We start from the raw sequence: 230,686 nt of genomic DNA, 5'->3' as shown, positions 1-230,686 counted from the left end.
ATTCGCACCGCCGTAATAAGGATCTGGCACCTCAGAATAGGGTAAATCTCCCCACTGCAACATCAAACCAAGTTTGTGTTGTTGGTTCGGACTCGCCAGCTTCTGCAATTCTGCTAGGTTTTCCTTGTCCGCCGCTAAGATCAGATCAAATCGGGCTAGATCATGGCTAGCGATCTGACGTGAACGAATTCCACTAAAATCGAAACCACGCTGTTGGGCCGCATCACATGAGCGAGGGTCTGGCGCCTCACCTTGGTGATAAGCGCTAGTGCCAACCGAATCAAACTGCAGCGACAAGCCCAGTTTATTGGCCTTGCCACGAAATACCGCTTCAGCGGTTGGTGAGCGGCAAATGTTGCCAAGACAAACAAACAAAATGCTTTTGATTTCGCTGTAATTTACGCTGTTTATATCCATAAGAGATAATCTACCCGAGAACGCTTACCATTGCACAGTGCAACATATCAATTGCTATTGAGGCTTAATCCGATCCGCGTACTTTTCCGTTAACTTCGCTAACTTAGGGGCAATATTAAACGCACAATATGGTTGCTGAGCATTATCGTTGAAATAGTTCTGGTGCTGTTCTTCGGCACTATAGAACACCGAGGCGGGTTCAATCTGAGTCACCAACTTCGCATTACTGTATTGTTGCATCGTCGCCATATGTTGTTTGGCTTGCTGCTGTTGCTCGTCGTCCATGGTGAAGATTGCGCTGCGGTACTGGCTACCCTTATCTGCCCCTTGTTGATCAACACTGGTTGGATCGTGGCAATCAAAGAACAGTTCTAACAGTTGGCCAAAACAGATCTCTGATGGATTAAAATCAATTTTAATCACTTCGACATGGCCAGAGGTACCACTGCATACCGCACGATAGTTCGCAGTGTCGGCGTGTCCACCACAATAACCGCTGGTTACTTGAACAACCCCTCGAACCCGTTGAAATAGTGCTTCCAAGCACCAAAAGCAGCCACCACCAAATATTGCTGTTTGTTGTTCAATCGCTACTTGCTGCGGCACAAACTGCAGCGCCTGAGCGTTAACACAATGACGAGTGTCTTTTAGGGTCAGCTTCTCCCCTACAAACACATGACCTAAATGTCCAAGGCAATGGCTACAGAGAATCTCAGTACGGCGCCCATCAGCGTCCATTTTGCGGGTAACCGCACCTGTGATTTCATCATCGAATGAAGGCCAACCGCAACCTGCATCAAACTTACTTTCCGATTTAAACAGCGCCGTATCGCAACGACGACAACAAAAGGTGCCAGCGTTGCTTAAAAAGAGAAAGCGCCCACTAAATGGGTGTTCTGTTGCTTTATGTTCAATAACTTGATGTTCTTGAGGTGTTAGCGGCGCTTTACTCATGGTGCCTCACTAATTGAGCTGTTGTTGCTTCCAGCCTAGTTCAGTCATGCAGCGATCAAACATCTGCTTGTAGTCGGCATCCATACTTCCGATACGGGTAGAGCAGGTATCTCGGTCCTGTAAAAAATTATGATTTGCTTTGTCATCGTGTACCCACACCAATTGGGGCTCTCCACAACCACTAAGACCAATCAACAATACAGCCAACCCGAATACTTTCATTATTACTCCTACTATGTGCGCTATCGACTAACGTTAGATGCGTTCAACTCAGATTAGCACTGAATCAACACTGTTTTGCAATCGTTCCTTATGATTGAGCCTATCTAATCAAGCGGTTGTAACACCAGTAATGCCGTGGCAGACTGCGCCGATTAACAGGATTGGTACAGCATTGGAGTATTTAATGGCAACAGAGATTTTTAAAGAGTTCTATTTTGAAGCAGCCCATAAATTACCGCACGTTCCTGAAGGTCACCAATGTGGTCGTTTGCATGGGCACTCGTTCAAAGTTCGACTAACTGTTGCTGGTGATGTTGATCCACATACCGGTTGGATCATCGACTTTGCCGATCTTAAAGCCGCGTTTATGCCAACCTACAAACGGCTAGATCATTACTATTTAAATGACATCGAAGGGTTAGAGAACCCAACCAGCGAAGTATTGGCTAAGTGGATTTACAATCAGGTTAAGCCAAACCTAGCGCAACTGAGCGAAGTTGAAGTGATGGAAACCTGCACCGCGGGCTGCCGCTACCGCGGTGAGTAACAGCCACCAGATTTAATGGCGCTGTTGTGGGGAAGGTTGTGTCATGGCTATCAATCGATACTCAGGTATTTATGCAACTGTACTGACAGGCGCCAGTTACGCTCGATGCAGGTATCAATACATAACTGAGTTGCACGCTTTTGTTGGCTAATAGGTTGCAGCGCTACCGCCGGGGTGTTGTTGGTCTGAGCTAATAGCTGATCCAGTTGCTCAATGTGACTCTGCTTAGCGACTGGGTGTTTAATCTCATTGGCTCGCTCCAATGCCTGCGCTGCAATATCCAGCCCTCCCTTCATTCCCAGTTTCGGTGATACCGTTACCCAGGTGCGCGCGTCACACAACACAGGGTAACAACCACTGGTTTCAATCTGACACTGAACATCACGCTCAGCAAACAGTTGGGTTAGCGGCGTTAAATCATAAAGGCAGGGTTCACCGCCAGTAATAACGATGTGCTTAGCTTGGTATTGGGGACCGGTAAGCAAATCGACTAAAGCGGTTGTTGACCAGTAAGCCCAATGAGGCTGATCTTGAGCAACATTTATCACCTGTTGCGGCGCCACCTGATTAGCAGGATCGACTTCCCACGTATGTTTGGTATCACACCAACTGCAACCTACAGGGCAGCCTTGCAAACGCAAGAAGATGGCGGCTACGCCAGTAAAGTGGCCTTCGCCTTGTATGGTTTGAAAAATTTCATTAACTGGATACTGCATCACACCCCCTAATCAAGGGCGCTATTGTAGGCACAACCGTTTTCAATACCAAACAAAAAGGCGGTGTCGCAGCTAAGTGTTGAGGTTAATATCAAGCCTTCGACTGTACCGATTGTGGTGCTTTAAAGGATGATGTCGCGGTGGCGACGGCACATTCTTGTATTCATTAGGGCGAAGCTTCACCCCCTTTGGAATCCCCCCTTGCCTTAGGTCGCAGTCCAAAGCACCTCGCTGAACTGCTCCAATGCGGCAGACGATCAACAACGGCAGCGCTTTACCCTTGTATCAACACTCGCCTAGCCGGTGCTTTAACAGCAATGGAAAGAACACGGTTAGTTGGTACAGAGTCAACAAAAAGCGCCAGCCGAGGCTGACGCTTTAGATTAAGCAATGTGCTAATTAGTAGCTATTACTTGGTGCGGCCGTCGTCATGACATTCGTCACAAGTAACGTCTGCAGCTGCTTCGTGCTCGTGTGGCATGTGACAGTCGGTACATTCCATCAGGCCGTCGTGGGCAGGATGCACGCCTTCCATATCTGCCAGTTCACCGTGACAAGCTGCACACTGCTCTACTTCGTAAGCGCCGTCATCAGAAGGTTCGCCCTCAGCGTGACAAGCTTCACAACCTTCCATTTCAGCATGCATTTCAGACAGATCAGCAGAAACACTGAACGCCATTGCTACACCGAAAACCATAACCAGCAATTTCTTAAACATTAGATTCTTCCTCGCTCATTTATCAGGAGCCGTAGCTCGCTATCTCAACGTATTGAGATCGCAGGAATATAACAGATGCACTTTGGCCATTCTCCCAAACAGATCAATTTTTTATACGTAATCATTCGTTAGATCACAAAAAATCACAGTTTAGGAGCTGCATCAGGAGTAGGACAGTGCCCAATTCGCTGTTATTTACTCAACTGTTCGGCCGTCATCATGACAGGTGTCACAGCTAGGTTTCTGATTAAATGGCATTTCATGGGGTTCATGACAGTCAGAACACATCATCAATTCCGCATGAATGGCATGATGATCTCCTTCGAGCTCATCGGCACTACCGTGGCAATCTTGACACGCCTGATTCTCGGCCACAAAGTCGTCTGTCGGCTCCCCACCTTCGGTATGACAGGATTCACAGCCACCGTTTATTTCGGCATGGACATCAGCCAGTACATCGTCATCTGCGGCTGATACATTAAATGTTAATGCCGCTAAAACAGTCAACGGCAGAGTAAAGCGCTTCATACAGTTTCTCCTAGTAGCAAAATAAGAGGAATCTGCCCCCTCACTAGATAAATCTAGTTTCACTACCCCGACAAAGCAAAACGGCGACCCTAAGGTCGCCGTTGTTCGTTGCCGCAGGGATTAACCTGCTTGACGCAACGTAGCAATTCGCTTTTCCAGCGGTGGGTGAGTCAGCAACAGCTCAGACATTGCGCTCTTACCACTGATGCCAAACGCCGCCATGCTCGCTGGCATGCTACTTTCGTGGTTATGACGCAACCGCTCAAGCGCTGAAATCATCTTTTCTCGGCCAGCCAATGCCGCGCCGCCGGCATCAGCACGATACTCACGTTGACGGGAGTAGTACATCACGATAACCGAAGCCAACATGCCGAATAGGATCTCTAGCACCATAGAAACAACAAAGTAGGTCATGTACGACGCTTCACCGCCCTCTTCCTCATCGCTACCACCGATAACATTGGATACCGTGCCTGCGATAAAGCGTGCAGCAAAGATCACAAAGGTATTCACTACCCCCTGCATCAGCGCCATGGTTACCATGTCACCGTTGGCAACATGACTTACTTCGTGCGCCAAAACGGCTTCTACTTCGTCACGGTTCATGCCGTAAAGTAGACCGGTTGAAACCGCGACCAACGAGTTGTTACGACTTGGGCCGGTTGCAAACGCATTCATCTCTGGACCACTGTAGATGGCCACTTCTGGCATCTTAATACCAGCTTGTTGAGCTTGTGCAGCAACGGTATCCATCAACCACTGCTCTTGCTCATCACGAGCTTGCTCAATCACTTGCAAGCCCATGCTTTTCTTCGCCATCCACTTGGACATCTGTAGCGAAAGAATAGAGCCACCAAAACCAAACACACCCGCTAAAACCACCAAGTAGCCAACGCTGTTATGGGTAATACCCAATGCTGAGGTCACGACTGAAAGTACGACGCCTAACACCAGCATGACTGCTAAGTTGGTTAACAAGAACAAAGCAATGCGTTTCATTTTTCGTTATTTCTCCTAATAGAATCGGGCAACCTTTGTTGCTTAGTAGATGATGTGAGGGTTAGCTTGATTATTTTCAAGGGGGGATCGGATCAATAGGCAACTTTTGCTACGCTGTTCCCATTAGAACAAAGCAAGATGGAAAAGGGATAATGTCAGGGAAGATTTTATTATTGAGCAGCTCTCGAGCCGATGGAACCGGCTATTTAGCTCATGCAATTGAGATGCTTAGAGAACTCGTCCAGCCAGATAGCCGCTGGCTGTTTATTCCCTATGCTGGGGTAAGCATCAGCTACGATCAATATCATCAAATGGTGATGGATGCGCTGCCACAGTTGCAATGCCAGATCGATTCAGCCCACCAGTTGGAAGACCCTGCTGCCGTTTTAGATAAATATGACGGCGTCTTGGTCGGTGGTGGTAATACTTTTCATCTGTTGCATGAGTTATACCGTTTCAACTTGATCGAGGCGATTCAATCTCAATGCACCCAAGGGATGCACTACATTGGCTGGAGCGCCGGCTCTAATGTGGCTGGATTATCAATTCGCACCACCAATGATATGCCGATTATTGAGCCGCCACAGTTCACCGCACTGGAGTTAGTACCATTTCAACTCAACCCACACTACATCGATTACCACCCGCCAGGCCACCACGGCGAGACCCGGCAGCAGCGATTGGAAGAGTTTACCAAGGTTGCGCCATTAACGCCGGTAATCGCAATTCAAGAGGGGAGTGCCTTGCTAATCAACAACAATCGTATGACCTTACAAGGCCATAAACCCGGCTTCCTATTCCAAGGAGCCACTCAAAAACAACAGATTGAGGTCAACGCCGATCTTAGCCAGTGGCTCTAAACCTTAAGTAATCGAACCGCTGCTTGCTGTAAGTGATCTGCTGCTGTCTCCGGCTCGGCTAAAAACGGAACCGAGGCTAACATTGGCACCGGCATCATAGATTTCAGCGTATCAAGGTTGTCTTGATACGCTGACATCGATGGATCAACCTGATTCGCAACCCAGCCTATCAACTCCAAGCCATCCTGCTGAATCGCGGCAGCCGTCAGTAGCGCATGATTCAAACACCCAAGCTTAACGCCAACCACCAAGATCACCGGCCAAGCCTGTTGTTGCACCCACTGTGGTAGTGTTTGCTGGTAATTGAGCGGCAAACGCCAACCGCCGGCACCTTCCACTAAACATAACGACGCCTCCTTCATGGCTGCTTGCGGCAGTAATGGCGTCAATTGCTCAACCGTCAGGGGGTGTTGGCTACGTTTAGCGGCGATATGCGGCGCAATCGCTTCCTCAAAAGCAATAGGATTAACTTGCTCATAGCTAAGCTTGATACCACTGGCTTGCATCAACTGCAGCGCATCGCTATTGCGTAAACCCGCTGCAGTTAACTCACAGCCGGCGGCGATCGGTTTCAATCCTAATGACTTTGAACCTGCAGCGCGCAGCAATCCTGCGGTGATGCAGGTTTTGCCGGCGTCGGTGTCAGTTCCGGTAACAAAGTAGATCATCGTTTGCCTTCCAACAGGTGTATTTGCCACGTTAGCGGTAAGCCCCGCTCAGTATTATTAGTTTGTAATTGTTGGCAAATTTGCTGCCACCATCCTCGGCCACGCAGCCCTGGCTGACGCTTAGCATGCTGAGCACCGGTTAATTTAAAGTGCTGTAGCAGTGCCTTTGGTGACCCAAAATAGAGCGTGGTGGTGTGCGATGTTACCGTCACATCGCGCCACCCTGCTTGCTCTGCAACTTGCTGCAACTGCGCCGCCGACAAAAATCGATTACATGCAAGTTTCTGGCTATCAATCAACGGTTGCAGCTCGGTGAAGGTATAATCCGCCGGAACACTGACTAACAGCTGGCCACCAACCGCTGTTACCCGTGCCGCCTCGGTTAACGCCAGCTGCAGATCACTGCTCCATTGCAACGATAGATTTGCAGCAATGGCATCAACTGCCGCCGTGGCTATAGGGAGGCTGTGCATGTCTGCCTGCAGCAACTGTGCCCTAGCTGGTTGGCACTGCTGCAACATCGCTTTGGCAATATCGATACCAATTATCTGCTCTGCCGACAGGTGCTGACTCAGATAGCCAGTACCGCAACCAATATCCAACCAGCGCATTTGCGGCTGACAACGTTGTAGTAATAGATCCCCAGCCCAGCGCTGCACCGCCGCGTGCTGATCGTAATTGGCGGCCGCCAGCGCAAAGCAGTTTGCCGCTGTCATCGGTTCGCTCCTAACGCTTGCAACAAAGTATCGATGTCAGTGCTGCTATGGCATGCGTTAATAACGATACGTAACCGAGCTTGAGGTACTGTTGGTGGCCGAATCGCTGGCACCCAGATACCGTGGCTTTGTAGCCGCTGCGCCAGAGATAACGCTTGAGCGGTGTCGTTACATAGCAGCGGCTGAATTGGCGTCATTGAATCACCGAGCGGCCATCCTTGAGCTAGCGCACCAGTGCGAAATTGCTCAATTAAGCGCTGCAATTGTTGCCGTGGTGCTGAGCAACACAACCCAGCTAGACGCTGCGTTAACCGCTGCGCCAAATCCACCGGCATCGCAGTTGAATAGATGTAATGCTTACAATGCTGGGTAATCGCATCAATCAATATCTTACTGCCAAGCAGAGCGGCGCCACTAGCGCCCATCGCCTTACCAAAGGTAACGGTGATCAGATCTGGTTTAGCCAGCTGAGCGACACCCAAGCCATCCCTACCAATAACGCCGAAACCATGAGCATCATCAATCCAGCTTAACGCTCCGTGTTGCTTAGCTAATGCCACCAACTTAGCAACTGGCGCTTGATCGCCGTCCATTGAAAACACCGACTCGGTTGCCACTATAGTTGGGGCATCACTGTCTGCTAGCCAACGGGCTAATATCTCTAAATTATTATGGGGAAAGCGACGTAAACTCGCAGCACTCGCTTGAGCAGCATCGATAATGGAGGCGTGAGCCAATTTATCGGCCAACACACGGTCGCCGGCCTGCATTAACGCCAATGGCGCTGAGTTTGCGGCAAAGCCGGAACTAAATAGCAACGCCGCCTCGTAACCAGTCGCGCGACACAATTGTTGTTCCAATTGCTGATGCGCACGGTGATAACCACTTACCAGCGGAGCTGCACCGGCGCCTTTCGCTGCAATCGCTTCGTTAGCGAAGGCCAAGCCAAGGTAATCATTAGAGCCAAACTGCAGATACTGCTCACCGTCAATGGTCACCGTACGACCATCAACCGCTTCCACGCATTGACGCTGCCGCAGCAGCTGTTGACTGCCACGCTGCTCAACTATCGCCGTCGCTCGTTGGTGCCAATGGTTAGGGTGCGGCATTGTAAAACAGCTCGTCCTTCTGAGGTTTTGGTAACACCGGCTTTAACTCTTCAATATGCTTCGCAGTGCCGGCTTCTGGGGTGATCCCCAAGCGAGCGAACAACGCCATATCATCATTCTCTTTCGGATTCGCAGTGGTCAACAATTTGCAACCATAAAAGATGGAGTTAGCACCAGCGAAGAAGCACATCGCTTGCAGTTCGTCGCTCATATCTTCACGACCAGCAGATAGACGAACATGAGACGCAGGCATCATTACCCGGGCAGCAGCAATAATGCGAACGAACTCAATCGGGTCTAAGTCGGGCTGATCCGCCATCGGGGTACCTTCAACCTTCACCAACATATTGATAGGCACACTCTCAGGATGCGTTGGCAGGTTAGCTAACTGCTGCAACAGACTAGCGCGATCAGAAGCTTGCTCACCCATACCTAAGATACCACCGGAGCAAACCTTCATACCGGCGCGGCGAACATTATCTAAGGTGTTCAAACGATCGTTGTAATTACGAGTAGAGATGATTTCACCATAAAACTCCGGTGAGGTATCCAGATTGTGGTTGTAGTAATCCAACCCCGCTTCTGCCAGCGCATCGGCTTGCTCCTCGGTGAGCATGCCGAGGGTCATACAGGTTTCCATCCCCATCGCCTTCACTTCTTGCACCATCTGTAACAGGTAAGGCATGTCTCGTTCTCGCGGATTACGCCATGCAGCGCCCATACAGAATCGGCTTGCACCTGCCGCTTGCGCAGCCTTTGCTTCAGTAAGAACCTTTTCCACTTCCACTAACTGCTCTGCTGCTAAACCGGTATGGTAGCGGGCGCTTTGCGGGCAGTACTTACAATCTTCAGGGCAAGCCCCGGTTTTGATCGATAACAAACGCGAGATCTGCACCTGATTCGGTTCAAAGTGTTGGCGGTGCACGGTTTGTGCTTCAAACAATAAATCGTTTAGTGGTTGCGCTAATAGAGTTTGGATTTGCTCTAAGGTCCAGTCGTGGCGAATTGCGGCCATGGTCATTCCAGTAGTGTTGGTCGGGATATTCTATTGGCTAGGATAAAGCGAACCGATACACTGTCAATGCATAAACAAATCCGACCTTTACTGATGATTAAAAAGTAACCATGACTATTGATCTGCAATTTGATCGCGACCATCTTTGGCACCCATACACTTCAACCAGCAACCCTCTCCCCTGCTACCCGGTAGTGCGCGCCGAGGGCGTCGAGATTGAACTCGAAGGTGGCCAGCGTTTAATTGATGGCATGAGCAGTTGGTGGAGCACCATCCACGGCTATCAACACCCTGAATTATCACATGCTGCCAAACAGCAGATCGACGCGATGAGCCACGTTATGTTTGGTGGTTTAACTCATGAGCCGGCAGTAGAGCTAGGTAAAAAACTGCTCGCCATGACCGCACCGAAGCTCAACAAGCTGTTTTTATCTGACTCTGGTTCGGTCGCGGTAGAGGTTGCACTCAAGATGGCACTGCAATTTCAGCAAGGTGTGGGCCAGCTCCAGCGCACCCAGGTGTTGACCATCCGTGGTGGCTATCACGGGGATACCTTTGCGGCGATGAGTGTTTGCGATCCAGTCAATGGAATGCACAGCTTATTTGCCGATTCACTTTCCAAAGCCCATTTCTTACCCCGTCCAACTACAGCAGTAGGTCAGCCACTAACCGCAGCTGATGAACAAGCATTAGCAACTGGTTTTGCTGACCACGGCGAAACGTTGGCAGCAGTAATTGTTGAGCCGTTAGTGCAAGGCGCCGGCGGCATGCACTTTTATGGTAGCGCCTACTTAGAACGGTTGGCGACACTGTGTCAACAACATGGGGTCTTGCTAATTTTTGATGAGATTGCAACCGGATTTGGCCGCACCGGCAAGCTATTTGCCTACGAACATACTTCAGTGGTACCCGATATTCTCTGTCTCGGCAAGGCCTTGACTGGCGGCACCATGACATTAGCCGCAACGTTAGCCACTGACGAAGTTGCCGCAGGTGTGTGTGCCAGCGCAGCGGGTGTGTTTATGCATGGCCCTACCTTTATGGCTAACCCATTGGCTTGTGCAGTAGCCAACGCCAGCATGGCAATTTTGCAACGGGGTGACTGGCAACAACAAGTCGATGCCATCGAGCAACAGTTAACGGCGCAACTTGCCCCATGCCAACAATTGGCACAGGTGACAGACGTGCGAGTGTTTGGGGCGATCGGCGTTGTTGAAACCAAACGCGCAGTTGATGTGGCTGCAATCCAGCAGGAGTTTACCAGATTAGGGGTGTGGATAAGGCCATTCGGTAAACTGGTTTATATCATGCCGCCGTATATCATCTCGCCACAACAGCTCAGTCAACTAACTCAAGCTCTTACTCGCGTTTTGGCCTTACCCTCGGTTTATCAAGCCAGTAGCTGACCATCGAGAATAAGCTCCACCACCTTTGGCACTTCATCGCCAGCTTTGCCTTGGCGATGAAAGTCGAACTGACTGTAGCGTTCGGTCGGGGCAAGGTTTACTTCGAGAGTTTCTGCCCCCGCTTGGTTAGCTTGCTCGACAAAGCCCGCTGCCGGATAAACCGTACCGGAAGTACCAATGGCAATAAACAGATCGCACTTCGCAAGGGCTTCATAGGTTCTGTCTAAACCGAATGGCATCTCACCAAACCAGACCACGTGAGGCCGCAACACTTGTGGCATAACACAACAGGTACACAGGTTATCTGGCCCAAAAGGAGCAACCAGTGGAAACACTTGTTGGCTCTTAGGACAGCGCCCTTTAACCAACTCCCCGTGCATATGCAGCACCTGCTTATTGCCGGCTTGCTCATGCAGGTTATCGATATTTTGGGTAACCAGCATCACCTCACCACTAAACTCGCGCTCGAGTTTAGCCAAAGCATGGTGCGCTGGGTTAGCTTCTACCCCTTCGCGCAACTGCTGCCAGCGTTGATTATAAAACTTATGCACCAGATCCGGGTTGCGCCAATAGCCTTCAGGAGTTGCCACATCTTCAATTCGATGTTGCTCCCACAAGCCATCTTCAGCACGAAATGTCCTTAAACCCGATTCTGCCGAGATCCCTGCCCCGGTTAATATCACAATCCGTTGATACATACCGATAATCACTCATGTCAAAGCTAAATATTTGTGTTTACTAGCATATAGAAGCTTAACCATACAAAGCTAATGGTTTTAACTTTGCTCGAAGCTACCTATAATGGCCGCTAGCATATCTGGGGTTTAGTGCCCAATAACAATTAGAGAGTACCATGGCTGACGAAAACCAAGCGTTAAAAAAAGCAGGCCTTAAGGTAACTTTGCCTCGAGTAAAGATCCTTGAGCTACTCCAGCTTCCCCAGAATCAACATATCAGTGCAGAAGACCTGTACAAACTATTGCTGGATCTCGGTGAAGAGATTGGCCTAGCGACAGTGTACCGTGTATTGAACCAATTTGATGACGCTGGCATTGTCTCTCGCCACCACTTTGAGAGTGGCAAAGCGGTGTTTGAGCTGGCCAGCCAACATCACCACGACCACTTGGTGTGTTTGGATTGTGGCAAGGTTATCGAGTTTAGCGATGAAACCATCGAAAAGCGTCAAAATGAGATTGCTCTCAAGCACAACATCAAACTGACCAACCACAGTCTTTACTTATATGGCAACTGCACCAACGACAGTTGCGATCACAATAAGTAACAGCAATACCGAGTCGACTAAACGCCGCTTCTTGCGGCGTTTTTTTTGTCTCGGCGCCAGACAGCGGCAACCGCAGTAACTCTATCTTTGCTAAGTTCCTCTTGGCCCAGGCCTTATCATGCCTTAACTTAGCTCAGAACTACCCCATAAACTGTCGAAATTGATGTCGTATTCGACCTTTCTGATTGATAGGTATCTATGACTTCGGCTTTTGATCAAATCATTATCGGCGCAGGCCTTTCCGGACTTGGGCTCGCTCACCAGTTAAAGCAACAACGCCCACAGGACCGCTTCATTGTGTTGGAAAGCCGAGAACGAGTCGGTGGTACTTGGGATCTGTTCCGTTACCCGGGCATTAGATCGGACTCAGACATGTACAGTTACAGCTTTAGTTTCAAGCCGTGGCGACGTAGCCAATACCTCGGCCAAGGGGCGCGGATCCGAACCTATCTGGATGAACTGGTTGATGACAGTCAACTGCAACCGCTCATTCGTTTTAGCCACAACGTCGAGCAAGCATCATGGAGCAGTGAGCAAGGGTTATGGACGCTTAACGTTGAGCACAACGGTGAGCTTCAACAACTGCAATGCAAGGTACTTATTAGCTGCGCGGGCTACTACAACTACCAACAAGGCTATCGACCAACATTTCCCGGTCAAGATAGCTTTGATGGCGTTATCGCTGATCCTCAACACTGGCCAGAATCCCTCGATTACCGCGATAAGAAAGTCGTTGTGATAGGCAGCGGTGCCACAGCGGTCAGTATTGTTCCGGAAGTGGCTAAAACCGCAGCCAGCGTTACCATGCTCCAGCGTAGCCCAAGCTATTTCTTCTCTTTTGCTGAAACCGATTGGCTCCACAAATGCTTAGCGCCAGTGCTGCCGGCTAAGTGGTTAGATAAGCTGATGCGTACCAAATACATCGGCAGTGCTCAACTGATCTACTTTATTGCCAAACGCTGGCCACAGGCAGCGAGAAACATACTCAAATGGCAAAACCAACTGGCTCTCAAAAATAGTGAGCAGCATCGCCAGCATTTTAGTCCCGACTACGACCCGTGGCAGCAGCGTTTGTGTATTTTACCCAGCAACGATCTGTTCAAATGCATCCACGATAAACGCGCGCAGATTGTCACCGATCATATTGACAGCTTCGATGCACAGGGAATCCAGCTAAAATCAGGCCGCCACATTGAGGCTGATATCATAGTCCCGGCAACGGGCTTAAATCTGCGTTTGTGGGGAGGTATGAAAGTGCTAGTGGATGGTAGCGAAGTTCACAGCGGTAAGGTGGTTAACTACAAAGGCGTGATGTATAGCCAAGTCCCCAACTTCATCAATATCTTCGGCTACATCAGTGCTTCATGGACACTACGCGCTGAGTTAAGCTACCACTATATTCTGCAACTCCTACAAGAGTTTGAACGCCAGCCTAGTCAACGTTTTTACCCCAAGTGGCAAGGAGATACTGCCGACTGTAAACCGATGTTGAACCTCAACTCCGGCTACGTGCAGCGCAGTGCTGCCATACTACCTAAAACTGGTATGGCATTCCCGTGGTTGAGCCACGATCTTTATAGCCTTGATGCCAAAGCGCTTAATAACTCGCCGCTGCTCGATGGCGTATTGCAATTTGAAGATGGGCTGTCCCTATGCGATTTTCACCAAAGGTAACGAACTGAAAGTGAATTGCCTTAAATTGCTTCGTTGATTCCCTAAACAAAAAACCGACGCCTAAGAGCGTCGGTTTTCGTTCCAGCTAAATGCTTCCGAGTGATTAACCGGAGATCTTAGCCCAAGAGTCGCGCAGACCTACGGTGCGGTTGAACACCAGGTTGTCACTGCTCGATTCAGTGTTATCAGCACAGAAGTAGCCCATACGCTCAAATTGGAACGCTTTCTCAGCTTCCGCTGACGCCAGTGATGGCTCAACCTTGGCCGCAACAGTCGTCAATGATTCAGGGTTTAAGGTCTCTTCCAGCTCAGCACCATTTGGGTTTGGTACGTTGAACAGACGATCATACAAACGTACTTTCGCGTCCAGTGCGTGCGCTGCGGATACCCAGTGAATAACACCCTTTGGCTTAACGCCGTCGGCAGGGTCGCAACCAAGGGTATCAGTATCAACACTACAGTAAACGGTAGTCACCTTGCCGTCAGCGTCTTTATCGCAACGCTCAGCAGTGATGACGTAAGCTCCACGCAGGCGCGCTTTCTTGCCAATCACCAAACGCTTGAACTTCTTGTTGGCTTCTTCACGGAAATCTTCCGCTTCGATGTACAGCTCGCCTGAGAATGGTACATCACGACTGCCCATAGACTCATCTGATGGGTGGTTGCTGATGTTGAGGGTTTCAACCTGAGCCGCAGGGTAGTTTTCCAGTACCAATTTAATCGGATCTAGCACCGCCATTGCCCGCGGCGCATTTTGGTTTAGATCGTCACGGATACAGGCTTCCAGCATGCCCATCTCGATGGTGTTATCCATCTTGGTGACACCGATACGCTTACAGAACTCGCGGATAGAACCTGGGGTGTAACCACGACGACGCAGACCAGAAACGGTTGGCATACGCGGATCGTTCCAACCGGATACGTGCTTCTCAACCACCAATTGATTCAGCTTACGCTTGGACATCATGGTGTATTCAAGATTCAGGCGGCTGAATTCGTACTGACGTGGATGACACTCTAACGAGATGTTATCTAATACCCAATCGTACAAACGACGGTTATCTTGAAACTCGAGGGTGCACAACGAATGCGTAATGCCTTCCAAGGCATCTGAGATACAGTGGGTAAAGTCGTACATCGGGTAGATGCACCACTTGTCACCAGTTTGATGGTGATCTGCAAACTTGATGCGGTAGATAACCGGATCGCGCATCACGATGAACGAAGACGCCATGTCAATCTTAGCTCGCAGACAGGCTTCGCCCTCTTTGAAGCCACCTGTACGCATTTTTTCAAACAGCTGGAGGTTTTCCTCAACACTGCGATCGCGGTATGGGCTGTTCTTGCCAGGCGCATTCAGTGGGCCCCGGTATTCGCGAATTTCATCAGGGCTCAGCTGACACACAAACGCCAAGCCTTTTTCTATCAACTCTACAGCGTAGCCGTGCAGCTGGTCGAAGTAATTGGAGGAGTACTCAACCTCACCGTCCCATTCGAAGCCTAACCATTGTACGTCCTTCTTAATTGAGTCAACGTATTCGATATCTTCTTTAACTGGGTTGGTGTCATCAAAACGCAGGTTACATTTGCCTTGATAATCTTGGGCGATGCCAAAGTTAAGACAGATGGATTTAGCGTGACCGATGTGTAGGTAGCCGTTTGGCTCAGGCGGGAAACGAGTATGCACACTAGTGTGCTTACCTGTAGCCAGATCTTCATCGATAATGTTGCGGATAAAGTTGGTTGGACGAACTTCGGTGTCCGGCTGGCTCATGCGCTGCCTCGTGAGTAAAATTTAAATAAGTTCGGTATTTTGCGACAACTTCTCCGCAGTGGCAACCACTGCAGAGAGGCTTTTGAGGGGTGGCGCAACTTGCCGCTTAGATTATCACCATCCTTGCGGCAGTTGGTGGGCGATCCCCTTGTGACAACTAATGCACGTAGGGCCGTCTTCATCCTTTAATACATCATGGTATTGCGCTGCGGTTTCACTTTGCTTGGCCACATTCATCTCTTCAACCTTGTGGCAACTGCGGCATTCATGCGAATCGCTCTGTTCAAGATGGGCCCACACTTTTTCAGCCATTCTGAGTCGATTGGACTCAAACTCCTCCTTGGTGGTGATCTCTCCCATAAGATGGTGGGTAACGTGGGTCGCAGCGCTAGTCGCTTTTACCCACAATTTTGGGAAAAACTCATGGGGAATGTGACAATCATGACAGGTCGCAATGACGCCGGACGCGTTGTTGCGGTGAGGTAAGTGTTGCATTTCCGCCGCCACAAATTGCGATGGTGAATTATGGCAAGAGGTACAAAATTTATCGGTACTGGTTACCTCTAATGAGGTTTCAAAGCCTATCCACAGCAGCGCCCCTACTATCAGTGCGATAAACCCACCCAGTGGGATGCCAAACAGCCACCATGTCTTTGGTTTCTTCCATATACCCTGCTCTGGTTCCGACATACTCTACCCATCTAATTGATTGTTATTCATTAAAGCTTAGTAAAGTTTCACCTGTGGAAGTAATCACTTTATGACAATCCAATTAAGCTAAGTTTTGCAAATATAATAGCGCTGTTCTAGATAGCAAAAAGGCAGCCAACTGGCTGCCTTTTTAGTGCGGAACATCTAGCGCTTACTGAACAACGACAGCGATGTCACCAGCGCCTTGACGAGCGGTTTTACCAAGGCGACGCATCACCACGAAGGAGATTACGAATACCGCGGTAATTGGTATCAAGCACCACGCCCCAGCTAAGCCGAAGGAAACCAACTGGTAGTATGCGGTTGCCACTGAGTACGCTACCACTAGGGTCCATACTGCAGAAAACGCTGCCCAACGGCTGCCCAGCTCACCAGCAATTGCACCCAGTACCGCAGCACAAGGGGTGTAGAGCAAGATAAACAGCAAGTAGGCGACTGCAGCAGTGGTTGAAACAAAGCCCGCTTGCAAGTTCTTCAAGCTAGCAACTTCAACCTCTAACTCCGCAGCGGCCACTTCCATATCGGAAACGTCACCGATGTTCATGCCGAGCGGGTCACTCAGGTCAATGCCCAACATATTTTCAGGGATAGTCACAGTGGCTTCTTGCAGCGCACCTAGCAGATCCCATTCACCACCGTCCTCTTCACCGCTTGGGGTGTAAAGGCTGTTGAGAGTACCTACTACTGCTTCTTTGGCGAAAATACCGGTGATGATACCTACAGTCGCTTCCCAGTTGTCGTCCTGTACGCCCATCGGTCCAAACAGAGGCGTTACTTGTTGCGCTGCCAGAGCCAATACCGAATTGTCACTGTCTTCATTACCTACCGAACCATCGGTACCTAAGGTGTTAGCGAAACTCAATAAGGTAACCATGATCACGATAACCTTACCGGCACCTACCACAAATTGGCGAGTTCGCATCCAGGTACGGTTCATGATGGTCTTGAATTTTGGCATCTCGTAGCTTGGCATCTCCATTACCGACATACCAACGGTGCCAGGTAACAAAGAGAAGCGTAAGAACAAACCCGTCAGGATAGCGGCGGCAATACCAACAACATAAAGAATAAATACCAGATTCTGACCCGACTCAGGGAAGAATGCCGCGGCAAACAAGGCGTATACCGGTAAGCGAGCACCACAAGACATAAACGGTGCCATCATCGACGTCATAATACGTTGACGCTTCTGATCTAGGGTTCGAGTTGCAGTGATCGACGGTACGTTACAACCAAAGCCAACAATCAGTGGAACAAACGCTTTGCCCGGTAACCCCATGCGGTTCATCAAACCTTCAACCACAAACGCAGCACGAGCAAGGTAACCAGAGGTTTCTAATACGCCAAGGGCGATAAACATAAAGGCAACAACAGGAACAAAGGTTGCTACCGTTTGAATGCCGGCACCAACGCCATTAGAAAGTAAACCGACCAGCAATTCAGGTGCGCCAACCGCTTGTAACGCTAGGCCTACGCCATCAACAAAGATGGTACCGGCCATGATATCAAACCAGTCAATAAACGCTGCGCCCATGTGAATGGCAAACATGAAGGTGAGGTACATCATCAACAAAAATACCGGTACACCTAAAACTGGGTGCAACACAATTTTATCGATTTTATCGGAGATCCCAGAGGTCGCAACGGTTGGCTTTTTCGCTGCAGCAATGGCTTTTTCTAACCAGTTAAAGCGTACGGTAGAGATCTGTTGCAGTTTCGCAACACCCTGCTCGCCATTAACCAGCTTAACCATGGCGTCAATGCGGTCGCCGCCTTGTTGTGCAATTAAGTGCTCTAAAGATTCACCGTAGTCAACATGCCAAGGTTGCGGCTGTTGCTCACTCAGTTGCTTAATCGCACCAATGGCGTAATCACGACACTTATTACGGCGAGCAGACAAACCAAACACTGGGCAACCAAACTGGCGCCCAAGTTCATCGGTATCAATATTAAGGTTTTGTTCACGTGCTGAATCCCACTTATTGAGCAGGATAATCATTGGTACACCTAGCTCACGCAACTGCATGGTTAGGTATAAGTGACGTTCCAGTTGGGTTGCATCAACAACGTTAATGATTGCTTCGTAATCGCGATTCAGCAACGCCTGACGCGATACTGCTTCATCCTCTGGGCCGCCAACAGCGCCAAGCTCATATAAACCGGGTAAATCGATCAGGTTAACGTTGTCTTGGTCTAGTTCAAGCTGCGCCTGACGAGATGAAACCGTAACACCAGCCCAGTTACCAACTTTGGCATTGTCGCCAGTTAATAGGTTGAATAATGTTGATTTACCGGAATTGGGGTTGCCAACTACTACATAATTTTTCATCTTTACGCTACCTTAACCCGTTCAGCCAACGCCGAAGTCAGGCATAAATCACTACCACGTAGCTTCAGTTGAATGCCTTTACCCATTGGTGCTCGACGCACCACTTCAACCGAAGAACCAGAGACAAACCCCATCGCAGTCAACTTAATCAATAAGCTACTATCGATACCGGCCATATCCAGCTCCACAATCTTGGCAACCTGACCGTCGTTCATCTCTTTTAGCGTCATGGGATTACTTCCTAGTTTGTGAATGCTAAATGCAAATTACTATCATTTAGCATCAGTATACGTTTTCAATTGAAAAAAACACTGATTCAGATCGTGTTTTTAAAGCTTGCTAGGAAAGCTACTTATCACCTTTACCTATGTGCTCGCTAGTGGGTGCAGAGAGCCCAATAAGGCATGATTAGGCTCGATAACCAGCGAAAGTTAACTCCAGCAGCATCACCATAATAATTGTTGCACAACGCAACACATACACTGGCGCATTAACATTGGGGAAAGTCACTTAGACTAATTAAGAATTAGTTTTTTATATACCGAGTTAGTGTGGAATTAATATTTGATCCAGATCAATTACTAATTTGCACGCCATTCCGAATTTAAATCGAATGCGATCGCACAATAAGGCACGGTAAATTATTTCATTCCTCAAATAATCAACCAGTTACACCGTACAATTTTCGGCCAAACGCACTAGCAAATTTGAGTTTTGAATATTATTTCTCCATCAAAGTGAAATATTTACGAATTGCATTAAGTTTAATTTAGACGCTGTTAAGTTGATCACAACAGCACTACCCACTTAGGATTAGTTTGCTAGTTGCCAAGAACGGCATCTAATAAAATTTACGTCATATCTTCTTAGCAGGGGTACGAAATGACAAAACGAAACAATTTCAAGCTATTGACCAGTGCTTTACTGGTCTCTTTGGCTCTGTCTGGCTGTGGCAGCGACGGTGATGATGGTGACAACGGTAACCCAGGTGAACCCGGGTTAATCGGTATTGCCGCAACTGAAGCAACACAGATTGTCTCGAAGGTAACCAGCGCATCTGTTGATGATGCAGGGGTTCTCACCATCAACTTTGATCTAACCAACGCTAACGGTGTTGCAGTTCATAGCCTAAAGAACACTGACATTGCCGGTGTATCTTTTGGTCGTATGGGCAAAGAGTCCGAAGTTGGTAGCGAAGAAAGCGAAGGCGCAGACGACCGTGACATTTGGTTGAGCTACTACGTAAAAGACAAAGGCGCTGATGCAGACGGTAACGCACTGTTCTCCGGTTCCTCCTACTTCGCTGGTATCAGCTATAACGGAAGCGTTAACTGCAGTGACTGTCTAACCGACAACGGCGATGGCAGCTATACCTTGGTAACTCAAGGCACTAAACCAGATGGCAGCGAATACACTGTTGCCGTAGATACCAAAGATCTTGCCTACGCGTACGACGCAGATGCAACCAATGGTGTCTACATGGTTATCAAGGTTCGCGATGCAGACCTTGAGCCAATTCACTTTGATGCCAACACCTACCTTAACGCGCCAGCGTTCTACTACTGGCAGCCAAGCAGCGACACCATGGTTGAGCGTCCGAAAGCAGTTATCGCTGATGAGACCTGTGAAACCTGTCACCGTCCTGGTCATGATGGCAACTTAGGCAACATGCACCATGCTGGCAAACACGACACCATGGAGTCTTGTACCTTCTGTCACACTGATTTCACTCAGTACCAGCAAAAGGATGAAGACGGCAGTGTGATTGGTAGCTACGACGGTTCCATCAAAGGTATTGCGCACAACTTCCACATGAACTTGGAAGCCAATGGCAAAACCCCATTCCCGCAAACCACCGCAAACTGTGAAAGCTGCCACGTTGCTGACTCAACAGCTCAATTTGATGCCTGGAAAATGGATCAAGATGCAGCCAGCTGTTTGAACTGTCACGGCGAAGGAAGTGAAGAAGAAAGTCACCACCAAGAAGGCGGCTGTCAGAGTTGTCACGCTACCGGTGTCTTTGGTCGTGGTGCCGAAGAAGCACACGTTACTGCAAACGCAGCTGCAATCGCCAGCAACGACATCAAGGTAGAATTCAACACCATCGTTGTTGATGCTGCGGCGCCATCAATCACCATCAACATGCAGGTAATGCATGGCGATGACAAATTGCCATTGAGCATGATTGACCCGCGTGATTACAAGTACGGTGGCAAGTCCAGCGCCATTGTAATTAACGGCATCAGTAACGACGACTTTGTCGTTAACTACCAAAAGGTTGGTGTGGCAGATCCGAGCGTTGGCGAGGAGAAGAGCTACGCTGTTGCCAATGACGACGACACCATTACCGTTACCGTAACTGGTGATCTAGACGCTGGAACTGGTGAATTCAAACTCAACGAAATCCTAGCCAACGATAACCAGATTGCACTAAGCAGTCAGCTACACATCTGTCAGGACAAGGTCAAAGTTGATGGTAACTACGCCATGGTGCCTGTTGACTGTGTTGTCGTGGATGGTGAACTTGATGGACAAGAAGCCCCTTACGTGACTTCTGACACCGTCTACTTCAATCAGGACAATATCAAGGCAACCGAATCTCCGCGTGTACAACACGCTGCGATGAGTAACTGTCAAGACTGTCACGATACCGCTATCTACCACCGTTACAGCAACGATGTAGATGGTTGTGCAAACTGCCACAACGGTACTCGTGATAAGAAAGGTTTAGGTTCATCTAACCTGTCTTACATCGTACACAGTAAGCACTACTTAGGTGGCTTCTTTAAGAAGACTGATTGTCAGAGCTGTCACGGTAGTGAAGGCTTCAAACTCAGTGCTATTGCTGACGATGCCACTCCAGTTGCCTTCGGTACCACTGACGGTCAACGCATCGGTACTGACAACGAACAAACCTTCGTTTCTCCACAAGCAGCAGCCTGTGTGAGCTGTCACCAAATGCCTTATGGTCTGAACGAGGGCGTAGTCTCTCACATCAACCAAAATGGCGGTGCTGTGGCAATTAACACCTTCACATCTACTGATGACGAAGGTGTGGTTACTACATCTTACGGCTACGGTGTTACTGCTGACGAGTACGAAGCAGCAGGCGTTAAAGAAACCTGTTCGGTTTGCCACACTGGCGATCAAATCCTTGAAGCGCACTCCAATTGGAGCAGCAGCCACTAAGAGGCGATAACCGAAGCGGCCATTTTAGCCGCTTCGGCTTTACTAAATTTTGTCGGCAGTAGCCGACTTTTTAGCTCGAAGCGTTCAATTAAGTCCTCAGCGTTATTCGCTCTTTATTGAACCGCCTCGAGTCCAAATATTCTTGTTGCAGGGAATAAATATAATGACAACACAAAAATCACACATGCGCCTAACTGCTTTAGCAGCATTGGTAGCCGCAGCTCTGACAGGCTGTAGCGACGGTAGCGACGGTAACTCAGGCGAACCTGGCCGCCCTGGTGGCGAGCCAGCAATGACCATTACCGATCTAAACCTTGCGGTAACTGACGTACAGCAAGTTGATGGTCAGCCTCAGGTAACCGTATTGGCCACTAACCAAGATGATGAATCTGTGGTTGGTTTAACCGATATCGAAGTGAAGCAATACGAACTCTACCCAATGGGTTACGCCGAATCTGGCAGTTCTGCTCGCTGGAAAAGCAACGGCAACAACAGTGCTGTAGTTGATCAAGGCAACGGCTATTACACCTTCACCTTTGCCGAGCTAGAGCAAAACGCCGCGCTAACCCAGCGCTACAACGTTGTTTCTGAAGCTGGCACCTTGGCTGATGGCACCACCGAAGTACCACACAACGAGCTTTCTTACGACGTTGATCACGCTGGTAACCCGGCGCTGTACACCAAAGACGTAGTGTCCCACGATAGCTGTGCAGCCTGTCACACCGAAGGGGAAGCGTTAACCCGTCGCCACAGTAAGTATCAAGAAGTTGAAACTTGCATTAACTGTCACAACGAAACTCGTATGGCGGGTGAACGTTCAAGCTTCCAGCACTTAGTGCACTTCATCCACAATGATGATCAATCATTGGAAGACAAGAACGGTGAAATCTACGACGGCGTTGCTGCCGAAGCCCTTATCGGCAACAACTGTCAAGCTTGTCACATTGTGACTGAAGAGCTTGCAGAGTCAGGTAACTGGAATCGCGTTCCGACTAAGGAAACCTGTTCTGCTTGTCACAACGACGGTTACGATGCAGATAAGAACACCATCTACAGTCGTCACCTAGAAGAACAAAGCAACAGCACCTGTTCCGCTTGTCACACTCCGAGCCAGATTGAGGAATACCATATTGGTGACTACCTCAACGCTGACAAAGTAGCTGATGCACTAGCAACCACCATGACCCTGACTGCCAGTGTTGATGGCGCAGTTACTGCCACCATCGGTTTGGTTGACGCCAACGGCACCGCCGTTGATGCTGCTAACTACGCCGACTCGCTCGACTTCCTTGAAGTAATTGGCAACATCAATCCGCAAGCAACCCAACTGAACTACGGTGAGAAGGCTAAAGCGGTTCTTCGTGGTGACGAGATTGCTGCAACCATCGTCGATGGTAACCTAGTAGTTGTCTTTGATGACCTGCTTGCTGGTGATGCCGCTACTGAAAGCGCATTGGTTATTGCTGGTTTACGTTTCTGTGCTGAAGATGGCGATTTTGCTCCATGTTCAGAAGAAGCAGATTACGTATCTATCGACAGCGCGGCAGGTACCGTTGCGATTGAAGGAGTGACCATCAACAACCGTCACTACGATTCAATCGATAGCTCCACCTGTTTCAACTGTCATGGCGACAACTTCCAAGTGCATAACTCCGGCGTAGAAGATAGCCACCACTCTGGTTACACCTTCAACGACAATATGCAGGTTGGTGACTGTGCCGCTTGTCACAACACCTACGGTACCTACGCGTATGGCGCTAACCAAGGCGCATTGGAGATGAAACTACACAGCGCCCACAGCTCTGACGTAGCAGATCCAATTGTTGCAGGTGATTGCACCAAGTGTCATACCGGATTCAACACCGACTCGTTCGAAGATAAAACGGCGATGGCTACTGGCTCATTCTACTCAGCAGAGACAGCTCAGTTCTCAACCCCTTGGGCGGCAACTTGTGCCTCTTGTCACGGTTTTGACGACGAAATCACCATCGAGCACATGAAGCTTGCTGGTGGTGCCGTTATCAACGGTACTGAAGCGGAAGCAAACCAAGCTATCGAGACCTGTAGCAACTGTCACGCTGCTGATGCGCTAACTGAACAGCACGGTGTGAAGTTCTAACCAAGCCTGCGGGGAGGCTCGCCCTCCCCTATTTAATGCATATAAGGAAATCGCTTTATGCACGCAAAACAACTTATTGCCACAGTGCTTGGTGGAGCCCTGTTGGCCCTAACTTGCACCTCGCCAGCAATGGCTGCAGGCAAATGGGCACACATGGATTCAGCCGAGTTTGAAGCGGTATTGGATCAGAAGTTTGCCGAAGGCAAATACTCTAAGAAAGGCGCTGACAACTGTCTGATGTGTCACAAAAAGTCAGACAAGGTGATGGCCTTATTTGATGGTGTTCATGGCCGTATGGATCACAAAGACAGCCCTATGGCTGGTCTGCAATGTGAAGCCTGTCACGGGCCAATGGGCAAGCACAACAAAGGTGGTAAAGAGCCAATGATCGCCTTTGGCGAAGGTTCTCCACTTAGCTCAGAAAAACAAAACAGCGTATGTCTCTCTTGTCACCAAGACGAAGAGCGCATGGCGTGGCATAGCTCGACTCACAACCTAGAAGAGTTGGATTGTGCTGATTGTCACCAAGTGCACGCAGCCAAAGACCCAATCATGGAACCTGCCACTGAGGTTGAAACCTGCAGCAACTGTCACACCCGTCAAAAAGCGGATATGGCTAAGCGCAGTGCTCACCCAATGGACTGGGGTGGCATGACCTGTTCTAGCTGTCACAACGCCCACGGTTCTATGTCTGAAGCGGCGCTTAACAGCACCAGCATCAACGAAAACTGTTACGAGTGTCATGCTGAAAAACGCGGTCCTTTCCTGTTTGAACACGAGCCAGTGGTTGAAGACTGTAGCGCTTGTCACAACGTTCACGGCAGCGTTAACAAAGACATGTTGACTCGTCGTGCACCGCAACTGTGTCAAAGCTGTCACTCTAGCGCTCACAACGGTAACCCTGCGTTTAACTCAGGTAGCGATGTGATGACTGCAGGTAAGAGCTGTTTGAACTGTCACAATCAGATCCACGGGTCTAACCACCCGAATGGCTCTGCGTTGATGCGCTAAGGGAGTACCGCAATGAAACTGCATTTGAATCTAATCACCTTAGCGCTGGTAAGCATGTCTGGCAGCGCGATGGCGAACTATGGTTTGGCCAACGCCAATACCGATAAAGTGAACTTGGATAAGTGGCAATGTAAGCGCTGTGTCACCACCGACGGCGCCAGTGGCAGCGTTGGTATTAGCGCTGGTACTGTTGATTCCAACGACATTCACGCCAACAACGCCTTTATGGGCGACGAAGATGGCGCGATTTATGGTGTCAACGCTGATCTGACCTATCGTCGAGCTGGCCACCAAGCCACCCTGAAGATGGATAACTTGGGCCGTGAAAACAGCACTGCATCCATGTCTGCGGGTAAAATGGGCGTTGCAGTATTGCAAGCCGATTATGCAACTTACACCAGTTACAAAGGCACCGCACAAAGCCAATACGTAACCAGTGGTGACAGCCTCACCGCAACCGGAGAGTTGGTAGACCAAGACCTAAAACTGGAGCGCGAACGCTACGGCTTTGCTCTTGACGCTGAGATTGGCATGGTTGAAACCTACGCTAATTTCCGTCGTGAAGACAAAACCGGTAACCGTTCTGCTTCAATTGGTGGCTTAACCGCAACCAATATCGTTCAGGCAGTCGATACCACTACCGATCGCTGGGAAGCCGGTGCTCGTTTAGTGGGCGCTAACTGGTTTGCTGGCGTTGGTTACGTATACTCTGAGTTCGACAACAATCAGGGCGCGGCAATTGACTTCAATGGCTACCAAGACGCACTAGCGTACGAGCCAAGCAATGACGCGTACCAGATCATCGCCAATGGCGCTTATCAGTTCGGTCGCAGTAACATCTCTGCCCGTTTCGTTTCTGGTGAGATGAACCAAGACTCCAACACCATCTCCAGCACCAGCGTTGCAGCGTTTGACGGCAAGGTAGAAACCATTGATGCCAACATCAAGTTCACTACCCTTGCTACTAACCGTTTGCGCTTAACTGCAGGTGTTGACTACTCAGATCGTGACAACAAGTCATCGATCTTAGCCGGTACCGATTTCACCGTTGATCCAATCAGTGGTGAGCTGGAAGAGGTAACACTGCTTGACACCACCAAAACCGATCTGGATTTGGGTGCTAGCTACCGTATCGCCTCTGGCTATCGTGTAGACGGTAAATATGAGTACCAGCAGAAGCAACGTACTGCCGAAGGTTGGGATGAAGAGGAAACTCAGGATCACGCCGGCACCATCAAACTTCGTGTTACTGCTTTCGACAAGTGGGATATCGCAGTTAAAGGTGGCTACAGCCATCGTGACCTATCCGAGTACGATGCCGATCGCTTAACCGCCAGCGAAGACAACACCCTGCTGCGTCGTTACAACTTAGCCGATCGTGACCGTACCGAAGCGAAGCTTGAGGTTACCCACACTCCGTTGGACAACCTCGCAATCGACTTTAATGGCTACTGGGCATTAGACGATTACGACAACACCGATATTGGTTTAACCGAAGGTGAAGATTACGGCTTCGATTTGGGACTAAGCTACCAAATCGGTAAGGCGAATCTACACGTTTACGGTGGCCAGCAGTGGATCAACACCGAGCAACAAGGTAGCAGTGGCGGCAGTGGTTCAGCTAACTGGTTTACCGACGTTGAAGATGAGTTTGTTCACCTTGGTTTCGGTGCTGATTACCAGCTGCTAGAAAACACCGTAGTAGGTGTTGATTACCTCTACGCGGACTCGACCAGCGACACCGTAATGAAGCAAGGTGTAACCGTACCTTACGATGACTACTTTGCTACTAGCCACAGCGTTAACCTGTTTACCGAAGTTGAAATCCGCACCGGTATGGCAGTACGCCTTGACTACCAGTACGAACGCTTCGAAGAGACCGATTACGGCAATGTAGACCCGTATGAAGTGGACAACTTAGTCACTCTTGGCAATCTTGACCACAACTACAACGCACACCTAATCATGCTGAGCTTCAGCTACGATTTGTAAATCGCGTTAGTTTTACTAAGCCCACCTTTTGGTGGGCTTTTTTGTAGGCTGTGTCGTACTTAGCTGTTGAAGTTTATCTTAAGCCTTCGGCTTCACCGATTTCGGTGCTTTTGGGGGAGGATGTCGCGGTCATTCTTGTATGCATTAGCGGGGAGCTTCGCCCCTTTGGAATCCCCCCTTGCCTTAGGTCGCAGTCCAAAGCGGCAGAATGTCAACGGCGGTAGTGCTTAACCCCTTGTATCGGCGCTCGTCGAGCCGGTGCTTTAACTGTATTAGAAAGAACAACACTTAATTGGTACACAGCCTTTTTGTATGCTTTAAAAGCAACTGGCGTAGCCATACACAAAAAATATCAAATAATCACAATCTAACCGCCACAACTGTGAACTGGTTAAGAGGAAACTCCCTATATAATCACAATAATAGCGCCCATAAACTGTGTATCGGAGAAAGCCGTGAAGATCGTCGTTGCCCCAGATTCATTTAAAGAGAGCTTAACCGCGATGGAAGCGGCTACCCAAATTGAAGCAGGGATCCTTGCTGCTATGCCAACTGCCAAAGTGGTTAAACTGCCGGCAGCCGATGGTGGTGAAGGCACAACTCAAACCTTGGTTGATGCCACCGGCGGACGCTTTATTGAGATTACTGCCTGTGACCCGCTTGGCCGCCCAAATCAAGCCAAGTTTGCGCTATTAGGCGATGGCAAGACTGCAGTGGTGGAGATGGCAGAAGCGTCTGGGTTACACCTGGTAGCACCGGAGCAACGCAACCCTCTCAATACCTGTAGCTTTGGTACCGGCGAACTCATCAAGGCTGCATTGGACTGTGGTATCGATACGCTGTTACTTGGGCTAGGTGGCAGCGCCACCAATGACGGCGGAGCCGGTATGGTAAAAGCCCTAGGTGCCAAGCTATTGGATGCTGATGGTAATCATATTAGCTCTGGTGGTGCTGCTTTGGCTGCCCTGTCGAGCATCGATTTAAGCGGTATCGATAAGCGTTTACAACAGATCGATATCCAGGTGGCGTGCGACGTTGATAATCCGTTGTGCGGAGCTACCGGTGCCTCGGCCATTTTTGGCCCACAAAAAGGCGCTACTGAGGCCATGGTGCAGCAACTCGACAGCGCCTTGGCTCATTTTGGCCGTTGCATTGAACAACAGCTAAATATAGACGTAATCAATAACGCCGGCGCCGGTGCTGCCGGTGGAATGGGTGCTGGTGCTATCGCTTTCCTTAAAGCCACGCTCCGTCCTGGAGTGGACTTGGTATTGGATGCCATTGCGCTGGATAGCTACCTTGCCGACGCCGATCTGGTTATTACTGGCGAAGGTAGGCTTGATGCTCAAAGCGTGCACGGAAAAACCCCGATTGGAGTGGCAAAACGAGCAAAGCAATTCAACCTGCCTGTTATTGCGATCGCCGGCAGTTTAAAAGAGGACGCCAAGGTGTTGAGCGAACACGGGCTTGATGCCATGTTTGCCTGCGTACCGGCACCGATGAGTTTTGAACTGGTTAAATTAGGGGCTGCAGAAAACCTAAAACAAACCGCAACCAACGTCATACGCGTTTGGTCACTGGCGCAAAAGCTCGAGTTTAATTAGCCGCTAGTCGCTCACATTGTGGCTGCAGCAGTGCTTGTTGGAGCTGCTGTTGCTGCTGATAAAACTGTAGGTCGCTTAGCTTGCCGTTGCTGATACACATCAGCGTCACTTGGTCTTCGCGTCGGGGAAAGCTGGAAGTAACATCGCCATCCCTATCCAGCAGCATGATAAACGGCATCTTCTTCATCTTTGGAAGAGCAAAGAATCGCGTAATCATCGACGGCATCTCACTGATGTCGATCACGTAAGTCAGCCGTTGCTGTTCAACCAAAGGCAGTTGCTGCATCACCGCAGAGACAACCTCTCCCGCCGAACGGCTATCGGTAAACAGCAAGGTGGCTGAGGAGATGTCGACAAGATGAGCTTGACCGAACTGGTCCTCCAAGCTGAATTGGTTCAACTTTTGTCCAAGATCAACAGCGGCAGCACTGTAACAGAGCAACATTAAACCGCCCATCAGGGCGGCTTTAAGAATGCGCTTCAAGCGACTTAACCCAATACCGAATCGGCAACAAACGGGTTCTTACGACGTTCATCAGCAAAGGTCGCACCTGGGCCATGCCCCGGAATAAAGCTAACGTTATCGCCCAATGGCCACAGTTTTTGAGTAATAGAGTCAATAAGTGCTTGGTGATCGGACATAGGAAAATCGGTACGGCCAATGGAACCATGGAACAGCACGTCACCAACAAAGGCGGTCGCGCTAGAGCGGTGGAAAAACACCACGTGGCCCGGCGTATGACCTGGGGTATGGATTACTTCTAACTCAATTTCACCTAAGTTAAGACGGTCACCCTCGATTAAGAATCGAGTTGAGGTGAAGGGTTCAATACGTGGGAAGCCAAACTTTTGCGACTGCTGATCAAGCGCGTCCAACCAGAACTTGTCGGCTTCGTGCGGGCCAAGGATATTAACCTGAAGCTGCTTAGCCAACTTATCCGCACCACCTACATGATCAATATGACCGTGGGTAAGCCAGATCTGTTCAATGGTCACCCCGAGGGTTTCAGCTGCACTAACGATGCGCTCAATGTCGCCGCCGGGATCGATCACTGCTGCTTGTTTAGTGGCTTCACACCACACTAGTGAGCAGTTTTGCTGAAATGGGGTCACTGGGATGATCTGGTACTTCATGACGATTCTCACTTAGATAATTGACAAGCAGATTAGCAAATTCCGACAACCGAAAACACACACCAACTCGGTCTGAAAGAGTAAAAAGTGATAACAAACTGCGTCAACCGCACACATTACTGATATTGCCGCTGAAACCGGTTTAACTCAACGACCTAACCCGCTTCGATGACATGGTCACGATTGCGCTAAGAGTAAGCAATATTCAGTACAAACTTAGCCGCAAATAGGGTATAACGCTCCGCCCAGCACAATTGTATAGGTAACGCATCCATGTCTAAGTTTTTCTTTAAAGGCAAAATTGAGAAGAAACCCAAGCACGAAAGTTTCGGCTACAACACCAAACGTGAAGTAAAGCTGGGTAGCGAAGAGATGCCGTTATCATTGCAAGTTGCTACCGAAGCGCGCCGCGCAGAGATTCAAGCACAGGTTGAGCAACACAATTTGGTTGCCACCATTGCAGTGATCGCCGATCAAGCTGAAGATATCACGCAACTGGACGCGATAGTTTCCAAGCCGGAAACCGTTACCACCGCGGCGACCCCAGGTCGTAATGACCCATGCACTTGCGGCAGTGGTAAAAAATTCAAGAAGTGCTGCGGTTAAGTTCCCCCACTTTCCTGAATTAAAACACGGCGCCTTAGGTCACCGCGTTTTTTGGGGCGGTGTCACAGTTAAGTGTTGAGGTTTATATCAAGCCTTCGGCTCTACCGCTTGTAGTTCTCTTAAGGGGTTATGCCGCGGTGGCGACGGCATATTCTTGTATGCATTAGGGGGGAGTTCTGCCCCCCACCTTTGGAATCCCCCTTACCTAAGGTTGTAGTCCAAAACGCTTCGCTAGACTGCTCCAATGCGGCAAAAGGTCAACATCGGTAGTGCTTTACCCCTTGTATCAATACTCGCCTAGCTGGTGCTTTAACAGTATTGAAAAGAAAAACACTTAGTTAGTACACAGCCTTTTTAGCTACAGCGATTAGGTATTAACGTTAGCTATCGGGCTAAGCCTTGATTGTTTAACGATGTAACGCGCAGATTTTATTACCTGATGGATCACGCAGGTAGGCGATATAGAGATCCCCTATAGAACCACCAGCACGGATCCCAGGTGGTTCTTCACAGGCGCTACCGCCGTTGGTAAGACCAGCCTGATGCCAAGCATCCGCCTGTTGGGGCGACGCTGCTGCAAAACCAATGGTGCTGCCATTGCCGTGAGTCGCGTCCTTACCATCTATCGGCTTGGTAAGTGCAAAGACTCCGGTTGGAGTAATATAGAAACAGCGCCCTTTCTCGTCCATGGTGCCTGCGCTGTAGCCAAGCTCAGCAAATACGGCATCGTAAAACCGCTTAGATTGCTGCATGTCATTGGCGCCAATCATGATGTGACTGAACATCTTCTCTCCTTGTGAATCCCACATTCCATCTCAACAACAGCTTGAGCGTTGAACCATAAAGTGCAGCAACCACAGAGAAAATTCAAGGCATGCCCACTACTTGGGTAGCCACCTTCCCAAACCAGCACCGCTGTTTTGCCATTAATCGTGCTGAGCTAGCGATGCCACTTGCAGTTAGTCACGAGGTAACTGATTATTACCGTTAAGATCCATCGTTAAGGAGCGGGTTATGACAACAACGTTCACCGCAACTCAGTTAATTAATGCCCTGCTCGACCTACCGACGCCACAGCTTACGGCTAAACCACTGTCTCAAGCGGTGTTCAGTATTCTGGCGCACCACCAGCAATCGGCTAGCCTTTGGAGCGGCAGCTATATCGATGATGAAGGTTTTGCGGTAACCCCACACTACTGGTTGGTTTGGCACACGGATGAAGATCTGATTGTCGATTTTCGTTACCCCGAGCGGTTAGCGTTAGAAGATGGGATTCGAGCCAGCTCGCTGGTCGGAGCGCGCTATCAACCGCTAGACAGAATTGAGTTTGAAGCCATTCCATTGGTGCTACTACCCAGCTTTTGTGCCGAAGACCACGCCCACTTTGATCACCTTGCAGGCAAATAGCAGCTAACTAAGCTAGCGGTGCCGATAAATCGCACAGCTAGCTTAATACGAGTTTATTGCTCCACTAGTGCTGCTCACCCAGCAGTGGTTATTAACCCAATTGACGCCAGTACTATCAGCTTAGTTACCCATAAGCTTTGGATTAACCAATTGGAACCAACATCGTGCGCCTCAAGAACTCACGACATTTCATGGTTGTCACGACACTCAAATTGGCATAAAAAGGCTATATCGTAGTTAACTGTTGAAGTTTATCTTAAGCCTTCGGCTTCACCGATTTCGGTGCTTTTAGGGGAATATGTCGCGGTGGCGGCGGCACATCATTGTATGCATAAGGGGGGAGCTTCGCCCCCTTTGCCTTAGGTCACAGTCCAAAACGCTTCGCTGAACTGCTCCAATGCGGCAGAAGATCAATAGCGGTAGTGCTTTATCCTTTGTATCGCGACTCACCTAGCCAGTGCTTTAACAGCATTGGTTAGCACAACACTCAGTTGGTACTAAGCCATAAAAAAACGCCAAACGGTTGCCCGTTTGGCGTTAGTCAAATCGATTATTAGTCGCGTTTTATCGCAACGCCGCACCACGTAAAAACGCGACTAGGGTTGCGTCATTACAGTCACGGTAGTGTTTGTTATTCGGTTTACGGAAAAACGCACTCAGTTCGTGCTTACTCAGCTCTACACCGCCCAGCGCTAGGGTTTCCAAAACTTGTTCAGCTTGCAAATTCAAAGCGATACGCAGTTTCATAAACACACCATTGTTGTTGATATGTGTTTCTGCGAGTGGTAGAGCACCCTCTTTTTTACCACGCAGCTTGTTGATCAAACCATTCAAAAAGGTCGCCAGAAGCTCATCGTCACACTTCTGATAATTTTGGTCGCCGTTGGTTAACAACATGGCATGGACGGTGTCTACGTCGATGGTGTGCTCAGCTAACGCAAACACATCGGTCATGGTGGCATCATCGTATTCAAGTAAATCTCGCACCATGCGCAGTACATCGTTATTAATCATTCATGTGTCCTAAGAGGTGGTTGGGCGCAAAGCAGCCGCAACAGGCTTAAAATAATCAATAAGGATAACCGATTCTGGCTATCCTGTCTGATTTGCCTGTAACAAATGTTGGCGGCAATGATGACACGGCGCAATCTTATTACGCCAAGCAAGCGGTCATCGTTACACTAAAAATCACTCATCCAGGCCGGTAATATTGCCATCGGCATCGATGTCGATATTTAAGTAAGCGGGCGTCGCCGACAAACCTGGCATGGTCATGACATTGCCGGTTAAGACATAAATGAAACCTGAGCCAGCACACAGTTTTAGCGACGAGATTGGCACCGTAAAGTCACGAGGAACTCCCTTTAACGCGGGGTTGTGACTGATTGACAACGGTGACTTGGCCATACATAACGGTAGATTACTATAGCCCAACTTAGCCAACGTTAGGATATCGGCCTTGGCTTGTTCACTAAGCTCTATCCCAGCACCACCGTAACCTGCTTCCACCATCGTTAGTAGCTTATGCTCAATGCATTGTTCAACATCATACAGATATTGGAACGACTGTTCTGATGGTTGTGCTAGAGCCTCAACCACTCGCTGTGCTAACAATTCAGCACCCTCGCCGCCTTTACTAAATGCTTCAGAAATGGCCACCGATGCACCTTGAGCTTCCACTTGCTGTTGCAGCCATTGCAGCTCGGCATCGCTGTCTTGCGGAAAGCGATTTAAGGCCACCACAACTGGAATCCCATAACGCTTAACGTTATTAATGTGCCATTGCAAGTTAGCAAAGCCAGCTTCAAGGGCATGTTGATCTGGTTCGAAAATCGCCTGCGGCAGCGTCTGTCCTGGGCGTAAATCATACACCCCAGAGTTGGCTTTTAGGCCACGTAAGGTAGCAACAACAACACCGGCATCTGGGGATTTACCCGCGGCACGCGCTTTAATATTACAGGCTTTCTCAAAGCCCATATCTGAGCCAAACCCACCCTCTGTAACGACTACATCGGCTAGGCCAAGTGCCATTTTATCAGCAATAATGGAGGAGTTGCCGTGCGCGATGTTGGCGAATGGGCCAGCATGCACCAAGGTAGGCACACCCTCTAAGGTTTGCATTAGTGTCGGCTGGGCCGCGTCGCGCATTACTGCTGCCATCGCACCAGCCACCTGAATATCTTCAGCAGTAACCGGTTTACCATCGATATTATAGGCCAACACCACCTTACCAAGGCGCTGACGTAAATCGGCTAAATCAGCAGCCAATGCCAACACTGCCATTAACTCAGACGCAGCAGTAATATCAAAGCCGCTTTCGCGTTCGATGCCATTGGCGCTTGAGCCCGGCCTATTGATGCCAATGGTGACCCGGCGCAGTGCGCGATCGTTCATATCAACACTACGACGCCACGCAATCCGGTTAGGATCGATATCAACCCGTGACAACCCCGTCTTAGCTGTAAACTCATTACCAAGCTGCTGCTCGTGGAACAGTCGGGCATCGATGGCTGCCGCAGCAAGGTTATGTGCGGCCGCTACCGCATGAATATCTCCACTTAAATGAAGATTCAGCTCTTCCATCGGCGCAACTTGGCTATAACCACCGCCAGCTGCACCTCCCTTAACCCCAAATACTGGCCCCATTGACGGTTGACGAATACATGCCATCACCTTGGTGCCAATACGTTGTAGACCTTGGGCCAAACCTATCGTGGTCACAGTTTTACCTTCGCCTAGCGGTGTCGGTGTGATCGCCGTTACTACAACCAATTTCCCTTGAGCTTCAGCTTCTGCTCGCTTTAACAGCGAAAACTTCAGTTTGGCCTTGGTATCACCATAGGATGTTACCTCATCAGCTAAGATTCCGGCTTGAGCGGCAATAACGCTAATGGGTTTCAGTGTGGTCTGTTGTGAAATAGCTAAGTCGGACTTCATCTTACTCGACATCCCTTGTGGCAGTGGATTGAACACAATATCTGGCGCGCGCAGTGTACATCAGCACAGTTAGAACACTGTGTTCACACAAGTGATTCATGCAGATTTTTTGATTTTCTCAACCGTGATCACAATCACCGTTATTATTATCGGATTCTGGCGGGTGTTGATTAGATGCAAAAGACCGAGCAGTAAGCTCGGCCTCGTGTCTTCATCCTCTGGGTACACAACGATACCCAATGGACAGATTATGGCGTTAGTAGCACCTTAACGCTGTCATCTACATCAGCTTGATCGATATAGCCAACCGCCGCTGAATTACCTGCAACTTGCTGTTTAACTTGTGCCGCAGAAGTTACTTGCGACGGTGCTGCAGCTTTGCCGGTGAACACCAAGCGTGACCAATAAGACTTAAGCTGTGCTTCGGTCTTACCGGTTACCTTTTGATGAAATTCAAGCCGTAATGGATTGCCGTCTTGCAGCTCAATCAACTTCGGTTTGCCGCCCCAAGGTAGGGTTTTCATCTTACCTAGAAACAGCTTAGAGGCGTTCGTTTGACTGAGCTCAGCAGCTGCGGGGTTACCAACCAGCACCACATCGGCTTGAGCAGACACACTTAACGCAATACCCACTAAGGCAATAGACAGTTTTTTCATTGTTATTATCCCCTTAGAACATCACGTCGAGTTTAACGGTGTACACCAGTGCTTCATCAAAGTTATCAACGACAACTGGCACACCGGGCAATCCAGCTAGCTCACCAATATTGCCTTCGAGGGCGGCGGAGCTGCCGTTGAAATCGTCAGAGTAACTCACGTCGAACTTAAGCGCCGCACCGGCAATAAAGTCCCAGCGAGCTCCCACAGAATAGGTAGTACGTTCAACGTCGAGTGCTGAACGCAAACCCATAGGCATAACACGATCGTCGTCATCCTGACTCTCAACCACCGAGTACATGATGTACGGTGTCACTGAACCAATTGGATATGACAAAGCGGCATAGAAAGAATCTGTATCTGGGTACTCATCATCGACTTCTATAATGGTGTACTCAGACATCAGCATAAATTCGTTAGCATCATAACGAAAACCAAAGCCATAAAAATCAACGTCTTTATTAGCTAAAAAATCGATATTATCCTTATCAGAGGTCGACGAAAAATAGCTACCGCGCAAGGTAACTCGCTCCCACTCGTAAGTAGCAGCTAAACCATAAAGGTCGCTGAATTCAGACTTCTCACCAAAGCTACTGTCTTCAGCTAGAACCGACATCTCACCCCAAATTGGCTGGACACTCAGTGATGAATTATCGAAATCGAAGGTATGTAGCAGTTCAACACCGGTATAGGAGCTAACCGGAGAGACGCTATAGACCTCTGCCGATGGACGCGCAAATGGATAGGCATAACCTACCTCTAAGTAATCGGACAGCATAAACAGCGGCAATCGCAGCTTACCTGCGCGAGCTTGGGCGCCATTATCAAACTCATAGGACACAAAGGCCCATTCAGTTTTTAGATCCCAATCATCACGGCCGCGGGATATCAGCTGTAACGTTGCATCCATTTTACTGTTGATTTGGTAGGTGCTTTGAATAGCAAACAAGCTGTCTTGAGAGAAGTTGAGCTCATCGTCATTATAACCTGCGTAACCGGCACCATCTTTCGCCATGCCTACAGCAAGTGATGCAAAGCCATTTACCCTAAAGCGTTCAATCCAGCTGTTTACTTCCACACTTGATTCCAATTGTGCCACTCGACTCTTTAATTGGTCGATTTCAGCATTGGCCTCGGTTGCGGCCATCGCGGTTGGCATAGCTAGCCCTAACGCAATGAATAAGCTAAGTTTTTTCAATTCCATTTCTAAACTCCAGACGAGGAAAATGCGGCGCTACTACAGCGCCAAATAGGTATAAGGAGGGAACGTTGTCAGTGTTGTGAGACTGAACTAAACCTTGAAATGGTTTACTTCATTGACTAGCTGCTGATTAATCTCTAGCAGAGATTGGCTTACATCTTCGAGCTCAGCGGTGTTCTCCGTCGATTGACGTGCCATAGTTTGAATCTCTTCGATGTAGTTGCGGATCTGCTCTGAGGTCGCACTTTGCTCTTCGGTTGCAGCGGCTATCAGATGGTTGGTTTGCGATATTTCCGAGACCTGATCGCTGATATTGTTCAACGACACTCCGGTATTTTCCGCTTGGGCAACACTGGTTTCGGTGCGGTCACTGCCGCGGCTCATCGCAGCAACGGCAGTCTTAGATGCACTCTGTAACTCCTCTAACACTACTTGAATCTCTTGAGTGGAGATCTGGGTCCGTGATGCAAGGTTACGTACCTCATCAGCAACAACGGCAAAGCCTCGGCCATGTTCACCAGCACGAGCCGCTTCAATAGCTGCATTAAGTGCTAGCAAGTTGGTTTGCTCTGCAATACTGCGGATGGTGTCTAAGATACTACCGACATTATTGGTATGACTCTCTAGCCGGCCGATTTCATCAGCAGTGTGTTTAACGTCGTGGGCCAGCTCATTAATAGTTTCAACACTGGCACGCATCAAGGTACGACCTTCATCACAATCTGTGCTGGCTTGGGTCGCGGCACTGCTGGCCATAGCCGCGTGTTCAGAAATGTGTTTTACACTGGCAAACATTTCGCTTAGCGCGCCTGTAGTCTGCTCAATGGCGTGGGATTGAGAGGCAATATTATTATTGGTCACTGTACTAACTTGACCTAAGCGAGTTGCCATTTCACCCAGCTTTAAGGTGTTATCTTTGGTTTGGCTAATCAACACCTGCAAGGTATCGACAAACTGATTAAAGTAGCTAACCAATTCTCCTAGTTCATCTTTACCATCATATTTTAACCGAACGGTAAGATCAGCTTCACCCGAGGCAATCTCTTTAAGGGAATCAGTTACACTATTAATACCGCTGGTAATATTGCGTGTGACTGACCAGCCAATAAACAGCACCATAATAATAGTAATTAAACCTAATGCAGCGGCTAAAAATTGAGCTTCACTGCTACCATCATTGGTTTCTTGCACTGCAAAATCAACTGCCTGCTGAGCCGAACTAATCATCTCAGTTTGGAATTGTTGTAACGCCTCAAGCTCGTTATTTATTTTCCCTGCTTGAGCCTCCATCTGCTGAAAGTCGAGAGTGCCATCCAGCATGCCTTTAGCTAGAGCATACGCTTGGCTATAGTAGCTTTGCATTAGTCGCTCAAGCTGTGGATTTTGTGTTGCGATTGGCTGCACTGCTGCTAGCTTTTGCGCGCTCTTTAGCCATTGTTGCCGGAACTCATTCGCGCTTTCCAGCATATCGGTTTCGCCCACCATCACTGCAGTGCGCAGCGAATCAACAATGCGATCCGTCTTGATCGACATCGACTGCAACTGCTGCATCGATGGATAAAGCGATTTTTGCAACAGCTCCAGTCGCTCGAGATTGCGCGTACTATGGACGCTGAACAGTGCCAGTAACAAAACACAACTAACCACTGCCACACCAATAATGATCGCAATCTTATTGCCGATAGATAATCGTTTTAATAAATTCATTGTGAACATCCCTTTACTGTACTTATTTATTTGAACAAAAATAAACCAGTCACCTACCAATCTAAATCGACCAAACAAAAATCCGTAACAGTGCAGTAACTCCTTAAATAACCAACACTAATGAACGACCCAATCACAACCAATCCACTATAACCAACATGCTTTCGTTACGATGAACTTCCTAAACTTAGTAAGGCATCGACAATAACCTAATTCAGGTTAACAATAACCTGTTTTTTTTTACAATTTTTTCTTTTGGGCAATAAAGCAACAATTGGTGTAACAAGAACATGTCGACCGCCAAATTAATGTCACTAAAAATATTAATGGGAGGCGTACAATTAACATCAATAAAAAAGGCACCAATAAATGATGCCTTTTTATAAAGTGAATGATTATTGCGCTAATAAATTATAATACGCCAAGCTCCTTTAATCGCTCGGTAAGGTAACCTTCAGCGGTATACCGTTCCGACAACACCACCTCTGGTCGAGGATGCAAGAACAAAGGCAGTGAAATCCTAGCGCTATTATCACTAGAGTCTGGATTAACCACACGGTGAGTGGTCGAAGGGAAATAGCCGTTAGACGCCTCTTGCAGCATATCGCCAACGTTAACCACCAAATGACCGAAGTCTGCCGCCACCTCAACCCAATCTTGCCCGTCTTTAAGCTGCAACCCCTTAGCATTAGCTGCAGGTAGGATGGTCAAAAGGTTGATATCTTCATGGGCGGCAGCCCGCATTGCCCCCTTTGGCTCATCACCCTGCAACACCGGATAGTGAAGCACCCGAAGCAGGGTTTTGTCACTGCCATAGACCATGCTTGGCAATGGTTCACTATAGCCGTTGGTAAGCTCTTTGGGGCCAAAACGTTGTACCCAAGTGAGTAACTCACTGGCCAATGCCCCAGCTTGGGCATAGTAGCTGGCCAATTCAACTCGCAGTGAGTCAGGACATTGCCCCCAAGGGTAAAAGTGGAAATACTCCTTCAGATCTTTCTTGTCGTTGCCCTTCGCGGTTTCTGATACGTCAGCAGGAAAGAAGCCATCCTGCGTTTTCGGATCGAAACGAAAATTGCTTTTCTGGTCGGTAAGAAAGAAGCGCCCCCACTGTTGATAAATGGTTTCTACCAACTCTTGTGAGATTGGATGATTCTTGATCACTGCAAAGCCGGTATTATGCAATGAGCGAACAAACTGCTCTGCCGCATCTGGGGCTTGGTAATCTACTGCAACCAATTCCATATTGCCGATATCCTTATGGTTAAACTCCCGAATTAAGACTACTGCTAAGTGCCTTAGGAAGCAAAAAGCCCACCAAAATAGGTGGGCTTAACGAGTGTTACGCTATGACATTATGCCGTTGCTGCGCTTACCAGCCGGTTACATCGCGCAACGCCGTACCGATATCAGCCAATGAGCGAACAGTGCGAACACCTGCGTCTTCCAATGCAGCAAACTTTTCAGCCGCCGTACCTTTACCACCAGCAATAATCGCCCCAGCGTGGCCCATGCGCTTACCTGCTGGTGCAGTAACGCCAGCGATGTAAGAAACCACTGGTTTGGTTACATTCGCCTTGATATAAGCGGCAGCTTCCTCTTCAGCAGTACCACCAATCTCACCAATCATGACGATCGCTTCGGTTTGTGGATCGTTCTGGAACATCTCCAGTACGTCAATGAAGTTAGAACCTGGAATCGGGTCACCACCAATACCAACACAGGTAGACTGACCGAAGCCTTCGTCGGTGGTCTGCTTAACCGCTTCGTAGGTCAAGGTACCAGAACGAGAGACGATGCCAACTTTGCCAGGCTGGTGGATATGACCAGGCATGATGCCAATCTTACACTCGCCCGGAGTGATAACACCTGGACAGTTAGGGCCAATCATACGAACGCCAGCTTGGTCTAGCTTAACTTTCACTTCCAGCATATCCAGTGTCGGGATCCCTTCAGTGATGGTTACGATAAGCTCAATTCCCGCATCGATAGCTTCAAAGATAGCGTCTTTACAAAACGGCGCTGGCACGTAAATAACCGACGCGGTTGCACCGGTGGTTTCAACAGCATCACGAACGGTATTAAATACCGGTAAGCCTAGATGAGTGGTACCGCCTTTGCCCGGTGACACACCACCAACCATCTGCGTTCCATACTCAATCGCTTGCTCTGAGTGGAACGTACCTTGTCCGCCAGTAAAACCCTGACAAATAACCTTGGTGTCTTTATTAATTAAAACGCTCATTACTTGGCCTCCGCTGCCGCTACTACTTGCTGCGCCGCGTCAGTCAGGCTAGTTGCAGCGATGATGTTCAAACCTGAATCCGCTAGGGTCTTAGCGCCTAATTCAGCGTTGTTACCTTCAAGGCGAACAACAACAGGAATGGTTACACCTACTTCTTCTACTGCACCGATAATGCCTTCGGCAATCAGGTCACAACGCACGATGCCGCCAAAGATATTCACTAGAACGGCTTTGACGTTATCGTCAGACAGGATGATCTTAAACGCCTCGGTAACACGTTCTTTGGTTGCGCCGCCACCAACGTCCAAGAAGTTCGCTGGGCTGCCACCATGCAGGTTAACGATATCCATAGTACCCATCGCCAAACCGGCACCGTTCACCATGCAACCGATGCTGCCGTCAAGAGCTACGTAGTTAAGCTCCCACTGAGCAGCGTGTGCTTCACGCTCATCTTCTTGGCTAGGGTCGTGCATTTCACGCACCTTAGCTTGACGGTAGAGGGCGTTAGAATCGATGTTGATCTTGCCATCAAGACAGTGCAGATCGCCTTTATCGGTAATAACCAGTGGGTTGATTTCTAGTAGTGCAAAATCTTTATCGAGGAACATTTGCCCCAACCCCATAAAGATCTTGACGAACTGCTTGATCTGATCACCTTTCAGGCCAAGCTTAAATGCGAGTTCACGACCTTGGTAAGGCATTGGACCTACCAATGGATCGATAGCGGCTTTGTGGATCAGCTCAGGGGTCTCCTCAGCTACTTTTTCAATCTCAACGCCACCTTCAGTGGATGCCATAAACACCACGCGCTGGGTGCCACGGTCAACAACAGCGCCAAGGTATAGCTCTTGATCAATGTCGGTGCAAGACTCTACCAAAATTTTAGTTACCGGCTGGCCGCCAGCATCAGTTTGATAGGTTACCAAGCTTTTACCCAGCCAGTGCTGAGCAAACTCGCGGATCTCTTCTTTAGTGTTAGCCAGCTTTACGCCACCGGCTTTACCACGGCCGCCGGCGTGGACTTGGCACTTTACTACCCATTTGTCGCCACCGATTTTACCGGCAGCTTCTGCTGCTTCTTGGGGGGTGTCACAAGCGTAACCTTCTGATACAGGTAGACCGTATTCTGCGAAGATCTGCTTAGCCTGATATTCATGCAAATTCATGGTTATAGTCCGTTTACTTCTAATTATCCTTGGCTCTGATCAGAATCAGAGTTGAAACTGGGGCAGCGATGCTGCCCCAGGTAGATCAGATGTCCAACAACAGTCGAGTTGGATCTTCCAGTAACTCTTTAATGGTTACCAAGAAGCCAACCGACTCGCGGCCATCAACGATTCGGTGATCGTACGAAAGCGCCAAGTACATCATTGGTTGCACTACAACTTGTCCATCAACCGCCATCGGGCGGTCTTTGATCGCATGCATACCTAAAATTGCGCTTTGTGGTGGGTTGATAATCGGGGTCGACATCAAAGAACCAAACACGCCACCGTTGGTGATAGTGAAATTACCTCCGGTCAGCTCGTCGACTGTCAACTTGCCTTGTTGACCTTTAACTGCAAGCTCTTTAATACCCTGTTCAATTTCAGCCACAGACAGCTTGTCTGCATCACGCAGTACTGGCGTTACCAATCCACGCGGGGTTGAAACCGCAATGCTGATGTCAAAGTAGTTGTGGTAAACCACGTCATCACCATCCAGCGAAGCATTCACTTCAGGGTAACGCTTCAGGGCTTCAACTACTGCTTTTACGTAAAACGACATAAAGCCTAAACGGATGCCATGGCGCTCCTCAAAAATGTCGCGATATTGCTTACGCAAGCTCATAATCGGTGCCATATTAACCTCGTTAAAGGTGGTTAGCATGGCAGTGGAGTTCTTTGCTTCCAACAAACGCTCAGCAATGCGCTTACGCAAGCGGGTCATTGGCACACGCTTTTCGGTACGGCCACTCAGCGCTGGGGCTGGTGTTGGTGCAGGAGCGGCAGCAGCTGGCGCAGCCTTGCCTTTACCTTGAATGAAGGCTTCGACATCCTCTTTGGTGATGCGGCCACCAACGCCACTGCCACTAACGGCGGTAATATCAACGTTGTGCTCAGCAACCAAACGACGTACCGATGGGCTTAACGCATCACTACTGTCAGACTCTGCCACTGGCTGGGCTTCGGCTTCCTGTTTCGACACCTCTTGACCAGCCTTAGCGCCTGCCAAGAAGTTAGCGATAACTTGTTCACCTAGAACAGTCTCGCCTTCACCCTGCAGAATTTCGCTGATCTGGCCATCCTCTGGCGCCACCACTTCAAGTACTACTTTATCAGTTTCGATATCTACCAGGTTCTGATCACGGCTAACCGCTTCGCCTGGTTGCACATGCCAAGTGGCAATGGAGGCATCGGCTACCGATTCGGGCAGAACGGGGACCTTAATTTCGATGCTCATCGGCTATTCAATCCTTGTCTTGTTCTAATACAGATTCAGCGCACTTTCAATCAGTGCTTGTTGCTGTGTGTTGTGCAATGAAACGTAGCCCACTGCTGGTGCAGCAGAAGCACTACGTCCGGCGTAAGATAACTGTGCACGCTTTGGAATCGCGGCCCAGAAATGGTGCTGGCTACAGTACCAAGCGCCTTGATTTTGTGGCTCTTCCTGACACCAGACAAATTCAGTGACGTGTTGATACGGCTCCAAAATTTTACTCATCTCCTCAGCAGGGAATGGATACAGCTGCTCAATGCGAACAATGGCTACATTATCCATCTCCTCTTTGCGGCGACGCTCCAGTAAATCGAAGTAGACCTTACCAGAACAGAACACCACACGATCAACCTTGCTTGGGTCAAGATCGTCGATTTCACCGATTACATTTTGGAAGGTGCCATTGGCCAGTTCTTCGATACTGCTAACCGCCATTGGATGACGCAACAGCGACTTAGGACTCATGACCACCAATGGACGACGCATCGGTCGGATCGTTTGCCGGCGCAGCATGTGGTAAACCTGCGCTGGGGTCGTCGGTACACAGACCTGCATGTTGTAGTTGGCACACAACTGTAGGAAACGCTCCAGACGCGCCGAGCTATGCTCCGGCCCTTGGCCTTCATAGCCGTGCGGCAACAGCAGCGTCAAGCCGCACAAACGGCCCCACTTCTGTTCACCCGACGATAAGAATTGGTCAATCACTACCTGAGCACCGTTGGCAAAATCGCCAAACTGTGCTTCCCAGATGGTCAGTCCTGACGGCTCGGCGGTAGCGTAGCCGTATTCGAATGCCATCGCGGCGGCTTCAGACAACACCGAGTCGAAAATCTCAATTGGACCTTGGTCATCGGCGACATGACGCAGCGGCATGTATGCGGTAGCGTTATCTTGGTTATGTAGCACCGCGTGGCGGTGGAAGAAAGTGCCACGGCCGGAATCCTGACCGGTCAAGCGAACCCGGTAACCCTGTTTCAACAAGGTGGCGTAGGCCAGAGTTTCTGCCATCCCCCAATCCAGAGGCTTATCGCCACTGGCCATGGTTTCACGATCGCGATAGATCTTAGCAACCCGCGACTGCAACTTGTGCGACTCAGGGATTTCACTGATAGCCGCCGCTAGTTTACTCAACTGCGCGACTTCAATTTTGTCGTCCCATGCCACATCCCATTGGTGGCCGAGGTACGGTTCCCAATCAACGGAATGCTCTGCCATGGTTCGCCACTCAGGTACAACACAATCGCCAGCGTCGAGCTGGTCACGGTAGGTGTTGATCTGTTCAGTCACCTGCTCCGCTTCCAATACTTTGGTTGCCACCAGTTTATCGGCGTACAAACGGCGGGGGGTCGGATGCTTCTTGATCTTTTGATACATCAGCGGTTGAGTTGCGTCTGGCGTATCGGCTTCGTTGTGACCATGACGACGGTAACAGATGAGATCGATAAAGACATCGCGACCAAACTCATAGCGATAATCCATCGCCAGCTGAGCTACAAAGGCGACCGCTTCTGGATCGTCAGCGTTAACATGGAATACCGGTGCCTGAACCATCTTAGCGATATCAGTACAGTATTCGGTCGAGCGGGTGTCGGCAGGATTAGAAGTGGTAAAACCAACCTGGTTATTCACCACCAATCGAATTGCACCACCAACCGAGAAGCCACGGGTTTGCGACATGTTCAAGGTTTCTTGCACCACCCCCTGACCCGCAATAGCGGAATCGCCGTGAATCGTCACCGGCACCACTTTGTTGCCATTGGTACAGCCACGACGGTCCATACGCGCACGGACAGAGCCGATAACAACCGGCGAGACGATCTCAAGGTGGGATGGGTTAAAGGCCAACGCAAGGTGAACGTTACCCCCCGGGGTTGCAAAATCAGAGGAGAAGCCTTGGTGGTATTTAACGTCACCAGAGCCAAGCGCTTCGTCATGCTTACCGGCAAATTCATCAAACAGATCACCAGGTTTCTTACCAAGGATGTTTACCAGCATATTCAAACGGCCACGGTGAGCCATGCCAATAACCATCTCTTTAGCACCATGATCGCCAGAGCGGTAGATCAGTTCACGCATCATCGGAATCAACGCATCGCCACCTTCCAGCGAAAAACGTTTCGCCCCAGGGAACTTAGCGCCTAGGTACTTTTCTAGCCCTTCTGCGGCGTTGAGACCTTCGAGAATCTGGACTTTCTTTTCGGCGCTAAGCTTGTCGACACCAACCACTCCTTCGATCCGTTGCTGCAACCAGCGCTTCTCTTCAGTCGAGGTGATGTGCATGTATTCTGCGCCAATATGGCCACAGTAAGTACGCTTAAGCGAATCAATCAACTGACCCAGCTTCATCGAATCGCCACCAACGGCATAGGAGCCGGTATTGAACTGGCGCGACATATCTTCAACGGTTAAGCCGTGAAAAGCAGGGTCAAGTTCTGGTACTGGTTCACGCTTCCACAACCCAAGAGGGTCAAGATCAGCGCCTTGGTGACCACGGAAACGGTGGGCGTTAATCAGCTGCAGTACGCGCACCTGCTTTTCGCTCAATTCCGGATCAACAGTAGTCTTTTTAGAACGATTGCTATCCAACGCCGCGGCACGGAAATATTCACGAATTGGTGTATGCGCTACTTCGTCCCTTTGTCCCGGTAGCTCAGAAAAAATGGCTTGCCACTCTTCACTTACCGAGGAGGGATCTTCCAAATAGGCCTCATACAGCTCTTCCATGTAAGCTGCGTTGGCACCGGCAAAGTGTGTACTTTGTTGCCAAGCCTTGAGGGAATCCTGTCGCATTCTTATTCCTTTAGCTAATCAGTATCGAGAACTCATTCCTCGAACATGAACCTAAAAGGCCACGTCCTTCATTGCTGAAAACGTGGCCTTATGTTTCTCAACCGTTAAACAACGGCATCCTACGTCAGACCGCGCGATTCAAGAGCATCGACTTGATGTGCCCAATCGCCTTTGTAGGATTTAGTCCCTTAGGACAAACATTAACGCAGTTCATGATGCCATGGCAGCGGAAAACGCTAAATGCATCATCCAAATCACCAAGGCGTTCATCGGTAGCGGTATCACGACTGTCCACCAAGAAACGGTATGCGTGCAGCAAGCCACTTGGACCAACGAATTTATCTGGGTTCCACCAGAACGAAGGGCAAGCGGTAGAACAACAGGCACACAAGATACACTCGTACAAGCCATCCAACTTTTCACGCTGCTCTGGCGACTGCAAATTCTCTCGAACCGGCGTTTTACCATCGTTTATCAGATATGGCTTAACTTTCTCGTACTGCTTGTAGAACTGACTTAAATCAACGACTAAGTCGCGAACCACCGGCATACCTGGCAGCGGACGTATCACCAGTTCTTTGCCAGTAAAGGCGGAGATAGGGGTGATGCATGCCAAGCCATTCTTACCGTTCATATTGATACCGTCAGAGCCGCAAACCCCTTCACGGCATGAACGACGAAACGACAGCGTTGGATCCTGTTCTTTCAACTGAATTAATACATCCAGAACCATCAGATCGGAGCCTTCCGGCAGATCCAAACTGTAGTCTTGCATCTTCGGCTTCAGATCCGTTTCCGGGTTGTAGCGATAGATAGAAACTTTTAATGACATCCGCACCCTTCCTTAGTACTTACGCTCTTTCGGCGGGAAAGCTTCCCGCAGCTTCGGCGACATGTTCACTTCACGACGGCCCATCTCACCAGTACGAGGATCGTAGATGGAGTGGCACAGCCAGTTAGCGTCATCTCGGTCAGTAAAGTCTTCACGCGAATGAGCACCACGACTTTCAGTACGGAAGTTTGCTGCCTTCGCCGTTGCGATGGCGGTTTCCATTAGGTTATCCAGTTCCAAACATTCAATACGTTGGGTGTTGAATGCCTTAGAAGTGTCGCTCAGCTTAGCGCTATGTAAGCGTTTTTGAATCGCTTGCAGCTGCTCTAAGCCTTCAGCCATCGCGTCGCCTTGTCGGAATACCGAGAAGTTAAGCTGCATACACTGCTGCAAATCTTTGCGGATCTGCACTGGATCGTCGCCGTTACCATCAACGGAGTTATCCCAACGGTTAATGCGTTCAAGAGCGGCCTCAATTTGGGCTGGGGTCGCTTCTTTTGGCTCCCCCTGTGCATCCAAGGTTTCACCTAAATGCATACCCGCAGCGCGGCCAAACACCACCAAATCAAGCAGCGAGTTGCCGCCTAAGCGATTAGCACCGTGGACCGATACACAAGCTATCTCGCCAACAGCCAACAAACCGCTCACTGGGTTTTGATCTGCATCCAGTGCTTGTCCGGTAACGTTGGTCGGAATGCCGCCCATCATGTAGTGACAGGTTGGAATAACTGGGATTGGCTCTTTTACGGGGTCAACGTGAGCAAAGGTACGCGATAGTTCACAGATACCCGGCAGACGCGATTCAAGCACTTCAGCACCTAAGTGGTCTAACTTCAGCTTGGCATGGGGACCCCAAGGGCCATCACAGCCCCGACCTTCGCGGATTTCGGTCATAATTGAGCGAGCAACCACGTCACGACCGGCAAGGTCCTTGGCGTTCGGTGCGTAACGCTCCATAAAGCGTTCACCATCTTTATTAAGCAGATAACCGCCTTCACCACGACAGCCTTCAGTAACCAGTACACCTGCTCCTGCGATACCGGTTGGGTGGAACTGCCACATTTCCATATCTTGCACCGGAACACCAGCACGCAGTGCCATACCAACGCCGTCGCCGGTGTTAATGTGAGCGTTAGTGGTAGAGGCGTAGATCCGCCCTGCACCACCGGTGGCTAATACGGTTGCCTTAGCTTTGAAGTAGACGATTTCACCGGTTTCAATCTCGATTGCGGTACAACCAACAACTGCACCGTCATCGTTCTTAACCAAGTCTAAGGCGTACCACTCGGAGTAAACCTCGGTTTGGTTCTTTACGTTTTGCTGGTAAAGACAGTGCAACAGTGCGTGCCCAGTTCGGTCGGCTGCTGCTGCAGTTCGTGCAGCCTGCTCACCACCAAACTCTTTTGACTGACCACCGAACGGCCGCTGATAAACACGACCATCTTCGAAACGAGAGAATGGTAACCCCATGTTCTCCATCTCGAGGATCGCTTCTGGGCCGGTTTTACACATGTACTCAATCGCGTCTTGGTCACCGATGTAATCGGAGCCCTTAACCGTGTCATACATGTGCCATTCCCAGTTATCTTCGTGGGCATTGCCCAGCGCTACGGTGATACCACCCTGCGCCGATACGGTATGAGAACGGGTAGGAAAAACTTTAGAAAGCAAAGCACAGCTTTTGCCCTCTTTGGAAATCTGAAGTGCCGCGCGCATGCCCGCACCACCTGCGCCAATTACAATGGCATCAAACTCTTTTACTGGAATAGACACTTACACACCCCACAGGATCACTATACCGGCGAATAGGTACGCCAGTAACATCAAAATGACCACAAACTGGCCAACGGCTCGCAAGCCCGCCGGCTTAACGTAATCGGTCAGGACTTGCCATAAACCGATCCAGCCGTGAACAACAACCGCTAACAAGGTGATAAAGGTAAACACCTTCATACCGACGCCAGCGAATAACTGTTGCCACGCGGCATAATCCAGTTGTGGTGTGCACGCTAAGTAACCAACAAGAAAAATGAGGTAACTAGCAAGAATGATCGCCGTCGCACGGATCAACACAAAATCGTTGACACCACTACGTCCAATCGCGCCGGTAGTTTTTACCATAACCAAATCCCCGCTATCACTGCCATTACTGCGGTAACCGCCATACTGACCTGAGCTGACTTATTACCGCTTTCCATTGAGTCTTCGAAATAACCCATGTCCATCATTAGGTGCCGGATACCGGCACACAAGTGATACGAGAAAGCGATTAAAATGGCCCAAAGGATAAGTTTAAAAAGGAAGCCATCAAACAGATCGACAACGTAGTTAAATCCAGCTTCAGATTGGAGGGAAGTGGCTAACAGCCACAAAAGCACGGCAAGGGCGCCAAACATCACTACACCAGCGACACGGTGCAAAATAGAGGCAATTGCCGTTGCGGGAAATTGGATCTGATTCAGATCCAGGTAGACAGGTCTTTGCTTATTCACGTTCTGCTCACTCAGCTCCATTGAGCAAATAATTATCGTTTTTTTGCTCGGCTGTGAGCGTTAAGCCTATTGCCATCGCGGGCATCAAACTAGCACCTTGCCAAGCTGCCTCCACATGCGACTTAAAATCTAAATTGTCACATTTTTAACACTTAAAACTCACCCTGAGATCTGCCTTGCAAAAAGGCCGCGGTGGAGAGACGCGGCCAGTATACAAATGTGATTAAACAAATACAAACATCACACTTTAGGAATATTTGGGATTTAAACCATCCACTCTCGAGTGATTATTAATCGATAGCGAACCAAGAGGTGTTAAATACTCGTAAAAATGTTCTAATTTCTCTCAATTGGCTTTTGTGACATTCCTCACTTAAGATGACCCGGCAAAAAGAAATGGAATAACATAAGAAGTAAGGAGATTCAGCTATGGCTGAGAACGTTGCTATACTCCAGATCCCTGGTCGCGCCCCAATTGAGTTGCCGATCAAATCCGGATCTGAAGGTCAGGATGTGATCAACATCAGCTCTCTAGGGAAGCACGACCATTTCACCTTCGACCCAGGATTCATGGCTACCGCCTCTTGTGAATCAGAGATCACCTTCATTGATGGTGATAAGGGTATTTTGCTGCACCGCGGATACGCCATTGACGAATTGGCGACCAAGTCCAGCTATTTAGAAGTGTGTTACCTGTTGTTGCACGGTGAATTGCCGTCTACCCAGCAGATGAAAGAATTTACCAATTTAGTAACCAACCACACCATGGTTCACGAGCAGTTAGCCACCTTCTTTAAAGGCTTCCGTCGCGATGCTCACCCAATGGCAATCATGTGTGGCGTTGTTGGCGCATTATCAGCGTTTTACCACGATTCATTAGACGTAAATGACGAGCATCACCGCTCGGTGGCGGCGATCCGGTTGATCTCGAAGATGCCTACATTAGCGGCAATGGCATACAAATTTAACCTAGGCCAACCGTTCGTCTATCCTCGTAACGACCTGTCTTTTGCAGGTAACTTCCTCAATATGATGTTCTCGGTGCCATGTGAAGATTACGTGGTTAATCCAATTGTTGAGCGTGCTGTAGACCGGATCTTTATTCTGCATGCCGATCACGAACAAAACGCCTCCACCTCTACCGTACGCTTGGCTGGCTCCTCTGGTGCTAACCCATTCGCCTGTATCTCTGCTGGCGTAGCGTCGTTGTGGGGCCCCGCTCATGGTGGTGCCAACGAAGCGTGTTTAGAGATGCTGGCTGAGATTGGTACGGTAGACCGTATTCCTGAGTTCATCGAACGCGCTAAAGATAAGGCTGACCCGTTCCGCCTAATGGGCTTTGGTCACCGGGTTTACAAGAACTTTGACCCTCGTGCCACGGTGATGCGTGAGACCTGTCACGAAGTATTGGCTGAGTTGAATATTCAGGATCCTTTACTTGATGTTGCTATGGAGCTGGAGCGCATTGCGCTGTCTGATCCATACTTTATCGAGAAGAAATTGTATCCAAACGTCGACTTCTACTCAGGTATTATCATGAAGGCCATCGGTATTCCAACCTCCATGTTTACCGTTATTTTTGCACTATCTCGTACCGTTGGTTGGGTTTCCCACTGGCAAGAGATGTTAAGCCAACCTGGGCACAAGATCGGTCGCCCACGTCAGCTATACACCGGTGCAAAACAACGTGATTACGTCCCTGGTGACCGTCGTTAAGCAAACGCTACTCCATTAAAACCAGCCCTAGGGCTGGTTTTTTTATGTCCAAAATCAGCGAGTTTCGATGATATAAACGATTACAGCAATCTATATTTGTCAGCTAAATACCCCAACAAGCAAAATCACCACTCACTTGTACATCCAACCAACAACTGGTGATTTACATTAACAAAGTATCCCCAACTTCCAATAAAAACCAATAAATACAAAGACTAAAAAATTGGCCTGCTGTTTGCTTAAGTTGCATGTGTCGTTTACTTTGCCGGAACCGCTATCATGGATTTGAAACTGCTCCTCGCATTAACTTGTACCACTCTTGTTTGTGCTTGCACGCCGTCACCGGCTGCAGATAACGCGCTAACAAACCCGATTGATGATGTTGCCGACATTATTGCTATGCCAGTTGAAGTCGAAACCACGTTGCAAGACTCGATTTCTCACTTTTACCAAACAACCGCGGTGCTTGAAGCGCCAGAAAAAGCCCATGTCGTTGCACGGGTCAGCGGTATGGTTGAATCAATACATGTGGAGGAAGGTGAGCAAGTCAGCGCTGGGCAAGTGTTAGCCAGTATCGATCCGAAGCGATATCGGCTGGCGCTGAACAAAGCCCAAGCGGAGCTCGATGTGATTGACCAAGAGTTAGCGCGAATGAAGGCAATTGCTAACAAACAACTCGTCAGCCAAGAGGCGATGGCTAAACTCGAATTTAAACGTCAATCGGCGTTGGCTGATCGTGACTTAGCCCAGTTAGAACTGCACTACAGCCAAGTTACCAGCCCTATTGCGGGGGTGGTTGCCAGCCGTAAGGTTGACCGTGGCAATATGGCTACTGCAATGCTTACCGAGCTGTACTTCATTGTTCAACAACAGCAATTGCACGGCATTATTCACCTCCCTGAACATGAGATAGCTAACGTCAATGTCGGTCAGTTGGCCAAACTCGAGGTGGATGGCACAGCAACGCACTACAACGCAAAAGTTTTGCGAATAGCCCCAGTGGTTGATAGCAACAGCGGCACCTTAAAAGTGACGCTAGTCATCGACAACAGCCAGCACAACTTACGTAGTGGCATGCTCGCACGAGCAAAACTGCAATTTGACACTCACCATAACGCCATCATCATGTCGCGGTCAGCCCTGCTGCGCCAAGACAATGGTTATTCCGTCTTTGTGGTTAACGGCGACATGGCAGAGATCCGCGACGTTACCCTCGGCTTTAATGATGATGGCCAAGTGGAGGTGTTAACTGGATTAGCCGCAGGCGATCAAGTCGTTATTCGTGGTCAGCACCAACTAAAAGACCAAACCAAAGTCGATATCATTAATCCCGTGCGCCTCGCGGCCAGCAAATAGAGGCACTGCCAATGAGCTTAATCAAAACTGCCATTAAGCGCCCGGTAACGGTGTGGATGGGGATCCTCACCTTGGTTCTATTTGGTATGGTCGGCTTCAATCGACTACCGGTCACGCTCTTACCAGAGATGAACTACCCCACCCTGACCGTCCGAACCCTCTATGCTGGCGCCGCTCCAGCAGAACTCGAGCAGTTAGTATCTAAACCCATTGAGGAGGCGATAGGCACCGTTAAAGGGTTACGCCGGTTAAGTTCAACTTCACGTTCTGGTTTGTCCGATCTGCAGTTGGAGTTTAATTGGGGCACCAACATGGACCTGGCTGCCTTGGACGTACGAGAGAAGCTCGACGCCATTCAACTGCCTCTGGATGTCGATAAGCCACTGATTCTCCGGTTTAACCCCAACCTTGATCCAATTATGCGCTTGGGCATAAAAAGTGAAACCGACCAATTAAGCGAACTGATTGCGCTGCGCACCTGGGCTGACGACGAACTGAAGCGCCAGCTGGAAACCATCGAAGGGGTTGCCTCGGTTCGCCCTGCGGGCGGCTTGGTTCGCGAAATTCAGATTCAACTCGACCAAGATAAATTGGCGCAGCTGGCATTAACGCCAGCACAGGTGGTAGAACGGATCGGCGCTGAAAACATCAATCTGTCCGCCGGTAAGCTCAACCAAGGAAGTAAAGAGTTACTGGTACGCACGCTGAATCAATTCAATAGCGTCGAAGAACTCGCCAATATTATTATCTATCGAGAGGATGCACGGCAGCTACGCCTGAATGATATCGCTCTAGTGGTTGACGGTTATGCCGAACGAACTGACATCTCGCGGGTTGATGGTGCCAATGCGGTCGAAATCGCCATCTATAAGGAGGGCGATGCCAATGTAGTTGCAGTCGCCAAAGCGGTTAAAGCCAAGCTTGAACAGCTAAAACAGAAGCAGCAGCTTAAGCCGTTGGAGATCCTCTACGACCAATCTGAATTTGTCGCGGGCGCGGTTAAGGAGGTAACCAATGCTGCATTACTTGGTGCTGCTTTAGCAATGTTGGTGATTTTCCTATTTCTGCGCCAACTTAAACCGACCTTAATTATTTCACTTACCATCCCGGTTTCGGTCATAGCCACCTTCAACTTGATGTACTTTTCTGGCATTAGTCTGAATTTAATGTCATTGGGAGGGATAGCCCTTGCCGTTGGTCTGTTAGTCGACAATGCGATTGTGGTTTTGGAAAACATCGATAGGCATAAGCATCTGCCGCCGCCGGAAGCGGCGGAACAAGGTACTGCTGAAGTCGCAACGGCAATCACTGCATCGACCTTAACGACACTGGCGGTGTTTGTGCCGCTCCTGTTTGTGGAAGGCGTCGCCGGAGCGCTATTTGGCGATCAGGCCCTCACCGTCGCTTTCGCGCTGGTGGCGTCTCTCCTCATTGCATTAACTGCTATTCCTATGCTGGCAGGGCAAGCTAAGTGGCGCTGGCCAACCATTACCAAAGTCAGCAAAACACCAACACCGGTTAGCGGCCGCAACAAGCTAATCCATTACGGCTCTACCGTTGCTAGTTTTCCGTTTACCTTATTATTTCAGTGGCTTCCTGGTGCACTGCTGTTCGCGCTGCTATGGCTCGCTACCGTTATCAGCAAGATGCTGTCGCTGCTGTTCAAGCCTGTCGATTGGCTATTTAATCGTGGCTATCGCGCCATCGAATGGTTCTATCCTCGCCTGCTTGGAGCAGCACTAAAGCAACGCGCCTTAACACTATTGTTAGCGCTGGTTTTTACTGCTAGTGCTGGCTGGATAGCTCCTCGCCTCGGGATGGAACTGATCCCAGCGATGAATCAGGGCGAATTTTACTTAGACCTGCACTTGCCACCAGGTACAGAGGTACAACAAACCGATAGGGTCTTGGCGCAGCTAGCGCAAACCGTGCTGCCGTTAAAAGGAGTAGCCCACGCCTATTCGCAAGCCGGTAGTGCTAGTCAAATGGCCTCGTCAAGCAGCCGCAACGGCGAAAATTGGGGCCGACTGCAAGTCGTGTTGAATGACTCAACTCAGCAAGCGGCGGTAATGGCGGCATTACGACAGCATGCCCGCACTATTCCCGATCTCGAATCAGAGCTGAAACAACCTCAGTTGCTCAGTTTTAAGCAACCGATTGCGATTGAAATAAGTGGCTATGATCTGGCCCAGCTTCGCCGTGCTAGCCATCGTATTGCAACAGCATTGACCAATGATGGTCGCTTTAGTGACATCAGCAACAGCCTTCGTGACGGTCAGCCAGAGCTGGCAATCCGCTTCGATCACGCTCGGTTGGCGGCACTGGGCTTAACCGCTCCACAAGTGGCGCAACAGGTGGCTACGATGGTGGGCGGCAGCTTGGCGTCACGCTATACCTTAGCCGATCGTAAGATCGATATTCAGGTACGTGCCCTGCAGCAGCAGCGTGACCAAATTGACGATATAAGTGCATTGGTGATTAATCCCAATAGCAGCCGCCCTATCCCATTAGCTGCGGTAGCAACCATCATCGAATCCGTTGGTCCAGCGGCAATCAGTCGTATCGATCAACAACGGGTAACCATTATTAGCGCGGGCATTAATTACGGTAGCTTAAGCGAAGGGGTTGCTCACGCTAAACAATTATTGGCACAACTGCCATTAGCGCCTGGGCTAGAGCTGAATTTTGGTGGCCAAAATGAAGAGATGGAGCAATCCAGCCAGTCACTGTATATCGCCTTAGGGTTAGCGATGTTTCTGGTTTACATCGTTATGGCCAGCCAGTTCGAGTCGTTCCGACAACCACTGCTGATCTTGGCTGCCGTGCCGATGGCGCTCGCGGGCAGCGTTTTCGGCCTGTGGCTTACTGGCACGCAGTTATCGGTATTGGTGTTTATCGGTTTCATCATGCTGTGTGGCATCGTGGTGAACAATGCCATCGTGTTACTGGATCGCATTAATCAGTTACGTCTACAACAGCTGTCATTAGTTGACGCGATTGAGCAGGCTGCAGCCAATCGCCTCCGCCCAATCATCATGACCACGCTTACCACCATCCTTGGCTTACTGCCGATGTTGATAGGTTTTGGCGACGGTGCCGAGTTACGCGCCCCGATGGCAATGACGGTGATCTTTGGCTTAGGGCTGGCGACCATTTTGACCTTAGTTGTGCTGCCGGTGCTTTATGCAACCTTTATTACTAAGGAGTTGCGTCATGACTAAATTCAGCCTAACCGCTTGGGCGTTGCGTCGACCAGTTACCATCACCATGTTGTTTATCGCCATGCTGTTACTTGGCGCCGTTGCGAGTAAATTACTGCCGCTAGAGATGTGGCCTGGCTTGGACATTCCACAAATAACCGTGCAGGTGCCCTACCAAGGCAGCTCGCCGCGAGAGGTGGAACGAGAGATCACCTCAGTTCTGGAGGAGTCATTAGCCACCTTAGGTGGCGTCAAGAAGATGCGCTCAGGCTCTAACCAAGATGAAGCTTGGGTACGAATGGACTTTGCGTGGGAAGAGGATATTGGTAATCGCGTGGTCGAGGTGAGAGAACGCATCGATTCAGTCCGTCACCTGCTACCTGACGACGTAGAACGACTACTTATTTGGCAGTTTGCTACCTCTGATGCCCCTATTATGACCCTCCGCTTATCCTCCCAGCGAGATCTGTCAGCGGCGTTCGATCTGCTCGACAAACAGTTAAAGCGCCCTTTAGCTCGACTTGATGGGATCTCACGGGTTGAACTGTACGGGGTTGAACCGATGCAGATCCACATCCGCCTCTCTCCGGAGAAAATGCTCGCTCGAGGGGTTAATCAACATTGGTTAAGCTCGCAGTTACAACAGCAAAATTTTGTATTAACCGCCGGCACCGTTCGCACTGGTGAGCAGTTGTGGCAAGTATCGCAGCAGGGCGAGTTTAATAGCCTCGCCAGTATCGAGCAGTTGATGATCCGCAAGGATTTGCTACTCGGCGATATTGCCGAAATCAGTTTTAGTCAACCCGAGCCAGAAGAGGGGCGCCACCTCAATCGCGCCTATGCCGTTGGCTTAGACCTATTTAAGGAGTCTGGCGCCAACTTAGTTGAAGTGGCTGAACGAGTCAGGCCAGTGCTTGAACGGGCCCAACAAAGCCCGCAATTTGACGGCATCGAACTGTTCGTTATGGATGACCAAGCCAAAGGGGTCAAAAATTCACTCAATGACTTAGCCCAAGCCGGTGGCATTGGAGCGTTACTGTCATTCGCAGTGCTGTTTCTGTTTATCCGTAATCCATTAACCACCGCCATCATTGTTATCTCGGTGCCGTTATCGATAGCCATTACATTGGGGTTAATGTACCTGCTTGGTTATAGCCTCAACATTCTGTCAATGATGGGATTGTTACTCGCAGTAGGCATGCTTATCGATAACGCCGTGGTTGTTAGTGAAAGCGTTTTGCAACAACCTCCGGAGAATCGTCGCCAAGCCGTAATTAGCGGGGTCGATAATGTCGGCTTGGCGGTATTGGCAGGCACACTAACCACCGCTATCGTCTTTATTCCAAATATATTTGGGGTCAAAGTGGAATTGACGGTGTTCCTTGAGCACGTTGCCATCGCTATCTGTTTCTCACTACTAGCAAGCTTATTGATTTCACGCTCACTGTTACCGTTGCTGCTATTTAAGTTCTGCCACTTTGGTCAGAGTGCACAACAGTTGGAATCGACTCGTTACCGTCGCCTACTCAGCTGGACCCTATCCCACCCAAAAACCAGTGGTGCTATGGCAATAATTATCCTCGCTAGTACCGCCCTGCCGGTATCGAAGGTGAATAACGGTGACGACGAAGATGGCCAAGACCGTTTGTACATCAATTACCAGTTAGAGGGACGACATCAACTCGAATTTAGCGAAGCGATGATCAACCGGATGGAAGACTACCTCTATCAACACCAACAAGAATATGGCTTCCACTCGATTTACAGCTACTACGCCACCGATGACATTCAAACCACGCTGTTATTGAATGACGAATTACCATTGCCTCTACCAGAGCTCAAACAGAAAATTGCAGCTGGGTTTCCAAAATACGCCTTCGCCGAACCCGTTTTTGGTTGGCAAGACAACGACAACAACGGTATGAGGGTTCATCTGCGCGGTCGCTCCACCGAAACGCTGCTGGAGTTGGCAGCCGAGGTAGTGCCACTGCTGAGTAGCATCGACGGCTTGTCCGATGTTCGTAGCGATCTATCCGGTGGTCAGCAAGAATTACTCATTCGATTTGACCGACAACGATTAGCCCAACTTGAGTTGTCGTTGCAGCAGAGCGCCGCCACAGTGGCAACCGCACTGCGGGGAGAGAATTTACGCTCCTACCGCCATGATGTTAACGGTGAAATCGAGATCCGCTTACAGTGGCCCAAGCGATGGCAACAATCGCGGGCAAAGCTATCGCAACTTCCTCTAGGTAAAGTCAACGGCACCGTAGTCACGCTCCAACAAGTAGCGACGATATCGGAGCAACCGAGGTTGAACGAAATCCGCCACTTCAATCGACAAACCTCCATCGCTATTGGTGGCAACATCAACGACCGTGACTTTAACGATCTCAAGCAAGAGATCGAGCAACGGTTACAATCGATAGCATGGCCTGAAGGTTATGGTTATAGCTTTGGTGGTGGCTTTGAGTATCAAGATGAGAGCCAAGCACTGATGGCAACCAATATGTTATTAGCCGTGGTAATGATCTACATCGTTATGGCCGCGCTGTTTGAATCACTGCTGCTTCCTACCGCGGTGATCAGCTCGATACTGTTTGCCATCACTGGCGTATTTTGGACCTTCTTCATCACCGCCCAGTCGATGAGTATTATGGCGATGATCGGCATTTTGGTATTGATGGGGATCGTGGTTAACAACGGCATTGTGTTGGTTGACCAGATTAATCAACGTAAGCCACAACTAGAAACGTTGCAGCAAGCAATTATTGATGCCGCAGTTGGGCGGCTTCGACCGGTGTTAATGACGGTAGCCACCACCATCTTAGGGCTACTGCCATTGGCTTTGGGTGATACCCGCATCGCCGGAGGTGGCCCTAGCTATACGCCCATGGCAATTGCCATCATTGGCGGCCTGATTGTTTCAACCGCAACCAGCTTGTTGCTTGTGCCCTATCTCTACTTAATCCTAAGCCGCTGGCGTAATCGCTGCGCCCAAGGGGTGAGTGCCATATGGCAACGGCAACAACAACAGGTTCCCAACAGGTTAAAGTAATAGACGCAATCGCAGCAGCTTGATAAATGGCACTTCATTGCGGTGCCATTTTCAACTAAGTTGGTTATTCATTGTTCAAATGGACTTTCCAACATGCTTAACAAAATACTGCTTTTGGCGTTATGTTTTAGCGCTACCGTCAGCGCCGATCGCTTTGCCGAGGTCAACATTACCGCCACCGAAGTTGCCCCAGGGATCCATATGCTTACCGGTGCCGGCGGTAACATTGGAGTCAGCAGCGGTACCGATGGCGTACTCATTATCGATGACCAGTTTGCTCCGCTAGCCCAACGTATTGTCGAGGCACTAACGCCATTACAACCAGATGCCGCCGGCAAACCCAAATTCATTATCAACACCCACCATCACGGTGATCACACCGGCGGCAATGGCCATTTTGCCCAGCACGGCACCGTGTTTGCTCACCACAACGTGCTTAAGCATCTGCAACAAGATAGCAAGGTTAATCCGTCTGCTTATCCGGTAGTGACCTACAACGATGGGATCACCTTTCATTTTAACGACCAAGATATCGAAGTGGTCCACCTAGGCGTTGGCCATACCGATGGCGATTCACTAGTGTGGTTTAAACAACACAATGTAATTCACATGGGCGACCTGTTTTTTAAAGATACCTTCCCGTTTGTTGACCAAGCCCACGGCGGCAGTGTCCGCGCTTATATCAACCGCGTTGACGAGGTGTTGGCTAGTGTCGACAACAATACCAAGATCATCCCTGGTCACGGCGAATTAGCGAACAAAGCTGATCTAGAACAATTTAAAACCATGTTAAATCAATCGATAACGTGGGCAGAATCTATGCAGAAGCAACCAAAGGCAGTATGGTTAGAGCAAGGATTACCGCAACACCTGCAATCATGGAGCTGGCGTTTTATTACTGAGGAACGCTGGATTGAAACCCTTTGGACGGAACTGAACGGATAACACTATGCTGATGCAACTGGCGCTATTTCTTGCTGCCTCTTTAGTTATTGGACTCACCCCGGTCTATGTCGGCGCACGAGTCTTACGCACCGGCAACCCCAGTTTTATTGGGGCCGTTATCGGTATAGTCGCGGTGCTAGCCTTGCAAGATATGGCATTTAAGCTAATCGACGACACTCAGTTTGCGTGGCTAGCCAGCATCTTTGCCGGAGCATTTGCCGTCAGCTTAGTTTTAGATTGCCCATACTGGAAAGCCGTCATTGTCTGTGTATTCATTATTTTGATCCAATTGGCCGCAACCAGCATCCTGTTAGAAGACACCCCTGCTCCAGAACGCCTTAACTACCTAGTAACCGAAACTCAAAAAGAGCTATGGCCCGACTATAATTGACGCCGCTCTCACTAGGATCAAAAAGAGCACCTTAGCGGTGCTCTTTTTATTGTTACTTAGTGTTTAGCTCAGAATAGCTTGCACTCTGGCTAAATCTTCAGCGGTATCAACCCCGGCAGGCGGTGGCTCAATCGCCTCAGCGACATGAATTTTTTCACCTTGATAGAGTACTCGAAGTTGCTCTAGCGACTCAATCTGTTCGAGCGGACTAACCGGCCAGCGAATGTAATCGCGAATAAAGCCAGCACGGTATCCGTAGATCCCAACGTGGCGCAATGCACCTGGGCTTACCCCAAGCTGTTGGTTAAAGCTGTCACGGTCCCATGGAATGGCTGCGCGTGAGAAATAGAGTGCATAGCCTTCTTCATCGCACACAACCTTGACCGCATTAGGATTGTGCATCTCTTCTGCGTCGGCAATAGCCACCGCTAACGTCGACATACGCGCTTTACTGTCGGTTAGGTTTGCCGCTACCTGACTGATATTGGCCGCAGGGATCAACGGCTCATCCCCCTGTACATTCACCACGATGGTGTCGTCACTCAGTTGCAGCAACTCAACCACTTCAGCCAGGCGCTCAGTACCGGACTGGTGATCTGCTGAGGTCATCAGCACTTCACAGCGGTTACCAAGGGCAGCAACAACACGTTGGTCATCGGTTGCAACCACAACGCGAGCGGCACCGGACTGCTTAGCACGGTCAACAACGTGAGCGACCATCGGCTTACCTGCTATCTCTGCAAGAGGCTTACCTGGCAGGCGGCTGGAGCCATAACGTGCAGGGATAACCGCAACAAAGCTCATTAGTCGTTACTCTCTAGCGGCGTTGCTCGGTCTTCTAACAACACTGGGATCCCTTCATCAATGCTGTATACCAAGCGATCGGCACGACAGATCAAACGCTGACCGTCACGATCATATTCCAGCTTTCCCTTGCACACTGGGCAAGCGATGATTTCCAACAACTTATGATCAAACGCCATTGAGCTTTTCCTTCAGTAAAGTCAAAAAGTGACTATCAAATTTTTCGCCCAAATTAGCACTGACAGGTAGGTAATACCAGTTGTGCTGGGCAAAGTCGCGACACTTAACCGCATCTTTTTCTGTCATTAATAACGACTGCTCAGCGGATACCAGCGGCATCAACATCTCAGCACTGTAAGGCATATGATCAACGAAGGCGTGGCATTGTACCGGACGTAAACCGAGCTCAGCGATCGTATCAAAAAATCGAGGGGGATGACCGATTCCAGCCATCGCCACCATCTCCCCCGCAGGAGTCGCAGCACCGCTGCCATCGACCTTAAGCCAATCTGCGGGTTGAAGCTTCATCAGCCACTCCCCCGATTGCGCTGTACCGCCATTGCAAATAAGCAAATCACAGTACTGGAGGCGACCGACGGACTCGCGCAGTGGACCCATCGGCAATCGCAACCCATTACCAAAGCGGCGAACACCATCAATCACCGCCACTTCAATAGTACGCCCAAGCCGATAGTGCTGCATGCCATCGTCGCTAATTAAGATATCGACCAACCCCGAATCAATCAGCAGCTTGGCAGCAGCAACACGGTCAGAGCCTACGGCCAACGGCACTTGGCTCCGCTGAGCCATTAATAATGGTTCGTCACCACAGAGCTTCGGATCGCTGTTGCTGTCAACCAACATCGGATGCTGCTTGCTGTCGCCACCGTAGCCGCGACTGATGATCCCCGGCCGGTAACCACTGCGTTGCAGTAGCTCAGTGAGATACAACACCGTTGGCGTTTTACCGTTACCGCCAACACTAATGTTGCCAACCACGACTACCGGTACATCAACCTCAATTGAGGATTTGACACCAGCAGCAAACAACCAACGCCGCAACGCGCTAATGCCAATAAACAGAAGCGTTAATGGAGCCAATAACCACAGCAGCGGATGACCGTGTTGCCATGCTCGTTCAAACCATTGCTGCACTAGAGACCACCTAAACCGTTATTCACCGAACTGCATCGCGTGCAACTGAGCATAAGCACCCTGCTTAGCCAATAACTGCTGGTGAGTGCCGCGCTCAACGATTTCACCCTTATCCATCACCACAATCTCATCGGCTTTCTCAATAGTAGAAAGGCGGTGGGCAATAACGATAGAGGTACGACTGGCGGCCAGACGATCCAATGCCGACTGAATCACCCGCTCAGACTCAGTATCTAGTGCGGAAGTGGCTTCATCCAAAATCAAAATTGGGGTATCACGTAAAATAGCTCGAGCAATGGCGATGCGCTGACGTTGACCTCCGGAGAGCATCAACCCATCTTCCCCCACCATGGTATCTAGGCCTTCAGGCATATCGTTAGTGAACACCAATACATGCGCCGCCTCAGCTGCTGCTTCAATCTGAGCACGAGTAACCGCTTCATCACAGGCATAAGCAATGTTATTGGCAATGGTGTCGTTAAACAGCACCACTTGCTGCGACACAATCGCCATCTGCTGCCGGAGACTGGCCATGGTGAGCTCGCGAATATCGACATCATCGATGGCGATTGAGCCTTGATTGATCTCATAAAATCGAGGCAACAGATTAGACAAGGTCGACTTACCAGAACCAGAACGACCAACTAACGCCAGCGTTTTCCCCGCAGGTACCGATAGATTGACCTGTTTCAATACCGGTCCTTCAGAACTTGGGTACTGGAAGGTTAAGTCGTTAACTTCAATCTTACCGTCACTACGACCCAATGTTTTGGTGCCAGTATCGTCAACTTCCGGCTCATCCAATACTGCAAAGATACTTTCGGCGGCGGCAACACCGCGCTGAAGCTGCACGTTAACCTTAGTCAGCTGCTTAATTGGTGTCATCAGTGCCATCATCGAGCCAATAATTACCACAAACGAGCCTGGAGTAAGGCTGTTTAAGATCGATGGAAAACTGGCCACAAACAACACCACACTCAAGCCAATGGCAGCGATAATTTGAATCAACGGTTGGCTTAGAGCTGAGGCCGCAGACAGCTTCATGTTTTGCTGCCTAGTGCGATTACTGGCCTTAGTAAATCTTTTTAATTCAACTTCCTGCCCACCAAAAGCCAGCACATTCTTATGGCCCTTTAACATCTGCTCGGAGACAGTGGTAACCCCTCCCATGGCTCCTTGAATTCGCTTAGACACTGCTCGGAAGCGTTTGCTTACGGTGCTAATCACCAACGCAATAATAGGGCCAATGAGGAAGAAGATAGCCGACAGCTGCCAACTTTCCCAAAACATGATTGCCAACAAGCCTATCAGGGTGAAACTGGCGCGAACGATAATGATCAAACCACTGGAAGAAGCCCGTGACACCTGTTCGGCATCATAAGTGACTTTGGAGATCAAATCCCCGGTAGAGTTAGAGTCAAAGAAGCTCACCGGCAACCGTAGATACTTGCCAAAGATCTCTTGTCGCATATTGTGGATAACGTTTTGGCTCACCCAAGCAAGGCAATAAGTTGAGACAAAGTTAGCGATACCGCGAAACAGAAACAGCCCTAAAATCACCAGCGGCGCAAAACGCAAGGTTGCCGGATCACTTGCAGCAAGGCCGTTATCGATTAACGGTTTAATCATATAAACCAGCGACGCATCAACAACACCATAAACGGCCATACCGATGATGGCCGCAAAAAATCCGGATTTGTATTGGCGAACGTATGGCCACAACCGCTTGAAAGTTGCGCGAAAGGCGCCTGTTTTTCCTGAACTCATGTCAGTACTTCGTTGCTTAGAAAGTCGCTCATTCTACTTTGCCCGTGGTTCGATACCAAATTTTGCGTGCACTACTGCTGGTTATACCACCAAGGAAACCAATTACGCCGATATGTTTCGACTAAAATTTCGCCACTACCATGAAAATTAAATTGAATCTGCCCCTGTTGGCCACTAGTCCAAAGGGTAGAACCAAGTTGGCGATAACGCTGAATTACCTCGCTTTTAGGGAAGCCCCAACGATTATTTCGGCCCGCGGCAAAGACCACATGAGTCGGGGCAGTGCGTGCGACAAAAGCAGCAGAGCTTGAGGTATTGGAGCCATGATGCGGTGCAATGAGCACATCTACCTTACTGTCCCGCGTAGCAGCCAACCAAGCCTGCTCACCGTCTTTCTCAATATCACCGCTAAGCAATAATCGATGGGTTGCTGACTCAATAAGCAATACGCAAGAGCCATCATTGCCGTCAGCCTCAGCTTGAAACCAAGATAGCGTGAGCTGCCCCCACTGACTGGGACCTTGTTGGCAACGGTCACCGCCGTGGCCGATATGCAGGTCGATTGGTACCTGCTCTTTAAGCCAGCCCATTCCGCCAGCATGGTCATTGTCGCCATGACTAATCACCAATGTATCGACCTGTGCAATACCGCGCTGTTGCATCAGCGGGTAGATAGCATTTTTTGCATAGCTGAAGCCACTGGGGAAACCGGCACCGGTATCGTAAAGTAACACCTGTTGTTGATGGGTTATCAATAACGCCAGCCCTTGACCGACATCAATCACGTCGAGCTGCCATTGCGGTACCGGTAAACGCCACCACATAAGCGCACTCATCAGTAGCACCCCGCTGCAGAGCCGCCACTGCGCCACCAATTGATAAAAAGCCACTGCAATAGCCAAAGCCAACAAGCACAATGGCCAAACCATGCTACTGGCTAAAAAGCCAAAACCCACAGTGAGTTCAGCTGCAAATTGAGCCACCTCTGCAATCGGCCACAATAACCAATCAGCAAGCTGCAACCAACTCGACGGTAAGCCAATGAAATAGGACAGGCTCAATAGCAAACACAGCGGCAGTACCAACAATGAAAAATAGGGAAGCAACAAGATGTTGGTCCACACCCCATGGAATGAATAGGTGCCAAACCACACCCCTTGGAGCAAACACATCAGTAGTGTCAACACTATTTGTAAGCGGAAAAACCAGCCTAACTGACGTAGCCGTGTTGTTGGCCGTGGACACCACCACGCAAATAATAAGATAGCGCTTACAGCGCCAAAGCTAAGCCAAAAACCTGCGGCCATGGAGGCCAAGGGCTGCACTAGCAACACCAGTGCCGCAACGCGCAGGAGCAGCTCCCACGGCCGAGCTTGCCGTCGAACCCACAGCAGCAACAGCGTAAACACCACTGCCACCGTAGCTCGTAGTGTTGGTAACTCCATCCCCGCCAACCAGCCATAACCAATAGCGGCCATTGCGGTTGCTAGCCATACCAGCGCCAAACCATGCCCTCTAGCATCGGCAAAGAAGTAACGCCGAATCCAATTGAGCCCAGTAAACACAGCCCCTGCCATAATAGATAGATGCAAACCCGATATAGCCAACAGGTGAATCAGGCCAGCTTTACGCATCTGTTGCCAGCGTTCGTCGGTTACGCTGCGATCGTCCGCCAACACCAATGTGCGGATCATGTCTCCTTGAGGTAACAAAGCGGTTGCCGCTGCTAGGCGCTGTAACAACTCACCACGCCAATGCGCTTGCAACCTGAGAAGCTCCCCCCGGCGGACGTAGCCGCTGGCGACCACATGGCGCGACAGAAGATGCCGGTATCGATTAAAGCCGCCTAGATTAACAACCCCACTAGGGGGCTTCAGTTTCACCTCTAACCGATAGGTTTGGCCTAGTTGCAGCGGTGGTGGCCGATGCCAGCTCAACTCGACCGTTTTGCTGACATACCACGGCAAGGTTTGATCATTGACTGACTCGACCAACCAATGGTTACGCTGGTATAGTTCGTCGCTGTTCGGGGCGGAGTTTAGTTTCGCCACTACGACCATCTTTCCTAACGGAATAGGGTGGTCGGTGCCGCTAAGATGGTGGCACCAAAACTGGCCATACAACAAGCCTGCAGCAAAACCGAACGAGATAGGAAAGCGCCGAAGCAGCCAAAGTGCGGGAACGCCAACAACTAATACCGGGAGCGGAGCCAGTGCGGGCCAGACGACCACTGTCGCTAAAGCACTTATCCATCCCAGCAATATTCGATTGGACTTTGGGTATAAGGTGACGTTGTAACACATGCCAAGAAGAACATTTAAACGCATCATGCCTGATCCAGAGCAGTTGAGGCAGCATAAGTATTTGAAGCTGCTGGGGCCATGGATGCAACAAGCCAACATATGGCATCTAAACCGACGCTCAGCCTCCGGCGCGTTAGCCTTGGGCGTATTAGTGTGTTGGGTGCCAATCCCCTTTCAGATGTTATTAGCGGCCTTTAGCGCAATATTATTTGGGGTGAACCTGCCTTTAGCAGTGGCTACAGTGTGGATTTCAAACCCAATCACCATGCCAATTATGTTCTACAGCGCCTACGCATTTGGCGTATCCATCTTAGGAATAGAACGGACTGACTTTAACTTTGAGCTCAGTTGGCAGTGGCTGGCAGAAAGCATTCACTCTGTCGGCCCGCCGATGCTTTTAGGCTGCGCGATGCTTGGCATTATCAGTGCAGCATTTACTTACTTTATAATCAATAGCTTGTGGAGATATGGCATTCTATTTAACTGGCGCAAACGGCAAAAAAACCGAGCTAAGCGATACAGTTAATCTCAACAAGATATAAAAATGGCAGCCACTAGAGCTGCCATTTTTTAGGCTGTGTACCAATTAAGTGTTGTTCTTTCTAATACAGTTAAAGCATCGGCTAGGCGAGTTTTGGTACAAGGGGAAAGCACTACCGCCGTTGATCTTCTGCCGCATTGGAGCAGTCCAGCGAAGCGCTTTGGACTGCGACCTAAGGCAAGGGGGATTCCAAAGGGGGCGAAGCTCCCCCTAAAAGCACCGCAATCGATGAAGCCGAAGACTTAAGATAAACTTCAACAGCTAACTACGACACAGCCATTTTTTATGCGTTGCAAGCACCCTGCTTAACTCAATCTACCCGTTTCGGCGTTCTTGTCGGTAAAGGCTCGTCACCAATAACGTACTTAGGTAAACACACCTTATAGATAGGACAGCGGTTACAGCCTTTCAGAGCCGCCATTGGGCACACCGCAGGCACATCATTCTTTTTCGCATTAGGTTGGTTGTTCATCGCATCACTCCCTGTCGATAGACTACATTGGAAAACAACAGGGCTGAGTATGCCAACAAGATAACTCCCAACCCTTGATCAGCAACAACATTGCGCAAGGTTTAGGCAAAAATGAACAATTTAACTCAAATCTAGTTAGGTAAGCAGCAATGACAACAGCTGGCCAGAACCCGCCCTAGCGACTCAGCTGAAGAGCCCCCCGCCGCTACCAACAACTACGGCAACCCAAGGCTGCCGTAGTTTCGATTCTCGTGTTCGTTAGAACAGACACGCTGGGCTGTTAGGTGCGATACAATACCTTGATGATATGAAAGCCAAATTTGGTTTTTACTGGACCAATTGGCTTCAAGATAGCGCCGGTAAATACCGCTTTATCAAAGGCTGGCACCATATCACCCTTACCAAATTCACCAAGACTACCGCCCTTCTTACCCGATGGGCAGGTCGAGTGCTTCTTCGCGAGAGTTTGAAAGTTCGCGCCCTTTTCTAACTGAGTAAGCAATTCTTTGGCTTTCTCTTCATGTTTTACCAAAATGTGTAACGCTGCTGCTGTGCGAGCCATCAGGGGTCTCCTCGTTAAGCGAGCCGAAAAAATTGCGCGGATCCTATCAGTCTTGCCCCATTAGAGCTAGCGGTGTAACGCCTCAACCGGCTTCAAGCGGCTGGCTTGCCAAGCGGGATACCAAGTCGCCACCAACGTAACTATGAAGGCCAACACTGTAACTAACAGTACGTCGCTTAACTGCAGTTGCGATGGCAGAAAATCAATAAAGTAAACGTCGCCAGATAAGATGGTAATTCCCATGGTCGATTCAATCCACCCCACCAGCTCAGACAATCGCCACGCCAGTAGCGAACCGATAGCGGCACCGAGCAAACAGCCAACCGCGCCAGTAACCGCCCCTTGCACCATAAAGCTGGTGAGGACACTGCTTTGGCTCATACCCATGGTTCTTAAGATAGCGATCTCAGCTTGTTTATCACGAACAGCCATCACCAGTGAGCAAATAATATTAAAACTGGCTACTGCAACCACTAATACCAACACAAGGTAGGTAAGCATTCGCACCAGCTGAATATCGCTGTAGAGATGGCCCTGAGTTCGGGTCCAATCCTCAAGCATCATATATTGCGATTGGCGAAAGCCAATGGTCCGAACTAAGCCCGGCGCATCAAACAGGTTAGAGACCTTAATGCGCACGCTGGTTGGTCCAGCAACTCCCATCACTTTGGCGGCAAAGTCGATATTGGTAAAGGCGATACTGTTATCGATTTCACCGCCCATCTTGAAAAGACCAGTAACCGTCAAAATCTGTCGTCGGGGAGCCTGACGCGCATCGGGCGCTGGAATCAGCAGACTGACTCGCTCGCCAACATCAACATTTAAGTGTTGTGCCAACGCTGCTCCCAACACCACGTTAGCTTGATTCTCTTGCAAGCTTTGCCACGCGGCAGCGTCGATAAACTGCGGCGCCGCAGACACTGTGCCCTCTTGCTCGATATCGATCCCTCGTAACGACACCGGCTTCATGCCATCGCCTCGCTGCAATAAGCCTTGAATCAATACCGCGGGTGCCGCTGCCTCAACGCCCGGTTCCGCTCGCGCTTCGGCCGCCAGCTTTTGCCAGTCATCCAAGGTGCCAGCAGCTGCCACAAACTCACCATGTGGAACAACCGCAAGTAACCGCTCTTTTAGCTCACGCTCAAAGCCATTCATGGCAGATAGCACCATAATTAGCACGGTTACCCCAAGGGTTATCCCAACAACCGACGACAGCGAAATAAACGACACAAAACCATTGTTATTGCGACCGCGCAAAAAACGCCAGCCAATTTGCAGCGCTAACCCCTTAGCCATGAGCAGTCTCCAAATGGCCCGCACGCATCTCTAGCTGTCGATCCAATTTGGCCGCTAAAGCACGATCGTGAGTAACCACTACAAAGGCGGTCCCCTGCTCCCGCGCTAACTCACGTAGCAACTCATATACCGATTCTGCGCTGGTTTCATCCAGATTACCGGTAGGCTCATCAGCCAGAACCAAGGCTGGTTGATTAACCAAAGCACGAGCAATGGCCACCCGTTGGCGCTCGCCACCGGACAGCTCACTTGGGCGATGACTCACTCGCTCTGCTAAACCAACCCGACCTAGCAACCGCTCTGCCTGTTGGTTTGCCTCATTGGAGGCTATGCCAGCGATCCGCATCGGCATCGCCACATTTTCAAGTGCAGTAAACTCAGGCAATAAGTGGTGGAACTGGTAGATAAAACCAAGCTGCTGATTACGCAGGGTGTTGCGTTCGCGCTCCGATAACTTAGCGATATCTCGCCCAGCAAACTGAATATGGCCTTCGCTGGGGGTATCAAGTGTGCCAAGCAGATGCAGCAAGGTACTTTTACCGGAGCCACTGCTACCAACAATTGCCACCAACTCACCAGCATTTATCGACAGTGACAAATCAGTAAGCACTCGGGTTTGCTGCTTACCCTCTTGGTATACCTTGCCCAAATGCTGGCACTGTAAAATTGGATCACTCATGACGTAAAACCTCCGCTGGATTGACGTGAGACGCCCGCCACGCGGGGTATATAGTTGCTAAATAGCTAAGTAGTAGTGCCCCAAGCACCACCAATATAACTTGTTGATAATCAATAAGTACTGGCAACGGCTGCCCCGGTGGGAGCAGCCAAATTCCCAGCATGCTGAGTAATGGCTGCATTTGCCAAGTAAGGAATAACCCAATCACTGCACCAATAACGGTACCTAATAAAGCACTGCTCATGCCCTGTACGGTAAACACCTGCATGATGTGATGGCGGCTAAACCCTTGGGTTTTCAATATCGCCATATCGGCGGTTTTGTCAGTCACCATCATTACCAAGGCGGAAACAATATTGAATGCGGCCACCGCAATAATCAGCCCCAATAACAGCGACATCATCCTTTTTTCCATCTTCACCGCCGCAAACAACTGGCCATACTGTTGCCGCCAGTCTTGCACCGTTAACTGCGGGTATTGCTGCTGCAACTGAGTGCTGAGCTCCGGTGCCGTGAAAGCATCATCAAGGTAAAGACGGCTTTGGTGAGATTGACGCAATAACCGTTTGGCATCATCGATGTGGATAAGCGCCATCGCCTGATCCACTTCAGCGCCAAGCTCGAAGATGCCGCTAACGGTAAATAAACGCTGGCCCGGCACTCGCCCCATCGGCGTGTATCGTGCCCCACCTGAAGTCATAATGCGTATGGTATCGCCGCTCCATACATTTAATTTACGGGCTAAGCCTGAGCCCAGTAAGACTTGATATTGGCCACTCACCAGATTGTTGAACTGGCCATGAACCATTGCAGCAGCAACCGGCGACACGGGTTGTTCCAATTCAGGGCTAATACCAATGACCTGCGCGCCAGACATCTGCCCGCCCTGACTGAGCAACGCTTCGCTCGCCAGCATAGGTACCTGCGCTTTTACCCCGTCAAAGGTTGACACGGTTGGAATTGTGTCGCCCTTCGCAGCAGTTAAGGTTATCTGCGGCACTGAACCTAAAATTTGACCTTTTAGCCGATCTTCGAGGCCGTTCATTACAGAACTAACCATAATCAACGCAGCAACACCAATAGTGATCCCCAATACGGAGAACAAAGTAATAAACGAAACGAAACGCGTGTCTTTGCGAGCACGCCAATAGCGCAACCCGATCATCAAGGGAGCAGGAGAAATCATAGGGTTAGGTTGGCTAAATCCATAAGTTCGCAGATAATAATGGCAAAACCATGTAACTAACAAGGACTGGCAATGTCAGCATCCGATGAATCCTTCTTCAGCGTCGCCAGTTCGTTCACAGTTCTGATTGATCAAATCAACCCAGATCAGCTTTGGTTGGACGAACAACAACTTATCACGCAGATGCCAACCGCCTTCCGATTAATGTCTCAGGTTACCGATTTAGAGCGTGAATGTTTACCGTTATTGCAAAATATGGAAAAGCACGCCAAAGGCTTAGCGCAATACCTTAAACTACAAGCAACAAAGATTGATTTGGTACTGCAACAACAACTTGCCCAAGATCCTAGTGCCGACTTTCGCTGCCAAGGGCAACGCTTTGGCGGCTCTGGCGTGTCGGTGTTAGCACCAACGACATTGGTGCAAGGCAGTGCGGTATCAATGCGGATCTTTATCGACGATGACAACCTAGCGGTATTCGCCCATGGCGAAGTGATGAACTGCAGCGACAGTGACGCTGGCGTCGTTGCCGACATCCAGTTCAGCAGCATTGTTGAAGCTGCACAAGAACAGCTGGTACGCGCCAGCTTACAAGTACAACAACGACAACTGCGGGCGCGTGCAGACAAACAACGGGGTAACTAACTTCGGTTAACGTTGCCAGCCATTGACTATTTTTAGCCCGGTAGCAGCAACGCTACCTACACGGAATTTCGTATGAGTCGCTTTTCTCCACTGCAACCGCCACAAGCCGGTGCAGGCAGCAAACTAAAATTAACTGGGTTAACTGGCTCGGCACTGAGTTTAAGTGCTGATCAGCTGATCCGCCAAAACAGCGACCAACTTACCCTGTTGATCACTGAAGACACCCCCACGGCGCTGCAGCTGGAGCAAGAGCTTAACTATTTAAGCCACGGCGACTACCCGGTATTGCTATTCCCTGATCGCGAAACCCTGCCCTACGATAGCTTTTCGCCCCACCAAGATATCATTTCACAACGTCTTGAAGCGTTGAATGCGCTGCCAAGCATGCGTAGCGGTTTGGTGATTTTACCGGTATCAACGGCCCTTAACCGCTTATGCCCAACGGATTTTGTGGCCGGTAACGTGCTGTCGTTCAAACAGGGACAGACCATCGACATCAACGCCTTGCGTTCTCAGCTGGCGCGGGCGGGCTACCATACCGTTGAGCAGGTTTACGAGCATGGCGAATTTACCGTCCGTGGCTCCATCATCGACCTATTCCCGATGGGGGCCGAACAACCATTGCGCTTAGACCTGTTTGATGACGAACTCGAGTCCATTCGCCCATTTGATATCGACAGCCAACGTTCTGCAGGTACCATCGAAGCAATATCGTTGTTACCTGCTCGGGAGTTCCCAACCAATCAAGCCGGAATAGATACCTTTCGCACCCAATACCGACAACGCTTTGAGCGCATAAGCAACGAACCGGAGTCGGTGTATCAACAGATCAGCAAAGGCATTCTTCCTGCTGGGGTTGAGTGTTATCTGCCGCTGTTCTTTGCCAACACTTCTACCGCCTTTGATTTCTTGCCAGAGCAGGTACAACTGCTGAGTGTTGGCGACATTCAACACGCTTGTGAGCGCTACCTAAAAGACGCCCACAATCGCTTCGACAACCAACGGGTTGATCCACTACGACCGTTATTGGCACCAGAGGAACTATTTCTGCGCAGCGAAGAGCTATTTGCTGCAATGAAACCTCATGGTCGAATTCAGCTGCAAGCCGGCACCAGTGAAATCGCCAAAGAGAAGCAAGCTCAATGTCAGCCATTAACTGGAATTGAGGCAAACCACCAGCTTAAACAGCCACTTACAAGCTTGTTAGAACAGCAGCAAGGCTGGCAACGCACCCTCTTCTCAGTGGAGTCGGAGGGGCGACGAGAAGCACTGTTTGAGTTGCTCCGCAGTACTGGCATCAAGCCGACTCGTTTTGACCATTGGCAGCAGTTTGTCAGCGCTGATGAAGCCGTAGGTGTTATCGTCAGCCCACTAGAAAACTCGGTGCTGCTCAACCAAGAAAAACTGGCGTTGATCTGTGAAGCGCAGCTGTTTGGCAACCGCGTCCGTCAGCGCAGTGGCCGGAAATCTCGGGGCGTCAGCTCCGATACTCTGGTTAAAAACCTAGCCGAACTAAAGATTGGTCAACCAGTGGTGCACCTAAAGCACGGTGTCGGCCGCTACCTAGGGCTCGAATTACTTGACGCTGGCGGCATGAGCGCTGAATTCCTAATGCTGGAATACGCCACCGGCAGTAAGCTCTACGTTCCGGTTAATGCGTTGCATCTGATCAGCCGCTACAGCGGTGCCGATGATGACAGCGCGCCACTCAACAAATTGGGCAGCGAAGCGTGGGAGAAAAACCGTCGCAAAGCCGCCGAGAAGGTTCGTGATGTCGCGGCCGAGTTGCTGGAAATCTATGCCCAACGGGAAGCCAAAAAAGGCTTCGCCTTTAAACTGGATAATGGCGAATACCTGCGGTTCAGCTCCGGTTTCCCATTTGAAGAAACCGAAGATCAAGCCAACGCCATTGATGCCGTTATCAGTGATATGCGCCAAGGCCAAGCGATGGACCGACTGGTTTGTGGTGACGTTGGTTTCGGAAAAACCGAAGTCGCAATGCGCGCCGCTTTTGTTGCCGTACACGGTGGCAAACAGGTAGCGGTGTTAGTACCCACTACATTGCTTGCGCAACAGCACTACGACAACTTTCGCGATCGCTTTGCCGACTGGCCAGTACAGATTGAGGTGATGTCGCGTTTCAAAACTGCCTCAGAACAAAAGAAAGCGATGCAGAACCTCGCCGACGGTAAGATTGATATCATCATTGGCACCCATAAGTTGTTGCAAAGCGACATCAAATTCCCAGATTTAGGGCTGCTGATTGTCGATGAAGAGCACCGCTTTGGGGTACGCCAAAAAGATCAAATTAAGGCGCTGCGAGCCGAGGTTGATATCCTCACTCTTACCGCCACCCCGATCCCGCGAACTCTCAATATGGCGATGTCGGGCATGCGAGATCTGTCGATAATCGCCACCCCACCGAAACGTCGATTATCGGTTAAGACATTTGTCCGCCCGTATGAGCCAGAGTTGATCCGCGAAGCACTGCTACGGGAGATCCTCCGTGGTGGCCAAGTCTATTACCTTCATAACAGCGTCGAAACCATTGAAGAGTGCGCCAAAGACCTTGCCGCATTAGTGCCAGAAGCTCGTATCGGCGTTGCCCATGGGCAGATGCGTGAACGTCAACTTGAGCAGATGATGAGCGAATTCCACCACGGTCGCTTCAACCTACTGGTGTGTACCACCATCATCGAAACCGGCATCGACATCCCCACTGCCAACACCATCCTCATCGAGCGTGCCGATAAGTTCGGTCTAGCGCAGTTACACCAACTCCGAGGCAGGGTAGGACGCTCTCATCACCAGGCCTATGCCTACTTGCTGACACCGTCAAAACGGCTTAGTAAAGATGCGCAGAAACGATTGGAAGCGATTGAGCAACTGGAAGACTTAGGGGCCGGGTTTATGCTGGCAACCCAGGATCTGGAGATCCGTGGTGCCGGTGAATTGCTGGGTGACGAACAAAGTGGCCACATCGCCAAGATCGGTTTTAGCATGTATATGGATATGCTCGAGCAAACTGTCGAGGCACTAAAAGCCGGCCAGCAACCGTCACTGGACTCGATTTTGGCCGACCAAACCGAACTCGAGCTTCGCCTACCGGCCTTACTGCCTGACGATTACATCCCTCACGTCAACACGCGTCTAGCGATCTACAAACAGATTGCATCGTGTAAAACCGAAAATGAGATCATCATGGCAAAGGTAGAGTTGGTCGACCGCTTTGGCCGTCTGCCTACTGCAACCGAAAACCTACTCAATACCGCTAAGATGAAGCTGCGCGCCAGCGCCCTAGGCATCCGCCGCATTGAAGCCAATGCCAAGTCCGGCAGCTTTGATTTCAGTGAACAAACGCCGATCGAAGCAACCACGTTAATTAAATTGCTGCAGTCGAATCCAACTACCCTTAAAATGGATGGTCCAACAAAGCTGCGATTTGTCCAAGAGATGGAAAACGCAGAAGAACGTTTCAACGCCATCGACCACTGGCTCAACTTAGTATCTGCGGATCTTAACTGATGAAATCATTGCTTGCCCACAGCGTAGCCGCCATCGCACTGCTCAGCAGTAGCTTTGCCTATGCCGAAGATCCAACCTGGTTCGAAGTGGAGATATTGGTATTTAGCCAAGATTCAACCACCAGCGAACAGTGGCCAGATAACCAAAAACCGTTCAAAACCAACGGTGCAATTGATCTATTTCAATCCATTCGCACGCCCGATTTATCGGCTCTGGAGTTGGCATTAAACGGCTGTGACAGCCAACAGTGGCAACTGGATCCACTTGGCTGTGAACTGCGGGAGCAGGAGTTAAAGCAACCAGCAGCTCCGGATTCGTTGGCCGCGTTGGTGGCCGCAGAGCATCTTGGCAACCCGGCAACTCAGGCGCCTTATTTGCTGACTGAAGATATGCTGCAATTTGTCGACCAAGCGACACAGCTGCGTCGCAGTGGTAGTAAGATCTTACTACACAGTGGCTGGCAGATGCCGGTTTACGGTAAGCGCAGCGCTAAGTCCTTCCGGATCTATGGTGGTAAAAACTATCAAGAGCAGTACCAAAACAACGGCAGTGTCGTTGTTGAAGAGGCCGAGCCGCTGTCAAACTTCAGTTGGCTAGCGCCACTGGAAAGCAACAACGATATGCCTATCTGGCAACTTGATGGCACGGTAAAGATCTACCTCAATCAATTCCTGTTCATTCAAACCCAGCTTGGGTTGAGAAAACCAAGTGAGCGCCCACTCGCGCCAGTGGAGCCTGAACCGGTAGTACAAAACTTGGGGGAAACTAACCAAGGGGTACAGATTTTTGCTATTGATGATCAACCGCTGGCAACAGATGCGATCGAGATGGAGCCTTATCTAGCCACCATCGGCATGAACCAAGCTCGCCGTGTTCGCAGCCGAGAGATCCACTATTTTGATCACCCAGAGATGGGGATGGTGATGCAGATTCGTCGAATGGAGCAGCCGCAGTTAGCCGAACTACCTCAGCAAGATACAGGTACGGCCACAACCACTACCCTTCGCTAATCTCAAAGTCGAGATAGAGATCGCTACCGTCATAGTCACTCACTAAGACATCATTGACGGTAGCGTGCTCTGGCCCACTGTTAGCCCAATCTAATAGCGCCTCAACCGCCAGATCGCCACCTTGGGCGAGGATTTCAACCGAGCCATCACTGAGGTTACGCACATAGCCCGTCACCCCTAACGAGCGAGCCTGTTGCATTGTGCTTGCGCGAAACCAAACCCCCTGTACCCTTCCAGATACCTTGGCGACTACTTGTTTCATCTAAACGCTCCCCTGTTGACTCAGTTAGGCAGATCACAGCCGCCTTGCTCTACTAGTTACTAGTCTAGTAAACCGCGGCCATTAGCCACAAAAATGTATCGGCGGTGTGCTAAAAGCAGCGGCACTGCCAAGGTGAAGTAATGCCACCTGTTATCGCAGTTCACTTACAACAAACCTCAGTAGCTAACTGACAACACAACCAAAAAAAGCGCTGTCTAAGTTAAATGTTGAGGCTTATATCAAGCCTTGGGCTGTGCCGATTGCGGTGCTTTAGGGTGGGGTATGTCGCAGTGGCGACGGCACATTCTTGTATGCATTAGGGGGGAGGATGTCGCGGTGGCTACGGCACCCAAAGGGGAGCTCCGCCCCCTTTGCCTTAGGTCGCAGAAGATTAACGGCGGTAGTGCTTAACCCGTTGGATCAAAACTTGCTCAGCCGGTGCTTTAACTGCATAGGAAAGGACAACACTTAGTTGGTACACAGCCAAAAAAAACGCCACAGCAGTGACGTTTTACTTAGCAGGGGTCGAATTGTTACTGGGTTAGAACTGGTAGCTCAACTTAATCCAGCCGGTGCGACCAGGTTCATTGACTTGCTCAGTACGTTCGTTGATTGGCAGCGCGTCGTTGCCAGCACCACTCTTAGCAATGTGTTCTGCGTAGGTTTTATCAAGCAGGTTGTCGATGCCAAAGCTCACGCTGACTGCATCGGAGTGATCCCAAGCCCCATTAAGCGATAACACCCCAAAACCCGCGGTTTCACCGAGGTCTTGGCCAACGATATTGCCTTGCCCTTCGGCAACACGGTCTTGTTTATCAACAAGGCGCCACAGGGCACCAAACGACCACGCTTCAGCTTGGTAGTTAACCGCTAAACGCCCTTCCAACGGTGATACTTGCCCCAGTGCTACGTCATCGCTGTCATTGTCACCGTGGCTGTAAGCAACCGTTGTTACCGCACTCCAGTGGTCACTGAAGTTGTATTTTGCCGAGGCTTCACCACCATATAATGTGGCATCAACATTACGGGCGTTCGGAGCTGAGTTGGTATCAATCAAGATATAATCTTGCAGATCAGCGTAGAACAGCGAAGCGGTTAGCTCAATTGGGCCACTGTAGATCCAACCGATATCAAGTTGATTGGTCTTTTCGGTATCCAGTTCGAGCTTTTTGCCGAACTTCATCGTTTCCCAATAATCGGCGATACGCTCAGAGTGGCCAAGACCGACGTAATACTGGTGCACACCAATATCATATTGGTAACGCACAAAACCGCTAAACAGGTCATCGTTGTTATCGGTGTCTTTATCGCCGCCGGCCCAAGTGCCATGAAGCTCAGTTTGCCACTGGTCATAGCGCAAACCGGTAAACAGGCTGCCGTTGCCTATGCCGTTTTCTGATTCGATAAAGATGCCGATATTCTCTTGCGAGAACACGTCTTTATAAGCCGCTGCTGCTAACTCATTGAGCGAGCTACCACTGCGCATATCTTGAGTTGAGTTAATGAAATCAACGCCTATAGTGGCCTGCCAGTTGAGGTTCAGTTCAAGCTCGACCCACAGATGCGCGCCGTAAGTAGTACGACGAGGGTTCACCCCCGAGGCGTCGTCACCACCGGTATCAAAGGTATCCATGATGTGGTCGTTTTCATTCCAATAACCTAGGAACTCAAGCCCGCGCAAGAATTGGTGGTCAATATCGGTTTTCGCCAACAGTGACCAGTTTTCATTATCAATAACTCGCGCTTTGTTAGCACGATCGGCGTATTCCGCTTCACCGCTGGACTCGCCATAATTTAGCTCAACTACGCTCGCTTCGGTTGGGGTCCAACCGATAGCGGCATTAAGATTATCGCGGTCATAACGGGATTGGATCTCATTACCATCGCCATCTTCAAAATTGTCGCTTTCTGAGCCGTTGAGATCCAAACTCCAGTAATGCTGCTGATCGCCAACCTTCAGCTCAGTAACGTAGTCAAGACGGTCGTTGCTACCGACGGTCATTGAGGCGCGGCCTTCCACTCCCTGCTCATCCATACCAAAGTGATCACGCTCAAACAACACTGTACCGGCGCTGCCAACTGGGCCGTACTTAACGGTTTGCGGCCCTTTAATTACGGTTACCTGTTCATAAGTTTCTGGCGCAATATAGTTAGTCGGTGGATCCATACGACCACCACAGGTGCCGCCCATCTGCTGACCGTCGTTAATAACACTGATGCGTGAGCCAGCCATACCGCGCAAGCTGATGTCACCACCGGCACCGCCTTTACGAGTTACGTTAAAACCTGGAATGGTTTTTAAAAAGCCGGAGCCGTCAAAGGTTGGGATCGGCTGCCGTGGTAATTTGGGATCGGCCACGGTGGTCAATGCTCGATCCATGGTATCGGCCACAACTACCATGGTTTCATCGCAACTACGATCACCACAACCTTCCGTTGCCAAGGCTTGTGGTGCCCACATAGCGCATTGCACTGCCGCAGCCATTGTCATCAGTTTTACGTTCATCATCAGGAGGTCTATCCATGTAAATCAACCAAGTAATTGCAGTTATACGGATTTTCGTGACTCGCCCCAGCAAAACCTAAACAACTGCGACAATCGGTCGCAGCTAACCCTTTGCAAGTCACATTGCTTGCAGTAAAGTGCGCGTTCTTTCACCGTTAGGGACAACTTATGGAACTGTCATTTCGTCATCTCAGTCAATCGCTTGCGGCGGCAAGTAGTTGTCATAAGTTGCTGTTTTTTAGGTCAATTTGGTTACCCGTTATTGGCCTGATTTTATTACTGTTACCACTATGGCAAGGCTATGGCGGTATCGGTGAAAGCAGAGCCGTTATTATCACCAGTGGCTTAGCAATTCACGTTATCAGCATGGCGCTGTTGTGGCAGCGAACTCAGCTTGGGCTCAGAACCCAGATGATTCAGATCATGCTTGATCTGGTTATACTCACCGCGCTTTTAGCCTATTCTGGTGGCGCCACCAACGCCTTTGTCTCAGTGCTGCTAGTGCCGGTAGTTTTCGCCGGTGTATGCTTACAACTGGGGCACCTGTTTATCGTCACCATGTCTGCCATCGGCGCATACAGTTTGTTGGTATACAACATGCCTAAGATGATGGTCATGCACGAAATGGACATGACTGAGCACTACCTCGGTATGTGGGTAAGTTTCCTCCTTTCCGCCGTTGTCGTCAGTGTTGTGGTGGGAACCATGGCGAAGATGATCGTCACCCGCGAACGTCACCTTGCCCAAAGTCGGGAGATGCAGCTACGCCAGGAACAGTTATTGGCTCTGGGCACAGCCTCAGCTCAGGTAACCCACAACTTGGCAACGCCACTTAGTACCATTCAATTGTTATTTGAAGAGCTGCAAGAGGAATACCCAGACAGTCCGGCGGTAAAGGAGTTAGCTGAACCGATCAAGCACTGTGGCCAACATCTCGATTACTTCCGCCAGCTGGCGACAGACGTGCGTAATAATGAGCAGCGTTGGACCGAGACAAGCCAGTTGCAACAGCAGCTTAGCGCCATCATCAACTTGCAATTTCCAGCCCAACAACAGCTTTGGTTGAACGCACCACCAGCAGGCCAGATCAAAACCGATGCAATGCTGTTGCCGGCATTGCTTAATCTGGCACAAAACGCGGTCAGTGCTAATGAGCAACAGCATCAGAACCAACTGACAATGCAGTGGCATGTAAGTAGTAACGAAGAGGTCTGTCTATCCATCGCCGATCGCGGCAATGGCATCGATCAGCAACGTTTACAGGCACTAGGGCAAAGCTTGGTCGACAACCCTCAGGGCTTGGGGATGGCAGTCATGCTCAGCAATGCCAGTATTGAGCGTTTGGGAGGCCATTTACAGCTGAGCAACAATAGCGACCAAGGCGCCATTGCTACCGTAACTCTCCCCTATCGGAGTCGCCAATGAAGCTACTAATTATCGAAGATGATGTTGCCTTTGCCGGCACGCTAGCCCGACGACTCAGCAAACAAGGGTTTGACTGTGTCCAGGTACATCAAGTGTGTGATGTGTTGCTGCAGGCACGGCAAACGCAGCCAAGTCACATATTGCTGGATCTGAACCTAGCTGGTTGCAGTGGTTTAGAACTCATTCAACCACTGCGCAGCGCCTTGCCGTCAGTGCGCTTAGTGTTGCTAACTGGCTTTGCCAGCATCAGCAGCGCCGTCGAAGCGATGCGCCGCGGTGCTGATGACTACTTGGCCAAACCCGCGGACACCAAGTCATTACTGAAAGCGTTGCATGGTAATGTCGCTGAGGTCGAGCAACTCGACGAAGAAGTAATGTCGCCAGAACGGTTGGAGTGGGAACACCTCCATCAGGTGCTTGCAGTCAACGATGGTAATGTTTCCGCCACCGCACGGCAGCTTGGCATGCACCGTCGTACCCTGCAAAGGAAGCTACAGAAACGACCCGTAGGTGCCTAATGCGAGCGTAGCGGTTGAGCCGTTTACGCTCACAGCTACGCTCGCTATTCGACCTATTTTACTCGACCAGTAAACAAACCATTGCCGATGGGCCAAAACCTGAATGAGCCTAATTCCTGATAAGAAGCCACCGTTGCAAAGCGCGGTTAACCGGCAAACATCAATTTAAACTTGTATTGTGCTGATACCAAAATACAGTAACGCCATACCAATAATTACCGATACCGTTCCTGTAACCACAGAGCTCCCCTTGGCCCTATTCGTTGCCCACTGTACTTTTTGTCGTTATCTTTCATCTATGCAAGACAACAATAGCCATAACGATAACCAAATACGATTACATCACTAACGGTCCGCCTTAAAGCGGCTTAGCCTGCCATCACTATTTTACCAACGCTTACCTTAACTCCCTCCTTGCTCTAGCGACTCACAAATTTGTCTAACTAAACAAATAGTTTGCTGTTAGCATGAGCGCCGCTATAACACTAAATTAACAACGACTCTTTGCTATTTAACCAAGGAATCTACTATGCGTTTGCTTATCTGCTCACTGCTGTTGCTGCTGAGCCCGTTGGCCTTGTCCAATACCTTTACCTTCACCGCTATTCCCGACCAAGATGAGAGTAATCTCCGCAGCCGCTTTGATCAGGTCGCTGTCTATCTATCCAATGAACTTGGGGTCGAGGTCAAATACGTCCCAGTGAAATCCTACGCTGCTGCCATTACTGCCTTTCGCAACAACCAAGTACAACTAGCGTGGTTTGGCGGTCTATCTGGAGTGCAGGCACGACAGCGAGTCAAAGGCAGCAACGCCATTGCTCAGGGTTTTGAAGATCAGTTTTTCAAAAGCTATTTTATCGCCCATAGCAGTACTGGTTTAACCGCCGCAGATAACCTTCCAGCAGCGCTAAAAGACAAAACCTTCACTTTTGGATCTAAAGGATCAACCTCCGGTCGATTAATGCCGGAATATTACCTGCGTCAGCAATTTGAGCAGGCACCACAACAGCTGTTCAGCAAGGTTGGCTTTAGTGGTGATCACAATCGCACCATCGAGTTGGTGCAAGCTGGCAGTTACCAGATAGGTGCAGTTAACTATAAGGTGTGGGAAAGCGCCTTAGCCGCCGGCAAAATCGATTCCAGCAAGGTTAGTGTGATTTGGGAAACCCCTGCGTTTACCGACTATCAATGGACCATTCGCGGCGACATTAACAGCCGTTTCGGCGCTGACTTTAGCAGTAAGGTTCAACAAGCATTGCTGAATATTGATGATCCCAAACTGCTGCAGGCGTTTCCTCGCAGCAAGTTCATCGCTGCGAATAATGACGATTACCAAGCGATTAAAGCAACGGCGCAAGCAATTGGTTTGATTGACTGATGGCTAACGATGCCCCAGTGGCACTGAGGCTGCATCAGGTAAGCGTTACTCGAGGTCAGCAAACCATCCTCAAAGAGGTTAGTTTACGGATCCCCGAGGGCCAAGCCGTTGCCATTATCGGCCCCAGCGGGGCCGGTAAATCAACCCTACTTGAACAGCTGCGCCTGCATCATGCTGAGCAGGTAAGTTGGTGCCCACAAGCACCAGGGTTAGTGCCAATGCTAAACCTTTATAACAACGTTTATATGGGGCGACTTCACCAACGTACAACCTTAGCTAACATTGCTAACCTTATCTGTCCTAAGCGCCAAGATGTTGAGGAGATAGCTGTGCTAGCAACCTCTTTAGGCCTGTTAAACGGTGATCCTAAGCGCCTGTATCAATCGGCAGAACGCTTCTCCGGTGGCGAACAACAACGGATAAGCCTCGCCCGTGCTCTGTACCAACAACGGTCAATCTTTATTGGTGACGAGCCGGTGTCCGCTATTGATGAACTGCACGCAATAACGGTGTTACAGCAGATCAAAGCTGCCCATCGCACCATGGTGGTGGCACTGCACGATGTTGAACTGGCGCTTGGTTGTTGCGAGCGCATCATCGCCCTCAACAATGGTCGTATCGTACTGGATCAGCTCAGCAGCGAAATCAGTCGCAACCAGCTGTTGGCGCTCTATCCTCATGAACAGTACTAGCCGCAGCATTCAATTCCGCACCGTATCACTGCTTATCGCCATCAGCGCCCTGCTGTGTTTGCCCTTTGCCGATCTAGCGACCACTCAGCTATCTCCATGGACAGCGTTGGAACGGATGGCCACCGGTGCAGTTACCCCGGATTTCGGCGCTACCGAATACCTATGGCAAGCGCTGCTTCATACGGTCGCTTTTGCGTTACAAGGGATCAGTTTGGCCGCAGTAACCGGCTTTACCTGCGCCCTATTCTACCAACATCGCAGTGTACGCATGGTGGCGGCAGTTATTCGTTCGGTACACGAACTGTTTTGGGCGCTGATCTTTTTACAGCTGTTTGGCCTATCTTCGCTTACTGCAGTACTCGCCCTCTGGATCCCCTATAGTGGGATCTTTACCAAGGTGTTTGGGGAGATCCTTGAAGAGATTGATAAGGCAGCATTAGCTGCTCTACCAAAGAGCTCCAATCAACGTCTTAGCCAGCGGCTATACGCTGAGCTCCCCATCGCTTGGCCTCATATTGTAAGCTACGCACGTTACCGTTTTGAATGCGGCATGCGTAGTTCAATCGTACTCGGTTTTGTCGGTTTACCCACCTTAGGATTTCACCTAGAAAGCGCCTTTCGGCAAGGTGACTACAGTGAGGCCGCAGCATTGCTGTACCTATTTTATCTATTGATAGCCACCATGCGCTGGTGGTTTCGTGGCGCCCTTATTCCACTCTATTTAGCGGTATCGCTGGTGACGCTAACGCCCACGGCCAGCGTCGACTGGAGCCTAGTTTGGGAGTTCATCAGCTACGACATCGTTCCGGCACCGCTGCGGGGTGAAGGCTTCAGTTGGCAATCACTGGGACAGCTGCAGTCATGGTTGTCGCTACTATGGCAACAACAGATCCTGCCGGGCAGCATCGATACCCTGCTACTCAGTCAACTAGCATTGCTTGCGACCGCAATGTTGGCGTTACTGTGGTTTCCACTGCGCAACTATCTGTTATTTAGCGCCATGAGTCGGGTGTTAGGGAACCTATTTCTAATCATTACCCGTTCCACCCCTGAGTTTGTATTGGCTTTTGTAGCATTGTTGTTGCTTGGGCCGAGCCTACTGCCTGCCATCATCGCTTTGGCATTACACAACGGCGCCATCATTGCTCACCTTTGTGGTGGCTACAGCAACAACCTACTGTTTCGCACTGACGACAAACCGACACCATTTAGTCGCCTCAGTTTCTACCTGTATCAACTGTTACCGCGGATCTACCCTCAGTTCATCACCTGGTTACTGTACCGCTGGGAGATCATTCAGCGAGAGACCGCCATTTTGGGATTCCTAGGGATCACCACACTAGGCTTTTATGTTGACTCGGCTTTTGAGGAGTTGCGCTTTGATCGAGCATTGGTGCTGATTATCGCCTGCGCCCTGCTTAATTTGATGATTGATACTATTGCGCGAACGTTGAGGCGGCGCCTGCAAGCGCCAGTGCAACTGAGTTGCCGCGACGCTTGAACTGGCGGGTTAAATACTGAAGGCGTTATCGTGCTTGTTGCGGGAAGACCCAACGTTCGCTAATAACATAATTGCTCACCATACCGGTAAGTACTCCCGCCACTAATGCCACTTGTAGCGCCCACCAAGATTGTCCAAGTAGTAACGTGAGGCCGTTAAACATTGCCAGATTAGGCACCGCTGAGGTGATTGCCATTAAGCCATAACGGCCGAGTTGGCGCAGTTTCGGTTGCGCTGGCCGATTGCTGAAAGTGAAGCTACGATTGCCGCACCAAGTAGTGGCTGCAGCAACAGCAAAGGCAATGAGCCTCGCTGCCCGTGGTTCAGCGTCGAGTAGCAGTAAGCTATTAAATAGTAACCAATCGACGCCAAAACCAAGCGCACCTACCAATGCAAAGGTCAGCACCGAGCTCATTGTTGCGGCGCCTTGTTATCACAATGGTAAAGCGCTCGTTTATCGTTCTCATCAACGAACTCACAGTATCGTTGCAGTGGTTGTGGTACCCCGCGCTTAGCATTAACTACAACGGCATAAGGCATGGCATTAGTTGCTTGCTGTACTAACTCATCCCGTTCGATTTTCAGGGCCCGACCGTCACTATAAAATCGACCGGAGAAGGTAGATTTGTCGATGTAATAAACTGGTGTTTGTACCTCAACATTAGCCAGCAATAGCTTATCACTCCGGTCTTTACCGACACTAGCGGCAACAACAATGATGGCGATAAGCAGCAGTAGCGGCGTAACCATACTTAACTTGCCCAGCCAACGCAGATCTTGCTCTTGCACGCCAGCAGTTACCAGCAGTGCCAAAGCCGGGATCCCTGGTAACACGTATGCCGGTAAAATATTGCCTGCAAAGGTGAACAACACTAGTGGCGCCAGCATCCAACACAGCAGGAATGCTTGTGCCTGACTAAAGCGGCGCTGGCCCTGCTTCAGCGCTCGAATGCCAAACCACAGCAGTACTGGTGTCCATGGCATTGCTGCACCAGCAAAGAATAACCAGATCATGCCTCGAGGTTGGTCATGGGCTTTGCCATAAAGATCCCCTGCCCAGCCAGCATCAACAAAACGAAAGAAATGTTCACCCAGCAAGAAATACTCGAGAAACCCCGGGGTGGCCAATTCAGCCATAATGTACCAAGGCGCAACGATAACCAGCATCAGCGACAAACCGCTCACTATTGGGTGGCGGAGCCATAACTGCTTAAAGCCGTTAATTGGCCCAACCTGCCACAGCAACCACGGTACAATCGCTAAGCCAAATAACACAATCACTACAGGGCCTTTGGCCAACAGGCCAATAGCCAAACCAACAAAGGCAGCGTAACTCCAACTGCGACTATGTGGCTGTTGCTGCCAACCGATATAGAAGCCGACCATAGCTAAGGTCATCCCCAAGGTTAACAACATGTCAGTCATTACTGCGCCGGCAGCGAGGCTGAACACCAGTGTGGTTGCTAACACCAACCCCGTCATCAGCGGATTTAATTTAAGCTGCCGCGCCAACAGCATCACTAAACCAAGCACCAATAGCCCAGCGATGAAATGAGGTACTCGCACCGCAAATTCGCTCAGCCCAAACAGCTCTATACCAACTGCACTGGCCCAAGTATGCAGTGGCGGCTTACCCCAGAACGGAATGCCATAATCAAACATTGGCGTTAACCAGTTACCAGTTTCAGCCATGATCCGCGCCATATTGCCGTAGCGGGCTTCCGTAGTGTCCATCAATGGATACAGTGGCAAGCTCAACAAACGGGCAGCCAGTGCCACGACTATCAATAGACCAAACTTACTCCAAATCGACTTCACTGATTTTGCTCCACCAATTGCGACGCCTTTCGCTGCTCGAGCTGCTTAACCAAATAGGTTGGCCGTCCTTTCACTTCAACAAACACTCGGCCAAGGTATTCACCTAAGATGCCGATAGCCAATAACTGCAAACCACCTAACGCCAAAATAGCAATCATAATGGTTGGGTAGCCTTGCATTGGCTCTCCCCACAAGACGGTCTTAATCATGATCCAAGCGCCAAACGTCAGTGCCCATCCCGCACACAATGACCCCACAACAGTGGCCAAACGGAGCGGTTTAATACTAAAAGAGGTGATGCCGTCGATAGCCAAGCCAACCAATTTGAAATAGTTCCACTTAGTGTCACCCGCCGCTCGAGGCTCACGATCAAATGGCAGGGTGGTTTGCTCAAACCCCGGCCAGTTAAGCAGTCCTTTCATGTACCGGTTTCGCTCTGGCAGTTCATTAATGTGATCAACCACCTCACGACTCAGTAAGCGAAAGTCACCAACATTTTCCGGAATAGCGTGATCAGACATGATGTTAAGTAATCGATAAAAACAGGCAGCACTGGTGCGCTTAATCCAGCTTTCACCCAAACGCTGGCGACGTTGCATATTGACGATATCAAAGCCTTTCCGCCATGCAGATACCATTGCTGGGATCAACTCCGGCGGATCTTGTAAGTCAGCATCAAGCAGGATCACCGCTAGGCCTTTCGCATGCTGAAGGCCAGCGCTAGTGGCCGCTTCTTTACCAAAGTTACGGCTTAAACTCACCACAGTGACGTCGGAAGTGCCGCCATCAAACTGGTGTGCCAATACCAAGCTATTGTCGTTACTTCCATCATCAACAAAAACGATTTCAACCCGCTCCGGCATGCGGTCTAACACCGTAATTAGGCGCTGTTGTAGCACCGGCATAACCTCCGCTTCGTTATAGATTGGGATTACGATGGACAACGAGATCGCTTTCGGCGGATCACTAGGAATCATCTTGAATGCCAGCATGCGGGGGTCTGCCTTATGGGTTAGTCGGTTACTATTGGCCCCATTATTCATACTCGATGTGAAAGCAATGTCCTTCACGTTTTCTTCACACTCAAACTCCCACTGCGGTAACAGTGGCAATAGTCGATTTCATTAATGCTCGCTAATTCACCCGTCGGATTCACAAATAACGACGCTGTCATATTTGGCTGTTGAAATTTGTCTTAACAACTATTGTGCTTTAATGGGGGGATGTTGGGGAGATTCCGTGCCACCTACCCCAACGCCAACATCGGCAAATAAAATTAATAGTTATAATTAACGGCAGTTTCTGCGGAGATTATGCTATCGCGAACAAGGCACCATAGAGTCACTATGAATTGGTATAAACAATGGAGAGAACCATGCACCTTAAAGCGATTCGGCTGGGGTTTTACGCTGCTGGGATAATCAATATCGGCGGGATACTGTTGTTTAGTAAAGCACTGACCAATGAGGTGCTGATGCAAAGTGATCCACAGACATTCTCTCTGCTTGGGTGCCTAACCATTATGTTGTGGGGCGCGGCTTATCTCGTTACCGCCAAGGCGGTTACTCAAGCACCACTGATTGCATTGGTGTTTGCCTTGGAAAAAATGGCCTATACCGTTGTTTGGGTAACATGGGTCTGGCGTTACGGCGATACATTACCAATCCTATACGACCAAGATACGATGGCCGGCTTGTTTTATATGATCTATGGCATCAATGACGCGTTGTTCGCGGTGTTCTTTGTACTTACCTTTAATCACCTTCGTAAACAAGCGCGACTCAGCAGCAATATTACTTAAGTAGTTGCAATACAGGCACCGATACCCTCACATCGTTTATAGTTGGCTCCAAACCCTCTTATTACATGAAGCTTCACAGTTTTTTCACGGAGCAGAGACCATTATTTGGTGCAGCAGTTCAATATGGCAGAAAACATGATCAACAAGATGCTACTGGTTGAAGACAATCGAGATGTAGCCGGTATTATTTTCGACTATTTCGAAAGTCGAGGCGTAGAGATTGATTACGCCGATAACGGTGAACTGGGGCTCAAGTTAGCGCTGGAAAACGATTTTGATGTGATCATTCTTGATTTGATGATGCCGCGAATGGACGGTCTCACCGTCTGTAAACACCTCCGTGAAAACGGCAATGCAACCCCGGTGTTGATGTTAACCGCATTAACAGGACAGGACGATACGTTAGTTGGCTTTGCCAGCGGTGCCGATGATTACCTCAATAAACCGTTTGAGTTGTCGATTCTAGATGCCCGGCTCAATGCACTGGCAAAACGTTATCGCGGCAATGTTTCCTGTACCATTATAAGTATTGGCGATCTGCGAATCGATCCAGCTAGCCACAGCGCCAGCCGCAACAATACGCCACTGGTGCTTACCCCAACCACTTTTAAGATATTGCTAAAGCTGGCCCGCAGTGCGCCAGAAATGGTTACTCGGGAGGCATTATGCGAATTCCTATGGCCCGATTCGGAACCAAACAATGAAGCGTTGCGCAGCCACATATATCAATTGCGTAATCAGTTGGATAGACCGTTCCCAGAACCGATGCTGCATACCATTCCTAAGGTCGGCTTCCGCTTGGAACCAAATCAATGAGTCAGCACTCCGCCCGACTGCTGACAACTCGGCTCGCCATTACCTTTAGTTCAATGTCGATCGTTCTGGCTTTATCATTATGGTTTTTTATCACTGAAGCCATACTGTGGGCTGAGGATTCGGTCACTTTAAGGCATCTGCAAGTAAATAGAGACTTTGCTGTAGGTCGCTATATTACCGGCGCACAAGGCCCGATTAAGATGGATAACATCACCACCGCCTTCAATGACCGCAGCCAACTGCCCACCTTTTTGCCTGAAGAAATTCGCAACGCAACCAAGTTGCTTTCTGAAGTTGAGCTCGACCATGGCGAATATTTTGTGCTGATAGATCAATATCAATACCTTGGCAGCACCAAACAAATTTACTTAATCTCGAGTTCCAATTCGATCGAACTGACCGAGCAAGAGAGCACGGTATTATCAATCGTTATCTTTGCCTTTACCGGCACACTACTTGGGGTACTTGGCATCGTATTAATCCGCTTATCAAAACGGTTAATAGAACCGATTTATACGCTCAATAATCAGTTGAAACTGCACCGTGGCGATCCGGAAATTGAGTTTAAATTGCCAGAATCAGCCACCTCCGAATTCCAAGGTTTGGTGACCCAACTCAACCATTATCGCGCTGAAACTCACCGATTGCTGCAACGGGAGCAAGCCTTTGCTCGCTATACCAGCCACGAGCTGCGCACCCCTTTAACCATTATCAAAGGAGCAAACAGCTTACTTGGTGCCAATACAGACATTAAATTTCAGCAACGGCAGAGCCAACGCATCGCCAATGCCTCCAACCAGATGGAAGAAACTGTCGAAGCGTTACTAAGTTTGGTGAGAAATGAACGTCACGACAAACTCGAGCCGTGGCGACAGATCAACAAGGATGAGTTAGAACAACTGATAGAAAACAACCGACCGCCAGCATTGGGCAACCCAGTTGAGATTAACCTTAATGTCCTTGGTTCTCCGAAGGTACGAGCCAGTAAACCATTACTGGCGATGGTGTTTGGCAACCTATTACGCAACGCCATTGGCGCCAGCATCAGCGGCAACATTGCAGTTGAGATGACCGAAGAGTTGCTCTTTATCGACGACGATGGCAATGGCCTAGGTGAAAAAAGTAAAGATGGTCACGGCCTCGGCTTAATGATTGTTACCGATGTCTGCCAGCGCTACGGTTGGAAATTTAGTCTTACTGATCTTGCCAACGGCGGCTGTCGAGCCCAAATCTCTTTTCACATATAAAATCAGATTCAATATTGACTGCCAGTTGGTGTACCGTACTCAGTAACGTAGCCAACAGAGGAGTTGTACATTGGAAGCGAGCTTTTGGCATAAAAAGTGGCATAACGGAGAGACAGGATTTCATCAGCATGAAGTTAATGCCAGTTTAATCAAATATTTACCAACTCTCGATCTCAATAAACAAGCCCGCTTGTTTCTGCCATTGTGTGGCAAGACGCAGGACATTGAATGGTTATTGCAGCAAGGCTTCTCGGTAGTCGGCGCTGAACTCAGCGAGTTAGCTATTGAGCAACTATTTGCACAGCTCAAACTAACGCCTGAGATCATCGAACTGGATAATATTCGCCACTATCGCAACGGCAATCTGGATATCTTTGTCGGTGATATTTTTCACCTCAGCGCGGCGCAAATCGGTCATATCGATGCCATCTACGATCGCGCAGCATTGGTAGCACTGCCTGAGCCAATGCGTGACAATTACAGTCAACACCTCATCGCCATTACTCAGGGCGCACCGCAATTGCTGCTCACCGTCGAATACGATCAAAGCCTAAAATCTGGCCCGCCATTCGCCGTCGCCGCAACTGAAGTTAGCCGCCACTACCAAGGCAGTTACCAATTGCGATTACTAACCCAGACCGAGGTAGCTGGTGGACTCAAGGGCGGAATTAGCGCCCACAACCAAGTGTGGTTGCTGTCTCGTTAAGTTAAACAAATAGCAGGGTAGCTCAAATAGGTTGCCCTGCTAATTGCTCGCTAACTCTAATTCCTAAGTAGGCGCCGACGCCAACCAAGCAGCGCCAATACCACCACACTCCAGCAATTTAATGCACCGCCGCCTCCGCCCCCACTGCCATTAGCGCTTACGATAACTGCAGCCTTGGGCTCAATGGTCACTCGCACCTGTGCTATTGCTTGTTCGATGCCGTTGTTAACCTCTACCTCGAACAAGAGCTCCTCATTGGACGTTACCGTAGGTGCAGTAAAGCTTGGGGTCGCGCTATTGGCATCATCGAGTACCACTGAAGTGCCGCTTAATTGGCGCCATAGGTAGAACAGCTCATTGGCGCTATTGTCTACGACGCCAATCGATAACCTAACTTGGTTGCCCGACACTTGGGCCGCCATGCTTGCACTGGTTAAAATTGGCGGCAGTACGTTGATTAAAGCGAGCTCAACATTTTGGGCGTCAATCAAGGCACCATCGAGCCAAAGCTCAACGGTAAACCGTGCCACCTGATCGGTTACAATGGTTGGTACTTCTAGCTCAAGGTTGTCGTCAACTTGGTTCCAGCTTGGTTCAACGCCAGAGTCAAAACGCCAGCTGACAGTGACTGCTTGCTGCTGAGGGTTGTTTACCCGTGGCTCGACAAGCAGCCGCTGACCTTCAATCGCCTCTAGCTGTGGCTGTACTCCAAGACTGGCCTGCTGCTGATTTTTGACGGTGATGCTGATGGACTGGGTGAACAGAAATAACTCCTCAAATCGAGCAATGTATTGCAGTTCGACTGTCTGATCGCTTGCCACTTCAGCGGCGATGAAGCTGACCGAACCATCGACCCACTCCACCGCTTCGATCGCTGCACCTGAGTGCTGCAGCAACTCAAACTGCAATGGCAAAGCGGCGGGGTTAGCCACCGTAGCAGCGACGGTAACCCGCTCCCATTCAAGTACCTCATCATCTACGGTGATTTGAATAGTCGGAGCCACATATTGACGCAACAGTACCGACACAGTGTTACGACCGACTCGCCCGTTATGACTAACCTGCAACTCGAACTCAACGGTTTGATCGTCAATGCCGTCTGGCACTATAAACCATGCATTTAGTGGATCGTCGACATTCAATTCAACCCCAATACCTCCCGCCAGTTGCAGCCATTCCAGCTCAACCTGTTCAACCGTTAGCCCATCCAAGCTAACGGCTAAATCTACCCGCTGTCCTGAGTAAGCTGAAGTAGGTGAGGAAATGGCGAAGTTTGGTACCGCACCGTTAGCGGCTACATTTACCTCAACAGTGGCGGTCGCTTCTTCAAAACCGTTTCCAACAGTAACCTCAAACAGCAACCGCAGATCGTCGCTGGCTTGTGGTGCCGTAAAGCTAGGTGTTGCTGTATTTGGAGCACTCAAGGTAACGCTATCACCACTGGTTTGGAGCCAAGAGTATGAGAGTGGATAACCACTGCTGTCGGTCACATCGATAGCCAACTCAACAACGTCACCACCATTAGCGTTAAAGGTTGTGGTACTACGTAGCTGCGGTGCGGCAATATCATCAACGGTGATAGTGACTGGCTGCGACTCAAGTAAGGTGCCGTCCAACATTAGTTCGAGGGTAAATTGGATCTGCGACTGCTCCATTACCCTTGGCGCTTCAACATGAAGGATATTCCCCTGTTGCGACCAAACAGGTTCAATGCCCGCAGCAAAGTGCCAAATCAGCTCAACGTCTAATCCCGCAGGATTAACGAGCTGCGGCATAATTTGGACATTGCTTCCCTCCAATATTGAGTAAGATGGCTGCTGCCCGAGCGAGGGAAGCTGGTAGTCAACAACACGAATAAGCGCCGATTTAGTGATGTTATGAATATTGGGAAAACGCAGGTTGTACTCGATTTCGATAAGCTCGTCGGTATCGACCTGCGGTGCAGTAAAGCTCGCTCTAAAAAATTCCGTTTGCAGATTGGTAACCGCAGATCCACTGCTTTGAGTGAATGAATATTCCCAGCCAGCGGTGTCAGTTAGCTCGGTATTAACCTTAATTTCTACCGGTTCCCCTTCAGCGACTTCAGCAGGAAATTGCAGCGCTTCAACATCAAACTCCGGCAGTGCTAACTTAGAAACCGCTATTTCAGCTCGCTTGCGAGCGGTTTTGCCATCATGGGTTACCGCTACCTCTATCTCCACTGAGTTATCAGCCGAACCAACATCAAAGGTAAGTCGTGGCGCAACCGGATCACTGCTATCGATAGTGATACTAGGCCCAGAAAGCTGTTGCCAATCGATTTCAACCTCAGCAACAGCTAACTTTTCAAGCACGACCGATAACTGCACTACCTGTTGCTCCCATACGGAGCGAGGGCTAGCCAGTACAAATTCCGGCAAGCCGGTATACAAGCTGGCTTCAATATTCATCGCGTCAAAATAGCGGTTCAATATTTGTCGCTGCTCAAAATCATTGAAGCGGCGCAAAATGCACGATGCCGCAATACGCAACGATTGCGGGTCCAGTACCGAGCAACTGCCACTGATCGGCATTGGATCGGTAAATTCGCCAGTGCCGGGATTGTAATAACTGTTCATGCCATCAACCTGAAGCAGCGACTCTAACCCGTGCGAGTCTGGAAACAACAACACATCACTGTATTGGTACTCCTCCAGCTGTGCATACTGTTCCGACTCTAAGTTAATATCATTGCTCGATACCGTTGAGACGACGCTTTCTCCCAAGCTTTGGTAAACACGAAACGCCTCATAGATTCGATCTGGCGCTGTATCCATATCAACCACATCTGACCAATAGTCTTCCGATTCAAAATAGTAGGGTAAGCCAATGGCTCGATATTCAAGCAAGGTTTCAGCTAGGCCGTAGCGGTAACGGTCTATCTCCTTTCGACCAGCTCCATAACTAATAAATGCCCCACTAAGATAAGGGTAGTAGCTGGATAACAGGTAACGCGAGACCAACACAGTTAAACCGGACTCCCGCAGCAGTTTGACCACATCAAGTGACTGGTCGTAGGGATCTTGACTTAGGTTAACGTAGGAATAAAACGGCTGTTCCATAGTTGGGCTGGTGTGGCGAAACTCAGAAGCGGTCACACCGGCGGAATTGGTTACTTTAAATTCCAACCATCCATCAATGGCACTGGTCTGGCTAAAGTCCCAGCGATAAGGTATCTCCGCCGCACTAAGCTGCGCCAGTGGTTCACCGCGATGAAGTAGCTCAATATCGAGCGGCTCACTAACAAAATAGAGTGGTAACTCATCGCCATCGCGGATAAATGAATAACGGGGTATATCAAGGCGAAAATCGGGCACATCAGCAACCAAGGCGTAATTGATCTGAGCCTCGGTTGTGGCGACCGAACTAACATCGATAGCCACCCCTGACTGACTAAGGTCGTTGCGGCGACTGCCAGCGGGCTCAGTAAACCCAAACCGAGCACCGCTACCAAAAAAATCACCGCTTTCGGCCCTGGCACCGCTCAGTTCAATATTATCAAGACCATCGGCTTGGACTAATCGCAGCAACTTATCTTCGGAATAGGAGTTATTGTTCTTCGAACGGCTACCACCATAAAAACCGGCATCCACATGCCATACCGCTACCGCTCCCTCTGCGGGCAGAAAGTACGCTTCAATGTCATTACCTTGCGGTGTTCGGTGTTCAACCACAAAGAATTCATCGTTAGGGTTATCCTTCTGGGTTCCCGGCATGATCTGCAGAATGGTTTGCTCATTAAGGGCTAAATTGCCTGTACCACCAACGGTGGCAGCAACCGTCGGCTCAACCCAACCCAAAATCGACTTAAAGAAGCCATTAATGCCATAAACGTTGCCGTGCATTAGGTCAAAGGTACCGACGCCACCAGAGTTACCCACACTCGAGTCATAATCATACAAATCAGGTAAACCTAATACGTGCCCCATCTCATGATTAATCACCACTGGGGTAAACTCTTGTCCCGCCGCCGCATTGGCCCATTGCCAAGTAAACCCAGCGAGTTTAAGTCCATCAACTTCGATACTTGAGTAAGCTGTCGCCCAGCCCCACCAAAGTGTGGCCCAATCGCCGATAGGTCCAGTCCATAGCACCGCCACCGTATCGATATCACCGTCGTTATCGTTATCGTATTGGGAGAGGTCATGCCCTTGGGCAGAAAAGTGTTCCAGCGCCTCTGTCAGCATTTTCTCCGCCGCTTCAACCACGTTGCCTTCATCTATCGGACGGTTGTAGCCGGGATTAAACCAACCGAGTAGGTCCCCCTCAATATTGAGTTGGCCTCGCGACGCACGGTGGTAATAGGCATTAATACTATCGGCTGGCGGTGCAAGTGCGGTGGGGTTGGGCTCAAAGGTTCTTTCGTAATAGTAATTGAGGTCTTTATCTGGAGCATGGAGGTAATCATTAAACTCCATCAGGATGATGGGGATCCGGACCGTACCGGTGGCAGGTAAGTTGCGAGTTCGCCCTAATGGTGGAATATCTGTTGGCTCCGCCGCACTCGGCGCTTGCTCTGATTCCAATCGAGGTGGAAGCAAAAGCGATCGCGCAAACTCAGCCCGTTCGTGCCGGTTGGGATCCTTATTGAGTTGCTGGCGCTGGTGATCTGTCGGCGGTTGCATCGCTGCTAGCTGCATCGGCAGCAACCAACATAAAATAATTAACCAATATTTCATGACTCATCCTTGATGGGCTTGCGGCATCAAGGATGAGTATTGTTGCTTAACTAAATATTTTCCACACAGTTTATATGGTAAAACATTAAACTGGTCTGGGTGAATTTAGCAGCTTAATTGACTAATCTTAGCTAAACAATAACCTACGAGGCTTTGGGGGCCGGTTGCAACAATATCTGGTGAATCGCATGATAACGCTGCAATACCAACGACAGCTGATAAAGTACAAAACCAGACTTATCAGTGTTACCGCTTTCCAAGCGCTGATAGAACCACTGCTCCCGCTCCTTAAAGGAGTCTGGCCACGGTTGTATATTCCCCTTACTGGTTTGTTCCATTATATCGGCAAGTTCATCAAACAAATGACAGAGCTCTTGCCCCTCCTCTGCTTCGAGACGAAGGCCTTTATGAACCTGCGGCACGATGGCATTCATATGACTCATCGCCCCTTTATACAGAGCAAGCAGTGCCGTGCTATTTTGCACATTGCGGCCAAAACCAGGCTCCTGTCGCATCTGATTGAAGCTGTCGTTAAGCGCAATACCTTGCTCATAAGCAGCTCGTCGAGCCAAGGCTAGGTCAATTGCAGCGACCTCTTTACCGCTAAAACTTTGCAGCAGCAATTTGAGGTAATGGTTCAAGCTGACTAAAGAGTCGATGCGCAACTGCGCTTGCCGCCCCCCTTGCCATTGCGGCCACAGATAGCGGTAGCCCCCAAGCACTAATAAACAGCCGATGAGAGTGTCGAACATCCGTGCAATGATTACTTCGGTAGTAGCCATGCCATTGTATTCAAACGCCAGCATTAAAATCAGGGTAACGCCAACGGTGGTCCAGCCATGATGCTTAGTCACCAAAGCCAAAGAGATTGGCACCAAAACCACTGCCATCAATAACGCCCAAATGCCACTGACACCAGCAGTAAGTGCAATCAGCGCCAACACTAACCCAGCTATAGTGCCACCGGCCCGTTGCCACGCGCGACTGCGGATTGCCACAAAGCTGGCTTGCCAAACCACTACCACGGTAGAAAGGATCCAAAAACCATTATCCATCGGCATTAAACTGCCAATCTCCGAACCTAATGCCAACAATAGCGACATTCGAACGCTGCCGCGCATGACCGGATTCGACCACACCATCATCTGGCGCCACTTTTTCCAAGGTGATTGACTTTGCTCGACTTTAATATTGCGCTGGTAAAGTGGTGCTGCCCGCTGCACCAATCGCTCAATTTGGCGCGCGTTGTTGGCCATATAGTTGGCCACCATGCCTTCTTTTCCGCCGCGGGCAAGCATCGGCTCTAAAGCCTGCAAAAATTGGTCGGTAAATTGAGTAACAGAGTCGCTCTTGCTTGGCTCGCCCCCCCGTTGCAGATCTCGAGCGATGCGATGCAACCGCGCTGCTACCGCGCGCGTCCACTGCCGATAAGCTGGGTAGGTACCCTCATTTACCAGCACCTTACTGGCGAGCTCCGGATCCGGAACGGCTTGCAGCCGTTCTTGCATATCGACCGCTAACATAAAGGCGTTCTTAAGCGGGCCATTCTTATTGGGATCCCCAAGCGATCCCAATAAACGGCGACAGTTAGCCAAATGGATCCCCAATGGTTCATCGAAATGAACCGGCAGCGCATGGTCAAGCAGTTGCTCCGGGCGTTTAATCATCAAGGCCGCAAGGCGTTGGTAGGTTTCTGCCAGCGACTGCCGCAACGGCATATTGCCGGTTAAGCGATACCATAAGGCGCTATAGAGCACCAACCAACTAACCGCTAAGCCAAAGCCCAAAGTAAGTTGCCAAATCGGATAAAGCGAACCGGTAGCAAGGCCAATAACCGCCATGGTCAACGAGCCCATAGCTAATCTGGCTGCTAGGTTACCAAAGGCACTACAACTGGTTAACACAAAGCCAAGTAAGGCAAACCAAAGGGTGGTGAACTCAGGCGCATGCACGCCAATCCACGCCGTTAGTCCGGCAAACCCTGCGTATCCCAGCACGCCTAAGGCGATCCGTCGAGACCAATGCGCGGAGGGGATATCGATGCCACCGATAAGCAGTGCCGGCATAACCAGCAGCGATATTACCCCTTGTGGCAACAGATCCAGCTGCCACGCAGCCAATAGAAACAGCAGCAGTGCCGTTGTCAGTCGGAAAGAGAAGTTAAGATAGGGATTAACCCATAAACGGCGCAGCATACTGTGGTTATAGTCCCATCGCGTAACGCATCACTTGATGCTTAATTGGCCCCGCGTTCTGAGCTATCTTAAAGCCAATATTGCGAACCAACTTCAGTGGCAAGATATCATTGGAGAAAACGTTATAGAACAGATCCATCGCCCCTTGCATACGCAGATTGTCGTTACGACGTAGGCGCTCATACTTAGCCAGTTCAGGACGAATGTCCGCTTCTAACTCACTGCGATGCACCTTCGCCATCACTTCAGCCAAGGCAGCAACATCTTTAAAACCAAGATTAACTCCTTGCCCAGCCAGCGGGTTAATGGTGTGAGCGGAGTCGCCAAGCAACACCATTCGATTATGATAGTAGCGCTGAGCGTGTTGACGCGTTAATGGGAACGAAGCTAAGCGCTCAACCTCAAATGCACCTAAGCGCTCAGGGAAGGCCAACGTTATCTGCTCAGCCAATTCCGATTTATCTAAGCGTTTTAGCTCGGCGATTCGCTCTGGGCTGTCGTACCACACCAATGAGCCCTGCTTGCCAGTCAATGGCAAAAAGGCCCGCGGACCTGAGGGGAAAAACTGTTGCCAGGTGATCCGCTGCTGCTCCATCTCGGTGGCAATATTAATAATCAAACAATGATGACGGTAGTTCCAACCGGTGACCCCAATTTGCGCCGCTTGACGCACCTTGGACTGGGCACCATCACAACCAAGCAGCAATGATGTGTGATAGCGCTCATCTCCAATGACTAAGCTAACTCCAGCCTCATTTTGACTGATATCGGTTGGGCTCTGCCCTAAAACAAGGGTAACGTTATCGAGTTGCTGTAACTGTTGCCACAGCCCCAACTGTACCACCCTGTTCTCAACGATATGACCCAAGTGACTGTGCTGCAGGTCGTCGGCGCAAAAGCTGACCTCACTGTCATGCCACTCCCATGTTGCCAGCGTGTCATAGGGCGTAACCCGCATTGCTGCAATGGCATCCCACGCGCCCAATGATTGCAACAGCTGCTCTGACGCCGCACTGATGGCGCTTACTCGTAAGTCCATCGGCTGTTCAGGTTCAAAAGCTTGCGGTTGGTTGGTCTCAATCAAACCGACACTCCACCCTTGTTGCCCCAATGCTATTGCCGCAGCAGCGCCAACCATACCTGCGCCAACAATCAATACGTCAAAGTGGTTGCTCATTGTTTATCTTTCCGTCCCGAAATTCTGCCGCCATTTTAAGTCAAATTGATGTCAATGTTCAGACAATCCTCGCTCCTCTTACAGAATTTTAGTTTGTTGCCAGAGACATAGCTTTGATTGTGTTGCTTACCAGCAGCTAAACTTATCGCCGTCAGCTCAGCTTTCAACGCTGCCATCGTTTTTGGCCACCATAAACAAGTGATATGTCCTACTAAATTAGTCAGTTAATTACGGCTAACAGCGTTGGCATCGCTACCATCTGCGCTATTGCTGGTACAAACTCACTTTCGCGGGTAAAATGTGCGGCTAAATTTTTCCCCAAACACCAACTGAGCGACGCTAATTGATGAGCAAGAAGCTGCACATTAAGACCTGGGGCTGCCAAATGAACGAGTACGACTCAGCCAAGATGGCTGATCTACTTGACGAAAACGGCGGCTATACCCTAACCGACAACGCGGATGAAGCAGACGTATTGCTGCTCAACACCTGTTCCATTCGTGAAAAAGCGCAGGAAAAGGTATTCCATCAACTCGGACGCTGGCGTCCATTGAAGGAAGCCAACCCGAACGTGGTTATCGGCGTTGGTGGCTGTGTTGCCTCGCAAGAAGGCGACGCAATCCGTGCCCGCGCACCGTTCGTTGATATGGTGTTTGGCCCACAAACGTTGCACCGCATCCCAGAGATGCTGACCAAACTGGCTAACGGCGAGTCTGGCGTGGTGGACGTGTCCTTCCCTGAAATCGAAAAATTCGACCGCCTGCCTGAGCCACGTGCTGAAGGCGCAACAGCGTTCGTATCGATCATGGAAGGTTGTAACAAATACTGTACCTTCTGCGTGGTGCCATACACCCGTGGCGAAGAAGTATCGCGCCCAATGGAAGATATCCTCTACGAAATTGCCCAGCTGGCTGAGCAAGGCGTCCGTGAGATCAACCTGCTGGGACAGAACGTAAACGCTTATCGCCATGAAAATGACGAAGGTGAACTAACTACCTTTGCGGATCTGCTGCGTTACGTCGCCAGCATCGACGGCATCGACCGTCTGCGTTTTACCACCAGCCACCCGGTTGAATTCACTCAAGACATCATCGACGCCTATGCCGATGTGCCTGAGTTGGTCAACTTCCTGCACTTACCAGTACAGGCCGGTTCAGATCGCATCTTAACCATGATGAAGCGTAACCACACCGCGCTTGAGTTTAAGTCGATCATTCGTCGCCTGCGCAAGGTTCGTCCGGAGATTCACATTAGCTCGGACTTTATCGTTGGTTTCCCGAACGAAACCGAAGATGACTTCCAGAAGACCATGGATCTGATTGAGCAGGTTAACTTCGATATGAGTTTCTCATTTATCTACTCACCACGCCCAGGTACGCCAGCGGCCGACATGGTGGATGACGTTACTGAAGAAACCAAAAAGCAGCGTCTGTACATTCTGCAAGAGCGCATCAACCAGCAAGCGATGCAATACAGCCGCCGAATGCAAGGCACCGTGCAGCGTATCTTGGTAGAAGGCTTGTCGAAGAAAAACGCCATGGAACTGCGTGGCCGTACCGAAAATAACCGCGTGGTTAACTTCGAAGGTGCGCCAGAGCTTATCGGTACCTTTGCTGATGTTGAGATAACCGAGGTGTACCCGAACTCACTCCGTGCTACTTTGGTTCGCACAGAAGATGATATGGATCTACGCCGTGCGTTGCGTCCTTCTGATATTCTGAGCAAACGACCACATGGCCAGCCGGATGAGCTGGGCGTAGCTACGTTCCAACCTTAAGGACAACCGTGAGCAACAAATTGCTGACCCTAGAGGTCTTTTTAGAGCCTGCACAGAATGTCCGCTTAGCGGCCCTGTGCGGGCCTTTTGACGATAACCTTCGTCAAATCGAGCGCCGCTTAGGCGTAGAGATCAGCCACCAAAACAACCACTTCACCGTGGTTGGTCAGCCGGTGCAAGCCAAAGGCGTGATTGATCTATTAAAGAATCTCTATGTGGATACCCAACCGCTTAAGGGTCAGCAAGCTGATCTTGAGCCGGAACAAGTCCATATTGCCATTCAAGAGCTTATCGCTTTGGAAGCGGAAGACACCAGTGCCATGGGCGATGAAGTGTTCTTCAAAACCAAACGCGGTGTACTCAAGCCTCGTAATCCAAACCAAGCACAGTATATTCGCAACATTGTTGCCCACGATATCTGCTTTGGTATTGGCCCTGCCGGTACCGGTAAAACCTACCTTGCAGTTGCCGCTGCGGTTGATGCGCTTGAGCGCGGTGAAATTCGTCGCATCATGCTTACCCGTCCTGCAGTAGAAGCGGGCGAGAAACTTGGTTTCTTGCCTGGTGACTTAAGCCAAAAGGTTGATCCATACCTGCGTCCTTTATACGACGCCCTATTTGAGATGATGGGCTTTGAAAAGGTCGAGCGCCTGATTGAGCGTAACGTTATTGAGGTCGCCCCACTCGCTTACATGCGTGGCCGTACCCTCAACGATGCCTTTGTTATCTTGGATGAAGCGCAAAACACCAGCGTTGAACAGATGAAGATGTTCCTGACCCGTATCGGTTTCAACAGCCGTGCGGTGATCACCGGTGACATTACTCAAGTCGACTTGCCTCGCGGCACTCGCTCTGGTTTACGTCACGCCATCGAAGTGTTACGCGACGTCGATACCATCGCCTTTAGCATGTTTGCTAGCCAAGATGTGGTTCGCCATCCCGTGGTCGCCCGGGTCGTTGAAGCCTATGAAAAGTTTGAACGCATCGAGCATGCTAAAAAAATTGAAAAAGACAAACAGCGTAAAGCCGAGTTAGAAGCAGCCAAAGCTTCGCTTGCACCGGTTACACAGCAGGAGCCAACCGATGGTAACGCTTGATCTGCAACTGGCGATTGAAGACGCCAGCTTGCCTACTGAAGCCCAGCTTCAAAGCTGGGTTGAGCTAGTTCTAGCCAAAATGGATGAAGCGGAGCTAACCATTCGCATCACCGATAGCGCCGAGAGCCAACAGCTCAATAGCGACTATCGCGGCAAAGACAAACCCACCAATGTATTGTCGTTCCCATTTGAAGCTCCACCGGGAATTGAACTGCCATTACTGGGTGATCTGGTGATCTGTGCTGAAGTGGTAGCCCGCGAAGCACAGGAACAACAAAAAGCATTACACGACCATTGGGCTCACATGGTTATCCACGGCTGTCTGCATCTTTGTGGTTACGATCACATCGATGATGACGAAGCAGAAGAGATGGAATCATTGGAACGAGATCTTCTCGCGAAAATTGCCATTGCCGATCCCTACCAAGAGCGCTAATCTGAGCGTTCGATTCTAATCTAAAGAGATAATATGCACGACGATCAACCTCCGTCGACCAACGGCGCCGGTAATAAACCGAAGCCGGGTTTACTCGACAAACTAACCCAGCTCTTTACCGGAGAGCCACAAAACCGACAGGAACTGGTGGATGTCATCCAGGACGCGGAAGAGCGCGATCTTATTGATGCCGACACCAAAGAGATGATCAACGGCGTACTTGAAGTGGCCGAACTGCGGGTTCGCGATCTAATGATCCCGCGTTCGCAGATCATTGCCATTGAAAAGAACCAAACGGTCGAAGAGTTTCTTCCGATCGTCCTTGAATCTGCCCACAGCCGCTTCCCAGTTATCGATCGCGATAAAGACCACATCGAAGGTATTCTGCTTGCCAAAGATATGTTGGCATGGGGCTTTGCTACTGATGCGGAACGCAATCTGGAAACCATTCTACGCCCAGCAGTAGTGGTGCCAGAAAGTAAGCGCGTTGATGTGCTGCTCAAAGAGTTCCGCCAAGAGCGCTACCACATGGCAATTGTGGTTGACGAATATGGCGGCGTATCAGGGCTAATCACCATTGAAGATATTCTCGAAGCCATCGTAGGTGACATCGAAGATGAAACCGATCTGGAAGAGGATACGCAGATCCACATCCGCCGCATTAGCCGTCAAACTTGGGCCGTGGCGGCGTTAACGCCAATCGACGATTTCAACGAACACTTTGGCAGTGAATTCTCCGATGAGGAGTACGATACTGTTGGTGGCTTAGTCAGCCACGCCTTTGGCCATTTGCCTGAGCGCGGAGAATGCGTCGAATTAAATGGGTTCGAGTTCAAGGTCGTTAGTGCCGACACTCGCCGTTTGGTCCAACTGCAAGTGCGCCAATCAAAAGCACAGCCCGATAAGGAAAATAGCGCGGCGTGACCCAATACCAAACCAAATCAGCGGGGCTTAGCTCCGCTGTTTTTTATCTACTGGCGTTTATTGCTGGCGCCCTTTCTCACCTTGCATTCGCTCCCTACGACTACTGGCTGCTATTGCCGCTGTCGTTATCGGCCCTATTACTACTTAGCCAACAAAAAAGCGCTAAACAGGGGCTACTAACGGGCTTAGCATGGGGCTTTGGCCAATTTATTTTTGGCTTGCGCTGGGTTCACGTTAGCATCGCAGAGTTTGGCGGCATGCCGTTGGTGGCATCGCTTACCCTGATTGCCCTGCTTGCGCTCTATCTCGCTCTCTATCCTGCGTTAGTTATTTACGCCCTTAATCGCTGGTGTAACGGCAACCATATTAGTCGTCTATGTGCGTTCCCGGCACTGTGGCTAGTAGGTGAATACCTTCGTGGTGCAGTAATGACCGGGTTCCCATGGCTATGGTCTGGTTACAGTCAGCTTAATGGCCCCATGGCTAGCCTTATTCCACTTGTCGGTGCTTTAGGGGTGGGCTTACTGCTAAGCGTTGCTGCTGTCGCCCTATCTTCTTTGATACAGGGACACTGGCGTTATGCCATCCCGCTGCTGGTTATCGCAGCACTGCCGTTTGGCTTTAGCAAATCACAATGGATTGAACCAACCGGTGAAAGCCGTGATGTGGCGCTGGTGCAGGGTAACATCGCCCAAAATATGAAGTGGCAACAAGATCAGCTTTGGCCCACTATGCTCAAATACCAACAGTTGAGTATTCCCCATTTTGACGCCGACCTGATTGTATGGCCCGAAGCTGCAGTACCGGCTCCGGAAGCGATGGTGAGCGACTTTTTAGTCCAATTTGAAGATGGCGTTACCGCAGCGGGCAGTGAATTGATTACCGGTATCATCAGCATGGACGATCAGCGTAACTTCTATAACTCCTTGCTGGTGTTAAACCAACCACAACGACAACAACATTTTAGCCCTGCCGACGATAATCGATACCATAAACATCAACTGCTTCCCATTGGCGAATTTGTACCGTTTCAAGAGCTGTTGCGGCCATTAGCACCGTTCTTCAATCTGCCAATGTCGAGCTTTGCCCGTGGTGATTTAGTGCAAACGAATCTACACGTGGCAGATACCAATATTGCCCCAGCCATCTGCTATGAAATAGCCTTTCCTGAGTTGGTTCGGGGCGCGGTCAACCCAGCAACCGACATGCTGTTAACCGTCTCTAATGACGCTTGGTTTGGTCAATCTATCGGCCCGCTACAACATATGGCGATTGCACAGATGCGTGCGCTGGAGCTGGGTAAGCCGCTATTACGAGTGACCAATAATGGCGTGACCGCTATCGTCACTCCTACCGGTGAGATCCAATCGCAATTACCACAATTTGTCAGCGGAGTTTTACGAGATAAGGTCGCACTCTATCAGGGGCAAACCCCATTTGCTCAATATGGCCAAGCACCGTTGTATTGGCTTGCTGCTGTAATGCTTGGCTGGGGTTTATTGATTAGCCGTTTACACCGTCCGCGGATGCGTTGGCGCTCGAGTAACGCTTAACCAACACAAACATGGGCGGTCTACCAATTAAGCGTTGTTCTTTCTAATACAGTTAAAGCACCGGCTAGGCGAGCGCCGATACAAGGGGTTAAGCACTACCGCCGTTGACCTTCTGCCGCTTTGAACTGCGACCTAAGGCAAGGGCGGATTCCAAAGGGGGCGAAGCTCCCCCTAAGGCATACAAGAATGTGCCGTCGCCACCGCGACATCCTCCCCTAAAATCACCGAAATCGGTAAAGCCGAAAGCTTAAGATAAACTTCAACAGCTAACTACGACACAGCCAAACATGCGTTGCGAGTGGTCAATAGTTGGTAACAGCGGTAGATTAGTTAAAACTCTAAGGAAAGGAAGCCCTTATGTTGCAACGATTACTGCTCTTACTCGCCATCTGGCCACTGGCTAGCACGGCCTCAGAGCTTAATGCTACGCAAATTGAATCCTGTATTGCCGAAAGCCAACAGCTAAGAGTCGAGCTGAAGGAGCAACATAAATGGCATCAACAACTCAACCGCCAGCAGCACCATCTAACTGAATTACATCAGCAGTTGTTGGAGCAAAAGACCCACCTAGAGCAGCTCTCGCAAAAACTCAAAGACTGCAGCGATGGCTGTAACCACATCGAAGCCAAACTCAATGGCTATACTCGCAAATTTGATCGCAACCGCGATAACTATGCGTCAAAGAACCAGCAATTTGATCTCGACCGAGAACAACTAAGTGCAGACACTGCAAAACGACAGCTCCAGTTCGAAAGTTATAACAGCCGCTGCCAAGTAAGCAGCATCAGCGCTGCTAACTTCGATAAATACTGTGTTAACCGTAACCCTGAATCGCCGTTTTGCTCTGGGATTTTCTAGAAGTCAAAGCTCAGTTTAGGTAACAGTGTTCACTTCGATAACGCCGTTAGGTAGACAACTGTTGTTCACCAAACTGCACTTCGCTCACGATAAAAATGCCACCATTGCGGCATCGCGATGCACCCAAAAAATGAGCAGCAACGAACAAGCAATACAGACGCTCCTCTCAACCCGAGACTATTAACAAAAGGCTGTGTACCAACTAAGTGTTGTTCTTTCCAATGCAGTTAAAGCACCGGTTGGGCGATTGTTGATACAAGGGGAAAGCACTACCGCCGCTGATCTTTCTCCACATTGGAGCAGTTCAGAAGGGCGAAGCTCCCCCCAAATGCATACAAGAATGTGCCGTCGCCACCGCGACATCCTCCCCTAAAAGCACCGAAATCGGTGAAGCCCAAGGCTTAAGATAAGCTTCAACAGCTAACTACGGCACAGCCAAAAAAAAAGCCGGCAAGGAGTAAGCCGGCTACCAAGGGACATACGGTATGATGGGTACCGTACTTGGTGGGGGAAACTTAACGGCGGTCTTCGATCACCACGCCATCTCTAGCTAGCGCTCGGGGCGGTACTAACTTAACTGAACCAGTAAGCTTGGTAATCGCCTTAAGTTCGGAGGCGATGGTTTGGGTATCTAATTTACTTTCATCAGTTTGCAATTCACACTGCAACTGCATCTGGTCATTATCGTTGTCTGAGTTGATGATCAGCCGTAATAACGCAATGTCGTCAAAACGCTGCCGCAAGCGTTCGAGCTGCTGCGGATGGATAAATAATCCTTTTACCTTGGTCGATTGATCCGCCCTTCCCTGCCAACCGGCAATACGTACGTTAGTACGACCACACTCACTTGGTCCTGGCAATATCGACGACAGATCGCCGGTGGCAAAACGTACCAGCGGATATTCAGGGTTAAAACGAGTCACCACCACCTCACCGACCTCGCCGACACCCACCGGAGTAGCTGTTCCAGGGCGCACTATCTCAACGATAATGTCCTCCGCCAGCACTAAGCCTTGATTGGGCACCGTCTCGTAACCGATTAAGCCTAGATCAGCGCTGGCATAGGCTTGTCGGACATTAAGCCCTGCTTGGGTAAATCGTTGCTGCAACGGCGCGGTAAAGGCCTCACCGGTAACCAAAGCCTTAGTTATCGAAGTCAGATCGCGCCCTTGCTCGTCGCCTTTATCAAGCAATATCTTCAAAAATGAGGGGGTGCCACAATAACCCTGTGGCTTCAGTTGCTCAATGAGGTCAAGTTGCTGTTCGGTATTGCCGGGCCCAGCGGGTATAACGGTGCAACCACAGGCGCGTGCACCAGAGTCGAGAATAAAACCGCCGGGACTCATATGGTAAGACAAACAGTTTTGGACCAGGTCCCCACGGCGAAAACCGGCAGCATAGAAGGCACGACCAAGGCCCCACCAATCATCACCAGTACATTCAGGTTCACAGATTGGACCCGGTGATTGAAAGAGCCGATCGGGCTGATGTGCCGCAGGTACCATCCCAGCTAGAGGCGGTTGTAGTTGCTGCAGTTGGCTAAGGTCGCTTTTGTGGGTAAGTGGCAACGAAGCCAATCGACTTCGATCGACTATCTGGTTGATATCGATGCCACCGAAATGGTCTCGATAGTAGCTACTCTGTTCAGTGATGTAATTGAGAAACGACGGCAACCTGATCATCAAGTTGCGTTCACGCTCTTGTTCTGGCTGCCACTCTTGGCTGTCGTAATAATCGAACATCACAGGCTCCGTTATAACCAACGTTTACGACGTTTATAGGACTTTAAGTTCTTAAAGCTCTTGCGCTCTTCGTTACCACCACCAAGATAAAACTCCTTCACATCTTCATTGGCCAACAGCTGCTGCTTGGTGCCATCTAACACAATCTTGCCTGACTCCATGATGTAACCGTAGTCTGCAGCTTTAAGGGCGTAGTTAGCGTTCTGTTCAACCAGAAGCATGGTGATCCCCTGCTCCTTATTGATCTTGTCGATAATGCCAAATACCTCTTTAACCAATAGAGGTGACAGCCCCATTGACGGTTCATCAAGGCAGATCATCTTTGGCCTCGCCATCAAAGCACGACCGATGGCTAGCATCTGCTGCTCACCACCGGAAAGGTAACCAGCTAGGCCGGTGCGCTCTTGCAACCGTGGAAAATAGCTAAACACCATATCAATATCTTGTTGAATTTCGCCATCTGTGCGGGTGTAGGCACCGAGTTTAAGGTTCTCGATAACGGTCATGTCCTCAATAATTCGTCGCCCCTCCATCACCTGAAACAGTCCATCTCGCACCACTTGTTCTGGTGCCTGTTTATCAATACGTTTGCCCTGAAAATGAATATCGCCTCGGGTCACTTCGCCATTTTCAGTCCTCAGTAATCCGGATATCGCCTTTAAAGTAGTCGACTTACCAGCGCCGTTAGGCCCCAACAGGGTTACTATCTGGCCTTGTGGTACCTCAATGCTAACCCCGCGAAGTACCTGAATCACCTCGTCATAGACCACTTCAATATTATTTATCGACAGCACCGATTCTGGTGTCGATAGTGCTTCTGCCGCTTCAGCCATTGCCACACTCCTTTAGGTCTAGGGCGATAGCCCTTAAGCCATCGCCCCAAACTGGCCCTAAGTCAGGTATCGAGATCAGAAACCGAGCCAATCAGCACGGCGTTCTAAGGTCACTTCAGTCACCTTCTCAATCTTCACGTCACCGGCGTTATAGTTGCCTTTGTAGATGTTCACTTGATTGATACCGCGATGATCCTCAGCGGTCCAAGTGGCTGGTAAACAGACCCCCTCGAGTCCAGCGGGAACCCAATCTTTAGTGGCATACATACCATTACGCACATTCTCGCCAGTGATACCGCCATTCTTTTTGGCCCACAGCATTGCTTCTTTCATGTAGTAAACAGAACAAACGCCGCGCATGTAGTGGTGAACACGACTTTGCTCTCCAGCCGGATCAGAGACTTTAGAGATCTCGCGGACCAATGCCATCCCAGCTACGTCATCGCTCCAGAACGGGCCCATGGTTGGGAAGATATAATCTTTAATGCCGTCGCCGGCGGCTTCAAAGATCAAGCGATCGCCGCCCCAGATATTGGCCATAAACTGCAGATCGGTGCCGACGGTATTACAGGATTTCACCAAGCTTAAAACCGAACCACCAAGGTTACCGATGTAGCCATAGTTGGTTGCGGAGCTCTTTAAACTCAAGCATTGCGCTTTAAAGTCACCGGGTTTCATCGAGATAACCACTGGCGCCATCACCTCAAACCCAAGCTCCTCGGCGTAGGCTGCACAGGCAGCCTTAGGCGCATTGGGGTATGGGTGGTTGGCACCAATATGGGTGAACTTGGGTTTGCCTTTGCCCCTTTTTTCTTGCCAGTCTTGTGCCGCCCACTGCACTAAGCCCCGACAAGAATCGGAATAGGAAGCGCCGTAAAAGAAGTTATATGGAGCTGGCTTCTTGGTTTTAGGGTTCTTGCCCATCGGATCAGTCAGGTGACCGGAGTAGGACGCAGAGTAGACCGGAATCTTGTCTTTGGCGACGAAGGAGATCAGTGCTTCGGTATCCGCGGTCCCCCACCCCTGCATCGCAACCATATTGTTACGGGATTTCCATTTTTTATAAGAGGCGATCGCCTGCGGCACCTTATAGGCATAATCGATGGTTTCGAACTCAAGTGCAGTGCCATCGATACCACCGGTGTTGTTTATGTAAGTCAGTGCATCTCGCACCCCATCGGCGTACATCTTGCCAACAAACGCCGTTGGCCCAGACATATCAGCCAAGTGACCGACAAAAACAGACTCCTGCGCAGCAACGGGTTGCGCGGCGGTCATCGTTGCTAGTGCCATGGCGCTGGCAAGCATGGTTTTCTTATGCATCGTAAAGATCCTTTTTGTTTACGGCTCCGCTTGATAATAATTGGGGCCGAGCTGTTGCAAATGGTCGCTGCTAGACCGCTTAACCGCAGCAACCGTCACCACCATTGCTGAACTGAATCAGTAGGCGAATGGGTAAAACTTCCAGTAGTTCTTTACCTGCTGCCAGCGGTGCGCCAGCCCTTCAGGTTCAAAAATGAGAAACAGAATGATCACCAAGCCAATTGCCATCTCTTTGATGTAAGCCAGACCATCAGTGATCATTGGCGTGTTGCCCCACTCGGTCATCTTGACCAAGCCAACGCCGCCGGCGAGGAATTCGGGCAACAACACCATAAATACGCAACCCATAAGGGTGCCGTTGATGGAGCCGAGACCTCCGATGATCACCATGGCTAAAAACTGTACCGACATCATTAAGGTGAATCCCTCGGCGGACACATACCCAAGGTAGTGGGCATATAACGCACCACCAATACCGGCATAAAAGGAGGAGATCCCAAAACTGAGCAAACGATACTTATTGAGCTTAACCCCCATGATCTCTGCCGATAGGTAGTGATCGCGAACTGCAACAAAGGCACGACCATCGCGGGAACGCATCAGATTACAGCCCCAGATATACATAAACACCAAGGCAAATAAGGCGATGTAAAAGAAGCTCTCATCGCTATCAAAAGCAAAGCCAAACAACGTTACTGGCTCTGCCATTGAGCCGGCTGAACCACCGGAGAACCAGTCAGCACGAGCAAAGAAGTCCTCAAGAATGAACTGTGCGGCCAAAGTGGCAATGGCAAGATACAGCCCCTTAATTCGAGCCGCTGGCATGCCGAACATCATCCCCACCGCCATGGTGAGAAAGCCCGCCAGCGGGATAGTAAGCACCACTGGAATACTAAACTGGGTATTCAACCAGGCGGAAGCAAAGGCACCGAATCCGAAAAAGGCACCGTGTCCAAGGGAGATCTGGCCGGTAAACCCAACCAATATGTTTAACCCTAACGCCGCAATCCCCAGATAACTCACCTGAATAAACAAGGTTAAGTAGTAAGCATCAAATACAAACGGCACTGCACAGGCAGCAACAATAATCACTGCGGTAAACCAGCGAATGGTCTTGGTTTCGAATATGGTGTTATCTTGCTTGTAGCTGGTGCGGAAATCTCCGCACGGGCGCATGGATAAACTGGACATAACGCTCTCCTTGACGGTTAAATCCGTTCAATATCTTTGGTGCCGAACAACCCGTATGGCTTAAACCAAAGGATGATCAGCAGTACGTAAAATGGCGCAATGTCATACATGTTGCCGATGTGCAGATATTGGCTGTCGAAAAACTCAGCTAGGTTTTCCAGCACCCCGATAACAACCCCGCCAACAATGGCACCAACAATGGAATCTAACCCGCCCAAAATCACCGCGGGGAACACCTTAATGCCAATCACTGAGAGTGAATCAGAGACACCATTAACCATGCCGATAACCACCCCAGCAGTAGCCGATACCGTGGCTGCGATCCCCCAACTCATGGCAAACACCTGTTTAACTGAAATCCCTAAACTCTGAGCTACCTGCTGATCAAAAGCGGTGGCCCGCATTGCTAAACCATGCTTGGAGTATTTAAAGAACAGAAAGAAACCGACCATGATAATGAGCGCAATCACGGTACTCATTAGGTAAGCCAATTCGATATTCAGCCCAGCAATATTGATGGTTTGCGTATCAAACACCCTGGGGAAACTCTGCGGTGCCACCCCAAAGATCCACTTAGTTAGCGCCTGGAAGAAAATCGATAAACCAATGGTGATCATGATGACCGAGATGATCGGTTCACCGATCATTGGCCTTAGTACAATCATTTGAATGGCAACGCCAAACAGCGCCATAAAGCCCAAACTAAGGAAAAATCCAAGGAAGAATGGCAACTCCAAATACACCAGCATCGCCCAGCAAGCCCAAGCGCCTATCAACAAAAACTCCCCTTGGGCGAAGTTGACGATCTGCGTCGATTTGTACACCAATACAAAACACATACCGACCACACCATAAAGCAAACCAACGATGAGGCCGTTAATCACCAGTTGCAGTAACAATTCAAAATTCATGAGGCTCTCCGTTGCTGCTCAGGATTGCTAGGTGCATCCGCATCGATAAGGTTGGCCACCGCCAGCTCTGTTTGAATGCGGGTCTTAGTACCGTCTTGGAAGGTGATGACGGTATCAATATCAACACTGTTATTGTCGCTATAGATGGCGTCGATAATGTCGCCATACTTCTCTGCCACTACCCCACGACGAACCTTTCGAGTACGAGTAAGCTCGCCATCATCCGCATCAAGCTCCTTGTAGAGCAGCACAAATTTATGAATTTTTTGGGCTTCTGGCAGCGTTTGGTTAACCTTGTCAACCTCTTCGGTTAGCTTGGCGTAAACCTCCGGCAAGGTAGAAAGGTTGGTGTAGTTGGTAAATGAATAGCCCTTTTGCTCGGCCCACTTCGCCACGATAGAAAAACGGATACATAAGATGGCGGACAAAAACGGTCGGTTTTTACCGAGGATCACCGCTTCGCCAATGAAAGAGGAAAACTTCAATTTGTTTTCGATGTATTGCGGCGAGTATTGGATCCCTTGACTGGTATGAGCCAGATCCTTAATCCGGTCGATCACCACCAGATGTCCTGATTCTTTGAAATAGCCAGCATCGCCAGTGTGCATCCAGCCATCACGGACGTCCTCGGCAAACGCCTCTGGGTTGCCTAAATAGCCACAAAACATCCCTTCGGTCTTAGCAATGACCTCCCCTAGCCCTTCCGAATCAGCGTTGATCACCTTCACTTCGGCGTTATCAAAAGCATGGCCGACGCTGTCGTAGTCGATATCATCGTCATCATGGATAGTGTAGGCACCACACATCTCGGTTTGCCCATAGAGCTGTCTTAGCGGAACGCCTATGGCTTGAAAAAATCGAAAGGTATCTGGCCCCATGGCTGCGCCACCGGTTGCGGCCGATTTCAAGAATGAGAAGCCAAGCCGATCCTTGAGGGCGTTCATCAACATCAGATCGGCAATGGATGAACGTTTGCCTCGCTCAAGTGCCGCTTCCGCCCGTGCTAAGGCGAAATCAAACAACTTCTGTTTAAGTGGGGTCGAATCCATCATACGCGCCTGTACGTCAGCTAAGATCCCTTCCCAAACTCGTGGGGCTAGCAGTACAAAGCTCGGACCAATTTCACGCAAATCCGCCATCATGGTTTGCTGCTCTTCGACAAAGTTAACCACCTGTCGAGCAATCAGAGCTTGGCCAACGGCGTAGACCTGTTCCATGATCCATGGCAACGGCAATACTGATACATAGTTATCCCCTGGTTCACGGGGATCCGCCCGCAGGTATGAACAACAATGCTTAACAAAGTTGCCCCCCTGCAACAGCACAATCTTTGGCTTTGAAGTCGTACCAGATGTGGTGCAGTAGATAGCGACTTCATCAGGATCGACTGAATCGACCAGCTGATCATATTGACCTTGGTTTGTCTGTAACCGCTGCTGCCCTATCTGGTATAGATCACGTATATCAAGTAGCCGTTCATCATGGTATTTACGCATACCTCGGGGATCGCAATACACGATGTGTTTCACCGTTGGGATCTGATCGCCAAGCTCTAGTAACTTATCGCACTGCTCTTCATCTTCGGCAATAACCACGGTGGCGCAGGCAAGGTTAAGGAGATAAGCAACCTCGTCGTGCATTGAATCTTGGTAAACCCCAAGGGAGTAGCATCCCATCGCGTGAGCGGCTACTTCCCCCCATACCCACTCGGGCCGATTGTCGCCGAGCATGGCGATGGCATCGCCCTTATTGATACCTAGATCAGTTAAGCCCAAGGCAATCCATTGCACACGATTGTGATAATCAAGCCAGCTAAACTCGTTCCAAATACCAAATTCTTTCTCACGCATGGCCACATCGTTTGGCCATGAATTCGCATTTTGACGAAGGATTTTAGGAAAACTGTCTAACGAGCCCATATCAAAGCGATTGCTGCTATCCATCAGCTGGCCTCCTCCAGTTGGCTATCGTCCTCTAAGCCAAGGTAGGCGCGTTTCACATGTTCATCGGTCATCACTTGTTCCGGCAATCCGGTAATGAGGCGCTTACCAAAGTCGAGCACCATCACCTGATGAGAGATATCCATCACCACACCCATATCGTGCTCAATCATCACTACGGTGATACCAAACTCTTCATTCAAGTCGAGGATATAGCGCGCCATATCCTCTTTCTCTTCTAGGTTCATCCCTGCCATCGGCTCATCTAGCAGAATTAATTTGGGTTTCAACGCCATTGCTCGAGCGAGCTCAACCCGTTTGCGCAGGCCATAAGACAAGGTGCCTGCGACGGCTTTGCGGACGTGAGTGATATCGAGAAAGTCGATGATCTCTTCAACTTCACGGCGGTGATTGAGCTCCTCTTTTTGCGCTGGTGAGGCCCAATACAAAGGTCCGGTAAGCCAGTTGTTTTTCATTAAGTGATGGCGACCAACCATGATGTTATCGAGCACGGTCATGTGGCCAAACAGAGCCAGATTTTGAAAGGTTCGCCCCATACCAAGACGGGCACGATCGTTTGGTTTAAGTTCAGTAACATCGTGGCCATCAAAATTGATTAGCCCATGCTGAGGCTGATAACGACCAGATACACAGTTGAGCATCGAGGTTTTGCCGGCACCGTTGGGGCCAATAATTGAAAACACTGAGCCACGCTCAACCGCAAAGCTTACCTCCGTCAGAGCCTTAACCCCACCAAACGCCAACGACACATCATTAACCTGCAAAATCGAATCTGGCATAATTGAATTCCCGAGTATTCACTAATAAAAAGTCGCATTTGGCCCGCCCTTGCGGGTGCCATAAAACAAGTGGGTGAAGAGAGCGAGGTCACGGGCTGACGCCAGCCCGTGTAGATTGGTATTACAAGACGTAGCGCACCGATAGTTGGCCGTAGTAGGAATCGCCCTTATCGCCAGTGCCAGGCTCCATTTCGAAGTTACCGATTTCAAAACCAACCGCCAGCTCTTTGGTCAGATTCTCAAATAGGTTGACGCTCCATTGGGTGGCTTCATCTTCACTGCCATCGGCTTCAGCCATACCATAGAGAAAGGTCGAACGCATGGTTTCGGTCCAGAAGTGGCGGTAAGCAACAAGGTAAGCGGTAGTCTCTTCCGCTTCGTTATTGTAGACATCCTGCGATGTTGTCACCGTGGTGTAACGACCGGTTTCCCCAAGGTGTACTTGGAAGCGGATATCATCTTTACCAAAGGTTTTAATGTTACCAGCCAAGGAATATCCAACGGCGTAATCATCATCCTCTGAACCGTCCTCGGTATTAAAGAAGTTCAATTGGCGCCCAAGAATCGAAGCAGATATATTGCCCCAGTCATCCTTAAAGGTATATTTCGCCACCAGATCCGGGATGTTGTCGTTTTCTGGATCCTCTACCCCTGGAGCATAGGTTTCTGGGTTCTCCACTGCGAATTCAAACCCACTGTTGCTGTAGCGGATCATGCCCTGACGAATGAACGCTAGACCTACGGTTGCGCCTGCAAAATCAGCGGTTTCCGGGATGGCACTGGTATTCATGTAGGTGGTCCATGTTTGCCCAGCTAGCCAATCTTGGTACTTAATAAAGGCATGGCGCAAACGAGGGTTATATGAGTTAGAGATAATCTCGTTGCCGTTGCCACCGTAGAGATCGAATTCAAGAAAACCAGTTACATCACCATGGATATAGGTGGTGTTAAAACGGGTTTCGTTAGCAAAGATCTTAAACTGCGATTTGTCATCCTGTAGGACGGTTCCTCGGCCAGTCCAAAAGTCTTTATAAGCCACGTCACCATCGACGTAACGCGCATCAATTTTAATGTAACCGCCAAATTTGAGTTTGTTGCCATCTCCTAGATCGAACTCAAAACCTGCCATCGCCGGTGCGGCACAAGCCAGCATTGAACTCGCAACAATCAATTTTCTGCTTTGTGAAATCATCATCCATCTCCTTTTATAATCGCTACCGAACATCGTCAAAAAGCAGATGTAGCTCAATTGGGAAAAGGTATTAGTGAGAAAGTCGTACGACTAAAGTTCAACAGGCGGAGTTAACTGGTGCTGGAGTCTAGTCGCTAGCGTATTGGTGTGTAATAGTGAACCGATTGTGGTTAACACAGCGCAGGCCAAGGAGGGCGGATGTTTGCTAACTGGTTACTGGTATTGGTAAGTGTGGGTTATGTTAGCTTGCTGTTTATCGTCGCCTACTTAGGTGACCGTTATCGACACAAATTGAAACCACAGCACCACCGCTGGATCTACGCCTTATCACTCGGAGTGTATTGCACCTCCTGGGGTTTTCTCGGCACCGCAGCTCAAGCGGCTCGGGGCGACTTTTCCTATCTGCCGGTCTATTTAGCACCGATCATTCTATTTGTTTTTGGCTGGGGCTTTATTCAGCGCATCATCTCGGTGTGTCTTCGCTTAAACATCACCTCAATTGCCGATCTACTAGCCGCACGCTTTGGCAAATCGCAACCTCTAGCAGTGTTGGTCACCACGGTAACCTTTATCGGCACCCTCCCCTACTTAGCATTGCAGCTACGGGCTATCGTCGGCTCATACGAAGTGCTAAGGCAAACCCCATCGTTTGAGCCGTGGTTAATTGGCCTCGCCGTCAGCATCGTACTTATCGGCTTTACCATCATCTTTGGGGTACGAGCTATTGACGTAACCGAGCGCCACCCTGGAGTAATGGTTGCGATTGCATTTGAATCGCTACTAAAGCTGATTGCCTTTATCGTTATTGGCCTCTTTGTTAGCTTTGTTGCCTTTGATTCTCCCCAGCAGATCTGGCAACAAGCGGAGGCTGCCCATCAACAGCTTTTTCAACAAAACCATTTTGATATGCTCTCGATGATGGGTCTAACCATCATCGTGTTTAGTGCCTTTTTATGTTTACCGCGCCAGTTTCAAGTAACCATGGTCGAACTCAAAGAGCAAAGCCACAGCACCATAAGCCGGTGGGTGTTTCCAGCGTACATTCTAGTGTTTGCCTTGTTAGCAGCCCCACTTGGGCAAGCAGGGCTGCTGATGTACGGAGACTCGGTCGCAGCGGACTTTTACGTATTGTTTGTACCTTCCTCCCATGGCCACTCATGGTTAAGCTTGTTGAGTTTCCTTGGGGCAATTTCGGCAGCCAGCGCGATGGTCATCATCTCAACCATCGCCCTATCAACCATGCTCAGCAATGAAGTGGTGTTCCCAGCGCTATTTAATTCCAGCGATCTCGATAACACCCAATATGAATCGTTCCGAAATCGATTGTTACTGGTGCGCAAAGCCCTAGTGATTACCGTCATCGGCCTCAGTTACTTACTCTATCAACTGGCTCCAACAGATACATTGTCGTCACTGGGTGAAGTGGCTTTCGGCGCAATTGCCCAGATTGGCCCGCCATTGTGGGCCGCCTTCTATTGGCGCAGGGTAAGTTTGGCTGGGGTATTCAGTGGCATATTAGTCGGGTTCTCTTTGTGGCTAGTCCTAAATTTTATGCCACAACTGGGCTTATATCCGCACCCATTTGAAGGTTCTGCATTTGCCAAAACCACCCTAGCAACGCTATTCGGACTGGCCATCAACGCCCTAATGGTATTATTGGTTTCACGGCTTACGCGGCCAACGATGCAACACAATATGCAGCGCGAGCAGTTCCTCGGCCCACAACAATTAATGACCCTCGATAAGGTAGCCCACGACCGTTTCGATGGCAGTGAACTGCAGCGGCTCGCCACACGCTTTGTCGGAGATGACAAAGCGCAGCTGAGCTTCGAGCAGTTTCAACAAACACACCGCCACAGTAGCCACCACCAACGGCAACAAGCCTTACTGCCGTTTACCGAAAACCTGCTCGCCACTGTCATGGGTTCATCATCAGCGCGATTGGTCATCACTTGTGCGGTTGAGGGCCGTGATTTCGCGCTAAATGAGATGGCTCAGCTGGTCGCCGATGCCAGCAACGAGCGGACTGCCTTTAGCCACTCGGTATTGCAGAGCGCCATCGAGAACGCCAATGAGGGCATCTCCGTGGTAGACGAAGAGTTGCAATTGGTTGCTTGGAATCAAAGTTACCAAACGCTATTTAATTATCCACAACAGTTGCTGCAAATCGGTACTCCGGTGCGATTGCTAATTGAACACAATCTTAAGCAGCAAATCACCGATCCTGCCGAGTTGCGTTTTCAGGTAGAAAAGCGAGTCGAACGCCTGCGCTTGGGGAGTCGTCATAGCACCGAACGTCAACAACTGGATCAACGTGTTATTAAGATTGAGGGTAACCCCATCCCCGGTGGTGGCTTTGTCATGGTCTTTACCGACATCACCGTTTACCGCCAAGCACAGCAGTTATTGCAAGAGAAGAACCTTGATCTGGAGGCGCGAGTATCGGAGCGTACCCAGACACTGGAAGCCACTAACCTACAACTAGCCCAATCCAACAATCAGCTTGATGATGCACGCGCCAAAGCGGAACTTGCTCACCAACAAAAAAGCCAGTACCTCAAAGCCTGTAGCCATGACCTGTTACAACCACTATCAGCGGCACGGCTATTCTCATCATCGCTATTGACCGACCGTTCGCTTACACCAGAACAAGCCAAACAGCTGCGCCAAATCGACCAGTCATTAGAAGTCGCTAACGAGCTGCTTATTGATCTCAACCAAATCGCACGTATCGATTCTGGCGCGGTAGAGCCCAAACGCGATAAGTTCCCACTGCAACCGTTACTGCACAGCCTAGTTGAGGAGTTTCAAGCCAGTTGCGGCCACTATGAGATTGAACTGCACTTAGTGCCAACACGGATGTGGGTTAAAAGTGACCAAGTGTTATTGCGTCGAGTACTGCAAAACTTGCTCAGTAATGCCTTCCGTTATGCTCGCGGCAGCAAGGTTTTACTCGGCTGTCGTCGCGGCGAACAGTTGGAAATCCAAGTTATCGATAGCGGGCCAGGGATCCCAGAGTCACAACAACAACGAGTATTTGAACAATTCACTCGGCTGGCAGGCGCTGCTGCTCACGCTCCAACGGGGTTAGGCCTTGGGCTTAATATTGCCCAAGGATTGTCGCAATTAATGGGGCACACACTAACCCTGCGCTCTCAAGCTGGCCACGGTTGCTGCTTTAGTTTGGCGGTGGAGGTTTGTGCGCCGGCAGCGGCGCCACTAAGTCGCGCTGTCACAGTAAACAGCCTCAAGGGGGTGCGGGTATTATGTGTCGATAATGAGCCAGAAGTGTTGGACGGCATGAGCGCATTACTGCGCAGTTGGCATTGTCATATCACTACCTTTGTTGATGGTGACGAAGCACTGGCTTGGCTGCAGCAGAATCCCGACGGTATCGATATTATGCTGATCGATCACCAGCTTAATCATGGTCAAAATGGGTTAACACTGTTGCAACAGCTCAGGCAAATTGGCAGCTATGATGTGCCTGGCATATTGATTACTGCCAACACCGACCCAACCCTCCATGCCCAAGCGGATACACTCGGTTTTGGCTACCTGAGGAAGTTGATTAAACCCCTTGCTCTGAGAAGTATGATGAGTGCGATGTTGATGCAGCACTTGCAACAAAACTACAGCTATAGCGAATTACCGGAGCTGTAGTTTAGCCAATGCTATAACCGGGTTCGTGTTGGCTTTGGTTAAAGGCGATAACCGCTTGCGTGCGGGTCCGCACCCCAAGCTTAAGGAATATCGCACTAGCATGCGCTTTAACCGTGGCTTCAGATAACTCCAGCTGAGCAGCAATCTGTTTATTAAGCAAACCTTCGGCAAACATCAACAAGATACTGTGTTGTCGCGGCGATAAACTATCAAGCCGAGCCAGTTGATCGCTCAGTTGGCTATCGGTAGTTAGGGCAAAACCCTGCGGTAACCAGTTCTGTCCAGTAAGCACCGTTTCGATTGAATCAATAATATGCTCCACCGGTTGTGACTTAGGCACAAAGCCATTAGCTCCCATCTGCATGGTTTTATTAATGGTGGCACTATCCTCTTGCCCAGATACGACAATCACCCCAAGCTGGGGAAACTCACGCCGCAATCGCACCAAGGTCGTCAGGCCATTACTGTCAGATAGATTGAGGTCAAGCAGGACTAACTCGGTATCTAAATGCTGGGAGAGCAGTTTAAACAGCTCCGCCGATGAATTAGCACAGAGCGCTTCGGCCTGCGAAAAATGGTGGCTGAGTAGCTCATGCAGCGCTTGCTGAAACAGCGGATGGTCATCCGCAATGATAAGTTTATCTAATTGCACGGTGGATCCTTCCTAAACGGTGACAAGCGAATTACTAAACCTCCCTACCACCGGTTTAACATCGTGCAATTCAACGTGTTGACTGTGATGACACTGACCATAGTAAAGGCTTTCGCTGGCGACAACATTAGACGTTGTGCTAAAGCGATAACAATGGCGGTGTCACAGTTAAGTGGTGAGGTTTATATCAAGCCTTCCACTTCACCGATTTCGGTGCTTTTAGGGGACTATATCGCGGTGGCGACGGCACATTCTTGTATGCATTAGGGGCGAGCTTTGCCCCGTTTGGAGTCCCCCTTGCCTTAGGTCACAGTCCAATACGCTTCGCTGGACTGCTCCAATGCGGCAGAAGATCAATAGCGGTAGTGCTTTACCCTTGTATCGCGACTCGACTAGCCAGTGCTTTAACAGCCTTGGAAAGAACAACACTTAGTTGGTACACAGCCATAAAAATGCCCACAACCGCAATTGTGGGCATGGGATTTATTATAATCTCAATAGGCCGCGAATTTGCCGCTCGGCGTCTGCCACGGTTATCTGTGGTGACAGCGACAAGCTCAACAAGCCATCACCGCTGAAGCGACGATCAACTTCCAACATCACATGGGTTGTGGCGCCTTCTAGCACAAACGACACCTCGACCTCTTTGATGCTAAAGCCACCAAAACCAACAGGCCGGAACTCCAGCTCTTGATAGCAGCCAATGGTCGACTGGAAGTTACGCCCGTGCAGGTTACCCTTTTCGACATCGGCACTGTGCAGCATAAAACCACACTGCTCCATCGCCGTTAAAAACGTTGCCATCGCAGCCGTTGGAGCAATAGGCAAAAAGTCACGATCGCTGCCATCCACTCCGCTGGCGATGTCCAGTCCGGTCTGCAGCCACACCTTGGTTTTGTTATGGCAACGCGGCAGCAACGTCAGCGGCGTCTGCTCTGGCAACTCTAATTGGAATTGATCCCGCAGCTCTTCACCAGCAGCAATGGTAAAGCTATCGTTCAAAGTCCAATCATGCAATATCAGGTTTTGTAGGCCTTCGCTGTCACCAGATTCAACCTCAGCTTCGACCATCAACGCCAGTGTAAGCCCATTGATCTGTTGAGCAACGTTGCCGCCTTTGATGACGATTTCGATATCAAACGGCTGTCCTGGGAGCAGTTGCTCGGTCAAGATCAAGGTATCCACCTTAGCGGCGCCAATGCCCACCGAGGCCATCAATTTACTAAACATTTCGTATCCTATTTATATCGCTTCTAACGCGTCGGTTAGTTTACTAACTGCAATAACTTCTATGCCTTCGATAGGCTGTCTTGGCGCATTACCTTTGGGCACAATGGCGCGGGTAAAACCGTGCTTAGCTGCCTCGTTCAACCGCTCCAGACCATTATTTACTGGGCGAATTTCACCGGATAATCCGACCTCACCAAACACCACAAGTTCACGCGCTAAGGTGTGATCACGGAAACTGGAAACCATCGCTAACAATAAGGCCAAATCAGCACTGGTTTCGGTGACTTTAACCCCACCAACCACATTGGCGTAGACGTCCTGATCGGACATCATTAAGCCACCATGACGGTGAAGTACTGCCAGCAACATAGCCAGTCGGTTTTGCTCCAAGCCCACCGCAATGCGGCGCGGGTTGCCCAGTTGACTGTGATCCACCAGCGCTTGGAGCTCTACCAATAGTGGCCGCGTGCCTTCCCAGATCACCATCACCACCGAGCCTGGCGATTGCTCTTCACCGCGCGAGAGGAAGATGGCCGACGGGTTGGCAACCTCTTTTAGCCCGTGCCCGGTCATGGCGAACACGCCCAATTCGTTGACGGCACCAAAACGGTTTTTATGACTGCGCATGGTGCGATAGCGACTGTCAGTATTGCCATCAAGCAACACCGAGCAATCGATGCAGTGCTCAAGCACCTTAGGTCCCGCTAAACTGCCATCTTTGGTAACGTGGCCAACCATAAAGATGGCAACGTTATTCTGCTTGGCGAAGCGAGTCAGGTAGGCTGCACTTTCACGGACTTGCGCCACACTGCCTGGAGCAGATTGAACGTCAGCCATGTGCATCACTTGAATCGAGTCAATAACCATAATCGCTGGTTGCTCTTTTTCCGCGATTAGACAGATCTGCTCAACTGAGGTTTCTGACAGCATCTTCAGTTTATCGGTGGGCAAGTTCAAGCGATTGGCGCGCATGGCAACCTGCTGCAACGACTCCTCACCAGTGACGTAGAGTGCATTCATCTGCTGCGATAATTGACACATTACTTGCAGCAACAGCGTCGATTTACCAGCGCCGGGGCTACCACCAATCAAGATGGCCGAACCGGGTACAATTCCACCACCTAATACTCGGTCAAGCTCAGTGTAACCACTTGCGAAACGTGGCAATTCTGATAAATCGATCTCATTCAGTGTTTGAACTTTGGCATCGGCACTGCCAGCATAGCCACTGTATCGATCGGGGCTTCGACTGCCCTTACTCGAGCCAAGTCGAAGTTCAGTTAGCGTATTCCACGCATGGCAAGCATTGCATTGTCCCTGCCAGCGCGGGTGGTCGGCACCACAATCATTACAAACGTAGGCAGATTTTACTTTAGCCATTAGCAATTTGGTCGATGAATAGTAACTGGCATTATACCCAACCCACGCCTTGTTCCTAGCTGTTGTCAGCGATTGCAATGGCTCTAGTATCAGTGGGCAAGGTGCTGACTTTATTAAAAAATATACTGATAAATTAGAAGAAACATGGCACATCAAGAACTTATCGAGCAGCTCAAGCCAGTAATGCAACACACAGACTTTGATAGTTTGTTCGAATTGCTGTGCCAAGATCTGCACCGCTCCGATAAGTTCTTATTAAAGATGGAGCTCAGTCGCCTTAATCAATCCACTTCGCAAAGCATTGATCTGCGAGATAGATTGTCAGCACAGTGCAGCCAAGTTGAGATAGCTGGTGTTACCCATTTCCTCACCCCACAGTTGAGTCAGCAACTGGACCAGTTGGTAAAAATGTACGGTGGCAGGCTTACCGTTGGGGCGGTCGAAGAACTGCTAGCCGATGTCCGCAAGCCACAACCCATAGACCCTAGTAATGTCACAGAAGCGAACGAACTTGAAGCTGGAGAGTGCGAACTAATGGCCTTAGGCCATTACGTCATGCGCCGCGAAATCCGGCGCAGTTTTAGCACCCAGGTGACCTTGTGGCAAAACCCTAATCATAAGCACGAAGGGCTGACCATAGATCTCTCCGTTGGTGGCTGCAGGGTACGCACCAGTAATGAGTTTCGACTCGTTGAGAGTCACCCAGTCTATCTGCACTTCTCCGAATTCGGTCGCGAATTTATGGTGCCGTCGTTGGATCAAGGTGTGCAGTACCAACTGCTCCAGTCTGAATCTCGACGTGGCTATCAATACTTGCGACTAAAGCGAGTTAACAGCCAAGCCGACCAAGATAAGGAACTCGAACGAGTTTTACAGGCCAACAGCCTGCGTACCGTTCCGGAGATCAACCACCTCATCGCGACAACCCGTAGTCACGGCTACGAACGGCAATTATTGCCACTGATGAACACCTTAATCATTGCTTGCAGCGCTGATGACAACAAGCTAACGCCGTTATTGATGCTGAAAACCCAACGTAATCAAGCGGTCCATCAATACTGGTGCGACGAGAATAATGTCAGTCAACTCTCTGCTGCATTGAGTCCGGAGCGTATTGCACAATTACGGCAATACCCAGACAACCTTGCCCATGGGCTGCTGTACAGTTTTCATATCCACCAGCAACAACAAAAACTGTTCTTTAGTGCGACGTTAGCTGACTTACAACACGCTAATATGGTCGATGATTTTTTGCAGATAGCGTCGAACCAAGCCAGCTTCAGGGTCCACCGTATTGGCCAGCATCAGTTAAATAACACCGATCTGAATCGAGCCTTACGTAATCCGCTGACGATGTGTCCATACGAACCACTGGTACTGCAACAGCTGCAAGACACGTCGGTACTGGTGACGCTGCAGCCGCTGGATACCGATGTCAGCGCTTATCAGCAGCGTCCAGCGGCGATCGATCCCAATCTATTACGACGCTTCGGTATGATCCGTCAAAATAAGAGCGAGATCCGCACCATCGCTTCTTTGCATGACGATATGCGCACTGAAGCACGCTTCAACATGTCCACCGTGGTGAAAGTCAGTCAAGGGTTTGGCTCCGTCGTCGAAGCACAGTCACTTGATATCTCTACTCAAGGAATGAAGCTTAAGCTAACCAGCCCACACAATTTTAAGATCGATAAGCTGGTGGAGGTAGCGCTACCGCAGATGCAAGAGTTGGCTGGTAAAAGTAAGTTATCAGGGCTGCCTTACCAGATTATTGGCAGTGCTGATGATGACTCCATTTTGCGGCTCCAAGCGATTATCGGGAAACCACTGCCGGGACAACGCTTCCTTACCGAGCTTCTTAGCAAAAATAGCAATAGATTAGTTACGGCCAGCAGTAGCAAACAAAACAAGCAGCTGGTTGAAAGCATCAAGAATATCGCCCTACCCAGAATGGCCGCCATTCCGCTGTTTATCCATAAGCGCGAAGCACTGTACCTTGCTGATCTCATCGGCTGTAGCGATATTAAACACCCACTACTGAGCAAGATCGCACCGCAGGCAACCAGCCCAGTTAACCTGCAATGGCTGCTAAGCTATCCGGCACTGCAACAGGCCATCCATCAAGTGGATAAAATTAATCCATTGTTGCCTCAACGCATCACTCTCGCCATGGTATTGCCCCAGGGACAGCAACCGGCACAAATCATCAATGTTGACCAAACCGATAAGTTAACTCTACGAAGATTCCTGATTAAGGCCATTGCCCAAAAGAGTTTACTTGGACTGCAGATTGAATTAAGTGCCACCGATAAACCGGATCTCAATTACTTGCAAGAAGACCTGTCCGCCATTAGTGGCCACGCCCTGCACCGTGCTCGAGAGCTGGAAACCATGCTGTGGCAATTAAAGGGCTGTGCCATGCTGCTGGATGTGAGCGAAGAGTTACTGTGCCGAGTGGGGCTGGAGAGCTTACTGCCAGCCCACTGCGATCAGATTTAGTCCGTTAGCAAGCCTAAAACCGCATCAAGACCCAAATAATTAATCGCAACATCGGCTTGTGCCGCCACTTTAGGTTTTGCGCGAAAGCCAACGCCTAGGTTGGCCGTTGCTAGCATCGGCAAATCATTAGCACCATCACCAATCGCAACCCATTGGCTTGGTTCAATCTCAAATCGAGCCCCTAATTCCGCCAATATCTCCGCTTTACGCTGTGCATCAACAATTGCGCCAGTCACCTTGCCGGTGAGTATGCCTTGATGCTGTTCGAGTTCATTTGCTTCAAAATAGTCGGCCTGCAACTGTTGAGCTAACACGGCAGCGATGGCGTTAAACCCGCCGGAGGCGATGGCAATCTTCCAGCCATGCTGCTGCAAGCTACGACATAACACCTTCAAACCTGGCATCAATGGTAGATCAGCAGCAATCTCCGCTAGCACCGAGGCTGGAATTCCCGCTAACAGCGCTACTCGGACTCGCAACGCGTCAGCAAAATCCAATTGGCCCTGCATCGCCTGTTCAGTTACCGCTGACACCTGCTCATAAACACCACCTCGACGAGCAATCTCATCGATGCATTCCATCTCAATCGCTGTGGAGTCCATGTCCATCAGCAACAAGCCAGGTTGCCTGATAGACGGCAGTTGCGCAGGCAACTGAAACCACTCTTGTTGTTGATTCGAGTTGCAAACCAGCATACTGCTATCGCCCTGCCATACTTTGCGGCTGAGCGACGCCGTGATATTACCCATGGCCACCAGATGCAATGACTCCGGCAACAACAGATCATCAACCTTATCTTCAGCAATAACTGCGAACGCGGGTTGATCTCTATTCCATCGAGCTTGAGGAGCTGTCGTCGCTGACATTAAGTTAATTCCTTGTAGTGTAATAACGTCATATTATACCAACCGAGGTGAATAGTTAGTCTCATCACTAGCGTCAAACCAAGCTTTTTCTAGTATGTTGAGCGCTTACCTTTGGTTGATTTAAATGGTTTTTGATGCGTTAACCAATCTCGCTTTAGCACCACTAAAGCGCCCATCGGTTGCTACACCCACAACCCATTTAATGGCTGTGTCGTAGTTACGTGTTGAAGTTTATATCAAGCCTTCGGCTCTGCCGATTGCAGTACTCTTTAGGGCTATGTCGCGGTGGCGACAGCACATTTTTGTATGCATTAGGAGGGAGCTTCGCCCCCTTTGGAATCCCCCTTGCCTTAGGTCGCAGTCCAAAACGCTTCGCTGGACTGCGACCTAAGGCAAAACATCAACGACGGCAGTGCTTAACCCTTTGTATCGGCGCTCGCCTAACCGGTGCTTTAACAGCATTGGAAAGAACAACACTTAGTTGGTACACAGCCCATTTAATTTCAGCTGAATGAGCAAATAGTTACTGAGGTTGGTATTATATCCAGCAGACAGGTTTTGGGAACGTTATGAGTTTATCGATACGCCGACGTACAATTATTTTGCCTCGCTTAGCTCAGGTTCTATTTGCCTTGACGATCATGGCAACTATCTTGGTGCTGTGGCAACAACAGCGTACCCAAGTAACTCAATTACTTGACGAACAAGGGAAACGGGTGACTGATCAGTTACTCGATGTCGCTTCAGTAAGCGCAGCCACTGCTCTTAAAGCAGATGACGACGAGCTACTGCAGTGGGTAGTAACCAACCTATCAAGCAAACCGGAAGTGGTGTCAGCAACGGTATTCAACTACCAAGGACATAAAGTCGCTACCGCCCAAAGTTTATTTCCTATTGATGAATTGCCTGAAACCCAAGTTTTAGAAGACGCGTTACAGCACTTTACACCCTATACGATCTCAGTGGTTCAACAGCAACAATCCTATGGTTATCTGCGCTTGCGGGTAAATACCAACCTGCTGAACAAAAAGGGACGACGGTTACATCAACAACAACAGCGGCAGTTGGGTCTATTGCTGCTGAGCAGCGGCCTGATCGGCTTTATTCTTGCTCGCGCCTTTTCATTCAAGCGAGCACGTATAAGTTGGCTTAAAATGCGCGCTAAGCAGATAAAAAAACGGGCAGCCTAATTGGCCGCCCGTCATTACTTCATTGGTGGGCTTAAGCCCATCAAATCGACATTTACAGAATAGACTCTAGAGTCATGATGATCATGTCGTTGAAAGTATTTTGACGCTCGTCAGCTGAGGTCGCTTCACCGGTACGGATGTGATCCGATACAGTCACAACACACAGTGCGTTAGCGCCGTACTCAGCAGCAACACCGTATAGGCCAGCTGCTTCCATCTCAACGCCCAATACGTTCATCTTTTCCATAACGTCAAACATCTCTGGGTCTGGAGTGTAGAACAGATCAGCAGAGTAAACGTTACCAACTTTAACGTCGATGTTAGCAGCGTCAGCGGCCTTAACAACGTTAGCCAACAGGCCGTAGTCAGCGATAGCAGCGAAATCATAACCTTTAAAGCGGGTACGGTTTACACCAGAATCGGTGCAAGCACCCATGCCGATGATTACGTCACGTACTTTCACGTCGGTAGAGATAGCACCACAAGAACCTACGCGGATAAGGTTCTTCACACCGTATTCGGTGATCAGCTCTTTGGCGTAGATAGAGCAAGAAGGAATACCCATACCGGAACCCATTACAGAGACTTTCTTACCTTTGTAAGTACCGGTAAAGCCGAACATGTTGCGTACGTCGGTAACCTGAACTACATCTTCCAGAAAGGTTTCTGCGATGTATTTAGCGCGTAGCGGATCGCCAGGAAACAGAACGGTTTCAGCGAATGCGCCATCAGCTGCATTAATGTGCGGAGTAGCCATTAATATTGACCCCAATATTATGAGTTAAAGAAAAGACTTGCCGTAGTCCAGCGGTGCCAAGCCTAAGTGACTTGCCAATGACTGGCCTATATCAGCAAAACTGTCGCGTTTACCTAAAGAACCCGCTTTCACGCCAGGACCGAATGCAATCACTGGAACGTGTTCACGAGTATGTTCGGTACCACTCCAAGTCGGGTCGCAGCCGTGATCAGCCGTGATGATCACAACATCACCCTCTTGAAGCTTACCGATGAACTCAGGCAAACGAGAATCAAAGTACTCCAACGCTTTGGCGTAGCCGGGAATATCACGGCGGTGGCCATAGGAGGAGTCGAAGTCAACAAAGTTGGTAAACACCAAACTGTTGTCTTCTGCTTGGTCTACCGCCGTTAAAGTGGCATCCCATAAAGCGGCCAAACCGGTCGCTTTAATTTTCTGTGTCACGCCACGATGGGCATAGATATCAGCAATTTTACCAACAGAGATAACCTCACCGCCAGCCTCTGCTAGCTTGTCTAGCAAGGTTGGTGCTGGTGGCTCAACCGCGTAATCTTTACGGTTACCGGTACGGGCGAAATCTTGGGCGCTGCTACCAACAAATGGTCGCGCAATTACTCGGCCGATATTATACGGTTCAAGCTCTTCACGGGCGATTTCGCACAGCTTGTACAGGTTCTCAAGACCAAAGGTTTCTTCGTGGCAAGCGATCTGGAACACGCTATCTGCAGAGGTGTAGAAGATTGGTGCGCCGGTGCGCATATGTTCTTCACCGATACGCTCTAGAATCGCTGTTCCGGAAGCATGGCAGTTGCCCAAAAAGCTATCTAGGCCAGCACGGGCCAAGATCTTATCGGTTAACTCCTTTGGAAAGCTATTTTCTAAATCGCTGAAGTAGCCCCAATCAAACAGCACTGGCACACCGGCAAGCTCCCAGTGGCCACTAGGAGTATCTTTACCTGAGGAGAGTTCGGCGGCATAGCCGTAGGCACCTGTTGGTACTACCGACATATCAAACCCTGCAGGTGCAACACCAGTGCTCTCGTAACCTAACTGAGCTAAACCTAACTTGGTTAAATTTGGTAATGTTAGCGGGCCATTACGGTCGTTGTTAGCACGACCTTCAGCACACTCTTGAGCAATATGGCCAAAGGTATCAGCACCAACGTCACCAAACTTATCAGCGTCGTCAGTCGCACCAACGCCAAATGAATCCATCATTAAAATAATTGCGCGAGACATATCTATTCCTCGTCTTAGCTGCCGCGAATAACGCGATAAACCTGAGTTGCAGCAGCGGGTTGTTCGGTACCAATAGTAATGGCAGCACGAAGCGCGCTGGCCCCTTCTTGCCAACTTGCCTCATCTTTCGCATGCAGCAAGGCTATCGGTGTATCGGCGCTAACCTCGGTGCCAATGGCAACGATCTGATCGAAACCAACACTGTGATCGATATCGTCAGCAGCAACGCGACGGCCACCGCCTAAACCAACCACAGCCATGCCGATAGCAGTACCGTCCATTGCCTGGATAACTCCAGCGGCATCGGCGGTTACTGGTTTCACCACATTTGCCTGCGGCAAATACTCTTGGTAACGCGCCATAAAGTCAGCTGGACCGCCAAGGCCGTGAACCATTTTACCAAAGCGTTCTGCAGCAGCACCGCTGTCTAATGCTTTGGTCAGCATCGACTTAGCTTGGTCATCGGTTTGCGCCAGTTTACCCACTACCAATAATTCCGCTGCTTGCGCCATAGTCACTTCCAGCAAGCGAGGGTTACGGTATTCGCCAGTTAAGAATTGAACCGCTTCGCGGATCTCAACCGAGTTGCCAGCACTGGATGCTAACACCTGATTCATATCAGTAAGTAAAGCAGATGTCGCAACACCTGCACCATTAGCAACATCAACAATGCTTTGCGCTAGTTCTTCTGAGAGCTCGTAGGTAGGCATAAAGGCACCGCTACCGACCTTAACATCCATAACCAGCGCATCTAGTCCAGCGGCAAGCTTTTTGCCCAAAATAGATGCAGTAATCAACGACAATGAATCAACGGTTGCGGTAACATCACGAGTGGCGTAGAAGCGTTTATCACACGGCGCTAAATCGCCGGTTTGGCCAATAATTGCCACCCCTGCATCGCCAACCACCTTAGCAAAGGTGTCGTTATCTGGTTCGATGTTATAACCAGGAATCGACTCCAATTTATCCAGTGTACCGCCAGTATGACCAAGGCCACGGCCTGAGATCATTGGCACGTAGGCACCGCATGCTGCAATCATGGGACCGAGCATTAACGAAACGCAGTCACCTACACCACCGGTAGAGTGTTTATCCAGAATAGGGCCGTCGAAGTTGTAACGGCTCCAATCCAGCACCACACCAGAATCACGCGTACCTTCGGTGAGCGCAATCCGCTCTGGCATCGTCATGTCATTGAAAAATACAGCCATCGCAAAAGCGGCAATTTGCCCTTCGCTAATGGAGCCGTCACCAATACCCTGAGTAAAAAACTTAATTTCAGCCGCGCTCAATGGTTGATTGTCGCGTTTCTTCTTAATGATATCTTGGGCTAAAAACATCCGTGCCTCCAACATGCTGATAGGAAGCGACTGGCGTCGCTTCATTGCATTAATCAGTATTCAACAGGGTGTTAGTAACCTTGGTTACCAGCAGGTTTTTCGCCGTGACCCAAAGTAGCCAATAGACTGGCTAATAAGCTAGAGGCACCGAAACGGAAAGTACGTGGGGAAACCCAATCGTCACCCAAAATTTCAGCTGCAGTATTGAGGAACAACGCAGCTTGCTCTGCGTCACGAACACCGCCAGCTGGCTTGAAGCCGACCTGGGTGTTTTTCGCTTTGATTACTTCCATCATGATACGCGCAGCTTCGATGGTAGCGTTAACCGCAACCTTGCCAGTAGAAGTCTTAATGAAATCGGCACCAGCATCGATTGAGATCTCAGATGCTTTACGAATTAACGCTTCATCTTGCAGTACGCCAGACTCAATGATCACCTTCAACAGAACATCACCACAAGCTTCTTTACAAGCTTTAACCAGTTCAAAACCGATCTCTTCGTTGCCAGCCATCAGGGCGCGGTATGGAAAAACCACGTCCACTTCATCAGCGCCATAGGCTACTGCTGCTTTAGTTTCAGCGACGGCAATCGCAACGTCATCGTTACCGTGGGGGAAGTTAGTAACGGTTGCGATCTGGACACCAGCAGCGCCAATTTCAGCAAGGGTCTTACGAGCAATAGGAATAAAACGAGGGTAGATACAGATTGCAGCGGTATTACCTGCAGGCGACTTAGCTTTATGACAAAGATCGATCACCTTTTGATCGGTGTCGTCGTCATTCAGCGTGGTTAGGTCCATTAGGTTTAATGCACGTTGTGCTGCAACAGTCAGATCGCTCATGGTTATCTCCAAATTTTGATTTCAATAGCAGTATAGATAAGTTCACTCGCCACTTAAGGCGTGAATTGAGTGGATAATGCATGTCTAGTAAAAAAATAGACAAACCAGACTCACGTCACATTGAGGCGACGCGGACTTGGTTCCATGAAGATCGAAAGTAGGAGGCTCTAACGAGATCCGCTATTCGCGAAAAATCCCTTTTCCCGCAAAAGTTTGCACGACTAAGAATAACAAAAGAACCTGCTTAAAAGCAGATTATTGTCACATTTTTTTCAGCTTAGTATGAATACAACAAAGCCCCGATACCAAAGGCATCGGGGCTTAATTCTTAAGCTAGCTTAGCTTAGAACTTGTAGGTAACTGAGAAGTAGTTAGCCCAACCAGTGGTCTCGCCAACAATACCGCCGTCTTGCAGGCCGTATACGTCGTCAAAGCCTTTCAGACCGTAACCAACAGCGTAACGATCAGAGTGCCAGTACAGACCTAGGAAGATTGCGCCACCCTTGTCAGTTTTCAGCTGGTTAGCTTTGCCTTCACCAAATGCCACTTCATCGATGCCCCACTGGTAATCAAAGTAACCCTGGAAAGAGATAAAGCTCTTGTTTTCGAAGAAGTAGAAAGGCTTGAACCAGTTAGCAGACAGTTGGTAACCGTCCCAGTCCTTAGCTTTGATGTCGTACAGGCCGTACAAGTTTACGCCAACGGTACCAAGCCAAGGCATATCAACGTCTGCACCAACACCCCAGAAAGAGTTCTTCAGAGACGCGTCACCACTCCAGTTGAACAAGGTAGAGAAATAAACTTCTTTAACTGGACCAACAGACATGTCGATACCGGTCAGGGCATCCAAAGACATGCGCGGGTTGAACTTCATGAACATACCGTCGGTAGTGCTGAAATCCTGAGAATCAGAATCGGTTAGGTTGAAAACGTCAACGTAGCCGTACAGAGACCAGATACCAGAACGACCACCGAACTCCATTTCCATGTAGTCGTGGCCAGAGTGGTCAGGGTTACCTTGTGGCAGCTGGTTATCAGCCCACATCAGGTTAAACTGAGACCAAGAGTAATCGTTCTTGTGGATATCGCCATCAGAGTAATCAGCGGCAAAAGCATTCATAGATAGGGCAGCTAAAGCTGCACCGGCTAGTACTTTTTTCATCATCAACCTACTTAATTATATAGTAATGGAACTATTTATTTTTTATATGGCCTAAAGGCCGTTAAGCGCATTCTAGGTTTAGCAGAATTAAATACAACAACGCATGTGACGATTCGTTGCAAAGTGTGATCTCGGTAGCACTTTTGCATCGCCGCTGTGCATTATTGCGCCAATTGACGCACTAACATCACAGATGAACAACATTACCGCTGTGAATTCGTGGGAGCTCTAACCTTCTAAATCTGCCGCAGTTGAATCAAATCTAAGTTAATTAACCCTATTGGCACGCCACATTCCAGCCAGATACAAATCACAAGCCATTATATAAAACACTGATTCTGCATCTGCGATATTGTTATATCGGTAATAACTAACCAATGGCACAATTCAATAACGTTATATCTTCAATGCAAACCGCAGTTATTCCATATCCCGCTTAACAAGACCCAGCACTCGCTTCTAGCCGCGATCTATCCTGCTGCAGTTCTCACCCAGCTCCTCGAGCAATATTGCACGGCAGGGAAGTCTGCTTGTCTGCTCCGCTATATGATCGATTACTCGCTTCAGCACCGCCACATAACACAGAGCAAATCCATACGTCTTAGTATAAAGCAGCATCACCGCCCGTCTTACGCTACATGAACAATCAGCAGCTAAGCATTTTCAACCAAACGTAAAGCAAAGGAAAAAGCGCCCTTTGTGGACGCCAAGACTATGAGTTGCCAACGCGTCAACATCACTTAAGCATCACTGCCGCTATAGGCGTTGGCATACACCTAAGTGCAGAACTGCTATTACATAAGGGAGTATCCCGTCGGGCACAGTATGATGATCACGAGCAAAACAATAAGTAACGGCTTAACCCATAAACACAAAAACGGCCGCACTTGGCGACCGTTTTTCGAGTTTTGACGTAACCGCTTAGGTTAAAGAGCCAAGAACAAACCTGCGAGAGTTGCACTCATCAAGTTAGACAGTGAACCAGCAACTACCGCGCGCATACCCAGCTTAGCTAAGTCGTGGCGACGGTTAGGAGCCATTGCACCTAATCCACCCAGCAAGATAGCTACGGAAGATAGGTTAGCAAAACCACACAAGGCGAAGGAGATGATTGCCTGAGTACGCTCGCTCATTGCAGCGCCTTCAATCAACAGCTCGCCAGTCAGGTATGGGGCAAAGTTTACGTAGGCTACAAATTCGTTTACTACGATCTTCTGACCAATAAATGAGCCAGCGACACCGGCTTCATGCCATGGCACACCCATTGCAAATGCTAATGGACGGAATACGATACCGAAGATCACCTCTAGGGTTAGACCCTCGTAACCCACCAGCCCACCAGCCCAGCCGATGATGCCGTTGATCATCGCGATCAAGCCAATAAATGCCAACAGCATTGCACCAACGTTCAGTGCCAACTGCATACCAGACGAAGCACCTGCTGCTGCTGCGTCAATTACGTTAGCAGGCTTATCGTCCGCTTCACCGATGTCAGCCATGCTTTGTTTAGCTTCTTCAGTTTCTGGGTGCATCAGCTTAGCCATTAATAGGCCACCTGGTGCTGCCATAAACGATGCGGCAATCAAGTATTCCAGTTTCACGCCCAAGCCAGCGTAACCTGCCAATACAGAACCTGCTACCGATGCCAAACCACCAGTCATAATGGCGAACAGCTCAGACTGAGTCATGGTTGGAATAAATGGACGAACTACCAGAGGAGCTTCAGTTTGACCAACAAAAATGTTTGCAGTTGCAGACATAGCTTCTGGACGAGAGATGCCCAACGCTTTTTGCAACCCGCCACCGATAATACGGATGACCCACTGCATTACACCAAGGTAATACAACACCGCAATCAGTGATGAGAAAAATACAATTACAGGTAAAACGTTGATAGCAAAGATAAAGCCGACTTTAAATTTAGCTAAATCGCCAAAAAGAAAGCCAATGCCGTCGTTTGCATAGCCGATCACTGAGGATACCTTTTCAGAGATACCACCCAAGATTTCTTGGCCGAATGGAACATAAAGAACAAAACCACCAAGCGCCGCTTGAATGACAAATGCACCACCAACGGTTCGCCAGTTAATGGCACTACGGTCTTTCGACATCAGCAATGCGATGCCGATTAGGACAATAATGCCCACTAAACTCATAACAATATTCATTGACCCTATATCCTCTGTTTTCTGGACGTTGTTAACGATGATACTTTGCCATCGATTTTTAACGCCTCCGAGTATACTTCTCATGAGCGTTAGTTTCGCATCATAACAAGCTTGATATGTGACCTAGATGCGATTTTTAGTTAGATTCACATAAGATTTGGAAAATTTTTTCACATTGGTTCACAGCAGTACCCCCAATAGAAACTTATTCAATCAATCTAAACATAGCACTTGAGTGAGTTTTTCAGTGGATTTAGCTGTTTAGCTGAAATAGAGAATTGCAGTTTTTTTGGTGAGCGTGAATCAAACGTTGTTCAGATTCTGGGCGGATCGAGGCGACGGCCGTCACGATATTGAGTAAATGGTGAGGATGATTGGCTTTGCCTTGGTTGCCTGACAACGGCATATCAGGGCTGTCGGTTTCGAAAATTATTTTATCGAGCGGCAATAAGCTTACAGTCTTTCTGGTTTTCTGCGCCCTCTCATAGGTGATCACACCACCCACACCAATTAACAAGTTATGACGGACATATTGCATGGCCAGCTCAAAGCTGCCACTAAAACCATGCACTACGCCACCAGCGGGCAAAGGGATAGCTCGCAGTAGCTGTAATAATTCGTTATGCGCATTTCGAACGTGCAAGATCACCGGCAGGTGGTGCTTCACCGCCAACAACAGCTGTTGTTGGCATAACCATAATTGCTGCTCAAGCGGTAGTTTCCCTTCGACTTTATCTAATCCGCACTCACCAATCGCAATAAAGGGGTGTACTGACTCAAGTCGTTGCGTCATTGCCGCAATATCAGCATCCGCTTGATGGCTAAAACAGGGGTGCAAACCAATGGCCACACGAACCTGTGAGCGAGCCGACAACTGTTGCAAACCGGCCCAATGCAGGCGGCTCACCGCAGGGACTAACAGCTGCGTTACGCCAACCGCTGCAGCCTGTGCCAGTACGCTATCAACATCATCACATAAAGGCGAAAGATCGAGGTGGCAATGGCTATCAATCACCCAGTTTGTCCTGAGACTTTTTATCTAAAGCAATCTGGGCTCGTTCATCCAACGGCACACAACTGCGACATTGGCCGCCATTGAGGCCGTTGTCATCAACCCAACGACAATACCGTTGCCACCATTGTTTCAGCCACTTCATTACATACTCCTGTGATAGATACAAAAACGGGCAGCCGCAGCTACCCGTTTATCGAAAATGCCCCCTTAGCCCGAGATTAGTGCTCGCGGGTCTTACGGAAGGTCACATCTGGGTAACGCTCGATAGCCAGATTGAGGTTTACCATGGTTGGGGCAATGTAGGTGAGGTTGTCACCACCATCCAATGCTAAGTTAGTAGATACCTTACGCTGGAATTCGTCCAGCTTCTTACCATCTTCGCATTCAACCCAGCGTGCCGTTGCAACACTGATCGGTTCGTAGATGGCCTCAACCTTGTATTCACTCTTCAGGCGAGCGACCACCACATCAAACTGCAGCACCCCGACAGCACCCACAATAAGGTCGTTGGTGTTCAGCGGACGGAATACCTGCACAGCGCCCTCTTCCGACAGTTGCACCAGCCCTTTAAGTAACTGCTTTTGCTTCAGCGGATCACGCAAACGAATGCGCCGGAACATCTCTGGGGCAAAGTTAGGAATACCAGTAAACTTCAGCACCTCACCTTGGGTAAAGGTGTCACCAATTTGAATAGTGCCGTGATTGTGCAAACCAATAATATCACCAGGGAACGCCTCTTCAGCGTGGCTACGATCACCGGCCATAAAGGTTACTGCATCAGAAATACTAACGTCTTTGCCACTGCGGACATGACGCATCTTCATACCCTTGCTGTATTTACCCGAGCAGATCCGCATAAAGGCGATACGGTCACGGTGCTTTGGATCCATGTTGGCTTGGATCTTAAACACAAAACCAGTGAACTTTTCTTCATTGGCAACCACTTCTCGTGCATCGGTAGCGCGAGGTTGTGGTGCTGGTGCCCACTCGGTTAGGCCATCAAGCATGTGATCGACACCAAAGTTACCCAAGGCAGTACCGAAGAATACCGGAGTCAATTCACCCTGCAGGAACATCTCTAGGTCAAACTCGTTCGAAGCGCCAAGTACCAGTTCCAGTTCGTCACGCAGCTGCGCCGCTAACTCTTCACCAACCGCGTCGTCTAATTCAGGGTTATCCAACCCTTTTACCGTACGCAACTCTTGAATGGTGTGACCCTGACCGGTCTGATACAAAATGGTCTCATCCCGGTGGATGTGGTACACCCCCTTGAACTCTTTACCACAACCAATTGGCCAAGAGATCGGGGCACACATCATATTGAGCTCGTTTTCAACTTCGTCGAGCAACTCCATTGGATCACGAATGTCGCGGTCCAACTTGTTCATGAAGGTAACGATAGGGGTATCTCGTAGACGAGTTACTTCCATCAACTTACGGGTACGATCTTCCACACCTTTGGCTGCATCGATAACCATCAAGCAAGAATCAACCGCAGTCAAAGTACGGTATGTATCTTCCGAGAAATCTTCGTGCCCTGGGGTGTCGAGTAGGTTAACCAAGCGGTTATTAAATGGAAACTGCATCACCGAGGTGGTTACCGAGATCCCACGCTCTTTCTCCATCTCCATCCAATCGGATTTAGCGTGCTGGCCCGACCCGCGACCTTTCACAGTACCGGCTTTCTGCAACGCTTGACCAAATAACAGAACCTTCTCTGTAATGGTGGTTTTACCCGCATCAGGGTGCGAGATAATAGCGAAGGTACGACGTTTATCGACCTGTTGCTGGATTGGAGAGTTAGACATTAATAACAAATCTTCTTAAGGCAGTGCGTTGCAGTGTGGCCACTACAGCGTCAGAAACGGAGTAAAACAAAGGGTGTAGTTCCGGATATTTTGGCCGATCTCGTATAAAGAAACAATCAATCCTCCATCGAGAGTGAAAATTAATGCCGTAGAACCGGCGCTAACTGCTTCAACCCGTGCAATGCTCACCTAAAAAGTAAGAAAACGTAACGCTTTGTTATGACGAGTGTTCGTATACCATCGAGTCAAAGGCAATAAGGCTGCTATGGTCGCGCTCAAGCTTTAATGAGGGCTGTCGTTATCCATTACAGCTATACCGCTACGCCAGACCTGCTGCAGCTCGACATTATTATCGAGATAAACCATATCCGCTCGCCCCCCCTCCACTAGCTGCCCTACCCCCCCCGCTAACCCAACTGCTGCCGCTGGCGTTGAGGTTGCCATTGTTAACGCGTCTTCAACACTAAGCCCAATGTTTACAACGCAATTTCTTACCGCCTGCGCCATAGTTAGCACCGATCCTGCTAACTCACCGTTGCTGCCGATAAGCTTGCTACCTTGCTGCTCTACCCAGTTACCAACCAAGTTAAACCCGCTGATACTACCGCCAACCGTTGGCATCGCATCGGTCACCAGAGCCAGCCGATGCGCGCCAAGGTTATTAAACGCCAGCTTTACCGTTGCGTAATCAACATGGTGACCATCGACAATGATCCCTGCAAAGGCGTGCTCATCTAGTAAGGTTGCACCAACTAGGCCGGGCTCCCGCCCTTGCAGTGCAGACATGGCATTAAACAGATGAGTAGAACCCGACGCGCCAGCTTTAAACGCCGCTGACGCTTGTTGATAGCTGGCATTGGAATGACCTAGGTAGAGGATTACCCCAAGGCTCTTAAGTTGCGCGATGTCAGCTAAGCTTAGCTGTTCTGGTGCAATCGTCAGCAGCTTTACTCCCAAATCATCACGACCAAATAGTGCCCATTCTTCCGAGCTAATTGCGCGGATATAGTCTTGGTTGTGCGCTCCCTTCTTGGCCTCACTAATGTGCGGCCCTTCAAAGTGGATACCGATAACGCCGCTATCCGGCGCTGTTATCAACTCTGCGACTGCATCAGCTGCAGCGAGCATGGTTGTAAACGAATCGGTTATCACCGTTGGCAGTAACGCCGTTGTTCCATATTGTTGATGGGCGCTAACAACGGCAGCGATGCCATATGTTGTCGGCTGGTCATTCACCAATACATCGCCGCCGCCATTAACCTGAATATCAACAAAACCTGGGGCAAGCACCCCAGTAAGCCATGGCTGGCTGCCGTCGTTAACTTGGTTAGTATTGATTGCCGTAACCAAGCCGTTATCGATATGAACGACCACGTTATGATGCATCGTCTTGCCATCGAACAGACGATCCACCCCTAAATGCAATGAACCAAACATGAGTATTACTCTACGGTAACGGGTAACTTGCCCGTGGGAGAAAATTGCCCCAAAATCGCCTGGGCTAAAGCAGTCAAGCTAGCACCGGGATCTTCACTGCTATCGACATGGTAGGCATAGCTGGCCAAAGTCCAATCCGCGTATTGGCCAAATAGGGCGATGTCGTATGGGGCTCGCAGCGACAGATAGACTACCGGCTTCGCCATCTGCTGCGCCAGCTGCAACGGTACCACCAGTCGATTTGGTTGATAGGCATTGATGACCGCTTGTTCATCCAGCAACCTTAAGTCATCCACACCACCAAGCTCAGCGGCACTTTGTCGCGGCGACACAAAACCAGATATAACCACATCACAACGAGCCAAGCGCTCAGGCCAATCGACTACCTCTTCACTTATATCGACCGCTTCGATTTCATTACCGCCTAACTGCGCAAGTGCTTGGTTAAGCCCCTGTAATAATGGCTTACCCGGCAGCAACAACAGTAGCCGTTTTGAATTATCTAGAATCTCAGGGCGGCTGCCGCTGACTGTGGTAACAGCCGCTTGTGCCAGTGACAATTCCAATGCTCGGTGTTCTGCACAAGCGAGCGTCTGTAAGTCTGAATGTTCTATTTTCAATGTCGATTTAAGTGATCTAATCCGTTTAAATGACTGCTGGTGCTCAGCTAACGACAGTTCATTCTGTTGCAAGGCCTGTTCGAGCCTATCAAGCAATGCATCTAATTTGGCAAAATCGCTGACATCACGAATTTTCAGCGGCATCAGCGCAATATCGACCCCGGCGTTAAATACTTCAATCACTGCCTGCGACGGTGGCATTAGCTTGGCAATCGCTGCCATATCCAACGCGTCAGTGATCACCACACCGTTGTAACCGATATCATCACGGAGCAAGCCGGTAATAATTGCCCGCGACATCGTCGCGGGACGAATCTCGCCCGCGACGGTGCTACTGTCTAGCGCCGGATATTGAATGTGTGCAGTCATGACCAATGGCGGTGGGCTTATCGCAATGATCTTTCGATAGGGTTGCAGCTCATGTCGCTCAATGTGTTCGCGGCTGTGTGCGACCAGTGGCAAGCCAGTGTGACTGTCGGTTGCGGTATCACCATGGCCGGGAAAATGTTTTAAGGTCGCCGCTATCCCCGCCGAGGCAAATGCTCTGCAACTGGCTAAACCCAATGTACTAACAAGATCGGCCGTTTCACCGAAGGCGCGCACGTTGATCACCGGATTATCGCGGTTGTTGTTCAGATCTACGCAGGGGGCATGCACAGTATTGATACCCAGCGCATCAAGTTCGTTAGCGATGACGCTAGCGGCAGCCGTTGCGTAGTCGTCACCGTGTTGTGCAGCAGTAGCACCAATCGCCATATTGCCGGCTAAGCTGGTACTCCAGGATCTGTCGGTGCGAACTACCCGGCCGCCTTCCTGATCGATTGACAACAGCAGTGGCAAGCCGAGCGCTCCCGCTCTTGAAGCGTCTTGCAGCTCATCAGTTAGCCATCTAACTTGTTGCGCTGACTGGCAATTTTCACCAAATAAAATAACTCCGCCGATGCCTCGAGAGCTGATCAACTGCTTAAGGTTGTCATCGAGTTGAGTTACCGGTTTTAGCACACCGTCAAAACTAAAATGGCGCAGATCGATCATTAATCGCTGCGCCAGTTGTTGTCGGATTAAAGTCACGCCTGTGGTTCTTGTGGCATAGACTCCTGCGCTTTACGCGCTTCCTCAATCGCATCTTCGGCGATTTGACGCATCTCTAACAGTGCATAGCGGTGTTCAACAAACTCATAGACGTTAGTCGCCAAGGCCAGCTTGTAGAGATTAATGGCGCGGCTTGGCTCACCATCAATACGGGCTTGCTTGCCAAGATAGAAATAAGCCTCACACATCCGCTCGCCCATTTCGCCCTTCTTAGTCAGGCCCCGGCGTGCACTTTGCAGCAGTTGACCCTCATCAATCTCACCAAGGTAGAACTTAGCTAAACCGGTCGCCCAATCGTTGCTGTCTAACAACGCCACACGTTGCTGCAGGTTAGATTTAGCTGAAACAGGATCAAGCGCTTGCTCAGCCAAATATAGCCATACCACACGATAGGCGTCCTGTTTGTCGAGCTGGTAAAATGTGGTGAAATCGATAACAGCAAGATCGGTACGGCCACCGTAGTATGACGCAATGCCTCGATTTAAATAGGCGTAATTGTATTCAGGATCCAGTTCTAACACCGCATCAAACGACTCATACGCCTTATCGAAATCCGACGCTTGGGTAGCATAGATCCCCATGAAGTTGAACACGTTGGCTTCCGCCGGTTGCAAGTGCATCGCTTGGTTAAAATCCAAACGCGCCAGAGTGCGCAAGCCTAAAGCGTCGTAGCGAATAGCACGCTCATAAAACAACTTCGATTGCTCCTCGGCTTCCATCTTACCGCTGTGCAGCAACTCGGTGATCTTAGCAACCGAAACTTCCAATTGTGGATCCGCCTGTCGTGGCGTCGCCAGCAACAGTTGCGGCGAAGCCCCTTGTGGCTCAACCGATGTAGAGGCACAACCACTAAGCAGGGCACCGCTTAACATCAGAGATAACCACACAGATTTGATTTTCATTCATTGTCCTTGCTTCGCTGCGCATCTGGGCAGCACTGTTGCAGTAATAAATTTATCTCACCACTGCCATTTATAAATTGATACTAACACCAAAAAGTAGCAGATCGTCAGATTCTACAAAATGCTGTTTTTTCGTACTTTTTCGTATTAGCATGGTTCTAATTACAGTCAATTAACAAACACAGGGAGCATCTATGCGGTTGCAAGGCACCCTTTTCGAATGGCATGAGCAAGGTGGCTACGGGTACATGCGACCCAATGGCCAATCTGACGAAAAGGTTTATGTTGATCTCGCCGCCTTTAACTATCGGCCTCACCAACCTTCCGTTGGCGATATCTTGATAGTAGAGGTTCAACAAGAAGGCGGTCTTCTTAAAGCACACAACGCTCGGATGAAATTGGGTAAGGTTGCCCCTCCACCATCAAAGAAGTTCAATCCTACTGGTTTATTGTTGATGATATTGTTAGTGATTTTGACCGCAGTATCGTTGATAGAGTTCCTACCATTGTCATCATTATCCAGTTAAGTTTTAATTTTACGATGTCCCATAAAAAAACGGCCGCTCAATGAGCGGCCGTTTGGTTATTAAAAGCCCTGACTTCAGGGCTAGTAATTAATGCTTACTCAGCAGCTGGTGCCGCTTTAGGAGCAACGTCTTTCATAGATAGGCGGATACGACCTTGGCGGTCAACTTCCACTACCTTAACGTCGATCTCTTGGCCCATGCTCAGGTGATCGGCAACGTTGTTTACGCGCTCTTCAGTGATCTGAGAGATGTGTACCAAACCATCTTTACCAGGCAGGATGTTAACGAACGCACCGAAATCAACGATACGAACAACCTTACCCTTGTAAATGCGTCCTTCTTCAACATCAGCGGTGATCGCTTCAATCTTAGATATAGCCAGTTTGGCAGCTTCGCCATCGGTAGAGGCCACTTTTACGGTACCGTCATCTTCGATTTCGATAGTGGTGCCAGTCTCTTCGGTCAGAGCACGGATGGTCGCGCCACCTTTACCGATTACGTCACGGATCTTATCAGGGTTAATCTTCAAAGTAGTGATACGAGGAGCGTGATCAGATAGCTCAGAACGATGCGAAGGCATCGCTTGATCCATAACGCTCAGGATGTGGTTACGAGCTTCGTTAGCCTGTTTCAGGGCGATCTGCATGATCTCCTGAGTGATACCTTCAATCTTGATGTCCATCTGCAGTGCAGTAACACCTTTAGAGGTACCAGCTACTTTAAAGTCCATGTCACCTAGGTGATCTTCGTCACCCAAGATGTCAGACAGAACCACAAAGTCATCGCCTTCCTTAACCAGACCCATCGCGATACCCGCTACAGAAGCCTTGATTGGAACACCAGCGTCCATCAGAGCCAAAGAGGTACCACAAACTGAGGCCATAGAAGAAGAACCGTTAGATTCGGTGATTTCAGAAACCACACGAACGGTGTACGGGAATTCTTCAGCAGTAGGCATTACTGCCTGAACACCGCGCTTCGCCAATTTACCGTGGCCGATTTCACGACGCTTAGGTGAACCGATGAAACCGGTTTCGCCTACACAGTATGGAGGGAAGTTGTAGTGCAGCATAAAGCGATCAGTACGCTCGCCAACCAGCTCATCAATGATCTGACCATCACGCTCTGTACCCAAAGTCGCTGCAACCAGCGCCTGAGTTTCACCACGGGTGAACAAGGCAGAACCGTGAGTACGTGGCAATACGCCAGGCAATACAGACAGCGCACGTACCATCTTGGTATCACGACCATCAATACGTGGCTCGCCAGCAATAATGCGAGTACGAACTACTTTCTTCTCAAGGCTTGCTAACAAACCAGCAATCTCTTGCTCGTCTTGGTCTGGGTCAGCAGCCAAAATAGCTTCTTTAGTGGCACTCTTAACCGCGTTGATCTTCTCAACACGAGCAACCTTGTCGCTAGTGGTGTAAGCGTCGCCTAAGCCTTGCTCAGCGTGCTCAGCAACCTTAGCAGCCAATTCTTCGTTTTTAACTGGTGCAGTCCAATCCCATACAGGCTTGCCCGCTTCAGCTTTTAGTTCGTTGATGGCGTTGATTACCGCCTGCTGTGCTTGGTGACCATATACAACCGCACCCAGCATCTCTTCTTCAGACAATACTTCAGCTTCTGATTCAACCATCAGAACGGCGCCTTCGGTACCGGCAACAACCAGATCCAGTTTTGACTCAGCCAGCTCTTCGCGAGAAGGGTTCAGCATGTATTCGCCGTCTTTATAACCAACGCGAGCACAACCGATTGGGCCGTTGAATGGAACACCAGAGATAGCCAGAGCCGCAGAAGTACCAATCATGGCAACAACGTCTGGAGATACCGCAGGTTCAACAGAAACGACAGTAGCAACTACCTGCACTTCGTTCATGAAGCCTTTCGGGAACAGTGGACGGATAGGACGGTCAATCAGACGGGCAGTCAGAGTTTCGCCTTCGCTTGGACGACCTTCACGCTTAAAGAAACCACCTGGAATCTTACCTGCAGCGTAAGTTTTCTCTTGGTAGTTAACAGTTAGTGGGAAGAAGTCTTGGCCTGGTTGTACTTTTTTCTTACCAACAACAGATACCAAAACAGTGGTGTCGCCCATGCTTGCCAGAACGGCAGCGTCGGCTTGACGAGCAATAACACCCGTTTCTAGGGTTACGGTGTGCTTGCCGTATGGAAAGCTCTTAATGACAGGATTCACGTGTCGTTTCCTTAACTTGATTTTTACCTTAAATTTCGTGGGTTAGTATACTGCATACATCCTACAAAGATAGTTATCCGCGTGACCAGTAAACCCCTTTTTCAAGGGTTATTTGCTCGCAAACGAAAAGTGGCTTATTCGATGCTCTAAATTTGGTAAATCCAGCCGTCCAAAAACGAAAAAAGGGAGCCGTAAGGCTCCCTTTTTGCAAACTTGGCACGACTTAGCGACGCAGGCCCAGCTTGGCGATAACTTCTTGGTAACGAGCAACGTCTTTACGCTTCAAGTAGTCCAGCAGCTTACGACGTTGAGCAACCATGCGCAGCAGACCGCGACGGCTGTGGTGATCGTGGATGTGCTGCTTGAAGTGGCCTTGCAGGTGGTTGATCTGAGCGGTGTGCAAAGCAACTTGAACTTCTGGGCTACCAGTGTCGTTCTCGCCTTGACCGAATTCAGCAACGATTTTTGCCTTAGCTTCTGCGCTTAGTGACATAGTCTTTCTCCAAAATATAAATATGTATATACCAAGTACACTTGGTATTAAATCGCCTTGAGCCGATCACTAACTCAGCTCAAGGCGGCGGATTGTACCCACTTTAGCGGTGGGACTCAACCTTCCTGACGGTTAATCAGGCGTTTTGGTGCAACGAGGCCAGCGTCATCGATTTGACCTAGGCCGATAAAGGTTGCTTCATCGCCCATGGTTAATCGAACAATGCCGTCCAATGGTGCACCAGACACCTGTACCGCTTGGCCGTGCAAGATGTAACTCGCTACAACCTCGGACATGTTCACCTCGGGCAGATCGCTCACCGCGGTATCCATTGGTAACAACAGCGGGTCGAGTAACTCTTTTGGCTCAATCTCTTGGAGCTCAGCCTGGCGAAGTAACTCTTCCAACTGTGGCAAGGTAACCATCCGCTCGTACGGGTAGTTAGCAACTTGGGTACGACGTAAGTAACTTACGTGTGCACCACAACCTAACACTTCCCCCAGATCATCACAGATGGTACGGATATAGGTGCCTTTAGATACGTGAATATCCAGCTCTAACTCGTCACCTTCAAAACGCAGTTGGTTTAACTCAAATACATTGATTGGGCGGGCAACGCGAGGTACTTCTACCCCTTCACGGGCGTACTTATAGAGAGGCTGACCTTGGTATTTTAACGCCGAATACATTGATGGTACTTGCATGGTTTCACCGCGGAAACCATCCAACGCCTCATCAATCTGCGCTTGGGTTACATTAACCGGACGCTCAGAAACGATTTCACCATCGGCATCTGAGGTGGTCGTGCGCTGGCCAAGCTTAGCAATAACGGTGTAACGCTTATCTGAGTCCAACAGGTATTGAGAAAACTTAGTGGCTTCGCCTAAGCAGATTGGCAGCATGCCAGTCGCTAAAGGATCAAGCGCACCAGTGTGACCCGCCTTGTTGGCGTTATAGATGCGTTTTACTTTCTGCAGGGCGTCATTGGAGGAGATCCCCAACGGCTTATCCAGCAGCACGACACCGTCAATCAGACGACCACGATTACGACGGCGGCCCATTAGTCTTGCGCCTCGCCGTTTTGGTCTTCTGCTTCTTCGTCACGGCCAAACTTTTCGATCTTAGCGTTGTCTTCTGCACGAACCTTGCCCACTAAGGTGGCCATGTTGATGCCGTCAACCAAAGAGCGGTCGTACTGGAAACGCAGTTCTGGCATAACGCGCAGTTTAACGCGACCGGCGATCATAGTACGGATCATTGGTGCCAGTTCAATCAATGCATCAAGCTGTTTTTTAACTTCTGCATCGTCGTCGTTTAAAAAGGTTACGAAGATCTTGGCGTACCCCATATCACGGGATACTTCTACTTCGTTTACGGTCACCATGCCCAAGCGAGCATCGCGAATGTCACGCTGCATGGCCATCGCCAATTCGCGTTGCAGTTGTTGGCCGATGCGGCGGCTACGACTGAATTCTTTTGCCATTTTTTTTCACCAAAAAAAGGGGCCGTAGCCCCTCTTCCTTAATCGCTCGATTACAGGGAGCGTTTAATTTCGACGGTTTCAAATACTTCGATTTGGTCGCCGACTTTAACGTCGTTGTAGTTCTTAACGCCGATACCACATTCCATGCCATTACGCACTTCTGGAGCATCGTCTTTAAAGCGACGCAGAGATTCAAGCTCGCCTTCGTAGATTACAACGTTATCACGCAGTACGCGGATTGGCGCGTTACGCTTAACCACGCCTTCAGTAACCATACAACCGGCAATAGCGCCAATCTTAGGTGACTTAAACACGTCGCGTACTTCAGCCAGACCGATAATCTGCTGCTTGAATTCAGGAGCCAGCATGCCAGACATAGCAGACTTAACTTCATCAATCAGGTCGTAGATTACGCTGTAGTAACGTAAGTCTAGGTTCTCGTTGTCAACCATGCGACGCGCAACTGCGTCAGCACGTACGTTGAAACCAACCAAGATAGCGTTAGAAGCCGCTGCCAAAGAGGCATCAGTTTCGGTCAAACCACCAACACCACGGCCGATGATATTTACCTTCACTTCGTCGGTAGACAACTTAGTCAGTGAGTCAGCAATCGCTTCCAAAGAACCCTGTACGTCAGCTTTCAGTACTACGTTCAGCTCAGAGATATCGCCTTCGGTCATGTTAGAGAACATGTTCTCCAGCTTAGCCTTCTGCTGACGAGCCAGCTTGATTTCGCGGAACTTACCTTGACGATGCAGGGCAACTTCACGAGCTTTCTTCTCGTCACGTACTACAGTGGCTTCATCGCCCGCGGCAGGTACACCAGACAGACCTAAGATCTCAACTGGGATAGACGGACCAGCAACTTCAATCTCTTTACCGTTTTCATCGCGCATGGCACGAACACGGCCGTACTCTAGACCACACAGAACGATATCGCCCTGACGCAGAGTACCTTCTTGAACTAGTACCGAAGCAACTGGGCCACGACCTTTGTCCAAGCGAGATTCGATTACCACACCGCGTGCCATGCCTTCAGCACGAGCACTCAGTTCCAGTACTTCAGATTGCAACAAGATGCCTTCAAGAAGTGCGTCAATGCCTAAACCAGTTTTCGCTGAAACGTGAGCAAACATGTGCTCGCCGCCCCAATCTTCTGGAATAACACCATGCTGAGACAGTTCGTTCTTAACACGATCTGGGTCAACATCTTCTTTATCCATCTTGTTTACTGCGATAACCAGTGGCACGTCAGCCGCTTTCGCGTGCTGAATCGCTTCAATGGTCTGTGGCATTACGCCATCGTCTGCAGCAACAACCAGAACAACGATATCGGTAGACTTAGCACCACGAGCACGCATTGAGGTAAATGCAGCGTGTCCTGGGGTATCCAGGAAGGTGATCATGCCATCGCCCACTTCTACGTGGTATGCACCGATGTGCTGGGTAATACCACCGGCCTCACCAGAAGCAACCTTAGCAGTACGGATGTAATCCAGTAGCGAGGTCTTACCGTGGTCAACGTGGCCCATGATGGTCACAACTGGTGCACGGTTAACTTGCTCTGCAGTGGTGTCACGATCGGACATTACTGCATCTTCAAGTTCGTTCTCGTTACGCAGCACAACCTTGTGACCAAGCTCTTCAGCAACTACCTGAGCAGTTTCCTGATCGATAACTTGGTTGATGGTTACCATGGAGCCCATCTTCATCATCGCTTTGATGATTTCAGTTGCTTTGATAGCCATCTTGTTTGCCAGTTCGGCAACAGTGATGGTTTCGCCGATAACAACGTCACGAACGACTTTCTCTGCTGGCTTCTGGAAGCCGTGCTGCATTGAAGTTGGGGCATTCGCACCACGTTTGTTACGACCACCGCGAGCATTGCGACCACCGCGTGCGTTACGATCTTGAGCTGGCTTCTTCTTACGGCGTGGACCGCTACGCTCAGCTTTCGCGTCTTGCTGATCTTCAGCAGCACGAGCTTCTTGCGAAGTGGTTACGTGGTAATCAGCGTTCTTTTCAGCTTCCTTGCGCTTAGCTTCCTCTTCAGCCCAACGGGAAGAATTTTCTTCTGCCAGCTTCTTGGCTTCTTCAGCCTTCGCTTTAGCCAGTTCTTCCGCTTTACGTGCCGCTTCTGCTTCTTGCGCTTTTAACAATGCTTCTGCCTCTTGTTTGGCTTTCTCTTCTTGCGCAACGATGGCCGGATCTTTATCAGATTTAGCTTTGCGCTCTGCTTGTGCAGCTTCACGCTTAGCTTTGTCTTCAGCCGCTCGCTGTGCCTTAACTTCGGCATCACGGCGGGCTTGCTCTTCAGCTTCACGCTTAGCAATCTCTGCTTCGCGTTGTGCTTTCTCTTCTGCCTCACGGCGAGCTTGCTCTTCCGCTTCCTGCTTGGCCTGTTCCTCAACAGCACTGCGCTTCACGTAGGTGCGTTTCTTACGCGTTTCTACTTGAACTGCCTTGCTCTTGCCGCCGCCACTGTTAACACTCAACGTGGTTTTGGTTTTACGTTGCAACGTCATGCGGGTCGGCTCAGCCTGACCGCCGTGTTGCTTGGCAAGATGAGTCAGCAACGATTGCTGCTCCTCTTGCGTAACTTTGTCGCCTTCACCTTTGGTGATACCGGCTTCAGCAAACTGAGTAATCAGTCGGTCAACAGGCTTGCCAACTTCTTCGGCAAGAGACTTGATGGTTTTCTCTGACATTATCCTTTATATCCTCTGTTGACTGGTGCTTACGCTTCGTCGCTGAACCAGCAGATGTTACGTGCAGCCATGATTAACTCACCAGCTTTGTCTTCGTTCAGCTCGTCGATGTCGGTTAAGTCATCAACGCCTTGCTCGGCCAAATCTTCCAAGGTGATAACACCACGGCTAGCCAGAACAAAGGCCAAGTGACGCTCTAAACCTTCCAGACCCAGCAGATCAGCTGCTGGTTCAACACCGTCTAGTGCTTCTTCAGAAGCCAGTGCTTTGGTGGTTAGGGCGGTCTTAGCACGGTCACGCAGCATCTCTGCAGTCTCTTCGTCCAAGCCATCTACTTCCAACAGCTCAGCCATTGGTACGTAAGCGATCTCTTCCAAAGTGGTGAAGCCTTCATCAACCAATGCGCCGGCAAATTCGTCGTCGATATCCAAACCTTCAACAAATACCGCAATCATCTTGGCCGACTCTTGCTCATGCTTTTCAGCCAAGTCATCGGTGGTCATTACATTCAATTCCCAACCGGTAACTTGTGAGGCTAAGCGAACGTTTTGACCGTTACGGCCGATCGCTTGAGCCAATGAATCTTTTTCTACTGCCACGTCCATTGAACGTGCGTCTTCATCTACTACGATAGAGCTTACATCAGCAGGTGCCATCGCATTGATCACATATTGAGCGTAGTTTTCATTCCACAGCACAATATCGATACGCTCGCCGCCCAGTTCGCCAGAAACAGCTTGAACTCGAGCGCCACGCATACCAACACAGGCACCGACTGGATCAATACGCTTATCGTTGGTCTTCACTGCAATTTTAGCGCGAGAACCTGGATCGCGAGCGGCGCCGATGATTTCAATCATCTCTTCGCCAATCTCTGGAACCTCAATGCGGAACAGCTCGATCAACACCTCAGGGCGTGAACGGCTCAGGAACAGTTGCGAACCACGGGCTTCCAAACGAACACTGTGCAACAACGCACGAACGCGGTCGCCAGGGCGGAAGTTTTCACGTGGAAGCATCTCTTCACGGAACAAGATAGCGTCGGCGTTATTACCTAAGTCAACGATGACAGAGTCACGGTTTACTTTTTTAACAACACCAGTTACCAACTCGCCTTCTTTATCTTTAAACTGCTCAACTACTTGAGAACGCTCAGCTTCACGTACTTTTTGTACGATGACTTGCTTAGCGGTTTGGGTAGTGATGCGGTCGAAGGTTACCGATTCGATCTCTTCTTCGACGAAGTCACCAACCTCGATGGTTTCATCTTCTTCCATTGCACGGGCAGCAGACAGGTATACCTGACGAGTAGAGACTTCCATCTCATCTTCATCAGCGATAACTTCCCAACGACGGAACGTTTCAAATTCACCAGTCTTTTGATCGATGCAAACACGAACTTCAATTTCAAGCTCACGCTTTTTCTTAGTGGCAGTAGCAAGTGCGATTTCTAGTGCTTCAAAAATCTTCTCGCGTGGTACCGCTTTTTCATTAGATACCGCTTCTGCAACGGCCAGGATTTCTTTGCTCATTTTCAGCCTCGTTTCACCCTGAAACTTAAAATTTAGGAATCAAGTTAGATTTCTGTACGTTCGACAGAATCAAAGTTTGTTCTTGACCATCACAACGCAAGGAGATGTTGTCACCGTCTACTGCGATGATTTCGCCTCGCCACTTACGTTTACCTTCCATTGGCATATTCAGCACGACATTTACATCCGAACCGAGATATTTTTGGTAATGCTCCGCCGTAAACAGCGGTCGATCCATCCCTGGGGAAGATACTTCAAGGTTAAACTCAGTGCTGATCGGATCTTCTACGTCCAATACCGCGCTAACCTGTCTGCTTACGTCTGCACACGCTTGCACCGAGATGCCGTCTGCATGATCGATAAATAGGCGTAAAATTGAGTGGTTACCTGCACTAATAAACTGCAAGCCCCAAAGCTCATAACCGAGCATTTCTACTGGTTCTGCCAGCATCTCGGTTAGGCGTTGTTGAATCGTCGCCATGGGTATACCCCTATAAACAAAAAAAGGGCTAACAGCCCTAATACCCGACTACTTATACCATAGTATTTAGTAGCCAAACCCCAAGGGACAGCAGCACAATAAAATCAAAATACGATTTCACCAACGCCAGAATACAAAAAACCCCGTTGTTAAAACGGGGCTTAAAGTTAGCTATACCCTGTTTAGAGTTTCATTGCTGAAACTCGGCAGCAGTTACTGCCACCGCCCTCGCTGCGGGTTTAGGTCTAATGACCCGACCTTACGGTCGCGAGGTGACATCATCACCGGGCAATAGGTAGATGACATCTCTATTCAAATTAACTTACTAATCTGAATCAAATGACTGCGGCAATCGGAATTAAACCGTTGCCTTCGAGGTTATCTGTAAAAGCCTAAAGGCTAAATCAAACAAGCTCTATTAACAGACACTTTAAATTGGTTGCGGGAGCCGGATTTGAACCGACGACCTTCGGGTTATGAGCCCGACGAGCTACCAAGCTGCTCCATCCCGCGTCAATTTGGATGCATCCTAACACACATAGACATGTATCAGAAGCTAAATAATGGTGCCGTGAGCGGGACTTGAACCCGCACGAGCATAGCTCACCACCCCCTCAAGATGGCGTGTCTACCAATTCCACCACCACGGCACAAAAACTTTTTTAGTTAGGTACGTCCGTTGCAGGCACATCGCTTGCTGGAGCATCGCTAACAGGTTGTTCTACTGCTGGAACCTCAAGGGTATTCCAATCATCGGTTTCTTCACCGGTGTGAGAGCTTAAACGGCCCAACAACAGACTTAACACAAAAAACAGAGTAGCCAGCACCGCAGTGCTGCGGCTCAGGAAGTTACCTGAACCAGAGGAGCCAAATAAAGTACCAGAAGCGCCAGACCCGAAGGATGCGCCCATACCAGCTCCCTTACCTTGCTGGATGAGTACCAAGCCAATAATAGCCAGAGCAACCAACAAGTAACAAACCATTAAAATTTCAAAAAGCATCGTTCAATCATTCCGATTCTGAGGCTATACGACAAAGATTTACAAAGTCGCTCGCATTCAAGCTGGCGCCGCCAACAAGGCCGCCATCGACATCTGGTCGGGTAAACAAGTCAGCCGCATTACTCGGCTTAACACTGCCACCGTACAAAATACGGATTTTCTCACCCACAAATGGGGAGATTTCCGTTAATCGCTGGCGAATAAAAGCGTGAACTTCCTGAGCTTGCTCAGGGGTTGCGCTTTTGCCGGTTCCGATAGCCCATAAAGGCTCGTAAGCAATTAGTGCGTTATCAAACGCCATAATACCAACTTTATCAAGCACCGCATTCAGCTCACCGTTTAACACCTCAAAGGTACGATTCGCTTCACGAGCAGCTAAAGACTCACCGACACACAAAATTGGGGTTAAACCCATTTTTTGCGCCATGATAAATTTATCTGCCACAATGTCGCTGCTCTCACCGTACATACGACGGCGTTCGGAGTGACCGATGATAACATAGCTACAGCCGAATTCCTTCAGCATCGCTCCGGATGTCTCACCGGTGTAAGCACCGAATTCCTGATGACTCATATTCTGAGCACCTAGGCTAATTCGATGATTAACTAGCTCCGAGCTATGTTTTGACAACTGCTGCTGCAAGCTATCAAGGTATACACTAGGTGGGCAAATGACCACTTCAGCTGAACTACTTGGTAGCAGCTTGAACTTTTCCAGTACTTCTTCACCCAACTGTTGGCTCCCGGCCATTTTCCAGTTAGCTGCGATGACGGGACGTCTTGTAGCCATATGCATCTCCTGTGAAAGCGGCGTGATAATAGCTAACTGACTTTTAACTTACAAGTGCCGTTAACCAAGTTACCGCCCGTTCGCTGATTCTTTAGACAAAGCAATGAAATTTTTGATAAAAAGCGTTCAATTTGACGCTTTAGTTACCATAACGCTGAACCTGCTGCCAAACGGTCAAAGCATCGACGGTCTCGGCGACATCATGAACTCGAAGGATCTCGGCTCCCTGCTGCGCGGCCAGTAAGGCACCAGCGACGCTGCCAACGACTCGCTGTTCAACACTACGATTAAGTAAGGTTCCAATCATGCTTTTTCGTGATAAACCAATCAAGAGCGGAAGTCGATGAGATCGTAATTTTTGCAGTTGAGCCAACAACTGAAAGTTATGTTCCAGAGTTTTTCCGAAACCAAACCCCGGATCCAGAAGCAAACGAGACGAATCGATACCAATCTGGTTACAGGCGGTAATCCGTTGTGCAAAAAACTGGTTTACCTCAGCAAACAGATCGGCATAGCGAGGTTGCTGTTGCATGGTTCTTGGTTGCCCTTGCATATGCATTAAGCAGATCGCGGCATTCGTCGCGGCTGCCGCCTCAAGTGCACCGGGCTCTTGTAGCGCTCGAACATCATTAATGATCCCCGCTCCAGCAGCGACAGCTTCGGTCATAACTTTCGCTTTGGAGGTATCAATAGACACTATTACATCGAGCTGCTGTTTAATTGCAGCAATCACCGGGATAGTTCGCGCCAATTCATCATCGACGTTCACATCGGCCGCGCCAGGCCGGGTTGATTCACCACCGATATCAATAATGGTGGCCCCCTGTTCAACCATGCGTTTGGCTTGTGCTAACGCATCTGCCAAGCGGTTGTGCTGACCGCCATCGGAGAACGAATCAGGGGTAACGTTTAGGATCCCCATTACCTGAGGTGTACTGAGATCAAGTTGTTTGTCAGCGCAGCGTAACAACATGCTGAAATCCTTCTTATACAAAAAAGCCCCGCGATGGCGGGGCCTTTTAACGAGCGAATAAACGAGTTACTTCGCTGGTGCTTCTTCCGTACCTGATTCTGGCTCGGAGGAGTCCTCTTTTTCGACCTTTGCACCACCGTCGCCATTAGACGGGGTATCTTTGTGATCTTCGGTCCAATCGGATGGTGGACGAACCTCACGGCGCTCCATTAAGTCGTCAATCTGACGAGCATCAATGGTTTCATACTTCATCAGCGCGTCAGTCATGGAGTGTAAGATATCCATGTTGTCGCTCAAGATAGTACGAGAGCGTTCATAGTTACGTTCAACAAAGACTTTTACTTCTTCGTCGATAAGGTGCGAGGTACCTTCAGAAACGTGACTGGCCTTAGCCATAGAACGACCTAAGAACACCTCACCGTCTTCATCGGCATAGTTCATTGGACCAAGTTTTTCAGACAAGCCCCACTGAGTCACCATCTTACGAGCGATATCGGTAGCCCGTTCGATGTCGTTAGACGCACCGGTTGTAACCTTATCGTCACCGTAGATCAGCTGCTCAGCAATACGTCCACCGTACAAACTGGAGATCATCGATTCAAGGTGTTGCTTCGAGTGGCTCCAGCGATCTTGCTCAGGCAAGTACATAGTGACACCCAAGGCTCGTCCACGAGGAATAATAGATACCTTGTAAACCGGATCGTGCTCTGGTACCAAACGACCAACAATGGCATGACCAGATTCGTGATAGGCGGTCATCCGCTTTTCATCTTCGCTCATCACCATGGAGCGGCGTTCGGCGCCCATCATGATCTTATCTTTAGCTCTCTCGAACTCTTCCATCGCAACAAGACGTTTGGAGCCTCGAGCAGCAAACAAAGCGGCTTCATTGACTAAGTTAGCCAGTTCAGCGCCTGAGAAACCTGGAGTACCACGAGCAATCAGTGCTGCATCAACACCTTCAGCTAACGGTACTTTGCGCATGTGCACTTTAAGGATCTGCTCACGACCGCGAACATCTGGCAAGCCAACGGTAACCTGACGGTCAAAACGACCAGGACGTAATAGCGCTGGATCCAATACGTCAGGGCGGTTGGTAGCAGCGATAACAATAATGCCTTCGTTACCTTCAAAACCATCCATCTCAACCAGCATTTGGTTCAGCGTTTGCTCACGTTCATCGTGGCCTCCCCCCATGCCAGCGCCACGTTGACGACCGACTGCATCGATCTCATCGATAAAGATGATACATGGGGCAGACTTCTTAGCCTGTTCGAACATGTCACGTACACGGGATGCACCAACACCAACGAACATCTCAACGAAATCAGAGCCGGAGATGGTAAAGAACGGTACTTTGGCTTCACCAGCAATCGCTTTCGCCAGCAAGGTTTTACCAGTACCTGGAGGACCAACCAGCAATACGCCGGTAGGGATACGACCACCCAATTTTTGGAACTTGGTTGGATCACGCAAGTAGTCCACCAACTCTTCCACTTCCTCTTTCGCTTCGTCACAACCAGCAACATCAGCAAAAGTGGTTTTGATTTGGTCTTCGCCCATCAACCGAGCCTTGCTCTTACCAAAGGACATTGCGCCTTTGCCGCCGCCGCCCTGCATCTGACGCATGAAGAAAATCCACACACCGATAAGCAACAGCATTGGGAACCAAGAAACGAAGATCTGTGCCAGCATGCTCGGCTGTTCAGCCGGCTTACCAATCACATCCACATCGTACTTCATCAGTTCGTTAAGCAGGTCCTTGTCATACACCGGCATATAAGTGACGAACTTTTCACCGCTACTGGTGGTACCAGTAATGGTGGATTGATCCTCAATCTCAACCGAGCGAACAGAGCCGTTTTGGTAAGCCTGCACAAAAGTGCTGTAGCTCATTCCATCGTTGTTTCCAGACGATGGGGAATAGCCTTGAAACACAGTCATCAGAACAACTGCGATAACAAGCCATAAAATCAGATTCTTTGCCATATCGCTCAAGGGATATAACCTCACAAATTCCTTGGTTTACTAAGGGCTAGCTTACCCTTTGTAACCGCTAGCCACAATGTAGACTTCACGAGAACGAGCACGTGAACTGTCCGGTTTACGAATTTTTACGCTGGTAAAACTGTTACGTACGTCTTGCAGGTACTGATCAAAGCCTTCGCCCTGAAAAACTTTGACCACAAATGCACCACCTTTGGCTAACACTTGATGGCACATATCGAACGCTAACTCGACCAAATACATCGCTCTAGGTTGGTCGACACCATCGGTACCCGAAAAGTTCGGCGCCATGTCCGACATCACTACGTCAATCTTGTTGTCACCAACACGATTTAATAATGCATTTAACACCGCTTCTTCACGAAAGTCGCCTTCCAAGAAGTCGACGCCAGCGATTGGGTCCATCGGCAAAATATCACAAGCGATAACCATGCCGTCCAAGCCTACTTGTTCCACGGCGAACTGAGACCAGCCACCAGGAGCTGCACCAAGATCGACTACCGACATTTTAGGTTTGAGCAATTTATCTTTTAGCTGGATCTCTTCTAACTTAAAGATGGCACGGGAACGTAAACCCTGCTTCTGTGCTTTCTTTACGTAGTGATCATCAAAATGTTCTGTAAGCCAACGCTTGGAACTGGCCGAATGTTTTTTCTTGCTCATGCCTTGTGGCTACCCCTTTGTGGCCACCAATACTGCATTCAGTATGGTAAGAAAATAGAATTACTGGCGATATGAGGCTAGAATAGCCGCTTTTCAAGTCCCCAACGTCAAAAAGAGTGCCCAAATGAGCCAATTGACCACAAAACAAAAGCAGTTCCTTAAAGGCCTAGCCCACAAGCTTAAGCCTGTGGTAATGCTTGGCGCTAATGGCCTAACCGAAGGCGTACTAGCGGAAGTTGAACTTGCACTGGATCACCATGAGCTGATCAAGGTGAAGGTTTCTAGTGAAGACCGCGAAGAGAAGAAGGCCATCATGGCCGCTATCGTTCGCGAAACCAAAGCCGTTGAAGTGCAGACCATTGGCCACATCCAGGTTCTGTATCGTGCAACGCCTGAGCGCAAAATTGAAGTTCCTAAAGCACGTTAATCCTAACGCTAGCTGCTGGAACAAAAAGGGAGAGGCTTATGCCTCTCCCTTTTTTGTTGCGCTTAGATTTGATAAAGCACATCGAAGCTTAAGCCAAACATCTTCGAATCAAAGAAGTTAAGGTCAGAGTCTGACTCGACATAACTGGCAGTCACTCGTAAATCGTATTTTTGCCAACCAAATATGTCTTTAACGAAAGTAATACTGGTTAAACCAAACTCATCTGCATCCGCTTTCTTGCCATAAATAGGATTCTGGTTGTCATAATCCCGTTTACCAAAGTAGCCACTGAATGTTTGGGTAAACTTAGGTTGAATGTAGGCGTAACTCATCTGGACACCAGAACTACTGCCCTTCTCCGCTGAGCCGTCTAGATCACGGTCAGTATGGGAAACCGCAGGGATAAAGATGTGTTGTCCATCAACTATCCAACGGCCATAAACCTGTACTCGGCGACTGTTACCCTCACGGTCGAGAGAGTCTACTTCAGCGCTAGATAGCGGCAACGATCGGCCAGAGCGTTCGGTATCGATCTCAATCTCGCGATAACTTACATCCATACCAAATGGCGATTGAGCAATGGCATCCCAAGACAGTCGGATGCCACTTGAACTGCGATCAGTACGATCTCGATCTTTTAATTGATAAGGATCTTCCCACACCTCAGTCGGCACCATTGAGAACAGCACACTCGCACCAATCATACCCAGATTGTCTGTTTGGTGACGCACACCTAAGCGTTGCGTCCAATCCAGTCGAACCTGATCCTGCACCAAGTTACCGAAATAGGCCTGAGTCTTGAGGTTTGAGAAGGTGTAACGAAGATCCGCCGCCAACTCTGGCACCACCTCATCGTTGCGATCTGCGCTGCTATTCAATGAGTCAATATTTTCATCGCCTAACTCTAAGGTTCGGGTACCGGCAACAAAGTTTGATTCCAAGCTATAATAACCAACACCGCCACCAACAAAGCCACTCCAACCCTGTTGTTGAGGAATAGTAAATGGGTCAGCTGCCCATGCCGTTGGTGCAGCCAATATTACGACCGCTAATGCAGTTCTAATCATCTCATACATCCATTGTGAAATACCTTTAACAAGTATAGGAGGTTAGCTATGGATCCGTGTTCAGATTAGGCAAATAAAAAAAGCTGCCCTTGGCAGCTTTCTTTTTATATTTAGCGGGTTTAAATGTATTCGACGCGCAACACTTCGTATTCAATATCACCGGCTGGGGCTTTAACGACAACGCTGTCATCCAGTTCTTTACCAATCATGGCACGAGCCATTGGCGAATTGACTGAAATCAGTTTGTTTTTGAAGTCAGCTTCATCATCACCGACGATGCGGTAAGTCACCTCTTCATCGGTTGCAACGTTAACTAAGGTAACGGTGGTGCCGAAAATAACTTTGCCGTTATTCGTCATCTTGGTTACGTCAATCACCTGCGCGTTAGACAACTTGCCTTCGATGTCACGAATACGTGCTTCGGCAATGCCTTGCTCTTCACGAGCGGCGTGATATTCAGCATTTTCCTTCAAATCGCCTAGCTCTCGAGCTTGTGCGATCGCCTCAGAGATCTTTGGACGCTTGGTGAATTTCAAATGTTCCAACTCTTCACGAAGCATTTCTGCGCCGTATACCGTCATTGGTGCTGTAGCCATAATGTTCTCTTTTCTTTGACAAAAACACGCCGCGCCAACGCGATTTATTCGCACTAGCTGCCGCGGTTTGAAAAATTCGTGGGCATTCTATTGGATAGAATTGTAAACGCAAAACGCCGGCGGGTCATCCCATCCGGCGTTCTGTTTAAGCAACGGTTTCGGTTTTATCGCGACTCGATTAGCCTAAACTGCGCTTATGCAGCTCTTGTACCGAGGTTACATTGCTACGGTCATCAGCGTTATGTGCCATACACGTTGCAAATGCTGCGTTCATAGTGGTGGTGTAATTCACCTTATAACGCAAGGCGCCTCGACGCAATTGACGCGAGTCTTCAATTGCTTGGCGGCCTTCAGTGGTATTTACGATGTAAGTGTATTCACCGTTCTTGATGCGATCCAGAATGTGCGGACGACCTTCATGCACCTTGTTTACCAAGCGAGGGTTGACGCCCGCTTCGCCCAACGCCACTGCAGTGCCGTGAGTTGCATCTAACTCGTAACCCAGCTCAATTAGTTTCTGTGCTAAGTCACCGATGCGACGTTTGTCACCGCTACGAACAGACAACAATGCACGGCCATTTTTCGGCACATCCTTGATGGCACCCAGCTGTGCTTTGGCGTATGCCTCAGCGAAGGTATCACCCACCCCCATTACTTCACCAGTAGAGCGCATTTCAGGGCCAAGCAGTGGGTCAACACCAGGGAACTTGTTAAACGGCAATACCACTTCTTTAACCGAGTAGTAAGGCGGGATAACTTCCTTGGTGAAGTTCTGCTCTTGAAGCGATTTACCAGCCATAACTCGAGCGGCAATCTTCGCTAGTGGAACACCGGTTGCCTTTGACACAAACGGCACGGTACGAGCTGCACGAGGGTTCACCTCAATCAGGTAGATAACATCGTCTTTAACTGCAAACTGCACGTTCATCAAACCAATAACGCCCAACTCTAAGGCCAGTTTGCGGCACTGTTCGCGCATCTGATCTTGGATGGATTGGCTTAAGGTATATGGAGGCAGTGAACAGCCAGAGTCACCAGAGTGAACACCCGCTTGTTCGATATGTTCCATGATGCCGCCGATAACCACATCGGTGCCATCACACACAACATCGACATCCACTTCGGTGGCGTCATCCAAAAATCGATCCAGCAACACTGGTGATTCGTTGGATACACTTACTGCTTCGCTAAAGTAACGGCGAAGATCTTGCTCGTCGTAAACAATTTCCATGGCACGGCCACCCAGTACGTAGGATGGGCGAACAACCAATGGATAACCAATGCGTTCGGCGTCGGTTACAGCTTGCGTCAATGCGGTTACGGTGCTGTTTTCTGGCTGTTTCAGGTCCAAACGTTCAACCGCTTGCTGGAAACGCTCACGGTCTTCAGCACGGTCAATCGCATCTGGGCTGGTACCAATAATTGGGACGCCAGCCGCTTCCAGAGCGCGAGCCAGTTTCAGTGGAGTTTGGCCACCGTACTGCACAATTACACCCTTTGGTTTCTCTACGTTGACGATTTCAAGCACGTCTTCAAAGGTAATTGGTTCGAAGTAGAGACGGTCTGAAGTGTCGTAGTCGGTAGATACGGTTTCAGGGTTACAGTTAACCATAATGGTCTCGTAACCGTCTTCGCGCATCGCCAGTGCCGCGTGCACACAACAGTAATCAAACTCGATGCCTTGGCCAATTCGGTTAGGGCCGCCGCCGATAACCATAATCTTCTCTTTCTCCGATGGATTCGCTTCACACTCATCCTCGTAGGTAGAGTACATGTAAGCGGTATCGGTAGAGAATTCAGCGGCACAGGTATCAACACGCTTATATACCGGGAACAAATTCAGCTTATGACGCAGTTTGCGTACTTCGGCCTCAGCCACACCAATCAGAGCAGCCAAGCGCGCATCAGCAAAGCCTTTGCGTTTTAAGGTGCGCAGGAAGTCGTAATCGAGACAGCGTAAACCACCCTCTTTCACCTGCTCTTCCAGCTGAACCAACTCTTCGATTTGCACTAGGTACCAGGGGTCGATATTGGTAATACGACGAATCGCTTCCATCGACAGGCCTGCACGGAAGGCATCGGCGATGTACCAAGCACGCTCACAACCCGCTTCTTGCAGTTCGTGGCGGATCTTAGTCAACGAGTCTACTGCATTCACATCAACGACAGAGTCAAAACCGGTCATGCCAGTTTCAAGTCCACGCAACGCTTTTTGCATCGACTCTTGGAAGGTACGGCCGATGGCCATCACTTCACCAACAGACTTCATCTGAGTGGTCAGGCGGTCGTCAGCGCCAGCAAACTTTTCAAAGTTAAAACGAGGAATCTTGGTAACGACGTAATCAATAGATGGTTCGAACGACGCTGGGGTTGCTCCACCGGTGATGTCGTTTTGCAGCTCATCTAGGGTAAAGCCAACTGCCAACTTGGCGGCAATCTTAGCGATTGGGAATCCGGTAGCTTTAGAAGCCAATGCCGACGAGCGGGATACTCGTGGGTTCATCTCAATAATAACCACACGGCCAGTCTTAGGGCATACGCCAAACTGCACGTTAGAACCACCAGTTTCAACACCGATCTCACGCAGTACCGCCATCGAAGCATTACGCATCAACTGGTACTCTTTGTCGGTTAGGGTTTGCGCTGGCGCAACGGTGATGGAGTCACCGGTGTGGATACCCATTGGGTCAAAGTTTTCGATGGAACAAACGATGATGCAGTTGTCCGCCTTATCGCGCACCACTTCCATCTCGTACTCTTTCCAACCGATAAGTGATTCATCGATCAACAGTTCGTTGGTTGGCGACAAGTCCAAACCGCGGGTACAGATCTCTTCGAACTCTTCACGGTTATAAGCGATACCACCACCGCTACCACCCATGGTGAATGATGGGCGAATAATACAAGGGAAACCTACTTCCGCTTGCACCGCGTTGGCCTCTTCCATGGTGTGAGCGATACCTGCACGAGGACACTCAAGACCAATAGACTTCATCGCTTTATCAAAGCGAGCACGGTCTTCCGCTTTATCGATAGCGTCAGCTGTGGCGCCAATCATCTCGACGTTGAACTCTTTCAGTACGCCTTTGGCCTCAAGCTCTAGGGCACAGTTCAGCGCGGTTTGACCGCCCATGGTTGGTAGTACCGCATCAGGACGCTCTTTGGCGATAATGTTGCGTACTACTTCCCAGTGAATAGGCTCGATGTAAGTAGCATCGGCCATCTCAGGATCGGTCATGATGGTGGCTGGGTTAGAGTTCACCAGAATAACGCGATAACCCTCTTCACGCAGTGCTTTACACGCTTGCGCGCCAGAGTAATCGAACTCACAGGCCTGGCCAATTACAATTGGGCCAGCGCCAAGGATAAGGATGCTTTTTATGTCGGTACGTTTTGGCATTGTTCTCTTCTCTCGCGCTTATTTCTGGGCCTTAAACTCATTCATCAGTCCGATAAAGTGATCGAACAATGGCGCCGCATCGTGCGGCCCTGGGCTCGCCTCTGGGTGCCCTTGGAATGAGAATGCTGGCTTATCGGTGCGATGGATTCCTTGTAAAGAACCGTCGAACAGACTTTTATGAGTTGCGCGTAGGGACGCAGGCAAGGTGGCTTCATCAACCGCAAAACCATGGTTTTGAGCAGTGATCATTACCCGTTGGTCGTCCAACTGTTGTACGGGGTGGTTACCACCGTGATGACCAAACTTCATTTTGATGGTTTGTGCACCTGAGGCTAAAGCCAACAACTGATGACCCAAACAGATACCAAATACCGGGATCTCAGTGGTCAGAATTTCGCTGATAGCATTGATGGCGTAATCACAGGGTTCTGGATCGCCAGGACCGTTAGACAGGAACACACCATCTGGCTGCATCGCCAACACTTCCGACGCTGGGGTTTGCGCAGGAACAACGGTCACATCGCAACCACGGTCAACCAGCATTCGTAGAATGTTGTGTTTCACGCCGTAATCGTACGCAACAACCTTGAACTTCAATGCAGTAGTAGGCGTATCTGATGGCAAGCCGCCAATCAGCTTCCAGCTACCTTGGCGCCATTGGTATGGCTTATCAACGGTAACTTCTTTGGCTAAATCCATGCCTTTCAAACCGGGGAAGGCTTGCGCTGCAGCCAATGCTTTTTCAACATTGTCTTCGCCAGCGATAATGGTACCTGCCTGCGCTCCCTTTTCACGCAAGATACGTGTCAGCTTACGAGTGTCGATGTCGGCAATGCCAACCACACCATGCTGTTTGAGGTAGTCACTTAAGGATTGTTCGTTACGGAAGTTTGAAGCTAAAACAGGAAGGTCGCGGATCACTAAGCCCATGGCGTGAATCGCTGCGGATTCGGTATCTTCGGCATTGGTGCCGGTGTTGCCAATGTGGGGATAAGTAAGAGTAACAATTTGGCGGGAATAAGAAGGATCGGTCAATATCTCTTGGTAACCCGTCATGGAAGTATTAAAAACGACCTCTCCGGCCGACATTCCTAACGCACCTATGGATTTACCACGGAAAACAGTTCCGTCCTGGAGCACTAACAGGGCAGTTTGTTTCAACTTGACCTCCACCAATATAAGTTATAAGTTTTTGGTTTCTATGCCTTTACGGCAGCAGGGCAATATGCAAAAAGCTAATTTTTGACAAATTCCGCGAACTATACCAGCGAAAACCTCATTTGCCTATATATTCACAATAAAAAAGCACGCTAATTGCGTGCTTTTTTATTTAACTATTCTCGAAACCGAGTACTTGCTGCATATCATACAAACCGGCGGGCTTTTCAATAAGCCATTGCGAGGCTCGCAACGCACCATTAGCAAAGGTGCTCCGGCTGGTCGCCTTATGGGTTATCTCTATCCGCTCACCGATATCTGCAAACAGCGCGGTATGCTCACCGACCACATCCCCGGCACGAGTGGTAGCAAAGCCGATGGTATTAGGGTCACGCTCGCCTTCGATACCTTCACGACCATAAACTGCGCATTCGTTAAGATCACGACCTAAGGTAGCTGCGATTACTTCGCCCATCTTAACCGCAGTACCCGATGGGGCATCTTTCTTAAAACGATGATGTGTCTCTTGGATCTCAATATCGCATTGCTCGCCCATCACATCGGCAGCAATCTTTAATAAGCGGAACATAAGATTAACGCCAACGGCCATATTCGGCGCAAATACGATTGGCATCTCGGTAGCCAACTGCTGTAACTGCAGCTGTTGCTCTGCATTGAGACCGGTGGTGCCGATCACCATCGATTTACCTAATGCCTTACACTGCTGTGCATAGGCTAAGGTTGATTCTGGTGAGGTGAAATCAATCAATACATCGAAATCATCAGCGACCTCTTCGATAGTTGCTGCCAACGCTACATTGGCGGTACCACGGCCAACAAGCTGACCAGCGTCGCACCCAACTAAGGTTGAACAGGAGCGCTCCAGCGCAGCACCTAGCTCGATGCTTTTATGCGCCATAACCGATTCAATCAGTGTTCGCCCCATACGACCACTGGCGCCAGCGATAGCAACTCGAAGATTTTTCAATGTACATTCCCCACAAATCTATTAGCGCCACCAAGGTGAATTAAACTCACCACTTAGTGACTCAATCGATACTTCTTAATTAGAGTGTGACTGTCGTCAATTCGCGCACTATATACATTTCTGCGGCAACAAAAAAGGGAAGCCGAAGCTTCCCTTTGTTTTTACTGATTCCCTATTACAGGATTTCCAGTAATTCAACCTCAAATACTAGGGCTGCGAAAGGAGGAATTGCACCACCAGCGCCTTGCTCGCCGTAAGCTAGGTTGTGTGGAATAGCCAGCTTAACCTTGGTACCTACAGGCATGGTTTGCAGTGCTTCAGTCCAACCAGCGATAACACCGCCAACTGGGAAGTCTGCTGGTTCGCCACGATCTACAGAAGAATCGAATACACGACCGTCGGTGAAAGTACCGTGGTAGTGACAACGAACAGTAGACTCAGCGGTAGGCTTTTCGCCTTCGCCTTGGGTCAGGATCTCAATCTGCAGACCAGACTCGGTAACGGTAACGCCGTCACGTTTAGCGTTTTCTGCCAAGAAAGCTTCGCCTTCGCCAGCAGCTTCTTTAGCTTTGGCTTCAGCTTCAGCACGCATGCGCTCAGAGATAACCTGAAATGCTTGCTGTAGATCAGCTTCTGGAACTACAGACGCAACGCCGTTCATGGCATCTGCCAAACCAGCTTGTACTGCAGCGATATCAACGCCTTCAAAGCTCTGGCTAGCCAGTTGCTCGCCCATTTGACGGCCAACGCCGTAGCTTACTTTCTGTTCAACAGACTCAAAAGTCATCATTTTTTCCATTTTTAGTGGGTTTTAAAGGTGCGAATAATACCACCAACCAACGCGCTTACCCAGCGCCAAGCCAATGATTATGGGACTTTACAGCTTGGTCGGTAACCTTGTTGTTGTGCCTGTTTATAAAGGGCTTGAGACTCTGGCTGCCGATTGCTCAATTCAGTAATGCGCGTGTCATGAGAGGGGTGAGTCGACATGAATTCTGGTTGGGCTGAGCCACCAGAGGCTTTGGCCATGTTTTGCCACAACGTAATCGATTGAGCAGGGTCAAATCCAGCGCGCGCCATCAACTCAATACCGATGACGTCCGACTCGCTTTCTTGCTGTCGGCCAAATGGCAATATCACCCCATATTGCGCTCCTAAGCCTAAGCCAGCCATGATCATATCTTGGTTGGGTGTACCAGTAGCACCAAGGGCAACTTGGATCATCTGCATGCCCATCTCAGTTGCTTGACCGCGAGATACTTGCTCGTTGCCGTGATCAGCTAATACGTGACCAATCTCATGGCCGATAACCGCCGCCAATTGATCCGGTGTTTGCGCTGCTTTTAGGAGACCGGTATAGACACCAATGTGGCCACCAGGCAGAGCAAAGGCATTTACTTGGTCAGAGTCAAATACCACCAAGTCCCAAGACTCGGTTTGACTGGCATCGATGGCTTGCAGGTGCTCCGGTTTGGTCAGTGCTGCAGTCACGCACTGAACATAAGCATTAATCGCCTTATCGGTGCTGATCTTCTCTTTCTGCTTAATTTGCTCAAACGACTGGTCACCCATGGTTCTCATTTCATCAGCGCTAAACATAAGTATTTGATCGCGCCCCGTAGGTGACGTTGCAGTACACGCCACTAACCCAAATAACCCGGCGGTAATCAGCATTCGTTTCATTTTTGACTTCCTTATCTTGACTGGAAACACCTATCTAACATTTCCATATATTAACAGCACAAGCCCATCAATATAAAACCAACACCAAAGTTCATCGCCGTTGCCGATTGTTTCCCAAGGGAATGGCAGCATCGCTCCGCTAAGTTGCTGCCAGTTCTCGTGGTTTAGCGCTTTATAGCTGCAAATGTTGGTCTAAGAAGCCGACAATCTTTTGATAATATGCTTGGCGCGTTTCGGGATCTGCCAGGCTATGCCCTTCCTTATCCATCTCCATGTATTGATAGGGGTAACTTATCTTATCTAACTTAACTCGCAACGCCTCTACCTGCTCCACTGGCACCCGCTCATCCTCTTCACCATGAATCAGCATCAGCGCCACTTTCAGCTTATCGACGTTATTTACTGGGCTATATTGCTGCAGCTGCGCTTTGTCGTCACCCAGCACCTGATTGAGGTAGTTGATACCAGTTCGACGAGTTTGGATGTCGCCGTTATCAAACATCATCTCAAGATCATATACCCCCATGCTGCCAACGGCACATTGGAATAGATCCGGTTCCAGAATAGAGCTTTGCAACGCCGAATAGCCGCCAAAGCTGGCACCGTAAATACACATCCGTTTGGGATCAGCGATGCCCTGCCCAACCACATATTGGGTACCGTCAATGATATCGAACTGACTTACTCCCCCCCATTGACGATAGCCTGCTTGCTCAAATGCACGGCCAAAGCCACCAGAACCACGGAAATTAACTTGTAACACCGCATAGCCATGACTGGCCAACAATTGGGTTTCGTAGTTATAACCCCAACGATCACGGATCCCATGAGGGCCGCCATGAGGGTTAACCACCATCGGTAACTTCTTGGCAGTACTTAATTCAAGCCCCGGGGGTAACGTCAGATAGGCTTGGATCACTTTGCCATCTCGAGCGGTAAACTTTATCGGCTCAACCAATGACGCGGTTCGCTCATCAACCCAGCTGCGGCTCTCAACCAACGGTCGCAATTGGTTATTGCCTTTATCAAACAAAAAGAATGACACCGGCTGTTGATCACTGCGTACTGCCACAACCGCTTTCATACCATCGAGGGTTTCGCTGGCTATCTGTACCTGCTTGCCAGGAAATGACGCCATTAAGCTTTTCAACACCTTGGCCGACGGATGCTCACCATCGATAAATACGTAATTAGGAAAGTCTGGTTCCACCAATATGGCGTAAAGGTCACGACCGTCAGGGCTGGTAAAGGTGTCCGATGGATCAACTTCATTATCTTTAAATAGCAGCTTCATGCTGCCGTCGCGTACATCCATCTTGTAGATGCCATTGATATCGCCACCTAAGTTACTCAAGGCATAGACATGGTGTTGTCCGGCAAACGCCAATGGCTTAAAGGTGCCTCCGCGTTCCCCTTCAGAATCTATGGTTTGCCACTGGTCTCCACGTTTATCGCGATAACGTACATCCCATTTACCATTGAGCCTTTCACCGGCAATAAAGCGAACATCACCGTTTTTATCCGCTAGAAAGTAAGCGTTAGGGATTGGCGAACGGCCTAACTCACGCGCTTGACCGTTGTAGATATTAACTTTAAGGATCTCCGACAGACGTTCACCGGTGCGGCTCATCGGTTGGGAGGCCATTAACACGTAGTCATCGTCCTCAGGAAGCAGGTCGATAATGCTTCCCCAAGCACGGCGAGATTCCTGCTTTTTAACCCGCACCCCGACGCTACCACCTCCGCGATAACCAAAGATGTACTTATCTTTGCTTCCATCAGCATTAACCGCATACCACTCACCGGTATCAAGTGCGCCAGCCAACCACCCTTTAAAAATACTCAATGAGACTAACAAGCGATTATCATTGCCCCAGTGGAACTGGCCAACTTCTTTATTATTACCAAAGCGAACAATATGCTTAACCGCCATGGTTTTGGTCTCAAGGATTGCCACTACTTGCTGGCCATCTTTTGGCATACGTATCGCCAAATAGGTACCTTTAGGGGAGATTTTCACCCCGTTGTAGCTGCTGGCTTGAGTGAAATAGGAAATGTCAGCTTGAGTTTCCGCCGGTACCAGAGGCACAGCTAACAAGCTTACTAGCAGTAATATTATTCTTACCATCATTGCTCTCTTTTCATCCGTGAAACGTATGAATTTAACACAATAAAAGTTCAGTACATAGCCAGTGCGACGGTGACATTTTCAACAATTCTGCAAGAGAACATGGTTACGGCCGCAATTTAACCCTAATGGAGTAGACAATCTCCGCGAACAGGTAAAAAATCTCTTAGATTTCATTTTCCCTAAGAGGTTTCTAGTGCGCTTTTTCACCCTGATTTTAACCACACTGCTACTGCTTACCGCACCTGCCCACGCCTCCTTTAAAAAGGCGATCGATGCGAACATTAAATACGACACCGACGTTGTAGTGTATTCCAGTAAAGATTGTCCTTACTGTGAGCGTGCCAAAGAGTACTTCACTGAGAAAGAGATCGATTTCCGTATGGTAAGCATCGACGACGACAAAGTAGCCGCCGCCGAGATGCAGCTATTTGGTGGCACCTCGGTGCCGGTACTAGTGGTTGAAGGAAAGGTGTTGCAAGGGTTTGTCCAAACCCACGTACGCCAGCTATTGGAATCCACCGGTAAATTGGAACCTCAACAGTAATTATCGGTACCTATAAAAACGGCCACTCAATTGAGTGGCCGTTTTAGTTTGAGCGGCTCAACGCCTAACTGGTGAGGTCGTCAAAGAACTTCTTCACACCATCAAAGAAGCCTTCCGCTTTCGGGCGGTGCTTATTGCTGTTGCCTTCAAAGCTTGACTCCAGCTCTTCCAACAGCTCTTTTTGACGGCTGGTCAAGTTAACCGGAGTTTCGATGATCACTTTACAGATAAGATCGCCAACCGCATGACTACGAACGGATTTAACGCCTTTACCACGCAGACGGAACATACGACCACTTTGCGTCTCAGCAGGCACCTTCAATGACACTCGACCATCCAAGGTTGGTACTTCAATCTCGCCACCCAGTGCAGCACTGGTGAATGAGATTGGCACTTCACAATAGAGGTTATTGCCATCGCGTTCGAAGATTGGGTGATCTTTGACGTGCATCTGTACATACAGATCACCCGCTGGTGCGCCCATTGGACCGGCTTCGCCTTCACCGGCTAAGCGAACACGGTCACCAGTATCAACACCTGCAGGAATGTTAACCGACAAGGTCTTGGTCTTTTCAACGCGACCTTCGCCATGACACTTGTTACAAGGATCCTTAATCACCTTGCCACGACCGCCACAGGTAGGACAGGCTTGAGCTACTGCAAAGAAGCCTTGGCGCATTTGTACTTGGCCTTGGCCATGACAGGTACCACAGGTTTGGGCACTGCTGCCCTTCTTCGCGCCACTGCCATTACAGCTGTCACATTCAGACAGTGAAGGGATCTTCAGCTCTTTTTTACAACCCTTAACCGCTTCTTCCAAAGACAGTTCAAGGTTGTAACGCAGATCGCTGCCGCTTTGCTGTTGTTGACGGCCGCCACGACGACCACCGCCACCGAACATATCGCCAAAAACATCACCGAAGATATCTTCAAAGCCGCCAGCACCGCCGCCGCCACCAAAGCCACCGCCGCCGCGGTTTGGATCAACACCGGCATGACCAAACTGATCGTAAGCGGCGCGCTTTTGGCTGTCGGTAAGAATTTCATAGGCTTCTTTTGCCTCTTTAAAGCTCTCTTCCGCCGCCGCATCACCAGGGTTGCGGTCAGGGTGGAACTTCATTGCCAAGCGTTTGTAAGACTTTTTAATGTCCCGTTCGCTAGCATCTCGGCCTACACCAAGAATTTCGTAGTAATCGCGTTTTGACATAATCTGCGTCGCGTTCCGTGTTACTCGATAAATATGGAAAAGCGGGCATCCGGTTTACCGGACGCCCGCTCAAATAGCTATTTAAGCAGCAAGAAGATGCTCAACAAGAATTACTTCTTGTCTTTAACTTCTTCGAACTCGGCGTCCATTACGTCATCAGCCGCTTTCGCTTGTGGCTGCTCATCAGCACCGCCAGCTTGTTGCGCTTGAGCTTGCTGTTGAGCAATTTCCATCAGTTTCTGAGACGCTTGAATCAGCTCCTGAGTCTTAGCTTCCATGGCTTCTTTGTCGTCGCCTTTGGTTGCTTCTTCAACCGCTTTACAAGCCGCTTCGATAGACTCTTTGTCTTCAGCAGACAGTGCGTCGCCAGCTTCTTCAACCTGCTTGCGAGTACCGTGAACCAGACCGTCAGCTTGGTTGCGAGCCTGTACTAGCTCTTCAAACTTCTTATCTTCTTCAGCGTTCGCTTCAGCGTCGTTCACCATCGCGTTGATCTCGTCTTCAGACAGACCAGAGGACGCCTGAATGGTGATCTTCTGCTCTTTACCGGTGCCCTTATCTTTCGCAGATACGTGCAGGATACCGTCAGCATCGATATCGAAGGTTACTTCGATTTGTGGCATGCCACGTGGTGCTGCTTGGATACCTTCTAAGTTGAAGTTACCCAAAGACTTGTTGCCTTGAGCTTGCTTACGCTCGCCCTGCAGAACGTGAATGGTCACGGCAGACTGGTTGTCATCAGCAGTAGAGAATACCTGAGACTTCTTGGTTGGGATGGTGGTGTTCTTCTCAATCAGAGAAGTCATCACGCCGCCCATGGTTTCGATGCCCAGAGACAGCGGGGTAACGTCCAGCAGCAGTACGTCTTTAACGTCACCAGCCAATACGCCACCTTGAACTGCTGCGCCCATGGCTACCGCTTCGTCAGGGTTCACATCTTTACGTGGCTCTTTGCCGAAGAAGTCAGCAACAGCTTGCTGTACTTTAGGCATACGAGTCTGACCACCAACTAAGATGATGTCATTTACGTCAGAAACAGACAGGTCAGCGTCGTTCAGCGCAACCTTCAACGGCTCCAAAGAACGGATGATCAAATCTTCAACCAAAGACTCCAGCTTAGCGCGGGTTACTTTGATGTTCATGTGCTTAGGACCGGTTGCATCTGCAGTGATGTACGGCAGGTTAACGTCGGTCTGCTGAGCAGAAGACAGTTCGATCTTAGCTTTTTCTGCGGCTTCTTTCAGACGCTGCATTGCCAGTGGGTCGTTTTTAAGATCGATGCCTTGCTCGTTCTTAAACTCGTCTGCCAAGTAGTTGATCATACGGTTATCGAAATCTTCACCACCCAAGTGGGTGTCACCGTTGGTCGCTAGAACTTCAAAAGTTTGTTCGCCGTCAACGTTGTCAATTTCAATGATGGAGATATCAAAAGTACCGCCACCCAAGTCATATACTGCAACTACGTTGTCGCCAACAGTTTTGCCCATACCGTATGCCAGTGCAGCAGCGGTTGGCTCGTTGATGATACGTTTAACATCCAAACCAGCAATGCGGCCTGCGTCTTTGGTTGCTTGACGCTGGGCGTCGTTGAAGTATGCAGGAACGGTAATTACCGCTTCAGTTACTTCTTCACCTAGGTAATCTTCGGCAGTTTTCTTCATCTTCTTCAGAACTTCTGCAGAAACCTGAGGCGCAGCCATTTTGTTGCCTTGCGCTTCAACCCAAGCATCACCGTTATCAGCTTCAACGATGTTGAATGGCATGATGTCGATATCACGCTGAACCACTTCGTCTTTAAAACGACGACCGATCAGACGCTTGATAGCGAACAAGGTGTTGTGTGGGTTAGTAACAGCCTGACGCTTCGCTGGTTGACCAACTAAGGTTTCACCATCGGTGTAAGCGATAACAGACGGGGTAGTACGATCGCCTTCTGCGTTTTCAACAACACGCGGCGCATCGCCGTCCAAAATAGCAACACAAGAGTTAGTGGTGCCTAAATCAATACCGATGATCTTTCCCATCGAAAGCCTCCGAAAACTTTTACAATAACGACGTATAAACAGTTAAAAACTAAGTGGGGTCAGCCCAACGCCCTTTCAAGGGAGACGCGCAATTATTTGCGGCCGACTGAATCTGAAAAGATAAATGGGGTTGGCTGTTTGGCTTTCAAGGCCTTTACTAAAAAAAATTGGAATTCTCATAATCGCCACAACACAGATTGTATACAATATACAAAGTTATTAGTCCCCTACTCAGTTAAGTTGACAGCAACCGTGAAAAATCAAACCCGCGCCCTTCAGTTTGGCTTCGCCGCCGTCCTCTGTTGGTCAACCGTCGCCACCGCCTTCAAATTGGCGTTAGAACACCAATCTCCAGCGCAATTGGTACTGTTTGCCTCGCTGTTTTCCTGCGTGATATTACTAATAATCGTCGCGGTTAAAGGGCAGCTTTCGCAATTAGGTCGGCAATGGCGCCAAGCACCACTACATTATCTGCGCAGTGGCATCCTTAATCCTTTCTTGTATTACGCCGTACTGTTTGCAGGCTACGATCGCTTGCCAGCGCAACAAGCCCAAGCACTTAACTACACCTGGGTTATTGTGTTGTCGTTCTTGGCGGTGCCAATGCTCAAACAAAAGCTCAAATTGTGGGATCTGGTTGCGGCACTGTTTGCCTACTGTGGGGTGGTGGTTATCGCTACCGGCGGCGACTTCAGTACCTTTAGCGTTGCTGATCCTACCGGTATAGTGTTGATCTTAACCTCAACCATACTTTGGGCGTTGTATTGGATTGTAAATACCAAGCAACAAGGCAATGCCATTGCGGGCTTACTGTTAGGTTTTTTAGTTTCTCTGCCATTGAGCGCGGCGTTGTGCTGGTACCGGGGAGAACTAACAATTCCAAACTGGCAAGGGCTAGCCGGAGCCGCTTATGTGGGTATGTTTGAAATGGGCATCACCTTTGTCTTGTGGCTCACGGCAATGCGTTTAGCTGAACACACCGCCAGCCTCAGTAACTTAGCGTTCTTAGGCCCATTTATGTCGTTGATGTTTATTTCGCAGATATTAGGAGAAGCGATTGCTAGCGCTACAGTCATTGGCTTGATGATGATTATCGCGGGGCTGATCCTACAGAAAATTGGCCCAAAAGTAATAAAGCTGGTGCGTAGAACTAATGCACCAGCACCAACCAATTAAACGCCTGTATACCAATTAAGTGTTGTTCTTTCCAAGGCTGTTAAAGCACCGACGTGGCGAGTGTTGATACAAGGGCAAAGCAATACCGTCGTTGATCTTCTGCCGCATTGGAGCAGTCCAGTTAAGCGGTAACAGTGCCGCTACTATGAGCTCGCCGCATTACGCAGCAATTGGCTCAAATTGCTGTCAGCGGCTGATGCAGGGATACATAAGCCAATACGACGAAACATTCGCGGTGCCATTAATGGCACCGCTTTTAGTTGTGCACAGCCCTCTAATACTCCCGATGGCAAAAACGAGATCCCTAGCCCAGCACATACCATATGGCGTACCTGGGTTTTATGAGCTGCTTTAGCGACTAAGTTAACCGCAAAACCACCACTGGCAAGCAAGCTTAATGTTTGTTGATGTGCCTCACAGGCGGCACACTCAATAAAGGAGTATTGATCCAGCTGCGCCAACGGCACTTGTTCAAGTTGCGCCAGCTCATGTTCTACCGGTACGCACAACTGATAATCCTCTTCCCACAGCGGCAAAAACAACTCTTCGTCGCGTTTTAGTACGTCCAATGTAAGTCGAGCGTCGGTGTCGTTATCGTCGTGATCACACAGCTCAATCTGTAATCGTGGTTCAGCCGCTTGGCACCGAGCAATAAATTTAACCAACTCCGACGGACTAAGGTCATGAAAGTTAGCCAGACGTAATTTAATTTTATCTTGGCGCTCAGCAAACATCGCCGGTAGTTCATCAGCTTGGCCTAACAAACGGCGAGCAAGGGGGTAGAGCTGATGAGCGTCATCGGTAAGATCGACCCCGCGTTTATGTCGAGTAAACAGTATGGCACCAAGTTCCTCTTCTAACTGTTTGATTGAACTAGACAAAGACGGCTGAGAAACAAAGCAGCGTTGTGCTGCCACCGTCATATTTCGCTCTTCAAATACCGCCACAAAACAGCGTAGCCGACGCAGATCCATAGGGAATACCTATTACAGACAAAGAAACAAAGTATTTTAGACCGATAACGTCTATCCCTATAGTGTCCGCCATCACGTTGTCACAGCGACAACGAACTAATTGGAGTTACTACTATGACTAAGCCACTTGTTGTTATTACCGGCGCCTCTTCTGGTATCGGCGAATCCACTGCCCGTACCCTATCTGCCAAAGGCCACCCGTTACTGCTGTTGGCTCGTCGTGTAGAAAAGCTAGAAGCACTTAACCTGCCTAACACCATGTGCCGTAAAGTAGACATCACCGATGTAACTACCTTCGAAGCAGCCATCAAAGACGCACAAGCGCAGTTTGGTCCGGTAGATTGCTTGGTTAACAACGCCGGTGTAATGCTACTGGGCGACGCTCACACTCAAAACCCAGCAGAATGGAACACCATGGTTGATGTAAACATCAAAGGCCTATTAAACGGTATTCACCTGGTGTTGGCTGGTATGCGTGAGCGTAAATCTGGCACCATCATCAACATCTCTTCTATCGCAGGTTTCAAGACCTTCCCGAACCACGTGGCTTACTGTGGCACCAAGTTCGCGGTACACGGCTTATCCGAAACTCTCCGCGAAGAAGTATGCGGTGACGACGTTCGAGTTATCGTTATCTCCCCAGGAGCGGTAGACACTGAACTGCTGAGCCACACCACCCGTGACGACATCAAAGAGGGTTACGGCGAGTGGAAAGAGCAGATGGGCGGCGTTCTAGAAGCCCAAGACGTGGCGAACGCCATTGATTATGCTTATGGCCAACCACAAAACGTTCATATCCGTGAGATTGCTCTGACTACAACTCGTCAGCCTGCATAATCTAAGCGAATCAATTAGCTGTATACGAAGTCCGCATCTTGCGGGCTTTTCTGTTTATTGAGTAAGCTAAAGGGGTTTGGCGTTATGTGACATTGAATGTTGCAGTGGTGGTATCCCTATGGAACACTGCCCGCCGTTTTCAGGGGGATTTATCGTTGCGTTCAAAATTGCTACCGGCACTGGCTCCATTGCTACTGTTGTTGTTACCGTGCTCCAGCATAGGCAAAGCGCGTACCGTTGATTCCGTTATTACCGCTTACGGCCCTGATGCACGAGCTCGGCTAGCTCCCTACTTTACTCGTTTACCAAAAAACTTTAGAGCCATCGGCGCTAAATTGGTGGCGTTAAAGGAGCAGCGTTCGTTAGAGATTTGGCTGCAAGGCACCAATAATGATTGGCACCACCTGCGTGATTATCCAATCAAGCGCGCCAGTGGCACCCTGCGCCCGAAGATGCGCCAAGGTGATCTCTTGGTTCCCGAAGGAGTCTATCGCCTCGACGCAGCCAACCCCAATAGCAAGTTCCATCTGTCACTTCGTATTGATTACCCCAACAGTGTTGACCGTTTCTACGCCGAGCAAGAGCAGCGTGGCGATCTTGGTGGCGACATCTTTATCCATGGCCGCGAAGTTTCCACCGGTTGCTTAGCTATGGGGGATCAATCGATAGAAGAGTTGTTTGTATTGGCGCACGACATCGGCTTGGAAAACATTGAGGTAGTGATTACTCCGAAAGATCCGCGCTTAGGCATTATCGAACGGCCTCGAGATCTGCCCACTTGGGTTGAAGTGAAGTATGAAAACATTGAGCGCAGCGTGGCCGAGTTACAGGCCAATAACCAACATCGCTGGTATTGATCGACGTGGATATCACAGATACAAAAAAACCGAGCCTAGGCTCGGTTTTTCAGTCTTACAAATGCGCAATATTACTGAGCAACCATCACCATCGCCGGACGCAGTAAACGACCGTTTAGGGTATAGCCTTTCTGCATAACCGCCATCAGAGTATTGGACTTATGATCTGGGCTTGGCACCATTGAGATGGCTTGATGCAGTTCCGGGTTAAAGGCATCGCCTTCAACACCAACCGCTTCGATGCCAAACTTGGCAACAGAATCGATAAAGCTCTTATGGGTTAGCTCAACGCCTTCCAAAATTGCTTGTGCCGCTTCAGAGTCCTTATCGCCCGCGTCTTGTGCGCGCTCCAAGTTATCCAATACCGGCAACAGCTCTTTAGCAAACTTCTCTAGAGCAAAATCACGGGCCTTTTGCACATCAATAGCGCTACGGCGACGGATATTGTCTACTTCAGCTGCAGCACGCATCTTGATGTCTTTCTCACCATCAATAGCACCACGGGCTTGCTCGAGCTCGGCTTCTAACTGCGCAATACGTTCATCACGCTCGTCTACTAATTCTGCATCCACCGTTTCTGCTTCTACAGACTCAATCTCTTCTTGCTCGACAACTTTCTGCTGCTCGTCGCTCATCACAACTCCACCAAAATCACTTTATTCACTGAAACTCTGAGCCTATTATGGGGATCAATGTCTCTACTTCAAGGCCGCGCGGCGGTTTTTATGTCTAAGCCCTTTCATACAATTGGCCTGATTGGCAAACCCGATCACGATGGCGCTAACCAAACTTTGCGTAAATTGTTCTATTGGTTAGAGCAACAGCACTACGAAATCCTGATTGAAGAGCGTATCGCTAAGCAACTCGGCTGCAATAAAGCCGAAGCGTTAACCTTATGTGAGCTCGGAGAACGCTGCGATTTGATCATCGTTGTCGGTGGTGACGGTAATATGTTGGGAGCAGCCCGAGTGCTGGCTCGCTTTGACGTAGCAGTAATTGGAGTAAACCGAGGTAATTTGGGTTTCTTAACCGATATCTCGCCAGATGACTTTGAAGAGCCACTAGCACAAGTGCTTAGCGGTGAATATGAAACCGAGTTGCGTTTTTTACTGCAAGCGGAGATCTATCGTCACGGCCAGTTAACCTCAAGTAATACCGCCATGAACGAAGCGGTTCTCCACCCCGGTAGAGTGGCCAACATGATTGAGTTTGAGGTGTATATCGACGACCAATTTATGTATAGCCAACGTGCTGACGGCATGATTGTATCCACCCCAACCGGCTCCACCGCCTACGCGTTGTCTGCCGGCGGCGCCATTTTAACGCCGAACCTAAATGCCGTGATCTTGGTACCTATGTTTCCGCACTCACTGTCTGGACGACCAATCGTAGTGGATGGCAACTCAGAGGTTAAGCTTATCGCCTCACCGGATATGGGCTCACGTGCTTTAGAGGTTTCTTGTGACGGCCACATTACCTTAGCGGCATTGCCGGGTGATGAAATTTTGATCCGTCGTGCCCAGCATAAACTGCGCCTGATCCATCCTAAAGGGCACAGCTACTTCGAAGTGCTCAGAACCAAGCTCGGTTGGGGTAGCAAGCTGTTCTAAACTTCGCCCTACTACCAAGCCACTGACTGACGATGGCGTAAGAACTGCCCAGATGGGCCGTCATTTGGTAGCAATGCCGCCCAAACAATATCGGCGGCGGCTTGCTCTGGGCTCCGATCTGCTGCGGCGCCGCCCATGTCAGTTCGCACCCACCCGGGGCAAACCGAATTCACCTTAATGTTCTGTAACGCAACTTCGGCTGCAAGTACCGCCGTTAAGGCATTAAGACCCGCTTTCGAGATCCGATAAGCGGTGATTTTTGGCCCCATCTGATTTAACGCACCGTAGCCCGAAGAAACATTAACCACCCGCCCATAACCTCTGTCGATCATCATTGGCATCAGTGCACGGCACAGGTATATCGGCCCCATAAGATTGGCATCGATGGTTTGTTGCAAACGGGCGTCATCTAACTCAAATAGGGTGAGATCAGCATCTAAATAGACAGCAGCGTTATTGATCAAAATATCCAACTGACCAAATCTGGCCGAAATTAACTGGCTCAGGTTTTCAACATGTTGCTGGTTACTTACCTCCAACGTCGCTGCCGTAGCGCTGCCGCCTCGCTGTTCAATCTCAGCCACCGTGGCTAGCGCCAATTCCGCCCGCCTCGCGGTACAAACAACGTGAATATCTCGCTCCGCCAACTGTAATGCACAGTGGCGCCCTATCCCTCTGTTAGTACCGGTTACCACTGCAACTTGTTGCGTCATAGCCTCTCCCTTTCCTATCTCGAACCAAAGAAAATCAGCCTAAAGCCTTTACCGATGAAAAAAACCACATATACTGTTCTTCCATACAGTACTTATGTTTACCTATACAGGGCTGCCCATGCTAAGCCAATTAACCGTTAGTAACTTCGCTATCGTTAAGTTTCTTGAGTTGGACTTTAACGCCGGAATGACCAGCATTACTGGTGAAACCGGTGCCGGCAAATCAATAGCTATTGACGCACTTGGCTTGTGCTTAGGCTCGCGTGCCGAAGCTGGCATGGTAAGACCCGACGCTGAGCGTGCTGATCTGTCAGCGTGCTTTGATATTAGTGCTATTCCAGCCGCTTGCGCGTGGTTACAACAAAATGAATTAAACGACACCGACCATTGCATTGTCCGGCGAACCATCTCTGCCGAAGGTCGTAGTCGTGCTTGGATCAATGGTCATCCTGTGCCATTGGCACAACTGAAAGGCTTGGGAGAGCTACTGGTCAGTGTGCATGGGCAACATGCCCACCACAGTATGTTGCACAGCGAAGTGCAGCTGGATCTACTCGATCAGTACGCTGGCCACCATAATCTGCTCAACGCCTGCCAAAAAAGTTACCTGTCATGGAAACAGATAGATCGACAAATCCAACAATTACAGCAGCAACAGGCGCAGCGCCAAGCTCGTAGCCAGCTACTGGAATACCAAGTACAAGAATTGGATGAGTTTGGACTGCAGATCGATGAATTCGAACAGATAGAGAGTGAGCATAAACGGCTCGCTAACTGCGGTACCTTGCTCGAACAAAGCCAACGGGCAATCTACCTACTCAGTGAAGGCGAAGATAACTCGGTACAATCGTTACTGCAGCAGGCGATCAGTGAGGTTGAAGCATTGCACAGTGATGATCCCGCCTTCGCCGAGTCACTCGCGATGTTGCACGAGGGAATGATTCAGATCCAAGAAAGCAGCAATGAGATTGAGCATTACCGCGCCAGCCTCGAGATGGACCCTGAGCGATTCAACGAGCTGGAACAGCGTATGTCACGAGCGATGACGCTAGCGCGAAAACACCAAGTCAATGCCAACCAATTGGCCGAACACCATCAAGCGTTGGCCGATGAACTGGCACAACTATCTGACAGCGACTCCCAGTTGGAAGAGTTGCAGCAGCAGCGCAGCCTTTGTGTTGAGCAGCTGCAGCAGCACAGCAGCAAGCTCCACAAGAGTCGCTGCCGTTTTGCCAAAGAGCTAAATAAGTTGGTGACTGCCAACCTCAAAGAGCTGGCGATGCCCCACGCAAAATTCGAAATCGAGGTAGGTTACATCGATGAGCAACTCAGCCCACAAGGCAGCGACAAGGTACAATTTTTAGTTACCACTAACCCCGGCCAACCATTGCAGCCTATCGCCAAAACCGCATCTGGGGGTGAACTGTCACGTATCGGCCTGGCTATTCAGGTAATTACCGCCCGAAAGGTAGCCACACCAACATTGATTTTTGATGAGGTTGACGTGGGGATCTCCGGGCCAACCGCTGCGGTAGTAGGCAAAATGTTGCGTCAGCTCGGACAATCCACTCAGGTATTCTGTGTAACCCACTTGCCTCAGGTTGCAGGCAACGGCCACAACCATATGTTTGTATCCAAACAAAGCACTGGCCGCAGCACCGAAACACATATGGTGGCATTACAACTGCAACAACGCATCGACGAACTGGCGCGTTTGCTGGGCGGTGACACAATTACTGAAAATACCAAAGCGAACGCTCAAGAGCTGCTAATTCAGTGATCACCTGCTAAAAATAGCCGTCCTGCGGTGAACCATTTGGGTATTTAGCTGAGATAAAAATCAAGCGAATTAAGTTTCAGAACCGACAGTGAGAACCATGATCAGCGTCACTTTACTTAGCGATGGCTAGGCGTAATTTAGGGGGCAGATAAGGTTTTCAATTCGTCAGTAGGAGTTACTAATGACTGCAACAAAATTTTTTATCCCTGCAGTAAATACCATCGGCCAAGGCGCACTTGATGTTGCCGTCGACGATATTGTTGCGCTTGGTTTTAAGAAAGCATTGATTGTTACCGACAAACCCTTAGTTGAGCTTGGTATGGTCGAAGGACTTACTAGCAAACTAAAAGACAAAGGCATCGACGCCATTATCTTTGATGGCACTCAGCCTAACCCCACCACAGGCAACGTGGTCGCTGGTTTAGCAATGCTGACGGAAAACCACTGTGACTTTGTCATCTCCTTCGGTGGTGGCTCACCACACGATTGCGCTAAGGGTATCGCTCTAGTGGCCGCCAATGGCGGTAAAATCCAAGATTACGAAGGCGTAGACCAATCCGAAAAACCACAGATGCCACTGGTGGCCATCAACACCACCGCGGGTACAGCTTCTGAGATGACCCGTTTTTGCATCATCACCGATGAATCTCGCCATATTAAGATGGCTATCGTTGATAAGCACACCACCCCACTGCTGTCGGTCAACGACCCAGAGCTGATGAAAGCCAAACCAGCTTTCCTCACCGCTGCCACCGGGATGGATGCACTAACCCACTCAGTTGAAGCGCTAGTGTCCACCGCAGCAACACCAATTACCGACGCCTGTGCCGAGAAGTCCATTGCGCTTATCGCGACTAACCTACGCCAAGCGGTAAAACAAGGTGACGATATTGATGCCCGCGAACAGATGGCCTACGCCCAATTTTTAGGTGGCATGGCCTTTAACAACGCCTCGCTTGGCCATGTGCACGCGATGGCGCACCAATTAGGTGGCTTCTACGATTTACCGCACGGAGTGTGTAACGCACTGCTGCTACCACACGTACAGGCCTTTAACGCACCCGTTGTTGCTGCCAAACTGAAACTGGTAGCACAGCTTATGGGTAAGGATGTTGCAGGATTAACTGACGATGAAGGCGCTCAAGCGGCACTGGAAGCAATTAAAGAGCTCGCACTAGAGATTGGCATCCCACAAAGTTTGTCTAGCCTTGGCGTAAAAGAGGAAGATATTCCAACGCTCGCCACCAATGCACTAAACGATGCTTGTGGCTTAACTAATCCACGTGAGGCAACTCACGACGATATCTGCCAGATCTTTAAAAACGCATTGTAAGCGCTAACCAACATTTCGATTAGGGGCCTGAATGGCCCCTTTTTTGAACTTTCCAGTTATTGTTCACACTAACTTCCCAACAACAGCGCCCTTTACGCTGGTTCCGTACCGGCTATCGCTGCTGAAACATAGACGCAGTGGCCTTGGCTTGGGTATGATGCCAGCTCAGATAAATACGGATATAGAGAGTAGGATGAAGCAGTTCAGAAACCTGATGCTTGCGGCGGCCGTTACTGCCGGTCTAAGTGGTTGTACTCATTTTGAGTGGTTGGTTTACAAGATTGATGTACCCCAAGGCAACTTTATTGAGCAAAGCCAAGTAGAAAAGCTGCGGGTCGAGATGACCAAAGAGCAGGTTGAGTTCGTCCTAGGTAAGCCGGTATTACGCGACAGTTTTGCGTCAAATACTTGGTATTACGTCTACCAGTACAAGAATGGCCGTACCGATGAGATCTCAGAGAAAGAGCTTATTGTTCACTTCACTGACGATAAAGTTGCCTCTGTAACCGGTAACTACGAGCTAGATGAAGAGTTCAATACGCCGTTAAGTGTTGACCAGTAAACACCTTAATCAGCACAACAAAAAGCCGACATTATGTCGGCTTTTCTATTTTCGTCGGTTTTGCTATTTAGCCCGCAGTGGATTGGGCTTACCGCCTGTAGTTGCGTCAGCACGACCTTCCTCTTTGGCCTTTTCAGCACGACGCTTACGCACCTCTCGAGGATCTGCCAATAACGGCCGGTAGATCTCAACACGATCACCATTAAACAATTCCTGGCTTGGCTTAACCGTGCGACTAAATATGCCTACCTTGTGTTTTTTTAGATCAATATCAGTGTACCGCTCCAACACCCCACAGGTTTGCACCGCCTCTTCTACCGTTGCTCCTTTGGGCAGGTCAACTTTGCGCACAAACGCCTCATTAGGCAGGGCGTAGACCACCTCGATGGTAATAGTGTCGGTCATTTGTATACCTCTTTGGCACGCTCGCTAAACGCTTGCACCATACTCTGCACAACCTCGCTAAACACCCGCCCAAAAGCTTTAGCTACCAATGGACTGGCAAACTCAAATTGAAGCTGAAACTCAATTTTACAGGCATCTTCTCGTAACGGGGTGAAACTCCACTCGCCAGACAAACTCTTAAATGGTCCATTCTCCAGCGCAAGAGTTATCGATTTACCGGCAATCAATTGATTGCGTGTGGTAAAGCTATGGCTCAAGCCAACTTTACTGACCGAAACCGAGGCAACCATCATATCCTCATGGTGTTCTACTACTTGGCTCGCTACGCACCCAGGTAAAAATTTAGGGTAAGACGCAACGTCGTTAACCAGCGCATACATCTGTTCGGCACTAAAGCGAACCAACGCACTGCGATTAATCTCTGGCATTTCGGTACTCCATTCATCACATTGCGCTAGTTTGCCACAGCTGAAGCGATACCAAAACGTCGTAAGACAGGTATAATGTCGCTCATATGGCTAAGAAAAATTCAAAAAAATCCAAGTCCACCTCCACAACTATCGCGCTGAACAAAAAAGCGAAGCACGAATATAAGTTTTTGGAGAAGATTGAGGCGGGTCTAGTCCTTCAGGGCTGGGAAGTTAAGTCGCTGCGGGAAGGGAAAGTAAACCTCACCGATTGCTACGTAATCATTCAACGGGATGAGGCCTATTTAGTGGCCTGTAACATCACACCACTTTCAGTCGCATCTACCCATGTGATCTGCGAGCCGATGCGCCCACGCAAACTGCTGCTGCACCGGCGCGAGCTGGACCGTTTGATCGGTCAAGTTGAGCGTTCAGGGCATACACTGGTACCAGTGGCGCTGTACTGGAGCAAATCTAACGTCAAGTTAGAGGTTGCACTAGCACAGGGTAAACAGCTGCACGATAAACGCCAAGATTCGAAAGAACGCGATTGGCAACGTGAAAAATCACGAGTTATGAAGGGTAGCCTGCGCTAACTGCTGGTTGTCTGTACAGTTTGCTATTGGAGCTTATGCCACATCAATGGTAAACTGCGTTTTCTACTTGGGGCTGATTCAGGATTCGACAGAATATTTGAAACCCTAGGAGCATGCCGTGGGGCGGTTGGCCACGTAAAAAGCCGCAAAAAAATAGTCGCAAACGACGAAAACTACGCACTAGCAGCCTAATACGCTGTGTAGTGCCTACCTCTGAAGCCCCGCTTGCTGGCTGAAGATCAAAGGTAGTCAAACCCTGCATGATCGCGTGGACTCTTTGTCGGGAGAGAAAGCGTTAAAACTAATCCGACTCACCCGATAGAACCCTGTCTCTGGGGGTCTTGAAAGGTTAAATAAATCAGTGACTAAGCATGTAGTGCCGACGGCGTAGATGTTTTGGACGCGGGTTCAAATCCCGCCAGCTCCACCAAACGTTTGGAAAAAGGCTTGATTCTCTTAGAGTTTCAAGCCTTTTTTGTATTCTAAAGATATGATCTTTAAGTGTTTTAATAAAATATCACGTTAATTTTCACGTTTTCTGTCATTTTAAAAGGTTTTGATTGATTTACACACTGTATAACAAAGTGATCAACAATGACCTACACCTCCAAATCTGACTAAACGCCAATGTAAAAAGACTTGTAGCAATCGAGGCCTCTATTGGCATTGTTAATGCTCCCTCTTAGATTGATCTAGTAGGCTCGTAGCTGCTTGCTTATTGATTTTATTGCTGCAGCTAGAGGGTGTATCTCTTCTAAAGTTCTTACACCCCCAAAACTCACTATAGGGGCCTTTCTTCAGTTGCATATCACCACCACAAACACTGCATATCGGTGCTGTATGGCTGCAAGTATCATTTAGACATACCTTAAAGCCTGTAAAGCGTTTACGTGTCATGGGACTACCACAAAGCTCACAACCCTCCTCTTTATGGTCACACAAGGGGAAGTGGGAGCATGAAAAGAAGGGTTTGAAGTTACCGACTCTTGGTTTAAGTGTGCCTGTGGTACAGCGCACACAACTAATCTCTTCAAAAATCTTCTGCACTAGAGAGGTACTAAACTCCTCTTGCTCAACAGCATAGTTTTCCTTGAGTAGTTCGACCACAAACGGGCTAGCATCTGTCATATCGGCAAGTACATATGCGCGGTGTTTTGCACGAGTTAAGGCAACATAAAATAGGCGACGCTCTTCTGCAAATTCAAATGCCTCAGCCTTAGGTAAAAATGCATCAAGTATTGGTGGGGTGACTTTCATTGAGGGGAAGCCATGCTTTCCCGCTTTCATCCCCGTGATCACCACATAATCTGCCTCTTTACCTTTTGAGGCATGAAAGGACTGACACTCAATAGTTAAACTTGGATACTTCCTATTCAGCTGCCTTAGCTCACTCTTATCAGGTAACTGAAACCAAAAACGAGCGAGCAGATACACTACAGGCGGCGCTTTTAGCTTATTTTCAGCATTATTAATACGCATGCTTATAGCATTTAAGGCCTGCTCTAGTGCATTAGGGCTTGGCTCATCTTTAGTTGCTGGCTCTTGTTCGCCTCGACGTATTAATGAAATCGTGGGGTAATCGACCTGCGTGAGGGAGCGAATATCTTTCTTTAGCTGCACAGGGTTCTTAGTCACAAACTGTGTTGCTACATCACCAATGCTGCTGTTGAATCTGAACGTCTGATCTAAATACGTTTTAGCAGTTGGGCCGAAATATTTAGTAAACTGCGTGGTTAAGCTGACATCGGCACCACTAAAGCGATAGATTGCCTGCCAGTCATCACCAACACAAAACAGAGAGGCTTTCGGTTTACGGCCTAGTAAGCACGAATCCCTTAACGCTCTAACTAACCGTGCTCTAGGCTCTGAGATATCTTGAAACTCATCGACCAAGATATAGGTCCATGGACTAATGAACTGCCCATGTTGAAGATAGCTAAGTGCTTTACCAATCATATCTTCAAAATCTATATCGCCTGAGGCTAACAGGTGCTGCTGGTAGCAGCTTAGTATCGGCTCTAGCAGCTCAAATGCTTTACGGGTTTGTTTGGCATCTGCGGCATTATTAAATACCTTCTCTAGCCCGTTCTTATCCAAGCAAGCAGATTTATACAAGCCAATTAGCTTACTGAACAGCTTAGCTAACTCGGTAACACGACCGAGCTCATTAAACGTTGCGAGTATCGCTTCATCAGGGAGAGGGGACACTTGGATCTCTAATACCTGAATAGCGTGTTCAAGCTTATCAGTGAGCTGGTCTTTTTTATGCTGATGATAAAACAGTTCAAGGCAGACTGTTTCATGCTCTTTGTGCAACTGGCGCTTCCACGCCATCGACTCCAAATATTGCTGGTTATCGATGTAAGGCGCGGTACTATCATCTTCATCGATGCCGTAATACTCAATATAGACACCGTAATCAGGAAGGTAGAAGTCAGGCTGATATTGGCGGAAATCAACACTGCTTACATCATGCTCATACTTAGCTTCATACTGGTACTCAATGCCATTGGTAAATAGCCAATTAGCGATGTATAGCTCGCCGAAACTCTTTACTCGCTCCCCTTTGAGGGTACGAATGTCATTGTCAGTTAAGTACTGGAAATACTCACCCTCTGATTCAAAATCGAAAGGGCTTTTCTCAACATAATAGTATTGACTAAAGTACTCAAACAGCTGTTTGCGATAGGCATCATCTTCAATCAAAGTTTCAAGAGTGCTTTGTACCCATCTATCTTTGGCTTTTTCATCCTCAGCCCAAGGAGACAGACTAGGTGCCTTGCCTTCAACTTCAGCAATAATCCTTAGACCTAAGCTATGAAAAGTGCTCGCTTTAATATCGTCGGTATCTAGCTTCTCTTTTATCCGTTCTTCCATCTCGTCAGCAGCTTTTCTCCCATAGGCGAGCAGCAAAATATCATCGGCTTGTGCCTGACCACTTTTGACTAAGTAGCCAGCACGACCCACCATAACACTGGTCTTTCCCGTACCTGCACCCGCTAATAACAAGTTATTGTTATCATCAATTACGCAGGCCCGTCGCTGCTTATCGGTCAGAGGGTTAGACTCAACATGATCAAAGAAATCGACAAACTTGATCAGCTGAGCTTGAACATAGTTTTCACGTAGCCTTTCTATATCGCCTTGGCTCCAGCTATGCATCTGCTTTAACTTGGTTAACGCTGTTTTTATATCCTTGGACAAGGCAACTTTTTCACAACAGGGAAACCAGCGTTTATACTCACGCTTAACTCTGGCCTGTATCATCTCTAAGCGTGATTGACGCAAGTACTTCGTAGCAATGGTGCGTTCAACTCTAGCCACCAGCTCACAGATACTCAGCCCGTTGCCTGTAGCCCACAGAAACGCTGCCTTTTTGCCAAATTGATAATGAGCTAGATAGGTTAAGTACGGCAGCTGGTAAGCCTTACCTGATACGGTAAAGCTAAGCAGGTAACCCAAAGGACTAAAGATAAATGCTGGTGGCGAATCTAGCTGTTCCCACTTGAAACTAACTTCATCATTAGAGTTGTTTGTTGCTCTATACCCAGCAGTAAACAGGCCTTTGCCACGATGAAAAGTAATGCCACTGTCGGTAAACTTTACAGCATCAGGCCTGCCCATATAAAAATTGCCAAACCAACTGTGCTTAATATTTTGACCAGACTGCTTTGATAACAATGTGTAACCTACTTCTCTATATAGTTTTAGCGTCCACCAGCTTGGACTTTAAATAACTTACCATTAACTGCTTTGAATTGTCCGCTTCAACTACTCAATACTTATTGCAGGTGTTTCTTGTAGTGATGTGATAGACGCCCCTCCCACAGACAGCGTCAAAATTAGTTATGTCATGCTAATTCACCAAAAGGAGCGTTCATCACATCACTACATATCAAACCTATAGAACCAAAAGCGACTAGGTCAGTTCTATCTAGCTCAAGAGACGTTCGACAACCTCGGTCATATCGAAGCGGGAAACTATCAGCAGCTCGCTTTTTACTGCGCCATTGTCTTGCGCCGTCATGTATTCCAGCATTTAGATCCTAAAAAACAGCTACAGCTTGAGATGATGTTAACCAAGTTAATTGCTAAAGCAGATGGAGTTGCAGAGCTGAAGGAGGGGTATCGATTACTATGCCTACTGAGCAATAAGATACAGCAACAAAGTTAAGTCAAAGCATTGGATTGAAAAACATTTAAATAAAAACGCAGTTAGAAATAACTGCGTTTTTATTGAGAGCCATTAAACAGCCGTGCGACCACTAAACGACAGGGCTAGGGTCGTGCCATCAACGTACTCGAGCTCACCGCCAACAGGAACGCCGTGGGCAATTCGCGTGACTTTAACATCACAATCATGGGCGATATCGGCGATGTACTGTGCAGTTGCCTCACCTTCAACCGTTGGGTTAGTTGCTAAGATAATCTCGCGCCACTCCCCTTCGCTTAAGGTGGTTTCGAGCCGATCTAGGCCGATGTCATCAGGGCCAATACCATCAAGTGGCGATAGGTGACCCATCAAAACAAAGTACTGACCGCTGTATTGGCCTGCCGACTCAATCGCCAACAGATCCGCTGGCGATTCAACCACACAAAGCTGGCCAGACTCGGTCCGCTTTGGGTTCGAACAGATCTGGCAAAGCTCTTGTTCGGTAAAGGTGCGACACTGTTGGCAGTGCCCTACTTCACTCATCGCTCGGCTAACAGAGTCACCAAGCTTACCGCCACCATTGCGGTCACGCTCCAACAAATGGAAGGCCATTCGTTGGGCAGAACGCGGGCCTACACCTGGTAAGCACTGCAGCGACTTGATGAGCTCATCAACCAGAGGACTGAACTTCATTAGAACGGTAGCTTCATGCCTGGTGGCAAGTTCATGCCGCCGGTTACTTCAGCCATGCGCTTCTTCTGATCATCTTCGATACGGCGAGCGGCGTCGTTGATCGCAGCAGCAATCAAGTCTTCCAGCATCTCTTTGTCGTCTTCCATCAGACTTTCGTCGATCTCAACACGGCGAACGTTGTGGGCGCCATTCATGGTGATCTTTACCAGACCAGCACCGGATTCACCGGTACATTCCATTTTTGCGATCTCTTCTTGGGCTTGTTGCATGCGCTCTTGCATCTTCTGCGCTTGCTTCATCATGTTACCCATTCCGCCTTTACCAAACATATCGTTCTCTCTCTAAATGCGATGTTCAATTGATGGAGGCACATGTTACCTGAACCGTGCCTCCGGACAAGATGTAGATGCTCAAAACGGTCACAGACTAGTAGGCTACTGAGTCGTCGAGCAAATTAGCATCTAATTCCGACTGTAACCACTGCACAACGGGGTCGGCGTAGAGATCTTGCTTAGCTTGCTCTAGTCGTTCTCGTTGGCGGCGACGGCGGATTTCCAGCGGTGTTTCCCGTTGCATCAGATCCTTCACTTCGATACGCAACTGAACCGTTTGGTTCCATAACGTCTGCAATGACTGTTGTAACGGTTCAACCACGGTATCACTGTTAAGGTGGCGCTGTTCGCTGCGCAGGTTAAGTACCACCTGCTCTCCGTCTCGCTCAAGTACCGAGTTAATTGCCAATTGTCGCGGTCGGGCACCGATGCCCAGCTGACCAATAGCTTGATACCACTGCATATCGAGTTCTCGATCCTCAGCCGCGGCAGGAACAGTTAACGGCTGTGCCGGCTCTGCCGGAGCCTCAACCGGCTCTGCCACTGCTGTAACCTCGGCTTCCTGCTGCGGCAACGGCCGTTGCCCAATCGGCAATAGCGGTTCAACCACCGCTTCAGCTGGGCTTAGCTCGGCTGCCTCCACTACCCCATTGGCGTTGGCTAAGCGCGGATCATTGTCAATATGCCAAGGTGGCAGCGATTCAGGATCCGTACTAACAGCCTCATCAACCGTGTTAGTTTTAACCGGTGGACGTTGTAATACTCGCGGCGCCGCAGTCGACGCTGCGGCTTCATCCTTTCCCGGCTCGTCTCCGTCACTGCTGATACTCGCAAAGTGTTGGCGCTGTTTTTTCTCATCCGCCAGCACTTGATTGATGACCGCCATCGGATCTGAACTGCCCAGCTCTGGCTCAGCGGCAACAGCGGTTACGCTATTATCACGAGAGGGTTGCTGCTGTTGCAGCTGCTGCGGTGGCGCCGACGTCATTCCAGTATCGTAATCTGGCAGATAGTCTGGTTGGTAATCGTCCATTTGCACGCCATCTGGATAATCCATCTGCGCACTAGCTTGCGCCATTAATAACGCCTGTTCGGCGTCCATGGCCTGTTCATCTGGCACTGTGGATTGAGGCGGTGGTGGTGGTGAGGGCATGGCAGCCGTTTGCGGCTCTGCTGCAACGTTGGTTAGTGCTGCAGCCTGCTGTTCAATCTGCGCTTGTTCAGATGCCAATGAGGTTTCAACGACCTCCTCTGCAGCTGTGTTAGCGGCAATTTCTGCTGCGTTAACTGCTACCGATGGTGCCGTTGCGCTTGTTGGGGTAGTTGCTGGTGCTGCAGGTGTTGGCTCTGATGCTATTGGCGGCAGTTTTGGCTTCGCTGCTACTGGTACCGATACTGCAGCCGATAGTGGCGCAGTCGCGCTGTTTGCCGCTTCAACGGCAGGTTGCACCGGCACAGCATGTACTACCGGCGCAGCAACTTGCCGAGCTTGCATCGGCTCAACGGTAATTGCTGGAGCAAACGCCAAGGCTCGGAGCATCACCATCTCGAAGCCACTGCGAGGATCTGGAGCAACGTTCAGATCGATACGCCCTTGGGTAAGCATCTGATACCACAGCTGCACCTGCTCTCGATCTAAGCTGCCAGCCAACTGTTGCACATTGTCGGCATCAGCCAGCGCGCTATGCGGTTGCAGATTAAACTGCGCTAACGCTACCTGATGTAATAGTGCCGCCATTTGCCGCAACAGTTCATCGTAATCTGGAGCAAACTGGTCAATCTCATCCAAGGTTTGCTGCATTAGCGCAGGCTCACCTTGGCAGAGGCTGTTCATTAATTGCAGGCTATAGCGGCTATCGATGGTGCCCAACATCGCTTGCACCTGAGCCAACTGCAGCGCACCGGCACCATGGGCAATCGCCTGATCCGTTAAGCTCATGCCATCGCGAACAGAACCATCTGCAGCTTGCGCCAGTAGATCCAATGCCGCGGGCTCGTAACCAACCAGCTCAGCATCTAATACCTTAGCTAAGTGTGCGCTGATCCGTTGTGGGATCACACTCTTAAGGTTGAACTGCAAGCAACGGGATAACACCGTTACCGGCAGTTTCTGTGGATCGGTCGTCGCCAACAGAAACTTAACGTGTTCCGGCGGCTCTTCAAGAGTCTTCAACAGTGCGTTAAAGCTGTGACGAGACAGCATGTGTACTTCATCGATAAGGTACACCTTAAAGCGACCACGCACCGGCTGATACTGAACGTTGTCGAGGATCTCACGGGTGTCATCGACCTTGGTACGCGACGCTGCATCGATCTCCAACAGATCGACAAATCGACCTTGGCTGATCTCAACACAATTATTGCAGCTGCCACAAGGCGTTGCGGTAACTCCCTGTTCGCAGTTCAAACCTTTGGCCAGCAACCGCGCTATCGAGGTTTTACCAACACCACGGGTACCGGTGAACAGATAGGCATGATGCAAGCGGTTATGTTGCAATGCGTGGGTCAGCGCTTTGAGGACATGCTCTTGGCCGACGACTTGATCAAATGTGGCTGGCCGCCATTTTCGCGCCAGAACCTGATAAGACATGATTATCCAATAACGATTAAAGGGGACACTTTGGGATCAATGTATCACATTTCAGAAAGCAAAAAGCCGAGCATGTGCTCGGCTTTAGAATGAGGTTGAATCGCGATCAGTCGCCTTCAAACTCACACAGTGACAATACGTTCAGATCAATTGCATCCAAGCGCTTAGCGCCGCCCAGATCTGGCAAGTTAATCACAAAGGCTGCGTCGGTTACGATACCGCCTAAATCACGAACCAGTTTAGCGGTTGCTTCGATGGTGCCACCGGTAGCAAGAAGATCATCGACCAGCAACACTTTGTCGCCAGGAACGATAGCGTCTTTGTGGATCTCTAACGTATCGGTACCGTATTCCAACTCGTAGGATTCAGCATTAGTTGGGCGAGGCAACTTGCCTGGCTTACGAACCGGCACAAAACCCAGACCCAATTCGTACGCTAACGGAGCGCCAAACAGAAAGCCGCGAGCTTCGGTACCAACAATCTTGGTGAACCCGTGATCTTTGAACTGCTGTGCCAGCAGCTCAATGCTCAGACGAAATGCTTTGCCGTCTTCCAACAAAGAAGTTACGTCGCGGAACATGATGCCCGGCTTAGGGTAGCCAGGGATGGTTTTGATGCTGTCTTTCAGCACAGCCAATGAAGCTTGATTCATGATGTCGTCTTTTTCTACAGGTGGCCTAGCCACAATAAAAAAGTCCAGCTTGTAAATTTACAATCTGGACTTATCAACCGTATTGCTGGCTAAGCTTAAGCACCTTAATTGCGAGATGCAACTACAATGTTGCGCAACGGGCTCTACGGCAATAAATTGCGTCAATTTCACTAAAACCGTTGCTATACAAGGCTATCCGTTAACGACTAAGGATACTTATCCAGGTTAATGATGCCGGTAAAGTAGGAATAGCCAACACTAACAAAAAGCCTAAAAAGTGAAGAATATTATAAGGTTCTTTAAATTCCGTGTGTTCCATGACGACAAACTCCCATGTATTTTGTTGGCGGCAGTATAAGTTGATCTTGGTCACACAAACACCGATAAAACGTAGGGTTTTACGCTGATTTATCAACTTATTAGCCCAAACCAATAAAAAAGAAGTTTACTGCTGTCGAATTATTCCTTGCCCAGCCATTTGTAACATCAGCTGTCCGGCCCCTTGGGCAACAACCTCAGGTTCTAGCTCTGGCATGGCGGTAATCATCGCTTCGGCCACTTGCTGGGCACTACAGCCGGGATGCTGCTGAACGTAACCCACCAGCTGCGCCGTCATTGGGTTGAGTTCCATAAAGGCGACATCATCTTCAGCATTGCGATAGACCAACAGGTAGGTTGGCTGCGCTTCAACCTGTGGGTTGTCAACGCCTATCTGATGTACTGGGTAGCCATACTTACCTATCTCGGCGGCTCGATAGAGGCATAAGCTAGCACTAAGCAACTGCTCAGCTTCAGTTATCGCGGTTTGGTCGGTAACTTCCGCTAAGATGTCTATTTTCAACTCTAATTGCTCATAGTGTGCCAGTTCCACCTCCCACAGGAGCAGATCCGGTTGCTGCTGCAAAAAGTGAAGAAAAGCCGCCGAAATGTCGACAAACAGGGGGGAATGGCAGTCGTATTCAGCAAAAAACGTTCGTAGCCGCTGTTGCCAAACCAACTCGTCAGTAATCGATTTCAACACTGGATAACCACTGTTGATAAAGCCACACACGTTGTTAAACATCAGCTCGCGGTATATGTCCATCCGTCGTGCTTCCAACTGCAACGGTGGTGAGCCAGGTTCTGGGGCACGGATGTGATCCATAAACTGCTGCTGAATTTGACTAAAATCGCTCATGCTGTTTGCACCTCCGTGGCACAGTTAAGCACTTTTGCTTGGATGTCGTTAATGCGGCTAACCTCAGTTATTAACTGATCCATCTCAGGCAGATTGAAATCTCGCTCTAGCAAGGTTGGGTGAATGCCATGCAAACGATAGCTTTGTTGCAATAGATCCCACACCGGTTCAATCACGTCCGCTCCGTGGGTATCCACAATGAGATCGTCGGCCTCGTTGTAATGCCCTGCGATATGCATGTAGCGCACCCGCTCAGATGGCAACCCTTGCAAAAATTGATAGGGGTCGTAACGATGGTTAACGCTGTTTACATAGATGTTGTTTACGTCTAGTAAGAGCTCACAGTCGGCACGTTCAAGCACCGCATTAACAAACTCCAACTCGCTCATTTCGGCACCGGGTTCGGCGTAATAGGAGACATTCTCCAACACCAGTCGACGACCGAGAATATCCTGAACGCGACTGACCCGCTCAGCAACATGATTAACCGCAGCCTCGGTGAATGGAATCGGCATCAGATCGTATAGATGAGCGTTGCCAGAGCAATAGGACAGATGTTCGGAATAGATCTCAATATTGTGCTGGTCGAGGAAGATTCTCAGCTGACGAACAAACGATTCGTCCAGTGGCGCTGGCGCACCAATGGAGAGTGACAAACCGTGACATACAAATGGTACCCGCTCTGTTAGCGCTCGAAACTGACGCGCTAACTTAGGGTTTACCCGCAACCAGTTTTCCGGCGCCACTTCCATAAAATGAATTGGGTCCGGTATTGCCCCTTGGCTAAGCTGCTGTACCATTTCACGCCGCAATCCTACACCCGCACCACTCAGTTGGGTCATGTTGCTACTCCTTGCGTTACCCTAAATATAGCAAAGGCTGACCGAGGCCAGCCTTGTTGGCTTATTAACGATAATTTAACCTAATAGTTAAACCGTTTCACTCAAACGCAGTTCAGTCAATCGGCTTACCATTAAGAGAGTTATCGAGGTGGTTACTTGTCACCACCGCACTTGCCTTCACCACACTTACCCTCTTTGGCTTTCTTATCGCCGCCGCACTTACCTTCGCCACACTTACCCTCTTTGGCTTTCTCGCCGCCACACTTACCTTCGCCGCACTTGCCCTCTTTGGCTTTCTCGCCACCACATTTACCTTCGCCGCACTTGCCCTCTTTGGCTTTCTCGCCGCCACATTTACCTTCGCCGCACTTACCCTCTTTGCCTTTATTTTCACCACCACACTTGCCTTCGCCGCATTTGCCTTCTGCCCCCTTGTCACCAGTAAGGGTCGAAATTTCATAGCCTTGAGCCAGTTCAGTCGCAGAGAATGGGTTTGCTTGAGCCGTAACTAAAGTGCCACCAACAACCAGCGCACCCAAGGCAGCAGCAACAGAGGTTTTCTTTACATTCGTCATGATATTTTATCCTTTTGGTCTAAACCTGTGTTATCCAGCGGCCTATGCGCTGGCTCAATCAAGAAGACCTTAGCTATTACGATCTTATTTCACATTATTTCAACATTTCTTACTTTAGTTGGTTTTTTGAAGATCACTCAGTCCTTCGTTAGTGGCGTTTCTGTGGTTTGCTGGTAAACTTCGCCGCTAAAATTTTCACCGTTATTTTCGCTTCAGCATGAGATCCCAAACCCTATGAGAGTAATTCTGGCCCCAATGGAAGGCGTAATGGACGCTTTAATGCGTGATATGTTGACCCGACAGTTCGGGGTAGACATGTGCGTCTCAGAGTTCGTTCGCGTTGTGGACCAGCTACTACCAGAGCGTACCTACCGACGTTTGTGCCCGGAACTGAACAATGGCGGTAAAACCCCAGCGGGTGTACCGGTGCGGGTACAATTATTGGGACAGAACCCAGATTGGATGGCACTCAATGCAGCCCGTGCGGTTGAGCTTGGCTCAGACGGGGTTGATCTCAACTTTGGTTGCCCGGCAAAGCAGGTTAACCAATCGAAAGGGGGGGCTGTGCTGCTCAAAGAGCCACAAGCGCTCCATGACATCATCAAAGCGGTTCGCGATGCAGTACCGAGCGATAAACCGGTAACCGCTAAGATCCGCTTAGGGTTTAACGACAAAGACTTAATGATGGATAACGCCTTCGCGGCACAGGATGCCGGCGCTGCCGAATTATGTGTACACGGGCGTACTAAGGATGACGGCTACAAAGCCGATAAGATTGATTGGGAGTCGATCGGCGCCATCAACAATGCCCTGTCTATTCCAGTAATTGCTAACGGCGAGATCTGGTCGGCAGCAGATGCCAAGCGTTGTCGTGAAATTACTGGCAGCAAAGATCTGATGATCGGTCGTGGCGCCTTAGCTCTACCCAATCTGGCGGAGTGCATTAAAACCGACGCTGCCCCGCTCAGCTGGCAAGAGATGAAACAAGTACTTATCGACTACTCCGGTTTCGAGCTCTACGGCGATAAGGGGATCTACTATCCCAACCGCATCAAGCAGTGGTTTCGCTATCTGATCCGTCAATATCCTGAGGCGCAGGCAGACTTTGAAGTGATCCGACGCTTACGTAGCCCTAACGAGATTGTTACCGCGCTAGGGGCAACGCATCTAATCAAAACCCAAGCTTGATTACTTTGGCTCGGATTTCGGCCCACCGTTACTGAGCCATAAGCTTAACGCAATCAACAAGACGATCAGCGCCATGTAGAGTAGCTCCAACATACTGTTGGGGCGGATCTCCACCAATAAGGCAAACACCTTAATAACCAACAGCATCAGCACCACTTTGCCAAGCTTAGCTTTAAGTTGGTCGATGCTGTTGATGGCAAACGCCTTAGAGCCATGGTCTTGTGCTTGTTCAATCCGGCTAACAAACAGCTCGTATAAGCCAAACGAAAAGATGAACAGCACCGAGGACAGTAAGAAGGTATCAAGCACTTCGATCACCACCAGTACCAGCTGATCGCGACTTACACCGGCATTGGCATCAAGTAAGTACTGCCACAACATATGCAGTAGATGCCACACCTCTGAGATTCCCAACACGATCAGCGCAATGCCAGCAATTACACAGCTAACAACGGCCAACAACAACGTAAGTCGACTTTTCCACAGTAGTGATTCAAATAACCGTTCCATGATCTTCCTTGATGAAATTTTTCGCAAAGTAACAATAAAATCAACACGATACAAACATCATATTGCATCATTGGTAATTGTTACTGCGATTTGCAACCTTCCTTGGTCGCATGGTTATCTCGCGTTAGGCGTTTCGAAAAGCGTCTATGCGTGACAAGTGAGCACTGATCTTAGGGAATTTGTGTGGTTGCTGCTCATCCCAAACGACGTCATAGAACGGCGCAAGCGTGGCGGCGATTTCGGTGATATCAAGCACCTCATCGTTTCTGGACAAGATAACCAACGAGCGTGATTGGTTCAGCTTGCGGAAGTCCTTAGCGCACTTATCAGCAATGTCTTCGTACTCTTCTGGACGGTCAATTTTGCCGACCATATTGGTGTGTGGCCACAGGTTAGGGTTGAACTGCACTGAACGGAGCTTACATAAAAAGCCGATGCGCTCAGCCCAATAACCGCCAAGACCAACACCTACAATAATTGGGTTCTTATCATCGCTATAGTTGAGCTGTTTGGTTACTTCATTGAGCAGATGCTGCATGTCATGACGGGGGTGTACAGTCGAGTAGTTGATCATCCTGACGTCGTCATCAATCATCTTTAACTGCAGCACCTTTTGGTGATTACCTGGACTGGTGGCATCAAACCCGTGCAAATAAAGAATCATCCCTTACTCTCCATATTCAATCGACTGCTTCTAGTATGGTTGTGGTGAAGCGAACCGTAGTGATCGTCACTACGCTTTGGCCACAGTAGTGACCCTACCTCAATAGAGTGTCGCTGTCCGGTGGCAGAATCAAGTCTAACCTGTGCTGGTTAGGCTGATTGCTGGTTGGGGCACATCGGCGACTGAGGTAACATCGCTCCATGTTCCGGATAGAACGTCTCTCAGTACAAGGATATTTTATGATCAGCGTGTTCGATATGTTCAGCATTGGTATCGGCCCATCCAGCTCCCATACCGTGGGCCCAATGCGTGCCGCAAATCGTTTCCTCAGCGATCTCAGCGACAACAATCAACTCACTCAAACTAACGAACTGCAAGTGGAACTGTTTGGTTCACTCGGTCAAACCGGCAAAGGCCACGGCAGTGGTAAAGCGGTTGTGCTTGGCCTCCTAGGTGAGCAACCGGAGCGATGCGATCCGGATTCAGTAGAAACAAAGTTAAAGGCAGTGGCTGAATCACAACAGTTAAGCCTGAACGGTGAGCATCAAGTTAAATTTACCCGTTCCAACGGCATCACCTATCATCGTCGCAAAAGCCTGCCACAGCACGCCAACGCCATGACCATTAAAGCGCTTAAAGATGACAGCATCATCTATCAACGCACCTACTTCTCCATTGGCGGCGGCTTTGTACTAGATGAAGTTGAGATAGAGCGTAAAGATGAGATCAACCAAGTCGCCCAAACCCAGCCCTACTCCTTCAGCAGTGCCCACGAGTTGGTTGAGCTGTGCACTGAGCATGGCTTATCTATCGCCTCGTTGATGATGGCTAACGAGAAGGTATTACGCAGCGAAAATGAAGTGCAGGATAAACTGTGGCACATCTGGCAAACCATGATTGCCTGTGTCGATAGAGGCTGTCGCATCGAAGGCATACTATCTGGTGGCCTCAAATTGCGCCGTCGAGCACCAGCATTGCACCGTCGTTTGCAAGCTGAAGGGAGCACCAATCAAGACCCGCTCAATGCCATGGACTGGGTCAACCTGTTTGCCATGGCAGTCAACGAAGAGAATGCCGCCGGTGGCCGGGTCGTTACCGCACCAACCAATGGCGCCGCGGGGATCATCCCTGCGGTATTGTGTTATTACGATCGCTTTATCCAACCGGTTAATAAGGATATCGCCTGCCGCTATCTATTAACCGCGGCAGCGATTGGCATTCTCTACAAGAAAAACGCCTCCATCTCTGGGGCTGAGGTAGGTTGCCAAGGCGAAGTCGGCGTGGCCTGTTCAATGGCAGCAGGCGCACTAACCGAGATCATCGGTGGCACTGTAGCCAATGTTGAAAACGCCGCAGAGATCGGCATGGAGCACAATCTCGGGCTTACCTGCGATCCGGTTGGCGGCTTGGTACAGGTACCTTGTATCGAGCGCAATGCCATGGGCGCAGTAAAGGCGATCAATGCTTCCCGTTTGGCCATGCGTGGCGATGGCATGCATAAGGTGTCCCTTGATAAAGTCATTAAGACCATGTGGGATACCGGCATGGACATGCGCAGTAAATACAAAGAGACCGCCAAAGGCGGCCTCGCGGTTAACATTGTTGAGTGCTAACCCTAAGTAGCTAAAATCGAGCTGCCAGTGCCTAGCGCATCGGCAGCTCCATATCAGCAAACATCTCATCTATCTGCGCTTGATCCCGCAATGCCAACGCTTGCTCAACACGAGTCTTGGTCAGGTGCGGAGCAAATCTCTCCATAAAATCATACATGTAAGAGCGTAAAAAACTGCCCTTACGGAAGCCTATCTTCGTGGTATTGGCTTCAAATAAGTGGGATGCATCACGCACTACCAAATCATCATCCTTACCATCTAATGCCATCGTTGCCATTACCCCAACCCCGAGCCCCAAACGCACATAGGTTTTGAGCACATCAGCACTGGTGGCCGAGAATACCACCCGCGGTTCGCCTTCAACTGTGGCAAAGGCTTTCTCTAAGGCACTGCTGCGGTTAAAGCCAAACACATAAGTAACCAACGGATACTTCACCAGTTCTTGCAGCGTGATCTCTTTAACCTTAGCCAGTGGGTGATCCTTTGGAAACACGATAGAACGATTCCAGTGATAACACGGCAGCATGATCAGATCGTGATAAAGGTGCATGCCCTCCGTCGCAATGGCAAAGTCGGCATCACCCCGTACCGCCATTTCACAGATTTGATCCGGGGTGCCTTGATGCATGTGCAGGTTAACCTGAGGATAACGCTGAATGAAATTGCCGATCACCTGTGGCAAGGCATAACGCGCCTGAGTGTGAGTAGTAGCAATATTGAGATCACCACGATCTGGCTGGGTATACTCCGACGCAACATTTTTAATGCCTTCAACCTTACCGAGAATATCACCAGCTATTTCGATTACCTGCTTACCTGCGGGGGTAACATGGGTTAGGTGTTTGCCACTGCGACCGAAGATCTGCACCCCTAACTCATCTTCAAGCATTCGCACCTGCTTCGAGATCCCCGGTTGAGAGGTATATAAACTTTCTGCCGTTGCCGACACATTCAGATTATTGTTAACAACCTCAACAATGTAACGCAGTTGCTGCAGTTTCATGGTGACTCTCACGGCTCGAGTTTAGATTTAGTTATATTGATAGCAATAAATTGAGCAAATTGGAATAAGCAAAGTGTTTGATGCGATGACAGTGGCTGTCACCGAGGCTCCGCTTTAGTGTACGATTAGTGCTACTTTAAGAACGTTAGAAAAATCGAAATGTCCGTAACTATTGTCGTCGTCTTATTAGGCGCCCTGTTGTTGGTTATTGTCGGCATTAACATGCTGCAGCAACACAAAGTAAAACTAGAAAGAGCCCGCCGCCAAGAACTCGCTAAGCAAAAAGCAATCTTAACTGAGATAGAACAACTGCAGGCAGCAGGGGCATTGCTGCCATACACCAATGCGTTAGTGCGCTCGTTAAAAACCCGCCAGCTTGACGCCGTAAAACAATTCTTAGCAATAGAGCCGCGCAATGCTGATATGTTGCAACGCCAGATCGACATCAACAATCTGCTTTCTGAACTAAAAACCTCACCCGCTACCGAACGCAGCGTCGATAGCTTCAAGGTTCCTTCTGAGCACAAGAAGATTGTTGCTCTGATTAAAGCACTTAAGCGCCTCAAAGATTTTATTAAGCAGGAACAAACCCGAGGTAGCCTAAACCACGATGAGTTTGTGACTGAAGCTCAACGCATCAACCAACTGCAGTTGCGTATCAATGCAACTGTGTTACTTGATCGCGCCAAACTAGCTGCTGCGCAGCTGCAAAATGGCTCCGCTCGCCAGCACTTAGGGCAACTGGCTAAAGTGTTATCGCAAGCGACCAATGACGAACAGTATCAACAACTAATGCAACAAAAAGCGAAAGAACTGTTAGATGAGTTAACCGAACGTCAACAGTCCAGTTTACAAGAGCATGTTGAAGGCGTTGCTGAGAATGCAATCGACGATCTCGACGAGTTATTCTCACCGAAAAAGAAATGGTGACAGGATAATATTGGCGCAACGAATGACTGCACTCAATGCCCTGTTTGGTGTAATTCGCCGTCGTAACAGATAGCTCAAGCACCTAATGTAATTGCTATAAATTCGCAGCTAAGAAAAGCCATAATCGTCGATTGTGGCTTTTTTTGTGTACCAACTAAGTGTTGTTGTTTCCAATGCTGTTAAAGCACCGGCTAGCCGAGTCGCGATACAAAGGGTAAAGCACTATCGCTATTTATCTTCTGCCGCATTGGAGCGGTCCAGCGAAGCGTTTTAGACTGAGCTCTATGGCCGAGGGGGATTCCAAAGGGGGCGAAGCTCCCCCTAATACATACAAGAATGTTGCCGTCGCCACCGCGATATAACCCTCTAAAAGCACCGAAATCGGTGAAGCCGAAGACTTAAGATAAACTTCAACAGCTAACTACTACACTGCCCTTAAGAGTACGGCAACCGGTAAAGCCGAAGGCTTGATATCAATCTCAGCACTTAACTGTGACACCATCAAAAATAACGTGTTACAGCACATTAATCTGGGCTGTAGCCCCCAAACAAAAACAGCCCGCAGATGCGGGCTGTTTAATCAGAGCTAATGTTGCAACACGCTCAGCTTATTTCTTCGCTTTAACCTTGCTCTTCTTGGTTTGCTCTTCGAGCCACTGCTTACCGTCGAACTTCGCTATCCAACCCGTAGCCTTACCGTCAACCTCAGTCGCAACGTATTGCTCTTTAGTCTTACGGCTAAACTTTACTTGGTAAAGGTTGCCATCTTCATCCTTCTCCGGCGCATCGGCCAGATAGTAGAACTTAGACGAGATGCGATCACGGAAACGCTTCAGCTCTGCCACTTTAGGGGCACGGGTTTCACGGCTTTTTGGGAAGGTGCTTGCAGCCATAAACAGACCCGCAGCACCGTCGCGTAAAATAAAGTGCGCGTCGGATTTCTCACATGGCAATTCAGGCAGCGGTACCGGATCTTCCTTCGGAGGTGCTACTTCACCGCTTTTCAGCAACTTACGAGTGTTTTTACAATCAGCACCATTGGTATCAGTACAGGCAAAGTACTTACCAAAGCGACCGTCTTTCAGCTCCATATCGGAACCACAGCGGTCGCACTCAATTAGCGGACCGTCATAGCCCTTAATCTTGAAGGTACCCTGCTCTACCTCGTAACCATCACAGCTTGGGTTGTTACCACAAACATACAGCTTGCGAGTTTCGTCAACCAAGTAGCTATCCATGGTGCTGCCACATTTGCCACAACGACGCATGGTGATCAACGCTTTCGCTTCTTGATCATCGGTAACGGCTTCAGCTTCATCACCAGCGGTTAGGTTGATGGTGGTCTTACAGCGTTCCTTTGGTGGCAACGAGTAACCACTACAACCTAAGAACACCCCAGTGGTGGCGGTACGAATGCCCATCGGCCGTTCGCAGGTAGGACAAGGGATGTCGGTCTCAACCATCTGGTTTGGACGCATGCCGCCTTCCAGTTCGTCCAGCTCCGCTTTGGTGATGTTACCGGTAAGGTCTTCATAGAACTCGTCTAGCACACCTTTCCAGCTTAATGTGCCTTGAGCAATCTTATCCAGCGTCGCTTCCATACCAGCAGTGAAATCGTAGCTCATCAACTCGTCGAAGTTTTCAACCAAACGATCGGTGACGATCTCACCCATCTTCTCAGTGAAGAAACGACGGTTCTCTACCCGGACGTAACCACGATCCTGAATGGTGCCGATAATGGCAGCGTAGGTTGAAGGACGGCCAATACCCCGTTTCTCAAGCTCTTTTACCAACGACGCTTCGTTGAAACGAGCAACCGGTTTGGTGAAGTGCTGCTTCGGATCCAGCTGCTTCAGTTCAAGGCTATCACCCACTTTAACTGCTGGCAGAGTCTTATCTTCTTCGCCTTTACGGCCAACCGGCGGCTGAGCACGAGTCCAACCGTCAAACACCATGATGCGGCCTTTGGCTTTTAGATCGTAATCACCAGCGGTCGCAGTGATGGTGGTGGCATCGTACTTCGCCGGTACCATCTGACAAGCGACAAATTGACGCCAAATCAGCTCATACAAACGTTGCGCATCGCGCTCCATGCTCGACAAGGTGGAAGCCTTTACGTTCACATCGGATGGACGGATAGCTTCGTGCGCCTCTTGAGCGCCCTCTTTCGAGCCGTAACGTAGCGGGGTTTCTGGCAGATAGTTGCTGCCATACTCTTCGCCGATAAAGCCTCGTAGCGTCTCTACTGCCTCTTTACTCAGATTGGTGGAGTCGGTACGCATATAGGTGATGTGACCGGCTTCATACAAACGCTGAGCCAAGGTCATGGTTTTCTTCACCCCAAAGCCCAAACGTGTGCTTGCGGCTTGTTGCAAGGTGGAAGTGATGTAAGGGGCTGAAGGTTTACTTGAAGTAGGCTTATCTTCACGTTTAGTGATACTAAACGGCGCCCCCTGCAGTGCCTTGAGCACAACATCGGTTTGTTCTTTATTGGTCAGCTTCAGCGTTTTGCCTTGGAAGTTAGTCACTTCCATTCGCAATGCCGCGGTCGTAGCGTTCAAATCTGCGTGAATATCCCAGAACTCTTCCGGTACAAAGGCACGGATCTCACGCTCACGTTCAACCACTAGGCGAACCGCAACCGATTGCACTCGACCAGCAGACAAACCACGGGCTAGTTTCTTCCAAAGCAGCGGCGATACGGTAAAGCCAACCACTCGGTCGAGGAAACGTCGGGTCTGCTGAGCATTTACACGATCGATATTTAGATGCAGTGGCTCAGCAAACGCTTCTTGAATCGCGGTTTTGGTGATTTCGTTAAACACCACTCGACGGTAGCGCTCTGGCTCACCACCAATCACTTCTTGCAAGTGCCACGCGATGGCTTCCCCTTCGCGGTCCAAATCCGTTGCGAGATAGATGGTATCGGCTTTTTCAGCCAAGGTTTGCAACTCTTTAACGACCTTCTCTTTGCCTGGCAAGATCTGGTAGTTAGCATCCCAATCGCTTTTCGGGTTAATCCCCATACGGGTGATCAAAGCCTGATAGTCGCGCTTGGCTTTATACTTGGCTTTCTCTTCAGGGGCCATCTTTCGAACTTCAGCCGCGGTTTTTGCCGGAGCAGCGCGGGAAGTTGATTGACTCGCCGAAGTCGGCAAGTCACGAATATGACCCACGGAAGATTTAACGACAAAATCTTTGCCGAGATATTTGTTAATGGTCTTCGCCTTAGCTGGCGACTCCACAATTACCAAAGATTTTCCCATGGGGTGGTTTGAACCTTATTAAACGCGTTGGGGAGGAATTGGCTCCATATATAGAGATACTGAGGACGACTTTCAAGCTCTGTCGTTCAATGAACCAATCACTTAGCTGATTTTTGGTCAACCCATTTTAATTTAGCGACTGAATACGCAATTGCTGAAACTACTAATGCATCAGAGGCCGAGTTGCAAGTAATAGTTATGCATTTATTGCTGTGACACACAAATTACCACGCTTGAGTGCGCAAAATCAGGCCGTATACTGAGCTCATTCAAATTTAGGGACAAATAGATAAAATTGCCCTCCAATTCATGTCCACAGGAGTGACTGAATGCACTTAGAAGCAAACTTTGACGGTTTAGTTGGCCCTACTCATAACTACGCGGGCCTGTCGGTTGGCAACCTAGCCTCCCAAAATCACGCCAAGGCCAGTTCAAACCCCAAAGCCGCCGCACTGCAGGGATTAGATAAAATGCTCGCCCTGCATAATCTGGGAATGGTGCAAGGTGTGCTAGCACCGCAATCACGTCCAGACATCACCACGCTCCGCCAACTTGGGTTTAGCGGCAGCAACGCTCAAGTAATCGAAAAAGCCTTCACCCAAGCACCACACCTGCTTACTGCTTGTTACTCTGCCAGTAGCATGTGGAGCGCTAACGCGGCGACTGTCTCCCCCAGTGCAGACAGCCAAGATGGTAAAGTGCACTTCACCCCGGCTAACTTAGTAAATAAGCTACATCGGGCCATTGAGCATGAGCAGACTGGCCGAACTTTAGCGGCAGTGTTCAACGACGACAGTCACTTTACTCACCACCGTGCTTTACCAAGTCACGATGCCTTAGGTGATGAAGGTGCAGCAAACCACACCCGCTTGTGTTCAAGCTATGGCGAACAAGGGCTGCAACTGTTTGTGTATGGCAAATCAGCATACGATCAAACTAAACCACAGCCGCAGCGCTTTCCTGCTCGACAAACCCTAGAAGCCAGCCAAGCCATCGCACGCTCACATCAATTAAACCCAGAGAACACGATATTTATCCAGCAAAACCCAGAGGTGATCGATCAGGGCGTGTTCCATAACGACGTGATTGCCGTCGGCAATCACAACCTGTTGCTTTGCCACCAACAGGCCTTTTTAGATCAGCCAAATGCGCTGGAACAGATAAAAGCAAAGTTCGGCAACAGTCCTCTATATATAGTAGAAGTAAAAACTGACGAGGTGAGCATTGAACAAGCGGTGAAGAGTTACCTCTTTAATACCCAGATCCTTACCCTGCCTAACGGTGAAATGGCATTGATTGCGCCAACCGAATGCCAACAGCAGCCGCAGGTCGCCGCTTTCCTTGCTGAACTACCACAGCGGAACCAACCAATTAATCATGTCCACTTTTACGACGTAAAACAAAGTATGCAAAACGGTGGTGGACCGGCGTGTTTGCGCTTGCGTGTGAATTTATCAGCCCAAGAGTTAGCAGCGGTAAACCCTGACTGTTTAATCAATCAAAATAAACACCGCCAGCTAAGCGGTTGGGTTGAACGCCACTACCGTGATCAACTGAGTTTTAATGATCTGCGCGACGTTGCCTTGCTCGATCAAAGCCAAACCGCTCTCGACGAATTAACCCAATTATTGGGACTTGGCTCAATCTACCCTTTCCAACGCTAACCTCGTCGTCTCTGCTGTCGTTAACGGCGGTGGAGACGAAAACTTCAACAACAGCTGAATAGTACATCGCTCGCTAACTCGCCCGCTTGCCAACATCAACCCCCAAAAACAAATCAAATTAAAGTAATTAATTACAAAATGAGCGTCACGTATAATTTTCAGGCAAACATTTGCCAGTAATTAACCACGTTTTTTGAGCTGCGCTGACTAAGCTAAAAATTGATATTTTCAGAGCGTGGGATGGGGACAATTTCACTGTCAAAAATCGGTCGCTAATCGCAAAAATTTGACGCATTTTTCCGTTTTAGGTAATCGGTCTCGCCAGTTAAAAATAACAAAACACCAAAGCGAGCAAGACAAAATCAATGGCAAATCAAAACAAAATGAACCAGCAGTCGCAGCAAGCCAGCAGTAACCGCAACAAAAACGCAAAGATTAACTCGAAGATTATACGTTTACCCCCTTTTTTGTTGGGCAGCGTTCTTGCTAGGCTTACCGCACTAAAAAAAAGATAATGACTACGAAGGAAGTTGAATGACGAATATTAATCCAGGAAAGTTAGGGTTAACAACCAAGATTCTACTCGGCATGTGTCTGGGTGCGTTGCTTGGTTTTGTACTCCGATTCACTGCAGGTGAAGCGCAATGGGTCAGCGAGTATTTCACTCACGGCATCTTTGATGTCATCGGCGGATTATTTGTATCCGCGCTGCGCATGCTGGTTGTGCCATTGGTCTTTGTGTCACTGGTGTGTGGTACTGCCAGCTTGGCCGATCCATCAACCTTGGGCCGCATCGGTGGTAAAACCTTGGCGTTGTACTTACTGACAACCGCCATTGCCATCTCATTGGCTTTAGGTGCCGCAACCCTGTTCCAACCAGGTGACCCGATCATGCAAGCGGCAGCGGCTGGCTTCGAAGCCAAAACCGCACCAAGTCTTGCCGATGTAGTTATTGGCCTTATCCCTCGTAACCCAATGGCGGCTATGAGCGAAGGCAACATGCTGCAGATCATCGTGTTCTCAATCCTGTTTGGTTACTGCATCGCACAACTGGGTGACAAAGCATCCACCGTTCGTCGTTTCTTCACTGAAATGGACAACGTGATGATGAACCTAGTTAACGTGGTTATGTGGTTTGCTCCATACGGTGTATTCGGTTTGATTGCCAAAATGGCACTGACCTTAGACTTGGCAGCATTCGGTTCGGTAATTAAGTACTTCTTCTTGGTGTTGGGCGTACTGTTCGTACATGCACTGGTTGTTTACCCAATGTTGTTGACCACACTAAGTGGCCTCAACCCAATCACCTTCTTAAAGAAGATGGGCAACGTACAGATGTTTGCGTTCTCAACCGCCAGCTCTGCAGCGACCCTTCCGGTAACCATGGAAAACGCCAAAGACAACTTAGGTATTGGTAACCGCGTAAGCTCGTTTACCTTACCTTTGGGTGCAACCGTAAACATGGATGGCACCGCCATCATGCAAGGTGTTGCTACGGTATTTATCGCCCAGGTATTCAGCGTTGATTTAAGCGCAATGGATATGTTGATGGTAATTCTGACTGCAACCTTAGCGTCTATCGGTACCGCTGGTGTTCCTGGTGTTGGTCTAATTATGTTGGCCATGGTACTGCAACAGGTGAACCTGCCAGTTGAAGGTATTGCCTTGATTCTAGGTGTTGACCGTCTGCTTGATATGGTACGTACCGCAGTAAACGTTACCGGTGATACCGCGGTATCCCTTATCGTTGCTAACAGCGAAAAGGACTTGAACAAAGAAACGTTTAAAGACCCTGATGCACTTGAAAAAGTAATCAGCTAAACGATTAGTTGAGATAAAAAAGAGGCCAAGCAGATAACTGCTTGGCCTCTTTTGTTTTAGCAATGCTGCCTTAGCTAGAGCGAGGCGCTAACGATATGCGAATGCTAGCAATATTAGGCTGTGTGGTAGTTAGCTGTTGAAGTTTATCTTAAGCCTTCGGCTTCACCGATTGCGGTGCTTTTAGAGGACTATGTCGCGGTGGCGACGGCACATTCTCGTATGCATTAGGGGGGGGGGAGCTTCGCCCCCTTTGGAATCCCCCCCCTTTGCCTTAGGTCGCACTCCAAAACGCTTTGCTGGACTGCTCCAATACGGCAAAAGCTCAACGACGGCAGTGCTTAACCCTTTGTCTCGGGCCTCGCCTAGCCGGTGCTTTAACTGTATTAGAAAGAACAACACTTAATTGGTAAACAGCCCAATATTAACGTGAACCTAACTGCCCCAACTCCGCCAGCTTGATCATGCCGCGCTCAATTACACTCTCTGCGCCTTTACCAAAGCGCTGGGCGATGTTTTGCTTAACCTTGTACTGCAGCTGCAGGATCTGCTTATCGCTCTGCATCAGGTAATCGTCAGAGGTTTGAATCGCATCAATAAGGCCTAGCTCTAAAGCCTGCTGACCAAACCAGTGTTCACCAGTGGCCACCTTACTGATCTCCATCTCCGGGCGATATTTACTGACAAACTGTTTAAACAAACCGTGGGTTTGCTCCAGCTCCTCTTTAAATTTGGCGCGGGCTTCATCGCTATTCTCACCAAACATAGTGATGGTGCGCTTGAACTCACCGGCAGTATGCATCTCAAAGTCGATGTCATTCTTCTTCAATACTTTATTGAAGTTAGGGAGCTGTGCAATCACACCGATAGAGCCAACAATCGCAAATGGGGCTGCAATGACCTTATTAGCAACACAAGCCATCATGTAACCACCACTGGCCGCGACTTTATCAACCGCAATCGTCATCGGGATCTCAGCTTGGCGCACTCGGTCCAACTGACTGGCAGCCAAACCATATGCGTGGACCATGCCTCCGCCACTTTCAACCCGAACCAACAACTCATCTTTTGCTTCTGCAACCGTCAACAGTGCACTGATCTCTTCACGTAAGTTGCTCACTTCCGCCGCATCAATGCCCGCTTTAAAGTCGATAACAAACAAACGGCCATCGCGCTCTTTGTCTTTTTCTTGCTTGGCCTTGGTCTTGGCTTCCGCTTTAGCAGCTTTGCTTCTGGCTTTAAGTTGATCATCACTGAGCAATTGATGCTGTAGCTGATCTTCATAATGCTCCAAGGTATCGCTAAGGTCATGGATATGCAGACTACCCTTACCACTCTTAACGTTCTTACTACTGGCGGCGGCAACAATAATAATGGCTGCAATAGCCACCACAAAAGTGACGGCCTTGGCTAAAAACAAGCCGTACTCAAATAGGAATTCCAACATATTCTCCCAAAAGTGAATTCAGACGTAGTGTATAGGATCAAAAAAGCCCGGCAAACGCCGGGCTTCAATCAAAGGTAACGGTTTGCGACTGAATTGGTTACTCAGCAGCGCATTCGCCACCTAAAACCACACAACCGTTAGTCACTTGCAAAGCAGCACCTTGGCTGGCTGCATGGCTAACGATCTGGGTTTGCATCTCTGCCGTCGCCGCAGCAGCATCTTCAGGGCTCAGAGCTCCCTCAAGTTCGGCTGGTACAAATGGGCTTGCTACAGAGCTGTGGTGGCCTTTGGTAAAGCGCACCGCACCACTAACGCCATCAGCACTCATCGTGGTCGCTGTAACTGCATCTAGGCCCATGGTAGCAATTAGTGGCTCAGTACCAGACAGAGGGAAGCCAGCCACGGTATTAGGCAATACTAAGTCTCCTGGTTGCATATCGTCGCCAACCACTTCAATCAGGTGGATTGGAGTACCGGTCGCAGCCAGCATCTCGGCGTGGTTAAGAGGATCCATGGCATCAATTGCGGTTTGTGAGGCAAAACCAAACGGTGGAATAACTTCCGCAGTAATTTGGTCGACAACCGCATCACAAGCTGGGCTATCTGCCACACCACCGGTTGCAGGATCGATACACTCTGGCGCTAACTCAGCAACCAAGGTGGCGTACAAGACAGGACCAAATGAAGCGGACCCAACGAATGAACCAGCCAAGCCGCCAGCAGGAGCAACCAATGATGCATTGGTAATCGCGTATGGGTTATCCCCTAACTCCGCCGGCCAGCTGTTGGCGTACGCGGTCGTAGTAGTGCCGGTAATACCGCCAAGACTTAAGCCTTGCAAGCTCACCTTCGCCATATCAAAGGTTGGAGCAGGTGCTGCGCCAGCGCCGACTTGTGCGGTTACTTCAGCAACCGTAAATGCCGACAGGCTTAGACGCAGGGCCAAGTGGTCAACAATTGCCTGACGGAAGTTATCGCGATTAGTTAGGCTGCTATCAAGCTTAGCAAACAGCAACACGTTACCTGCTGCAAACTCCTCACCAAAGGATGGGTTGGTTGCAGTGATCTCATAGTTACCGTCGCCAGTCAGATCAAAACCACGCTCACCGTGCAGCGGCATATCAATGGTCGCAGTAGCAATACCGGCTGAGCTATAGGCGCCAGCCAACGGCAAGGTAGTTCCCTTGGTGCCACCGATACCATGCAGAGTCATGGCCACCGGCCAACCGGTCGCTGGTTTTTCTATTGTCATACCCAACGCAGCAAACTTGGCAGGGTTAGGCATAGTGATCTGTACTGGAACAGTAACGCGATTTTGCCCACCGCTCATACAGGTCATTAGATCGACGCCACCACATGGATCAGGCACTGGATTGAAACGGGTAATGTGACGCAGCGCATCCGCTGGCTCACCGTTATCTAAGGTAAAGCTGGCACCCACCAACGAACTTGGGTTGGTTTCCACCATGGTTGGATCGATACCTTGGGCAATCGCCTGAGCGGCAAAGTTTTCTAACACCATGCCATTATCGATCTGCTGCAATACTGCTAACGGGCTATCGCCTAATGCAGTCCAGCGGCTATTTACTTCAGGGTTCGTAGCAGTCGGAATCGTTAGGTAGTAAGGCAGAGCAAGCTCAGCGGTATATACATCAGTCGCATCAGCCAATAAGTACGAGGTTTCCATACTCGGTGTTAACTGCAGGGCTTGTGCTACCGTGTAGCCCGCCGAAGTCGGTGCTACAGTCCAAGCTGGAGCAAACAGCGGCGATACCGCTTGAGTTGGTGTAGCCTGCAGGCCATCAGCCATCAGTTGGGTAATGGTAGAAACCGAGTCTTGGATAGACTGAGTGCTGAATACACCCGCATAGGTAACACTTTCGCTGTCGAGGGAGTGCGCCGCTGCCAGTGAGTCATTGTAGTTGTCGAGCAACGCTTTCAGGCCTGCTTGCGCTTCGCTTAGCTGAATATCGAGCTGCAACGTATCGTAAGTTGAAGAACCAAGAACCGGCTCACCTTCAACATCCGTTAATAGGTCGGTGGTTACATAGGCATAGCCTGAGGTCGGCTTAAGCGGTTTGATCGGCACGATGGCAATGCTACTGCCGGTAGCGCTAATGACAAAGTCTTCGCCATTAACCAGTTCGTCGCCCACAGCACAGATGCTCAGGCTAGGGTACGCGCCACAATTTGCTGGGTCTGGTGATAACGGACCACCTAGCGTCACCTCAAATAAACGAACCGCACCAGCGGCTTGAGCCGATGTGGGGTCGAGCTCTTTACCACCAAATAGGTCCAAGCTAATGTTGATTGGCATATTGGTTGACCAACCATCCAGAGCACCAAGGGCAATCTGTGGGTCGAGGTAGTCACCACTTTCTTCACCAGGGATCTCGAGGGTGCCGTCTAAGGTACCGGAGAACAGAAGATCATTCGGCAGCGGCAATAACCCGTTGGTCGGGTCGAATTGAATTCGAGTAGAAGCACCATCCGAGGCTTCAATTGGTACGCCATCTTCCTCAAGGAAGTCAGATTGGCTATCGCCGTCACAACCACTGAGACCGAGCGCTGACCCAATGGCCACCGTTAACATCAATCGTTTCATTGTTTCTCCCCAATTATCTTTACTTTTATTTTTCTGCCTTCCATTGGCACAATGGTGGCTGGCAAAGAGGTACTTCTAAGACCACTTGTTTCAAAAATTAACCTATAAGCCAGCCACTTACTACATTTTTACAACAAAAATTACGGTAAAATAACTTTCATTCTGAGTAATCAAGTCAGGGATTGTTTAAAACGGTGGCATAATGGGCCTACAAGGCCCTATTTTTCATGCAGTTGAGTAAGTAGTAAGGAAACTTAATGTTGGAATTCCAATGTGACGCCAACGCATTCACAGGCAAAACAATCTTAGTAACCGGCGCTGGCGCAGGTATTGGCCGTAGTGCAGCAATAAGTTATGCCAAGCACGGCGCAACCGTTATTCTGCTGGGCCGTACTACCAAAAAGCTGGAAACGGTCTATGACGAAATCGTCGCTGCTGGCTACCCAGAGCCGGCCATTGTGCCGCTGGATATGGGCGGTGCCACCGAACAAAATTTTATTGATTTTGGTGAGACCATTGACGAACAATTTGGTCAATTAGATGGGGTGCTGCACAACGCTTCAGAGTTAGGCACGCTAACGCCATTTGAACAGATCGACTTGGACACCTTTACCAAGGTGATGCAAATAAACGTCACTTCACAGCTGTTTTTGACCAAGGCGCTGTTGCCGGTGCTGCGCAAGGCACCACAGGCATCGATCGTCTTCACCTCTTCCGGCGTTGGTCGCAAGGGCCGAGCGTTTTGGGGGCCTTATGCCATTTCTAAGTTTGCCACCGAAGGGATGATGCAAACCTTGGCAGACGAACTGAGTGACAGCAGCATTCGCGCCAACTGCATCAACCCAGGCGCCACTCGCACCAAAATGCGCGCCACAGCATTTCCAGCGGAAGATCCACAATCGCTTAAAACGGCTGACGACATCATGCCGGTATACCTCTATCTAATGAGTGATGACAGTAAGGATGTTAGTGGCCAGAGCCTCGATGCTCAGCCAAAGCGTTAACACTTAATGGCGCCAGCAACGTTAATTAAATACAGCCGAGCTTTGTCTCGGCTTTTTACTGTTATAATCGCCACCAATTGCAGTTAGCTAGGCCCTTAGATATGGATCAACAACCTAAAAATCCGTTACACGGAATCACCTTAGAGAAGATCGTTACCGAGCTGGAGCAGTGGTACGGCTGGGACGATCTGGGTTACCTGATCAATATCCGCTGTTTTACCCACGATCCTTCAGTCAAATCGAGCCTAAAGTTCTTACGTAAAACCCCATGGGCTCGAGAAAAGGTAGAGCAGCTGTACATCAAGACGGTAAATCAGCGCTAATAGCAATGCCGCTAGGTATTTACCCTATTATTGCGACAGCCACATGGCCTCAAACAAAGCATTGAGTGTCATGGGTAGTTGCTTTAACAGCAACTCGGTAACACGGTTTGAGGGGAATTAGAGCAATAAGAGCGCTCAAACACTTAGTGACGTTGCTTGAAACTCGACCACAGCACACATATAAAACAGGGGAGCCCAATGGGCTCCCCTGTGGTATCTACAGCGTCGTAATTAACGGCTGCGTTTTGCTGGAGCATTACCGCCAGCGCCGCGACTACGGTGTTTACTAACCGCACGGCGGATCTTATTGGTCTTCAGGGTCTTCTGACGACGAGCACCAGCTTTGTCTTGCGCCAACAAGGTCCGCGTTTCCGGATCCATCTCGACCATCGCACGCAAGTAGTTAACCTGCTCCATCGGCAGCTCAATCCAACCACCGCGAGGCAAGCCTTTAGGCAACGGGATCTCGCCGTAGCGAATACGCATCAAACGGCTTACCTGAACCTCTTGGCTCTCCCACATGCGACGCACTTCGCGATTACGGCCTTCGGTCAGAACACCATGATACCAAGTATTCAAGCCTTCGCCGCCAGCACGACCGAGGCGACGGAAGCTGGCTTTGCCATCTTCTAAGTCAACACCGGTGCGCAAACGGTTAAGCATGGCATCATCTACTTCACCAAAGACACGAATAGCGTACTCACGCTCGACTTCGTGAGATGGGTGCATCAGACGATTCGCTAGTTCACCGTCAGTGGTAAACAGCAATAAGCCTGAGGTATTGATGTCCAAACGACCTACGGCAACCCAACGGCTGTCCTTAATCTTTGGCAAACGATCAAATACGGTTGGACGACCCTGCGGATCGGTGCGAGTACATAACTCACCTTCTGGTTTGTAGTACGCCAAAACCCGGCAGATCACCTCGTCTTCCGACTTTAAGGAGATCAGGTTGCCATCGATGCGCACCTTCAGATCAGAACCACCTTCAATACGATCACCCAGCTTGGCAACTTGGCCATCAATGCTGACGCGTCCAGCGGCGATCACGGTTTCCATCTCCCGACGGGAACCGTGACCTGCTCGAGCTAATACTTTCTGTAACTTTTCGCTCATTAATCTCTTCTTAGTGTACGTGCGGATCGGAATCCGCTGGCGCGCGGTTAAACATCGCCGCTAACGCCTGTTCATCGTCCAGAGCAGGCAAATCAGCCAAACTCTGCAAACAAAAATACTGTAAAAACTGTTCTGTGGTGGCATAGAGCGCTGGTCTACCAGGCAGCTCTTTATGGCCAACAACCGTTACCCAACCACGTTCGGTTAAGGTGCGGATGATGGCAGCACCGATGGCGACACCACGCACTTGTTCGATTTCGCCCCGAGTTATCGGTTGACGGTAGGCGATAAGTGCTAAAGTTTCCAACAATGCCCGAGAGAATTTTGGTGCCTTTTGTGGCCATAAGGCACTCAAGGGCTGACTTAAATCCTCGCGACTTTGAAATTGGTAAGCGCCACCGCTTTTCACCAATACAATGCCACGTTCTCGATAATCCAACTCTAACTGTAACAACACCGAGCGGATCTGCACGCTGCCGATACCATAAGTTTCTAGCACCGTTTGTTTAAGCTGGTTAATTGTCAGCGGTGTATCTGCAATAAACAGTGCCGCTTCAATCAACTGACTTAGTTGTTTTTCATCCAGTTGGCTCATGTACGGGCCCTTACCTGAATTGGTCCAGCGAGTTGCGCTTGCTGCAGTTCAATCAGTTGCTCTTTACACAGTTCAAGTAACGCCAACAAGCTTACCACGACACCAGCTCGCCCCTCTTCAACCGTAAATAGTTGTTCAAAAGGGGTGAAGTCGACACTGCTGAGCTGTGCCAAAATCTGGCTCATTCGCTCTCGTGTCGATAGCGCTTCCCGCGCAATGTGATGGTGTTCAAAATGATCGGCACGGGCAATAACCTGCTGCAAAGCACCAATGATCTCGCTCATCGATACCGTTGTTTCCTGTACCTGCGGCACTAAATTGGCCGCCTGCGCTGCTCGAGCCCGCCAGAGATCTCGTTCATGCCGAGGCAGCTCATCTAACCGTTCCGCCGCTTGCTTAACGACTTCATAAGCTTGCAGCTGCTGAATCAGTAACGTCCGTGGGTCGATCTCATCTTCGTCAGCAACGGGCGCTTTTGGCAGCAATAGCCGAGATTTAATCTCCGCCAGCATCGCCGCCATCACCAAATATTCCGCTGCAAGCTCGAATTTCATTGCCTCCATCAAACCAATGTATTCCATATACTGTGCAGTAATGGCCACTATCGGCAGATCAAGGATATCCAACTTCTGCTTACGAATAAGATAGAGCAGCAGATCCAATGGCCCTTCGAACGATTCCAAGATAACTTCCAAGGCGTCCGGCGGGATAAACAGATCCTGAGGCGCCTGCAACATCGGCTTCCCCTGGACAATCGCCAGCGGTAACGCACGTTGCTCAGTCATGATTGGTTGATTCGTCGCCATTAAAAAAACGCGCCATTATATAGATACTGACGCCCGTTGTCAGTGCCTTATTCAAATGGGGATGGATCGCCAGCACCGACCCGAACAATCTCAGGGTTATCCTCAGACAAATCTACCACCGTAGTAGGCTCTGACATCAGGTAACCAGCGTCGATAATCAATGCTACTGCGTGCTCTAGGGTCATACGGATCTCATAAGGATCGGACTCACTATCTTGTTCGCCAGGCAAAATCAGACTGGTCGACATCATAGGTTCACCCAAGGCTTCCAACAACGCTAACGCAATGCGGTCGTTAGGAATACGGATACCGATAGTTTTACGCTTCGGGTTAAGCAGCCGCTTCGGCACCTCTTTAGTGCCTTTGAAGATAAAAGTATATGGCCCGGGGGTATTGTTACGCAGCAAACGGAACGCGGCATTATCGACACGGGCATAGTTAGCCAACTCAGAGTGGTCGCGGCACATCAAACTGAAGTTGTGATCGTCGTTAATTTGGCGAATACGACAAATAAGCTCCATCGCCTTCTTATCACCAATGGTACAACCTAACGCATAGCCGGAATCGGTTGGATAAACAATCACCCCACCTTTTTGCAGGATCTCCACCGCTTGCTTAACTAGCCTCACCTGCGGGGTTTCTGGGTGGATCTGAAAAAACTGGCTCATTGGCCCTCCTCAATCCAACCAAAATGATGCCACACCCCGGGTTGGTCGGGACGATGCAGCCCTCGGCCTAGTTCCAGCCAACGGCTGGGGCCATGAAAATCACTGCCGGCGGATAACAATAGGTTCTGCTCTTTGGCCAGTAGTTGTAAAAACTGTTGCTGCTGTTGGTTTTGCTGACAATGGATGGTTTCAATCGCTTCGCCACCAGCTTCAACAAAATCCGCCGTCAACATCCGCAACCACTTATTAGATAGTTGATATTTAGCTGGGTGAGCCAAAACCGCCATGCCACCAGCATTATTAATATGTGCTACCGCTTCAGCTAATGGACACCATTGGTTACCAACGTAGGCGCTTTCACCTTTACCTAGATACTTGTCAAACGCCAGTTGTGGGGTGGCAACCAAGCCCATATCAACCATTGCTTTGGCAAAATGACTACGACCAATATTGCCACCGTCTGCGTAAACTCGCGCTTGCGCCAACACCCCATCGAAACCACGTTTAACCAGCTTTTGCTCAATCAACTCTGCCCGTTGCTGACGCCAGTGCGATTGGCGCATCAATAACTGTTGTAGTGGCTCATTATCGATGTCGAAATTGAGGCCAACAATATGGATCTCCCAGTTACGCCATGAGGTTGAGATCTCCACCCCGTCAATCACCTTAAGTGAACTGCCGTTAGCGGCCACTTTTGCCTCCGCGAGGCCGGCGATGGTGTCGTGATCGGTCAACGCTAAGATCGACACCTGTTGGTTGATAGCTCGTTGCACCAATTCGGTTGGTGTCAGGCTGCCATCTGATGCTCGGCTATGGCAGTGAAGATCGATTTTCATAAATATCCTTAAGCAGTTAGCCACATTGTACGTCAGCAAGCGGGCAATGTCCGCGTATTCGACTATTGGTTCTTGACAGCCCCGCAATTGAGCCGTTAGTCTCAACGTACTGCTGACCTAGTACAGCATTGCAACCATAATTTCGCTTACGCTATGACGCGAAGCAAACCATAGGCAGTTTCAGATGACTAACCCAGTTAAACACACACATTGGTGGTGGCGCTCTCCGACATAGCGGGGGTGCAATTAACTGTGCCTGACTGACCAGAAAACAATTTCTTCAGCCCGCTTTCAACATATTGAAAGCGGGCTTTTTCGTATTTATAGGGTTTCAACATGATCATCATTCTAAAAGCGGGCGTAGCCGAAGCCGATGCAAAACAGCTTCTTGAGAAAATTGAAGGGCTAGGACTGAAGCCGCTATACATGCCGGGCGTTGAGCGCACGGTGCTCGGTGCCATCGGTGACGAACGCATCTTGGCCTCGCTCCACCTTGATAGTGACCCCCGTGTAGATGAGCTAAAACCGATACTTTCCAGCTACAAGCTGGTTTCTCGTGAACTAAACCCTATCGATAGCCATGTGATGCTCGGCAACCACGCCGTTGGCGGCGAGCGCTTTACCGTTATTGCTGGCCCGTGTGGCGTCGAGAGTAAAGAGCAACTGTTCAGCGTTGCCGATATGATCAAACAGCAAGGTGAAGCGGTTGCCCTTCGTGGCGGTGCCTTTAAACCACGAACCAGCCCATACTCATTCCAAGGTTTGGGTGAAGAGGGCTTAAAGCTGCTGCAGCAAGCAAAGCAGCGCACGGGCCTACCAATTGTCTCTGAAGTAATCGACGCCAACGACGTTGAGCTAATGGCGCAATACGTTGATTGCTTCCAGATTGGTACTCGTAACATGCAGAATTATCGTTTATTAGAAGCAGTCGGCAAGCAGCAGATCCCAGTGTTACTTAAACGCGGCATGAGTGCCACCATCGAAGAGCTGTTGCTGGCAGCGGAGTACATCGTCAATTCAGGTAATCCGAATGTGATCTTATGCGAGCGTGGAATTCGCACCTTTGAAACCGCTACCCGCAACACCCTCGACCTTAATGCGGTAGCCTACTTAAAGCAGAAAACTCATCTGCCAGTACTGGTTGACCCAAGCCACGGCACAGGCGTTCGAGAATTGATCGCTCCGCTCAGTTATGCAGCAGCTGCAGTCGGTGCAGATGGCATTATCGTGGAATCTCACCTCAATCCGTGTGAAGCTCTATCAGATGGCCATCAAGCGTTAGACGCAGAACAGTATGCGGCACTGCTTGATGGCTTAAGACCCTTTGTTCATGCCGCCGGGAAGCTGCTGTAATGATCTCGTCTCTATCTAGTGGGCAAGCCCAAACCTTGACCACCAGCGTGCAATATCACGCCCAACCAGCGCAGGTGTATTACAACCTGTGCCACGATAAAGCCAACACCATGCTGTTGGAGTCCGCCGAGATTGAATCGAAGGCGGGGCTAAAAAGTCTATTAATGCTTGATGCGGCGGTATCACTGCGCTGCATGGGACGGACGGTGACGGTAACGCCGTTGTCTGCCAACGGCCACAACATCATGCCGTTTATCGCCGAGCAACTGGCGCAGTTTGCGCCGACTCAGCAAGGGGATAGCCTAGTGGTTACCACCCCTGAGGTTGCCTCCGGTCTCGACGAAGACAGCCGTTTGAAAGCGGACTCGCCGCTCACGGTGTTGCGACTACTGCAACAAAACATCGACTCTGACGATGCACTGCCAGAATCGATCATGCTGGCCGGTAGCTTTGCATTCGATTTAGTGGCCAGTGTAGAGCCGCTACCCACGGTTGCTGACAGCGCTAACAACTGCCCGGATTACCTGTTTTACTTAGCTGAAACCACATTAGTACTGGATCACCAAGCTCGTACCGCTCGCCTTATCGGCACCCTATTTGGCGGCGCCCAGACCGAAGCGGTACGAAACGACAAGCGCCTGCGCTTAGGTGCCATTGCCGATAGGCTAAAGCAACCGCTTGATGAGCTGCCAAGCAACCCGGTTGCCGCAACTCAGGTAGAAGTGAATCAAAGCGACGCGCAATTTAAGCAGACCGTTGATGAATTGAAGGAACATGTTCGCGCCGGCGATATTTTCCAAGTAGTCCCAGCACGTCGTTTCTCGCTGCCTTGCCCTGATCCTATTGCCGCTTACCAACGCCTTCGGGTGTTGAATCCAAGCCCATATATGTTCTTTATGCAGGCTGATGATTTCGCCCTCTTTGGCGCGTCGCCAGAAAGTGCGTTGAAATATGAAGTGGACAGCAATCAAGTGGAGATCTATCCAATTGCCGGTACCCGCCAACGTGGTAAGCACAGTGATGGCAGCATTGATCACGATCTTGACGGCCGCATTGAGCTCGGCCTCCGCCAAGATCAAAAAGAACTGTCTGAGCACCTGATGCTGGTCGACTTGGCTCGTAACGACGTCGCTCGCATTAGCCAACCGGGTACCCGTAAAGTCGCAGAGTTGCTGAAGGTCGATCGCTACAGCCACGTGATGCACTTAGTGTCCCGCGTTACCGGCCAGTTGCGAACCGATCTTGACGCCCTACATGCCTATCAGGCCTGCATGAATATGGGCACACTAACCGGTGCGCCGAAGGTTCGTGCCGCACAATTACTGCGACAAGCCGAAGGCGAGCGTCGTGGCAGCTACGGGGGTGCTGTTGGTTATATCAATGGCCGCGGTGACATGGATACCTGTATCGTTATTCGTTCGGCTCTAGTTAATAACGGCATCGCCCATGTGCAAGCTGGTGCCGGGGTGGTCTTTGACTCCGATCCGCAAAGCGAAGCCGACGAAACCCGCAATAAAGCCCAAGCGGTACTACGCGCCATCGGGGGTGCAGCATGAGCATCAATGCGACTGACGCAAGCAGTAAAACCCACATTACCTTACTGGATAACTTCGATTCCTTTACCTGGAACCTAGTTGATCAATTCCGTAGTCTCGGCTACCCAGTTACGGTTTACCGTAACGACATCGACGCTAAAGTACTGGCGGATAAGCTATTGGCCCAGGTCAATCCCGGCGTACTGGTGTTGTCTCCGGGGCCTGGAGCGCCGCACGAAGCTGGTTGCTTGATGGAACTTATCAGCTTATGCGCTGGCAAGTTACCAATGCTAGGGATCTGTCTTGGTCACCAAGCGATGATTGAACACTATGGCGGTAAAGTTGGCCGTGCAGCACAGTTGATGCACGGTAAGTCGAGCCCGATGCAGCACAACAACAGTGCCCTATTTGCTGGCTTGCCTAACCCACTGCAGATCGCCCGTTACCACTCCTTGGTAGGGCTAGAGATCCCAACCGCGCTAACCGTTACTGCCGAAGTGGATGGCATGGCGATGGCTATAGTCCAACCTCAGGACCGGGCGGTGGGTTTCCAGTTCCACCCAGAATCTATTTTGACTGAACATGGCGCCCAGTTACTGCGCCAAACCCTAACCATTTTGACCAAGGAAGAGCCACTATGTTGATCACTGATCTTCTCGCCCAACTGATCGCTGGGCAATCCTTAAGCCGCGAACAAAGTAAGTTTCTGTTTGGCCAAGTGGTCAAAGGTGAGGTTACCGAAGCACAATTAGCGAGCGCCTTAACCGCGTTGAAGATCAAAGGCGAAACCATTGATGAAATCACCGGCGCGGCGGAAGCGTTGCGTCAAGCGGCCACTCCCTTTCCCCGCCCACAGGGCGATCTATTGGATATCGTTGGTACCGGTGGCGATGGCGCGAACACCATCAACATATCAACCACTGCAACTTTTATCGCTGCCGCAGCTGGCGCCCGTGTAGCTAAACACGGCAGTCGTTCGGTATCGTCCAAGTCTGGATCTTCTGATCTGCTCACCAAGTTCGGCATCAACTTAACCATGACACCGGAGCAGTCGGCTCAGTGTCTTAACCAGCTCGGTGTTACCTTCCTGTTTGCGCCGCATTACCATGCAGGCATGAAATACGCCGCCCCAGTCCGTCAACAACTGAAAACGCGCACCCTGTTCAACATCATGGGGCCGCTGATCAACCCAGCGCGTCCAAATCAGATGTTGTTAGGAGTTTATGCCGCTGAGTTAGTTGAGCCGATTGCCAAAGTGCTGCAAGGCCTTGGGGTAGAACGTGCACTAGTAGTACATGGTTTGGGTTTGGATGAGCTCGCGGTACATGGTGATAGCCATGTTATCGAGTTAAAGGACGGTCAACTCTACCCACGTGTTTACACCCCTGAAGAGTTGGGTGTAGACCAATTCGATTTGACTGAGCTTGAAGGTGGCGAACCTGAGCACAACATGGCTATCAGCACTGAATTGCTTGGCGGCGGCGGTACTGCAGCGCAACGTGCGGCGGTGGCGGTTAACGCCGGAGCTGGCCTATACCTCGCCGGCAAAGTCGACACCATTGCTGCCGGTACTAAACTCGCACTAGCAACCATGGACAGCGGTAAAGCTCTTGAACTTATTAACCAATTCGCCGAGGCCAGCCAATGAGCATCCTCACTACCGATACCGTGCTGGATAAAATTGTCGCCACCAAGCCCGCGCAAATTGAAGCGTTGGCGGCCAAATACGGTGATCTGCTCGATCGCCGTGCTGCGCCATCGGATCGCAGCTTATATGAGCGTTTAAACCAACCTAACGCAGGTTTTATTCTCGAGTGTAAAAAAGCCAGCCCATCCAAAGGGTTGATCCGCGCTGATTTCGACCCCGTTGCCATTGGCCGCGTCTACGATAATTACGCCGCAGCTATCTCGGTGTTGACCGATGAACAGTTTTTCCAAGGGGATTTTGAGTACCTTAAAGCGGTTCGCGCAGCGGTTTCTATTCCCGTGCTGTGCAAAGATTTTGTTATCGATCCTCGTCAGCTTCGCTTAGCCCGCAACCTCGGTGCCGATGCGGCCCTGTTGATGTTGTCGGTACTATCAGACGATCTCTACCTCGAGCTGGCCGCTGAAGCTAACCTGCTCGGTTTAGATATTCTGACCGAAGTCAGCAACGAAGCAGAAATGGCACGGGCGATAGCTCTTAAGGCCAACATCATTGGCATTAACAACCGCGATCTGCGCGATCTCAGCGTAGATTTAGCTACCACCGAGCGTTTGGCACCTCTGGTTCCAGCCGGAACTGTGGTGATCAGCGAGTCGGGAATCTACAACAATCAACAAGTGCGTCACCTCGCGCCGTTAGTCAACGGCTTCTTGGTTGGCAGCAGCCTAACGGAGCAAGAAGATATCGATCTCGCCTGTCGCGCACTTATCTACGGAAATAACAAGGTATGCGGCTTAACGCGCACCGAAGACGTGCTAGCCGTCGCCGCTGCTGGCGCCGTTTACGGCGGCTTGATCTTCGCCGAGAAGTCTCCCCGCCGCATCAGCCTGAGCCAAGCACGGGAGTTGGTAACGGCAGCCCCACTTAACTTCGTCGGCGTTTTTGTTAACCAGCCGGTGCAAGAAATAGCCTACGTCGCCAACACGTTAGGGTTACATGCCGTGCAACTGCATGGCAGCGAAACCGCCGCCGACGTAGACCGTCTACGTCAGTCAGTGCAGTGCCAAATCTGGAAAGCGGTCAAACCCGATGGCAGCAACCGGGTCTCCAACGCCGATCGCTCCCTGTACGACAGTGCCAAAGCGGGACAGTTTGGTGGCACTGGCGAGAGCTTCGATTGGAGCTTGTTGGGTAACGATCGACGCGACGCCTTACTCGCCGGCGGGATCGGCCCTGACAACATTGAGCAGGCAGTCGAAGCCGGTTGCTTCGGCCTCGACCTAAACTCGGCGCTCGAAGATGCACCGGGACAGAAAAATCACACTAAGTTGCGCCACTGCTTCGACCGCATGCGTGCCTACGGCAAGAATCAATAGAGAAAACATCATGAGTAAATTAGATCCCTATTTTGGTGAATTTGGTGGCCAATACGTTGCCCAGGTGCTGGTGCCGGCATTGGACCAACTGGAACAAGCCTTTATCGATTCACAGCAAGACCCTGCGTTTCAGGCAGAGTTTATTGAGCTGCTGCAAAACTACGCGGGCCGTCCGACTGCATTAACCCTGACCAAAAATTTCAGCCCCAACCCGCTGGTAAAGATATACCTCAAGCGAGAAGACCTGCTCCACGGGGGGGCGCACAAGACCAACCAGGTTCTTGGCCAAGCGCTTCTGGCTAAACGCATGGGCAAGAAAGAGATCATCGCCGAAACCGGTGCTGGTCAACACGGCGTAGCAACGGCATTGGCCTGTGCCCTATTAGGCTTGAAGTGCCGAGTATACATGGGGGCTAAAGATGTTGAGCGACAAAGCCCGAACGTATTTAGAATGAAGTTGATGGGCGCTGAGGTAATATCAGTGACCGCCGGCTCCGCCACCCTAAAAGACGCTTGTAACGAAGCGTTACGTGACTGGAGTGCCAACTACGACAGCGCCCATTACCTGCTGGGTACCGCAGCTGGCCCGCACCCATTCCCAACCATCGTCCGTGAATTCCAAAAGATGATTGGTGAAGAAGCGAAGCAGCAGATCCTGCAACAGGAAGGTCGCTTGCCAGATGCGGTTATCGCCTGTGTGGGTGGAGGCTCTAACGCCATTGGCATGTTCGCTGACTTTATTGACGAGCAAGAGGTGCAACTTATCGGAGTTGAACCCGCAGGCCTTGGTATTGACTCAGGCAAGCATGGCGCGCCATTAACCCACGGCACCATGGGGATCTTCTTCGGCATGAAAGCGCCGTTAATGCAGGATCAAAACAACCAGATTGAGGAGTCATATTCAGTTTCTGCCGGTTTGGACTTTCCATCGGTTGGGCCACAACACGCACACTTGGCTGCTACCGGACGAGCCCAATACCCATCTATTACCGATGCAGAAGCGCTGGAAGCGTTCCAAATGCTGGCAAAAAGCGAAGGCATTATCCCTGCGCTGGAATCTGCCCACGCACTTGCTCATGCATACAAAATGGCCGAGCAAGCCACCGAAGAGACGGTATTACTGGTTAATCTATCTGGCCGCGGCGACAAAGACATCTTTACCGTTTACGACATTCTTGAGAAGGAGGGTTCGTTGTGAGCCGTTACCAATCCCTGTTCGCTCGCTTACAAGCGCGTGCTGAAAGCGCCTTTGTCCCGTTCGTTACCATTGGCGATCCAAGCGCCGAAGACAGCTTAGCCATCATTGATGCTTTGGTCGCAGGTGGTGCTGATGCGTTGGAGCTGGGTATTCCGTTTTCTGATCCCGCCGCCGACGGCCCAACCATTCAAAACGCTAACTTGCGAGCATTAGAGGCTGGTGTAACCCCAACCATCTGTTTTGAGCTATTAACTGAGATCCGGGCCCGTTACCCAGATCTGCCTATCGGTTTATTAACCTACGCAAATCTGGTGTTTGCGCCAGGGGTGGATAACTTCTACCAACGCTGCGCTGCCGCTGGAGTCGATTCGGTGTTAATTGCCGATGTACCAACCCATGAATCGACACCGTTCACCGCTGCCGCTAAGGCCGCAGGCATAGCACCGATCTTTATTGCTCCGCCGAATGCTGACAGCAAACAGCTGCAACAAGTGGCAGAACTTGGTGAAGGTTACACCTACCTGCTGTCCCGCGCTGGCGTAACCGGCACGGAGACTGCTGCCGGTATGCCAGTCGACCACCTACTAGCCGATTTAGCCAAGTACAATGCTCCACCGGCTATTTTAGGCTTTGGTATTGCTGAGCCGCAGCAGGTTAAGGATGCCATTGCAGCTGGCGCCGCCGGTGCGATTTCTGGCTCTGCTGTGGTAAAAATAATCGAAAATAATCTAGATGATTCAACCGTACGGGCCAACGAACTCACTGAGTTCGTTAAAAACATGAAGGCAGCAACGATTCACGCTAGCTAGGCTGACAAGCGGATTGGGCTTGAGTATGCTTATGCGTTCAAGCCTGAATCCGTTGTGTAACTTTGTGAGACGCTGAATGAAACAACTGCTCGATTTTCTGCCCCTATTGGTCTTCTTTGGGGTCTATAAGTTTTACGGCATTATTGCTGCTACCGGTGCCATCATCGTCGCCTCTGCTATTCAGCTTACATTGATGTACACCCTGTACAAAAAAGTCGAAAAGATGCACCTATTTACCTTCGCCATTTTATTGGTTTTTGGTGGCGCCACAGTATTCTTTCAAAACGATGCTTTTATTAAGTGGAAGGTCACCATTGTCTACAGTTTATTCTGTGCCATCTTGATTGGCGGTAACCTGATGGGAAAACCGGTAATGAAGGCGATGCTTGGCAAAGAGATGAAACTGCCGACCCCTATCTGGATGAAGGTTGGTTACGCTTGGAGTGGTTTCTTCGCTGCTTGTGCCGCTGCTAACGTGTATGTTGCTTTCAGCTTGCCGCAAGAAACTTGGGTTAACTTCAAGGTATTTGGTTTAACGGGTCTTACCCTAACTTTCACAGTATTGACCTTCGTCTACCTGTTTAAGCACCTACCTAAAGAGCAGAAGTAAAGCAGCACCGCAGTTGATTCCAACGCCGCACATTGCGGCGTTTTTTTTGGCTGTGTCGTAGTTAGCTGTTGAGGTTTATATCCAGCCTTCGGCGCTACTGATTGCACTACTCTTATGGGTTATGTCGCGGTGGCGACGGCACATTCTTGTATGCATTAGGGGGGAGCTCCGCCCTCTTTGGAATCCCCCTTTGCCTTAGGTCGCAGTCCAAAACGCTTCGCTGAACTGCTCCAATGCGGCAGAAGATCAATAGCGGTAGTGCTTCCCTTTGTATCAACACTCGCCTAGCCGGTGCTTTAACTGCATTGGAAAGAACAACACTTAATTGGTACACAGCCTTTTTCTATCTATTGTTCAGATTGACTACATAAAACGGCGCAATGAACCGCTCATTTCCCCGCGGAGCCATGCTAAAAGAATGTTATCAAGCTATCGGATTTAGCGTTTTCTTATCACCATCGCATCCTTTTGTTGCCTTAAATTGCCCCCAAACCAAACCAATGCCTCAATTTGAGCAAAAACAAGACTCACGACCACCCTACTCTCCCCCAATACCAATCAACTACACAAAGCGTAAAAATCACTGCCAATTACACCTCCAAGCGCTGGTTTAGCTGCGCCCTTGCCCGTATATTACGCCGCCTGAGTTTAGGGTGAATAATTTATACACAACCTTAAACCAACCAATTTCTAGTACTGGGGCGTGTCCCCTCTATCGAGTAGAAGCTAAAGATGAATCGAGCCGTTAAGATCTTGATTGCTGGCATTGCAATCAACCTATGTATGGGCGTGTTATACGCTTGGAGTGTATTTTCTAAGGCGTTGCAGTCTGAACTAGGTTGGTCCAGCGTTGATGCTGGTATGCCATACAGCGTTGCGGTAATGGTATTTGCTTCTTGCTTGTTAATCTCCGGCATCCTTCAAGACCGCATGGGTCCTCGTAAGATGGTTATCCTCGGTACTTCCATGGTTGGCTTGGGCTTAATCGCATCATCTTTCGCTACAACCCCACTGATGCTGGCCATCTGTTTTGGTGTACTTGTTGGCGCCGGTATTGGCTTCGCTTACGCATGTTTATCTCCAGCGGCTATGAAGTGGTTCCACTCCTCTAAAAAAGGTTTAGTTTGTGGCCTAATCGCTGGCGGCTTTGGTATTGCTCCATTGTACTTGGCACCATTGACTAACTTCCTTATCGACACCCAAGGTATCAACAATACCTTCTTATACCTTGGTGCTGGCGCAGTGCTGATTGCCGTACCTCTGGCATTTACCATCGTTAACCCACCAGCAGGCTATGTTGCTGCAGCTCCAGCTGGCTTTGTAGCCCCTGTTGGTAAAGGCGCTGGTAACGATTTCACTTGGCGTGAGATGCTGAAAACCAAGCAGTTCTACATGCTGTGGGTAATGTTCTGTTTTGCTGCTTCTGCTGGCCTGATGTTGATCGGTAACATCACCTCCATCGCTTCTTTGCAGGGCGGTTTAAGCAACGCTGCGTTCTTGGTATCGGCATTGGCAGTATTTAACTCGGGCGGCCGTGTTGTCATGGGCATGCTGTCTGACAAGATCGGCGCAATCCGTACTCTGCTGTTGGTATTCTTACTGCAGGGAGTAAACATGGTGCTGTTCCCTATGTACCAAACGGAAATGGGCTTTATGCTGGGCGCGGCTTTAGCTGGTATCGGTTACGGTGCATTGCTGTCAGTATTCCCATCATTAACTGCTGACTACTACGGCCTGAAAAACTACGGCACCAACTTTGGCGTGCTATACACCGCATGGGGCGTAAGTGGTTTCATCGGCCCAGTCGTAGCTGGTTACGTTTCATCAGCCTATGGTTCTTACGCGATTGCGTACACCATGTCAGCAGTAATGCTTGCTATTGCTGTGGTACTGGCGCTCACCATTAAGCCGGTTGTCAAAACTCAAGCTAACAGTGCTGTTGAAGCGGAACCTGCTAAGGCATAACCGCTCGCTCGACTGGAAAACAAGCCGCCTTATTAGGCGGCTTGTTTGTTTTCTGCTCCTCCATTTTTACTTCCACACCCTGCCCCTTCAATTTCCAGCTGAGCTCATGCTATCGTGCCCACTCAAACTTAGTCCCTCGAAACAGGATGAATTTATGTGGTACATGATCTGCTCTGAAGATGTCGACAATAGCCTGCCGTTGCGTACGCCTGTACGTGCTGCCCACCTAGCCCGCTTGCAGGAACTGCGCGATCAAGGCCGCTTGCTGACCGCCGGTCCATTGCCAGCTATCGACAGCAATGACCCCGGCGCTGCTGGCTTCACTGGCTCGCTCGTCGTTGCAGAGTTCAATAGCATTGAAGATGCTCAAGCTTGGGCTGACGCCGATCCTTACATCCCTGCTGGCGTATACAAAAGTACCGTTATTAAGCCATTCAAGCAGGTGTTCTAATGAAGATCGTCTCCTTTAATATCAATGGATTGAGAGCACGGTTACATCAACTTGAAGCGTTGATTGACAAGCACCAACCTGACGTAATCGGGTTGCAGGAGATAAAGGTAGACGATAGTCAGTTTCCGTTAGCAGCCGTTGAAGCCTTGGGCTATCACGTTGAGCATCATGGTCAGAAAGGCCATTACGGTGTTGCCATGCTCACTAAGCAGAAGCCAATTGCAGTACAAAAAGGCTTCCCAACGGATAAAGATGACGCCCAGAAACGGATGATCATGACCACCGTCACTGATGCAGCGGGCACACCAGTTCAAATACTGAACGGTTATTTCCCGCAAGGGGAAAACCGGAAGCATGAAACCAAATTTCCCGCAAAGCAGAAGTTCTACCAAGATCTGATGAACTACCTCAACCAGCATCGCAGCAGCGACGAACAGGTAGTTGTAATGGGGGACATCAACATCAGTCCTGCTGAACTCGATATCGGTATCGGCGAACCTAACCGCAAGCGTTGGCTGCGTGACGGTAAGTGTTCATTTTTACCAGAGGAGCGTGAGTGGTTGGCCACACTATTAGATTGGGGCTTTACCGATAGTTTCCGTTATCTTCACCCGGACTTAGGTGAAAAATACAGCTGGTTTGATTACCGCTCTAAAGGCTTTGCTGATAACCGTGGTTTGCGTATCGATGTGATCTTAACCACATCAAGTTTGACTAAAAAAGTCATAGAAGCCGACATTGATTATCCACTAAGAGGTATTGAAAAGCCTTCAGACCACGCCCCGATCTATACAGTTTTGAAATAAAAATTGGCAAACTGTAATAAAATTACGGCGCTTAGGCGCCGTTTTTTATGCACTCACATCGTTAAAAACACACTGTCGCAAACAAAATAATCATTTTAACAAAACAAAATCACCCATTTGGGTTACAAGTGAGCTTTTTTTCTAATCTGATTGCGTATCAATCAATTATTTCTGTAAGTTTCTGATCATAATCAGATTATATAGTTGCATTCATGTGCTCTCGCTCAAGGTTTTGTAATGACTCTATGGTTTAAGTCAGCGGTGACTGTTATCAATAACCCTGCTTGAGGAGTGGTAACCGCGCCTGCACATTGCGGCGGGTTATCGCAGATGTATCAATTGCTGTTGAGCAGAGGAAAAAAACTAAAATGAGTCAAGCTCAATTAAACAAACTGATGGACTGTGTTGAAATCTTTCGTGAAGTGTACAGCGAGATCCCACCACAAACCTGCCTGATGTTTATGCAAGTATGCCAGGAAGAAGGTTGCTCTATTAAAGAGCTACAAGAACGCTTTGAGATGTCTCAAGCCAGTGCAAGCCGTAACGCTCGGCTGCTGTCTGAGCGTGTCCACTCTGGACGCAACGGTTTAGGCCTAGTAGAACTGCGCGTAGACGAGCAGGATTACCGCATCAAGCGTGCATTCTTGACCGAACGTGGCAAAGAGATCCGTGACCGCTTAGAAACGCTAATGCACTAAGTTTCACGTACCACTAAAAAAGGCTAACCCTAGGGTTAGCCTTTTTTGTATCTGTACAGCGGCTGCCAAATTAACTTACTGCTTAGCCATTGCTCAAGACACTCTGTCGCTTGGTTACTAAGCTAGCAATCACAAAGCTAATCCCCGAAAGGATCAAGGCAGGCACGATGGCGTGCACACCCAGAGGTTTAATCTTCATGGTCGTCCAATAGAGGAAGCTGCCACCACCACAAACAATGCTGCAGATGGCGCCAGATGCTGTCGCGCCTCGCCAGAATAATCCCAAGATAACCGGCCATAGGAATACTGCCTGCAACAGCCCAAACGCAGTAAGATTGAGCCAAACAATCATCTCTGGTGGATCCAACGCCAACAAGCCACAACCAAGTGCCAATAACAGCACTGATGCGTAACTAAAGCGCTGCTGCTGTTTGTCCGTCAGTGGTTTATTCCGCATCACTAAGTCGCGCACCAAGGTGCTGGCGCTTTGCAACAGCATCGAATCAACTGAGGACATAATTGCCGCCATTGGCGCGGCTAACAACAAACCTCCGACCAACGGTGGAAACAGACTTACCATCAACCGCGGAATGATCTCGTCGGGGCTAGTTAGCTCTGGGATCATGACTCGGCCTAGCACGCCACTGAGGTGAGGTAACAGGATGACGACGAACGATACGGCGGTACCAAACACCATTGCTTGCTTTAACGCTCGTCCATCTTTTACCGCCATCGCACGGATAGCAGTATGCGGCAAACCAATGGCACCAAAACACACCAGTATCCAAAATGACATTAGAAACGGCCAAGATAAGAATTCGTTAGGGCCTTTAGGCGTTAACAGCGCCGGATCGATCTGCGCTAACTGTGAGGTTAGATTAGTAAGGCCGCCACCTTGGTACAAAATACCAATGAACAACGCTAACATCCCCAGTACCATCACAATACCTTGCAGGGCATCGGTATAGGAAACTGCCCGAAAGCCGCCCCACAGGGTATACAGCATTACCGTACCAACAAACATCGCTAGGCCAACGTTGTAATCGACTCCAGTCATCACCGACAATAACCGGGCACCACCGGTAAACTGCACTACTACCATGCCAAGAAATGCACCGATCAGCGAGATCCCTGCCAGCCACAATAATGCACGACTTTGATAGCGCTGCTGCAACACATCCAAAATGGTCACCGCATTATACTGTTTGGCGATGCGCCACAGCTTGGGGCCAACCACCCCAAGAGTGAGCATTGCGACCGGCACTTGAATGATCGCTAGCAGCACCCACCCCAGGCCAAACTTATAGGCCGCGCCAGGTCCCCCCATAAAAGAGGAAGCGCTGGTATAGGTAGTTACTAAAGCGAGAGCAAGCAGCGTCCCCCCCATAAACTGGCCACCAAGGAAGTAGCGCTCGCTAAAGGAACCGCTATTGCTGCCCCGAGCAGCGACCATACGTGCCAGCACCAGAGTAACAACCAGGTAAGCCATGATTGGTATTAACAGTGAATAATCAGTCATCAGCACGTAACCATACAGCAGCAGCGACACAAAGAAGCAGTGGTGCCACAATGCACGACCACCAAAACCACAGCGGTAAACCAATGATGGCCTCAGCTTCAGCAAGCAGTGCTGGGCCGATAAACCATAGCGCCAGATAGCCTAAGGTGAGCATAATTGCTCCCTTAGCAAGATATTTTGAGTCGATTCCCTTCATAGAACAGCTTTAAAGAGTGATTGATGGCGCTATGGTAAGCAATTGCCACGGCATCTGCCAAACTGACAGATAGAAATTAATAAACTCGACAACTTGCCCTTTGGTCAGACCAATTCCAAGACAGACACCTAGATGTCTAAAATTAGATAAATTCGTTGAGAAAGCAGACAATGATTGCGAGCAAAATCACGTTGGCGATGGGTGGATAGTGGTGCAGCTCACATTTTTTCAAAATAGCTTCCGCTAGCGCGTTTTACGAGGTTTGAGTCTATGCAGCCACAAAATCGCTATGCTAGTCTCCGCGTTGTAATTTGGTAAGACCAATGGCTTTGAGCTACTTCACACTATGTAACTACATAGAAATGTAAGCTTAAAAAGTCATCTAAGCTTGAGTTACCGAGCATCAATGCTGGCCACTGACAACATCAGTCGAGCAGCATTCATCTCGACTCGCTTGCTTTGACCGCAACTCACCACAGTGACGATGCCGTCAGAGAATTGATTACTCAAATGACACAGATTTCCTACCATTACTGCAACGTTCGTTTTCGAAGTTAGCATTGGTGGTTGCAACAACATCCTGTTGCGTTTTTTCCGGACCGTATCAACGGTTCAATAATCCGATTATCCCTCGGAATATACGAGAAGGTAGATCTTATGACTGATAAAACCGAACTGTTTGCTAAAGCTTGGCAAGGCTTTAACGGCGGTGAGTGGAAAACTGAAGTTAACGTTCGTGACTTCATCCAGCAAAACTTCACTGAGTACAAAGGCGACGAATCTTTCCTAGCCGGTTCTACTGAATCCACAGACACCCTTTGGGCCAAAGTGATGGAGGGTATCCGTCAGGAGAACTCTACTCACGCTCCAGTGGATTTTGATACTGACGTGATCTCAACCATCACTGCTCACGATGCTGGTTACATCAACAAAGATCTAGAAACCATCGTTGGTTTGCAAACGGAAGCGCCGTTGAAGCGCGCCATCATCCCTAACGGTGGTATCCGTATGGTTGAAGGTTCTTGCAAGGTTTACGGCCGCGAACTGGATCCAACCATCAAAGAGATCTACTCCGACTACCGTAAAACCCACAACGCTGGTGTTTTCGACGTATACACTCCTGATATCCTACGCTGCCGTAAGTCTGGCGTACTGACTGGTTTGCCAGATGCATACGGCCGTGGCCGTATCATCGGCGATTACCGTCGTGTTGCTCTGTACGGTATCGACTTCCTGATGCAAGACAAACTGAACCAGTTCCACAGCACTCAAGAAGCGCTGGAGAACGGTGACG

Annotated in this window: 195 protein-coding genes, 2 tRNA genes and 1 other RNA gene (2 of these 198 cut by a window edge); 72 read left to right on the top strand and 126 right to left on the bottom strand. The window is 49.6% G+C overall.

Annotated elements, in window-relative coordinates:
* The 3 genes in view from HER31_RS03540 to HER31_RS03530 are tightly spaced (at most 54 nt apart) and all read right to left on the bottom strand, a layout consistent with a single transcriptional unit that may run on beyond the window.
* Positions 1–417: the 5' portion of a low molecular weight protein-tyrosine-phosphatase gene (locus tag HER31_RS03540; RefSeq protein WP_202983598.1), read on the bottom strand. 78 nt of this gene lie to the left of the window's left edge; only the first 417 of its 495 coding nucleotides appear in the window; the start codon lies at positions 415–417; the stop codon falls past the left edge of the window.
* Between the two features lie 54 nt (positions 418–471).
* Complete coding sequence (locus HER31_RS03535) at positions 472–1,371, bottom strand: bifunctional methionine sulfoxide reductase B/A protein (RefSeq protein ID WP_168659300.1); 900 nt, start codon at positions 1,369–1,371, stop codon at positions 472–474.
* Positions 1,372–1,380: 9 nt separating this feature from the next.
* The gene (locus HER31_RS03530; protein ID WP_168659299.1) at positions 1,381–1,593 is read right to left on the bottom strand and encodes a hypothetical protein; all 213 of its coding nucleotides are present in this window, start codon (positions 1,591–1,593) and stop codon (positions 1,381–1,383) included.
* 184 nt (positions 1,594–1,777) lie between these two features.
* Here HER31_RS03530 and queD point away from each other — a divergent pair, with 184 nt between their 5' ends.
* Positions 1,778–2,140: a 6-carboxytetrahydropterin synthase QueD gene (gene queD, locus HER31_RS03525; protein WP_168659298.1), complete on the top strand. Its 363-nt coding sequence runs from the start codon at positions 1,778–1,780 to the stop codon at positions 2,138–2,140.
* 50 nt (positions 2,141–2,190) lie between these two features.
* On the opposite strand, the gene queE is transcribed toward queD, so the two are convergent.
* The 4 genes from queE to htpX form a co-directional block, all read right to left on the bottom strand.
* A complete protein-coding gene (gene queE, locus HER31_RS03520; RefSeq protein WP_168659297.1) occupies positions 2,191–2,856 on the bottom strand; it encodes a 7-carboxy-7-deazaguanine synthase QueE in 666 nt (221 codons plus the stop codon).
* A gap of 409 nt (positions 2,857–3,265) precedes the next feature.
* A complete protein-coding gene (locus HER31_RS03515) occupies positions 3,266–3,574 on the bottom strand; it encodes a cytochrome c3 family protein (RefSeq protein WP_168659296.1) in 309 nt (102 codons plus the stop codon).
* Between the two features lie 195 nt (positions 3,575–3,769).
* On the bottom strand, positions 3,770–4,102 hold the full coding sequence (locus tag HER31_RS03510; RefSeq protein ID WP_168659295.1) for a cytochrome c3 family protein: 333 nt from the start codon (positions 4,100–4,102) through the stop codon (positions 3,770–3,772).
* A 120-nt stretch (positions 4,103–4,222) separates the two neighbouring features.
* A complete protein-coding gene (gene htpX / locus HER31_RS03505; protein ID WP_168659294.1) occupies positions 4,223–5,101 on the bottom strand; it encodes a protease HtpX in 879 nt (292 codons plus the stop codon).
* Positions 5,102–5,253: 152 nt separating this feature from the next.
* Between htpX and pepE the strand changes: the two genes are divergently transcribed.
* Entirely contained in the window at positions 5,254–5,961 is a 708-nt protein-coding gene (pepE, locus tag HER31_RS03500) for a dipeptidase PepE (RefSeq protein WP_168659293.1), read from the top strand.
* Here pepE and bioD read toward each other — a convergent pair.
* The 4 genes from bioD to bioB are packed head-to-tail and all read right to left on the bottom strand — an operon-like array spanning position 5,958 to position 9,475.
* Complete coding sequence (bioD, locus tag HER31_RS03495; protein WP_168663129.1) at positions 5,958–6,626, bottom strand: dethiobiotin synthase; 669 nt, start codon at positions 6,624–6,626, stop codon at positions 5,958–5,960. The two genes, pepE and bioD, sit on opposite strands and share 4 nt — an antisense overlap.
* On the bottom strand, positions 6,626–7,345 hold the full coding sequence (locus HER31_RS03490; RefSeq protein ID WP_168659292.1) for a methyltransferase domain-containing protein: 720 nt from the start codon (positions 7,343–7,345) through the stop codon (positions 6,626–6,628). Before HER31_RS03490 ends, bioD begins: the two co-directional genes overlap by 1 nt.
* On the bottom strand, positions 7,342–8,454 hold the full coding sequence (locus HER31_RS03485; protein ID WP_168659291.1) for an aminotransferase class I/II-fold pyridoxal phosphate-dependent enzyme: 1,113 nt from the start codon (positions 8,452–8,454) through the stop codon (positions 7,342–7,344). The genes HER31_RS03490 and HER31_RS03485 overlap by 4 nt, the downstream gene beginning before the upstream one ends.
* The gene (gene bioB, locus HER31_RS03480) at positions 8,441–9,475 is read right to left on the bottom strand and encodes a biotin synthase BioB (RefSeq protein WP_168659290.1); all 1,035 of its coding nucleotides are present in this window, start codon (positions 9,473–9,475) and stop codon (positions 8,441–8,443) included. Before bioB ends, HER31_RS03485 begins: the two co-directional genes overlap by 14 nt.
* Before the next feature lie 104 nt (positions 9,476–9,579).
* Between bioB and bioA the strand changes: the two genes are divergently transcribed.
* Positions 9,580–10,875: an adenosylmethionine--8-amino-7-oxononanoate transaminase gene (gene bioA / locus HER31_RS03475; protein WP_168659289.1), complete on the top strand. Its 1,296-nt coding sequence runs from the start codon at positions 9,580–9,582 to the stop codon at positions 10,873–10,875.
* Here bioA and cobB read toward each other — a convergent pair.
* Positions 10,860–11,573, bottom strand: coding sequence for a Sir2 family NAD+-dependent deacetylase (gene cobB, locus HER31_RS03470; RefSeq protein ID WP_168659288.1), 714 nt, complete (start codon positions 11,571–11,573; stop codon positions 10,860–10,862). The genes bioA and cobB overlap by 16 nt on opposite strands.
* Positions 11,574–11,728: 155 nt before the next feature.
* On the opposite strand from cobB, the gene fur reads away from it, so the two are divergent.
* Together fur and HER31_RS03460 are read left to right on the top strand one after the other, a co-directional pair.
* Complete coding sequence (gene fur, locus HER31_RS03465) at positions 11,729–12,157, top strand: ferric iron uptake transcriptional regulator (protein ID WP_168659287.1); 429 nt, start codon at positions 11,729–11,731, stop codon at positions 12,155–12,157.
* A gap of 198 nt (positions 12,158–12,355) precedes the next feature.
* Positions 12,356–13,831 carry a flavin-containing monooxygenase gene (locus HER31_RS03460; protein WP_168659286.1) on the top strand — a complete coding sequence of 492 codons (1,476 nt, stop codon included), beginning with the start codon at positions 12,356–12,358 and terminating at the stop codon, positions 13,829–13,831.
* A 103-nt stretch (positions 13,832–13,934) separates the two neighbouring features.
* On the opposite strand, the gene glnS is transcribed toward HER31_RS03460, so the two are convergent.
* From glnS to HER31_RS03440, 4 genes are all read right to left on the bottom strand, one after another.
* Complete coding sequence (glnS, locus tag HER31_RS03455) at positions 13,935–15,605, bottom strand: glutamine--tRNA ligase (protein ID WP_168659285.1); 1,671 nt, start codon at positions 15,603–15,605, stop codon at positions 13,935–13,937.
* 114 nt (positions 15,606–15,719) lie between these two features.
* A complete protein-coding gene (locus HER31_RS03450; protein WP_168659284.1) occupies positions 15,720–16,295 on the bottom strand; it encodes a NapC/NirT family cytochrome c in 576 nt (191 codons plus the stop codon).
* A gap of 172 nt (positions 16,296–16,467) precedes the next feature.
* Positions 16,468–18,645, bottom strand: a complete 2,178-nt coding sequence (gene feoB / locus HER31_RS03445) for a ferrous iron transport protein B (RefSeq protein WP_168659283.1) — start codon at positions 18,643–18,645, stop codon at positions 16,468–16,470.
* Positions 18,646–18,647: 2 nt separating this feature from the next.
* The gene (locus tag HER31_RS03440; protein ID WP_168659282.1) at positions 18,648–18,875 is read right to left on the bottom strand and encodes a FeoA family protein; all 228 of its coding nucleotides are present in this window, start codon (positions 18,873–18,875) and stop codon (positions 18,648–18,650) included.
* Positions 18,876–19,527: 652 nt separating this feature from the next.
* On the opposite strand from HER31_RS03440, the gene HER31_RS03435 reads away from it, so the two are divergent.
* The 5 genes from HER31_RS03435 to HER31_RS03415 all read left to right on the top strand — a co-directional run bounded on the left by HER31_RS03435 (position 19,528) and on the right by HER31_RS03415 (position 28,560).
* Complete coding sequence (locus HER31_RS03435) at positions 19,528–21,834, top strand: multiheme c-type cytochrome (RefSeq protein WP_168659281.1); 2,307 nt, start codon at positions 19,528–19,530, stop codon at positions 21,832–21,834.
* Positions 21,835–21,997: 163 nt separating this feature from the next.
* Positions 21,998–23,953: a multiheme c-type cytochrome gene (locus HER31_RS03430; protein WP_168659280.1), complete on the top strand. Its 1,956-nt coding sequence runs from the start codon at positions 21,998–22,000 to the stop codon at positions 23,951–23,953.
* A 57-nt stretch (positions 23,954–24,010) separates the two neighbouring features.
* Positions 24,011–24,964: a DmsE family decaheme c-type cytochrome gene (locus HER31_RS03425; protein WP_168659279.1), complete on the top strand. Its 954-nt coding sequence runs from the start codon at positions 24,011–24,013 to the stop codon at positions 24,962–24,964.
* A 12-nt stretch (positions 24,965–24,976) separates the two neighbouring features.
* Entirely contained in the window at positions 24,977–26,956 is a 1,980-nt protein-coding gene (locus HER31_RS03420; RefSeq protein WP_168659278.1) for an MtrB/PioB family decaheme-associated outer membrane protein, read from the top strand.
* Between the two features lie 455 nt (positions 26,957–27,411).
* On the top strand, positions 27,412–28,560 hold the full coding sequence (locus HER31_RS03415; protein WP_168659277.1) for a glycerate kinase: 1,149 nt from the start codon (positions 27,412–27,414) through the stop codon (positions 28,558–28,560).
* Here the strand turns inward: HER31_RS03415 and HER31_RS03410 are convergent.
* The gene (locus tag HER31_RS03410) at positions 28,553–29,044 is read right to left on the bottom strand and encodes a hypothetical protein (protein WP_168659276.1); all 492 of its coding nucleotides are present in this window, start codon (positions 29,042–29,044) and stop codon (positions 28,553–28,555) included. The two genes, HER31_RS03415 and HER31_RS03410, sit on opposite strands and share 8 nt — an antisense overlap.
* A gap of 5 nt (positions 29,045–29,049) precedes the next feature.
* The gene (locus HER31_RS03405) at positions 29,050–29,694 is read right to left on the bottom strand and encodes an MBL fold metallo-hydrolase (RefSeq protein WP_168659275.1); all 645 of its coding nucleotides are present in this window, start codon (positions 29,692–29,694) and stop codon (positions 29,050–29,052) included.
* 273 nt (positions 29,695–29,967) lie between these two features.
* On the opposite strand from HER31_RS03405, the gene HER31_RS03400 reads away from it, so the two are divergent.
* On the top strand, positions 29,968–30,300 hold the full coding sequence (locus tag HER31_RS03400) for a PBPRA1643 family SWIM/SEC-C metal-binding motif protein (RefSeq protein ID WP_168659274.1): 333 nt from the start codon (positions 29,968–29,970) through the stop codon (positions 30,298–30,300).
* Between the two features lie 407 nt (positions 30,301–30,707).
* On the opposite strand, the gene HER31_RS03395 is transcribed toward HER31_RS03400, so the two are convergent.
* Positions 30,708–31,085 carry a VOC family protein gene (locus tag HER31_RS03395; RefSeq protein ID WP_168663127.1) on the bottom strand — a complete coding sequence of 126 codons (378 nt, stop codon included), beginning with the start codon at positions 31,083–31,085 and terminating at the stop codon, positions 30,708–30,710.
* A 229-nt stretch (positions 31,086–31,314) separates the two neighbouring features.
* Here HER31_RS03395 and HER31_RS03390 point away from each other — a divergent pair, with 229 nt between their 5' ends.
* Positions 31,315–31,707, top strand: coding sequence for a hypothetical protein (locus HER31_RS03390; RefSeq protein WP_168659273.1), 393 nt, complete (start codon positions 31,315–31,317; stop codon positions 31,705–31,707).
* A 564-nt stretch (positions 31,708–32,271) separates the two neighbouring features.
* Here HER31_RS03390 and HER31_RS03385 read toward each other — a convergent pair.
* From HER31_RS03385 to sdhC, 14 genes are all read right to left on the bottom strand, one after another.
* The gene (locus HER31_RS03385; protein ID WP_168659272.1) at positions 32,272–32,721 is read right to left on the bottom strand and encodes a YehS family protein; all 450 of its coding nucleotides are present in this window, start codon (positions 32,719–32,721) and stop codon (positions 32,272–32,274) included.
* Between the two features lie 174 nt (positions 32,722–32,895).
* The gene (locus HER31_RS03380) at positions 32,896–34,644 is read right to left on the bottom strand and encodes a formate--tetrahydrofolate ligase (RefSeq protein WP_168659271.1); all 1,749 of its coding nucleotides are present in this window, start codon (positions 34,642–34,644) and stop codon (positions 32,896–32,898) included.
* A gap of 248 nt (positions 34,645–34,892) precedes the next feature.
* A complete protein-coding gene (locus HER31_RS03375; RefSeq protein ID WP_168659270.1) occupies positions 34,893–35,300 on the bottom strand; it encodes a type 2 periplasmic-binding domain-containing protein in 408 nt (135 codons plus the stop codon).
* Between the two features lie 13 nt (positions 35,301–35,313).
* On the bottom strand, positions 35,314–36,504 hold the full coding sequence (locus tag HER31_RS03370; RefSeq protein ID WP_168659269.1) for a porin: 1,191 nt from the start codon (positions 36,502–36,504) through the stop codon (positions 35,314–35,316).
* A gap of 87 nt (positions 36,505–36,591) precedes the next feature.
* Positions 36,592–38,208 (bottom strand): methyl-accepting chemotaxis protein, encoded by a 1,617-nt coding sequence (locus tag HER31_RS03365; protein ID WP_168659268.1) that lies wholly within the window; start codon positions 38,206–38,208, stop codon positions 36,592–36,594.
* Between the two features lie 411 nt (positions 38,209–38,619).
* Positions 38,620–39,453 carry an isopenicillin N synthase family oxygenase gene (locus HER31_RS03360; RefSeq protein ID WP_168659267.1) on the bottom strand — a complete coding sequence of 278 codons (834 nt, stop codon included), beginning with the start codon at positions 39,451–39,453 and terminating at the stop codon, positions 38,620–38,622.
* 127 nt (positions 39,454–39,580) lie between these two features.
* Positions 39,581–40,453 (bottom strand): succinate--CoA ligase subunit alpha, encoded by an 873-nt coding sequence (sucD, locus tag HER31_RS03355; protein ID WP_168659266.1) that lies wholly within the window; start codon positions 40,451–40,453, stop codon positions 39,581–39,583.
* Positions 40,453–41,619 carry an ADP-forming succinate--CoA ligase subunit beta gene (gene sucC, locus HER31_RS03350; protein WP_168659265.1) on the bottom strand — a complete coding sequence of 389 codons (1,167 nt, stop codon included), beginning with the start codon at positions 41,617–41,619 and terminating at the stop codon, positions 40,453–40,455. Before sucC ends, sucD begins: the two co-directional genes overlap by 1 nt.
* An 85-nt stretch (positions 41,620–41,704) precedes the next feature.
* Entirely contained in the window at positions 41,705–42,895 is a 1,191-nt protein-coding gene (odhB, locus tag HER31_RS03345; protein ID WP_168659264.1) for a 2-oxoglutarate dehydrogenase complex dihydrolipoyllysine-residue succinyltransferase, read from the bottom strand.
* Between the two features lie 24 nt (positions 42,896–42,919).
* Entirely contained in the window at positions 42,920–45,721 is a 2,802-nt protein-coding gene (gene sucA, locus HER31_RS03340; RefSeq protein WP_168659263.1) for a 2-oxoglutarate dehydrogenase E1 component, read from the bottom strand.
* A gap of 124 nt (positions 45,722–45,845) precedes the next feature.
* Positions 45,846–46,553: a succinate dehydrogenase iron-sulfur subunit gene (locus tag HER31_RS03335; RefSeq protein ID WP_168659262.1), complete on the bottom strand. Its 708-nt coding sequence runs from the start codon at positions 46,551–46,553 to the stop codon at positions 45,846–45,848.
* A gap of 12 nt (positions 46,554–46,565) precedes the next feature.
* Positions 46,566–48,326, bottom strand: a complete 1,761-nt coding sequence (gene sdhA, locus HER31_RS03330; RefSeq protein ID WP_168659261.1) for a succinate dehydrogenase flavoprotein subunit — start codon at positions 48,324–48,326, stop codon at positions 46,566–46,568.
* Complete coding sequence (gene sdhD / locus HER31_RS03325; protein WP_168659260.1) at positions 48,327–48,674, bottom strand: succinate dehydrogenase, hydrophobic membrane anchor protein; 348 nt, start codon at positions 48,672–48,674, stop codon at positions 48,327–48,329.
* A complete protein-coding gene (gene sdhC, locus HER31_RS03320) occupies positions 48,668–49,066 on the bottom strand; it encodes a succinate dehydrogenase, cytochrome b556 subunit (protein WP_168659259.1) in 399 nt (132 codons plus the stop codon). Before sdhC ends, sdhD begins: the two co-directional genes overlap by 7 nt.
* A gap of 408 nt (positions 49,067–49,474) precedes the next feature.
* Here sdhC and HER31_RS03315 point away from each other — a divergent pair, with 408 nt between their 5' ends.
* From HER31_RS03315 to HER31_RS03290, 6 genes are all read left to right on the top strand, one after another.
* Entirely contained in the window at positions 49,475–50,761 is a 1,287-nt protein-coding gene (locus HER31_RS03315; RefSeq protein ID WP_168659258.1) for a citrate synthase, read from the top strand.
* Positions 50,762–51,040: 279 nt separating this feature from the next.
* Positions 51,041–52,117, top strand: coding sequence for an efflux RND transporter periplasmic adaptor subunit (locus HER31_RS03310; RefSeq protein ID WP_168659257.1), 1,077 nt, complete (start codon positions 51,041–51,043; stop codon positions 52,115–52,117).
* Positions 52,118–52,128: 11 nt separating this feature from the next.
* Positions 52,129–55,338, top strand: a complete 3,210-nt coding sequence (locus tag HER31_RS03305; protein WP_168659256.1) for an efflux RND transporter permease subunit — start codon at positions 52,129–52,131, stop codon at positions 55,336–55,338.
* A complete protein-coding gene (locus tag HER31_RS03300; protein ID WP_168659255.1) occupies positions 55,331–58,372 on the top strand; it encodes an efflux RND transporter permease subunit in 3,042 nt (1,013 codons plus the stop codon). Before HER31_RS03305 ends, HER31_RS03300 begins: the two co-directional genes overlap by 8 nt.
* 93 nt (positions 58,373–58,465) lie before the next feature.
* The gene (locus HER31_RS03295) at positions 58,466–59,317 is read left to right on the top strand and encodes an MBL fold metallo-hydrolase (RefSeq protein WP_168659254.1); all 852 of its coding nucleotides are present in this window, start codon (positions 58,466–58,468) and stop codon (positions 59,315–59,317) included.
* 4 nt (positions 59,318–59,321) lie between these two features.
* Positions 59,322–59,708, top strand: a complete 387-nt coding sequence (locus HER31_RS03290; protein ID WP_168659253.1) for a hypothetical protein — start codon at positions 59,322–59,324, stop codon at positions 59,706–59,708.
* A gap of 63 nt (positions 59,709–59,771) precedes the next feature.
* Here the strand turns inward: HER31_RS03290 and kdsB are convergent, their stop codons facing one another.
* The 5 genes from kdsB to HER31_RS03265 form a co-directional block, all read right to left on the bottom strand.
* Positions 59,772–60,512 carry a 3-deoxy-manno-octulosonate cytidylyltransferase gene (gene kdsB / locus HER31_RS03285; RefSeq protein ID WP_168659252.1) on the bottom strand — a complete coding sequence of 247 codons (741 nt, stop codon included), beginning with the start codon at positions 60,510–60,512 and terminating at the stop codon, positions 59,772–59,774.
* Positions 60,512–60,691 (bottom strand): Trm112 family protein, encoded by a 180-nt coding sequence (locus HER31_RS03280; protein ID WP_168659251.1) that lies wholly within the window; start codon positions 60,689–60,691, stop codon positions 60,512–60,514. Before HER31_RS03280 ends, kdsB begins: the two co-directional genes overlap by 1 nt.
* Positions 60,681–61,667, bottom strand: a complete 987-nt coding sequence (gene lpxK / locus HER31_RS03275) for a tetraacyldisaccharide 4'-kinase (protein WP_168659250.1) — start codon at positions 61,665–61,667, stop codon at positions 60,681–60,683. Before lpxK ends, HER31_RS03280 begins: the two co-directional genes overlap by 11 nt.
* An 18-nt stretch (positions 61,668–61,685) precedes the next feature.
* Positions 61,686–63,434, bottom strand: a complete 1,749-nt coding sequence (gene msbA, locus HER31_RS03270) for a lipid A export permease/ATP-binding protein MsbA (protein ID WP_168659249.1) — start codon at positions 63,432–63,434, stop codon at positions 61,686–61,688.
* A 71-nt stretch (positions 63,435–63,505) separates the two neighbouring features.
* On the bottom strand, positions 63,506–65,764 hold the full coding sequence (locus HER31_RS03265) for a DNA internalization-related competence protein ComEC/Rec2 (protein WP_168659248.1): 2,259 nt from the start codon (positions 65,762–65,764) through the stop codon (positions 63,506–63,508).
* Between HER31_RS03265 and HER31_RS03260 the strand changes: the two genes are divergently transcribed.
* The gene (locus HER31_RS03260; protein ID WP_168659247.1) at positions 65,736–66,263 is read left to right on the top strand and encodes a DUF2062 domain-containing protein; all 528 of its coding nucleotides are present in this window, start codon (positions 65,736–65,738) and stop codon (positions 66,261–66,263) included. The two genes, HER31_RS03265 and HER31_RS03260, sit on opposite strands and share 29 nt — an antisense overlap.
* 325 nt (positions 66,264–66,588) lie before the next feature.
* On the opposite strand, the gene HER31_RS03255 is transcribed toward HER31_RS03260, so the two are convergent.
* The 5 genes from HER31_RS03255 to HER31_RS03235 all read right to left on the bottom strand — a co-directional run bounded on the left by HER31_RS03255 (position 66,589) and on the right by HER31_RS03235 (position 70,473).
* Positions 66,589–66,750 (bottom strand): hypothetical protein, encoded by a 162-nt coding sequence (locus tag HER31_RS03255; protein WP_168659246.1) that lies wholly within the window; start codon positions 66,748–66,750, stop codon positions 66,589–66,591.
* A 280-nt stretch (positions 66,751–67,030) separates the two neighbouring features.
* The gene (gene ppiC / locus HER31_RS03250) at positions 67,031–67,312 is read right to left on the bottom strand and encodes a peptidylprolyl isomerase PpiC (protein ID WP_168659245.1); all 282 of its coding nucleotides are present in this window, start codon (positions 67,310–67,312) and stop codon (positions 67,031–67,033) included.
* 66 nt (positions 67,313–67,378) lie between these two features.
* Positions 67,379–68,608: a lipoprotein-releasing ABC transporter permease subunit gene (locus tag HER31_RS03245; protein ID WP_168659244.1), complete on the bottom strand. Its 1,230-nt coding sequence runs from the start codon at positions 68,606–68,608 to the stop codon at positions 67,379–67,381.
* Entirely contained in the window at positions 68,601–69,287 is a 687-nt protein-coding gene (gene lolD / locus HER31_RS03240) for a lipoprotein-releasing ABC transporter ATP-binding protein LolD (RefSeq protein WP_168659243.1), read from the bottom strand. The genes HER31_RS03245 and lolD overlap by 8 nt, the downstream gene beginning before the upstream one ends.
* Positions 69,280–70,473, bottom strand: coding sequence for a lipoprotein-releasing ABC transporter permease subunit (locus tag HER31_RS03235; RefSeq protein ID WP_168659242.1), 1,194 nt, complete (start codon positions 70,471–70,473; stop codon positions 69,280–69,282). Before HER31_RS03235 ends, lolD begins: the two co-directional genes overlap by 8 nt.
* Positions 70,474–70,545: 72 nt before the next feature.
* Between HER31_RS03235 and HER31_RS03230 the strand changes: the two genes are divergently transcribed.
* The 3 genes from HER31_RS03230 (at position 70,546) to HER31_RS03220 (ending at position 75,653) form a co-directional block, all read left to right on the top strand.
* Positions 70,546–71,118: a hypothetical protein gene (locus HER31_RS03230; RefSeq protein WP_168659241.1), complete on the top strand. Its 573-nt coding sequence runs from the start codon at positions 70,546–70,548 to the stop codon at positions 71,116–71,118.
* Positions 71,119–71,190: 72 nt separating this feature from the next.
* A complete protein-coding gene (gene mfd, locus HER31_RS03225; RefSeq protein ID WP_168659240.1) occupies positions 71,191–74,643 on the top strand; it encodes a transcription-repair coupling factor in 3,453 nt (1,150 codons plus the stop codon).
* Positions 74,643–75,653, top strand: a complete 1,011-nt coding sequence (locus tag HER31_RS03220) for a CsiV family protein (RefSeq protein WP_168659239.1) — start codon at positions 74,643–74,645, stop codon at positions 75,651–75,653. Before mfd ends, HER31_RS03220 begins: the two co-directional genes overlap by 1 nt.
* Here the strand turns inward: HER31_RS03220 and HER31_RS03215 are convergent.
* Both HER31_RS03215 and HER31_RS03210 read right to left on the bottom strand, forming a co-directional pair.
* A complete protein-coding gene (locus HER31_RS03215) occupies positions 75,640–75,915 on the bottom strand; it encodes an acylphosphatase (protein ID WP_168659238.1) in 276 nt (91 codons plus the stop codon). The genes HER31_RS03220 and HER31_RS03215 overlap by 14 nt on opposite strands.
* 541 nt (positions 75,916–76,456) lie before the next feature.
* Positions 76,457–78,424: a TonB-dependent copper receptor gene (locus HER31_RS03210; RefSeq protein ID WP_202983597.1), complete on the bottom strand. Its 1,968-nt coding sequence runs from the start codon at positions 78,422–78,424 to the stop codon at positions 76,457–76,459.
* A gap of 165 nt (positions 78,425–78,589) precedes the next feature.
* On the opposite strand from HER31_RS03210, the gene HER31_RS03205 reads away from it, so the two are divergent.
* The 5 genes from HER31_RS03205 (at position 78,590) to HER31_RS03185 (ending at position 83,935) form a co-directional block, all read left to right on the top strand.
* On the top strand, positions 78,590–79,846 hold the full coding sequence (locus tag HER31_RS03205) for an ATP-binding protein (protein ID WP_168659237.1): 1,257 nt from the start codon (positions 78,590–78,592) through the stop codon (positions 79,844–79,846).
* On the top strand, positions 79,843–80,364 hold the full coding sequence (locus HER31_RS03200; RefSeq protein ID WP_168659236.1) for a response regulator transcription factor: 522 nt from the start codon (positions 79,843–79,845) through the stop codon (positions 80,362–80,364). The genes HER31_RS03205 and HER31_RS03200 overlap by 4 nt, the downstream gene beginning before the upstream one ends.
* 529 nt (positions 80,365–80,893) lie before the next feature.
* Positions 80,894–81,742 (top strand): putative selenate ABC transporter substrate-binding protein, encoded by an 849-nt coding sequence (locus tag HER31_RS03195; RefSeq protein ID WP_168659235.1) that lies wholly within the window; start codon positions 80,894–80,896, stop codon positions 81,740–81,742.
* Positions 81,742–82,434, top strand: a complete 693-nt coding sequence (locus tag HER31_RS03190) for an ATP-binding cassette domain-containing protein (protein WP_168659234.1) — start codon at positions 81,742–81,744, stop codon at positions 82,432–82,434. Before HER31_RS03195 ends, HER31_RS03190 begins: the two co-directional genes overlap by 1 nt.
* Positions 82,421–83,935, top strand: a complete 1,515-nt coding sequence (locus tag HER31_RS03185) for a PhnE/PtxC family ABC transporter permease (RefSeq protein WP_168659233.1) — start codon at positions 82,421–82,423, stop codon at positions 83,933–83,935. Before HER31_RS03190 ends, HER31_RS03185 begins: the two co-directional genes overlap by 14 nt.
* Positions 83,936–83,960: 25 nt before the next feature.
* Here the strand turns inward: HER31_RS03185 and HER31_RS03180 are convergent, their stop codons facing one another.
* Genes HER31_RS03180 through HER31_RS03170 form a run of 3 tightly spaced genes read right to left on the bottom strand, consistent with a single transcriptional unit; the run spans position 83,961 to position 86,745 of the window.
* Positions 83,961–84,350, bottom strand: a complete 390-nt coding sequence (locus HER31_RS03180) for a GtrA family protein (RefSeq protein WP_168659232.1) — start codon at positions 84,348–84,350, stop codon at positions 83,961–83,963.
* Positions 84,347–85,753: an ArnT family glycosyltransferase gene (locus HER31_RS03175; protein ID WP_238786885.1), complete on the bottom strand. Its 1,407-nt coding sequence runs from the start codon at positions 85,751–85,753 to the stop codon at positions 84,347–84,349. Before HER31_RS03175 ends, HER31_RS03180 begins: the two co-directional genes overlap by 4 nt.
* Positions 85,750–86,745, bottom strand: a complete 996-nt coding sequence (locus HER31_RS03170; RefSeq protein WP_168659231.1) for a glycosyltransferase family 2 protein — start codon at positions 86,743–86,745, stop codon at positions 85,750–85,752. Before HER31_RS03170 ends, HER31_RS03175 begins: the two co-directional genes overlap by 4 nt.
* Before the next feature lie 371 nt (positions 86,746–87,116).
* Here HER31_RS03170 and HER31_RS03165 point away from each other — a divergent pair, with 371 nt between their 5' ends.
* The 4 genes from HER31_RS03165 to tmpT all read left to right on the top strand — a co-directional run bounded on the left by HER31_RS03165 (position 87,117) and on the right by tmpT (position 90,323).
* Complete coding sequence (locus HER31_RS03165; RefSeq protein ID WP_168659230.1) at positions 87,117–87,554, top strand: hypothetical protein; 438 nt, start codon at positions 87,117–87,119, stop codon at positions 87,552–87,554.
* Positions 87,555–87,677: 123 nt separating this feature from the next.
* Positions 87,678–88,370: a response regulator transcription factor gene (locus tag HER31_RS03160; protein WP_238786884.1), complete on the top strand. Its 693-nt coding sequence runs from the start codon at positions 87,678–87,680 to the stop codon at positions 88,368–88,370.
* Positions 88,367–89,617 carry a sensor histidine kinase gene (locus HER31_RS03155; protein ID WP_168659229.1) on the top strand — a complete coding sequence of 417 codons (1,251 nt, stop codon included), beginning with the start codon at positions 88,367–88,369 and terminating at the stop codon, positions 89,615–89,617. Before HER31_RS03160 ends, HER31_RS03155 begins: the two co-directional genes overlap by 4 nt.
* A 70-nt stretch (positions 89,618–89,687) precedes the next feature.
* Positions 89,688–90,323 carry a thiopurine S-methyltransferase gene (gene tmpT, locus HER31_RS03150; protein WP_168659228.1) on the top strand — a complete coding sequence of 212 codons (636 nt, stop codon included), beginning with the start codon at positions 89,688–89,690 and terminating at the stop codon, positions 90,321–90,323.
* A gap of 56 nt (positions 90,324–90,379) precedes the next feature.
* On the opposite strand, the gene HER31_RS03145 is transcribed toward tmpT, so the two are convergent.
* The 3 genes from HER31_RS03145 to HER31_RS03135 form a co-directional block, all read right to left on the bottom strand.
* Positions 90,380–95,020 carry a M6 family metalloprotease domain-containing protein gene (locus HER31_RS03145; RefSeq protein ID WP_168659227.1) on the bottom strand — a complete coding sequence of 1,547 codons (4,641 nt, stop codon included), beginning with the start codon at positions 95,018–95,020 and terminating at the stop codon, positions 90,380–90,382.
* A gap of 143 nt (positions 95,021–95,163) precedes the next feature.
* Complete coding sequence (locus tag HER31_RS03140) at positions 95,164–97,215, bottom strand: FUSC family protein (protein ID WP_168659226.1); 2,052 nt, start codon at positions 97,213–97,215, stop codon at positions 95,164–95,166.
* Between the two features lie 7 nt (positions 97,216–97,222).
* On the bottom strand, positions 97,223–98,392 hold the full coding sequence (locus HER31_RS03135) for an FAD-dependent monooxygenase (RefSeq protein ID WP_168659225.1): 1,170 nt from the start codon (positions 98,390–98,392) through the stop codon (positions 97,223–97,225).
* 346 nt (positions 98,393–98,738) lie between these two features.
* Here HER31_RS03135 and miaB point away from each other — a divergent pair, with 346 nt between their 5' ends.
* The 6 genes from miaB (at position 98,739) to HER31_RS03105 (ending at position 105,037) form a co-directional block, all read left to right on the top strand.
* On the top strand, positions 98,739–100,169 hold the full coding sequence (gene miaB, locus HER31_RS03130) for a tRNA (N6-isopentenyl adenosine(37)-C2)-methylthiotransferase MiaB (protein WP_168659224.1): 1,431 nt from the start codon (positions 98,739–98,741) through the stop codon (positions 100,167–100,169).
* 8 nt (positions 100,170–100,177) lie between these two features.
* The gene (locus tag HER31_RS03125) at positions 100,178–101,266 is read left to right on the top strand and encodes a PhoH family protein (protein ID WP_168659223.1); all 1,089 of its coding nucleotides are present in this window, start codon (positions 100,178–100,180) and stop codon (positions 101,264–101,266) included.
* Complete coding sequence (gene ybeY, locus HER31_RS03120; protein ID WP_168659222.1) at positions 101,253–101,702, top strand: rRNA maturation RNase YbeY; 450 nt, start codon at positions 101,253–101,255, stop codon at positions 101,700–101,702. The genes HER31_RS03125 and ybeY overlap by 14 nt, the downstream gene beginning before the upstream one ends.
* A gap of 33 nt (positions 101,703–101,735) precedes the next feature.
* Positions 101,736–102,626 carry a CNNM family magnesium/cobalt transport protein CorC gene (gene corC / locus HER31_RS03115; protein WP_168659221.1) on the top strand — a complete coding sequence of 297 codons (891 nt, stop codon included), beginning with the start codon at positions 101,736–101,738 and terminating at the stop codon, positions 102,624–102,626.
* Entirely contained in the window at positions 102,623–104,179 is a 1,557-nt protein-coding gene (gene lnt / locus HER31_RS03110; RefSeq protein ID WP_168659220.1) for an apolipoprotein N-acyltransferase, read from the top strand. The genes corC and lnt overlap by 4 nt, the downstream gene beginning before the upstream one ends.
* 357 nt (positions 104,180–104,536) lie before the next feature.
* Positions 104,537–105,037: a hypothetical protein gene (locus HER31_RS03105; RefSeq protein ID WP_168659219.1), complete on the top strand. Its 501-nt coding sequence runs from the start codon at positions 104,537–104,539 to the stop codon at positions 105,035–105,037.
* A gap of 515 nt (positions 105,038–105,552) precedes the next feature.
* Here the strand turns inward: HER31_RS03105 and HER31_RS03100 are convergent.
* From HER31_RS03100 to HER31_RS03065, 8 genes are all read right to left on the bottom strand, one after another.
* Complete coding sequence (locus HER31_RS03100) at positions 105,553–106,779, bottom strand: phenylacetate--CoA ligase family protein (protein ID WP_168659218.1); 1,227 nt, start codon at positions 106,777–106,779, stop codon at positions 105,553–105,555.
* A gap of 11 nt (positions 106,780–106,790) precedes the next feature.
* Positions 106,791–107,612, bottom strand: coding sequence for an ABC transporter ATP-binding protein (locus HER31_RS03095; RefSeq protein WP_168659217.1), 822 nt, complete (start codon positions 107,610–107,612; stop codon positions 106,791–106,793).
* 75 nt (positions 107,613–107,687) lie between these two features.
* Positions 107,688–108,935, bottom strand: coding sequence for an ABC transporter substrate-binding protein (locus HER31_RS03090; RefSeq protein ID WP_168659216.1), 1,248 nt, complete (start codon positions 108,933–108,935; stop codon positions 107,688–107,690).
* A 117-nt stretch (positions 108,936–109,052) separates the two neighbouring features.
* Positions 109,053–110,126, bottom strand: coding sequence for a branched-chain amino acid ABC transporter permease (locus HER31_RS03085; protein ID WP_168659215.1), 1,074 nt, complete (start codon positions 110,124–110,126; stop codon positions 109,053–109,055).
* A gap of 17 nt (positions 110,127–110,143) precedes the next feature.
* Entirely contained in the window at positions 110,144–111,037 is an 894-nt protein-coding gene (locus HER31_RS03080) for a branched-chain amino acid ABC transporter permease (protein WP_168659214.1), read from the bottom strand.
* Positions 111,034–112,980 (bottom strand): long-chain fatty acid--CoA ligase, encoded by a 1,947-nt coding sequence (locus tag HER31_RS03075; RefSeq protein ID WP_168659213.1) that lies wholly within the window; start codon positions 112,978–112,980, stop codon positions 111,034–111,036. Before HER31_RS03075 ends, HER31_RS03080 begins: the two co-directional genes overlap by 4 nt.
* Positions 112,980–113,777, bottom strand: coding sequence for an ABC transporter ATP-binding protein (locus HER31_RS03070; RefSeq protein ID WP_168659212.1), 798 nt, complete (start codon positions 113,775–113,777; stop codon positions 112,980–112,982). Before HER31_RS03070 ends, HER31_RS03075 begins: the two co-directional genes overlap by 1 nt.
* 121 nt (positions 113,778–113,898) lie before the next feature.
* Positions 113,899–114,972, bottom strand: a complete 1,074-nt coding sequence (locus HER31_RS03065; protein WP_168659211.1) for a DcaP family trimeric outer membrane transporter — start codon at positions 114,970–114,972, stop codon at positions 113,899–113,901.
* A gap of 195 nt (positions 114,973–115,167) precedes the next feature.
* Here HER31_RS03065 and HER31_RS03060 point away from each other — a divergent pair, with 195 nt between their 5' ends.
* A complete protein-coding gene (locus HER31_RS03060; RefSeq protein WP_168659210.1) occupies positions 115,168–118,632 on the top strand; it encodes a hybrid sensor histidine kinase/response regulator in 3,465 nt (1,154 codons plus the stop codon).
* A gap of 1 nt (position 118,633) precedes the next feature.
* On the opposite strand, the gene HER31_RS03055 is transcribed toward HER31_RS03060, so the two are convergent.
* From HER31_RS03055 to radA, 3 genes are all read right to left on the bottom strand, one after another.
* Positions 118,634–119,284 (bottom strand): response regulator, encoded by a 651-nt coding sequence (locus HER31_RS03055; RefSeq protein ID WP_168659209.1) that lies wholly within the window; start codon positions 119,282–119,284, stop codon positions 118,634–118,636.
* Positions 119,285–119,770: 486 nt separating this feature from the next.
* The gene (locus tag HER31_RS03050) at positions 119,771–120,514 is read right to left on the bottom strand and encodes a sporulation protein (RefSeq protein WP_168659208.1); all 744 of its coding nucleotides are present in this window, start codon (positions 120,512–120,514) and stop codon (positions 119,771–119,773) included.
* Positions 120,515–120,526: 12 nt separating this feature from the next.
* Positions 120,527–121,894 carry a DNA repair protein RadA gene (gene radA / locus HER31_RS03045; protein ID WP_168659207.1) on the bottom strand — a complete coding sequence of 456 codons (1,368 nt, stop codon included), beginning with the start codon at positions 121,892–121,894 and terminating at the stop codon, positions 120,527–120,529.
* A 144-nt stretch (positions 121,895–122,038) separates the two neighbouring features.
* On the opposite strand from radA, the gene HER31_RS03040 reads away from it, so the two are divergent.
* Positions 122,039–124,393 carry a PilZ domain-containing protein gene (locus HER31_RS03040; protein WP_168659206.1) on the top strand — a complete coding sequence of 785 codons (2,355 nt, stop codon included), beginning with the start codon at positions 122,039–122,041 and terminating at the stop codon, positions 124,391–124,393.
* Here HER31_RS03040 and serB read toward each other — a convergent pair.
* Positions 124,390–125,259 (bottom strand): phosphoserine phosphatase SerB, encoded by an 870-nt coding sequence (gene serB, locus HER31_RS03035; protein ID WP_168659205.1) that lies wholly within the window; start codon positions 125,257–125,259, stop codon positions 124,390–124,392. The two genes, HER31_RS03040 and serB, sit on opposite strands and share 4 nt — an antisense overlap.
* Positions 125,260–125,828: 569 nt before the next feature.
* Between serB and HER31_RS03030 the strand changes: the two genes are divergently transcribed.
* Positions 125,829–126,449 (top strand): AhpA/YtjB family protein, encoded by a 621-nt coding sequence (locus HER31_RS03030; RefSeq protein ID WP_168659204.1) that lies wholly within the window; start codon positions 125,829–125,831, stop codon positions 126,447–126,449.
* Positions 126,450–126,501: 52 nt separating this feature from the next.
* On the opposite strand, the gene deoD is transcribed toward HER31_RS03030, so the two are convergent.
* From deoD to nlpI, 12 genes are all read right to left on the bottom strand, one after another.
* On the bottom strand, positions 126,502–127,206 hold the full coding sequence (deoD, locus tag HER31_RS03025) for a purine-nucleoside phosphorylase (protein WP_168659203.1): 705 nt from the start codon (positions 127,204–127,206) through the stop codon (positions 126,502–126,504).
* Positions 127,207–127,230: 24 nt separating this feature from the next.
* Entirely contained in the window at positions 127,231–128,445 is a 1,215-nt protein-coding gene (locus HER31_RS03020) for a phosphopentomutase (protein WP_168659202.1), read from the bottom strand.
* 14 nt (positions 128,446–128,459) lie between these two features.
* Positions 128,460–129,785, bottom strand: coding sequence for a thymidine phosphorylase (deoA, locus tag HER31_RS03015; protein ID WP_168659201.1), 1,326 nt, complete (start codon positions 129,783–129,785; stop codon positions 128,460–128,462).
* 71 nt (positions 129,786–129,856) lie between these two features.
* The gene (gene deoC / locus HER31_RS03010; protein ID WP_168659200.1) at positions 129,857–130,627 is read right to left on the bottom strand and encodes a deoxyribose-phosphate aldolase; all 771 of its coding nucleotides are present in this window, start codon (positions 130,625–130,627) and stop codon (positions 129,857–129,859) included.
* A gap of 343 nt (positions 130,628–130,970) precedes the next feature.
* The gene (locus HER31_RS03005; protein WP_168663118.1) at positions 130,971–131,789 is read right to left on the bottom strand and encodes a nucleoside-specific channel-forming Tsx family protein; all 819 of its coding nucleotides are present in this window, start codon (positions 131,787–131,789) and stop codon (positions 130,971–130,973) included.
* A gap of 926 nt (positions 131,790–132,715) precedes the next feature.
* Positions 132,716–133,957, bottom strand: coding sequence for a NupC/NupG family nucleoside CNT transporter (locus HER31_RS03000; protein WP_168659199.1), 1,242 nt, complete (start codon positions 133,955–133,957; stop codon positions 132,716–132,718).
* A gap of 253 nt (positions 133,958–134,210) precedes the next feature.
* On the bottom strand, positions 134,211–134,972 hold the full coding sequence (locus HER31_RS02995; RefSeq protein ID WP_168659198.1) for a TatD family hydrolase: 762 nt from the start codon (positions 134,970–134,972) through the stop codon (positions 134,211–134,213).
* Positions 134,965–135,114 carry a DUF5363 family protein gene (locus tag HER31_RS02990; protein WP_168659197.1) on the bottom strand — a complete coding sequence of 50 codons (150 nt, stop codon included), beginning with the start codon at positions 135,112–135,114 and terminating at the stop codon, positions 134,965–134,967. Before HER31_RS02990 ends, HER31_RS02995 begins: the two co-directional genes overlap by 8 nt.
* A 76-nt stretch (positions 135,115–135,190) precedes the next feature.
* On the bottom strand, positions 135,191–136,780 hold the full coding sequence (gene prfC, locus HER31_RS02985; RefSeq protein ID WP_168659196.1) for a peptide chain release factor 3: 1,590 nt from the start codon (positions 136,778–136,780) through the stop codon (positions 135,191–135,193).
* A gap of 282 nt (positions 136,781–137,062) precedes the next feature.
* A complete protein-coding gene (nagA, locus tag HER31_RS02980; RefSeq protein ID WP_168659195.1) occupies positions 137,063–138,217 on the bottom strand; it encodes an N-acetylglucosamine-6-phosphate deacetylase in 1,155 nt (384 codons plus the stop codon).
* 5 nt (positions 138,218–138,222) lie between these two features.
* Complete coding sequence (locus tag HER31_RS02975) at positions 138,223–139,908, bottom strand: glycoside hydrolase family 3 protein (protein WP_168659194.1); 1,686 nt, start codon at positions 139,906–139,908, stop codon at positions 138,223–138,225.
* Positions 139,905–140,831: a lipoprotein NlpI gene (gene nlpI, locus HER31_RS02970; RefSeq protein ID WP_168659193.1), complete on the bottom strand. Its 927-nt coding sequence runs from the start codon at positions 140,829–140,831 to the stop codon at positions 139,905–139,907. Before nlpI ends, HER31_RS02975 begins: the two co-directional genes overlap by 4 nt.
* 194 nt (positions 140,832–141,025) lie before the next feature.
* Between nlpI and HER31_RS02965 the strand changes: the two genes are divergently transcribed.
* On the top strand, positions 141,026–141,358 hold the full coding sequence (locus tag HER31_RS02965) for a hypothetical protein (RefSeq protein WP_168659192.1): 333 nt from the start codon (positions 141,026–141,028) through the stop codon (positions 141,356–141,358).
* Between the two features lie 94 nt (positions 141,359–141,452).
* Here the strand turns inward: HER31_RS02965 and pnp are convergent, their stop codons facing one another.
* The 14 genes from pnp to rlmE all read right to left on the bottom strand — a co-directional run bounded on the left by pnp (position 141,453) and on the right by rlmE (position 155,686).
* Positions 141,453–143,555, bottom strand: coding sequence for a polyribonucleotide nucleotidyltransferase (gene pnp, locus HER31_RS02960; RefSeq protein ID WP_168659191.1), 2,103 nt, complete (start codon positions 143,553–143,555; stop codon positions 141,453–141,455).
* Positions 143,556–143,778: 223 nt separating this feature from the next.
* The gene (rpsO, locus tag HER31_RS02955; protein WP_168659190.1) at positions 143,779–144,048 is read right to left on the bottom strand and encodes a 30S ribosomal protein S15; all 270 of its coding nucleotides are present in this window, start codon (positions 144,046–144,048) and stop codon (positions 143,779–143,781) included.
* A gap of 116 nt (positions 144,049–144,164) precedes the next feature.
* Complete coding sequence (truB, locus tag HER31_RS02950) at positions 144,165–145,109, bottom strand: tRNA pseudouridine(55) synthase TruB (protein ID WP_168659189.1); 945 nt, start codon at positions 145,107–145,109, stop codon at positions 144,165–144,167.
* Positions 145,109–145,531 (bottom strand): 30S ribosome-binding factor RbfA, encoded by a 423-nt coding sequence (gene rbfA, locus HER31_RS02945; RefSeq protein ID WP_168659188.1) that lies wholly within the window; start codon positions 145,529–145,531, stop codon positions 145,109–145,111. The genes truB and rbfA overlap by 1 nt, the downstream gene beginning before the upstream one ends.
* Positions 145,532–145,581: 50 nt before the next feature.
* Complete coding sequence (gene infB, locus HER31_RS02940; protein WP_168659187.1) at positions 145,582–148,239, bottom strand: translation initiation factor IF-2; 2,658 nt, start codon at positions 148,237–148,239, stop codon at positions 145,582–145,584.
* Between the two features lie 29 nt (positions 148,240–148,268).
* Entirely contained in the window at positions 148,269–149,771 is a 1,503-nt protein-coding gene (gene nusA, locus HER31_RS02935) for a transcription termination factor NusA (RefSeq protein ID WP_168659186.1), read from the bottom strand.
* Between the two features lie 25 nt (positions 149,772–149,796).
* Positions 149,797–150,252 carry a ribosome maturation factor RimP gene (rimP, locus tag HER31_RS02930; protein WP_168659185.1) on the bottom strand — a complete coding sequence of 152 codons (456 nt, stop codon included), beginning with the start codon at positions 150,250–150,252 and terminating at the stop codon, positions 149,797–149,799.
* A 436-nt stretch (positions 150,253–150,688) separates the two neighbouring features.
* A tRNA-Met gene (locus HER31_RS02925) sits at positions 150,689–150,765 on the bottom strand.
* A gap of 51 nt (positions 150,766–150,816) precedes the next feature.
* Positions 150,817–150,902: transfer RNA gene (locus HER31_RS02920), tRNA-Leu, on the bottom strand.
* Positions 150,903–150,914: 12 nt separating this feature from the next.
* Positions 150,915–151,253, bottom strand: a complete 339-nt coding sequence (gene secG, locus HER31_RS02915; protein ID WP_168659184.1) for a preprotein translocase subunit SecG — start codon at positions 151,251–151,253, stop codon at positions 150,915–150,917.
* 7 nt (positions 151,254–151,260) lie between these two features.
* A complete protein-coding gene (gene tpiA / locus HER31_RS02910; protein WP_168659183.1) occupies positions 151,261–152,043 on the bottom strand; it encodes a triose-phosphate isomerase in 783 nt (260 codons plus the stop codon).
* Between the two features lie 139 nt (positions 152,044–152,182).
* Complete coding sequence (folP, locus tag HER31_RS02905) at positions 152,183–153,016, bottom strand: dihydropteroate synthase (RefSeq protein ID WP_168659182.1); 834 nt, start codon at positions 153,014–153,016, stop codon at positions 152,183–152,185.
* 66 nt (positions 153,017–153,082) lie between these two features.
* Positions 153,083–155,014, bottom strand: coding sequence for an ATP-dependent zinc metalloprotease FtsH (ftsH, locus tag HER31_RS02900; protein ID WP_168663116.1), 1,932 nt, complete (start codon positions 155,012–155,014; stop codon positions 153,083–153,085).
* 42 nt (positions 155,015–155,056) lie between these two features.
* Positions 155,057–155,686 carry a 23S rRNA (uridine(2552)-2'-O)-methyltransferase RlmE gene (rlmE, locus tag HER31_RS02895; protein WP_168659181.1) on the bottom strand — a complete coding sequence of 210 codons (630 nt, stop codon included), beginning with the start codon at positions 155,684–155,686 and terminating at the stop codon, positions 155,057–155,059.
* A gap of 124 nt (positions 155,687–155,810) precedes the next feature.
* Here rlmE and yhbY point away from each other — a divergent pair, with 124 nt between their 5' ends.
* Complete coding sequence (gene yhbY / locus HER31_RS02890) at positions 155,811–156,113, top strand: ribosome assembly RNA-binding protein YhbY (RefSeq protein ID WP_168659180.1); 303 nt, start codon at positions 155,811–155,813, stop codon at positions 156,111–156,113.
* A 62-nt stretch (positions 156,114–156,175) separates the two neighbouring features.
* On the opposite strand, the gene HER31_RS02885 is transcribed toward yhbY, so the two are convergent.
* The 8 genes from HER31_RS02885 to HER31_RS02850 form a co-directional block, all read right to left on the bottom strand.
* Positions 156,176–157,180: a DUF2860 family protein gene (locus tag HER31_RS02885; protein ID WP_168659179.1), complete on the bottom strand. Its 1,005-nt coding sequence runs from the start codon at positions 157,178–157,180 to the stop codon at positions 156,176–156,178.
* 119 nt (positions 157,181–157,299) lie between these two features.
* Positions 157,300–157,776: a transcription elongation factor GreA gene (gene greA, locus HER31_RS02880; RefSeq protein ID WP_168659178.1), complete on the bottom strand. Its 477-nt coding sequence runs from the start codon at positions 157,774–157,776 to the stop codon at positions 157,300–157,302.
* A gap of 178 nt (positions 157,777–157,954) precedes the next feature.
* Complete coding sequence (gene carB / locus HER31_RS02875) at positions 157,955–161,176, bottom strand: carbamoyl-phosphate synthase large subunit (RefSeq protein WP_168659177.1); 3,222 nt, start codon at positions 161,174–161,176, stop codon at positions 157,955–157,957.
* Positions 161,177–161,194: 18 nt separating this feature from the next.
* Entirely contained in the window at positions 161,195–162,349 is a 1,155-nt protein-coding gene (carA, locus tag HER31_RS02870) for a glutamine-hydrolyzing carbamoyl-phosphate synthase small subunit (RefSeq protein WP_202983595.1), read from the bottom strand.
* A 157-nt stretch (positions 162,350–162,506) separates the two neighbouring features.
* Complete coding sequence (dapB, locus tag HER31_RS02865; protein WP_168659175.1) at positions 162,507–163,322, bottom strand: 4-hydroxy-tetrahydrodipicolinate reductase; 816 nt, start codon at positions 163,320–163,322, stop codon at positions 162,507–162,509.
* Positions 163,323–163,497: 175 nt separating this feature from the next.
* Complete coding sequence (locus HER31_RS02860; protein ID WP_202983594.1) at positions 163,498–164,112, bottom strand: BamJ family beta-barrel-assembly machinery protein; 615 nt, start codon at positions 164,110–164,112, stop codon at positions 163,498–163,500.
* 77 nt (positions 164,113–164,189) lie between these two features.
* The gene (locus HER31_RS02855) at positions 164,190–165,005 is read right to left on the bottom strand and encodes a M48 family metallopeptidase (RefSeq protein WP_168659174.1); all 816 of its coding nucleotides are present in this window, start codon (positions 165,003–165,005) and stop codon (positions 164,190–164,192) included.
* Positions 165,006–165,177: 172 nt separating this feature from the next.
* Entirely contained in the window at positions 165,178–167,136 is a 1,959-nt protein-coding gene (locus HER31_RS02850) for an alpha/beta hydrolase family protein (protein WP_168659173.1), read from the bottom strand.
* 193 nt (positions 167,137–167,329) lie between these two features.
* Between HER31_RS02850 and HER31_RS02845 the strand changes: the two genes are divergently transcribed.
* Positions 167,330–167,680 carry a glutaredoxin family protein gene (locus HER31_RS02845; RefSeq protein ID WP_168659172.1) on the top strand — a complete coding sequence of 117 codons (351 nt, stop codon included), beginning with the start codon at positions 167,330–167,332 and terminating at the stop codon, positions 167,678–167,680.
* A 64-nt stretch (positions 167,681–167,744) separates the two neighbouring features.
* Here HER31_RS02845 and dnaJ read toward each other — a convergent pair whose 3' ends face one another.
* Positions 167,745–168,887 carry a molecular chaperone DnaJ gene (gene dnaJ, locus HER31_RS02840; protein WP_168659171.1) on the bottom strand — a complete coding sequence of 381 codons (1,143 nt, stop codon included), beginning with the start codon at positions 168,885–168,887 and terminating at the stop codon, positions 167,745–167,747.
* Between the two features lie 110 nt (positions 168,888–168,997).
* Positions 168,998–170,911, bottom strand: coding sequence for a molecular chaperone DnaK (dnaK, locus tag HER31_RS02835; protein ID WP_168659170.1), 1,914 nt, complete (start codon positions 170,909–170,911; stop codon positions 168,998–169,000).
* 252 nt (positions 170,912–171,163) lie between these two features.
* On the opposite strand from dnaK, the gene HER31_RS02830 reads away from it, so the two are divergent.
* Complete coding sequence (locus tag HER31_RS02830) at positions 171,164–172,087, top strand: DMT family transporter (RefSeq protein WP_168659169.1); 924 nt, start codon at positions 171,164–171,166, stop codon at positions 172,085–172,087.
* Positions 172,088–172,230: 143 nt separating this feature from the next.
* On the opposite strand, the gene HER31_RS02825 is transcribed toward HER31_RS02830, so the two are convergent.
* Positions 172,231–173,061: a LysR family transcriptional regulator gene (locus HER31_RS02825; RefSeq protein ID WP_168659168.1), complete on the bottom strand. Its 831-nt coding sequence runs from the start codon at positions 173,059–173,061 to the stop codon at positions 172,231–172,233.
* Between the two features lie 114 nt (positions 173,062–173,175).
* On the opposite strand from HER31_RS02825, the gene HER31_RS02820 reads away from it, so the two are divergent.
* Entirely contained in the window at positions 173,176–173,898 is a 723-nt protein-coding gene (locus tag HER31_RS02820; protein ID WP_168659167.1) for an SDR family oxidoreductase, read from the top strand.
* Between the two features lie 86 nt (positions 173,899–173,984).
* On the top strand, positions 173,985–174,755 hold the full coding sequence (locus HER31_RS02815) for a L,D-transpeptidase family protein (protein ID WP_168659166.1): 771 nt from the start codon (positions 173,985–173,987) through the stop codon (positions 174,753–174,755).
* 71 nt (positions 174,756–174,826) lie between these two features.
* On the opposite strand, the gene grpE is transcribed toward HER31_RS02815, so the two are convergent.
* Entirely contained in the window at positions 174,827–175,390 is a 564-nt protein-coding gene (grpE, locus tag HER31_RS02810; protein ID WP_168659165.1) for a nucleotide exchange factor GrpE, read from the bottom strand.
* A gap of 90 nt (positions 175,391–175,480) precedes the next feature.
* On the opposite strand from grpE, the gene nadK reads away from it, so the two are divergent.
* Positions 175,481–176,365 (top strand): NAD(+) kinase, encoded by an 885-nt coding sequence (gene nadK / locus HER31_RS02805; protein WP_168663112.1) that lies wholly within the window; start codon positions 175,481–175,483, stop codon positions 176,363–176,365.
* Between the two features lie 11 nt (positions 176,366–176,376).
* Here nadK and HER31_RS02800 read toward each other — a convergent pair whose 3' ends face one another.
* Positions 176,377–177,078, bottom strand: a complete 702-nt coding sequence (locus HER31_RS02800; RefSeq protein WP_168659164.1) for an SDR family NAD(P)-dependent oxidoreductase — start codon at positions 177,076–177,078, stop codon at positions 176,377–176,379.
* Positions 177,079–177,196: 118 nt separating this feature from the next.
* Here HER31_RS02800 and recN point away from each other — a divergent pair, with 118 nt between their 5' ends.
* From recN to HER31_RS02785, 3 genes are all read left to right on the top strand, one after another.
* Positions 177,197–178,858 carry a DNA repair protein RecN gene (gene recN / locus HER31_RS02795; RefSeq protein ID WP_168659163.1) on the top strand — a complete coding sequence of 554 codons (1,662 nt, stop codon included), beginning with the start codon at positions 177,197–177,199 and terminating at the stop codon, positions 178,856–178,858.
* Positions 178,859–179,039: 181 nt separating this feature from the next.
* On the top strand, positions 179,040–180,191 hold the full coding sequence (gene yiaY / locus HER31_RS02790; protein ID WP_168659162.1) for an L-threonine dehydrogenase: 1,152 nt from the start codon (positions 179,040–179,042) through the stop codon (positions 180,189–180,191).
* Between the two features lie 193 nt (positions 180,192–180,384).
* A complete protein-coding gene (locus tag HER31_RS02785; protein ID WP_168659161.1) occupies positions 180,385–180,753 on the top strand; it encodes an outer membrane protein assembly factor BamE in 369 nt (122 codons plus the stop codon).
* 63 nt (positions 180,754–180,816) lie between these two features.
* On the opposite strand, the gene HER31_RS02780 is transcribed toward HER31_RS02785, so the two are convergent.
* Together HER31_RS02780 and HER31_RS02775 are read right to left on the bottom strand one after the other, a co-directional pair.
* Positions 180,817–181,158, bottom strand: coding sequence for an RnfH family protein (locus HER31_RS02780; protein ID WP_168659160.1), 342 nt, complete (start codon positions 181,156–181,158; stop codon positions 180,817–180,819).
* A complete protein-coding gene (locus HER31_RS02775; RefSeq protein ID WP_168659159.1) occupies positions 181,155–181,586 on the bottom strand; it encodes a type II toxin-antitoxin system RatA family toxin in 432 nt (143 codons plus the stop codon). The genes HER31_RS02780 and HER31_RS02775 overlap by 4 nt, the downstream gene beginning before the upstream one ends.
* An 86-nt stretch (positions 181,587–181,672) precedes the next feature.
* Here HER31_RS02775 and smpB point away from each other — a divergent pair, with 86 nt between their 5' ends.
* Entirely contained in the window at positions 181,673–182,161 is a 489-nt protein-coding gene (smpB, locus tag HER31_RS02770; RefSeq protein ID WP_168659158.1) for an SsrA-binding protein SmpB, read from the top strand.
* Positions 182,162–182,230: 69 nt separating this feature from the next.
* Positions 182,231–182,591, top strand: a transfer-messenger RNA (tmRNA) gene (gene ssrA, locus HER31_RS02765).
* 239 nt (positions 182,592–182,830) lie between these two features.
* On the opposite strand, the gene HER31_RS02760 is transcribed toward ssrA, so the two are convergent.
* The 8 genes from HER31_RS02760 to HER31_RS02725 all read right to left on the bottom strand — a co-directional run bounded on the left by HER31_RS02760 (position 182,831) and on the right by HER31_RS02725 (position 193,175).
* Positions 182,831–185,785: a UvrD-helicase domain-containing protein gene (locus HER31_RS02760; protein WP_168663110.1), complete on the bottom strand. Its 2,955-nt coding sequence runs from the start codon at positions 185,783–185,785 to the stop codon at positions 182,831–182,833.
* A gap of 622 nt (positions 185,786–186,407) precedes the next feature.
* Positions 186,408–187,007 carry a recombination mediator RecR gene (recR, locus tag HER31_RS02755; protein ID WP_168659157.1) on the bottom strand — a complete coding sequence of 200 codons (600 nt, stop codon included), beginning with the start codon at positions 187,005–187,007 and terminating at the stop codon, positions 186,408–186,410.
* The gene (locus HER31_RS02750; protein WP_168659156.1) at positions 187,007–187,336 is read right to left on the bottom strand and encodes a YbaB/EbfC family nucleoid-associated protein; all 330 of its coding nucleotides are present in this window, start codon (positions 187,334–187,336) and stop codon (positions 187,007–187,009) included. Before HER31_RS02750 ends, recR begins: the two co-directional genes overlap by 1 nt.
* 97 nt (positions 187,337–187,433) lie before the next feature.
* Positions 187,434–189,929, bottom strand: a complete 2,496-nt coding sequence (gene dnaX / locus HER31_RS02745) for a DNA polymerase III subunit gamma/tau (RefSeq protein ID WP_168659155.1) — start codon at positions 189,927–189,929, stop codon at positions 187,434–187,436.
* A 106-nt stretch (positions 189,930–190,035) separates the two neighbouring features.
* The gene (gene apt, locus HER31_RS02740) at positions 190,036–190,581 is read right to left on the bottom strand and encodes an adenine phosphoribosyltransferase (protein ID WP_168659154.1); all 546 of its coding nucleotides are present in this window, start codon (positions 190,579–190,581) and stop codon (positions 190,036–190,038) included.
* A 445-nt stretch (positions 190,582–191,026) separates the two neighbouring features.
* Positions 191,027–191,758 carry an HvfC family RiPP maturation protein gene (locus tag HER31_RS02735; RefSeq protein WP_168659153.1) on the bottom strand — a complete coding sequence of 244 codons (732 nt, stop codon included), beginning with the start codon at positions 191,756–191,758 and terminating at the stop codon, positions 191,027–191,029.
* Positions 191,755–192,600, bottom strand: a complete 846-nt coding sequence (locus tag HER31_RS02730; protein WP_168659152.1) for an HvfB family MNIO-type RiPP peptide maturase — start codon at positions 192,598–192,600, stop codon at positions 191,755–191,757. Before HER31_RS02730 ends, HER31_RS02735 begins: the two co-directional genes overlap by 4 nt.
* 152 nt (positions 192,601–192,752) lie before the next feature.
* Complete coding sequence (locus tag HER31_RS02725; protein WP_168659151.1) at positions 192,753–193,175, bottom strand: HvfA family oxazolone/thioamide-modified RiPP metallophore; 423 nt, start codon at positions 193,173–193,175, stop codon at positions 192,753–192,755.
* A gap of 234 nt (positions 193,176–193,409) precedes the next feature.
* Between HER31_RS02725 and HER31_RS02720 the strand changes: the two genes are divergently transcribed.
* Positions 193,410–194,363 carry a tRNA-dihydrouridine synthase gene (locus HER31_RS02720; protein ID WP_168659150.1) on the top strand — a complete coding sequence of 318 codons (954 nt, stop codon included), beginning with the start codon at positions 193,410–193,412 and terminating at the stop codon, positions 194,361–194,363.
* Here the strand turns inward: HER31_RS02720 and HER31_RS02715 are convergent, their stop codons facing one another.
* A complete protein-coding gene (locus HER31_RS02715; protein ID WP_168659149.1) occupies positions 194,364–194,873 on the bottom strand; it encodes a YqhA family protein in 510 nt (169 codons plus the stop codon).
* Between the two features lie 124 nt (positions 194,874–194,997).
* The gene (gene ycfP / locus HER31_RS02710; protein WP_168659148.1) at positions 194,998–195,537 is read right to left on the bottom strand and encodes an alpha/beta hydrolase YcfP; all 540 of its coding nucleotides are present in this window, start codon (positions 195,535–195,537) and stop codon (positions 194,998–195,000) included.
* A gap of 239 nt (positions 195,538–195,776) precedes the next feature.
* Between ycfP and HER31_RS02705 the strand changes: the two genes are divergently transcribed.
* Positions 195,777–197,150: an L-serine ammonia-lyase gene (locus HER31_RS02705; RefSeq protein WP_168659147.1), complete on the top strand. Its 1,374-nt coding sequence runs from the start codon at positions 195,777–195,779 to the stop codon at positions 197,148–197,150.
* Between the two features lie 31 nt (positions 197,151–197,181).
* Here the strand turns inward: HER31_RS02705 and cysB are convergent, their stop codons facing one another.
* Complete coding sequence (cysB, locus tag HER31_RS02700; RefSeq protein WP_168659146.1) at positions 197,182–198,153, bottom strand: HTH-type transcriptional regulator CysB; 972 nt, start codon at positions 198,151–198,153, stop codon at positions 197,182–197,184.
* A 159-nt stretch (positions 198,154–198,312) separates the two neighbouring features.
* Here cysB and HER31_RS02695 point away from each other — a divergent pair, with 159 nt between their 5' ends.
* Complete coding sequence (locus HER31_RS02695) at positions 198,313–199,083, top strand: hypothetical protein (protein ID WP_168659145.1); 771 nt, start codon at positions 198,313–198,315, stop codon at positions 199,081–199,083.
* Positions 199,084–199,691: 608 nt separating this feature from the next.
* On the opposite strand, the gene topA is transcribed toward HER31_RS02695, so the two are convergent.
* Positions 199,692–202,349: a type I DNA topoisomerase gene (gene topA, locus HER31_RS02690; RefSeq protein ID WP_168659144.1), complete on the bottom strand. Its 2,658-nt coding sequence runs from the start codon at positions 202,347–202,349 to the stop codon at positions 199,692–199,694.
* A 329-nt stretch (positions 202,350–202,678) separates the two neighbouring features.
* Here topA and astB point away from each other — a divergent pair, with 329 nt between their 5' ends.
* Positions 202,679–204,013, top strand: a complete 1,335-nt coding sequence (gene astB, locus HER31_RS02685; protein ID WP_168659143.1) for an N-succinylarginine dihydrolase — start codon at positions 202,679–202,681, stop codon at positions 204,011–204,013.
* 534 nt (positions 204,014–204,547) lie between these two features.
* Complete coding sequence (locus HER31_RS02680) at positions 204,548–205,834, top strand: dicarboxylate/amino acid:cation symporter (protein WP_168659142.1); 1,287 nt, start codon at positions 204,548–204,550, stop codon at positions 205,832–205,834.
* 421 nt (positions 205,835–206,255) lie between these two features.
* Here HER31_RS02680 and sohB read toward each other — a convergent pair whose 3' ends face one another.
* Together sohB and HER31_RS02670 are read right to left on the bottom strand one after the other, a co-directional pair.
* Positions 206,256–207,275 (bottom strand): protease SohB, encoded by a 1,020-nt coding sequence (gene sohB / locus HER31_RS02675; protein WP_168663107.1) that lies wholly within the window; start codon positions 207,273–207,275, stop codon positions 206,256–206,258.
* Positions 207,276–207,375: 100 nt separating this feature from the next.
* On the bottom strand, positions 207,376–209,883 hold the full coding sequence (locus tag HER31_RS02670; RefSeq protein WP_168659141.1) for a VolA/Pla-1 family phospholipase: 2,508 nt from the start codon (positions 209,881–209,883) through the stop codon (positions 207,376–207,378).
* A 257-nt stretch (positions 209,884–210,140) separates the two neighbouring features.
* Here HER31_RS02670 and HER31_RS02665 point away from each other — a divergent pair, with 257 nt between their 5' ends.
* Together HER31_RS02665 and HER31_RS02660 are read left to right on the top strand one after the other, a co-directional pair.
* Positions 210,141–210,887 (top strand): YciK family oxidoreductase, encoded by a 747-nt coding sequence (locus tag HER31_RS02665; RefSeq protein WP_168659140.1) that lies wholly within the window; start codon positions 210,141–210,143, stop codon positions 210,885–210,887.
* A gap of 101 nt (positions 210,888–210,988) precedes the next feature.
* Positions 210,989–211,210, top strand: coding sequence for a VF530 family protein (locus HER31_RS02660; RefSeq protein ID WP_168659139.1), 222 nt, complete (start codon positions 210,989–210,991; stop codon positions 211,208–211,210).
* A gap of 231 nt (positions 211,211–211,441) precedes the next feature.
* Here HER31_RS02660 and rluB read toward each other — a convergent pair whose 3' ends face one another.
* From rluB to HER31_RS02635, 5 genes are all read right to left on the bottom strand, one after another.
* Positions 211,442–212,326, bottom strand: coding sequence for a 23S rRNA pseudouridine(2605) synthase RluB (gene rluB, locus HER31_RS02655; protein WP_168659138.1), 885 nt, complete (start codon positions 212,324–212,326; stop codon positions 211,442–211,444).
* A gap of 10 nt (positions 212,327–212,336) precedes the next feature.
* Positions 212,337–212,921, bottom strand: a complete 585-nt coding sequence (scpB, locus tag HER31_RS02650) for an SMC-Scp complex subunit ScpB (RefSeq protein ID WP_168659137.1) — start codon at positions 212,919–212,921, stop codon at positions 212,337–212,339.
* On the bottom strand, positions 212,918–213,706 hold the full coding sequence (locus tag HER31_RS02645; protein ID WP_420811006.1) for a segregation and condensation protein A: 789 nt from the start codon (positions 213,704–213,706) through the stop codon (positions 212,918–212,920). Before HER31_RS02645 ends, scpB begins: the two co-directional genes overlap by 4 nt.
* A 68-nt stretch (positions 213,707–213,774) precedes the next feature.
* Complete coding sequence (locus HER31_RS02640; RefSeq protein WP_168659136.1) at positions 213,775–214,395, bottom strand: L-threonylcarbamoyladenylate synthase; 621 nt, start codon at positions 214,393–214,395, stop codon at positions 213,775–213,777.
* Positions 214,392–215,231: a PHP domain-containing protein gene (locus HER31_RS02635; protein WP_168659135.1), complete on the bottom strand. Its 840-nt coding sequence runs from the start codon at positions 215,229–215,231 to the stop codon at positions 214,392–214,394. Before HER31_RS02635 ends, HER31_RS02640 begins: the two co-directional genes overlap by 4 nt.
* Positions 215,232–215,567: 336 nt before the next feature.
* On the opposite strand from HER31_RS02635, the gene aroF reads away from it, so the two are divergent.
* From aroF to HER31_RS02575, 12 genes are all read left to right on the top strand, one after another.
* A complete protein-coding gene (gene aroF / locus HER31_RS02630; RefSeq protein ID WP_168659134.1) occupies positions 215,568–216,584 on the top strand; it encodes a 3-deoxy-7-phosphoheptulonate synthase in 1,017 nt (338 codons plus the stop codon).
* Positions 216,584–218,140, top strand: coding sequence for an anthranilate synthase component 1 (locus HER31_RS02625; protein WP_168659133.1), 1,557 nt, complete (start codon positions 216,584–216,586; stop codon positions 218,138–218,140). Before aroF ends, HER31_RS02625 begins: the two co-directional genes overlap by 1 nt.
* A complete protein-coding gene (locus tag HER31_RS02620; protein WP_168659132.1) occupies positions 218,137–218,763 on the top strand; it encodes an aminodeoxychorismate/anthranilate synthase component II in 627 nt (208 codons plus the stop codon). The genes HER31_RS02625 and HER31_RS02620 overlap by 4 nt, the downstream gene beginning before the upstream one ends.
* Positions 218,757–219,767, top strand: coding sequence for an anthranilate phosphoribosyltransferase (trpD, locus tag HER31_RS02615; RefSeq protein ID WP_168659131.1), 1,011 nt, complete (start codon positions 218,757–218,759; stop codon positions 219,765–219,767). The genes HER31_RS02620 and trpD overlap by 7 nt, the downstream gene beginning before the upstream one ends.
* On the top strand, positions 219,764–221,140 hold the full coding sequence (gene trpCF / locus HER31_RS02610; protein ID WP_168659130.1) for a bifunctional indole-3-glycerol-phosphate synthase TrpC/phosphoribosylanthranilate isomerase TrpF: 1,377 nt from the start codon (positions 219,764–219,766) through the stop codon (positions 221,138–221,140). The genes trpD and trpCF overlap by 4 nt, the downstream gene beginning before the upstream one ends.
* A gap of 10 nt (positions 221,141–221,150) precedes the next feature.
* A complete protein-coding gene (gene trpB / locus HER31_RS02605) occupies positions 221,151–222,338 on the top strand; it encodes a tryptophan synthase subunit beta (protein ID WP_168659129.1) in 1,188 nt (395 codons plus the stop codon).
* The gene (trpA, locus tag HER31_RS02600; RefSeq protein WP_168659128.1) at positions 222,335–223,147 is read left to right on the top strand and encodes a tryptophan synthase subunit alpha; all 813 of its coding nucleotides are present in this window, start codon (positions 222,335–222,337) and stop codon (positions 223,145–223,147) included. The genes trpB and trpA overlap by 4 nt, the downstream gene beginning before the upstream one ends.
* A 76-nt stretch (positions 223,148–223,223) precedes the next feature.
* Positions 223,224–223,757 (top strand): septation protein A, encoded by a 534-nt coding sequence (locus HER31_RS02595; protein WP_168659127.1) that lies wholly within the window; start codon positions 223,224–223,226, stop codon positions 223,755–223,757.
* Positions 223,758–224,489: 732 nt separating this feature from the next.
* Positions 224,490–225,722 carry an L-lactate MFS transporter gene (locus HER31_RS02590; protein ID WP_168659126.1) on the top strand — a complete coding sequence of 411 codons (1,233 nt, stop codon included), beginning with the start codon at positions 224,490–224,492 and terminating at the stop codon, positions 225,720–225,722.
* Between the two features lie 154 nt (positions 225,723–225,876).
* Positions 225,877–226,173 carry a YciI family protein gene (locus HER31_RS02585; protein ID WP_168659125.1) on the top strand — a complete coding sequence of 99 codons (297 nt, stop codon included), beginning with the start codon at positions 225,877–225,879 and terminating at the stop codon, positions 226,171–226,173.
* On the top strand, positions 226,173–226,979 hold the full coding sequence (gene xthA / locus HER31_RS02580; protein ID WP_168659124.1) for an exodeoxyribonuclease III: 807 nt from the start codon (positions 226,173–226,175) through the stop codon (positions 226,977–226,979). Before HER31_RS02585 ends, xthA begins: the two co-directional genes overlap by 1 nt.
* Before the next feature lie 368 nt (positions 226,980–227,347).
* The gene (locus HER31_RS02575) at positions 227,348–227,677 is read left to right on the top strand and encodes a helix-turn-helix domain-containing protein (protein ID WP_168659123.1); all 330 of its coding nucleotides are present in this window, start codon (positions 227,348–227,350) and stop codon (positions 227,675–227,677) included.
* 82 nt (positions 227,678–227,759) lie between these two features.
* Here HER31_RS02575 and panF read toward each other — a convergent pair whose 3' ends face one another.
* From panF to HER31_RS02560, 3 genes are all read right to left on the bottom strand, one after another.
* On the bottom strand, positions 227,760–229,196 hold the full coding sequence (gene panF / locus HER31_RS02570) for a sodium/pantothenate symporter (RefSeq protein ID WP_168659122.1): 1,437 nt from the start codon (positions 229,194–229,196) through the stop codon (positions 227,760–227,762).
* Positions 229,189–229,350, bottom strand: a complete 162-nt coding sequence (locus HER31_RS02565; protein ID WP_238786882.1) for a DUF997 family protein — start codon at positions 229,348–229,350, stop codon at positions 229,189–229,191. Before HER31_RS02565 ends, panF begins: the two co-directional genes overlap by 8 nt.
* A gap of 435 nt (positions 229,351–229,785) precedes the next feature.
* A complete protein-coding gene (locus tag HER31_RS02560) occupies positions 229,786–229,923 on the bottom strand; it encodes a hypothetical protein (RefSeq protein WP_168659120.1) in 138 nt (45 codons plus the stop codon).
* A gap of 126 nt (positions 229,924–230,049) precedes the next feature.
* On the opposite strand from HER31_RS02560, the gene pflB reads away from it, so the two are divergent.
* Positions 230,050–230,686, top strand: partial view of a formate C-acetyltransferase gene (gene pflB / locus HER31_RS02555; RefSeq protein WP_168659119.1) — the beginning only. It continues 1,643 nt past the right edge of the window; the window shows 637 of its 2,280 coding nt (coding positions 1–637); the start codon lies at positions 230,050–230,052; its stop codon lies beyond the right edge, outside the window.

The sequence above is a fragment of the Ferrimonas lipolytica genome (assembly GCF_012295575.1).
Lineage (GTDB): Bacteria > Pseudomonadota > Gammaproteobacteria > Enterobacterales > Shewanellaceae > Ferrimonas > Ferrimonas lipolytica.
The sequence above is the reverse complement of the archived record's forward strand: the minus strand, read 5'-3'. Positions and strand labels throughout refer to the sequence as shown.

Bases quoted from the DNA above. Each gene is read 5' to 3' on its own strand.
- dnaK (WP_168659170.1), bottom strand. From the start codon at position 170,911: ATGGGAAAGATCATCGGTATTGATTTAGGCACCACTAACTCTTGTGTT.
- HER31_RS03060 (WP_168659210.1), top strand. From the start codon at position 115,168: ATGTTTGCTAACTGGTTACTGGTATTGGTAAGTGTGGGTTATGTTAGC.
- aroF (WP_168659134.1), top strand. From the start codon at position 215,568: ATGATCATCATTCTAAAAGCGGGCGTAGCCGAAGCCGATGCAAAACAG.
- serB (WP_168659205.1), bottom strand. From the start codon at position 125,259: ATGTCAGCGACGACAGCTCCTCAAGCTCGATGGAATAGAGATCAACCC.
- panF (WP_168659122.1), bottom strand. From the start codon at position 229,196: ATGACTGATTATTCACTGTTAATACCAATCATGGCTTACCTGGTTGTT.
- HER31_RS03170 (WP_168659231.1), bottom strand. From the start codon at position 86,745: ATGCTGGCATTCAAGATGATTCCTAGTGATCCGCCGAAAGCGATCTCG.
- HER31_RS03005 (WP_168663118.1), bottom strand. From the start codon at position 131,789: ATGAAAAAAGTACTAGCCGGTGCAGCTTTAGCTGCCCTATCTATGAAT.
- HER31_RS03510 (WP_168659295.1), bottom strand. From the start codon at position 4,102: ATGAAGCGCTTTACTCTGCCGTTGACTGTTTTAGCGGCATTAACATTT.
- cobB (WP_168659288.1), bottom strand. From the start codon at position 11,573: ATGTATCAACGGATTGTGATATTAACCGGGGCAGGGATCTCGGCAGAA.
- HER31_RS03085 (WP_168659215.1), bottom strand. From the start codon at position 110,126: ATGTCCAGTTTATCCATGCGCCCGTGCGGAGATTTCCGCACCAGCTAC.
- corC (WP_168659221.1), top strand. From the start codon at position 101,736: ATGCACGACGATCAACCTCCGTCGACCAACGGCGCCGGTAATAAACCG.
- odhB (WP_168659264.1), bottom strand. From the start codon at position 42,895: ATGAGCATCGAAATTAAGGTCCCCGTTCTGCCCGAATCGGTAGCCGAT.
- sdhC (WP_168659259.1), bottom strand. From the start codon at position 49,066: ATGGAGCTGAGTGAGCAGAACGTGAATAAGCAAAGACCTGTCTACCTG.
- sdhD (WP_168659260.1), bottom strand. From the start codon at position 48,674: ATGGTAAAAACTACCGGCGCGATTGGACGTAGTGGTGTCAACGATTTT.
- HER31_RS03485 (WP_168659291.1), bottom strand. From the start codon at position 8,454: ATGCCGCACCCTAACCATTGGCACCAACGAGCGACGGCGATAGTTGAG.
- HER31_RS03195 (WP_168659235.1), top strand. From the start codon at position 80,894: ATGCGTTTGCTTATCTGCTCACTGCTGTTGCTGCTGAGCCCGTTGGCC.
- HER31_RS03235 (WP_168659242.1), bottom strand. From the start codon at position 70,473: ATGATTTCTCCTGCTCCCTTGATGATCGGGTTGCGCTATTGGCGTGCT.
- nagA (WP_168659195.1), bottom strand. From the start codon at position 138,217: ATGTTTGGTTCATTGCATTTAGGGGTGGATCGTCTGTTCGATGGCAAG.
- HER31_RS02575 (WP_168659123.1), top strand. From the start codon at position 227,348: ATGAGTCAAGCTCAATTAAACAAACTGATGGACTGTGTTGAAATCTTT.
- HER31_RS03425 (WP_168659279.1), top strand. From the start codon at position 24,011: ATGCACGCAAAACAACTTATTGCCACAGTGCTTGGTGGAGCCCTGTTG.
- HER31_RS03030 (WP_168659204.1), top strand. From the start codon at position 125,829: ATGAGTTTATCGATACGCCGACGTACAATTATTTTGCCTCGCTTAGCT.
- HER31_RS03020 (WP_168659202.1), bottom strand. From the start codon at position 128,445: ATGTCTCGCGCAATTATTTTAATGATGGATTCATTTGGCGTTGGTGCG.
- bioB (WP_168659290.1), bottom strand. From the start codon at position 9,475: ATGACCATGGCCGCAATTCGCCACGACTGGACCTTAGAGCAAATCCAA.
- HER31_RS03215 (WP_168659238.1), bottom strand. From the start codon at position 75,915: ATGAAACAAGTAGTCGCCAAGGTATCTGGAAGGGTACAGGGGGTTTGG.
- HER31_RS02670 (WP_168659141.1), bottom strand. From the start codon at position 209,883: ATGAAACGATTGATGTTAACGGTGGCCATTGGGTCAGCGCTCGGTCTC.
- HER31_RS03395 (WP_168663127.1), bottom strand. From the start codon at position 31,085: ATGTTCAGTCACATCATGATTGGCGCCAATGACATGCAGCAATCTAAG.
- sucA (WP_168659263.1), bottom strand. From the start codon at position 45,721: ATGCGACAGGATTCCCTCAAGGCTTGGCAACAAAGTACACACTTTGCC.
- HER31_RS03070 (WP_168659212.1), bottom strand. From the start codon at position 113,777: ATGCCAGATTCGATTTTGCAGGTTAATGATGTGTCGTTGGCGTTTGGT.
- HER31_RS03245 (WP_168659244.1), bottom strand. From the start codon at position 68,608: ATGGCTAAGGGGTTAGCGCTGCAAATTGGCTGGCGTTTTTTGCGCGGT.
- rpsO (WP_168659190.1), bottom strand. From the start codon at position 144,048: ATGTCACTAAGCGCAGAAGCTAAGGCAAAAATCGTTGCTGAATTCGGT.
- HER31_RS03230 (WP_168659241.1), top strand. From the start codon at position 70,546: ATGTCAGCATCCGATGAATCCTTCTTCAGCGTCGCCAGTTCGTTCACA.
- HER31_RS02860 (WP_202983594.1), bottom strand. From the start codon at position 164,112: ATGATGACTTTTGAGTCTGTTGAACAGAAAGTAAGCTACGGCGTTGGC.
- HER31_RS02640 (WP_168659136.1), bottom strand. From the start codon at position 214,395: ATGAGCCAGTTTTTTCAGATCCACCCAGAAACCCCGCAGGTGAGGCTA.
- HER31_RS02825 (WP_168659168.1), bottom strand. From the start codon at position 173,061: ATGGATCTGCGTCGGCTACGCTGTTTTGTGGCGGTATTTGAAGAGCGA.
- HER31_RS03105 (WP_168659219.1), top strand. From the start codon at position 104,537: ATGTTGCAACGATTACTGCTCTTACTCGCCATCTGGCCACTGGCTAGC.
- HER31_RS03385 (WP_168659272.1), bottom strand. From the start codon at position 32,721: ATGATTAATAACGATGTACTGCGCATGGTGCGAGATTTACTTGAATAC.
- tpiA (WP_168659183.1), bottom strand. From the start codon at position 152,043: ATGGCTACAAGACGTCCCGTCATCGCAGCTAACTGGAAAATGGCCGGG.
- deoC (WP_168659200.1), bottom strand. From the start codon at position 130,627: ATGAGCGATCTGACTGTTGCAGCACAACGTGCATTAAACCTAATGGAC.
- HER31_RS03290 (WP_168659253.1), top strand. From the start codon at position 59,322: ATGCTGATGCAACTGGCGCTATTTCTTGCTGCCTCTTTAGTTATTGGA.
- HER31_RS03370 (WP_168659269.1), bottom strand. From the start codon at position 36,504: ATGGAATTGAAAAAACTTAGCTTATTCATTGCGTTAGGGCTAGCTATG.
- HER31_RS03450 (WP_168659284.1), bottom strand. From the start codon at position 16,295: ATGTCGGAACCAGAGCAGGGTATATGGAAGAAACCAAAGACATGGTGG.
- HER31_RS02715 (WP_168659149.1), bottom strand. From the start codon at position 194,873: ATGGAACGGTTATTTGAATCACTACTGTGGAAAAGTCGACTTACGTTG.
- lolD (WP_168659243.1), bottom strand. From the start codon at position 69,287: ATGAGTGATCCAATTTTACAGTGCCAGCATTTGGGCAAGGTATACCAA.
- pepE (WP_168659293.1), top strand. From the start codon at position 5,254: ATGTCAGGGAAGATTTTATTATTGAGCAGCTCTCGAGCCGATGGAACC.
- HER31_RS03040 (WP_168659206.1), top strand. From the start codon at position 122,039: ATGGCACATCAAGAACTTATCGAGCAGCTCAAGCCAGTAATGCAACAC.
- secG (WP_168659184.1), bottom strand. From the start codon at position 151,253: ATGCTTTTTGAAATTTTAATGGTTTGTTACTTGTTGGTTGCTCTGGCT.
- HER31_RS02565 (WP_238786882.1), bottom strand. From the start codon at position 229,350: ATGCTCACCTTAGGCTATCTGGCGCTATGGTTTATCGGCCCAGCACTG.
- HER31_RS03440 (WP_168659282.1), bottom strand. From the start codon at position 18,875: ATGACGCTAAAAGAGATGAACGACGGTCAGGTTGCCAAGATTGTGGAG.
- dnaX (WP_168659155.1), bottom strand. From the start codon at position 189,929: ATGTCTTATCAGGTTCTGGCGCGAAAATGGCGGCCAGCCACATTTGAT.
- cysB (WP_168659146.1), bottom strand. From the start codon at position 198,153: ATGAAACTGCAGCAACTGCGTTACATTGTTGAGGTTGTTAACAATAAT.
- rbfA (WP_168659188.1), bottom strand. From the start codon at position 145,531: ATGGCAAAAGAATTCAGTCGTAGCCGCCGCATCGGCCAACAACTGCAA.
- nusA (WP_168659186.1), bottom strand. From the start codon at position 149,771: ATGAGCAAAGAAATCCTGGCCGTTGCAGAAGCGGTATCTAATGAAAAA.
- deoA (WP_168659201.1), bottom strand. From the start codon at position 129,785: ATGTTTTTAGCCCAAGATATCATTAAGAAGAAACGCGACAATCAACCA.
- HER31_RS02750 (WP_168659156.1), bottom strand. From the start codon at position 187,336: ATGTTTGGTAAAGGCGGAATGGGTAACATGATGAAGCAAGCGCAGAAG.
- HER31_RS03360 (WP_168659267.1), bottom strand. From the start codon at position 39,453: ATGGAATTGGTTGCAGTAGATTACCAAGCCCCAGATGCGGCAGAGCAG.
- kdsB (WP_168659252.1), bottom strand. From the start codon at position 60,512: ATGAGCTTTGTTGCGGTTATCCCTGCACGTTATGGCTCCAGCCGCCTG.
- HER31_RS03405 (WP_168659275.1), bottom strand. From the start codon at position 29,694: ATGAAGTACCAGATCATCCCAGTGACCCCATTTCAGCAAAACTGCTCA.
- HER31_RS03000 (WP_168659199.1), bottom strand. From the start codon at position 133,957: ATGAATATTGTTATGAGTTTAGTGGGCATTATTGTCCTAATCGGCATC.
- HER31_RS03210 (WP_202983597.1), bottom strand. From the start codon at position 78,424: ATGATGAACGTAAAACTGATGACAATGGCTGCGGCAGTGCAATGCGCT.
- HER31_RS03080 (WP_168659214.1), bottom strand. From the start codon at position 111,037: ATGAATTTTGAATTGTTACTGCAACTGGTGATTAACGGCCTCATCGTT.
- HER31_RS03075 (WP_168659213.1), bottom strand. From the start codon at position 112,980: ATGGATAGCAGCAATCGCTTTGATATGGGCTCGTTAGACAGTTTTCCT.
- topA (WP_168659144.1), bottom strand. From the start codon at position 202,349: ATGGGAAAATCTTTGGTAATTGTGGAGTCGCCAGCTAAGGCGAAGACC.
- HER31_RS03135 (WP_168659225.1), bottom strand. From the start codon at position 98,392: ATGAGCAACCACTTTGACGTATTGATTGTTGGCGCAGGTATGGTTGGC.
- HER31_RS03265 (WP_168659248.1), bottom strand. From the start codon at position 65,764: ATGATGCGTTTAAATGTTCTTCTTGGCATGTGTTACAACGTCACCTTA.
- astB (WP_168659143.1), top strand. From the start codon at position 202,679: ATGCACTTAGAAGCAAACTTTGACGGTTTAGTTGGCCCTACTCATAAC.
- ppiC (WP_168659245.1), bottom strand. From the start codon at position 67,312: ATGGCTCGCACAGCAGCAGCGTTACACATTTTGGTAAAACATGAAGAG.
- infB (WP_168659187.1), bottom strand. From the start codon at position 148,239: ATGTCAGAGAAAACCATCAAGTCTCTTGCCGAAGAAGTTGGCAAGCCT.
- HER31_RS03200 (WP_168659236.1), top strand. From the start codon at position 79,843: ATGAAGCTACTAATTATCGAAGATGATGTTGCCTTTGCCGGCACGCTA.
- HER31_RS02680 (WP_168659142.1), top strand. From the start codon at position 204,548: ATGACGAATATTAATCCAGGAAAGTTAGGGTTAACAACCAAGATTCTA.
- HER31_RS02590 (WP_168659126.1), top strand. From the start codon at position 224,490: ATGAATCGAGCCGTTAAGATCTTGATTGCTGGCATTGCAATCAACCTA.
- HER31_RS03300 (WP_168659255.1), top strand. From the start codon at position 55,331: ATGACTAAATTCAGCCTAACCGCTTGGGCGTTGCGTCGACCAGTTACC.
- HER31_RS02760 (WP_168663110.1), bottom strand. From the start codon at position 185,785: ATGGGCAGGCCTGATGCTGTAAAGTTTACCGACAGTGGCATTACTTTT.
- HER31_RS03365 (WP_168659268.1), bottom strand. From the start codon at position 38,208: ATGAATTTATTAAAACGATTATCTATCGGCAATAAGATTGCGATCATT.
- HER31_RS03160 (WP_238786884.1), top strand. From the start codon at position 87,678: ATGGCAGAAAACATGATCAACAAGATGCTACTGGTTGAAGACAATCGA.
- HER31_RS03515 (WP_168659296.1), bottom strand. From the start codon at position 3,574: ATGTTTAAGAAATTGCTGGTTATGGTTTTCGGTGTAGCAATGGCGTTC.
- HER31_RS03530 (WP_168659299.1), bottom strand. From the start codon at position 1,593: ATGAAAGTATTCGGGTTGGCTGTATTGTTGATTGGTCTTAGTGGTTGT.
- msbA (WP_168659249.1), bottom strand. From the start codon at position 63,434: ATGAGTTCAGGAAAAACAGGCGCCTTTCGCGCAACTTTCAAGCGGTTG.
- HER31_RS03145 (WP_168659227.1), bottom strand. From the start codon at position 95,020: ATGAAATATTGGTTAATTATTTTATGTTGGTTGCTGCCGATGCAGCTA.
- radA (WP_168659207.1), bottom strand. From the start codon at position 121,894: ATGGCTAAAGTAAAATCTGCCTACGTTTGTAATGATTGTGGTGCCGAC.
- HER31_RS02660 (WP_168659139.1), top strand. From the start codon at position 210,989: ATGGATCAACAACCTAAAAATCCGTTACACGGAATCACCTTAGAGAAG.
- HER31_RS03140 (WP_168659226.1), bottom strand. From the start codon at position 97,215: ATGCTGCGCCGTTTATGGGTTAATCCCTATCTTAACTTCTCTTTCCGA.
- scpB (WP_168659137.1), bottom strand. From the start codon at position 212,921: ATGAGCCAACTGGATGAAAAACAACTAAGTCAGTTGATTGAAGCGGCA.
- feoB (WP_168659283.1), bottom strand. From the start codon at position 18,645: ATGAAAAATTATGTAGTAGTTGGCAACCCCAATTCCGGTAAATCAACA.
- HER31_RS02850 (WP_168659173.1), bottom strand. From the start codon at position 167,136: ATGATGGTAAGAATAATATTACTGCTAGTAAGCTTGTTAGCTGTGCCT.
- HER31_RS02635 (WP_168659135.1), bottom strand. From the start codon at position 215,231: ATGAAAATCGATCTTCACTGCCATAGCCGAGCATCAGATGGCAGCCTG.
- HER31_RS02625 (WP_168659133.1), top strand. From the start codon at position 216,584: ATGATCTCGTCTCTATCTAGTGGGCAAGCCCAAACCTTGACCACCAGC.
- HER31_RS02695 (WP_168659145.1), top strand. From the start codon at position 198,313: ATGTCCGTAACTATTGTCGTCGTCTTATTAGGCGCCCTGTTGTTGGTT.
- fur (WP_168659287.1), top strand. From the start codon at position 11,729: ATGGCTGACGAAAACCAAGCGTTAAAAAAAGCAGGCCTTAAGGTAACT.
- truB (WP_168659189.1), bottom strand. From the start codon at position 145,109: ATGGGCCGCCGTCGTAATCGTGGTCGTCTGATTGACGGTGTCGTGCTG.
- grpE (WP_168659165.1), bottom strand. From the start codon at position 175,390: ATGAGCGACGAGCAGCAGAAAGTTGTCGAGCAAGAAGAGATTGAGTCT.
- prfC (WP_168659196.1), bottom strand. From the start codon at position 136,780: ATGTCTAACTCTCCAATCCAGCAACAGGTCGATAAACGTCGTACCTTC.
- rluB (WP_168659138.1), bottom strand. From the start codon at position 212,326: ATGAGCGAAAAGTTACAGAAAGTATTAGCTCGAGCAGGTCACGGTTCC.
- HER31_RS03295 (WP_168659254.1), top strand. From the start codon at position 58,466: ATGCTTAACAAAATACTGCTTTTGGCGTTATGTTTTAGCGCTACCGTC.
- miaB (WP_168659224.1), top strand. From the start codon at position 98,739: ATGAGCAAGAAGCTGCACATTAAGACCTGGGGCTGCCAAATGAACGAG.
- HER31_RS02820 (WP_168659167.1), top strand. From the start codon at position 173,176: ATGACTAAGCCACTTGTTGTTATTACCGGCGCCTCTTCTGGTATCGGC.
- nadK (WP_168663112.1), top strand. From the start codon at position 175,481: ATGTCTAAGCCCTTTCATACAATTGGCCTGATTGGCAAACCCGATCAC.
- HER31_RS02595 (WP_168659127.1), top strand. From the start codon at position 223,224: ATGAAACAACTGCTCGATTTTCTGCCCCTATTGGTCTTCTTTGGGGTC.
- nlpI (WP_168659193.1), bottom strand. From the start codon at position 140,831: ATGAAAATCAAATCTGTGTGGTTATCTCTGATGTTAAGCGGTGCCCTG.
- carB (WP_168659177.1), bottom strand. From the start codon at position 161,176: ATGCCAAAACGTACCGACATAAAAAGCATCCTTATCCTTGGCGCTGGC.
- HER31_RS03280 (WP_168659251.1), bottom strand. From the start codon at position 60,691: ATGGCGTTTGATCATAAGTTGTTGGAAATCATCGCTTGCCCAGTGTGC.
- HER31_RS02665 (WP_168659140.1), top strand. From the start codon at position 210,141: ATGTTGGAATTCCAATGTGACGCCAACGCATTCACAGGCAAAACAATC.
- HER31_RS03190 (WP_168659234.1), top strand. From the start codon at position 81,742: ATGGCTAACGATGCCCCAGTGGCACTGAGGCTGCATCAGGTAAGCGTT.
- HER31_RS03205 (WP_168659237.1), top strand. From the start codon at position 78,590: ATGGAACTGTCATTTCGTCATCTCAGTCAATCGCTTGCGGCGGCAAGT.
- sucC (WP_168659265.1), bottom strand. From the start codon at position 41,619: ATGAATTTGCATGAATATCAGGCTAAGCAGATCTTCGCAGAATACGGT.
- HER31_RS03310 (WP_168659257.1), top strand. From the start codon at position 51,041: ATGGATTTGAAACTGCTCCTCGCATTAACTTGTACCACTCTTGTTTGT.
- HER31_RS02705 (WP_168659147.1), top strand. From the start codon at position 195,777: ATGATCAGCGTGTTCGATATGTTCAGCATTGGTATCGGCCCATCCAGC.
- recR (WP_168659157.1), bottom strand. From the start codon at position 187,007: ATGAAGTTCAGTCCTCTGGTTGATGAGCTCATCAAGTCGCTGCAGTGC.
- HER31_RS02990 (WP_168659197.1), bottom strand. From the start codon at position 135,114: ATGAAGTGGCTGAAACAATGGTGGCAACGGTATTGTCGTTGGGTTGAT.
- sucD (WP_168659266.1), bottom strand. From the start codon at position 40,453: ATGAGCGTTTTAATTAATAAAGACACCAAGGTTATTTGTCAGGGTTTT.
- mfd (WP_168659240.1), top strand. From the start codon at position 71,191: ATGAGTCGCTTTTCTCCACTGCAACCGCCACAAGCCGGTGCAGGCAGC.
- HER31_RS02720 (WP_168659150.1), top strand. From the start codon at position 193,410: ATGAGAGTAATTCTGGCCCCAATGGAAGGCGTAATGGACGCTTTAATG.
- HER31_RS03065 (WP_168659211.1), bottom strand. From the start codon at position 114,972: ATGATGATTTCACAAAGCAGAAAATTGATTGTTGCGAGTTCAATGCTG.
- HER31_RS03490 (WP_168659292.1), bottom strand. From the start codon at position 7,345: ATGACAGCGGCAAACTGCTTTGCGCTGGCGGCCGCCAATTACGATCAG.
- HER31_RS03435 (WP_168659281.1), top strand. From the start codon at position 19,528: ATGACAAAACGAAACAATTTCAAGCTATTGACCAGTGCTTTACTGGTC.
- HER31_RS02775 (WP_168659159.1), bottom strand. From the start codon at position 181,586: ATGCCAGAGATTAATCGCAGTGCGTTGGTTCGCTTTAGTGCCGAACAG.
- HER31_RS03460 (WP_168659286.1), top strand. From the start codon at position 12,356: ATGACTTCGGCTTTTGATCAAATCATTATCGGCGCAGGCCTTTCCGGA.
- HER31_RS03155 (WP_168659229.1), top strand. From the start codon at position 88,367: ATGAGTCAGCACTCCGCCCGACTGCTGACAACTCGGCTCGCCATTACC.
- HER31_RS02885 (WP_168659179.1), bottom strand. From the start codon at position 157,180: ATGATTAGAACTGCATTAGCGGTCGTAATATTGGCTGCACCAACGGCA.
- HER31_RS02560 (WP_168659120.1), bottom strand. From the start codon at position 229,923: ATGGTAGGAAATCTGTGTCATTTGAGTAATCAATTCTCTGACGGCATC.
- greA (WP_168659178.1), bottom strand. From the start codon at position 157,776: ATGGCTACAGCACCAATGACGGTATACGGCGCAGAAATGCTTCGTGAA.
- HER31_RS03050 (WP_168659208.1), bottom strand. From the start codon at position 120,514: ATGTTTAGTAAATTGATGGCCTCGGTGGGCATTGGCGCCGCTAAGGTG.
- HER31_RS02730 (WP_168659152.1), bottom strand. From the start codon at position 192,600: ATGACCCAACTGAGTGGTGCGGGTGTAGGATTGCGGCGTGAAATGGTA.
- HER31_RS03180 (WP_168659232.1), bottom strand. From the start codon at position 84,350: ATGAGCTCGGTGCTGACCTTTGCATTGGTAGGTGCGCTTGGTTTTGGC.
- rimP (WP_168659185.1), bottom strand. From the start codon at position 150,252: ATGGCGACGATTCAACAACGCCTAACCGAGATGCTGGCAGAACCAGTA.
- ycfP (WP_168659148.1), bottom strand. From the start codon at position 195,537: ATGATTCTTTATTTGCACGGGTTTGATGCCACCAGTCCAGGTAATCAC.
- HER31_RS03100 (WP_168659218.1), bottom strand. From the start codon at position 106,779: ATGTTCGATTATTACGACAGCCAAGAGTGGCAGCCAGAACAAGAGCGT.
- trpB (WP_168659129.1), top strand. From the start codon at position 221,151: ATGAGTAAATTAGATCCCTATTTTGGTGAATTTGGTGGCCAATACGTT.
- HER31_RS02735 (WP_168659153.1), bottom strand. From the start codon at position 191,758: ATGAGCGATTTTAGTCAAATTCAGCAGCAGTTTATGGATCACATCCGT.
- trpD (WP_168659131.1), top strand. From the start codon at position 218,757: ATGTTGATCACTGATCTTCTCGCCCAACTGATCGCTGGGCAATCCTTA.
- HER31_RS03380 (WP_168659271.1), bottom strand. From the start codon at position 34,644: ATGAAGTCCGACTTAGCTATTTCACAACAGACCACACTGAAACCCATT.
- HER31_RS02855 (WP_168659174.1), bottom strand. From the start codon at position 165,005: ATGAAACGAATGCTGATTACCGCCGGGTTATTTGGGTTAGTGGCGTGT.
- HER31_RS03165 (WP_168659230.1), top strand. From the start codon at position 87,117: ATGGAGAGAACCATGCACCTTAAAGCGATTCGGCTGGGGTTTTACGCT.
- yiaY (WP_168659162.1), top strand. From the start codon at position 179,040: ATGACTGCAACAAAATTTTTTATCCCTGCAGTAAATACCATCGGCCAA.
- bioA (WP_168659289.1), top strand. From the start codon at position 9,580: ATGACTATTGATCTGCAATTTGATCGCGACCATCTTTGGCACCCATAC.
- apt (WP_168659154.1), bottom strand. From the start codon at position 190,581: ATGAATCAAGCTTCATTGGCTGTGCTGAAAGACAGCATCAAAACCATC.
- queE (WP_168659297.1), bottom strand. From the start codon at position 2,856: ATGCAGTATCCAGTTAATGAAATTTTTCAAACCATACAAGGCGAAGGC.
- yhbY (WP_168659180.1), top strand. From the start codon at position 155,811: ATGAGCCAATTGACCACAAAACAAAAGCAGTTCCTTAAAGGCCTAGCC.
- HER31_RS03220 (WP_168659239.1), top strand. From the start codon at position 74,643: ATGAAATCATTGCTTGCCCACAGCGTAGCCGCCATCGCACTGCTCAGC.
- HER31_RS02725 (WP_168659151.1), bottom strand. From the start codon at position 193,175: ATGACGAATGTAAAGAAAACCTCTGTTGCTGCTGCCTTGGGTGCGCTG.
- HER31_RS03420 (WP_168659278.1), top strand. From the start codon at position 24,977: ATGAAACTGCATTTGAATCTAATCACCTTAGCGCTGGTAAGCATGTCT.
- HER31_RS02645 (WP_420811006.1), bottom strand. From the start codon at position 213,706: ATGACTGAGCAACGTGCGTTACCGCTGGCGATTGTCCAGGGGAAGCCG.
- HER31_RS03305 (WP_168659256.1), top strand. From the start codon at position 52,129: ATGAGCTTAATCAAAACTGCCATTAAGCGCCCGGTAACGGTGTGGATG.
- HER31_RS03400 (WP_168659274.1), top strand. From the start codon at position 29,968: ATGTCTAAGTTTTTCTTTAAAGGCAAAATTGAGAAGAAACCCAAGCAC.
- HER31_RS03255 (WP_168659246.1), bottom strand. From the start codon at position 66,750: ATGAACAACCAACCTAATGCGAAAAAGAATGATGTGCCTGCGGTGTGC.
- HER31_RS03335 (WP_168659262.1), bottom strand. From the start codon at position 46,553: ATGTCATTAAAAGTTTCTATCTATCGCTACAACCCGGAAACGGATCTG.
- HER31_RS02585 (WP_168659125.1), top strand. From the start codon at position 225,877: ATGTGGTACATGATCTGCTCTGAAGATGTCGACAATAGCCTGCCGTTG.
- HER31_RS03375 (WP_168659270.1), bottom strand. From the start codon at position 35,300: ATGAAAAAACTGTCTATTGCCTTAGTGGGTATTGCGTTAAGTGTGTCT.
- HER31_RS03260 (WP_168659247.1), top strand. From the start codon at position 65,736: ATGCCAAGAAGAACATTTAAACGCATCATGCCTGATCCAGAGCAGTTG.
- rlmE (WP_168659181.1), bottom strand. From the start codon at position 155,686: ATGAGCAAGAAAAAACATTCGGCCAGTTCCAAGCGTTGGCTTACAGAA.
- xthA (WP_168659124.1), top strand. From the start codon at position 226,173: ATGAAGATCGTCTCCTTTAATATCAATGGATTGAGAGCACGGTTACAT.
- smpB (WP_168659158.1), top strand. From the start codon at position 181,673: ATGGCTAAGAAAAATTCAAAAAAATCCAAGTCCACCTCCACAACTATC.
- recN (WP_168659163.1), top strand. From the start codon at position 177,197: ATGCTAAGCCAATTAACCGTTAGTAACTTCGCTATCGTTAAGTTTCTT.
- HER31_RS02800 (WP_168659164.1), bottom strand. From the start codon at position 177,078: ATGACGCAACAAGTTGCAGTGGTAACCGGTACTAACAGAGGGATAGGG.
- HER31_RS03095 (WP_168659217.1), bottom strand. From the start codon at position 107,612: ATGGCTGAAGCGGCAGAAGCACTATCGACACCAGAATCGGTGCTGTCG.
- trpCF (WP_168659130.1), top strand. From the start codon at position 219,764: ATGAGCATCCTCACTACCGATACCGTGCTGGATAAAATTGTCGCCACC.
- HER31_RS02620 (WP_168659132.1), top strand. From the start codon at position 218,137: ATGAGCATCAATGCGACTGACGCAAGCAGTAAAACCCACATTACCTTA.
- HER31_RS03390 (WP_168659273.1), top strand. From the start codon at position 31,315: ATGACAACAACGTTCACCGCAACTCAGTTAATTAATGCCCTGCTCGAC.
- queD (WP_168659298.1), top strand. From the start codon at position 1,778: ATGGCAACAGAGATTTTTAAAGAGTTCTATTTTGAAGCAGCCCATAAA.
- HER31_RS03315 (WP_168659258.1), top strand. From the start codon at position 49,475: ATGGCTGAGAACGTTGCTATACTCCAGATCCCTGGTCGCGCCCCAATT.
- HER31_RS03090 (WP_168659216.1), bottom strand. From the start codon at position 108,935: ATGCATAAGAAAACCATGCTTGCCAGCGCCATGGCACTAGCAACGATG.
- HER31_RS03535 (WP_168659300.1), bottom strand. From the start codon at position 1,371: ATGAGTAAAGCGCCGCTAACACCTCAAGAACATCAAGTTATTGAACAT.
- HER31_RS03430 (WP_168659280.1), top strand. From the start codon at position 21,998: ATGACAACACAAAAATCACACATGCGCCTAACTGCTTTAGCAGCATTG.
- HER31_RS02780 (WP_168659160.1), bottom strand. From the start codon at position 181,158: ATGACCGACACTATTACCATCGAGGTGGTCTACGCCCTGCCTAATGAG.
- HER31_RS02785 (WP_168659161.1), top strand. From the start codon at position 180,385: ATGAAGCAGTTCAGAAACCTGATGCTTGCGGCGGCCGTTACTGCCGGT.
- htpX (WP_168659294.1), bottom strand. From the start codon at position 5,101: ATGAAACGCATTGCTTTGTTCTTGTTAACCAACTTAGCAGTCATGCTG.
- folP (WP_168659182.1), bottom strand. From the start codon at position 153,016: ATGTTGTTACGCTGCGCTGACAAACAACTTGATCTCAGTACACCTCAG.
- HER31_RS03185 (WP_168659233.1), top strand. From the start codon at position 82,421: ATGAACAGTACTAGCCGCAGCATTCAATTCCGCACCGTATCACTGCTT.
- glnS (WP_168659285.1), bottom strand. From the start codon at position 15,605: ATGAGCCAGCCGGACACCGAAGTTCGTCCAACCAACTTTATCCGCAAC.
- dnaJ (WP_168659171.1), bottom strand. From the start codon at position 168,887: ATGTCAAAACGCGATTACTACGAAATTCTTGGTGTAGGCCGAGATGCT.
- HER31_RS02965 (WP_168659192.1), top strand. From the start codon at position 141,026: ATGCGGTTGCAAGGCACCCTTTTCGAATGGCATGAGCAAGGTGGCTAC.
- ybeY (WP_168659222.1), top strand. From the start codon at position 101,253: ATGGTAACGCTTGATCTGCAACTGGCGATTGAAGACGCCAGCTTGCCT.
- deoD (WP_168659203.1), bottom strand. From the start codon at position 127,206: ATGGCTACTCCGCACATTAATGCAGCTGATGGCGCATTCGCTGAAACC.